Origin of the sequence: Ectopseudomonas toyotomiensis (assembly GCF_017167985.1) — a bacterium.
In the GTDB taxonomy this organism is placed as follows: Bacteria; Pseudomonadota; Gammaproteobacteria; order Pseudomonadales; family Pseudomonadaceae; genus Aquipseudomonas; species Aquipseudomonas toyotomiensis.
The window spans coordinates 4,908,145-5,135,922 of record NZ_CP070505.1; the positions used below are offsets into that span (position 1 = coordinate 4,908,145).

At 61.1% G+C, this 227,778-nt stretch carries 202 protein-coding genes, 5 tRNA genes, 3 rRNA genes and 6 pseudogenes (2 of these 216 cut by a window edge); 90 read left to right on the forward strand and 126 right to left on the reverse strand.

From position 1 onward, the window contains the following. Positions 1-610 carry the beginning of a winged helix-turn-helix domain-containing protein gene (locus JWV26_RS22750; RefSeq protein ID WP_241201243.1) on the reverse strand. 2,105 nt of this gene lie to the left of the window's left edge, so 610 of the gene's 2,715 nt are visible here — the first part of the coding sequence; the start codon lies at positions 608-610; its stop codon lies off the left edge, out of view. A gap of 164 nt (positions 611-774) precedes the next feature. On the opposite strand from JWV26_RS22750, the gene pabB reads away from it, so the two are divergent. Beyond that, entirely contained in the window at positions 775-2,133 is a 1,359-nt protein-coding gene (gene pabB, locus JWV26_RS22755) for an aminodeoxychorismate synthase component I (RefSeq protein WP_206417884.1), read from the forward strand. Positions 2,134-2,185: 52 nt separating this feature from the next. Here the strand turns inward: pabB and thrH are convergent, their stop codons facing one another. After that, on the reverse strand, positions 2,186-2,803 hold the full coding sequence (thrH, locus tag JWV26_RS22760) for a bifunctional phosphoserine phosphatase/homoserine phosphotransferase ThrH (RefSeq protein ID WP_206417885.1): 618 nt from the start codon (positions 2,801-2,803) through the stop codon (positions 2,186-2,188). 175 nt (positions 2,804-2,978) lie between these two features. On the opposite strand from thrH, the gene JWV26_RS22765 reads away from it, so the two are divergent. Then, positions 2,979-3,599, forward strand: coding sequence for a phosphoadenosine phosphosulfate reductase domain-containing protein (locus JWV26_RS22765; protein ID WP_045736021.1), 621 nt, complete (start codon positions 2,979-2,981; stop codon positions 3,597-3,599). 64 nt (positions 3,600-3,663) lie between these two features. On the opposite strand, the gene cysB is transcribed toward JWV26_RS22765, so the two are convergent. The 5 genes from cysB to JWV26_RS22790 form a co-directional block, all read right to left on the reverse strand. Next, complete coding sequence (gene cysB / locus JWV26_RS22770; protein ID WP_017676798.1) at positions 3,664-4,638, reverse strand: HTH-type transcriptional regulator CysB; 975 nt, start codon at positions 4,636-4,638, stop codon at positions 3,664-3,666. Positions 4,639-4,744: 106 nt separating this feature from the next. Next, positions 4,745-5,245, reverse strand: a complete 501-nt coding sequence (locus tag JWV26_RS22775; RefSeq protein WP_017676797.1) for a universal stress protein — start codon at positions 5,243-5,245, stop codon at positions 4,745-4,747. Between the two features lie 129 nt (positions 5,246-5,374). Continuing rightward, positions 5,375-6,280 carry a 5'-nucleotidase gene (locus JWV26_RS22780; protein ID WP_072423891.1) on the reverse strand — a complete coding sequence of 302 codons (906 nt, stop codon included), beginning with the start codon at positions 6,278-6,280 and terminating at the stop codon, positions 5,375-5,377. A gap of 2 nt (positions 6,281-6,282) precedes the next feature. Beyond that, the gene (locus tag JWV26_RS22785; protein WP_206417886.1) at positions 6,283-7,239 is read right to left on the reverse strand and encodes a putative 2-dehydropantoate 2-reductase; all 957 of its coding nucleotides are present in this window, start codon (positions 7,237-7,239) and stop codon (positions 6,283-6,285) included. Beyond that, positions 7,239-7,625, reverse strand: coding sequence for a YbbN family protein (locus JWV26_RS22790; protein ID WP_072423889.1), 387 nt, complete (start codon positions 7,623-7,625; stop codon positions 7,239-7,241). Before JWV26_RS22790 ends, JWV26_RS22785 begins: the two co-directional genes overlap by 1 nt. Here JWV26_RS22790 and JWV26_RS22795 point away from each other — a divergent pair. After that, positions 7,624-8,037, forward strand: coding sequence for a PilZ domain-containing protein (locus JWV26_RS22795; RefSeq protein ID WP_017676793.1), 414 nt, complete (start codon positions 7,624-7,626; stop codon positions 8,035-8,037). The genes JWV26_RS22790 and JWV26_RS22795 overlap by 2 nt on opposite strands. Before the next feature lie 206 nt (positions 8,038-8,243). Beyond that, a complete protein-coding gene (locus JWV26_RS22800; protein WP_072423888.1) occupies positions 8,244-9,320 on the forward strand; it encodes a 3-deoxy-7-phosphoheptulonate synthase in 1,077 nt (358 codons plus the stop codon). A 91-nt stretch (positions 9,321-9,411) separates the two neighbouring features. On the opposite strand, the gene JWV26_RS22805 is transcribed toward JWV26_RS22800, so the two are convergent. Next, a complete protein-coding gene (locus tag JWV26_RS22805; protein ID WP_017676791.1) occupies positions 9,412-9,684 on the reverse strand; it encodes a GNAT family N-acetyltransferase in 273 nt (90 codons plus the stop codon). Between the two features lie 145 nt (positions 9,685-9,829). Next, a complete protein-coding gene (locus JWV26_RS22810; protein WP_206417887.1) occupies positions 9,830-11,203 on the reverse strand; it encodes a GntP family permease in 1,374 nt (457 codons plus the stop codon). A 271-nt stretch (positions 11,204-11,474) separates the two neighbouring features. On the opposite strand from JWV26_RS22810, the gene oprI reads away from it, so the two are divergent. Beyond that, on the forward strand, positions 11,475-11,726 hold the full coding sequence (gene oprI, locus JWV26_RS22815; RefSeq protein ID WP_003239826.1) for an outer membrane lipoprotei OprI: 252 nt from the start codon (positions 11,475-11,477) through the stop codon (positions 11,724-11,726). 152 nt (positions 11,727-11,878) lie between these two features. On the opposite strand, the gene JWV26_RS22820 is transcribed toward oprI, so the two are convergent. From JWV26_RS22820 to JWV26_RS22830, 3 genes are all read right to left on the reverse strand, one after another. Further along, entirely contained in the window at positions 11,879-12,835 is a 957-nt protein-coding gene (locus JWV26_RS22820) for a L,D-transpeptidase family protein (protein WP_206417888.1), read from the reverse strand. Positions 12,836-12,905: 70 nt separating this feature from the next. Beyond that, complete coding sequence (locus tag JWV26_RS22825; RefSeq protein ID WP_017676788.1) at positions 12,906-13,187, reverse strand: hypothetical protein; 282 nt, start codon at positions 13,185-13,187, stop codon at positions 12,906-12,908. 88 nt (positions 13,188-13,275) lie between these two features. After that, complete coding sequence (locus JWV26_RS22830) at positions 13,276-13,881, reverse strand: arylesterase (RefSeq protein WP_079783693.1); 606 nt, start codon at positions 13,879-13,881, stop codon at positions 13,276-13,278. 11 nt (positions 13,882-13,892) lie between these two features. Here JWV26_RS22830 and JWV26_RS22835 point away from each other — a divergent pair, with 11 nt between their 5' ends. From JWV26_RS22835 to JWV26_RS22845, 3 genes and pseudogenes are all read left to right on the forward strand, one after another. After that, the gene (locus JWV26_RS22835; protein ID WP_072423874.1) at positions 13,893-14,576 is read left to right on the forward strand and encodes an ABC transporter ATP-binding protein; all 684 of its coding nucleotides are present in this window, start codon (positions 13,893-13,895) and stop codon (positions 14,574-14,576) included. Next, positions 14,576-17,080 (forward strand): ABC transporter permease, encoded by a 2,505-nt coding sequence (locus JWV26_RS22840; RefSeq protein WP_196458123.1) that lies wholly within the window; start codon positions 14,576-14,578, stop codon positions 17,078-17,080. Before JWV26_RS22835 ends, JWV26_RS22840 begins: the two co-directional genes overlap by 1 nt. 54 nt (positions 17,081-17,134) lie before the next feature. Continuing rightward, a pseudogene (locus JWV26_RS22845) lies at positions 17,135-17,305 on the forward strand (transcription elongation factor GreB); the annotation flags it as partial. 92 nt (positions 17,306-17,397) lie between these two features. Here the strand turns inward: JWV26_RS22845 and greB are convergent. From greB to JWV26_RS22870, 6 genes are all read right to left on the reverse strand, one after another. Further along, the gene (gene greB, locus JWV26_RS22850; RefSeq protein ID WP_206417889.1) at positions 17,398-17,865 is read right to left on the reverse strand and encodes a transcription elongation factor GreB; all 468 of its coding nucleotides are present in this window, start codon (positions 17,863-17,865) and stop codon (positions 17,398-17,400) included. 175 nt (positions 17,866-18,040) lie between these two features. Then, positions 18,041-18,646 (reverse strand): DUF6088 family protein, encoded by a 606-nt coding sequence (locus tag JWV26_RS22855; protein WP_206417890.1) that lies wholly within the window; start codon positions 18,644-18,646, stop codon positions 18,041-18,043. Positions 18,647-18,660: 14 nt separating this feature from the next. Continuing rightward, positions 18,661-18,924, reverse strand: coding sequence for a BPSL0761 family protein (locus JWV26_RS24610; protein ID WP_338138740.1), 264 nt, complete (start codon positions 18,922-18,924; stop codon positions 18,661-18,663). Positions 18,925-19,044: 120 nt separating this feature from the next. Next, the gene (locus JWV26_RS22860; RefSeq protein WP_206417891.1) at positions 19,045-19,347 is read right to left on the reverse strand and encodes a hypothetical protein; all 303 of its coding nucleotides are present in this window, start codon (positions 19,345-19,347) and stop codon (positions 19,045-19,047) included. A gap of 90 nt (positions 19,348-19,437) precedes the next feature. Then, positions 19,438-20,838, reverse strand: coding sequence for a DEAD/DEAH box helicase (locus tag JWV26_RS22865; protein ID WP_206417892.1), 1,401 nt, complete (start codon positions 20,836-20,838; stop codon positions 19,438-19,440). Next, positions 20,835-21,425: a hypothetical protein gene (locus JWV26_RS22870; RefSeq protein ID WP_206417893.1), complete on the reverse strand. Its 591-nt coding sequence runs from the start codon at positions 21,423-21,425 to the stop codon at positions 20,835-20,837. The genes JWV26_RS22865 and JWV26_RS22870 overlap by 4 nt, the downstream gene beginning before the upstream one ends. Before the next feature lie 101 nt (positions 21,426-21,526). Between JWV26_RS22870 and JWV26_RS22875 the strand changes: the two genes are divergently transcribed. Beyond that, positions 21,527-21,748 carry a helix-turn-helix domain-containing protein gene (locus JWV26_RS22875; protein ID WP_206417894.1) on the forward strand — a complete coding sequence of 74 codons (222 nt, stop codon included), beginning with the start codon at positions 21,527-21,529 and terminating at the stop codon, positions 21,746-21,748. Between the two features lie 18 nt (positions 21,749-21,766). On the opposite strand, the pseudogene JWV26_RS22880 reads toward JWV26_RS22875, so the two are convergent. Continuing rightward, positions 21,767-22,274: pseudogene (locus JWV26_RS22880) on the reverse strand (type I restriction endonuclease subunit R); the annotation flags it as partial. Positions 22,275-22,848: 574 nt separating this feature from the next. Here JWV26_RS22880 and JWV26_RS22885 point away from each other — a divergent pair. From JWV26_RS22885 to JWV26_RS22905, 5 genes and pseudogenes are all read left to right on the forward strand, one after another. Further along, positions 22,849-24,111, forward strand: coding sequence for a TolC family protein (locus JWV26_RS22885; RefSeq protein WP_206417895.1), 1,263 nt, complete (start codon positions 22,849-22,851; stop codon positions 24,109-24,111). Next, positions 24,108-25,568 carry an efflux RND transporter periplasmic adaptor subunit gene (locus JWV26_RS22890; RefSeq protein WP_206417896.1) on the forward strand — a complete coding sequence of 487 codons (1,461 nt, stop codon included), beginning with the start codon at positions 24,108-24,110 and terminating at the stop codon, positions 25,566-25,568. Before JWV26_RS22885 ends, JWV26_RS22890 begins: the two co-directional genes overlap by 4 nt. Further along, the gene (locus JWV26_RS22895; protein WP_206417897.1) at positions 25,565-28,714 is read left to right on the forward strand and encodes an efflux RND transporter permease subunit; all 3,150 of its coding nucleotides are present in this window, start codon (positions 25,565-25,567) and stop codon (positions 28,712-28,714) included. Before JWV26_RS22890 ends, JWV26_RS22895 begins: the two co-directional genes overlap by 4 nt. Before the next feature lie 146 nt (positions 28,715-28,860). Beyond that, positions 28,861-29,193 carry a DUF2790 domain-containing protein gene (locus JWV26_RS22900; RefSeq protein ID WP_206417898.1) on the forward strand — a complete coding sequence of 111 codons (333 nt, stop codon included), beginning with the start codon at positions 28,861-28,863 and terminating at the stop codon, positions 29,191-29,193. A gap of 154 nt (positions 29,194-29,347) precedes the next feature. After that, a pseudogene (locus tag JWV26_RS22905) lies at positions 29,348-30,673 on the forward strand (OprD family porin). Between the two features lie 171 nt (positions 30,674-30,844). Here the strand turns inward: JWV26_RS22905 and JWV26_RS22910 are convergent. The 6 genes from JWV26_RS22910 to JWV26_RS22935 all read right to left on the reverse strand — a co-directional run bounded on the left by JWV26_RS22910 (position 30,845) and on the right by JWV26_RS22935 (position 35,752). Continuing rightward, positions 30,845-31,288 carry a DUF411 domain-containing protein gene (locus tag JWV26_RS22910; RefSeq protein ID WP_206417899.1) on the reverse strand — a complete coding sequence of 148 codons (444 nt, stop codon included), beginning with the start codon at positions 31,286-31,288 and terminating at the stop codon, positions 30,845-30,847. Beyond that, on the reverse strand, positions 31,278-32,120 hold the full coding sequence (locus tag JWV26_RS22915; protein WP_206417900.1) for a c-type cytochrome: 843 nt from the start codon (positions 32,118-32,120) through the stop codon (positions 31,278-31,280). Before JWV26_RS22915 ends, JWV26_RS22910 begins: the two co-directional genes overlap by 11 nt. A gap of 9 nt (positions 32,121-32,129) precedes the next feature. Further along, entirely contained in the window at positions 32,130-33,221 is a 1,092-nt protein-coding gene (locus tag JWV26_RS22920; protein ID WP_206417901.1) for a copper resistance protein B, read from the reverse strand. Further along, positions 33,211-33,525, reverse strand: a complete 315-nt coding sequence (locus tag JWV26_RS22925; protein WP_206417902.1) for a hypothetical protein — start codon at positions 33,523-33,525, stop codon at positions 33,211-33,213. The genes JWV26_RS22920 and JWV26_RS22925 overlap by 11 nt, the downstream gene beginning before the upstream one ends. A 12-nt stretch (positions 33,526-33,537) precedes the next feature. Further along, a complete protein-coding gene (locus tag JWV26_RS22930) occupies positions 33,538-35,352 on the reverse strand; it encodes a copper resistance system multicopper oxidase (protein WP_003452314.1) in 1,815 nt (604 codons plus the stop codon). A gap of 193 nt (positions 35,353-35,545) precedes the next feature. Further along, positions 35,546-35,752: a co-regulatory protein PtrA N-terminal domain-containing protein gene (locus JWV26_RS22935; RefSeq protein WP_003139535.1), complete on the reverse strand. Its 207-nt coding sequence runs from the start codon at positions 35,750-35,752 to the stop codon at positions 35,546-35,548. A 290-nt stretch (positions 35,753-36,042) separates the two neighbouring features. Between JWV26_RS22935 and bufA2 the strand changes: the two genes are divergently transcribed. From bufA2 to JWV26_RS22960, 5 genes and pseudogenes are all read left to right on the forward strand, one after another. Further along, complete coding sequence (gene bufA2 / locus JWV26_RS22940) at positions 36,043-36,303, forward strand: BufA2 family periplasmic bufferin-type metallophore (RefSeq protein ID WP_004577564.1); 261 nt, start codon at positions 36,043-36,045, stop codon at positions 36,301-36,303. 44 nt (positions 36,304-36,347) lie between these two features. After that, positions 36,348-36,920 (forward strand): annotated as a pseudogene (locus JWV26_RS22945) (MbnB/TglH/ChrH family RiPP precursor modification enzyme); the annotation flags it as partial. Positions 36,921-37,035: 115 nt separating this feature from the next. After that, complete coding sequence (gene istA / locus JWV26_RS22950; protein ID WP_125836939.1) at positions 37,036-38,535, forward strand: IS21-like element ISPst3 family transposase; 1,500 nt, start codon at positions 37,036-37,038, stop codon at positions 38,533-38,535. Next, a complete protein-coding gene (gene istB, locus JWV26_RS22955) occupies positions 38,528-39,331 on the forward strand; it encodes an IS21-like element ISPst3 family helper ATPase IstB (RefSeq protein WP_013983804.1) in 804 nt (267 codons plus the stop codon). The genes istA and istB overlap by 8 nt, the downstream gene beginning before the upstream one ends. Positions 39,332-39,525: 194 nt before the next feature. Further along, positions 39,526-40,398 (forward strand): annotated as a pseudogene (locus JWV26_RS22960) (heavy metal sensor histidine kinase); the annotation flags it as partial. A 340-nt stretch (positions 40,399-40,738) separates the two neighbouring features. On the opposite strand, the gene gmtX reads toward JWV26_RS22960, so the two are convergent. The 3 genes from gmtX to gmtY are packed head-to-tail and all read right to left on the reverse strand — an operon-like array spanning position 40,739 to position 47,184. Then, on the reverse strand, positions 40,739-41,323 hold the full coding sequence (gene gmtX, locus JWV26_RS22965) for a gamma-mobile-trio protein GmtX (RefSeq protein WP_206417903.1): 585 nt from the start codon (positions 41,321-41,323) through the stop codon (positions 40,739-40,741). A gap of 4 nt (positions 41,324-41,327) precedes the next feature. Beyond that, a complete protein-coding gene (gmtZ, locus tag JWV26_RS22970; RefSeq protein ID WP_206417904.1) occupies positions 41,328-45,830 on the reverse strand; it encodes a gamma-mobile-trio integrase GmtZ in 4,503 nt (1,500 codons plus the stop codon). After that, complete coding sequence (gmtY, locus tag JWV26_RS22975) at positions 45,823-47,184, reverse strand: gamma-mobile-trio recombinase GmtY (RefSeq protein ID WP_206417905.1); 1,362 nt, start codon at positions 47,182-47,184, stop codon at positions 45,823-45,825. Before gmtY ends, gmtZ begins: the two co-directional genes overlap by 8 nt. Before the next feature lie 127 nt (positions 47,185-47,311). Here gmtY and JWV26_RS22980 point away from each other — a divergent pair. Continuing rightward, positions 47,312-47,641 (forward strand): annotated as a pseudogene (locus tag JWV26_RS22980) (GreA/GreB family elongation factor); the annotation flags it as partial. 99 nt (positions 47,642-47,740) lie between these two features. Here the strand turns inward: JWV26_RS22980 and JWV26_RS22985 are convergent. Then, complete coding sequence (locus tag JWV26_RS22985) at positions 47,741-48,049, reverse strand: class I SAM-dependent methyltransferase (RefSeq protein ID WP_206417906.1); 309 nt, start codon at positions 48,047-48,049, stop codon at positions 47,741-47,743. 512 nt (positions 48,050-48,561) lie between these two features. On the opposite strand from JWV26_RS22985, the gene JWV26_RS22990 reads away from it, so the two are divergent. Further along, positions 48,562-49,515 carry a triacylglycerol lipase gene (locus JWV26_RS22990; RefSeq protein WP_017676782.1) on the forward strand — a complete coding sequence of 318 codons (954 nt, stop codon included), beginning with the start codon at positions 48,562-48,564 and terminating at the stop codon, positions 49,513-49,515. A 127-nt stretch (positions 49,516-49,642) separates the two neighbouring features. After that, positions 49,643-50,674, forward strand: coding sequence for a lipase secretion chaperone (locus tag JWV26_RS22995; protein ID WP_206417907.1), 1,032 nt, complete (start codon positions 49,643-49,645; stop codon positions 50,672-50,674). Between the two features lie 3 nt (positions 50,675-50,677). Here JWV26_RS22995 and gntR read toward each other — a convergent pair whose 3' ends face one another. From gntR to JWV26_RS23015, 4 genes are all read right to left on the reverse strand, one after another. Continuing rightward, positions 50,678-51,697, reverse strand: a complete 1,020-nt coding sequence (gntR, locus tag JWV26_RS23000) for an HTH-type transcriptional regulator GntR (RefSeq protein WP_206417908.1) — start codon at positions 51,695-51,697, stop codon at positions 50,678-50,680. 177 nt (positions 51,698-51,874) lie between these two features. After that, positions 51,875-52,888, reverse strand: coding sequence for a TRAP transporter substrate-binding protein (locus JWV26_RS23005; RefSeq protein ID WP_093052088.1), 1,014 nt, complete (start codon positions 52,886-52,888; stop codon positions 51,875-51,877). Between the two features lie 57 nt (positions 52,889-52,945). Continuing rightward, positions 52,946-54,223: a TRAP transporter large permease gene (locus JWV26_RS23010; protein WP_072423870.1), complete on the reverse strand. Its 1,278-nt coding sequence runs from the start codon at positions 54,221-54,223 to the stop codon at positions 52,946-52,948. 49 nt (positions 54,224-54,272) lie between these two features. Next, positions 54,273-55,394 (reverse strand): gluconokinase, GntK/IdnK-type, encoded by a 1,122-nt coding sequence (locus JWV26_RS23015; protein WP_206417909.1) that lies wholly within the window; start codon positions 55,392-55,394, stop codon positions 54,273-54,275. Between the two features lie 196 nt (positions 55,395-55,590). On the opposite strand from JWV26_RS23015, the gene JWV26_RS23020 reads away from it, so the two are divergent. Beyond that, positions 55,591-57,675, forward strand: a complete 2,085-nt coding sequence (locus JWV26_RS23020; RefSeq protein ID WP_206417910.1) for a TonB-dependent receptor family protein — start codon at positions 55,591-55,593, stop codon at positions 57,673-57,675. 139 nt (positions 57,676-57,814) lie between these two features. Here JWV26_RS23020 and sucD read toward each other — a convergent pair whose 3' ends face one another. The 9 genes from sucD to sdhC form a co-directional block, all read right to left on the reverse strand. Beyond that, on the reverse strand, positions 57,815-58,702 hold the full coding sequence (gene sucD / locus JWV26_RS23025) for a succinate--CoA ligase subunit alpha (RefSeq protein WP_017676776.1): 888 nt from the start codon (positions 58,700-58,702) through the stop codon (positions 57,815-57,817). After that, complete coding sequence (gene sucC / locus JWV26_RS23030; RefSeq protein ID WP_017676775.1) at positions 58,702-59,868, reverse strand: ADP-forming succinate--CoA ligase subunit beta; 1,167 nt, start codon at positions 59,866-59,868, stop codon at positions 58,702-58,704. Before sucC ends, sucD begins: the two co-directional genes overlap by 1 nt. A gap of 244 nt (positions 59,869-60,112) precedes the next feature. Continuing rightward, positions 60,113-61,549, reverse strand: a complete 1,437-nt coding sequence (gene lpdA, locus JWV26_RS23035) for a dihydrolipoyl dehydrogenase (protein ID WP_072423867.1) — start codon at positions 61,547-61,549, stop codon at positions 60,113-60,115. A 66-nt stretch (positions 61,550-61,615) separates the two neighbouring features. Continuing rightward, positions 61,616-62,845, reverse strand: coding sequence for a 2-oxoglutarate dehydrogenase complex dihydrolipoyllysine-residue succinyltransferase (odhB, locus tag JWV26_RS23040; protein WP_074915208.1), 1,230 nt, complete (start codon positions 62,843-62,845; stop codon positions 61,616-61,618). Positions 62,846-62,910: 65 nt separating this feature from the next. Continuing rightward, on the reverse strand, positions 62,911-65,742 hold the full coding sequence (locus tag JWV26_RS23045) for a 2-oxoglutarate dehydrogenase E1 component (RefSeq protein WP_072423865.1): 2,832 nt from the start codon (positions 65,740-65,742) through the stop codon (positions 62,911-62,913). Positions 65,743-65,991: 249 nt separating this feature from the next. Continuing rightward, positions 65,992-66,699 carry a succinate dehydrogenase iron-sulfur subunit gene (locus tag JWV26_RS23050; protein WP_013715382.1) on the reverse strand — a complete coding sequence of 236 codons (708 nt, stop codon included), beginning with the start codon at positions 66,697-66,699 and terminating at the stop codon, positions 65,992-65,994. 11 nt (positions 66,700-66,710) lie between these two features. Further along, complete coding sequence (gene sdhA / locus JWV26_RS23055; RefSeq protein ID WP_003459985.1) at positions 66,711-68,483, reverse strand: succinate dehydrogenase flavoprotein subunit; 1,773 nt, start codon at positions 68,481-68,483, stop codon at positions 66,711-66,713. A gap of 3 nt (positions 68,484-68,486) precedes the next feature. Further along, on the reverse strand, positions 68,487-68,855 hold the full coding sequence (gene sdhD / locus JWV26_RS23060; RefSeq protein WP_024308045.1) for a succinate dehydrogenase, hydrophobic membrane anchor protein: 369 nt from the start codon (positions 68,853-68,855) through the stop codon (positions 68,487-68,489). Further along, positions 68,849-69,223: a succinate dehydrogenase, cytochrome b556 subunit gene (sdhC, locus tag JWV26_RS23065; RefSeq protein WP_072423864.1), complete on the reverse strand. Its 375-nt coding sequence runs from the start codon at positions 69,221-69,223 to the stop codon at positions 68,849-68,851. The genes sdhD and sdhC overlap by 7 nt, the downstream gene beginning before the upstream one ends. 363 nt (positions 69,224-69,586) lie before the next feature. On the opposite strand from sdhC, the gene gltA reads away from it, so the two are divergent. Then, the gene (gltA, locus tag JWV26_RS23070) at positions 69,587-70,870 is read left to right on the forward strand and encodes a citrate synthase (RefSeq protein WP_017676770.1); all 1,284 of its coding nucleotides are present in this window, start codon (positions 69,587-69,589) and stop codon (positions 70,868-70,870) included. 66 nt (positions 70,871-70,936) lie between these two features. Here gltA and JWV26_RS23075 read toward each other — a convergent pair whose 3' ends face one another. The 3 genes from JWV26_RS23075 to JWV26_RS23085 form a co-directional block, all read right to left on the reverse strand. After that, on the reverse strand, positions 70,937-71,536 hold the full coding sequence (locus JWV26_RS23075; RefSeq protein WP_196458139.1) for an START domain-containing protein: 600 nt from the start codon (positions 71,534-71,536) through the stop codon (positions 70,937-70,939). 66 nt (positions 71,537-71,602) lie between these two features. Then, positions 71,603-71,854, reverse strand: coding sequence for a YkgJ family cysteine cluster protein (locus tag JWV26_RS23080; protein ID WP_072423863.1), 252 nt, complete (start codon positions 71,852-71,854; stop codon positions 71,603-71,605). Between the two features lie 73 nt (positions 71,855-71,927). After that, positions 71,928-72,800, reverse strand: coding sequence for an NAD(P)-dependent oxidoreductase (locus JWV26_RS23085; protein ID WP_079783684.1), 873 nt, complete (start codon positions 72,798-72,800; stop codon positions 71,928-71,930). A gap of 192 nt (positions 72,801-72,992) precedes the next feature. Between JWV26_RS23085 and JWV26_RS23090 the strand changes: the two genes are divergently transcribed. Both JWV26_RS23090 and ppnP read left to right on the forward strand, forming a co-directional pair. Further along, the gene (locus JWV26_RS23090; RefSeq protein WP_045735996.1) at positions 72,993-73,541 is read left to right on the forward strand and encodes a 3'-5' exonuclease; all 549 of its coding nucleotides are present in this window, start codon (positions 72,993-72,995) and stop codon (positions 73,539-73,541) included. Between the two features lie 121 nt (positions 73,542-73,662). Beyond that, on the forward strand, positions 73,663-73,944 hold the full coding sequence (gene ppnP, locus JWV26_RS23095; RefSeq protein ID WP_072423861.1) for a pyrimidine/purine nucleoside phosphorylase: 282 nt from the start codon (positions 73,663-73,665) through the stop codon (positions 73,942-73,944). Between the two features lie 60 nt (positions 73,945-74,004). Here the strand turns inward: ppnP and JWV26_RS23100 are convergent, their stop codons facing one another. Continuing rightward, positions 74,005-74,226, reverse strand: coding sequence for a hypothetical protein (locus JWV26_RS23100; RefSeq protein ID WP_206419275.1), 222 nt, complete (start codon positions 74,224-74,226; stop codon positions 74,005-74,007). Here JWV26_RS23100 and rhtA point away from each other — a divergent pair. Further along, the gene (gene rhtA, locus JWV26_RS23105) at positions 74,177-75,028 is read left to right on the forward strand and encodes a threonine/homoserine exporter RhtA (protein WP_206417911.1); all 852 of its coding nucleotides are present in this window, start codon (positions 74,177-74,179) and stop codon (positions 75,026-75,028) included. The genes JWV26_RS23100 and rhtA overlap by 50 nt on opposite strands. Here rhtA and JWV26_RS23110 read toward each other — a convergent pair. The 5 genes from JWV26_RS23110 to JWV26_RS23130 are packed head-to-tail and all read right to left on the reverse strand — an operon-like array spanning position 75,025 to position 79,337. After that, the gene (locus JWV26_RS23110) at positions 75,025-76,782 is read right to left on the reverse strand and encodes an ABC transporter transmembrane domain-containing protein (protein WP_072423859.1); all 1,758 of its coding nucleotides are present in this window, start codon (positions 76,780-76,782) and stop codon (positions 75,025-75,027) included. The two genes, rhtA and JWV26_RS23110, sit on opposite strands and share 4 nt — an antisense overlap. Before the next feature lie 8 nt (positions 76,783-76,790). Next, positions 76,791-77,198: a DoxX-like family protein gene (locus JWV26_RS23115; protein WP_206417912.1), complete on the reverse strand. Its 408-nt coding sequence runs from the start codon at positions 77,196-77,198 to the stop codon at positions 76,791-76,793. After that, complete coding sequence (locus tag JWV26_RS23120) at positions 77,191-77,625, reverse strand: thiol-disulfide oxidoreductase DCC family protein (protein ID WP_206417913.1); 435 nt, start codon at positions 77,623-77,625, stop codon at positions 77,191-77,193. The genes JWV26_RS23115 and JWV26_RS23120 overlap by 8 nt, the downstream gene beginning before the upstream one ends. Next, the gene (locus JWV26_RS23125) at positions 77,622-78,212 is read right to left on the reverse strand and encodes a DUF1287 domain-containing protein (protein ID WP_072423857.1); all 591 of its coding nucleotides are present in this window, start codon (positions 78,210-78,212) and stop codon (positions 77,622-77,624) included. The genes JWV26_RS23120 and JWV26_RS23125 overlap by 4 nt, the downstream gene beginning before the upstream one ends. Before the next feature lie 9 nt (positions 78,213-78,221). Continuing rightward, entirely contained in the window at positions 78,222-79,337 is a 1,116-nt protein-coding gene (locus JWV26_RS23130; RefSeq protein ID WP_072423856.1) for an ATP-NAD kinase family protein, read from the reverse strand. Positions 79,338-79,484: 147 nt separating this feature from the next. Between JWV26_RS23130 and JWV26_RS23135 the strand changes: the two genes are divergently transcribed. Further along, positions 79,485-79,658 carry a PA1571 family protein gene (locus JWV26_RS23135; protein ID WP_175549314.1) on the forward strand — a complete coding sequence of 58 codons (174 nt, stop codon included), beginning with the start codon at positions 79,485-79,487 and terminating at the stop codon, positions 79,656-79,658. 41 nt (positions 79,659-79,699) lie between these two features. Here JWV26_RS23135 and msrB read toward each other — a convergent pair whose 3' ends face one another. Continuing rightward, a complete protein-coding gene (msrB, locus tag JWV26_RS23140; protein WP_072423855.1) occupies positions 79,700-80,095 on the reverse strand; it encodes a peptide-methionine (R)-S-oxide reductase MsrB in 396 nt (131 codons plus the stop codon). Positions 80,096-80,368: 273 nt separating this feature from the next. On the opposite strand from msrB, the gene JWV26_RS23145 reads away from it, so the two are divergent. The 3 genes from JWV26_RS23145 to htpX all read left to right on the forward strand — a co-directional run bounded on the left by JWV26_RS23145 (position 80,369) and on the right by htpX (position 83,000). Next, entirely contained in the window at positions 80,369-81,580 is a 1,212-nt protein-coding gene (locus tag JWV26_RS23145; RefSeq protein WP_072423854.1) for a pyridoxal phosphate-dependent aminotransferase, read from the forward strand. 6 nt (positions 81,581-81,586) lie between these two features. Then, positions 81,587-82,033 carry a hypothetical protein gene (locus JWV26_RS23150; RefSeq protein WP_003459949.1) on the forward strand — a complete coding sequence of 149 codons (447 nt, stop codon included), beginning with the start codon at positions 81,587-81,589 and terminating at the stop codon, positions 82,031-82,033. A gap of 94 nt (positions 82,034-82,127) precedes the next feature. After that, on the forward strand, positions 82,128-83,000 hold the full coding sequence (htpX, locus tag JWV26_RS23155) for a protease HtpX (RefSeq protein ID WP_072423853.1): 873 nt from the start codon (positions 82,128-82,130) through the stop codon (positions 82,998-83,000). 58 nt (positions 83,001-83,058) lie between these two features. On the opposite strand, the gene JWV26_RS23160 is transcribed toward htpX, so the two are convergent. Next, a complete protein-coding gene (locus tag JWV26_RS23160; RefSeq protein WP_072423852.1) occupies positions 83,059-83,715 on the reverse strand; it encodes a thiopurine S-methyltransferase in 657 nt (218 codons plus the stop codon). Positions 83,716-83,819: 104 nt separating this feature from the next. On the opposite strand from JWV26_RS23160, the gene JWV26_RS23165 reads away from it, so the two are divergent. Beyond that, positions 83,820-84,587, forward strand: coding sequence for a DODA-type extradiol aromatic ring-opening family dioxygenase (locus tag JWV26_RS23165; protein ID WP_072424203.1), 768 nt, complete (start codon positions 83,820-83,822; stop codon positions 84,585-84,587). On the opposite strand, the gene JWV26_RS23170 is transcribed toward JWV26_RS23165, so the two are convergent. Further along, positions 84,584-85,168 carry a TetR/AcrR family transcriptional regulator gene (locus JWV26_RS23170; protein ID WP_072423851.1) on the reverse strand — a complete coding sequence of 195 codons (585 nt, stop codon included), beginning with the start codon at positions 85,166-85,168 and terminating at the stop codon, positions 84,584-84,586. The genes JWV26_RS23165 and JWV26_RS23170 overlap by 4 nt on opposite strands. Before the next feature lie 103 nt (positions 85,169-85,271). Between JWV26_RS23170 and JWV26_RS23175 the strand changes: the two genes are divergently transcribed. After that, positions 85,272-85,709 carry a hotdog fold domain-containing protein gene (locus JWV26_RS23175; protein ID WP_072423850.1) on the forward strand — a complete coding sequence of 146 codons (438 nt, stop codon included), beginning with the start codon at positions 85,272-85,274 and terminating at the stop codon, positions 85,707-85,709. A 37-nt stretch (positions 85,710-85,746) separates the two neighbouring features. Here JWV26_RS23175 and JWV26_RS23180 read toward each other — a convergent pair whose 3' ends face one another. Both JWV26_RS23180 and sohB read right to left on the reverse strand, forming a co-directional pair. Continuing rightward, positions 85,747-86,736 (reverse strand): YhdH/YhfP family quinone oxidoreductase, encoded by a 990-nt coding sequence (locus tag JWV26_RS23180; RefSeq protein WP_072423849.1) that lies wholly within the window; start codon positions 86,734-86,736, stop codon positions 85,747-85,749. A gap of 61 nt (positions 86,737-86,797) precedes the next feature. Next, positions 86,798-87,817, reverse strand: coding sequence for a protease SohB (gene sohB, locus JWV26_RS23185; RefSeq protein WP_072423848.1), 1,020 nt, complete (start codon positions 87,815-87,817; stop codon positions 86,798-86,800). 199 nt (positions 87,818-88,016) lie between these two features. Between sohB and JWV26_RS23190 the strand changes: the two genes are divergently transcribed. From JWV26_RS23190 to JWV26_RS23205, 4 genes are all read left to right on the forward strand, one after another. Further along, complete coding sequence (locus JWV26_RS23190) at positions 88,017-88,715, forward strand: histidine phosphatase family protein (RefSeq protein WP_072423847.1); 699 nt, start codon at positions 88,017-88,019, stop codon at positions 88,713-88,715. A 56-nt stretch (positions 88,716-88,771) separates the two neighbouring features. Beyond that, positions 88,772-89,083 carry an SCP2 sterol-binding domain-containing protein gene (locus tag JWV26_RS23195; RefSeq protein ID WP_003459932.1) on the forward strand — a complete coding sequence of 104 codons (312 nt, stop codon included), beginning with the start codon at positions 88,772-88,774 and terminating at the stop codon, positions 89,081-89,083. A gap of 221 nt (positions 89,084-89,304) precedes the next feature. Continuing rightward, positions 89,305-90,372, forward strand: a complete 1,068-nt coding sequence (locus JWV26_RS23200; RefSeq protein WP_072423846.1) for a phosphotransferase family protein — start codon at positions 89,305-89,307, stop codon at positions 90,370-90,372. Between the two features lie 16 nt (positions 90,373-90,388). Continuing rightward, positions 90,389-91,156 (forward strand): SDR family oxidoreductase, encoded by a 768-nt coding sequence (locus JWV26_RS23205; RefSeq protein WP_045735980.1) that lies wholly within the window; start codon positions 90,389-90,391, stop codon positions 91,154-91,156. 244 nt (positions 91,157-91,400) lie between these two features. Here the strand turns inward: JWV26_RS23205 and JWV26_RS23210 are convergent, their stop codons facing one another. Beyond that, positions 91,401-92,048 carry a hypothetical protein gene (locus JWV26_RS23210; protein WP_072423845.1) on the reverse strand — a complete coding sequence of 216 codons (648 nt, stop codon included), beginning with the start codon at positions 92,046-92,048 and terminating at the stop codon, positions 91,401-91,403. Positions 92,049-92,149: 101 nt separating this feature from the next. Here JWV26_RS23210 and JWV26_RS23215 point away from each other — a divergent pair, with 101 nt between their 5' ends. Further along, entirely contained in the window at positions 92,150-92,929 is a 780-nt protein-coding gene (locus JWV26_RS23215; RefSeq protein WP_072423844.1) for a TSUP family transporter, read from the forward strand. Between the two features lie 47 nt (positions 92,930-92,976). Here JWV26_RS23215 and nudC read toward each other — a convergent pair whose 3' ends face one another. The 7 genes from nudC to JWV26_RS23250 form a co-directional block, all read right to left on the reverse strand. After that, on the reverse strand, positions 92,977-93,798 hold the full coding sequence (nudC, locus tag JWV26_RS23220) for an NAD(+) diphosphatase (protein WP_072423843.1): 822 nt from the start codon (positions 93,796-93,798) through the stop codon (positions 92,977-92,979). Then, a complete protein-coding gene (locus JWV26_RS23225) occupies positions 93,798-95,477 on the reverse strand; it encodes a FimL-related protein (protein WP_072423842.1) in 1,680 nt (559 codons plus the stop codon). Before JWV26_RS23225 ends, nudC begins: the two co-directional genes overlap by 1 nt. A 37-nt stretch (positions 95,478-95,514) precedes the next feature. Further along, a complete protein-coding gene (locus JWV26_RS23230; protein ID WP_206417914.1) occupies positions 95,515-96,327 on the reverse strand; it encodes a crotonase/enoyl-CoA hydratase family protein in 813 nt (270 codons plus the stop codon). Between the two features lie 202 nt (positions 96,328-96,529). Next, complete coding sequence (locus JWV26_RS23235) at positions 96,530-98,773, reverse strand: Orn/Lys/Arg family decarboxylase (RefSeq protein ID WP_074915232.1); 2,244 nt, start codon at positions 98,771-98,773, stop codon at positions 96,530-96,532. Between the two features lie 121 nt (positions 98,774-98,894). After that, the gene (dnaQ, locus tag JWV26_RS23240; RefSeq protein ID WP_045736105.1) at positions 98,895-99,596 is read right to left on the reverse strand and encodes a DNA polymerase III subunit epsilon; all 702 of its coding nucleotides are present in this window, start codon (positions 99,594-99,596) and stop codon (positions 98,895-98,897) included. A 131-nt stretch (positions 99,597-99,727) separates the two neighbouring features. Further along, entirely contained in the window at positions 99,728-100,180 is a 453-nt protein-coding gene (rnhA, locus tag JWV26_RS23245) for a ribonuclease HI (protein ID WP_021488942.1), read from the reverse strand. A gap of 41 nt (positions 100,181-100,221) precedes the next feature. Beyond that, positions 100,222-100,980 (reverse strand): class I SAM-dependent methyltransferase, encoded by a 759-nt coding sequence (locus JWV26_RS23250; protein WP_206417915.1) that lies wholly within the window; start codon positions 100,978-100,980, stop codon positions 100,222-100,224. Positions 100,981-101,052: 72 nt separating this feature from the next. Between JWV26_RS23250 and gloB the strand changes: the two genes are divergently transcribed. Beyond that, on the forward strand, positions 101,053-101,826 hold the full coding sequence (gloB, locus tag JWV26_RS23255; protein WP_206417916.1) for a hydroxyacylglutathione hydrolase: 774 nt from the start codon (positions 101,053-101,055) through the stop codon (positions 101,824-101,826). A gap of 121 nt (positions 101,827-101,947) precedes the next feature. Beyond that, positions 101,948-103,522, forward strand: a complete 1,575-nt coding sequence (locus JWV26_RS23260; protein ID WP_206417917.1) for a lytic transglycosylase domain-containing protein — start codon at positions 101,948-101,950, stop codon at positions 103,520-103,522. Here JWV26_RS23260 and JWV26_RS23265 read toward each other — a convergent pair whose 3' ends face one another. Further along, positions 103,523-105,004 carry an HDOD domain-containing protein gene (locus tag JWV26_RS23265; RefSeq protein WP_396508989.1) on the reverse strand — a complete coding sequence of 494 codons (1,482 nt, stop codon included), beginning with the start codon at positions 105,002-105,004 and terminating at the stop codon, positions 103,523-103,525. Positions 105,005-105,112: 108 nt separating this feature from the next. Between JWV26_RS23265 and JWV26_RS23270 the strand changes: the two genes are divergently transcribed. The 7 genes from JWV26_RS23270 (at position 105,113) to JWV26_RS23300 (ending at position 115,092) form a co-directional block, all read left to right on the forward strand. Next, positions 105,113-106,942 carry an extracellular solute-binding protein gene (locus JWV26_RS23270; RefSeq protein ID WP_072423835.1) on the forward strand — a complete coding sequence of 610 codons (1,830 nt, stop codon included), beginning with the start codon at positions 105,113-105,115 and terminating at the stop codon, positions 106,940-106,942. Then, on the forward strand, positions 106,939-108,798 hold the full coding sequence (locus JWV26_RS23275) for an extracellular solute-binding protein (RefSeq protein ID WP_072423834.1): 1,860 nt from the start codon (positions 106,939-106,941) through the stop codon (positions 108,796-108,798). Before JWV26_RS23270 ends, JWV26_RS23275 begins: the two co-directional genes overlap by 4 nt. Position 108,799: 1 nt before the next feature. Then, positions 108,800-109,885, forward strand: coding sequence for a microcin C ABC transporter permease YejB (locus tag JWV26_RS23280; protein WP_003461414.1), 1,086 nt, complete (start codon positions 108,800-108,802; stop codon positions 109,883-109,885). Positions 109,886-109,887: 2 nt separating this feature from the next. After that, positions 109,888-110,907, forward strand: coding sequence for an ABC transporter permease (locus tag JWV26_RS23285; RefSeq protein ID WP_072423833.1), 1,020 nt, complete (start codon positions 109,888-109,890; stop codon positions 110,905-110,907). Position 110,908: 1 nt separating this feature from the next. Continuing rightward, entirely contained in the window at positions 110,909-112,522 is a 1,614-nt protein-coding gene (locus JWV26_RS23290; RefSeq protein WP_072423832.1) for an ABC transporter ATP-binding protein, read from the forward strand. 28 nt (positions 112,523-112,550) lie between these two features. Next, positions 112,551-113,345 (forward strand): enoyl-ACP reductase FabI, encoded by a 795-nt coding sequence (gene fabI, locus JWV26_RS23295; RefSeq protein ID WP_003461408.1) that lies wholly within the window; start codon positions 112,551-112,553, stop codon positions 113,343-113,345. Between the two features lie 199 nt (positions 113,346-113,544). Then, positions 113,545-115,092: a phospholipase D family protein gene (locus JWV26_RS23300; protein ID WP_072423831.1), complete on the forward strand. Its 1,548-nt coding sequence runs from the start codon at positions 113,545-113,547 to the stop codon at positions 115,090-115,092. A gap of 53 nt (positions 115,093-115,145) precedes the next feature. Here JWV26_RS23300 and JWV26_RS23305 read toward each other — a convergent pair whose 3' ends face one another. From JWV26_RS23305 to JWV26_RS23345, 9 genes are all read right to left on the reverse strand, one after another. After that, positions 115,146-116,993 carry a SurA N-terminal domain-containing protein gene (locus tag JWV26_RS23305; protein ID WP_074919022.1) on the reverse strand — a complete coding sequence of 616 codons (1,848 nt, stop codon included), beginning with the start codon at positions 116,991-116,993 and terminating at the stop codon, positions 115,146-115,148. A gap of 194 nt (positions 116,994-117,187) precedes the next feature. Further along, positions 117,188-117,460 carry a nucleoid-associated protein HU-beta gene (gene hupB / locus JWV26_RS23310; protein ID WP_003239952.1) on the reverse strand — a complete coding sequence of 91 codons (273 nt, stop codon included), beginning with the start codon at positions 117,458-117,460 and terminating at the stop codon, positions 117,188-117,190. Positions 117,461-117,595: 135 nt separating this feature from the next. Further along, positions 117,596-119,992: an endopeptidase La gene (lon, locus tag JWV26_RS23315; RefSeq protein WP_072423829.1), complete on the reverse strand. Its 2,397-nt coding sequence runs from the start codon at positions 119,990-119,992 to the stop codon at positions 117,596-117,598. Between the two features lie 149 nt (positions 119,993-120,141). After that, entirely contained in the window at positions 120,142-121,422 is a 1,281-nt protein-coding gene (clpX, locus tag JWV26_RS23320) for an ATP-dependent Clp protease ATP-binding subunit ClpX (RefSeq protein ID WP_037000808.1), read from the reverse strand. A gap of 107 nt (positions 121,423-121,529) precedes the next feature. Then, positions 121,530-122,171 (reverse strand): ATP-dependent Clp endopeptidase proteolytic subunit ClpP, encoded by a 642-nt coding sequence (clpP, locus tag JWV26_RS23325; RefSeq protein ID WP_024308001.1) that lies wholly within the window; start codon positions 122,169-122,171, stop codon positions 121,530-121,532. Between the two features lie 94 nt (positions 122,172-122,265). After that, positions 122,266-123,576, reverse strand: coding sequence for a trigger factor (tig, locus tag JWV26_RS23330; RefSeq protein ID WP_072423828.1), 1,311 nt, complete (start codon positions 123,574-123,576; stop codon positions 122,266-122,268). Positions 123,577-123,704: 128 nt separating this feature from the next. Next, positions 123,705-123,789, reverse strand: a tRNA-Leu gene (locus tag JWV26_RS23335). Between the two features lie 56 nt (positions 123,790-123,845). Continuing rightward, positions 123,846-123,921 (reverse strand) — tRNA-His (locus tag JWV26_RS23340). A 38-nt stretch (positions 123,922-123,959) separates the two neighbouring features. Continuing rightward, positions 123,960-124,036: transfer RNA gene (locus tag JWV26_RS23345), tRNA-Arg, on the reverse strand. Between the two features lie 269 nt (positions 124,037-124,305). Here JWV26_RS23345 and folD point away from each other — a divergent pair. Further along, positions 124,306-125,160 carry a bifunctional methylenetetrahydrofolate dehydrogenase/methenyltetrahydrofolate cyclohydrolase FolD gene (gene folD, locus JWV26_RS23350; protein ID WP_074919020.1) on the forward strand — a complete coding sequence of 285 codons (855 nt, stop codon included), beginning with the start codon at positions 124,306-124,308 and terminating at the stop codon, positions 125,158-125,160. Between the two features lie 60 nt (positions 125,161-125,220). Here the strand turns inward: folD and JWV26_RS23355 are convergent, their stop codons facing one another. The 6 genes from JWV26_RS23355 to JWV26_RS23380 are packed head-to-tail and all read right to left on the reverse strand — an operon-like array spanning position 125,221 to position 131,160. Further along, the gene (locus tag JWV26_RS23355; protein ID WP_206417918.1) at positions 125,221-126,963 is read right to left on the reverse strand and encodes an ABC transporter substrate-binding protein; all 1,743 of its coding nucleotides are present in this window, start codon (positions 126,961-126,963) and stop codon (positions 125,221-125,223) included. Positions 126,964-127,014: 51 nt separating this feature from the next. Then, positions 127,015-127,287 carry a DUF2160 domain-containing protein gene (locus tag JWV26_RS23360; protein WP_003239937.1) on the reverse strand — a complete coding sequence of 91 codons (273 nt, stop codon included), beginning with the start codon at positions 127,285-127,287 and terminating at the stop codon, positions 127,015-127,017. A gap of 12 nt (positions 127,288-127,299) precedes the next feature. Beyond that, a complete protein-coding gene (locus JWV26_RS23365) occupies positions 127,300-128,100 on the reverse strand; it encodes a carbohydrate ABC transporter permease (protein ID WP_017676715.1) in 801 nt (266 codons plus the stop codon). An 8-nt stretch (positions 128,101-128,108) separates the two neighbouring features. Further along, positions 128,109-128,972 carry a carbohydrate ABC transporter permease gene (locus JWV26_RS23370; RefSeq protein ID WP_074919016.1) on the reverse strand — a complete coding sequence of 288 codons (864 nt, stop codon included), beginning with the start codon at positions 128,970-128,972 and terminating at the stop codon, positions 128,109-128,111. Beyond that, entirely contained in the window at positions 128,969-130,066 is a 1,098-nt protein-coding gene (locus tag JWV26_RS23375; protein WP_072423824.1) for an ABC transporter ATP-binding protein, read from the reverse strand. The genes JWV26_RS23370 and JWV26_RS23375 overlap by 4 nt, the downstream gene beginning before the upstream one ends. Then, positions 130,066-131,160, reverse strand: a complete 1,095-nt coding sequence (locus JWV26_RS23380) for an ABC transporter ATP-binding protein (protein ID WP_206417919.1) — start codon at positions 131,158-131,160, stop codon at positions 130,066-130,068. The genes JWV26_RS23375 and JWV26_RS23380 overlap by 1 nt, the downstream gene beginning before the upstream one ends. A gap of 259 nt (positions 131,161-131,419) precedes the next feature. On the opposite strand from JWV26_RS23380, the gene JWV26_RS23385 reads away from it, so the two are divergent. Further along, a complete protein-coding gene (locus JWV26_RS23385; RefSeq protein WP_206417920.1) occupies positions 131,420-133,249 on the forward strand; it encodes a sigma-54-dependent Fis family transcriptional regulator in 1,830 nt (609 codons plus the stop codon). Here the strand turns inward: JWV26_RS23385 and JWV26_RS23390 are convergent. Then, complete coding sequence (locus tag JWV26_RS23390) at positions 133,239-134,135, reverse strand: DMT family transporter (protein ID WP_206417921.1); 897 nt, start codon at positions 134,133-134,135, stop codon at positions 133,239-133,241. The two genes, JWV26_RS23385 and JWV26_RS23390, sit on opposite strands and share 11 nt — an antisense overlap. A gap of 134 nt (positions 134,136-134,269) precedes the next feature. On the opposite strand from JWV26_RS23390, the gene JWV26_RS23395 reads away from it, so the two are divergent. Then, complete coding sequence (locus JWV26_RS23395; protein WP_017676709.1) at positions 134,270-134,707, forward strand: Lrp/AsnC family transcriptional regulator; 438 nt, start codon at positions 134,270-134,272, stop codon at positions 134,705-134,707. 12 nt (positions 134,708-134,719) lie between these two features. Next, positions 134,720-135,856: a class C beta-lactamase gene (gene ampC / locus JWV26_RS23400; protein ID WP_072423820.1), complete on the forward strand. Its 1,137-nt coding sequence runs from the start codon at positions 134,720-134,722 to the stop codon at positions 135,854-135,856. A 43-nt stretch (positions 135,857-135,899) separates the two neighbouring features. On the opposite strand, the gene JWV26_RS23405 is transcribed toward ampC, so the two are convergent. The 3 genes from JWV26_RS23405 to JWV26_RS23415 form a co-directional block, all read right to left on the reverse strand. Further along, positions 135,900-137,027 carry an acyl-CoA dehydrogenase family protein gene (locus tag JWV26_RS23405; RefSeq protein WP_206417922.1) on the reverse strand — a complete coding sequence of 376 codons (1,128 nt, stop codon included), beginning with the start codon at positions 137,025-137,027 and terminating at the stop codon, positions 135,900-135,902. Between the two features lie 84 nt (positions 137,028-137,111). Further along, positions 137,112-138,302: an acetyl-CoA C-acyltransferase gene (locus JWV26_RS23410; protein WP_206417923.1), complete on the reverse strand. Its 1,191-nt coding sequence runs from the start codon at positions 138,300-138,302 to the stop codon at positions 137,112-137,114. A gap of 84 nt (positions 138,303-138,386) precedes the next feature. Next, entirely contained in the window at positions 138,387-139,154 is a 768-nt protein-coding gene (locus JWV26_RS23415; protein ID WP_206417924.1) for a 3-hydroxyacyl-CoA dehydrogenase, read from the reverse strand. A gap of 87 nt (positions 139,155-139,241) precedes the next feature. Here JWV26_RS23415 and JWV26_RS23420 point away from each other — a divergent pair, with 87 nt between their 5' ends. The 10 genes from JWV26_RS23420 to JWV26_RS23465 all read left to right on the forward strand — a co-directional run bounded on the left by JWV26_RS23420 (position 139,242) and on the right by JWV26_RS23465 (position 151,317). After that, the gene (locus JWV26_RS23420) at positions 139,242-139,622 is read left to right on the forward strand and encodes a MerR family transcriptional regulator (protein ID WP_017676704.1); all 381 of its coding nucleotides are present in this window, start codon (positions 139,242-139,244) and stop codon (positions 139,620-139,622) included. A 35-nt stretch (positions 139,623-139,657) separates the two neighbouring features. Next, positions 139,658-140,821, forward strand: coding sequence for an isovaleryl-CoA dehydrogenase (locus tag JWV26_RS23425; protein WP_206417925.1), 1,164 nt, complete (start codon positions 139,658-139,660; stop codon positions 140,819-140,821). A gap of 124 nt (positions 140,822-140,945) precedes the next feature. Beyond that, positions 140,946-142,553, forward strand: a complete 1,608-nt coding sequence (locus JWV26_RS23430) for a carboxyl transferase domain-containing protein (protein WP_206417926.1) — start codon at positions 140,946-140,948, stop codon at positions 142,551-142,553. Between the two features lie 93 nt (positions 142,554-142,646). Continuing rightward, complete coding sequence (locus JWV26_RS23435) at positions 142,647-143,441, forward strand: gamma-carboxygeranoyl-CoA hydratase (protein WP_206417927.1); 795 nt, start codon at positions 142,647-142,649, stop codon at positions 143,439-143,441. Between the two features lie 2 nt (positions 143,442-143,443). Then, positions 143,444-145,372: an acetyl/propionyl/methylcrotonyl-CoA carboxylase subunit alpha gene (locus tag JWV26_RS23440; RefSeq protein ID WP_277425986.1), complete on the forward strand. Its 1,929-nt coding sequence runs from the start codon at positions 143,444-143,446 to the stop codon at positions 145,370-145,372. A 176-nt stretch (positions 145,373-145,548) separates the two neighbouring features. After that, positions 145,549-146,448, forward strand: a complete 900-nt coding sequence (locus JWV26_RS23445) for a hydroxymethylglutaryl-CoA lyase (RefSeq protein WP_206417929.1) — start codon at positions 145,549-145,551, stop codon at positions 146,446-146,448. Positions 146,449-146,669: 221 nt separating this feature from the next. Further along, on the forward strand, positions 146,670-148,631 hold the full coding sequence (locus tag JWV26_RS23450) for an acetoacetate--CoA ligase (RefSeq protein WP_206417930.1): 1,962 nt from the start codon (positions 146,670-146,672) through the stop codon (positions 148,629-148,631). A gap of 105 nt (positions 148,632-148,736) precedes the next feature. Continuing rightward, complete coding sequence (locus tag JWV26_RS23455) at positions 148,737-149,564, forward strand: alpha/beta fold hydrolase (RefSeq protein WP_206417931.1); 828 nt, start codon at positions 148,737-148,739, stop codon at positions 149,562-149,564. Continuing rightward, entirely contained in the window at positions 149,551-150,504 is a 954-nt protein-coding gene (locus tag JWV26_RS23460) for a GGDEF domain-containing protein (protein WP_206417932.1), read from the forward strand. The genes JWV26_RS23455 and JWV26_RS23460 overlap by 14 nt, the downstream gene beginning before the upstream one ends. Positions 150,505-150,576: 72 nt before the next feature. Continuing rightward, positions 150,577-151,317: a substrate-binding periplasmic protein gene (locus JWV26_RS23465; protein WP_072423807.1), complete on the forward strand. Its 741-nt coding sequence runs from the start codon at positions 150,577-150,579 to the stop codon at positions 151,315-151,317. Positions 151,318-151,471: 154 nt separating this feature from the next. Here JWV26_RS23465 and JWV26_RS23470 read toward each other — a convergent pair whose 3' ends face one another. Continuing rightward, positions 151,472-152,692 carry a PilT/PilU family type 4a pilus ATPase gene (locus JWV26_RS23470; protein ID WP_206417933.1) on the reverse strand — a complete coding sequence of 407 codons (1,221 nt, stop codon included), beginning with the start codon at positions 152,690-152,692 and terminating at the stop codon, positions 151,472-151,474. Positions 152,693-152,840: 148 nt separating this feature from the next. On the opposite strand from JWV26_RS23470, the gene JWV26_RS23475 reads away from it, so the two are divergent. Further along, the gene (locus JWV26_RS23475; protein ID WP_017362973.1) at positions 152,841-153,119 is read left to right on the forward strand and encodes a peptidylprolyl isomerase; all 279 of its coding nucleotides are present in this window, start codon (positions 152,841-152,843) and stop codon (positions 153,117-153,119) included. Positions 153,120-153,126: 7 nt separating this feature from the next. Here the strand turns inward: JWV26_RS23475 and JWV26_RS23480 are convergent, their stop codons facing one another. The 4 genes from JWV26_RS23480 to JWV26_RS23495 form a co-directional block, all read right to left on the reverse strand. Next, on the reverse strand, positions 153,127-154,038 hold the full coding sequence (locus tag JWV26_RS23480) for a LysR family transcriptional regulator (RefSeq protein ID WP_206417934.1): 912 nt from the start codon (positions 154,036-154,038) through the stop codon (positions 153,127-153,129). A 68-nt stretch (positions 154,039-154,106) separates the two neighbouring features. Then, on the reverse strand, positions 154,107-154,586 hold the full coding sequence (locus tag JWV26_RS23485; protein WP_017362971.1) for a nuclear transport factor 2 family protein: 480 nt from the start codon (positions 154,584-154,586) through the stop codon (positions 154,107-154,109). 9 nt (positions 154,587-154,595) lie between these two features. Next, positions 154,596-155,186, reverse strand: a complete 591-nt coding sequence (locus JWV26_RS23490) for a TetR/AcrR family transcriptional regulator (protein ID WP_072423804.1) — start codon at positions 155,184-155,186, stop codon at positions 154,596-154,598. 181 nt (positions 155,187-155,367) lie between these two features. Next, complete coding sequence (locus JWV26_RS23495; protein WP_074918983.1) at positions 155,368-156,288, reverse strand: LysR family transcriptional regulator; 921 nt, start codon at positions 156,286-156,288, stop codon at positions 155,368-155,370. Positions 156,289-156,428: 140 nt separating this feature from the next. Here JWV26_RS23495 and JWV26_RS23500 point away from each other — a divergent pair, with 140 nt between their 5' ends. Next, a complete protein-coding gene (locus JWV26_RS23500; RefSeq protein ID WP_072423802.1) occupies positions 156,429-156,824 on the forward strand; it encodes a RidA family protein in 396 nt (131 codons plus the stop codon). Between the two features lie 42 nt (positions 156,825-156,866). Here JWV26_RS23500 and nfsB read toward each other — a convergent pair whose 3' ends face one another. Both nfsB and JWV26_RS23510 read right to left on the reverse strand, forming a co-directional pair. After that, positions 156,867-157,517, reverse strand: coding sequence for an oxygen-insensitive NAD(P)H nitroreductase (gene nfsB / locus JWV26_RS23505; RefSeq protein ID WP_072423801.1), 651 nt, complete (start codon positions 157,515-157,517; stop codon positions 156,867-156,869). Positions 157,518-157,642: 125 nt separating this feature from the next. After that, positions 157,643-158,512, reverse strand: a complete 870-nt coding sequence (locus JWV26_RS23510) for a LysR family transcriptional regulator (RefSeq protein WP_072423800.1) — start codon at positions 158,510-158,512, stop codon at positions 157,643-157,645. 103 nt (positions 158,513-158,615) lie between these two features. Here JWV26_RS23510 and JWV26_RS23515 point away from each other — a divergent pair, with 103 nt between their 5' ends. From JWV26_RS23515 to JWV26_RS23575, 13 genes are all read left to right on the forward strand, one after another. Further along, positions 158,616-159,038: a VOC family protein gene (locus tag JWV26_RS23515; RefSeq protein ID WP_059392517.1), complete on the forward strand. Its 423-nt coding sequence runs from the start codon at positions 158,616-158,618 to the stop codon at positions 159,036-159,038. A gap of 18 nt (positions 159,039-159,056) precedes the next feature. Beyond that, positions 159,057-160,070, forward strand: a complete 1,014-nt coding sequence (locus JWV26_RS23520; protein ID WP_072423799.1) for a homoserine dehydrogenase — start codon at positions 159,057-159,059, stop codon at positions 160,068-160,070. A 12-nt stretch (positions 160,071-160,082) separates the two neighbouring features. After that, positions 160,083-160,784 carry a glutamine amidotransferase gene (locus tag JWV26_RS23525; protein WP_072423798.1) on the forward strand — a complete coding sequence of 234 codons (702 nt, stop codon included), beginning with the start codon at positions 160,083-160,085 and terminating at the stop codon, positions 160,782-160,784. A gap of 183 nt (positions 160,785-160,967) precedes the next feature. Next, complete coding sequence (locus tag JWV26_RS23530; RefSeq protein WP_206417935.1) at positions 160,968-161,882, forward strand: ABC transporter substrate-binding protein; 915 nt, start codon at positions 160,968-160,970, stop codon at positions 161,880-161,882. After that, positions 161,882-162,883: a FecCD family ABC transporter permease gene (locus JWV26_RS23535; RefSeq protein ID WP_206417936.1), complete on the forward strand. Its 1,002-nt coding sequence runs from the start codon at positions 161,882-161,884 to the stop codon at positions 162,881-162,883. The genes JWV26_RS23530 and JWV26_RS23535 overlap by 1 nt, the downstream gene beginning before the upstream one ends. Before the next feature lies 1 nt (position 162,884). Then, positions 162,885-163,949: a FecCD family ABC transporter permease gene (locus tag JWV26_RS23540; protein WP_206417937.1), complete on the forward strand. Its 1,065-nt coding sequence runs from the start codon at positions 162,885-162,887 to the stop codon at positions 163,947-163,949. Continuing rightward, complete coding sequence (locus JWV26_RS23545; protein ID WP_206417938.1) at positions 163,946-164,767, forward strand: ABC transporter ATP-binding protein; 822 nt, start codon at positions 163,946-163,948, stop codon at positions 164,765-164,767. The genes JWV26_RS23540 and JWV26_RS23545 overlap by 4 nt, the downstream gene beginning before the upstream one ends. A gap of 221 nt (positions 164,768-164,988) precedes the next feature. Continuing rightward, positions 164,989-165,522, forward strand: a complete 534-nt coding sequence (locus JWV26_RS23550; protein ID WP_206417939.1) for a Csu type fimbrial protein — start codon at positions 164,989-164,991, stop codon at positions 165,520-165,522. Between the two features lie 52 nt (positions 165,523-165,574). Next, positions 165,575-166,075 carry a Csu type fimbrial protein gene (locus tag JWV26_RS23555; protein ID WP_074678015.1) on the forward strand — a complete coding sequence of 167 codons (501 nt, stop codon included), beginning with the start codon at positions 165,575-165,577 and terminating at the stop codon, positions 166,073-166,075. A 23-nt stretch (positions 166,076-166,098) separates the two neighbouring features. Continuing rightward, positions 166,099-166,647: a Csu type fimbrial protein gene (locus JWV26_RS23560; protein WP_238380567.1), complete on the forward strand. Its 549-nt coding sequence runs from the start codon at positions 166,099-166,101 to the stop codon at positions 166,645-166,647. Between the two features lie 3 nt (positions 166,648-166,650). Then, on the forward strand, positions 166,651-167,409 hold the full coding sequence (locus JWV26_RS23565; RefSeq protein ID WP_206417941.1) for a fimbrial biogenesis chaperone: 759 nt from the start codon (positions 166,651-166,653) through the stop codon (positions 167,407-167,409). A 28-nt stretch (positions 167,410-167,437) separates the two neighbouring features. After that, positions 167,438-169,732, forward strand: coding sequence for a fimbria/pilus outer membrane usher protein (locus tag JWV26_RS23570; protein ID WP_206417942.1), 2,295 nt, complete (start codon positions 167,438-167,440; stop codon positions 169,730-169,732). Further along, positions 169,729-170,694, forward strand: coding sequence for a Csu type fimbrial protein (locus tag JWV26_RS23575; RefSeq protein WP_206417943.1), 966 nt, complete (start codon positions 169,729-169,731; stop codon positions 170,692-170,694). Before JWV26_RS23570 ends, JWV26_RS23575 begins: the two co-directional genes overlap by 4 nt. 4 nt (positions 170,695-170,698) lie before the next feature. Here JWV26_RS23575 and JWV26_RS23580 read toward each other — a convergent pair whose 3' ends face one another. The 7 genes from JWV26_RS23580 to JWV26_RS23610 all read right to left on the reverse strand — a co-directional run bounded on the left by JWV26_RS23580 (position 170,699) and on the right by JWV26_RS23610 (position 175,916). After that, the gene (locus JWV26_RS23580) at positions 170,699-171,004 is read right to left on the reverse strand and encodes a hypothetical protein (RefSeq protein WP_072423787.1); all 306 of its coding nucleotides are present in this window, start codon (positions 171,002-171,004) and stop codon (positions 170,699-170,701) included. A gap of 144 nt (positions 171,005-171,148) precedes the next feature. After that, entirely contained in the window at positions 171,149-172,021 is an 873-nt protein-coding gene (gene pdxY / locus JWV26_RS23585; protein ID WP_072423786.1) for a pyridoxal kinase PdxY, read from the reverse strand. A gap of 251 nt (positions 172,022-172,272) precedes the next feature. Continuing rightward, the gene (locus JWV26_RS23590; protein WP_206417944.1) at positions 172,273-172,587 is read right to left on the reverse strand and encodes an antibiotic biosynthesis monooxygenase family protein; all 315 of its coding nucleotides are present in this window, start codon (positions 172,585-172,587) and stop codon (positions 172,273-172,275) included. Positions 172,588-172,627: 40 nt separating this feature from the next. Beyond that, complete coding sequence (locus JWV26_RS23595) at positions 172,628-173,602, reverse strand: zinc-dependent alcohol dehydrogenase family protein (RefSeq protein ID WP_206417945.1); 975 nt, start codon at positions 173,600-173,602, stop codon at positions 172,628-172,630. A gap of 73 nt (positions 173,603-173,675) precedes the next feature. Next, positions 173,676-174,113, reverse strand: coding sequence for a hypothetical protein (locus tag JWV26_RS23600; RefSeq protein WP_206417946.1), 438 nt, complete (start codon positions 174,111-174,113; stop codon positions 173,676-173,678). Positions 174,114-174,264: 151 nt separating this feature from the next. Further along, a complete protein-coding gene (locus JWV26_RS23605) occupies positions 174,265-174,567 on the reverse strand; it encodes an ArsR/SmtB family transcription factor (RefSeq protein WP_072423782.1) in 303 nt (100 codons plus the stop codon). A gap of 179 nt (positions 174,568-174,746) precedes the next feature. Beyond that, positions 174,747-175,916: a GGDEF domain-containing protein gene (locus tag JWV26_RS23610; RefSeq protein WP_206417947.1), complete on the reverse strand. Its 1,170-nt coding sequence runs from the start codon at positions 175,914-175,916 to the stop codon at positions 174,747-174,749. Positions 175,917-176,287: 371 nt separating this feature from the next. Here JWV26_RS23610 and JWV26_RS23615 point away from each other — a divergent pair, with 371 nt between their 5' ends. Then, complete coding sequence (locus JWV26_RS23615) at positions 176,288-178,192, forward strand: patatin-like phospholipase family protein (RefSeq protein WP_206417948.1); 1,905 nt, start codon at positions 176,288-176,290, stop codon at positions 178,190-178,192. Positions 178,193-178,369: 177 nt separating this feature from the next. Here the strand turns inward: JWV26_RS23615 and JWV26_RS23620 are convergent, their stop codons facing one another. Next, the gene (locus JWV26_RS23620; RefSeq protein WP_206417949.1) at positions 178,370-179,152 is read right to left on the reverse strand and encodes a MetQ/NlpA family ABC transporter substrate-binding protein; all 783 of its coding nucleotides are present in this window, start codon (positions 179,150-179,152) and stop codon (positions 178,370-178,372) included. 225 nt (positions 179,153-179,377) lie between these two features. Here JWV26_RS23620 and JWV26_RS23625 point away from each other — a divergent pair, with 225 nt between their 5' ends. From JWV26_RS23625 to tcyN, 4 genes are all read left to right on the forward strand, one after another. Next, complete coding sequence (locus JWV26_RS23625; protein WP_206417950.1) at positions 179,378-180,364, forward strand: D-cysteine desulfhydrase; 987 nt, start codon at positions 179,378-179,380, stop codon at positions 180,362-180,364. Positions 180,365-180,453: 89 nt separating this feature from the next. After that, the gene (gene tcyJ / locus JWV26_RS23630; protein WP_206417951.1) at positions 180,454-181,251 is read left to right on the forward strand and encodes a cystine ABC transporter substrate-binding protein; all 798 of its coding nucleotides are present in this window, start codon (positions 180,454-180,456) and stop codon (positions 181,249-181,251) included. Continuing rightward, positions 181,248-181,916, forward strand: a complete 669-nt coding sequence (gene tcyL, locus JWV26_RS23635; protein ID WP_072423776.1) for a cystine ABC transporter permease — start codon at positions 181,248-181,250, stop codon at positions 181,914-181,916. The genes tcyJ and tcyL overlap by 4 nt, the downstream gene beginning before the upstream one ends. Continuing rightward, a complete protein-coding gene (gene tcyN / locus JWV26_RS23640) occupies positions 181,916-182,671 on the forward strand; it encodes an L-cystine ABC transporter ATP-binding protein TcyN (RefSeq protein ID WP_017676645.1) in 756 nt (251 codons plus the stop codon). The genes tcyL and tcyN overlap by 1 nt, the downstream gene beginning before the upstream one ends. A gap of 204 nt (positions 182,672-182,875) precedes the next feature. On the opposite strand, the gene JWV26_RS23645 is transcribed toward tcyN, so the two are convergent. Together JWV26_RS23645 and hchA are read right to left on the reverse strand one after the other, a co-directional pair. Next, complete coding sequence (locus JWV26_RS23645) at positions 182,876-183,595, reverse strand: PA1136 family autoinducer-binding transcriptional regulator (RefSeq protein ID WP_074914029.1); 720 nt, start codon at positions 183,593-183,595, stop codon at positions 182,876-182,878. Then, complete coding sequence (gene hchA, locus JWV26_RS23650; RefSeq protein WP_206417952.1) at positions 183,592-184,470, reverse strand: glyoxalase III HchA; 879 nt, start codon at positions 184,468-184,470, stop codon at positions 183,592-183,594. The genes JWV26_RS23645 and hchA overlap by 4 nt, the downstream gene beginning before the upstream one ends. Before the next feature lie 870 nt (positions 184,471-185,340). Between hchA and JWV26_RS23655 the strand changes: the two genes are divergently transcribed. After that, entirely contained in the window at positions 185,341-185,583 is a 243-nt protein-coding gene (locus JWV26_RS23655) for a hypothetical protein (RefSeq protein WP_206417953.1), read from the forward strand. Beyond that, complete coding sequence (locus JWV26_RS23660) at positions 185,576-185,878, forward strand: LasR-specific antiactivator QslA (protein ID WP_079783612.1); 303 nt, start codon at positions 185,576-185,578, stop codon at positions 185,876-185,878. Before JWV26_RS23655 ends, JWV26_RS23660 begins: the two co-directional genes overlap by 8 nt. A 125-nt stretch (positions 185,879-186,003) precedes the next feature. On the opposite strand, the gene JWV26_RS23665 is transcribed toward JWV26_RS23660, so the two are convergent. From JWV26_RS23665 to JWV26_RS23680, 4 genes are all read right to left on the reverse strand, one after another. Next, positions 186,004-186,849: an alpha/beta hydrolase gene (locus JWV26_RS23665; RefSeq protein WP_241201244.1), complete on the reverse strand. Its 846-nt coding sequence runs from the start codon at positions 186,847-186,849 to the stop codon at positions 186,004-186,006. Further along, positions 186,846-189,215 carry a TonB-dependent siderophore receptor gene (locus JWV26_RS23670; protein ID WP_206417954.1) on the reverse strand — a complete coding sequence of 790 codons (2,370 nt, stop codon included), beginning with the start codon at positions 189,213-189,215 and terminating at the stop codon, positions 186,846-186,848. Before JWV26_RS23670 ends, JWV26_RS23665 begins: the two co-directional genes overlap by 4 nt. Positions 189,216-189,280: 65 nt before the next feature. Next, complete coding sequence (locus JWV26_RS23675) at positions 189,281-190,219, reverse strand: DUF4880 domain-containing protein (RefSeq protein ID WP_241201245.1); 939 nt, start codon at positions 190,217-190,219, stop codon at positions 189,281-189,283. Further along, entirely contained in the window at positions 190,198-190,716 is a 519-nt protein-coding gene (locus JWV26_RS23680) for a sigma-70 family RNA polymerase sigma factor (RefSeq protein WP_074919122.1), read from the reverse strand. Before JWV26_RS23680 ends, JWV26_RS23675 begins: the two co-directional genes overlap by 22 nt. Positions 190,717-191,176: 460 nt before the next feature. Here JWV26_RS23680 and JWV26_RS23685 point away from each other — a divergent pair, with 460 nt between their 5' ends. Next, on the forward strand, positions 191,177-192,763 hold the full coding sequence (locus JWV26_RS23685) for an ABC-F family ATPase (RefSeq protein ID WP_021488852.1): 1,587 nt from the start codon (positions 191,177-191,179) through the stop codon (positions 192,761-192,763). Positions 192,764-192,873: 110 nt separating this feature from the next. On the opposite strand, the gene JWV26_RS23690 is transcribed toward JWV26_RS23685, so the two are convergent. Further along, positions 192,874-193,482, reverse strand: a complete 609-nt coding sequence (locus tag JWV26_RS23690; RefSeq protein WP_021488851.1) for an FMN-dependent NADH-azoreductase — start codon at positions 193,480-193,482, stop codon at positions 192,874-192,876. A gap of 119 nt (positions 193,483-193,601) precedes the next feature. Here JWV26_RS23690 and JWV26_RS23695 point away from each other — a divergent pair, with 119 nt between their 5' ends. Next, a complete protein-coding gene (locus tag JWV26_RS23695) occupies positions 193,602-194,504 on the forward strand; it encodes a LysR substrate-binding domain-containing protein (RefSeq protein WP_072426366.1) in 903 nt (300 codons plus the stop codon). Position 194,505: 1 nt separating this feature from the next. On the opposite strand, the gene JWV26_RS23700 is transcribed toward JWV26_RS23695, so the two are convergent. Together JWV26_RS23700 and JWV26_RS23705 are read right to left on the reverse strand one after the other, a co-directional pair. After that, positions 194,506-196,188: a methyl-accepting chemotaxis protein gene (locus JWV26_RS23700; RefSeq protein ID WP_206417955.1), complete on the reverse strand. Its 1,683-nt coding sequence runs from the start codon at positions 196,186-196,188 to the stop codon at positions 194,506-194,508. A 115-nt stretch (positions 196,189-196,303) separates the two neighbouring features. Continuing rightward, positions 196,304-197,623 carry a Na+/H+ antiporter family protein gene (locus tag JWV26_RS23705; protein WP_206417956.1) on the reverse strand — a complete coding sequence of 440 codons (1,320 nt, stop codon included), beginning with the start codon at positions 197,621-197,623 and terminating at the stop codon, positions 196,304-196,306. 185 nt (positions 197,624-197,808) lie between these two features. Here JWV26_RS23705 and JWV26_RS23710 point away from each other — a divergent pair, with 185 nt between their 5' ends. Further along, positions 197,809-199,953 carry a methyl-accepting chemotaxis protein gene (locus JWV26_RS23710; RefSeq protein ID WP_206417957.1) on the forward strand — a complete coding sequence of 715 codons (2,145 nt, stop codon included), beginning with the start codon at positions 197,809-197,811 and terminating at the stop codon, positions 199,951-199,953. 144 nt (positions 199,954-200,097) lie between these two features. Continuing rightward, the gene (locus JWV26_RS23715) at positions 200,098-200,694 is read left to right on the forward strand and encodes an NADPH-dependent FMN reductase (RefSeq protein ID WP_206417958.1); all 597 of its coding nucleotides are present in this window, start codon (positions 200,098-200,100) and stop codon (positions 200,692-200,694) included. Between the two features lie 111 nt (positions 200,695-200,805). Here the strand turns inward: JWV26_RS23715 and JWV26_RS23720 are convergent, their stop codons facing one another. From JWV26_RS23720 to JWV26_RS23735, 4 genes are read right to left on the reverse strand one after another with little or no spacing between them, the layout of a single operon-like run. Further along, complete coding sequence (locus JWV26_RS23720; protein ID WP_206417959.1) at positions 200,806-202,119, reverse strand: ATP-binding protein; 1,314 nt, start codon at positions 202,117-202,119, stop codon at positions 200,806-200,808. Beyond that, a complete protein-coding gene (locus tag JWV26_RS23725; RefSeq protein ID WP_024310251.1) occupies positions 202,116-202,784 on the reverse strand; it encodes a response regulator transcription factor in 669 nt (222 codons plus the stop codon). The genes JWV26_RS23720 and JWV26_RS23725 overlap by 4 nt, the downstream gene beginning before the upstream one ends. Beyond that, positions 202,784-203,098: a PepSY domain-containing protein gene (locus JWV26_RS23730; RefSeq protein ID WP_072426372.1), complete on the reverse strand. Its 315-nt coding sequence runs from the start codon at positions 203,096-203,098 to the stop codon at positions 202,784-202,786. The genes JWV26_RS23725 and JWV26_RS23730 overlap by 1 nt, the downstream gene beginning before the upstream one ends. Beyond that, complete coding sequence (locus tag JWV26_RS23735; protein ID WP_021488844.1) at positions 203,098-203,406, reverse strand: PepSY domain-containing protein; 309 nt, start codon at positions 203,404-203,406, stop codon at positions 203,098-203,100. The genes JWV26_RS23730 and JWV26_RS23735 overlap by 1 nt, the downstream gene beginning before the upstream one ends. Positions 203,407-203,552: 146 nt before the next feature. On the opposite strand from JWV26_RS23735, the gene JWV26_RS23740 reads away from it, so the two are divergent. Both JWV26_RS23740 and queD read left to right on the forward strand, forming a co-directional pair. Next, positions 203,553-204,632: a patatin-like phospholipase domain-containing protein gene (locus tag JWV26_RS23740; RefSeq protein ID WP_206417960.1), complete on the forward strand. Its 1,080-nt coding sequence runs from the start codon at positions 203,553-203,555 to the stop codon at positions 204,630-204,632. A gap of 127 nt (positions 204,633-204,759) precedes the next feature. Then, entirely contained in the window at positions 204,760-205,116 is a 357-nt protein-coding gene (queD, locus tag JWV26_RS23745; RefSeq protein WP_021488842.1) for a 6-carboxytetrahydropterin synthase QueD, read from the forward strand. Between the two features lie 211 nt (positions 205,117-205,327). On the opposite strand, the gene rrf is transcribed toward queD, so the two are convergent. The 11 genes from rrf to JWV26_RS23800 all read right to left on the reverse strand — a co-directional run bounded on the left by rrf (position 205,328) and on the right by JWV26_RS23800 (position 223,111). Next, a 5S ribosomal RNA gene (rrf, locus tag JWV26_RS23750) occupies positions 205,328-205,443 on the reverse strand. A gap of 137 nt (positions 205,444-205,580) precedes the next feature. Next, a 23S ribosomal RNA gene (locus JWV26_RS23755) occupies positions 205,581-208,473 on the reverse strand. A 258-nt stretch (positions 208,474-208,731) separates the two neighbouring features. Next, positions 208,732-208,807: transfer RNA gene (locus JWV26_RS23760), tRNA-Ala, on the reverse strand. Between the two features lie 22 nt (positions 208,808-208,829). Beyond that, positions 208,830-208,906, reverse strand: a tRNA-Ile gene (locus tag JWV26_RS23765). Positions 208,907-208,991: 85 nt separating this feature from the next. Beyond that, positions 208,992-210,528 (reverse strand): 16S ribosomal RNA (locus tag JWV26_RS23770). The 16S, 23S and 5S rRNA genes sit together here with 2 tRNA genes alongside, the layout of an rRNA operon. A gap of 579 nt (positions 210,529-211,107) precedes the next feature. Beyond that, the gene (gene recD, locus JWV26_RS23775) at positions 211,108-213,138 is read right to left on the reverse strand and encodes an exodeoxyribonuclease V subunit alpha (RefSeq protein ID WP_206417961.1); all 2,031 of its coding nucleotides are present in this window, start codon (positions 213,136-213,138) and stop codon (positions 211,108-211,110) included. Next, on the reverse strand, positions 213,135-216,764 hold the full coding sequence (gene recB / locus JWV26_RS23780; RefSeq protein WP_206417962.1) for an exodeoxyribonuclease V subunit beta: 3,630 nt from the start codon (positions 216,762-216,764) through the stop codon (positions 213,135-213,137). The genes recD and recB overlap by 4 nt, the downstream gene beginning before the upstream one ends. Further along, entirely contained in the window at positions 216,761-220,174 is a 3,414-nt protein-coding gene (gene recC / locus JWV26_RS23785; RefSeq protein ID WP_206417963.1) for an exodeoxyribonuclease V subunit gamma, read from the reverse strand. The genes recB and recC overlap by 4 nt, the downstream gene beginning before the upstream one ends. A 161-nt stretch (positions 220,175-220,335) precedes the next feature. Further along, positions 220,336-220,659 (reverse strand): ComEA family DNA-binding protein, encoded by a 324-nt coding sequence (locus tag JWV26_RS23790; RefSeq protein WP_017676622.1) that lies wholly within the window; start codon positions 220,657-220,659, stop codon positions 220,336-220,338. A 361-nt stretch (positions 220,660-221,020) separates the two neighbouring features. After that, positions 221,021-221,905 (reverse strand): SDR family NAD(P)-dependent oxidoreductase, encoded by an 885-nt coding sequence (locus JWV26_RS23795; protein ID WP_206417964.1) that lies wholly within the window; start codon positions 221,903-221,905, stop codon positions 221,021-221,023. A gap of 72 nt (positions 221,906-221,977) precedes the next feature. Then, positions 221,978-223,111 carry a Gfo/Idh/MocA family protein gene (locus tag JWV26_RS23800; protein ID WP_206417965.1) on the reverse strand — a complete coding sequence of 378 codons (1,134 nt, stop codon included), beginning with the start codon at positions 223,109-223,111 and terminating at the stop codon, positions 221,978-221,980. Between the two features lie 249 nt (positions 223,112-223,360). On the opposite strand from JWV26_RS23800, the gene JWV26_RS23805 reads away from it, so the two are divergent. Continuing rightward, on the forward strand, positions 223,361-224,200 hold the full coding sequence (locus tag JWV26_RS23805; RefSeq protein ID WP_241201323.1) for a LysR family transcriptional regulator: 840 nt from the start codon (positions 223,361-223,363) through the stop codon (positions 224,198-224,200). A gap of 203 nt (positions 224,201-224,403) precedes the next feature. On the opposite strand, the gene JWV26_RS23810 is transcribed toward JWV26_RS23805, so the two are convergent. The 3 genes from JWV26_RS23810 to JWV26_RS23820 form a co-directional block, all read right to left on the reverse strand. Beyond that, on the reverse strand, positions 224,404-226,083 hold the full coding sequence (locus JWV26_RS23810; protein WP_206417967.1) for a methyl-accepting chemotaxis protein: 1,680 nt from the start codon (positions 226,081-226,083) through the stop codon (positions 224,404-224,406). Positions 226,084-226,271: 188 nt separating this feature from the next. Beyond that, entirely contained in the window at positions 226,272-227,114 is an 843-nt protein-coding gene (locus JWV26_RS23815) for an SDR family NAD(P)-dependent oxidoreductase (protein ID WP_241201246.1), read from the reverse strand. Continuing rightward, positions 227,098-227,778, reverse strand: partial view of an NADPH-dependent F420 reductase gene (locus JWV26_RS23820; protein WP_206417968.1) — the 3' portion only. It continues 18 nt past the right edge of the window; only the last 681 of its 699 coding nucleotides appear in the window; its start codon lies off the right edge, out of view — the gene reads right to left on this strand; it ends in the stop codon at positions 227,098-227,100. The genes JWV26_RS23815 and JWV26_RS23820 overlap by 17 nt, the downstream gene beginning before the upstream one ends.

The window sequence follows — 227,778 nt, forward strand, 5'->3', positions numbered from 1 at the left end:
CTTCAGGATTGAGCCTGAGCTCATCACTGCCCAACTCCAGCAACAATCCCTTGGCGCGTAACGTGGCAAGACTCAGGGCGGGCTGCGAACGGCTGCCGATGGCCAGGGTGAAATTCGGGGGCGCCATCTTGACCAGGCGATTGAGTGCAGCGAGCAGTTCGCCATCCTGGATCAGATGCAGATCGTCGAGCACCAGCAGCAACGGCTCCGAACGCTGCGAAAGATCCACCAGCAGACTTTCCATCACGGCCTCGACCGGCACCCGCATGGTATTGCGCAGGTAACCCAGGGCGTAATCACCCAGGCCGGGCAGTGCACGCCCCAATGCTTCGATCAGTTGCTGGAAGAAACGTACCGGCTCATCATCAGCAGAGCCCAGCGATAGCCAAGCAACAGCGCTGCCGGCCTGACGACGCTGCTCGACCAGCATCGCCAAAGCGGTGGTCTTGCCAAAGCCAGCAGGAGCGCAAAACAGCACGAGGCGGGCATGGGGGTGGGCCGAAAGCGCGGCTTCCACCTGGGGCCTTGCCAGATAGTCCGCGGATGCCTGGGGCGGCGACAGTTTTGAACGCAGCAGGCTTCCAGCGGCTGGACCGATGACTACATCCATGGCCTGGATTCCTTCATTCATTATTGTTTTGGCACGGTAGTTCAACATCCTGGCACGACTCCATACTAATCAGCCGAGCGTACCGGAGCAAACCTGGCCGAAGCCCTAGGATGAATATTAGCGACGGACTACAATCGCTCCTTCACCCCCTTCGACTACCACGCATGCCCAGCTGCTCTTTGCACCCTCTTCCTTACCGCACCGACCCCAGCGACTACTTCCAGCGCATTCGCCAGGCCCCCGGCGCCGTAATGCTGGATGCCGGACGACCGAGTGCCACGCGTGGACGCTATGACCTTATGAGCGCCTGGCCATTGGCAGAACTGGCGCCCACGCCCGACGAATCGGCCAACGACTTTCTGCAACGTTTGCGAGGTGCATTGCAGAGCCTTGGGCCCGCCGAAGTGCCAGCGCAGCAAGAGCTGCCATTCGTCGGTGGTTTGATCGGCTACCTGTCTTATGACTTCGGCCGTCGCCTGGAAGTGCTGCCCGAGCAGAGCGTCGATGATCTCGATCTCGAGGATGCTCGTTTCGGTCTCTACGCCTGGGCGCTGATCAGCGATCATCAGCTGGGTACCAGCGCCCTGCTGTTTCACCCGGCGCTGCCGGAGGCAGAGCGCCAGCGCCTGCGTACACTGTTCGAAGCACCTCATAGCGAGGAACTCGCGCCCTTCCGACTGACTCAGCCGTTCCAGGCCGCTATCGACCAGCACCGCTATCGCCAGGCAATCGAGCGCATCCAGGGCTACATCCTCGCTGGCGATTGCTATCAGGTGAATTTCGCCCAGCGCTTTCAGGCGCCCTGTGCGGGTGATCCCTGGGCGGCTTACCTGGCACTGCGCCAGGCCTGCCCCACACCTTTCTCGGGTTTTCAGAGCCTGGGCGATGGCGACGCCATTCTCAGCCTGTCGCCCGAACGCTTTCTCAAGGTCAGCAACGGTCAGGTGGAAACCCGTCCGATCAAGGGCACTCGGCGCCGCGGCGATGACACCGACGATGACCAGTTGCAGGCGCAGGAGCTGTTGGCGAGCCGCAAGGATCGCGCCGAGAACCTGATGATCGTCGATCTGCTGCGCAACGATCTGGGCCGCAGCTGCCGCATCGGTTCGGTGAAAGTACCGGAGCTGTTCGCCCTGGAGAGCTATCCCAACGTGCATCATCTGGTCAGTTGCGTCACCGCCGAGCTGGCGCCCGGCAAGGATGCGCTGGACCTGATCGCCTGCAGTTTTCCTGGTGGCTCCATCACCGGCGCACCGAAGATCCGCGCCATGCAGATCATCGATGAGCTGGAGCCGACACGGCGCGGGCTCTATTGCGGCTCGCTGCTGTATCTCGATGTACGCGGCGAGATGGACAGCTCCATCGCCATCCGCAGCCTGCTGGTCAAGGATGGCAAGGTCAGTTGCTGGGGTGGTGGCGGTATAGTCGCCGACTCCAACTGGCAGGCCGAATATCAGGAGTCCATCACCAAGGTGAAAGTGCTGCTGGAAACGCTGGAGCGCCTGTCGGCTACAGCCGAATAGAGCCCCCAAACGAAAAACGCCGCGAAATCGCGGCGTTTTTCATACATCGGCGTTACAGACTCAGCTTGCGATTCGAGGCCTTGAGGAACTCTTGCTTGAGCGCTTCGAAGGTGTGCACGGCCGGGAATTGCGGGAACTCGCGAATCACGTTGTCCGGCGCATGGAACAGGATGCCGGCATGGGCTTCGCTGAGCATGGTGGTGTCGTTGTACGAGTCGCCAGCGGCGATAACGCGGTAGTACAGGCTCTTGAAAGCGATGACCGACTGACGCTTGGGATCTTTCTGGCGCAGCTGGTAGCTGACCACACGATCATTCTCGTCGGTGATCAGACGGTGGCACAGCAAGGTCGGGAAACCGAGCTGACGCATCAGCGGCTGGGAGAACTCGTAGAAGGTGTCGGAGAGAATCACCACCTGGAAACGTTCACGCAGCCAGTCGACGAACTCCACGGCGCCATCAAGCGGCTTCAGGGTAGCGATCACGTCCTGAATGTCCTTCAACTTCAGGCCGTGCTCATCGAGAATACGCAGGCGTTGCTGCATGAGCACGTCGTAATCGGGGATGTCGCGGGTGGTCGCCTTGAGCGACTCGATGCCGGTTTTTTCCGCAAAGGCGATCCAGATTTCCGGAACCAGTACGCCTTCCAGGTCGAGACACGCGATTTCCACAGGCCACTCCTCGGTTGAGCCAAAAAGGAGCCGGCACTCTAGCCGCTGGGCCTGACTGGCGCAATGCGGCCTTCTTATAACCGGAACGAAGGACATAAAGCGCCTTAGTTATTTAGCCGCATAACCGGGCTTTGTTAACATCGCGCCCTCACGCACACGATCTGGAGTCCTCAACATGGAACTCGACCTGGACGCGCTCAACGCCGAATTCGGCAACCAGCCTGAAAAGCTGGTGCAGTGGGCCATCGGACTGGGCAAACCCGCCATCTGCACCACCAACTTCCGCCCCTTCGAAGCGGTGATCCTGCACATGGTCAGCCAGGTCAAACCGGATATCCCGGTGGTCTGGATGGACAGCGGCTACAACACCGAAGCCACCTATCGCTTCGCCGACGAGGTGACGCGCAAGCTGGGCCTCAACCTGATCACCTACCTGCCCAAGCGCTCGCGCGCGCACCGCGAGGCCATCGACGGCCCGGTGCCCGGCCTGGATGATCCGCGCCACGCCGCGTTCACCGAAGAAGTGAAGCTCGAGCCCTTCGCCCGCGCCCTGCGCGAAACCGCACCCAGCGTCTGGTTCACCGCCCTGCGGGCCACCGATACCGCCGTGCGCGCTCAGATGGACCCCATCAGCATCAACCCGGACGGCCTGATCAAAGTCGCCCCGCTGCTGCACTGGTCTTCCAAGGATCTGTATCAGTACCTGGTCGCCCACGACCTGCCGAACGAGTTCGATTACTTCGACCCGACCAAGGGTGAAGACAATCGCGAGTGCGGCCTGCACCTCAGTCATTGATTGACGCTGGCTAGAACGAAACATGGCGCCCTTGGGCGCCATGTTTCGTTTCGGTTGTTTTGCTTCAGTGCATCGGTAACTCGACACCTGCGAACAGCTCTTCGAGTTCGGATTTGTTGTGACACTGCACCGCCTTGGCCAGCATCTCGCGGGTCAGGTGTGGGGCGAAACGCTCGATGAAATCGCACATGAACCCCCGCAGGAAGGTGCCGCGACGAAAACCGATCTTGGTCACGCTGGGTTCGAACAGGTCATCGGCATCGAGCACCACCAGATCCGGATCGAGCTTGGCGTCGACCGCCATCTTGGCCACGATGCCAACGCCCAGGTTCAGGCGTACGTAGGTCTTGATCACGTCGGCGTCGGCGGCGGTGAACACCACCTTGGGCGTCAGGCCACGATGACTGAAGGCTTCGTCCAGTTTCGAACGCCCGGTGAAACCGAATACATAAGTGACGATGGGATGCTCGGCCAAGGCCTCGAGGGTCAGCTTCGGCAGCTTGGTCAGCGGGTGCCCCTGCGGCACCACCACGCAGCGATTCCAGCGGTAGCAGGGCATCATGATCAGGTCGTTGAACAGTTCAAGACCCTCGGTAGCGATGGCGAAATCGACACTGCCATCGGCCGCCATCTCGGCGATCTGCGTCGGCGTGCCCTGGTGCATGTGCAAGGCAACGTCCGGGTACTGCTTGATGAAAGCGCTAATCACCGGCGGCAGCGCGTAGCGTGCCTGGGTATGGGTAGTGGCGATGGAAAGCGTGCCTTTCTTCTCGTTGGAGAACTCTTGGGCGATCTGCTTGATGCTTTCGACCTTGCGCAGAATCTCGCCGGCAGTGGTGATGATGCGCTCCCCGGCTGGGGTCACGCGGGTCAGGTGCTTGCCGCTGCGGGCGAAGACTTCCACGCCCAGCTCATCCTCGAGCAAGCGAATCTGCTTGCTGATCCCTGGTTGCGAGGTGTACAGGCTCTGAGCGGTAGCCGATACGTTGAGGTCGTGGTGCGCAACTTCCCAGATGTAGCGCAATTGCTGAAGCTTCATATGTTTCCCTCAGAGCAGTAAGGCAGGCCAACAACTGCCAATGCCGTATATAACCATATTATTGGTTTAATCGAACAGCCTAGAACGTTTTATTAGGTACCCCCTTTTACAGATCCCCATGACCACGATGCTGCAGCATGGGCACCAGGTATACCGGCGCCTCCGACAACTGCACGATGCGCGCAGCCGTTCGCCCCAGCGGCACGGCCAAGTCTGCTCCATGGCTATGACTGCCTACGACCAGCAGATCCACCCCAAGTTTCTGCGCTTCCTCAAGAATCACCGCAGGCGGATCCCCCTGAAGCACCCGCACCGCACGAATCAACTGGAGATCCTGCTGACCATCACCCAGTTCGTCGCGAAAGCCCTCCAGCACACGCTGCTCGATACTGGCCATGACGGTATTCAGCCCATTACGACGCAGCTCCCCGAGGGTGTCCTCGTCCAGGTAGGTCTGCAGCACGGATTCGGCGAATAGCCCCATGGGCTCAACCGCGTGCACCACATACAGATCGGCCTTGAAGCTGCGGCTCATAGCGAGGGCGTGCTGCAGCACGTAGGAGGCGTAAAGCCCCAGATCGGTGGCATAGAGTATCGAGCGGATCACGCGGCCTCCTCGACTGCTGGCGCAGGCCCTTGATTGAGCTTAGCAGCGCATCAGACAAAGCAAGATCGGCAGCGTTATTTAGGACGAATGGCTATATGCAGGCGCTTGAGCGCCTGCAGAGGCCCAGGCTCAGGGCACTAACTCGTTGCTGACGCCATGGGGGACATGACCGGTCGCCACCACCTGGCGAGCTTTTTCACAGTGTCCGGTCTGGTCATCGAAGAATACATCGGCAGCGAAGGCCTCCAGCACCGCCGATTTGTCCAGCCCGCCAAGGAAGAAGGATTCATCCAGGCGGATGTTCCATTCGCGCAGGGTGCGAATCACACGCTCATGTGCCGGGGCCGAACGCGCGGTAACCAACGCCGTACGAATCGGGCATTCGGCTTCGGGAAACTCCTGCTGCAGCGCATGCAACGCGGCGAGAAACGGCTTGAAAGGCCCGCCAGGCAGGGCCTGCCGAGCGGATTCACGCTCATGATCCTGAAACGCGTTGAGGCCGCCACTCTGGTAGACGCGCTCGGAGTCGTCGGAAAACAGCACGGCATCGCCATCGAAGGCGATACGCAGCTCGTTGCTGTTCGCTCGCCGCGCGCCACCGGAAAGCAGCGTGGCCGCGCCGAAACCGGCTTTCAGTGCGTTGCGCACGTCATCGGCGTGGGTAGACAGAAACAGATGACAGCCAAAGGCCGCCAGATAAGGATCGGGGCTACGACCGCCGACGAAGGCGGCGCGGGATATGCCGAGCCCGTAGTGCTGGATCGAGTTGAACGCACGCAGCCCGGTATCGGCGCTGTTACGCGACACCAGGATGACCTCCACGCGCTGTTCGCTGAGCCGTGTGTTCAGCCCAAGCAGCTTTTCCACCAGCGGAAAGGCGTCGCCCGGCATCAGCACTTCGTCTTCATGCTCGATCTGATAGCGGCGATAGGCTTCCACCCCTTCGCTTTCGTAGATCTGGTGACTTTCACTCAGATCGAACAGCGCCCGCGAGGAAATCGCCAGCACCAGTTTGTCCCCCAGCCCCTTACCCATGCTTAGGCCTCCCGGCGAGCCTGAATGAAACGTAGCGCCTGATACAGAGCGCGCACCTTGGGCATATCGAAGCCCGCTGCATCGGCGGCCGCCAGAGGCGCTTCATAGATGGCGTGCAGCTCGGCCGGTCGCCCCTGGGCAAAGTCGTGGTACATGCTCGGCAGGTAATCGGGCATGCGTTGCGTGGCGGCCAACAATTTGTCCGCATAGCTGTCCGGCATGACGTAGCCCAGTGCCTGAGCAGCCTGCACCACTTCCTGCATCATGTCAGCGATCAGTGCGCGGCTGTCGGCATTACCCATCAGGCGCCGTGTATCGGCATCGAGCAGCACCGACAGGCCGTTGTAAGGGATATTCCATACCAGTTTCTGCCAACGCGTCTGCGCCAGATCGCGCATCGCTGCCGAGTCCAGGCCGGCGCTGCGCAGCAGGCTCGCGCCCTCCTCGACCAGTGCAAGGCGCGTCTCGTCGTCATCCATCGACCCGGAGTGGTAGGCCAGGTTGATCGCACCCAAAGCCTGATGCTCGATCACACCCGGCGCACTGCGATGAACGCAGATGTAACAGAGTCCGCCCAACAGATGCAGGTCATCGCTCAACAGTGGGCGCAGCTCATCTTCCACTGCCAGGCCATTTTGCAGCAGCACCACCTTGGCGCCTGGCGCTGCAGCCTTGGCAATCAGCGGCGCCAGCTCGGCATTGGCCGTGGTCTTGGCGCCGACCAGCAACCAGTCGCACGGTGGCATCTCGTCGACATGCTGGTAGGCCTGTACCGGCGCCAGGTTCAGTGCACCATGTACCACGCTGTTCAACTGCAGGCCTCGCTCGACCACCGCACCGTACTCGCTACGCAGCAAAAAGTGCACGTCATGACCAGCGCGAGCCAGCAGCATTCCGTAGAAACCGCCAATGGCACCGGTGCCGATGATGCCGATACGCGGCGCAGGGTATTGAGACATCAGGGAAGCTCCTCAGCCGGGCGAAGCAGGGCCTCGCCCATGGCGTTAACCAGATCGGAATGGGTAAGACGCGTGTGCAATGCGCCAAAGAAATGACCGTCCTTGACCAGAAACAGCGCCGGCAGATGGAATACCTCGTATCGCGTCACCAATCCGGCGTTATGCCCGGCGTCGACCCAGCACAGGCGTTCTATGGGCAGCGGCATGCCAGGCAAGGCCTGACGTGCCCAGCGACAGCTGGCACAGCCCGTGCTTGTGAACACCAGTAGCGAGATACCGGGAAGATCGAGCAGCCGGCGGTCGGCATCCAGATCGGTCAATTCCAATTGCGTCGCTATACTGAATTCACTGATGTCAGTTTGCCTGCATTCAAGGTCGGTGTTCATGCGTAAGTTTCTGCGTCATCCAAGCGACATGCCGGTTGAACTGGTGCTGCGCAAACAAGCCTGCATTCCTCGGCAGCGGCTGAACAATATCAGCCTCGGCGGGGTTGCGTGCAACTCGACACGTGGCTTTCGCCGCGGCACCTCGGTCGAACTGCGCATCCCGCTACTGGGCGAACAGGCGCGCTATCCCGGCGTAGTGGCCTGGTGTCGGCGCCAGGACACCGATTATCTGGTAGGCATCGCTTTTCTCGATGAAGACACCCTGTTCCGCGCGCGCATGGTCGAGCAGGTTTGCCAGATTCAGCATTACCGACAACAGTTGGAGCAGGCATCAGGCCACCCCATGGCCATCGAGCAGTGCGCTCAGGACTGGATTGCCAAGCATGCCGCCGAGTTTCCCTATCTCGCCTGAATACGCTGCAACCACCCAACAACGAGGGTAACAAGACACCCTCATGCTGCCACTCCATGAGCCTTATTGAACTTAACGCCCATTGTCGCGCAGCCGCGTACGCGCTAAGGTTCGGCTCCCCCTGCACCAACTAGCTGTGCACCGCCATAGGGGATCGCTGGCGGCCGGCACCCGTGACCTGACGACCTGACCCGATGAATAGCACGATGGCTGACTTACCGATCGACGACCTCAACGTCGCTTCCAACGAAACCCTGATCACCCCCGATCAGCTCAAACGCGAGATTCCTCTGACCGATGCTGCGCTCAAGACCGTGGCCCATGGCCGTCAGGTGGTACGCGACATCCTCGACGGCAAGGATCATCGCCTATTCGTGGTCGTCGGCCCTTGCTCCATCCACGATATCAAGGCCGCTCACGAGTATGCCGAGCGCCTCAAGGTACTGGCTGCCGAGCTGTCCGATAGCCTATTCCTGGTCATGCGCGTGTACTTCGAGAAGCCACGCACCACGGTCGGCTGGAAAGGTCTGATCAACGATCCGTACCTGGACGACTCGTTCAAGATCCAGGACGGCCTGCACATCGGCCGCAAGCTGCTGCGCGACCTGGCAGAAATGGGCCTGCCCACCGCCACCGAGGCGCTCGACCCGATTTCCCCGCAGTACCTGCAGGACCTGATCAGCTGGTCAGCCATCGGCGCGCGCACCACTGAATCTCAGACCCACCGCGAAATGGCCTCGGGCCTGTCCTCGGCGGTTGGCTTCAAGAACGGTACCGATGGCGGGCTGACCGTGGCCATCAACGCCCTGCAATCGGTTTCCAGCCCGCACCGCTTCCTCGGCATCAACCAGGAAGGTGGCGTATCCATCGTCACTACCAAGGGCAATGCCTATGGCCACGTGGTACTGCGCGGTGGCAACGGCAAGCCGAACTATGACTCGGTCAGCGTTGCCATTTGTGAGCAGGAACTGACAAAAGCCGGCATTCGCCCGAACATCATGGTCGACTGCAGCCATGCCAACTCCAACAAGGACCCGGCTCTGCAGCCGTTGGTGCTGGAGAACGTGGCCAACCAGATTCTCGAGGGCAACAACTCCATCGTTGGCCTGATGGTCGAGAGCCACCTGGGCTGGGGCAGCCAGTCGATTCCAAAGAATCTGTGCGACCTCAAGTACGGCGTATCCATCACCGATGCCTGCATCGACTGGGATACCACCGAGAAGAGCCTGCGCAGCATGCACGCCAAGCTCAAGGACGTGCTGCCCAAGCGTCCTCGCGGTTAAGAGCGCAACAGCAATGAAAACGCCGGGCATTGCCCGGCGTTTTTGTATCCGCATTCACACGCAGGGTGGGCTTCAGCCCCCGAGCAGTCTCCTACTGGTGACGCGAACGTCGCTCCATGTAGCGCTCGACATAAGAGCATGACGGAATCACCGTGTAGCCCTTGCCTTCGGCATATTGCAGGGCATGTTCGGTCAGCGCGGCGGCGATGCCACGGCCGCGCAGGCCGTTGGGTACGAAGGTGCGATAGATGTCCAGCGTCTGCTTGCCCAGATCCATATAGGCCAGATAGGCACGATCACCGTCGACGGTGGTCACGAACTGGTGACTCGCCTGGTCATGGTGGATGGACAACCCGTCGCTCATCTTCACTCCTCTAGCCGCAAACCGTTAGCGGCGCATCTATTTTTACTTCATACCGGTGCTTTGGCAAAAGCGCAAATTCCGCTGCCACTTCCGGCCACGCCATTGGCCAAGCTTATCAGCCGCCGAACCGCCCAGCCACGAGCAATCAGAAGCTCAAGACTGCAATGCAGAGCAGAGCCGCAATCACCGGGATAAGTACCGTGATGACGAAGATATCCTTGTATGCCTGCTTGTGAGTCAGCCCCATGATCATCAGCATCGCGATCACCGCTCCGCAATGCGGCAGCGAATCGAGCCCGCCAGCGGTGATGTTGGCGATGCGGTGCAGCACCTCGGGTTCCACACCCATCTCGAGATAACGCGGCGCCAGCGTCTGCATGAAAATCTGCAGGCCACCAGACGACGAACCGACGATCCCCGAGACCACACTGACCGAGGCGAACACCGACAACAGCGGCGGCAGATCCACCCCCAATATCCATTGAGCGAATTGGGCGAAACCTGCGGTCTGAGTAACCACCCCGCCAAAGCCGATCACCGCAGCGGTATTGAGCAGCGGCATGATCGCATCGTCAGCCCCCTGCCCCAGCAAGCCGACAGTATTGTGGCGCAACGCCGGAAACATCAGCACAGCCACCCCGGTAGCGATCACCAGGGCCAGACTGGGCCAGAGAATCGGCTGCGCCTGACTGAAGGCCAACAGCCCACCCAGCGCCCCCGCACCTGGCACAGCTGCACCAGACAGAGCGAGCAGACGCGGCAGGAGAATGATCCCCAACACCACGATGATCGGCACCAACGCCATACCCCAATGTGGACCGCTACCCGGCACACCGGCAAGCTGCTGCATACGCTCGTCCTGCGCGTTCGGCTCGAACCCCTCGCCTCGCTCGCGCGCCAGGCGCCATTCGCGCTGCAGATAGGCCATGCCCAGAGCGATCATCACCAGCGAGGCGAACAGACCAATCCAGGCGCCGGCGAACAGGTCGGTGCCCAGCGCACTGGCTGCGATCACATTATGAATCGACGGTGAGCCAGGCAAGGCCGTCATGGTGAAGGTTCCCGCCCCCAGTGCAGTGGCGGCACAGAACAATCGTTTGGGCAGATTGGCCTCGCGCATCAGGGTGATGCCCAGCGGATACATGGTGAAGATCACCACGAATACCACCACCCCGCCATAGGTGAGAACCGCACACACCAGCATCGCCACCCAGAGCGTACGCTGCGTGCCCAGGCCGCGGGTAATGGCCTGAGCAATACTGCTGGCTGCCTGGCTGGCCGCCATGACCTTGCCGAAGATCGCACCACAGAGAAACAGCACGAAGAACTTGCCAGCAAAGGTGAATGCGCCCAAGGGGCCGAATGGAAAGTGCTCGAGCAATGCACCTGATACGGCGACGCCATTGGTGAGAGCCACCAGAATCGAACACAGCAATGCGGCGATGAATATGTTCACCCCGCGCAACGCCATGAAAATTAGTAGCGACAAGCCCAGCAAAAGCCCCAGATTCCCAAGCATCTGCATCTCCCTCTTTTATTGTTTTAGTTTGAAAACCGGGACAGTTATAACAGCTCGTACAACCGCAGCACTGTATCGAATGCGTAACTGACTATTTTTTAGCCAGCCCACGCAGGCTCTATCCTTCGGCGTCCTGCCGCAAGAAAAAAAACTGCAACTCTTGCCCTGGCTCCGTTTACTTACTAAAAGTAATAGGTAGTATGTACGCCGGCTAATTTCCCGCAGTTGGGGAATTGCTCTTTATGGAAAACTCCACCTCAAGGGGAACACGATGAACAACGTTCTGAAATTCTCTGCTCTGGCTCTGGCCGCAGTTCTGGCTACCGGTTGCAGCAGCATGTCCAAAGAAACCGAAGCTCGTCTGACTGCTACCGAAGACGCAGCTGCTCGCGCTCAAGCCCGTGCTGACGAAGCCTACCGCAAGGCCGATGAAGCTCTGGCCGCTGCTCAGAAAGCTCAGCAGACTGCTGACGAAGCTAACGAGCGCGCTCTGCGCATGCTGGAAAAAGCCAGCCGCAAGTAATTGCGACTCGTTTTTTCGAAAGCCGCCCCAGGCAACTGGTGCGGCTTTTTTATTGCCTGCTCATGACCTGGCCCTCTCTGAACAGCTCGATTGCCGGGCAATAAAAAACCCGCGTACACGAATGCAAGCGGGCTTTCTGCAACTTTGCCGAATCAGAACGGGTTGTCGTTGCTCGCCACCACGTTATCGGTCTGCGCCGCGATAGGTACCGGCATACCGTCCTCGGCAGCAACCACCTCACGGACCATCTCCCAGTCAAGGCGCAGTCCGCTGAGTTCGTCACGCTTGAGCAACGCATTGATCACCGCAGTGTGCTTGTCGACAACAGAGGGGTCACCCTCATCATCCAGTGGCGCATGTGCTTCCAGATAGATCTTGCCGCTGCTTACACCAAACTTGTAGGGCTCGTTGATGATGCGTACCGGCGTACCGACCGGCACCATACCCGCCAGCTCCAGCACGTTGTGATTGAGCATGCGGAAGCAGCCATGACTGACGCGCATGCCGATGCCGAACTTCTTGTTCGAGCCATGGATCAGGTAGCCAGGGAACGACAGCGTCATCTTGTACGGCCCCAGCGGGTTATCCGGGCCAGGCGGCACCACAGTGGGCAGAATGTCGCCTTCGGCCGCATGCTCTTCGCGAATCGACTTCGGTGGATACCAGGCCGGGTTCGGCGTTTTCACGGTCACGCGGCCTGTGCCCAGCGGCGAACCCCAGCCCTCACGGCCGATGCCCAGCGGGAAGGTGTGCACCACATTCTGGCCTTTCGGGAAGTAATACAGACGATATTCGGCCAGGTTGATCACGATGCCCTCACGCGGCCCTGGAGGCAGCACGTAGCGAGTAGGCAGGATGATCTCGGTGCCCTCGCCCGGCAACCAAGGATCGACACCCGGGTTGGCCGCGACCATTTCCAGATAGCCTAGATCATTGGCCGTTCCCAGATCGGCGAAGGTGTCTTCGTACTTGGCCTTGATCACCTGTACCTGGCCTACCACATCCTCGCCTGACGGCGGCAGTGGAAGTTCGAGTGCCTGTACCGCAGCGCTGGAGCACAGTGCGACCAGAGTCAGGCAGCGGTTGACCGCAGAAAAGCGCGACAACATCCGGGAGTCCCTTGAAGAATTGAATGATATTGCGGCGATTGTACACCGTGGTTCGCAAGCCGGGCAGACGTCAGCCATCCGCCCAATTCGAGCACAGCCCCTGGCGCTGCGCCTCGAATGCCGCCAGGCAAGCAGGACACAGACGACGGTCACGCAGCCAGACCTTTTCCAGCGCCCGCCAACGCGGTTGCGCTGGCAGCAAGCCACCGCAGAGCGTGCGATCAGCATGCCCGCCCAGACGCAACTGGCGGGCCACCAGATGTACACGTACCTCACGACAGGCGAACAGATCCAGCTGCTCATCCGGCTCGATCAATTGGTAGGCATAAAGGGACCAGGCGGGACGCGGCATCTGGGGCTCCGTGACAGGTCGGCCACATTAGCCGAAAGGCTTGAGGCGGAAAAGCCTGTACCTACTCTGTTTTCCGCCGAAACAGGTCTTACAGCAGCGGCTTGAGCGTCGGCCAGACATTCTCCAGCAACACCGCCTGCGCGGACTCGGTCGGGTGAATGCCATCGGCCTGCATCATCCCCGGCACACCACCGACACCCTCGAGAAAGAACGGCACCAGCGGCACCTTCTTCTGCTCCGCCAAATCAGCGAAAACCTGGGCGAAAGACGTGGTGTAGCGCGCGCCATAGTTGGGTGGCAAACGCATACCGAGAAGCAGCACATCGGCACCGGCAGACTGCGATCTATCGATCATCGACGCAAGATTCTGTTGCAATTGCGCTGGTGGCTGGCCACGCAGACCATCGTTGCCGCCCAACTCGATGATGACCAGCTCCGGCTTGTGCTCTGCAAGCAGCGCAGAGAGCCGCGCAGCGCCGCCTGCGCTGGTGTCGCCACTGATCGAGGCATTGACCACCGAGTGCTCGAAACCCTCTTCTTCGAGGCGTTTTTCCAGCAAGGCGACCCAGCCCTGGCGGCTATCCAGGCCAAAAGCGGCGCTGATACTATCGCCGACCACAAGCAGGGTGCCTGCAACCGCTCCCTGAGCCCAGAGCATCAGGGTCAAGGCACCACTCAACCACCATGCACGCATTTGGAATCTCCATGACTTCGAGCATTCTCGCTGCGCGGAACCTTAACAAAGTGGTCAGCAGCGCGGAAGGCGAGCTGACCATCCTCCATGACCTCGATCTTGAACTGAGCAAAGGCGACAGCCTGGCCATCGTCGGCGCCTCAGGCTCTGGCAAATCCACTCTGCTCGGATTGCTCGCCGGTCTGGACCTGCCAAGCGGCGGCGCCGTACTGCTGGCCGGCAAGAACCTCAGCGAACTCGATGAAGACCAGCGTGCGCGCCTGCGCGCCGAGCATGTGGGTTTCGTATTCCAGTCGTTCCAGTTGCTCGACAGCCTCAACGCGCTGGAGAACGTGATGCTGCCGCTGGAGCTGGAAGGCCACGCCGATGCGCGCCAGCGTGCCCGGGCGCTGCTCGAGCGCGTCGGCCTGGGTCAACGTCTGACGCACTACCCACGCCAGCTATCCGGTGGCGAGCAACAGCGCGTGGCCATTGCCCGCGCCTTCGCTGCAGAGCCGGACGTGCTGTTCGCCGATGAGCCCACCGGCAACCTCGACAGCCACACCGGAGAACGCATCAGCGATCTGCTCTTTCAGCTCAACCAGGAACGCGGTACCACCCTGGTGCTGGTCACCCACGACGAGCGCCTGGCGCACCGCTGCCAGCGCCTGATTCGCCTGGAAGCCGGACACCTGATCGATCGCGTGGAGCCCTGATGAAACGCGTGCCCGTCACTCGCCTGTTTTCGCTCGCTGCCCGCCAACTGCTGCGCGATGCCCGCGCCGGCGAATTGCGGGTGCTGTTCTTCGCCTTGCTGGTCGCGGTGGCCGCCAGCAGCGCCATCGGTTATTTCAGCGCACGCCTGAATGACGCCATGCTGCTGCGTGCCAGCGAATTTCTCGCCGCCGACCTGCGCCTGAGCGGCAGCTCGCCGGCCAGCCAGGAACAGATAGACGCGGGGCTCAAGCTGGGTCTCGATCACGCACAAGCGGTGGAGTTTTCCAGTGTGGTGGCGGCCCAAGAAGGCATTCAGCTGGCCAGCGTCAAGGCAGCCAATACCCTTTATCCGCTGCGCGGCGAACTCAGGAGCGCTGCCGAACCCTACGCACCAGAGGAAGCGGGTTCCGGCCCGCGCCCCGGAGAAGTCTGGGCCGAAGCGCGCCTGATGGTCGCGCTGAATCTGAAGATTGGCGATGAACTGGAAATAGGCGCCAAAACCCTGCGCTTGAGCCGTGTGCTCACCTATGACCCGGACACTGCTGGCGACTTTTACAGCCTGACGCCGCGCGTGCTGATGCACCTGGACGACCTTGCCGCGACTGAAGTGGTACAACCCGGTAGCCGTGTACGCTTTCGTGAACTCTGGCGCGGTGATGCCAATGCCCTGGCGGCCTACCGTCAGGCAGTCGAAGCCGGCCTGGAACCCAATCAGCGCCTGGACGACGCTCGCGATGGCAATCGCCAGGTCGGCGGCGCCCTCGGCCGCGCGGAACGTTATCTGAACCTGGCCAGCCTGGCAGCTGTGTTGCTCGCTGGTGTCGCGGTAGCACTCTCGGCCGCTCGCTTCGCGGCGAGGCGCTTCGATGCCAGCGCGCTGCTGCGTTGCCTCGGGCTATCACGGCGTGAAGCGTTGGCCCTGTTCGGCCTGCAGCTGGCGTTGCTCGGGCTGATCGCCTGCCTGATCGGCGCGCTGCTGGGCTGGGCCGGCCAACACGTGCTCTTCTATCTGCTGCGCGGGCTGATCCCGGATGATCTGCCGCCTGCCGACCTGTGGCCCGCATTGGCCGGCATGGCCACCGGCCTGGTGGCATTGGCCGGTTTCGCCCTGCCGCCGCTGGCCGCGCTCGGCCGCGTGCCGCCGCTGCGCGTCTTGCGCCGCGATATCCTGCCGGTGCCGGCCAGCTCCTGGCTGGTCTACGGTGCAGCGCTGATCGCACTGGGTTTGATCATGTGGCGCCTGAGCCTGGATCTGCGCCTGACGCTGGCATTACTGGGTGGCGGACTACTCGCCGCATTGCTACTCGGCGGCCTGTTGTTGCTCGGCTTGCAAAGCCTGCGCCGCCTGCTGCAGCGCGCTGCCCTGCCCTGGCGCCTGGGCCTGGGCCAACTGCTGCGCCATCCGCTGGCTGCAGCCGGGCAATCGCTGGCGTTCGGCCTGATCCTGCTGGCCATGGCGCTGATCGCCCTGCTGCGCGGCGAGCTGCTCGATACCTGGCAGGACCAGTTGCCGGAGGACGCGCCCAATCATTTCGCCCTCAATGTGCTGCCTGCCGAGCGCGACGCGTTCGCCGCACGCCTGGCCGAGCTATCGCCGCATCCTGCCCCGCTGTATCCCGTGGTGCCAGGCCGACTGATCATGATCAACGGTGAGCCGGTACGCCAATTGGTAACCAAGGAAAGTCGCGGCGAGCGCGCCATCCAGCGCGACCTGAGCCTGACCTGGGCCGAGGACCTGCCATCCGACAACCTGATCACCGCTGGTAATTGGTGGGGCGCTGCGCACGCCAGCGAGCTGCCTGGCGTTTCCGTCGAATCCGAGCTGGCCGAAAGCCTGCAACTGAAGCTCGGCGACCAATTGCGTTTCAATGTCGGCGGGATCGAACGCGACGCGCAGGTCACCAGCCTGCGCCAGGTGGATTGGGACAGTTTCCAGCCCAACTTCTACATGATCTTCGAGCCGCAGACCCTGCAGGACCTGCCTGCCACCTATCTGACCAGCTTTTACCTGCCGCCCGGCCAGGATGCGGAGCTCATAACGCTCAGTCGCGCCTTCCCCAGCGTGACGCTGCTGCAGGTCGACGCCCTGCTGGCGCAACTGCGCAGCATCCTCGCTCAGGTCACCCTGGCCATCGAGTACGTGCTGTTGTTCGTACTCGCCGCCGGCATCACCGTGCTGCTCGCTGGGCTGCAGGCGACACTGGACGAACGCATCCGCCAGGGCGCGCTGCTGCGCGCACTGGGTGCCGAACGCAAGCTGCTGATCAGCGCTCGCCGCGCCGAGTTCGGCCTGCTCGGCGCGGCTGCCGGCCTGCTGGCCGCGCTTGGCTGCGAGCTGGTGAGCTTTCTGCTCTATCGCTACGCATTCGACATGAGCTGGCAACCGCACCCATGGCTGCTTCTGCTGCCGCTGATCGGCGCCCTGCTGATCGGTCTGGCCGGCGTGCTCGGCACCCGCCGCGCACTGAATGCCAGCCCGTTGAGCGTGCTACGCGAAGGCTGAGAACCGTGAGAGGGGTTTGCTAAACTTGCCGCCCCTCTTCATACCCGAGACACCATGAGCCGCTATCGTCCCCCTCGCCCTGCCGGTACACCACTGATCACGCCAGAGGGCGAAGCACGACTGCGCGCCGAACTTCATGAGTTGTGGCATGTGCGCAGGCCACAGGTGACGCAATCAGTCAGCGAAGCGGCGGCCCAGGGCGATCGCTCGGAGAACGCCGAATACATGCTAGAACCCCAATACAGATACTATTTTGCAAAAAAACCAATAAATTCAATCTCATATGAATAGTATGCGCACTCCTTTTGGCATACTTTTCAGTATGAAATCTCATTGATCCACCACAGAGTTTCTCCACTCGGAGTCTGAACAACAGCCTCCTCGCCGACTGATTTCTTCAAAAGCGCACGTGCCATTGGAGAGTCGATCGAGATGTAATCTTTGCGACCGTAGATCTCGTCGTACCCTACGATCCTGAATTTCTTGACCTCCCCATCATCGTTCTCAATCTCTACCCAGGCTCCAAAGAAGACCTTACCTTCCTGCTCAGGCGAGTACTCGATCACGCGCACATCTTCGAGCCGCTTGCGCAGATACCTGACCCTGCGATCAATCTCACGTAGCAGTTTCTTGTTGTACTGATAGTCAGCATTTTCAGAGCGATCACCAAGTGAAGCAGCCCACGTAACCTTACGAGTGATGTCGGGCCGCTTTTCACGCCAGAGGTAATCGAGTTCCTTTTTCAGCGCTTCGTGGCCTTCCTTCGTGATGATGCTCGTGCTCAAGAGGGATCCGATTCGTATTTCCAATGCTGATTCTTTACAGGAAGATTTTCAGACCAACAGGTCTAGACACTGGAATCTCCCCAGTTTTTCGCCTATGGCTTCTATGAAACCCGGCCTGCACTTTACTCATGGACTCAAAAAGCAACCACTCCTACTCGGGTCATAGGGTAGCGATTCAGTCATTTCGCTCCAACGCCATTCGCATCCATTTCGGCGTTTTGCAGACCATCAATTTGGACAGATCTTCGGGCCTTAGTGCCTTCTTGATCGCAGCAACGCACCCCGGAGTAGCGCCTTCTTTACCGAGATAAAACAAAGCACTGATAGCCATGCCCACCTCCGTCCCAGCGCACTGCATTACCATCGGTGCCGCATGTATCAGCCGGATTTCAGCCTTACCTATGAATACTGAACGGCTGGCTCCGTTGGTGTAATAGATTGGAATTAGCGGCATCTGGGTGCTGAGCCCAAATCTCCTGACGGCATCGGCACCATGGATCTGCAGAGACAGGCGCTTCTGCTTGACAATCAGGCTAATCAATTTCCAGGGATTGGGCCGAGCCCTTGCAACGTATCGTCCGGGTTTCGGGCGCATATAGATCCCGCGATACACCCGTTCGAGCTCGCCTCGGTTGACCAGTCGAGCTATTGCTTTGGATACGGCGTTTTTCGTTCCAAACCCAGTGAAACGGCTAATGCTGAACGGTTGCCCTTTAGGTAGGCGCTTGACTCGTTGCGCAATCCGGGCGGATACCGATTGGGCTTGATCAGTGCTGAGCATCGTGGCGTTCACGCCTATAGCGTGAAGTCTAACGACGAACTGAAAAGCGGCTGATGGAACGCAATCACCCTTCGCCGATATTCATCATCTTGAGCGTCGTTTGCCAGGCACTCTTCGAGGCGCCCCAGCGAGAAAACTTGTTCGGCGGACGGGTAGTGTCTGAGCAGGCTTTTCGCATAGCTGCGAATGTCATCAGGTAGCTCGGTGTTACGAGAGAGGTCGCGAAGAAAAGCTTCGGTCTTGACGACACTCCGGGTTCTTTCATGCGGAAGGGTCAAAGCGGCTACCTCCTTATTCAGTTATTCCAATCTACGAGACCAGAACGGGCAAGCCGCGCGCTTACCCCTAATTTGTCCGCGATTCGACGTGGTGCGGCTGATGGATTTTCAACCCGACAATCAGTTCTTTCCCCAGTAGTTGTCTTTGCTGACCAGACCAAAATCTTCGGAAGCAAATGGCTGCTCATCATCGAACATGCCATTGACCATACGCTCCCGCCGCAATCCACTCAGCACCCTGAAGAAGCAGGGCTCGCAGAGATGCACCCGGTAGTGCTCGCCGTCATGCTGCGAGCCATATCCCCATTGGGCTTCAAGCTTGCCGTATTGGGGACCATAGCCGGGAATACGCGTGCCAGAGCGGCACACGTCGCAGATCACATCTCCAACGACATCGACCAATGCCTGCGACTTAATCTCCATGCACACCTCACGATTACGTTCCACACGACGCCGACCGGTTATGGATTCATGAACACCAACATCATTGGATCAGCCTCGACTGGCTGAGCATCAAAAACAAGCCAGTAGCTGCTGCCGATAATGCTGGGAAAAGCTGACCTGGTAAGCGGGCTCAATTGCATAGCCACCCAGCGAAATGATGTTCGTAGGCTGCGATCCAATACCCGGTTCTGCACCACCTAACCCCGCACCGTCGAAACCTGCTACATGACCCAAAGTGCCCATCGGCTCAGACCTGGAGCCTGGAGTAAAACCAGGCATCTGCACATCGCTCAAAACTGCCAGGTCATCAGGCAAGTCATCCGCAATTCGCTCCGCAAAACCCTGAAGCGTCGGTTCCGCCAACATGAATAGCCATGCCTGGTCGTCGGACTCGCCTGTGCGCCGCAGCACTCGCCCCAGCACTTGCCGGTAATGCAGTTCGGTGCGGATACGGCTGAGGTAGCAGCACACTTGCAGGCGGGGAATGTCAGTGCCTTCGCTGATCATTCCGACGGCGATAATCCAGCGGCAGGCGCTGCTCCGGAATGCATTGATCACCTGCTGCGCATCCGGGGTTTTATTGGTCACGATGCAGCACTCTTCACCCATTGCTTCTAGAGCCAGTGCAACTTGCTGGGCGTGTTCGATGTCTGTGGCCACCACCAAACCAGCGGCATCAGGTTTGATCTGGCGTAGCTCGTTCAGCTTGCTACAGCCAAGATCGAGGATTGGATTGATTACCTCGTCATGACGCAGCAGTTCCTCATAGGTGACAGGTGACTCGCCCAAAAGCTTGGCGATACTGGGAAACAGCCTCACGGAGCTATCTGCGCCAAGCTCTTCCGTAAGTTTCACCTTCTGATTGTCGAGCAATACAATTCGAGGTGATCGGCACACGTCGTCGGCAATGGCATCTTTCAAGCCATAACGGTAATCACAGATCAAATACCCGTCGGGCGAAGAGTAACGAGCCAATGCGATGGCCTTGTCGTCCGAACGCCAGGGCGTGCCAGACAGAGCCAACGTGAAGGCAGCCCGATCCTGTATCCGATGCAGTATCTGCTGCCCCCAGGCATTGCTGAGCAGCGGATCGTGGCCGGCGCAATGGTGGATCTCATCGAAGACCACGAACACCCGGTAGTCATCAAGAAGCTGCCAGAATCCCTCATCACGGTATTCCATAGCCTGATAGGTATAGGCCGCGCCCACGGCACCTATCTGGCCGTCGAGACGCCTGCCTAGCACAGCCGCAAAGGTCGAACGAAAACCCTCCACGACCTGGCAGGACGGCGCAAAGCACAGCACCAAATCGATTCTGTCCTGCTCAAGCAGTCGGCTGGCCAGCTCTGCAGCCATGCGCGTCTTTCCGGCTCCCGGCGTTGCCTGGCATAAGAAGTGCGGCGTGACGGTAAAGTGCTCCAACGCCTTGGTGATGCAGCTGTTCTGCCAGCTGCGCAGCGATCTGCTCATCGTGATGCGGCGAGCGTTTTGAGAGTCTTTTCGATGGCGCGCAGATGCCCCAAGAGGCGAGAACTGCGATCCCTAGCTTCCAGGTAATCGCCTTCAACCTTGTCCCGTAAATGCGGCATCTCGTCCAGAAGCAGCTTGAATCGCTCCGCTTCGCCCATTGAAGTGAGAAAGTCCAAGCGGATTTCCTTGTGGAGCGTCTCCAACTGCAAATCCGTATTGGCTGACGGCTTAAGCGGCAAAGCTTCCACGTCGCGTGCTGCCGTGCCTAGTTCGGGCACTCCGGCAGCCATAAGGCTGTTCTCGAAACCGTTGTCGATCAATTCCAGTTGAAGATGTACCGGAATCGGCTGCAGGTGGTAGACCTGCCCTCGAACACGACGATCCTCATCCAGCACAACCCAGCCTGCGCGCACTAATCGGCGGATCTGCTCATACACATAGCGGCGCACATCGGCGATACGGAATTGTGTGCCACTCAAGCGAGCGGCATACGCATCGCGCAGTTCGCGGGTCGTAAACGATGTACGCCCTGGCTCCTGAAGCAGCTCATACAGACGCCTGTCGAAGATAAACGAGGCCGATTTCATTGAGGCACCAGAAGAATTAGCGCGAAAATGCGGATTATAATCCGTGGCCTGTGCGTCCGCAAACGCACGATAGTGCCGCCTCAAGTTGAATTGAGACGGTCATGGAAAAGTTGGCGAAAGCGTTAGGGGAACGCATCCGAATGCAGAGGAAGGCCTGCCGGATTTCCCAGGACGCATTGGCGCTGGCGTGCAGTCTCGACCGCAGCTATGTAGGGCGGATCGAGCGTGGCGAGGTCAACATCACCGTCGAGAAGCTATACCGCATCGCAGGCGAACTCGCCTGCGACCCTTCAAGCCTTCTGCCACAGCCGTCTGAAATCTAATCCGAGCACGTAATACGGTCAGACAGTAGCGCCGCTACTACCTTGTCCCAAACCGCCAGCGGCCGTCAGCATCTTCAAAATCACCAACGCAAACGCCCGGCTCTTGGTCTCATTATCCAGCACTTCCAGCGACAGTTTCTCGTGGTCGGTCATGGCGTCCAGTACGGTGTCCAGCACGCGCGCTTGGGGAAAAGGACGTGCATCACCTGTTCGACTGAGTGCTTGTTGACCTGGGCCATCACATCCTCCTGGCGGCTAATGCGATTGGCGATGCCGGTGAGGAACTGCAGCTGATCCTCATCGCTCACTTCGGCACCGAAGGTATCGTTCAGCGCCTCGATGATTTCCGACAGGCGCTTTTCTCCGAATCATAGGCCTTGCTGCTGCCGAGTGCGCTGGCCTGGGCGAGGCAGCAGTCGCCGTGCTCTTCACTCGAACGTAGCTGATGGTCAGCACGCTTGCACAGGTGATAGCGGCTCAATTGCAGCTCGCCCACATCCATATCGTCTTGATCCAGGAGATCCACAAAGCTCTGCTTTCGGCACCCTACCCTGCATGACACTCTATTTGATCCAAATCAACGAAGTGCTGTTATCGCCAAAACGAGCGTTCATGCCTCGGGGCAATCTGCTATTGTCGCCCTATCGCCCCGCCTGGTGAATTGCTGTGCGTCGGATTGGATTGATCCTGGTAATGATTGCTAGCCTCGTGCTGCCGACCTTCGGCGGTATGGCTTTCAGCATGCCTGCACAACCTTGCCCGATGCAGAGCGCCGATCATCAGGGCCATGCAATGGCCGATGCTCCGTGCTGCGAGCAAATGGATAAGTCTGATGGGGTGGCCAGTAAGTCCCCCTGCAAATCCGGCCAGGAATGCAAGACCGGAGGACTTCTCCAGACCACCGTGATCAAGAGCATATCCCCTCTTCCCTCACGCCCCGAGATATTGCTGACCCAGTCGGTGATTAAGCGAGAGCCCGCAGGACTCTGGCGCCCTCCTCGTTTCGTCTAATGCAGTGATCTTCGCGCCTTTAAACCAGGCGCATCGTTGCGACCACGCTTTTGGTGGCGACCTCGATCAATCGCATTGGAGGCGAAAGCATGCCCGCTTTCCTTTTCCCACGCCGTGGCTATCTCGGTGTGTTAGCTGCCGCATTCTGTGCAGTTCCCTGGGTTGCTGCACAGGCGCAGCCCCTAACCTTCGAACGAGCGCAAGCGCTCGCCGAGCAGCGCGCACCTGAGAACCTGGCACGACAAGCACAGGTCGCCTCGGCACAGCAGGCCGTAGGTCCCGCAGACGCCCTGCCCGATCCCAAGCTGATTCTCGGCATCGATAACCTGCCCATCGAAGGGCCTGATCGTTACACCCTGAATCGGGATTCGATGACCATGCGCCGCATTGGACTCATGCAAGAGGTTCCCAATGGTGACAAACGCCAGGCCCGCCGCCAGTTGGCCGAGGCCTCCGTTGTCCGGGCCGAGGCCGAGCAGCGCGCCATGCAGCTTGAGGTCAAACGCCAGACCGCATTGAGCTGGCTGGATGTGTACTACGCCGAGCACAGTGTTGGTCTCTTCGATCAACTGGACCGTCAGATCGAGCTGCTCCGCTCGACGGTGCAATCGCTGATCGCCGGCGGCAGCGCTCAGCCTGGCGAACTGCTGCAGGCCGACCAGGAGGCTTTGGCTTTGCAGGATCGGCGGGATGAGCTGAGTCGAGACGTGGCGATAGCTCGGGCCAAGCTGCGCCGCTGGATAGGCAACGAAGCCGATCAGCTTCTGGCGGGAGATGTACCCAACCTGAGCTTGGACGCCCCCCATCTGCAGCACCGATTGGCTCAGCATCCAGACTTGCGTGCCGCATCTGCCCGGGTTGGCGAGGCCAGTGCAGAGTTGAATGAAGCTGTAGCCGAGAAGACACCTGACTGGGGCGTAGAATTTGCCTACAACAACCGCGACAACCAGTTCGGCGACATGGTGATGGTGCAGTTTACCTTCGACCTGCCGTTGTTCGTCGGCACGCGTCAGGGCCCCAAGATCAACGCCAAGCAACAGAGCGTGTCGCAGATGGAGGCCGAGCAGGAAGTGCTGCTGCGCGCCCATCAGGCTGAGTTGGAAAGCGGCCTTGCCGAGTTGGAGCAACTACGCAGAGCTCTGGCACGTACCGAGAAAACCTTGATCCCTCTGGCGAGTAAACGTGCCGATCTCGAATTGGCCGCCTATCAGGCCGGCAACAGTCAGCTGGCATCCGTCATCACCGCCCAGCGCGAGCTGATCGAGGCTCAGCTGCGACAGATCGAACAGCAGCGCAAGCTGAGCCAGCTCTCCGCGAGCTTGTACTACGCCTATGTGGAGGGCCTGCAATGAAGATTTCAGCATTAGGTTTTTCCGCGGCCTTGCTGACCATGGGCATTGCCGCGGCCGGGGGTGGCTACTGGCTGGCCGAGAGGCCGGCCAACCATGAGGTGATGCCAACCCCCGCACCGACGGATGAGCGCAAAGTGCTCTACTGGTATGACCCGATGCAACCTGAGCAGCGCTTCGATAAACCGGGCAAGTCCCCCTTCATGGATATGGAGCTTGTCCCCAAGTACGCAGATGCAGGGCAGGACTCCTCGACCCTGAGCGTGCCCTCGCAAGCCGTGCAAAACCTCGGGATGCGCACCGCGCCAGTAACTCGCGGTGTGCTGCCTTCGGGTATCGAGGCCGTCGGCTCCCTGGGCTATAACCAGCGCGAGGTGGCGAACCTGCAGGCCCGAGCGGGTGGGTTCGTCGAACGGGTCTACGGACACGCCCCTGGCGATGTATTGCCCGCCGGTACGCCCCTCGTCGACCTGCTGATTCCCGAATGGTCTGCCGCCCAGCTGGAGTTCCTGGCTGTGTTGCGTACTGCTGACACACGCTTGATAAGTGCGACCCAGGAGCGCCTGCGCCTGCTGGGCATGCCTCAATCGTTGGTCGAGCAGGTTCGTCGCAGCGGCCAGCCACGGGCGGTTCAGACCATCACCACGCCCATCGCAGGCGAGCTGCAGGCATTGGACGTGCGTACCGGGATGACCGTGGCAGCCGGCCAGGACCTGGCGCGGATCAACGGGCTGTCCACGGTCTGGCTCGATGCCGCAATCCCCGAAGACCAAGCTGGAGCGGTTCAGCTTGGCGCGAGCATCACCGCCACCCTGACCGCCTTCCCAGAACAGCCTCTGCAAGGTCGTGTCGTTGCCCTGCTACCGAGTGCCGACCCGCAGACGCGTACGCTCACGGTACGCAGCGAGCTCGCCAATCCCGCCGGTAAATTGCGTCCCGGCATGTTCGCCGCCGTGCGCCTGAACAGCACCGTCGAACAGCCCGCGCTACTGGTCCCGAGTGAAGCCGTGATTCGCACCGGTAAGCGTGCGCTGGTGATGCTGGCCGAAGCCGATGGGCGCTACCGCCCCCTGGAGATCACTTTGGGCCGCGAGGCCGACGGGCGTCTGGAGGTGTTGTCCGGTCTTGAGGAAGGACAGTCGGTCGTTACCTCCGGCCAGTTCCTGATCGACTCGGAGGCCAGCCTCCAGGGTGTCGTGGCCAGCTCTGTCGAGCAGGACAATGCAAAGGAACTCCATGAGTCCCATGGCGTGATTCGTGCCCTGGACGCCGAGGAGGTCACCCTGGAGCACGGTCCATTCGAGAGCCTGAACATGCCCGGCATGACCATGGCATTTCCGCTGGCCAGCCCTGAAGTAGCTGCGGGACTCAAGCCCGGGGATCACGTACGCATCGGCGCTCGTCAGACGGACTCCGGCTTGCAAATAGAGCAGCTCGACAAGCAAGGAGAGCAGCCATGATCGCGCGCCTGATCCACTGGTCGATAGGTAACCGCTTCCTGGTGCTGCTGGCGACCCTGTTCATCACCGCTTTAGGTATCTGGTCGTTGCGCAACACGCCGGTGGACGCGTTACCGGATCTCTCCGACACCCAGGTCATCATCAGAACCAGCTTTCCCGGCCAGGCGCCGCAAATTGTCGAGAACCAGGTGACCTATCCGCTGGCCACCACCATGCTCTCGGTTCCGGGGGCGAAGACGGTGCGCGGCTACTCGTTCTTCGGCGACTCCTTCGTCTACGTGCTGTTCGAGGACGACACCGATCTTTACTGGGCCCGCTCGCGAGTGCTGGAGTACCTCAACCAGGCCCAGGAACGCCTGCCGGAGGGCGTCACCACCACTCTAGGCCCGGATGCCACCGGCGTGGGCTGGATCTATCAGTACGCATTGGTCGACCGTAGCGGCCAGCATGACCTGTCCCAGCTGCGTGCACTTCAGGACTGGTTTCTCAAGTACGAGCTCAAGAGCCTACCCAATGTGGCCGAGGTGGCCACCCTCGGCGGTATGGTCAAACAGTATCAGGTGCTGCTCGATCCGCAGAAGATGGTGGCTTATGGGGTGACCCAGCAGGAAGTCGAAGCGGCGCTGAAGAGCGCCAACCAGGAAACCGGAGGCGCCATCCTGGAGCTGGCGGAGCGCGAGTACATGGTGCGGGCCTCGGGCTATTTGGAGAGCCTGGATGATTTTCGCAATGTGCCGCTGCGGGCTTCGGCAAGCGGAATTCCGGTGCTGCTAGGCCAGGTGGCCACCATTCAACTGGGGCCAGAGATGCGTCGCGGTATCGCCGAATTGGACGGCCAGGGTGAAGTGGTCGGTGGCGTGGTCATCCTGCGCTCCGGCAAGAATGCCAGGGACACTATCGCTGCCGTGAAGACCAAGCTGGACAGCCTGAAAGCCAGCCTGCCCAACGGCGTCGAAGTGGTCACTACCTATGACCGTTCGCAACTGATCGACCGTGCCATCGACAACCTCAGCTACAAGCTGCTGGAAGAGTTCGTGGTGGTTGCCTTGGTTTGCCTGATCTTTCTCTGGCACCTGCGTTCGTCGCTGGTGGCGATCATCACCCTGCCCCTGGGCATCCTGATGGCCTTCATCGTCATGCGCTACCAGGGCGTCAATGCCAACATCATGTCGCTCGGCGGGATCGCCATCGCCATCGGCGCCATGGTCGATGCCGCCGTGGTGATGATCGAGAACGCGCACAAGCACATCGAGGCCTGGAAGGCTCGGCACCCCAATGAGCCGCTCCAAGGCGAGGCGCACTGGCGAGTGATCGGCGAAGCCGCAGCCGAAGTCGGACCGGCACTCTTCTTCAGCCTGCTGATCATCACCCTATCGTTCCTCCCGGTATTTACCCTGGAGGCCCAGGAAGGACGCCTGTTCGGCCCTCTGGCCTTCACCAAGACCTATGCCATGGCCGCCGCCGCCGGCCTCTCGGTCACCCTGGTACCGGTGCTGATGGGCTACTGGATTCGTGGGCATATCCCCAGCGAACAGCAAAATCCCTTGAACCGCTGGCTGATCGGCGCATACCGGCCGGTGCTGGAGTGGGTGCTGGCCTGGCCCAAGGTGACCTTGGCGCTGGCCGTGCTGGTCTTTGTGTCCAGTCTGTGGCCCCTCAGCAGACTCGGGGGAGAGTTCCTGCCGCCCATGGACGAAGGCGATCTGTTGTACATGCCTTCGGCCCTGCCCGGCTTGCCGGCGAGCAAGGCAACCCAGCTGCTGCAGCAAACCAACCGCATGATCCTCACTGTGCCGGAGGTGGCCCGGGTATTTGGCAAAGCCGGGCGAGCGGAGACAGCTACCGATCCGGCGCCGCTGGAAATGTTCGAGACCACCGTGCAATTCAAGCCGCGCGAACAATGGCGCGCGGGAATGACGCCGGAGAAGCTGATTGAAGAGCTGGATCGGGCGGTGAAAGTCCCAGGGCTGTCCAACATCTGGGTGCCGCCAATTCGCAACCGCATCGACATGCTGGCCACGGGGATCAAGAGCCCCATCGGCGTGAAGGTCTCCGGAACCTCGCTGGCCGATATCGAACGCATTACTCGCGATATCGAGGCGGTGGCCAAAGGCGTGCCTGGGGTGAGCTCCGCGCTGGCAGAGCGCCTCACCGGCGGACGCTATGTGGATATCCAGATCGATCGCCTGGCCGCGGCACGCTACGGCCTGAGCATTGCCGACGTACAGGCGGTGGTATCGGGTGCCATTGGCGGCAGCAACATCGGCGAGACGGTCGAAGGATTGGCCCGCTTTCCGATCAACCTGCGCTACCCCAAGGAGTGGCGGGACAGTCCGCAGGCGCTAAGGCGTATGCCGATCCTCACCCCTGCTGGCCAGCAGATCACCTTGGGCACCGTCGCCCAGATTAGCCTGAGCGAAGGGCCGCCGATGCTGCGCAGCGAGAACGGGCGCCTGTCCGGCTGGGTCTATGTCGATGTTCGCGGGCGCGACCTGGCATCAACCGTGCGCGAGCTGCAGCAACGCGTAGCTGAGCGGGTACAACTCGACGCCGGCATGACCGTTTCTTACTCCGGTCAATTCGAGTTCCTGGAGCGCGCCAATGCACGGCTGTCCTGGGTGGTGCCGGCGACCTTGTTGATTATCTTCGTGCTGCTCTACCTGACCTTCAGCCGCTTCAGCGAGGCCCTGCTGATCATGGCCACCCTGCCCTTCGCCCTGTCGGGAGGCATCTGGCTGCTCTATTGGTTCGGCTTCAACCTGTCGGTGGCCACTGGGGTCGGCTTCATTGCCCTGGCCGGCGTCTCGGCCGAGTTCGGGGTGATCATGCTGTTGTATCTGAAGAACGCCTGGCATGCTCGACTGGACTCCGGACGCAGCGGTGATCCGGCCCTGCTTGAGGCCATTCGTGAAGGCGCGGTGCTTCGCGTCCGTCCCAAGGTGATGACGGTTGCCGTGATCATCGCCGGCCTGCTGCCCATTCTCTGGGGCGGTGGAGCAGGTTCAGAGGTGATGAAGCGCATTGCCGCCCCCATGGTTGGCGGCATGATCACCGCCCCGCTGATGTCCATGCTGGTCTTGCCGGCAGCCTACTGGCTGATGCGAAGACAGCGCACAGGAAAAGTTCGCGCTCCGCAGGCGCTGTAACTCCAGACGCTCAGGTGAGCCGCACACCAAGTGCGGCTCACCTGACTAACAGCACAAACAGCATTACGACGATGTAACTTTGACTTCATTTTTGTGACAGGTTGCGAGGGTATATTCAAATTACTACTTGGAAGGAGTGACTGAATATGAAAGCCCTCAACACTGTTGCCGCATTTACAATTATGGCTATTACTTCTGCAGCCATGGCAGAAGGTGGCGCTGATCGTGTTTATGGTCGGATGATTCAAGCCAATGAACAGGCCATGCAAGAGTATGCTGCGACTAACGGGAAGAATCGTCCCGAAGTCGTTCACTACCGCTATGGCATGAAGCTAGACATCGCCAAGGTCGTAGCCAGCACCCCTACGGATTCGAGCTGTGGTGTGATGCCGGCCCAGATGACATACGAGGATTCCAGCGGCAATCTGAATATTCTGGAATACCGGGTAGCCGGGACAGGCTGCCGGAACCAGAACTAATAAATGACATCGCGCTGACTGAAATGTAATTTCCAAGTCACCCTGACGTTATTTGGCATGTGGAAATATGACAAAAGCGCGCTCGGCTATGCCGGCGCGCTTGTCGCATATATCCAACAACACAATGAAACTGCCAATAACATCAGGAGCATTCATGAACAACAAGGCCCTGTTTGGACTTTCTCTGATCGCTCTAAGTGTCAGCACCGGGCAAGCTGCAATGGCCGCCGGCGAGAAAGGCGAGGGATTTATCGAAGGCAGTAGCCTGACCATTCTCAATCGAAACCTCTACTTCAACCGTGATTTCCGCAAAGGCCAGTCCAGCAGCTCAGGTAACGGCTACTCGGAAGAGTGGGCGCATGGCGTGATCGGCCGCTTCGAGTCTGGCTACACCGAAGGCACCGTAGGCTTTGGTGTCGATGCCTTTGCAATGCTGGGACTCAAGCTGGACACAGGCGACGGTCGCTCTGGTGCAGGCGGCTCAGTCGATGTGATGCCGTATAACAGCCTCGGGCAGGCTGAGGACAACTACTCCAAGCTGGGCGGTGCAGTGAAAACTCGGTTCATGGATACCGAAATCAAGGCAGGCGATGTCTTTCCTGTCAGCCCGGTCGTCCAGTACGGTGATGCGCGGCTTTTACCGTAGAGCTTCCGCGGCATCACCGTGGCCAACACCAGTGTGGAAGGACTGTCGCTTCAAGGCGGTCGCCTTCACTCGATGAGCCAACCCAACAGCAGCAGCATGCGTGACGGCTTCGCCACCTTCTACGCGGGCGAAGTCGACTCTCCATGGATCGCCTATTTCGGCGGTGACTACACGCTCAGCGACAACCTGGGCTTCAGTCTCTACACCAGTCGACTCAAGGATGCCTGGAATCAATACTATGCGGGCACCACGCTGAGCTATCCGCTTGCGGACGATGTCGCCTTGATCGGTGGGCTGAACTACTACAAGGCGGTTGATGAAGGGAAGCAGCTCCTCGGGAGCTTCGATAACAACATCTGGAGCGGTAAGGTCGGCATCCAGTTCGGCGCGCACACCGTCCTGGTTGGACTCCAGCGCAACAACGGCGATGACGACTTCGACTACTTGCGCCAATCGGACTCCATCTACCTCGACAACTCCATTCAGTACAGTGACTTCAACTCGCCCAAGGAGAAGTCATGGCAGGTGCGCTATGACCTGGATATGGAGCCTTTCGGTGTGCCCGGACTGAGCTTCATGACTCGATATGCTCAGGGCTGGGATGCCGACTACAGCAACGCAAACGAGGTCTACATGCGCCGTGATGACAATGGCGATCCGTTGACCAACCAGAAGCGCTGGGAACGTGATATCGAGGCCAAGTACGTTGTGCAGTCTGGATCACTGAAGGACATGTCCTTCCGCATTCGACAAGCCACGACTCGCGCCACTGACTTCGAGTCGGATTTGGATGAGTTCCGCTTCATCGTCGAGTACCCACTGGAAGTGCTTTGACGCCAGTGCGCGAGCGGTTTGAATGCCGCTCGCATTTTGACTCTGCTGTCCCCTCTAGTGCTCCTTTGGTTTGGAGACAGCCCTTGGCGCCCGTCGGGCGCCTATTTTACTTAGGGGCAGTTTGAAGAAGATCGGCCACTCGTTCCCAAGCGGCCGCGGTGGAATGGGCTGCTACTCGGCGGGATATTCTGCAATGACCTGATCGGCACCTGTCTTGGTCAAACCAATGACCTGGTAGGCATGCTGTACGCCATCGACCTCCATTCCCGGAGAGCCCGCCGGCATCCCGGGAACCGCGATACCAACCAGATCATTGCGCTTGCTGAGTTCGAGGACCTGAGCAGCCGGTACATGACCCTCGACGAACTTGCCGTCAATCACCGCGGTGTGGCAAGACGCCAACCGTGGCGCGACACCCAGACGTTGTTTCACTGCTGTCATGTTGCTTTCGACATGGTCGACGACTTTGAAGCCATTCGCTTCGAGGTGGGAGATCCACTTCTTGCAACACCCACAATTGGCATCACGATGGACATCGATCGTCAGGGCATCAGCTGCTTGAACCGCAGATGTGGCGGATAGAGCGGCCAGCAGGGCCAGATATTTAGCTTTCATGAACGTGCTCTTTGCCATCGGAGTGGGTGTGGGTCTTGGGTGAGGCATTCGGAGCCTGCTCGGAGTGATGACCGCCTCCGTTTGAGGGCGTCTCATCCCCAGCATGGTGGTCATCGCCATTCATATTCGAGTGGTGATCAGCTTCTGACGTGGAGCCACCTTCGTTACCCGTAGCTGCGGCATCGTGATGACCAGGCTCTCCGGCATCACCTGAGCCATGGTGGTCTTCGCCACCGCCGCTATTACCATGATGCCCAGGCTTGTTGTCGCCATGCTGCCCTTCATGGTTGTGCATCTGCGTTTCCCCGCCACCATGCTGATGGCCGCCGCTGGATGCGACGAGTGTTTGGTACTGCTTGGCATCCATCGTCGGCAGCTGGTTGAGGAAGGCGACCATGCCCCAGATGTACTGATCGCCCATGCTCTTGCCCCAAGCAGGCATACCCGTTGCCTTGATACCGTGCTTGATTACCCAGAAAGTCGCAGCGGGATTGCCATCGACACCGATCTTGGCGAGGTTGGGGGGCGCAGGATAAAGCGATTGGCTCAACTCGGTCTCCGCCACACCTGGCGCTAAGTGGCAGCCAATGCACATCGAGTTGTAGTTACCCGCACCGGCGCGAATAAGAGCTTGATCATCGAGGTTGGGCACCTCGATGTCCCGCGAGCGAACCTCGATAGAGCGGTCACGGGCCATCGATAAGAAGGCGTGCACTGCAGGAAAATGCGGGTCGTCGGCCCCGACGTTGACCACGCCAAAGTAGGCGCCGGCCAGGACAGCAGTGCTACCGACCACACCGGCCGCCACCAAAGTTTTAATTGTTCTTTTCATGCCAGGTTCTCAAAACCACATTCGGATACCGGCGACAAAACGCGCCTCGTCTACATCACCGCCCTCGTCGCGGACCATGTCTGCCGTGTTGCCATAGGAGCGGCTCCAGGAGACCCCGACATAGGGGGCAAACTGCCTGACAATCTCGTAACGCAGACGCAAGCCGAGCTCGGTATTGGCCAACCCCGATCCGACACCACGCTCAGGATCGTTCTTGCCGTAGAAGTTCATTTCGGCAGTTGGCTGGAGTATCAGTCGGTTGGTCAGCAGAATGTCGTACTCGCCCTCCAGTCGGGCAGCGGTCTGGCCATTCTCGCCCACGAAGGCGGTGGCTTCGGCCTCGAAGGCGTAAAGCGCCATGCCCTGAACACCGAAGGCGGCCCAGGTCTGCGGCGACTCGGGTTTGAAGTCCTGACGAACTCCCGCGACGACGTCCCACCAAGGGCCGATCGAGCGGCCGTACAGCAACTGCAACTCCGCATCCTCAGTCACGCCGTTGGTACGCTCGCCTTCGGAGCGGAACCAGATCCGATTGATGTCACCTCCTACCCAGCCCGACGCATCCCAGGCCAGGGTGCTGCCCTCATCTGCATCCTGGTATTCGAGCTGATCGAGCAGGAAAAAACTGTTGATGGCGCTGTCGTGCACCTTATGGCCAGGTAGAGGCGGAAAAGCCGCTTGGCGATCAGCATCCGTCAGAACGGGAATCGGCGTACGGCTGGTAGTTCTTGGGGCTTCAGTGGAGCCATGGTTCATCTTTGAATGATCCATGCCTTCCATCTGCCCTTGCATGGCGCCATGGTTCATCTTGCTGTGATCCATGACTGGAGCCTTATCTTGGCTCTGGCTGTGGCCCATTTGGCTATGATCCATGCTGCCCGATGCGCCCTGCATGGCGCCATGATCCATCTTGCTGTGATCCATGCCCTCCATCGGCGCTTTGGTAGCACCGTGGTTCATCTGGCTATGGTCCATCGACATGGCGCCGTGCCCCATTGCCGAATGATCCATTTCTTCCGCAGCCAAGGTAACGCCGCCGCTGAACGCACTCAGAGACACAGCCAGCGCCAAAAGAGATGGACGTGAAAACTTAGTGGTCATGGTTCGAACCTGCTTCGGCTTCGGTGCCGCCATGCTTATCCATCATGTTTTCGTGATTCATGCCGTCATGCTTCCTGTCTCCGTGATCCATGGCGCCATGATCCATCTGCTGGCCAGCCGCCTTATCCTTCGACTGATCTGCGTGATTGCCACTGGTGGTCTTGGGCACAGCCGACTCGGCAGCATGTTGTTCGTGCTCACTGTGCCCCTCACCTGCCAACGAAACCGGTGCGTGCAGGGCAGCCAATAGGCTGAACATGACTGCGCTGCCAGCCAGGGCATTTCGCTTCATAAAAGTGCTCATCAGAAATCTCCTTTACTCATCCACACGAACTTCACGGAACATGCCCATTTCCATGTGGAGCAACAGGTGGCAGTGATAGGCCCAACGACCCAACGCATCGGCAGTCACTCGATAGCTGCGCTTGGAACCTGGCGGCATGTCGATGGTGTGTTTACGCACCAGGAAATTGCCGTTCGCATCCTCCAGGTCGCTCCACATGCCATGAAGATGGATCGGATGAGTCATCATGGTGTCGTTGACCAGCGTGATGCGAACACGCTCGCCGTACTTGAGGCGCAGAGGCTCGGCGTCAGAGAACTTGATGCCATCGAAGGACCAGGAGAATTTCTCCATGTGCCCGGTAAGGTGCAGCTCGATGGTGCGACTTGGTTCGCGACCATCCGGGTCGAGGAAGGTGCTGCGCAGGTCAGAGTACGTGAGGACGCGTCGGCCGTTGTCTCGCAAACCAATACCTGGGTCGTCCAACTTATGCGTTGGTGTCATGGTTTGCATATCGACCAGCGGGTTGTTGGTCTCTGAGGCTGGGTGTGCCTGCATGGCACCTGCCATGCCTGCCATGCCTGCCATGCCCGAATGATCCATTCCAGCCATCTGGCTGTGATCCATGCCGGCCATGCCACCCTGCATGCTGCCATGATCCATTCCCGCCATATTGCCCTGATCCATCCCGGCCATGTTCCCGTGATCCATACCGCCCATGCTGCCGTGATCCATACCCATGTCGCCCATGGCAATCAGCGGACGCGGGTCGGGGCTGGGTACTGGTGCACTCAACCCCTCCTGTACAGCAAGGGTGCCGCGCGCATAGCCAGTGCGATCCATGGATTGTGCAAACACGGTATACGCCTGTTCGCTGTCTGGTTCGACGATCACGTCGTAGGTCTCGGCCACGGCGATACGGAACTCGTCGACGCTGACCGGTTTGACGTGCAGACCATCGGCCGCAACCACAGTCATCTTCAGGCCCGGGATGCGCACATCGAAATAGGTCATCGCCGAGGCGTTGATGAAGCGCAGGCGGATCTTTTCGCCTGGTTTGAATATGCCGGTCCAGTTGCCATTGGGTGCCTGGCCATTCATCAGGTAGGTGTAGGTGTAGCCACTGACGTCAGCGAGATCCGTCGGGCTCATCTTCATCTCGGCCCACATCTTGCGATCGGCTACGGCGGCGGACCAACCCATCTCGCTTACGTCATCGATGAAGTCACCAACGGTGCGTTTGTGCTGGTTGTAGTAGTCCGACTGTTTCTTGAGCTTGGCCAGTACCCGCGTTGGATTTTCATCCGTCCAGTCGCTCAGCAACACGACGTAATCACGGTCGTAACTGAAGGGCTCGGGCTCCTTGGCATCGATGACCAGCGCGCCGTATACGCCGACCTGCTCCTGCAGCCCCGAGTGACTGTGATACCAGTAGGTACCGTTCTGGTTGACCTTGAACTTGTACTCATACATGCCATCAGGGGCGATGCCATGGAAGCTCAGGCCAGGAACACCATCCATGTTCGCCGGCAGGATGATGCCGTGCCAATGGATGGAGGTGTCCTCCTTGAGGCGGTTGCGCACGCGCAATGTGACGGTATCGCCTTCGCGCCAACGAAGAATCGGCCCAGGGAGCGAGCCGTTGATGGTCATGGCCGTGCGCGCTGCGCCGGTGATGTTCACCGGGGTTTCACCGATGAATAGGTCGAATTCGTTACCAGTCAGTACGTTGGGCTGGCCGGGGCTGTTCACCGCCCAGACCGGCGTGCGCCACAGGCCAAGTCCGCCGATAATACCGGTGGCTGCCAGGCCTTTGACGAAGGTGCGCCTTGTGGTTTTGCTTTGCATGCCGTTTTGTCCAATCCGTCAAATGAGCCGGTGATGGTGTGCCCGGTCTCGGGTTCATGGCTGCTTCAATGTCGGGGATTTACCCCTCAACTTTCCACGTCGGTGCATTGCACAAGCCTTACCGACGATGAGCAGTATGAAACTGCCATATCCCAACCATCCGGGTGATTACATTTCTGTAAGGTAGATGACTTCAGCAGTTGGTGTGCTCTGCTTGCTCGGTTGGACTGCTGGCTACAGGAGCCTCAACTTTCTGCTGCTGGGCCACCCGGTAGGCCTCCAGAGACGTCTGGCGTGCCTGCTCCATGCGCGCGAAGGTTCGGTCAGCACCACCTTCAGCCATTGCCAAGCTGGAGATGCTCAGAGCAGTAACTACAAGCAGAGCTTTGATCGATTTCATTTTGGGTATTCCTCGTAAGTTAAGTGGTCCCTGCAACTGCAGAGGCCGAGCTTTAGGCTCGATGTCACGTTAACTAAGAGGGCCTGTCAGCAACCTGAGCCGAACATTACAGTTCTGTCAGGTTGCTATTTCTTTCTTGTAGCCCATCCAGAAGGCTCGGTACTGTCTTTCATGCCCTCATAAAGCCTTGCGAATTTCTTGAGAGGGCATGCTCGGCAGCGATGCCTAAGCTACTCAGGGTCATTCGCACCCGCGGATAAGACCACCAACAATTAAGAGAGATTGTCACTATGTCGAATAAATCCAACGTCGCTACCGGTGCCGCTCTGGCTCTCGTGGCCGCCAGCCTGTTTGCTACCCTGCCTGTCCAGGCCGCCCAGGACACCAAAGCAGCTGAAGTGAAGTGCTTCGGCGTCAACGGTTGCAAGGGCCAGAACGACTGCATGACCGCCAAAAATGCCTGCAAAGGCCAGGGAGAATGCAAAGGCCAGGGCTTCAAGCTGATGACTCAGGCCAAGTGCGATGAGGCCGGTGGCAAGACCAGCGAATAATGCCGTTGCGGGGAGTGCCTGCCACTCCCCTGCTGGAGTCTTGAATGAGTAAGCGCAAAACACTGGGTTTCGGTCTTGGCCTTCGCAGTGAGTATTACCAGCAGATTCTTGAACAGCGACCTGCGGTCGACTGGTTTGAGATCATTTCCGAGAATTACCTGGTGGGCGGTGGCAAGGCCCTCTACTTTCTCGATGCGATTGGCGAGCAATACCCGTTGGTGATGCACGGAGTATCGCTGTCGATCGGCGGTTCGCATAACCTGGACATGGGCTACCTACGACAGCTCAAGCAACTGGCGGACCGGATACAGCCCCAGTGGGTTTCCGACCACTTGTGCTGGAGTCGCGGCAACGCCCATCAACTCCACGACCTGCTGCCGCTGCCGTTTACCCAAGAAAGCCTGCTGCATGTCGCCGCGCGGGTGCGTCTAGTGCAGGATGTTCTGGAACGTCCCATTGTGCTGGAGAACGTTTCTTCTTACGTGCAGTGGAAGACGTCCAGCATGAGCGAATCGCAGTTTCTCTCGGAACTGAGTTTCCTGACCGGTTGCGAATTGCTCCTTGACGTGAACAACGTCTACGTCAGCGCACGAAATCAGGATTTCGACCCATGGCAGTGTTGCCGCTGACCGAAAACTGACCCAGTAGAGGCTGTTCTGCCGACTGAAAACTGACCCAGGTGTTCAACTGCTTCTGCTCAATTTTTGAGCAGGAGAACACAGGGTGATCAGTATGGAAATGATGGGCAAAATCCGCCGGATGTATTTCCGCGACAAGCTGTCGCTGCATGAGATAGCCAAGCGCACCGGGCTGGCGCGCAACACGATTCGCAAGTGGGTCAGAGCACCTGAGGCCAAGCAGCCGGTGTACCAACGCCGCGCGATCTTTAACAAACTCAGCCCTTTTCACGTCACGCTAGAGCAGGCGCTAAAAGCCGATTCGCTGCGCCCCAAGCAACAGCGGCGCAGTGCCAAGGCGCTGTTGGCGCAAATCAAAGCCGATGGTTATGACGGTGGCTACAGCCAGCTCACCGCGTTTATCCGTGCCTGGCGAGGGGGACAGGGCAAGGCGTCGCAGGCCTTTGTGCCGCTGACCTTTGCTCTTGGCGAGGCGTTTCAGTTTGACTGGAGCGAGGAAGGCTTGCTGGTCGGCGGCATTTACCGGCGTATGCAGGTGGCACATCTGAAGCTGTGTGCCAGCCGTGCGTTCTGGCTTGTGGCGTATCCGAGCCAGGGCCATGAGATGTTATTTGACGCCCATACACGCTCGTTCGGCGCCTTGGGCGGCGTGCCGCGCCGGGGCATCTACGACAACATGAAGACCGCCGTCGACAAGGTCAATAAGGGCAAAGGCCGGGCGGTGAATGCACGCTTTGCGGTGATGTGCGCGCATTACCTGTTCGATCCGGACTTCTGCAACGTCGCCGCTGGTTGGGAAAAGGGCATCGTTGAAAAGAACGTGCAAGACAGCCGCAGGCGTATCTGGCTAGACGCCCAGGACTGCCAGTTTCACTCCTTCGAGGAACTCAATGCCTGGCTGGGCCAGCGCTGCCGCGCGCTTTGGAACGAGCTGACGCACCCTCAATACAGCGGTCTGAGTGTGGCCGAAGTGCTGGAGTTGGAGCGCGCTGAACTGATGCCTGTGCCAGCGCCATTCGACGGTTACGTCGAGCGGCCTGCGCGGGTCTCCAGCACCTGCTTGGTCAGCGTCGGGCGCAACCGCTACTCGGTGCCGTGTGAGTACGCGGGTAAGTGGGTCAGCAGCCGTTTGTATCCGACGCGAATCGAGGTGGTGGCTGACGACGCGCTGATCGCCAGCCATGTCCGCTTGCTGGATCGCGACCAGGTCAGCTATGACTGGCAGCACTACCTCCCGCTGATCGAACGCAAGCCCGGTGCGCTGCGCAACGGCGCGCCCTTTGCTGATCTGCCGGCGCCGCTGCGTCAGCTTAAGCACGGTCTGGGGCGTCATGCCGGCGGTGACCGGATCATGGCGCAAGTTCTGGCTGCCGTACCGGTCGCCGGGCTCGATGCGGTGCTGGTGGCTGTTGAGCTGGTACTGGAAAGCGGCAGCCTGAGCGCCGAACACATCCTCAATGTCGTGGCGCGCCTGGCCGCGACCGAACCACCACCCAGCGTCGAAAGCCACTTGTCGCTCAAGGAAGCCCCCGTCGCTAACACGGCGCGCTACGACCGCCTGCGTGGCCAGGCCGAGGAGGTCGGTCATGCGTGATTTGATGGCGGAACTCAAGGAGCTGCGCCTGCACGGCATGGCCACGGCCTGGGCGGAGTTAACTGCACAGGGTGAGTCGAACACAGCCTCGTCCAAGTGGCTGCTCGAACACCTGCTGGAACAAGAGCACACAGATCGCGCCATGCGCTCGGTGAGCCACCAGATGAACATGGCCAAGCTGCCGATGCACCGCGATCTGGCCAGCTTCGATTTCAACGCCTCTAGCGCCGACGCACGCCTGATCAGCGAGCTGGCCAGCCTGGCCTTTACCGACACCGCGCAGAACGTGGTGCTGATCGGTGGGCCAGGCACCGGTAAAACCCACCTAGCCACCGCGCTGGCCGTGTCCGGCATCACCCGGCATGGCAAGCGCGTGCGCTTCTACTCCACGGTCGATCTAGTCAATCTGCTGGAGCGCGAAAAACACGACGGCAAAGCCGGGCGGATCGCCCAGGCACTGCTGCGCATGGATCTGGTCATCCTCGACGAACTGGGTTATCTGCCGTTCAGCCAGGCTGGCGGTGCGTTGCTGTTTCACCTGCTGTCCAAGCTGTACGAACACACCAGCGTGGTGATCACCACCAACCTGAGCTTCGCCGAATGGTCGAGCGTGTTCGGCGACGCCAAGATGACCACCGCCCTGCTGGATCGGCTGACCCACCACTGCCACATCGTCGAAACCGGTAACGAGTCCTATCGCCTGCAACACAGTAGCTTGGCGGCCCAGGCCAAGATCAAATCACGGGAGCGAAAGCGTAAGGGCGGCCAGGAACCGGAGGACGATGAGTCGTTCTGATTTCATGGTGACGACGGCCTGCTGCATGGCTGCATGTGGCAGGTCTTCAACAGCTGAACTGGGACAGCGAGGGAGTGGGTTCAAAAGCAGCTGCGCTGGTAGACTTATCCACAGTTGCTGGTAACAAAATCAGCAATCCGCCCTGGGTCAAATTTCAATCGGCAGGGTGGGTCAATTTTCCATCAGCGCCAACAATCAGTGCCTTGGTCAGTGCAGCGCTTGGCTGGGTGGTTGCTCGCAGTGGCCTCAGGCCGCTGCGACAGGTCACTCGCGTGGCCACCGGGATGTCAGCCCGTTCATTGCAGGAACGGATTCCTCTTGAGCCGGTGCCACAGGAACTTCAGCAGTTGGTACTGTCCTTCAACGCGATGCTGGCCCGACTTGAAGAGGCCTTCATTCGACTCTCCAATTTCTCCGCTGACATCGCACACGAACTGCGCACCCCCGTCAGCAACCTGATGACCCACACTGAAGTGGTGCTAAGCAAGAAGCGCGATATCAATGCCTACGAGGAGAATCTGTACTCGAACCTGGAGGAATTGAAGCGCATGTCTCGCATGATCGATGACATGCTGTTCTTGGCCAAGGCTGATAATGGCCTGATCATTCCAGAGCAGGCCAGGATCGAACTGGCTGACGTAGTTTTCAAACTGTTTGACTACTACCACCTCCTGGCCGAAGAGCGCGGCATTGAACTTTCGCTCACAGGCAAAGGCCAAGTGCTAGGAGATCGGCTGATGCTTGATCGAGCGCTGTCCAACTTGCTGTCCAATGCGCTGCGTTACACGCCGGCGGGAAAGAGAATTTCGGTTCTGATCCGCCAGACAGCGGACTCAACTACCTTCAGCATCGAGAACCCAGGGAACACAATCAGCTCGGAGCATCTAGAGAAACTCTTCGACCGCTTTTACCGGGTAGACCCTGCTCGACGCGAAGGTAGCCCGAGCAATGCCGGGCTCGGGCTTGCCATCACCCGATCCATAATCGAGGCTCACAAAGGCCGCATTTGGTGTACTTCAGCGGCTGGCCTCACGGGCTTTCACATTGAACTCCCCCATCCCAGCTGATGTCGGTCTGCCGGTAAGTAGACTACAGCAGACAGCTAGCCCAACTTGACAGAGCGAGCTCAGGTGCAATTCGACCGAGCGCAGATGGCTTTCGCCATCCAGGCAGGCAATGAGCGGTGAGCTGACACTAGAGCCCGCCATTCGCTCTCGGGTAGTAGTTTATGAAGCTTTGAAACGGCATCACCTACGCTTGCCTTGCCCAGCCAATCCAATGCTCGAATGGCATCCCCCGCTCCAGTAGCGCCAAGAGCCATCAGCCATCAGCCATCGAGGCGCATGCCGAATCGATACGGTGGTCTTGCCAACCTGAAGCACCCTAGAACGTCCGGTGGTTAGGCTTTTAAAGATGACGTAGAGCTTTCTCAATAGCCTCAAACGTACCCGGTTTCAGCACACGAACTCCAGATTGGTCGAGCACGTCTCCCTTATCACCCCTGTGAAATTCCCATTTTTTCATAAAATCATCCGAAATAATGTACTCCAAAGCACGCCTTTCGACGTTGTCCAACTTGAAAGTGCTTGGAGAGGCCCTACGGTCGTCAACATAAATTTCCAACCCAGGAGGTACAACTTCTTTGATTAAACGGCGCGCCTCCGCTAACTCAGAGATCAGTATTTTCACCAAGAGTCTATGTCGAGCGGTAGGCAGCTCATCAACCCATGCGTTAGCCTTGGTTTCCTTATGAGCAATTTTTTTGGCTGGAAACTCAGCCACAAAAGACTCTATGAGTGCCCGATAGTGGACACCAGAAGCGTTTCGAATACTTTGTGCCTTTGGCACGCCCCGATTTTCACCTAACCGAGCCACAGTGGCGAAACTGAAATCCGAAACTCCACGCTCAACCTGTTCTAGACAAACCTTATAAATCGCATCTAGCGTTAATTGGGTTCGTGGAGAAACAAACGCCTTGAGGTGTTCAAGCATAGCTTTAGGATCCATCACCTACCCCCCCCTGCAGCTCCATGGTCATGTCACTTGCAATGGCATGCTTGCTGCCACCGAGGATTGCTTTGATTTCCTTAGGCTCAATGCGCTCCTCTTCGTTTAAGTCGCTCAACAGCAGTTTTCCAGTAATTAAATCATCCACCTTCGCCCAAGATTTAACACGCGTGAGGAGAAAATTCGTCAACTGGTTACCAATGACCAACTGCTGTTGCTTATCGAGCGCATACATCTTAGGAGTCATATTATTGAATGCGATCATTCTATCGAGCATCTGTGATCGAGAAGGAAGAGCAAGCTCTGCAGAAGCCGCTTCGTAAATTTCAGCATTCTCACACACCTCACTCAGCAAGTGAAACCTTGAAGAGTCTTCTAACGCGATGGTAAGTTCATGCCCACTTTGAACAATCAACTGAGGAAGGTTATCGTCATGTTTCTGCGCAACCTGCTCATTCAATACAGCCTGGCTTTGATTTATTAAACGAGACACTGACTGGATATCACAGAGAAAAAGGTCAGCTTTCTTCGCAGCACTCTCCAACTCAGACTGTAGTTTTCGAGCTTTCATCTCTATGCTGGTTCGATCTCTTGTGTCAAACTTCTCCCCCACCTTCGACGCAGCGTATTCAGCATCATCTAGCTCTTCAATCGCTTGTGACACTTCAGCGATTTTTGAATTAATGTCTGCAATGTGATCAAATTGAATAGCGGCTTGCAAAGATATTTCATTCGCTATGTATAGCAGCCCGCCAATAAAAACAGGCCCCGTAACAAAATGCCGACAGCGCAGACAGTTCTGCATGCCTAGGTAGCCCCCCATAATAGGCTGTCGAACCTGAGTAGCTCCAATCAACGGCCCACCATCATCGCAACGAGTTCCGGCAAAAGGACAAAATCCGTAATCACGAAAAAGAAAACTACCTGGAAGACCTTTTCCTGTATAACGCAGAATAGCCTCCTCATTATTTTGAATCAGTTGACTCCTTATCTCATCCACCCTATTTTGCTCAAGCATTTGGATGGTGGCATAGACCTGATTCGATAGAGCTCTCTTTTCACCTTCCGCAAACTTGACACGAAGCCCCTCGGCGTTAAGCTTTACGTAGTACAGCGACATGATAATAGAGCTGTGACCTGCAATTTTCATCACTATATCAAGTGGCAAGCCAAATTCTATGACATACGCCGTGATTAGGCTGACTCGCATACTATGGGGTGAATAAGGTGTACTATAAGTAGTTAGCGACGAGTGTTTTCCTTTAGACTCTGCAAGTTCTAATCCGGCGGGCTGACTATGATACAGTGCCGCCGCTAACCGATCCCTGAGCCGGGACGAGTAATTCCCACACTCCTCTTCACCAAATTCACGGAACAAAAAGCAATTTTCACCCTTTGCACTCCGCTGCTTTTCATTAAGATCAGTTCTGACACACTCTATCCATGGCATAGGCCTCGTCACGGGATTATACTTGCTCTGCCAATTACGAAACCGAATAATCCAAACCGCAAGTTTCTCCGGAATCCAAGGAACTGCATATCCCTCAGACCGAACTGAAGTCTTGTTTGAAGTAAAACGCATACCGATATTGTCACCAGGGTAGCGTTTGATGAAACCTTGGTCTTTAGTCATCCCAGCAAGTGCGGACACATTAGGGGTCCATACGATCTTGCCGCCCTCAAACTGAGGAATTTCAGCCTCGGCCTCTCCAGAATCAACATATGCCAATTGACGACCGCGTGCAGGCACTGATGCAAGCGCGTATGTGTGCATCCAGTAACCTGGGAACCACATCAACGTTTTGCCATTTTCAGATTTGAAAATACAATCTGGATCCGCTGTATCTAAGACTTTCGAATCAACCTCGAACCAGTCGGCATCAAATCCCTGCAGGTGCGCTAGATCACCAAAGTTTAGTGCTGTTTCAGGGATGATCCAATTACACATCGATTGAACATGCTGATAGGCCAGAGCAGGCTTGTTAGTCTCGCCCGAACTGCCAACTTGACCGCCCCGATCGTAAGAAACACTTACAAATGGATTACGAGCACCTAGAGCAACCACACGCTCACCTGTGTCTTCGTCCTCAAATGTAAGCTTTGTTCTAATAACATAATCAGCGAACTCTTTTGCCGCCGCAAGGAGCCAGCGCTTAGCACTTCCGCCCGAACTATAAATAAACTCTTCGAATATATTAAGATCTACCTTGGCAGATGCAAAGAACACTTCAGGCGCATATCCAAGCTCATATTTCTGAATGTAGTCACGAACAAATCGACACAGCACCAATTCTTTATTACTACCACCACGAGATACTTTAAGAAATTGCTCTATACTCTCAGCCCAAGCCAAATATGGCGCACGAATATATTTGATCTTGTACGGCTCTGGCTTATTAACAAACTCATACCAACTATTCCATTTATCCTTATAAACAGTCGCCGGGGAGCGCGGGATTCGAGGATCATTTTTGACGGCGAGAAAACGCTTATAATCTTCTAGCCCTTTAACTCCGTCATCTATGACTAGAGCGCGTGTTTCCTCGTAAGTATAAGGAATTGGGGTATCACAGAAATCATACCAGTCAACCCAATCGTCGCTAAATACTCTATCCGGGTGTGCAGGAAGGCACGAGTAATTCTTGTACTGCTTCAGGTACTCCATACTGGTTTTGATCTTTAAGACTTTTATAGCAAATTTCGCCTCCAACAAAGTACCGCACTTTTCAGGTAGCAAAAAATCAATCCAGCCCTGCCATTCAGATCGGTAGTACTCCCATGGGGCGCTCGGCAAACTTTGATCCAGCCGATATAATCGTGAATACTCGCTGTGACCTGTAATGCCAAGTTTCCGAGCCGCCTGGCCAGCTTCTTTAAACGAATATTTTTCGTTACCAAGAAACTCTTCCCACCCCCATAGCCTCCAACTGTCCTGGTACACCTCATCCGGCGCTGACGGAAGTTTAGGATCTTTTTTATAACCTTCCCGATATGACGCTTTAGTTAGTAACCCGAGACGCTTCGCTGCATCACTAGCTTGCTCAATGCTTTCATACATATCCACGCCTTCCCGCTTATTTAAAAAATGTGGATAGCTGAGCCAATCGTCAGAATAAATTTTATGCGGATTCAATGGGAGCAGCTTATCTTCAATATAGCGCTCTCTATATTCCTTTTTAGTAGCAACACCTAACCGACACACCGCTTCCCTTGCTAAATCAATAGTGGCGTAATACTTATTTGCATTTTGAGATAAAAACTCTCTCCAACCACTCCAACTTTTACGATAAGTGGACTCAGGCTGAGATGGGAGCATAGGATCCTCACGCTGCGCGAGAGCATAGCGCCTACGCGTCGATATCTGCAGCTCCAATACTCGACGTTTCGCTTCCTCAAACGTGTAGAAACCACTTCCAAATGTCGTACCGAGATAGACCTGCCACCCAGCCCAATCATCAAAATATAGAACTTCCGGATTACTTGGAAGACGCGAATCCAAATTGCGGCAATCGCGCTTATATTTAGCTTTACTTTTAAACCTAAAACCCATGCAAACTTTACGAGCTTCCGTATAATTGTAATGCCCATCATCAACATGCATGACTTCCAGATAGTCACGCCATCCTTTCCATTGCTCGGAGTAAAATTTATTTGGGAATACCGGAAACCGTTCGTCATTTATTATTTTCTTCTGATATTCACAACGACTCACTACCTTTAGTTTCTGCGCTTCAGATCGAGCTAACTCAAAAGTGTTGAAAAAATTTTGAGACGCAGCATTTATGTCAAAAAAATCATCCCAACCAATCCATTCATTTCTGTAAAACTCGTCAGGCCTGGCCGGAAGCTTAATATCAAATGAATGTAACTCATCATAGTCAGCTTGAGATTTTAAGCCTAACCGCCGAACTGCAACCGACGCCAACCCCAATGTTTTATATTTTTCGATACCACCAAGTTTTCTTGAAAGGAAATCCCCCCAACATCTCCACTCTGACTCGTAAATCATTTCAGGCCGACGCGGCAATCGAGAATCGCGTTTATATTCGCGCAGATATTCACGACCAGTTGAAATGCCAAGCATCTGAACTGCTACTTTAGCCTGGTCTAACTCTGGATAATAGCTATCAATTTTCCTACCAAAAAAACTTGGATATCCAAGCCATTCAGACTTATAAATCTGCTCCGGCTTACTTCTAAGCTTTGGGTCTTCACGATAGCGGGATTTATATTCTCGAGCACTTATAATTCCGAGCGTCTTGACCGCAGCAGTGGCCTCTGCCAGAGTTTTGTAAGGTTCAAATTCTGCACTAGGATTAGTACGACGAAAGAAATCTGGGTATCCCAGCCAACTGTCCTTGTATGTTCTGCTTAAGCTGGAGGGTAGCAACGGATCATCACGATAACGCTGCTCATAGTCCCTCTTAGAAGTTATTCCCAATGAGCGCGCGGCGATCGAGGCTTCTTCGATAGTGCGGTAAAAATTAGCCATCCCCATTCCTCGACAACTTTTCTTCCATCAGGGCGCGAAGCTCCTCGCTACTAGATTGGGTATACACTAAGCATGAATCAGGAGAGCGGTGACGCATCATCTTCTGTATTTCATGCTGGGTAAAACCATGAGAAGCCAGTCGATAACCATATGCATGCCGATGGCCATGCTCCGTGGTACCTAGATACTTCTCATGAGCCAAGCCAATACTGTTGACAGCAGCCTTGTGCAGGCGCTGAAAATTTTTAATTGTTTCAGGCTGTCCTTTTGTATTAGTAAAGGCATAGGGATGGTCGTTATTTTCGGGCTCAACTCGCTGATGCAGTAGATACTGCTGAAAGACATACAAAAACTCAGTAGCCTTAGCAGGGGGAAAAAAATTGACTTTAAAAAATTTTTCTCTACTACATAGTACCGGAGCTTTCCATCCAGCATGCAGGCGCTCGCTCTTAAGGTATTCTGTCCGTGGAACACGATGAAAGCGTTTAGCTAGATACTCTTTGCGCGACTTGTAACTTCCATCTGGCGATGCGCCCTCAGATGGATGATAAATACGCACTATTGCTTCGTTGCGGACAATGTCGATATCAATATCGGTTAGGTATAAGTGAAATGCCTCACTTTTACGAATGCCGCCATAATGCATCAGCAAAGTAAGGGCACGACCTTTCCAATCGATTCGCTGATTTGGATCAGAATACGCTTTGCAACGAGCTCGGATGAAGCCTTCGTCCAGCAGTTTTAAAATGCTAGCCTCAGGAAATTTCTTCACTTCCTCCAAAGCTATAGGCGGACTTCCCTCACGCCCCACCACCCGAACAACACGATTACGCGCCCTAGCATCTTCATTTTTCTGTAGATGGTTAAGAAAAACTTTATCGTGCTTCTGATAGTAGGCGCACCAATTCAGGCGCTGCTCAGCGTTCGTAGCTAGTCGAAATGGGTTGGCACGGCTGGTCTTGTATTCAGGCTGGTCAGCAAGCCAATCCGTATAGTGAGTAATTAGGTAAATTAGATTGTCAGCATCTTCGGCACTGCGAGAATCCCAGTACAAACCAGTGGGATCCGTCAGCGTAACAGGGCTTATGGTTCCTGAACGCAAAACACTATCAAAGTTTTCTAACAACTCCGTTGTCTCGCTGAATACCCCTTCATTGGCATTGATGTATCTAATCAATAGCAAGATCGCGAATGTTGACCTTTCCCTCCATGACTGTCCGTTGCGAGTCATCTTGACCAGATATCGAAGGTGCGACAGTAGCACCCCGTTTTCAGTCAACAGCGCGGGAAGGCGCAGCACCCGACCGGTATTGTCACCTCTATACCTCACCTTCACCTTCAGCACGTATGCCATTTCTTGCCAACCAAGTACTACGCGATTCGCAATACTTTCCTGATTAGCGTCTTGAAATGGAAGGAAAATCTTTGGTACGTGGCGGTAGGGTGCTTGATAAAATAGTATGTTTTGCGTGAGGTGATAATACACCTACGGCAAGAAGATGCTGCGCGAGATCGACAGCCGTGTGCGCTTCCTCACCAAGCGTCTGGAGAAGCTCAAGGTCGTCAGCGACAAGCCGTCCGATCCGAACAAGGTGTACTTCGGTGCCTGGGTCACCATCGAAGACGAAGACAGCGAACAGTCGCGCTACCGCATCGTCGGCCCCGACGAGCTGGACCTGAAACAGGGCCTGATCAGTATCGACTCGCCTCTGGCCCGCGCCCTGGTCGGCAAGGAGCTGGACGCCGAAGTGCGGGTGCACAGCCCCAGTGGAGAGAAGACCTGCTATATCGTCGAGATCGAATATCCCTAGGTGCTGTAGAAGCGAGCTCTGCTCGCAATAATGGCGTTTAAAAAGCTTCGCGAGCAGAGCTCGCTCCTACGCTGATAGCCGGCTTCCCCCACAGCCCAACTAGCGCCGGGTAATCAGCGCCTGACGCGCCACCCGCACCAGCTCACCGACAGTTTGTGCCAGGTCCTCGGCGCTAGGCGCCTGGATCACGGCCAGATCGAAGCTGTCGCGCGCGAAGCGGCTCAGCGACTCGCCGTTCTGCACGAACTGGATGCGAAAGGCACGCGACCCGGCCCAGCGCTTGGGCCAGCCTTCAAGATAGCGCAGCAAGGTAGGCTGGTGGCTGCCGCCCAGCAGCACGCGCGGATTGCGCAGCAGCAGGCCCGAAGTGATGGGCGCCAGACGAATAAGGGGTTGGGGACAGATCATGGTCGAGTCTCCGCCTCGAGAATCCCGCTGGGCAGCGGTGAGAGGCGACACCGAACCAGCGCTTTAGCGGAATTTCAGGCGCTGATGACAACACCCTGTGGCGCCCCGCAAGTAGCTGTTTAAATCGGCGCAGGGCGCATCCTAGAGAAGCCCACGGCAAACTGTCAAGGCGCACCCCACTTCGACCCCAACCTTCGATTGGGCGACGGTCGATCCGCGCATTTCCATCCGCTCAAAAGACCCGTTCCTGGCCATGGACGCCCCGCCTGGCCAGATCGATTGCGGCCCTCGGCGCGGCCTGACGTTTCGGCACGTAACAGAAAACACGCAACGATATCGACGCCAAGTTGCCCGAAAATCCCGGAAACCGCTTGCATAGAGGGCTCGCTGGAATCTGCAGGACGATGGCATGTTTCCTGCCATCGTTCTTGCGCCGTACGCGCCACGGAATGGGCGTGATCTGTGTTGCGGGAAGCAGCTGACTGCCTCAACAAAAATCATCGAGAGCGCCCATGAAGAACAATAAAACCCTGCTCGCCCTCTGCCTCGGTACCGGCCTGCTCGCCAGCGGCCAGACCCAGGCTTTCTGGTTCGGTTCATCCGGCTACACCCAGACCAAGTACCCGATCGTCCTCGGCCACGGCATGCTCGGCTTCGACAGCATCCTCGGCGTCGATTACTGGTATGGCATCCCGGCGGCACTGCGCCGTGACGGTGCCAGTGTCTATGTCACCGAAGTCAGCCAGCTGGACACCTCCGAAGCACGTGGCGAGCAATTGCTGCAGCAGGTCGAGGACATCGTCGCCATCAGCGGCAAAGGCAAGGTCAACCTGATCGGCCACAGCCATGGCGGCCCTACCACCCGCTACGTCGCCGCCGTACGCCCGGATCTGGTGGCATCGGTCACCAGCGTCGGTGCACCGCACAAGGGTTCGGCCACCGCCGACTTCCTCAAGGGCATCAGCGACGGCCCGGCAGGTCCGGTCGCCACCCCGCTGCTGGTTGGCATCGTCAACGGCCTGGGGACGCTGATCAACTTCCTCTCCGGCAGTTCCAGTACCACCCCGCAGAATGCGTTGGGCTCGCTGGAGTCGCTCAACAGCGAGGGTGCAGCACGCTTCAATGCCAAGTTCCCACAAGGCATACCCACCAGCGCCTGCGGCGAAGGTGCCTATAGCGTCAACGGTGTGCGCTATTACTCCTGGAGCGGCACCAGCCCGCTGACCAACCTGCTCGACCCGAGCGACCTGCTGATGGGCGCCTCCTCACTGACCTTCGGCAACGAAGCCAACGACGGTCTGGTCGGCCGCTGCAGCTCGCGCATGGGCCAGGTGATTCGTGACAACTACCGAATGAACCATCTCGACGAGGTCAACCAGACCCTGGGCCTGACCAGTCTGTTCGAGACCGACCCGGTGACTGTCTATCGCCAGCACGCCAACCGCCTGAAGAACGCCGGGCTCTGAACTGCTGCGCTTCGTAGGGTGCGCCGCGCGCACCGGATGCTGGGAACGTCGGCATTTCGGTGCGCTCGGCGCACCCTGCGAGGTACCAGCGCTGAGCAATGGTTCGAACGCCTTACTGGAACCTGCCGTGAAGAAAACCCTGTTCGCCCTGCCTTTACTGATCGTTGCCGGCCTGGCGTTGATGCTTTACCTGCAACCCGGACACCAACCGACCCAATTCATGCCTCCCGCCGCCACTGCCAAGGCTACGCAGCCTGGACCGGCCCCGGCTGCAGAGGCCTTAACAGCGACCAACCAAAAAACGCAGAAGAAGGCCACGACGCCGACCCTGCCCAGCTCCTTCGTCGGCACCGAAGTCGACGGCAGCTTTCGCGTGGACGCTGCCGGCAATCTGATCATCAGCGAAGACATCCGCCGGATCTTCGATTACTTCCTCGCCAGCATCGGCGAGGAAAGCCTGGATGCCAGCGTGTCACGCCTGCGCAATTACATTGACAGCCAATTGCAGGAACCTGCACGAGCCCGCGCGCAGGCACTGCTGGAGCAATACCTGAGCTACAAGCGAGAGCTGGTGCTGCTGGAGCGCGACCTGCCACAAATGGCCAGCCTGGACGCCATGCGCCAGCGCGAGACCGCCGTACAGGCCCTGCGCGCAAGGTTGTTCGACAGCGAAACCCACCAGGCCTTCTTCGCCCGTGAGGAAGGCTACAATCGCTTCACTCTGGAGCGCCTGGCCATCCAGCACGACAGCACAATGAGCGCAGAGGAAAGAGGCGTTGCCATCGACCGCCTGCGCGCATCCCTGCCTGAAGAGCTGCAGGACGCCCTACTGCCGCAGTTGCAGCAGGAACTGCGGCAGCACACCGCACGCCTGCAGGCCGAAGGCGCCAGCGCGGCGCAGATCCGCCAGATGCGTCAGCAGTTGGTAGGCGCCGAAGCCACCACGCGCCTGGAGGCGCTGGATAGCCAACGACAGAACTGGCAGCGACGTCTGGATGACTACATCACCGCCAAGACGAAGATTCAGGCCAATGAGGGGCTCAGCAACAGCGACAAGCGCGTGGCGATCGAGGCCCTGGCAGCAGAACGTTTCGATGAGCGTGAACGCCTGCGCCTGGACGCCGCCGAGCAATTGGCGGCAGCCAACAAGAAGCTGTAGGCCTCAGGCGCTGTCGCGCATCACCAGCTCGAAGCCGACATTGATGCAGTGCTGCTCCGGCGTTTCGCCACGCATCAGCGCCAGCAGCATGTTCGCCGCCAGCTCACCGACACGACCACGGGTGGTACGCACGGTACTCAAGGCCGGATGCATCCAGGCTGCAGCTGGCAAATCGTTGAAACCGGCGATGGCCAGGCGTCCCGGAACGTCCAGGCCCAACTGACGCGCGCGGAACAGCGCGCCCATGGCCAGGTCGTCGTTGTTGAAGAACACCGCATCGATCTGCGGCTGCTGTGCCAGCAGGCGATCGAGCAACTCGGCGCCCAAGCCGATGGATGACAACTGCGGTGTCAGCAACTCCAACGCCGGATCATGTCGATTGAGGTAGCGCATCACCTGACGGTAGCCTTCTGCGCGCTGCAGGGTGCGTGGGTCAAGCTGCGCTGCGGCGAAGGCGATATGGCGGTAACCACGCTGCACCAGGGCACGGGTCATCGCGGCCCCCGCTTCGACCTGAGAGAAGCCGACGCAGTAATCCTCCGGCTCCTCGCTCAATTCCATCAACGTCACCAATGGGCAACTGCTGGCACCGAGGATTTCGCGCGCCGCATCGCTGCGCTCGAAGCCAGTGAGCAGCAGCCCCGCTGGCTGGTGCGCCAGATAGGAACGCAACAGACGCTCATCCTCCTCGACCCGGTAATGACTGACGCCGATCATCATTTCGAAGCCGGCCGGCATCAGCACCCGCTGGATGGCCTCCACGGTATCGACGAACACCGAGTTCGACAGCGACGGGATCACTACCGCCACCAGGTTCGAGCGTGAACTGGCCAATGCCCGCGCAGCCGGATTAGGCACGTAACCCAGCGTCTGGGCCGCGCGCATCACCTGCTCGCGCAACGCATCGGACACCCGCCCCGGCTGCGACAGCGCGCGCGAAGCGGACATCAACGAGCAGCCCGCGGCCTTGGCCACGTCGGACAAGGTGACACGTTCTGCGGACCGGCGACGGCGTTGGCTCATAGCGCCTCCAATGATTTCAGCGGCCGATTCTACCAGCCCCGCCGGGGAATAAAGCGCGGGACACGCCGCCCGGGGTAACGCCACCATGCAAGGAGCGTTACCACCTGCGTGCCCCGCGAAACCTCGAACCTGCCCAGAATCAGCGGCGCACTGAGCGCGCCAATCCTGGGCAAGCCCTTATAGAGCGGCCTTTTCGGCCTCAGCCTGCACCTGATCGAACAGTTGCTGACCGACTGTGTCGACGACCTTCTGGATCGCCGGCGCGGCCTGCTCACGCATGCGCTGCACTTGCGCCGCTTCCACTTCGTTGATCTGCATACCCTTGTCTTTCAGCTCGGCCAGGGCACGGGCAGCTTCCTCGCGGGTGTCCTTACGCTCGAAGTCACGCGCCTTCTTCGCCGCTTCCAGCAGGATGTTCTGCTCGGTTTGCGACAGGCCATCCCACCAGCGCTTGGACACGGTGACGATCCACGGGCTGTACACGTGGTTGGTCACGGTCAGGTACTTCTGCACCTCGTAGAATTTCGAGGAAAGAATGGTGTTGAAGGGATTTTCCTGGCCGTCGACGGCCTTGGTCTCCAGCGCGGTGAACAGCTCGGAGAATGGTAGCGGCACGGCATTGGCGCCCATCAGTTTGAAGGTCTCGAGGAATACCGGGTTGGGCATCACGCGCAGTTTGACGCCGGAGAAGTCCTCCAGCCTGCTGATCGGCCGCGTGTTGTTGGTCAGGTTGCGGAAGCCGTTCTCCCAGTACACCAAGCCGACCAGGCCCTTCTCTTCCAGCTTGTCCATTACCTGGCGGCCCACCGGGCCGTCGAGCACGGCATCGGCCTGCTCGGCACTGCTGAACAGGAAAGGCGTGTCCCACACCGCCATTTCCTTGGTGATGCCCACCAGGGTCGCGGTGGAACCGACCATCATTTCCTGCGCGCCGCCAATCAGCGCACTCTGCATCTGATCATCCGAGCCCAGGCTGGCGGCACCGAAGGTACGCACCTTCAGCTTGCCGTCGGAGGCCTTGGCGACCTCCTCGGCGAACAGCTTGGCCGCGCGGCCCTGATTGCTGTTCTCGTTGAGACCGTAACCAAAGCGGATCATGCGTGAGCGCACGTCATCGGCATGGACGGTGAAACTGGCGAGCGGACTGCACAGCATGGCAGCGGTGAGGATGGCGAGCAGTGGACGTTTCATCGGGTCTACCTCTTATTGTTGTGAATGATGTCGGCGCGCCAACGCCGTCAGGTCAACTCAGCGCAGCCAGGCCAGCGGCACGGTGACGATGGACGGAAACGCCACCAGCATCGCGACGATGATCAGGTAAATCAGGAAGAACGGCATGACGCCGCGTACCAGCACTTCCATGCGCAACTTGCCGATACCGCCGACGACGTTAAGCACGGTGCCCACAGGCGGCGTGATCAGGCCGATGGAGCCGATCAGCACAAACATCACGCCGAAGTACACCGGATCGACACCGGCCTTGATCGCGATGGGAGCCAGTACCGGCGCCAGAATCAGGATGGTCGGGGTCAGGTCGAGCACCATGCCCACTGCGATCATCAGCAGCATGATCGCCAGCACCAGCAGTCGCGGGTGTTCGGCCAACGGCCCGAGCATGGCGCCAATCTCGTCCGGTAACTGCGCCAGGGTGATCATGTAGGCCGATACCGTGGCAGCGGCGCATAGGAACATCACCGACGCCGTGGTGCGGCTGGCGCGGGTCAGGGTTTCCATCAGATCGCCCCAGCTCAGCTCGCGGTAGAGCAAGGTGGAAACGGCCAAGGCGTAGACCGCAGCGACCACCGCCGCTTCGGTAGGGGTGAAGATACCGAAGCGCAGACCACCGACGATGATTACCGGCAACATCAGCGCCGCAGCACCGTCGATCAGCACCCGACGACGCTCGGCGGCGCTGGCCTTGGGTGGCGTTGGCTCGGTGAAACCCCGGGCGATCAGAGTCCAGGCAATGATCAGACCTGCGCCCATGATCAGCCCCGGCACCAGACCTGCCATGAACAGCTGACTGATGGAGGTGTTGGTGACCACGCCATAGATCACGAACGGCATCGATGGCGGAATGATCGGCGCGATGATGCCGCCAGCGGCTACCAGGCCCGCCGAGGAATGCACCGGATAACCGCGCTGGCGCATCATCGGCAACAGCAAGGTGGCCAGTGCTGCGGTATCGGCCAGTGCCGAACCGGACATGCTGGCCAGTAGCACGGCGGCCGCAATGGCAACGTAACCGAGGCCTCCGCGCAGGTGGCCAAAGTAGGCCTGCGCCATGGCGATGATGCGCCGGGAAATACCGCCGGCGTTCATCAGCTCGCCAGCCAGGATGAAGAACGGCACCGCCAGCAGCGGGAAGCTGTCAGCGCCGGCGAGCAGGTTCTGCGCCAGCAACTGCACGTCCCAGAAATCCAGGTACCACATCAGTACGGCCGCGGTGAGGATCAGGGCGAAGGCGATGGGCATGCCGAATGCCATGAACCCCAGCAGGGAAGAAAGAAATACCGCGACAGTCATCGGCAGGTCCTCGCTGGGCAGTGCCCGTATTGTTGGAATTGGGCCAGCATCATTCGACCTGAGCCTGGGTCAGCCTTACCTGCGGCGTATGCCGCCAGAGGTTGACCAACTGCACCACCGCCAGAATGGCCAGCACCAGCATGCTCGCCAGCACCGGTAGCATCGCCAGCACCACCGGATAACCGATCACGGTACTGACATTGCCCCAGCCGAACTGCACCTGATTCCAGGCACCCAAGGCCGAGAGCAGGCTCGCTCCTGCCACGAGAATCCAGCTCAGTGAATCCACCAATCGCTGCGCCAGCAGCGGGAAGCGGTCGCGAATCATGCGGAAGGTCATCAGCTCGCCGCGGCGCATACCAGAGGCCACACCGACGAAGACCAGCCAGACGAACGCCAGCCGTGAAAGCTCCTCGGCACCCGGCCAGCCGGTGCCGAAGGCGTAGCGCAGCACCACATTGGTAAACACCGCCACCACCATGAAGGCCATCAGCACCGCCATCAGCCCATCGGTCAGGCGATCGAACATGCGCGCGATGCGGCCTTCGTAGATCGGCTCGGCGCCTAGCTGAGCCGACTGGTTAGCGCTATCAATTTCGCTATCGAGCATATCCTGAGCCTGGCTCGACACGGCCTCCACCGCTTCGCGACGTACCCAAGCCTGAATGTCGGCCACCAACGCTTGCCGCGACTGCTGCGCATCGACGACTCGTACGTATGGTTCGCCTGCCGGGCTTTCGAGGGTGGCGAATTGGCTGTCGACCAGCGAAGTCGGCATGAAATGTCCGGGCCGAGCGCCGACACGTTGCACCGCGGTGGCGTGGTCGATATCCAGGTGCACGAACTGCAACCCCGGAACCGACTGACGCAGGCGCTCGCGGTAAGCGCGCTTGAGCGCCGAGCAAGCCAGTACGAAACATTCACCCGCGGCCTGCGCGGCCAGCATCTGCTCGCACAGCGCATCCAGCCAGTGGCGACGGTCTTCGTCACTCAGTGGGATGCCCGCGCGCATGCGCGCTACGTTTTCGGGAGGATGGAAATGATCGGCTTCGATATGGCGCCAACCGAGTGCGGTGGCGACCGCCTGGCTGATCTCGCTCTTGCCGGAGCCACTGACCCCCATGACCACCAGGGTGGTACGGGCAGGCAATGCGCAAGGCTGCTGTTGCATGGGAACTCCATGGGCACCATCGAGGTGGCACCGCTCATTGTTTGATCCGGATGTTAGCGCTATCCAAATCATCCGACAACCCTCTTTCGGCAACATTTCGTAGAGCATTTCCGCTAATGGCTATCACCCAGCTCTGGTCCGCTGCTGACTGACACGTTCAATATCGCCTACCTGCCCCGAGGGAGACATTTCGCTTATGTACCGGCTGAGCCCCCGCTTCTGGCTGCCCACACTGTTCCTGCCACTGGCGGCACAGGCCGAAAACGCCACCTACCAGGCCGACCCACTGGTGGTCACCGGCAGCCGTTATCAGGCCAGCGGCTGGCAACTGCCCTTCTCGGTCAACCGCATCGATGCCGAACAAGCCACTCTGGGCAAACCCGGCGTCAACCTCTCCGAAGCACTCGGCAGCGTCCCGGGACTGGTGGTGCAGAATCGGCAAAATTATGCGCAGGACCTGCAAATATCCTCACGCGGCTTCGGCGCCCGCTCGGCCTTTGGCATTCGTGGCATCAAGCTGCTGGCTGATGGTGTGCCGCTGTCCAATCCGGACGGCCAGGGCCAGGCGGCGACCTTCGATCTCGACACTCTGGAGCGCATCGAGGTCCTGCGTGGGCCATTCGCCAGCGTCTACGGCAGCAACTCCGGCGGTGTCATCCAGCTGTTCTCGCGCGATGGCGAAGGTGCCCCCAAGGTCGCGCTGGACACCTCCCAGGCCACTTACGGCACCAGCCGTACCCGTGTCTCGGCCGAAGGCGGCAACGACAGAGCCGGTTTCATCATCAACCGCTCGCATTTCGAGACAGACGGTTACCGCGACCACAGCGGCGCCATCCTCGACAAGACCTTCGCCAAACTGACCTTGTACCCGGATGACCTCAGCAAGCTCAGCCTCAGCTTCAGTGAACTGGATCAGAACGACACACAAGACCCGCAGGGTCTGAGCTGGGATCAGGTACAGGCTGATCGGCGATCTGCCGCGCCCAGCGCACTGCAGTTCGATACGCGCAAGACCGTCGATCATCGCCAGTTCGCCCTCAACTACGAGCGCAGCTTCGCCGCCGGCACCTGGCAGAGCACGGTCTACAGCGGCACGCGGCGGGTGATCCAGTACCAGTCGATCCCTGTGGCCGCGCAGACACCGGCCTCTCAGTCCGGTGGTGTGATCGATTTCGAACGCCGCTTCCACGGCATCGGCAACCGCTGGATTCAATCCTTCGACCTCGGCAGCAGCCTGCTGACTGTCACCACCGGCCTGGACTACGACTATTCGCGCGATGACCGTCAGGGCTACGAGAACTTCATCGGCACCACCCTGGGCGTGAAAGGTAATCTGCGCCGCGACGAGCGCAACGAGGTCACCAGCCTGTCGCCCTACGTCCAGGCAGCCTGGCAACTGGGCAAACTCGACCTGCAGGCTGGTCTGCGCCACAGCCAGGTGGAGTTCGACGTGGATGACCGCTTCCTGAGCAATGGCGACGACAGCGGCTCGGTCACCTACCGTGAGCTCACGCCCACTCTTGGCGCCAGTTACGCCCTGCTACCAGATCTGAATATCTATGCCAGCTGGGGCAACGGGCTGGAGACGCCGACGTTGAACGAGCTGTCCTATTCCGGCCCCGACAACAGCTTCGGCTTCGAGCTGAAACCGGCCACCAGCGAGCAAATTGAAATCGGTCTCAAGGCCCGCCTCGCACAAGCGACCAGCCTGCAACTGGCGCTGTTCCAGATCGACACCGACGACGAGCTGGTGGTGGCGTCGGCCAGCGGCGGCCGCTCACGCTTCCAGAACGCCGCACAGACTCGCCGCAGGGGCCTCGAGCTGGCACTGGAAAGCCGCTTGAGCGACACCCTGCGCGCCAACCTCGCCTACACCGAGATCGATGCCACCTACAGCAAGGATTTCACCAGCAACGGCCGCCTGATCGAAGAAGGTAACCACCTGCCCGGCATTCCCGCACGCACGCTGTATGGCGAACTGGCCTGGCAACCGGTCGAAGGCTTCAGCACCGCCGTCGAAGGCCTGTACCGCAGCAAGCTCTATGTCGAGGACAGCAATACCGCCAAGACGGCGCCCAGCCATGCGCTGTTCAACTGGCAGGCGCGCTTCGAGCAGAAGGCCGGCGCACTGACCTTCAACCAGGTGCTTCGTATCGACAACCTGCTGGATCGCGAGTACATCGGGTCGGTGATCGTCGGTGACGGCAACGGCCGCTACTACGAACCCGGCCCGGAGCGCGCCTGGTATGTCGGCGCAGGCGTGCAATACCAGTTCGATTAAGGCTCGCGGCGCATGTGTGCATCCAATGTCCGCCGCTCGTGGGATAAGGCGCCAGAGGATACGTATCGCCAGATACGCACGCGCTCAAAAACAAAAAGGCCACCCGAAGGTGGCCTTTTCGCGAGCAGTCAGCGAAGGCTTAGGCCTTCTTGACTTCCCAACCGGTCAGCTCGGCCAGGGCCTTGCCGATGTCAGCCAGGGAACGCACGGTTTTCACGCCAGCGTCCTGCAGTGCAGCGAATTTCTCGTCTGCAGTGCCCTTGCCGCCGGAAATGATGGCGCCAGCATGGCCCATGCGCTTGCCGGGAGGAGCGGTCACACCAGCGATGTAGGAAACTACAGGCTTGGTGACGTTGGCCTTGATGTAGGCAGCCGCTTCTTCTTCAGCCGAACCGCCGATCTCACCGATCATGACGATCGCTTCGGTCTTCGGATCTTCCTGGAACAGTTTCAGGATATCGATGAAGTTGGAGCCCGGGATGGGGTCGCCGCCGATGCCCACGCAGGTGGACTGGCCGAAGCCGGCGTCGGTGGTCTGCTTGACGGCTTCATAGGTCAGGGTGCCGGAACGCGACACGATGCCTACCTTGCCTGGCAGGTGGATGTGACCCGGCATGATGCCGATCTTGCACTCGCCGGGAGTGATCACGCCCGGGCAGTTCGGGCCGATCAGGCGAACGCCCAGCTCGTCGCAGATGACCTTGGCATCCAGCATGTCCAGGGTAGGAATGCCTTCAGTGATGCAGACGATCAGCTTGATGCCACCGAATGCAGCTTCCAGGATCGAGTCTTTGCAGAACGGAGCCGGAACGTAGATGACCGAAGCGTCAGCGCCAGTGGCTTCGACAGCTTCTTTGACAGTGTTGAACACTGGCAGGCCCAGGTGGGTAGTGCCACCTTTACCCGGAGTCACGCCGCCAACCATCTTGGTGCCGTAGGCGATGGCTTGTTCGGAGTGGAAAGTACCCTGCGAGCCGGTGAAGCCCTGGCAGATGACTTTGGTGTCTTTATTGATCAGGACGCTCATTACTTGCCCTCCGCAGCTTTGACGACTTGCTGAGCAGCGTCGGTCAGGCTGGTTGCCGCGATGATGTTCAGGCCGCTTTCAGCCAGGACCTTGGCGCCCAGCTCAGCGTTGTTACCTTCCAGGCGGACGACCACCGGGATTTTCACGCCGACTTCTTTCACGGCGCCGATGATGCCTTCGGCAATCATGTCGCAACGAACGATGCCGCCGAAGATGTTCACCAGAACGGCAGCGACGTTGCTGTCGGACAGGATGATCTTGAACGCTTCGGTCACGCGCTCTTTGGTTGCGCCGCCACCTACGTCGAGGAAGTTGGCTGGCTTGCCGCCGTGCAGGTTGACGATGTCCATGGTACCCATGGCCAGACCGGCACCGTTGACCATGCAGCCGATGTTGCCTTCCAGGGCCACGTAGTTCAGCTCGAAGCTGGCAGCGTGGGCTTCACGAGGATCGTCTTGCGACGGGTCGTGGAAGGTCTTCAGCTTCGGCTGACGGTACATGGCGTTAGCGTCGATGTTGATCTTCGCATCCAGGCAGTGGAGGTCGCCGTCAGCCTTGATGACCAGCGGGTTGACTTCCAGCAGAGCCAGATCGTGATCTTTGAACAGCTTGGCCAGACCTACGAAGATCTTGGCGAACTGAGCGACCTGCTTGCCTTCCAGACCCAGCTGGAAAGCCAGCTCACGCCCCTGGTACGGCTGAGCGCCAACCAGCGGATCAATGGTGGCCTTGAGGATCTTCTCAGGGGTTTCGTGGGCCACTTTCTCGATGTCCACGCCACCTTCGGTGGAAGCCATGAACACGATGCGACGGCTGGAGCGGTCCACTACAGCGCCCAGGTACAGTTCCTTGGCGATGTCGGTGCAGGATTCGACCAGGATTTTGCTGACCGGCTGACCATTGGCGTCAGTCTGGTAAGTCACCAGACGCTTGCCCAGCCAGTTGGCGGCGAAGGCCTTGGCGTCTTCTTTGCTCTTGACCAGCTTTACGCCACCGGCTTTACCGCGGCCACCAGCGTGGACCTGAGCCTTGACGACCCACTCGCTGCCGCCGATTTTTTCGCAGGCTTCTGCGGCTTCTTCCGGGGTGTCTACCGCGAAGCCCTTGGATACAGGCAGGCCGTATTCAGCGAACAGCTGCTTACCCTGATACTCGTGAAGATTCATGCTTGTCTACCGTCTTCGTTTAGGTATTGCGCATTCGGCGCTGCACTTGTGATACCGCGCCACCTGTGACTGCCGAAGCAGTCCGCCAGGCCTTCCGCCGCGAGTCAAACTCGACGCGGGCCACCCGACGTGGTTCTGCTTGCAAACACCACCGTAGCGATGAGGCGATTACACGACGCCCCGCCTACCACGGCGGCTTACAACAACTACTGCAGTGGCCGGACATTACCGGCCACTTGCACACTCAGCGCTTCTTGCGATTGGCGATATGGATCGCGCCACCGTTGACCGCCAGGGCCGCTTCGTGCAGCGCCTCGGACAGGGTCGGGTGGGAGAAGACCATCATGCCCAGGTCTTCGGCGCTGGTGCCGAATTCCATGCCGATCGCACCTTGTTGTACCAGCTCGGCAGCGCTTGGGCCGATCACGTGAACGCCCAATACACGGTCGGTGTTGGCGTCAGCGATGACCTTGACGAAGCCGCCGGTGTCGTTGGCCGCCATGGCACGACCGCTGGCAGCGAACGGGAAGGTGCCGACATTGACGGCAATGCCTTCGGCCTTCAGCTGCTGCTCGGTCTTGCCGACCCATGCAATTTCCGGGTGGGTGTAGATCACGGAGGGGATCAGGTCGTAGTTCATCTGCGCCTTGTGGCCGGCGATACGCTCGGCAACCATCACGCCCTCTTCCGAGGCCTTGTGAGCCAGCATCATGCCGCGCACCACGTCACCGATGGCGTATACACCCGGAACGCTGGTTTCGCACTGGTCATTGACGAAGATGAAGCCACGCTCGTCCAGATCCACACCGCTGTCAGCGGCCAACAGGTCGGTGGTCACCGGGCGACGGCCAACGGCCACGATCAGCTTGTCGAACACCATCTTCTGCTCGCCATTGGCGTCGGTGAAGGTGACGGTAACCTGCTTCTTCTTGACCTCGGTAGCCGTGACGCGGGCGCCCAGGCGGATGTCCAGCCCCTGCTTGGTCAGGGTTTTCAGGGCTTCCTTGGCGACCTGCTCGTCGGCGGCAGCGAGGAACTTGTCCATGGCTTCCAGCACGGTGACTTCGGCACCCAGGCGAGCCCATACCGAGCCCAGCTCCAGACCGATCACACCAGCGCCGATAACGCCCAGCTTCTTCGGTACGCTCTGGAATTCCAGGGCACCGGTGGAGTCAACGATGACGTCCTGATCGACCGGGGCCGGCGGGATCTCGACCGGCTTGGAGCCAGAGGCGATGATCACGTGAGCGGCTTCGACCACCTGGGTCTTGCCGTCGGTGCCAGTGACTTCCACTTGCTTGCCGGCCAGCAGCTTGCCGTGGCCTTCGAGCAGGGTTACACCGTTGGCCTTGAACAGTCCGGCAACACCGCCGGTGAGGTTCTTGATGATGGTGTTCTTGCGCGCCACCATGGCCGGGACGTCAATGGTCACGCCCTTGGCTTCGATACCATGCACGGCGAAACCGTCTTTCGCTTCGTGATACTTCCAGGAGCTGTCCAGCAGCGCCTTGGAAGGAATGCAACCGACGTTCAGGCAGGTGCCGCCGAGAGCGACCTTGCCGTCGCTGCCCTGGTACTTCTCGATGCAGGCAGTCTTCAGGCCGAGCTGCGCTGCTTTGATGGCGGCTACATAGCCACCAGGGCCGGCACCGATGACTACCACGTCGAATTTCTGGGTCATAACGTATTCCTTCTCGAATAAACCGGACGGCCCTGAGAACAGGGCCGCCGTGGAGGAGACTGGCTTTTAGATTTCCAGCAGCAGGCGAGCCGGGTCTTCAAGCAAGTTCTTGATGGTCACCAGGAAGGTCACGGCTTCCTTACCATCGATCAGGCGGTGGTCGTAAGACAGCGCCAGGTACATCATCGGACGGATCACCACCTGACCATTGATCGCCATCGGACGCTGGATGATGTTGTGCATACCCAGGATGGCAGCCTGCGGCGGGTTGACGATCGGCGTCGACATCATCGAACCGAAGGTACCACCGTTGGTGATGGTGAAGGTGCCGCCGGTCATTTCTTCGATCGACAGCTTGCCGTCTTTGGCTTTCTTGCCGAAGGTGGCGATGCCGCTCTCGATTTCAGCCAGGCTCATCTGCTCGGCATTACGCAGTACCGGAACCACCAGACCGCGGTCGCTGGACACGGCAACGCCGATGTCGGCGTAGCCGTGGTAAACGATGTCGTTGCCGTCGATCGAGGCGTTGACTGCCGGGAAGCGCTTCAGGGCTTCGGTGGCGGCCTTGACGAAGAACGACATGAAGCCCAGGCGCACGCCATTGTGGGACTTCTCGAACAGGTCCTTGTACTTCGAACGCAGGGCCATGACTTCCGTCATGTCGACTTCGTTGAAGGTGGTCAGCATGGCCATGGAGGACTGGGCCTCGACCAGACGCTCGGCGATCTTGGCGCGCAGGCGAGTCATCGGCACACGCTTCTCGGTGCGATCACCAGTGGCGACGACAGCAGCGGCAGCAGCCGGAGCAGCAGCCGGTTTGGCAGCGGCAGCCGGAGCGTTCTTCTTCGCTTCGACGGCAGCGACCACGTCTTCCTTGGTCACACGGCCACCTTTACCGGTGCCGGCGATGCTGTTCGGGTCGATGCCGTTCTCTTCGGCCAGCTTGCGCGCGGCCGGCGAGAGGATGGCGTCGTCGCCAGCAGCGGCAGCCGGGGCAGCAGCCTGAGCCGGAGCGGCGGCAGCGGCCGGAGCGGCAGCCGGAGCAGCGGCGGCAGCGCCACCTTCGGTCAGCTTGCCCAGCAGCTCGTTGGAGAGAACGGTGTCGCCTTCGTTCTTGATGATTTCAGCCAGAACACCATCGGCCTCGGCCAGTACTTCGATCACGACCTTGTCGGTTTCGATGTCGACGATCAGCTCATCGCGCTTGACCGCTTCGCCCGGCTTCTTGTGCCAGGTGGCCACGGTGCCGTCGGCAACCGATTCCGGGAAGGTTGGGGCTTTGATCTCGATAGCCATTGTATGCGTTTCCTTAAATTCGGTTTTACCGCCAGATGGCACCTGCCACCTAGCGGATGAAGGCGTTAAACAGTAAAGGCGTCCTGCAGCAGTTTTTCCTGCTGCTCGGCGTGCATCGACGCATAGCCGCAGGCTGGCGCTGCCGACGCATCACGACCGGCGTACTCCAGGAACAGCGACTTCTTGTGCGCGGTAGCGACGCGACGCATGTGGTGCTGGCTGCAGTACCAAGCGCCTTGGTTCATCGGTTCTTCCTGACACCAGACGATGTGCTTGAGGTTCTTGTACGGCGCTAGCGCCTCGGCCAGGTCGTCTTCCGGGAACGGATAGAGCTGCTCGATACGAATGATGGCGATGTCTTCGCGACCCTCGGCACGACGTTTTTCCAGCAGGTCGTAGTAGACCTTGCCGCTGCACAGCACCAGGCGCTCGACCTTTTTCGGGTCCAGCGAATCGATCTCGCCGATTACGGTCTGGAAGGAGCCTTCGGCCAGATCTTCCAGGGTCGAGATGGCCAATTTGTGACGCAGCAGCGACTTGGGCGTCAGCACCACCAGCGGCTTGCGCAGCGGACGAATCACCTGGCGACGCAGCATGTGATAGACCTGCGCCGGGGTGGTCGGCACGCACACCTGCATGTTGTGCTCGGCACAGAGTTGCAGATAACGCTCCAGACGCGCCGAGCTGTGCTCAGGCCCCTGCCCTTCATAGCCGTGCGGCAGCAGAACGGTCAGACCGCAGAGACGGCCCCACTTGGTCTCGCCGCTGGAAATGAACTGGTCGAATACCACCTGGGCACCGTTGGCGAAATCACCAAACTGGGCTTCCCAGATCACCAGCGCGTTCGGCGTGGTGGTGGCATAGCCGTATTCGAACGCCAGTACCGCTTCCTCGGAGAGGTAGGAGTCGTAAAGTTCGAACTTCGGCTGACCGTCGTACAGGTTCTTCAGCGGAACGTAGGTCGAGGCATCCTTCTGGTTGTGCAGCACCGCGTGACGGTGCGAGAAGGTGCCACGGCCGATGTCCTGACCGGTCATGCGGATCGGATGACCTTCGACCAGCAGAGTGGCGTAAGCCATGGTCTCGGCGAAGCCCCAGTTGATCGGCAAGCCGCCCGCGCCCATCTTCTGACGGTCTTCGAGGATCTTCGCGACCTGACGCTGAACCAGGAAGCCCTCAGGGATCTCCAGCAGCTTGGAAGACAGATCCTGCAGGGTCTTCAGATCGAAACGGGTGTCGTGACGCGCGGTCCAGGCATGGCCCAGGTAAGGACGCCAGTCGACGAACAGCTCCTTGTTGGGCTCCTTGACCAGGCTCTTGACCACGTGCTGACCGTTGTCCAGCGCAGTACGGTACTCGTCGATCTTGGCCTGCACGTCGTCGCTGCTCTGCACGCCGGCTGCAATCAGAGCGTCGGCGTACAGCTCACGAGTGGTGCGCTGCTTGGCGATCTGCTGGTACATCAGCGGCTGAGTACCGTTCGGCTCGTCGGCCTCGTTGTGACCACGACGGCGGTAGCAGACCAGGTCGATGACCACGTCACGCTTGTACTGCATGCGGTAATCGACAGCCAACTGAGTGACGAACAGCACGGCTTCCGGATCGTCGCCGTTCACATGGAAGATCGGCGCCTGGATCATCTTCGCCACGTCGGTCGCGTACTCGGTGGAGCGCGCATCCAGCGGGTTGCTGATGGTGAAGCCGACCTGGTTGTTGATCACGATGTGGATGGTGCCGCCAGTCTTGTAGCCGCGGGTCTGCGACATCTGGAAGGTTTCCATGACCACGCCCTGACCGGCGAAAGCCGCGTCACCGTGGATGGAAATCGGCAGTACCTTGTCGCCAGTGGCGTCACTACGACGATCTTGACGAGCACGCACCGAGCCCTCGACCACCGGCGAAACGATTTCCAGGTGCGAGGGGTTGAACGCCAGCGCCAGGTGCACTTCGCCACCGGCAGTCATGACGTTGGAGGAAAAGCCCTGGTGGTACTTCACGTCACCGGACGACAGACCTTCGGTCTTCTTGCCTTCGAACTCGTCGAACAAGTCGCGCGGGTTCTTGCCGAAGGTATTGACCAGCACGTTCAGACGGCCGCGGTGGGCCATGCCGATGACCACTTCCTTGGTGCCGTAGGAGCCGGAGCGCTGGATGATTTCGTCCAGCAGCGGGATCAGGCTCTCGCCACCCTCCAGGCCGAAACGCTTGGTGCCCGGGTATTTGGTACCCAGGTACTTTTCCAGGCCTTCGGCAGCGGTGACGCGCTCGAGCACATGCGCCTGCACCTCGGCAGAAAACTGCGGACGACCGCGCACGCTTTCCAGGCGCTGGGCGAACCAGTTGCGCTGGCCGGAATCGACGATGTGGGTGAACTCGGCACCGATGGTGCGACAATATGTCTGCTGCAGCGCATCGCGGATTTCGCGTAGCGTTGCCTCTTCCTTGCCGATATACAGCTCGCCAGTGCGGAATGTGGTGTCCAGATCCGCGTCGGTCAGGCCGTAGTGATTGATCGACAGGTCAGATGGCGCAGTGCGCACCCACAGACCCAGAGGGTCGAGCTGGGCGGCCTGATGGCCACGCATGCGGTAGGCCTGGATCAAGCGCAGCACTTCCACCTGCTTCTTTTCGTGCTCGCTGCTGACGGCCCCGGCGGAAACCGGCTGGGCACGACGCGAATTCTTGGCGAGCAGGACGAAATGATCGCGAATGGTCGAATGCGATACGTCCGTTGCAGCGCTGCCGTCGGTCGGCAACTTCTGGAAGTAAGTGCGCCACTCTTCTGGCACAGCGTTGGGATCGTGCAGGTAGAGCTCGTAGAGCTCTTCCACGTAGGCAGCGTTGCCACCGGATAGGTGGGCACTGTCCCACATGCGCTGCATCACGCTTTCTTGCATGCTTGGTCACCCTCGGTAAGGGGACACCACCGGCGTGAATACCGCATGGTCCTGATCAAAGTCATGATGCTGCGACTCGGATAAAGCCACTTGGGTTCCCGCAGATAGTCCGGGTACCAGCCCGGATGCCCCTGCTGGTCGTCATATTTTTCGAGTATGAGCCGCGGCTTTGTGGGCTGCGGCTCTGGCTTTACTGCGAGACCGGCCTGAGCCGGACTCGCAGGTGTTACAGGTATAGCAACTTGCGAATCAGGTACCGCTCTGCAGCAGCATGTTACGCACGTGGCCGATCGCCTTGGTCGGGTTCAGACCCTTGGGGCAAACGTTCACGCAGTTCATGATGCCGCGGCAACGGAACACACTGAACGGATCGTCCAGCGAAGCCAGACGCTCAGCAGTCTTGGTGTCACGGCTGTCGGCCAGGAAGCGATAGGCCTGCAGCAGCGCAGCGGGACCGAGGAACTTGTCAGGGTTCCACCAGAACGACGGGCAGCTGGTCGAGCAGCACGCGCACAGGATGCACTCGTACAGGCCATCGAGCTTCTCGCGCTCTTCCGGCGACTGCAGACGCTCGATGGCCGGAGCCGGCGTATCGTTCTGCAGGAACGGCTGCACCTTCTCGTACTGCTTGTAGAAGATGCTCATGTCGACGACCAGGTCACGAATGACCGGCAGACCCGGCAACGGACGAATCACCAGCTTGCCGCCCTTGAGGCCGGCAGCGGAGATCGGCGTGATGCAGGCCAGGCCGTTCTTGCCGTTGATGTTCATGCCGTCGGAACCGCATACGCCTTCACGGCAGGAACGACGGTAGGAGAAGCCTTCGTCCTGCTCCTTGATCAGCGCCAGCACGTCGAGGACCATGATGTCCTTGCCGCCGGTGTCGACCTGGAAGTCCTGCATGAACGGAGCAGCGTCCTTCTCCGGGTTGTAGCGATAAACACTGACTTGCAACATATCAGTCACCCTTAATAAGTCCGAACCTTGGGTTCAAATGCCGGAACGGTCTTCGGCGCGAAGTTGACATCACGTTTGGCAACGCGCTTCTCGCCTGGGAAGTACAGGGAGTGGCACAGCCAATTCTGATCATCGCGCTCCTCGAAATCTTCACGAGCGTGGGCGCCACGGGACTCTTTACGAGCCTCGGCCGCGACCGCGGTCGCTTCGGCGACTTCGAGCAGGTTTTGCAGTTCCAGCGCTTCGATACGCGCAGTGTTGAACGCCTGGCTCTTGTCCGCGATTTTGACTTTCGCGATGCGCTCACGCAGGTCGGCCAGTTGTTGGATGCCCTTCTGCATGTATTCGCCGGTACGGAATACACCGAAGTAGTTCTGCATGCACTGTTGCAGCTCTTTACGCAGCGGGGCGACGTCTTCGCCGGTGCTGCGCTCGTTGACACCGGCCAGGCGCGACAGCGACTGTTCGATGTCGGTTTCGCTGGCGCCACGGACTTCCACGCCTTCTTTCAGCGCTTTTTCCAGGTGCAGGCCAGCGGCACGGCCGAATACCACCAGGTCGAGCAGGGAGTTGCCGCCCAGACGGTTGGCACCGTGCACCGATACGCACGCCACTTCACCTACAGCGAACAGACCTTCGATGATCTTGTCGTTGCCGTTGGCGTCCTGAGTGATGGCCTGGCCATGAATGTTGGTCGGCACGCCGCCCATCATGTAGTGGCAGGTCGGGATGACCGGAACCGGAGCGACGACCGGGTCGACGTGAGCGAAGGTCTTGGACAGTTCGCAGATACCCGGCAGACGGCTGTGCAGCACTTCTTCGCCGAGGTGGTCGAGCTTCAGCAGTACGTGGTCCTTGTCCGGGCCACAGCCGTTGCCGGCGATGACTTCCTTGACCATCGAGCGCGCAACCACGTCGCGACCGGCCAGGTCTTTGGCGTTCGGCGCATAACGCTCCATGAAGCGCTCGCCATGGGCGTTGATCAGGTAACCACCCTCACCACGGCAGCCTTCGGTGACCAGCACACCAGCGCCGGCGATACCGGTCGGGTGGAACTGCCACATTTCGATGTCCTGCACCGGCACACCGGCACGCAGGGCCATGCCCACGCCGTCACCGGTGTTGATCAGCGCGTTGGTGGTGGAGGCGTAGATACGACCCGCACCGCCGGTGGCCAGAACCACGGCCTTGGAGCGGATGTAGACGGTTTCGCCAGTCTCGATGCAGATGGCGATGACGCCGACGATGGCGCCGTCCTGGTTCTTCACCAGGTCAACCGCGTACCACTCGTTGAGGAACGAGGTGCCGGCTTTCAAGTTGGCCTGATACAGGGTGTGCAGCAGTGCATGACCGGTACGGTCGGCAGCAGCGCAGGTACGAGCAGCCTGGGTCGGATTGTCCGGGCCCTTGGACTGGCCACCGAACGGACGCTGGTAGATGCGGCCCTGCTCGGTACGGGAGAACGGCAGGCCCATGTGCTCGAGCTCGAACACGGCTTCCGGACCGACGGAGCACATGTATTCGATAGCGTCCTGGTCACCAATGTAGTCGGAACCCTTGACGGTATCGTACATGTGCCAGCGCCAATCATCGTTCGGATCGGCCGAAGCGATGGCGCAGGTGATGCCACCCTGAGCGGAAACGGTGTGCGAACGAGTCGGGAACACCTTGGTGACCACGGCAGTCTTGTGACCGCCTTGGGCCAGTTGCAGCGCAGCACGCATGCCGGCGCCGCCGCCACCCACGATGATGGCGTCATAGGAAAGAGTACGGATGCTAGCCATGAATCAGAAACCCCACAGAATCTGCACGCCCCAGACGAACATCGCGAACATCGCGATGCCACACACGGCCTGGAACAGGAAACGCACACCAGTCGCCCACTTGCCCAGCGCCATCGGCGTCAGGTAGTCGGTGGAGATGGTCCACATGCCAACCCAGGCGTGCACGCTCAGTGCAACAAGGGCCAGCAGGCTGAAGATGCGCATTGCGGTATGCGAGAACAGACCATGCCATTCGGCGTAGCCCATACCCGGATTACAGATCACATAGCCCAGCAGAAACAGCGTGTAAGCCGCGAGAACGACCGCAGAAACGCGCTGAGCCATCCAGTCATAGAGGCCCGAACGCGAGAAATTCGTGACATTAGTTACCATATCCACACCCCCAGCAGCACGATCACTACCACCGCCACGACGACGACGATTTTCGAGCCCAGCTTGCCGCCTTCCAGCGTCTCACCGATGCCCATGTCCATGATCAAGTGGCGTACACCGGCCACCAGGTGGTACAGCAGAGCGGACAACAGACCCCAGATCACGAACTTGGCCAGCGGACTGGTCAGGCATTCTTTCACCTGGGCGAAGCCCTCCTCGGAGGTCAACGACTTGTCGAGGCCAAACAGCAGAATGGCGATACCGACAAAGAGGATGACACCGGAGATACGGTGAAGAATGGACGTGTAAGCGGTGATCGGAAGCTTGATAGTCCGAAGGTCTAGGTTTACAGGTCGTTGGCTATTCACGGCTTTTTTATCACACTGAGAGCCCCTAACGATCAGGGCAAAGTTGTTGGGAAGTGCACTGGCAAGGTACCCATCACCCAATGAGTGACAACCGCCATGACACGGCCCTAAAGCCTGTGGCGGTCGGCCGCAGAGTATAGACAGTTAGCAGACTAATGACAATGCAATGCCCTCCCCCAAAAAGCGCATTGCAGCCTTTAAACAAATGGCGTAAATAGCGCCCTTTTTTCGTTGAAAATACCGTTCAAACCCTTCTACTGCCTGGGTTCTCGCAAATTGACTTTCGGATTTATCCCACTATAGTGGTGCGGGCCCTGCGTGGGGGGCTGTCTGATGATTTCAAGCATAACTAGGAGGCCACATATGGCTGACAAAAAAGCGCAGTTGATCATCGAGGGCAATGCCCCCGTCGAACTGCCCGTTCTGACCGGCACTGTTGGTCCCGATGTAATCGATGTGCGGAGCCTGACCGCCACGGGTCGGTTCACCTTTGATCCTGGTTTCATGTCGACCGCCTCTTGCGAGTCGAAGATCACCTATATCGACGGCGACAAGGGCATCCTGCTGCACCGCGGCTACCCCATCGAGCAGCTCGCCGAGCAGTCCGACTACCTGGAAACCTGCTACCTGCTGCTCAATGGCGAACTGCCGAGCAAGGAAGAAAAGGCCAAGTTCGTCAGCACCATCAAGAACCACACCATGGTTCATGAGCAGTTGAAGACCTTCTTCAACGGTTTCCGCCGCGATGCCCATCCGATGGCCATCATGTGCGGGGTGGTTGGCGCCCTGTCCGCCTTCTATCACGACTCGCTGGACATCAATAACCCGCAGCACCGCGAAGTGTCGGCCATGCGCCTGGTGGCCAAGATGCCGACCATCGCTGCCATGACCTACAAGTACTCCATGGGTCAGCCCATGATGTACCCGCGCAATGACCTGAATTACGCGGAAAACTTCCTGCACATGATGTTCAACACACCGTGCGAGATCAAACCGATCAGCCCGGTGCTGGCCAAGGCGATGGACAAGATCTTCATCCTCCATGCCGACCATGAGCAGAACGCCTCCACCTCCACCGTACGCCTGGCTGGTTCCTCGGGTGCCAACCCGTTCGCCTGTATCGCAGCCGGTATCGCCGCGCTGTGGGGCCCGGCACACGGTGGCGCCAACGAAGCCGTACTGGCCATGCTCGACGAGATCGGTGACGTTTCGAACATCGACAAGTTCATTGCCAAGGCAAAGGACAAGAACGACCCGTTCAAGCTGATGGGCTTCGGTCACCGCGTCTACAAGAACCGCGACCCGCGCGCCACCGTGATGAAGCAGACCTGCGACGAAGTCCTCGGCGAGCTGGGCATCACCAATGACCCGCAGCTGGAACTGGCCATGCGCCTGGAAGAGATCGCCCTGACCGATCCGTACTTCAAAGAGCGCAACCTGTACCCGAACGTCGACTTCTACTCGGGCATCATCCTCAAGGCCATCGGCATTCCGACCTCGATGTTCACCGTTATCTTCGCCCTGGCACGTACCGTGGGCTGGATCTCGCACTGGAAGGAAATGCTCTCGGGTCCGTACAAGATTGGCCGTCCGCGCCAGCTGTACACCGGTTACGAGCAGCGCGACCTGCCGACCAACCGCGACTGATAGCGCCCTGAGACGAAAAAGGCTGCCAATCTGGCAGCCTTTTTTATTGCCTGGCGAGCATCTCGCTCAGCGCCCTTCCACTTTCGCTCGCAACCCCTGCAGCGTCTGCAGCGGCGCATCGACGACGAAGCTGTTGGCCAGCCAGGAGGGCACGCTTCCACCCGGCTCGGTGTGCACCTCGTAGGTCACCTCCACCCTGCCCTGGTCCAGCGGTTTGAGATGCCACTCGCCGTCGACACGCTGCACCCGCACGAACCCCTTCTCCTCCGGCAATCGCTGCGGCACCGCCTTGAGCAGGCGCGTGACAGCGCCGTCAGCATCGGTGCGCGTGGTCACCTGAATCACCGAATCACGCGCCTTCACCGGCCAGGGCATCTCGAAACGGGTGTACAGCTCGCTCACATTACCCTCGGTCTCGAGCAGTCGCTGCTGCTGGCAACTGAAGATCCAGGAGCAGGATCCCGCGACATCTTCCTGCGCCGCCTGTACCGCGGCCAGATCAGCGTTGATCGTCACCACACCGCGATAGGCCTTGTACTTGGATCCGGGCACGTCAGCCAGGTAAACGCTCACACCGTCTTCTTCGCGCTCCAGCTGCCACTGCCTCTCGGCAGCCTGGACAGCGGTCGCGCACAACATCATGGCCATAACGGAATAACGCATCATCTTCGAGCAACTCCCGGTGGGACTGTTTGCGTTTCGACCCGCACGGGCCGTGAGCGGTTCACATCGTCAGGCAGTCGCCTGCTCCAGCCAACCCAACATACGAATGGCGCTTTCGCGATCATCCGCGCACAACTGCTCTTCCGCCTTGAACCCAGCGCACACTGCAGGCCTCTCCGGGCGACCGAAGATGGCGCAAAGAAACTCGGCATTGAGATGGATACAGCGCACGCCAGCGGGCTTGCCCTCAGGCATGCCCGGAATCGGTGAACTGATGGAAGGCGCGATGCAGCAGGCACCGCAACCGGCACGACACTCCATTAAACGACCTCAACAGGAAGCGAACGGCGGCGATCCTAATGAGGCGCGCGCCGTCCGTCGAGGCCTTTGGCGATCAGCGGTTACGCTGCAGGCGCGCCAGCAGGCTGGAGGTATCCCAACGCCCACCACCCATGGCCTGAACGTCAGCATAGAACTGATCGACCAGCGCCGTCACCGGCAGCTGTGCGCCGTTGCGACGCGACTCGTCGAGCAGGATCGACAGATCCTTGCGCATCCAGTCGACCGCGAAGCCGAAATCGAACTCGCCCGCCAGCATGGTCTTGTAGCGGTTTTCCATCTGCCAGGACTGCGCCGCGCCCTTGCTGATCACATCGACCACCGCATGGCCATCCAGCCCTGCGCACTGAGCGAAGTTCAGCGCCTCTGCCAAGCCCTGAACCAGCCCGGCGATGCAGATTTGATTGACCATCTTGCTCAACTGGCCGCTGCCGGCCGGCCCCATCAGGCGCATCATCCGCGCGTAGCTCTGGATGACCGGTTCGGCAATCGCATAGGTTTCGGCCTCGCCACCGACCATCACGGTCAGCACGCCATTGACTGCACCGGCCTGACCACCGGATACCGGCGCATCGAGAAAACCCAGGCCACGCTCGGCCGCAACAGCGGCCAGCTCACGTGCCACATCGGCCGAGGCGGTGGTGTGATCGACCAGAATGGCGCCCGGCTCCATACCGGCGAACGCACCCTGCTCGCCCAGAATCACGCTGCGCAGGTCGTCATCGTTACCGACGCAACACATCACCAGTTCGGCGCCCGCCACCGCCTCACGCGGGGTCGGCGCAGAGCTGCCGGCGTATTCGCCCATCCATTGCTCGGCTTTGCCCGGCGAGCGGTTATAGACCGTCACCTGATGCCCTTTGCGAGCCAGATGCCCGGCCATCGGATACCCCATGACGCCCAAACCGAGAAACGCGACCTTTGCCATAGCAACCTCCTGCAGATATAGGCGCCAGAGCCTAACACGACGTTTGCCCTGGTCGAAAAGGCCTTCCATACTGCCTGCGGTTCTATTCAGAACGGGTGCTTGAGCTTGGAGCCTTGGCCCTGATGCCAGGAACCTTTTCCATGCAGCGAGGCCGAAGCGCAACAGATCGCAGACAGGTTCTAAGGAGCGCCCATGGGGCATTGGCTAGTCATCGACCTGGAGGCCACCACCGATGAGGGCGGCTGGGCGATGGAGGAAATGGAAATCATCGAGATCGGCGCCAGCCTGGTTGGCGTGGATGGCCATGAGCGGGATCACTTTCAGCGCATCGTCAAACCACAGCGCCGCCCGTGCCTGACCGACTTCTGCCGCGAACTCACCCACATCAGCCAGACCGACGTCGACAATGCAGCACCCTTACCTCAAGTCTGGGCTCAGTTCGAACGCTGGCTGATGCAGCACGCCTCACGCCTGGTCGGCTGGAGCAGTTGGGGGGATTATGATCGACGTCAACTGGAACAGGAGTGGCGCCAGCACCGCTTGCATAGTCTGCTGGCCGATGTGCCACACCTCAATCTCAAGCAGGCTTTCGCCAAGGCTCGCCAGCTACAGCGCCCGGTAGGCCTGCACAGCGCGCTGCAGCTGGCCGGCATGCAGTTTCAGGGACAACAACACCGCGCCCTGGAAGATGCACGCAACACCGCGCGCCTGTTGCCGTTGGTACTGCCTCTCAAAGACTGATGACGAAGAAAAGGCGCTTGGGCATACTGGCGGCCCTTTTAAAGCCTACCTTCGGGCCGTCGCTACGCGACGTTTAAAATGGCTCCCTGCAACTTTTCCAACCCCTTTCGAGGAATCGCAGATGTTCAAGGTCAACGAATACTTCGACGGCACCGTCAAATCCATCGGTTTCACCATGGCTGAAGGCCCTGCCACCATCGGCGTAATGGCCCCGGGCGAATACGAATTCGGCACCAGCCAACTGGAAGTCATGCATGTCATCGCCGGCGCCCTGACCGTCAAACTGCCGGGTAGCGACAGCTGGAACACCTTCGAAGCCGGCAGCACGTTCACCGTCGAGGCCAACAGCAAGTTCCAGCTCAAGGTGGCCGTAGACACCGCCTACCTCTGCGAATACCGCTAACAGGCCGTTGAAAAACTACCTACGTTGGCAATACCGCGTTTGCGAGCCCAGTCAAAATGCTCATTTACAGCCTGTAAACTCAGCTTTTTCGGTCACTTTTGCCTTGCCTTGCCTTGCCTTGCCTTGCCTGCCTCGCCTACGTGTTTTCAACGGCCTGGCAGCCACCAGGCGCCACGAAGAACCGGCCCCAGCGGCCGGTTTTTCTTTGATGATCACCACCTGGATATAGCCCATGTCACGCAGTGCACTTCTCGTCCCCATTGCCTTGTTGCTGGTGGCCATGGTTTCGATCCAGAGCGGCGCGTCGCTGGCCAAGAACCTGTTCCCGCTGGTCGGCGCCGAAGGCAGCACAGCCCTGCGCCTGGTGCTCGGCGCGATCATTCTGTCGCTGGTGATGCAGCCCTGGCGGGCCAAACTGGATCTGCGCAAGTGCCATGCCCTGCTCGCGTACGGCCTGGCGCTGGGCGGCATGAATCTGATGTTCTACATGTCCCTGCAGAGCATCCCGCTGGGCATCGCCGTGGCGCTGGAATTCACCGGCCCACTGGCTCTGGCGCTGTTTTCCTCGCGCCGCCTGCTGGACTTCGTCTGGGTGATTCTGGCCATCATCGGGTTATGGATGCTGCTGCCAACCGGCGCCACGCAAAGCGCCATCGACCCTCTCGGCGCAGCTCTGGCCCTCGGCGCGGGTGTGTGCTGGTCGCTGTACATCATCTTCGGGCAGAAAGCCGGCGCCCAGCATGGCCGCCACACCGTCGCCCTGGGCACCTGGGTCGCCGCCTTGCTGGTCTTGCCCATTGGCATCTGGCATGCCGGCACGGACCTGCTGAGCGTGGACCTGCTACCCATCGCCCTCGGTGTCGCGGTGCTGTCCTCGGCCCTACCCTACAGCCTGGAGATGATCGCCCTGACGCGCCTGCCCGCACGCACTTTCAGCGTGCTGATGAGCCTGGAGCCGGCAGTCGCGGCAATGTGCGGCCTGGCCTTTCTCGGCGAGAAGCTGCTCTGGGGCCAGTGGCTGGCCGTCGGTGCGATCATCATCGCCTCGGCCGGGGCAGCCACGACCATCAAACCCAAGAGCTAGTTGCCGAACTGCAACTCGGCCAAACGCGCATAGAGCGGACTACTCTCGATCAGCTCGGCATGGCTGCCGATGGCAGCCAAACGGCCATGCTCGATCACCGCAATGCGATCCGCCTGCTTGACCGTAGCCAGGCGATGGGCGATCACCAATGTGGTACGCCCGGCCATCAGCGACGGCAGCGCCTGCTGGATCAGGTGCTCGCTCTCGGCATCCAGCGCGCTGGTAGCCTCATCGAGCAACAGGATAGGCGCATCGGCGAGCAAGGCACGGGCAATCGCCAGGCGCTGACGCTGCCCCCCGGATAGCCCGAGCCCGGCCTCCCCCAGATGAGTCTGGTAACCCTGTGGCAGGCGCTGAATGAACTCGTGCGCATGCGCTGCCCGCGCGGCTGCCTCCACCTCGGCCTGGCTGGCATCCAGACGACCATAGCGAATGTTGTCCTCCACCGAGCCGAAGAACAGCGCGGGGTTCTGCGAAACCAGGGCGAAACTGGCGCGCAGCTCGCGCGGATCAAGCTGATCGATCGGCACGCCGTCGATGAGGATGCGCCCGCCCTGCGGATCAAAGAAACGCAGCAGCAGATCGAACAGCGTCGACTTGCCAGCGCCGGACGGCCCCACCAGTGCCAGCGTCTCGCCTGCCGCCACCTGCAGGTCGACGCCATCGATGGCGTAGCTGTCCGAACGCGACGGATAGGCGAAACGCACATCCTGCAGCTCGATACGCCCCTGTACCGGTTGTGGCAGATGCTGCGGCTGTTCTGGCGCCACGATGGCATTACTGGCACGCAATAGCTCGCCGATACGCTCGGCGGCGCCTGCGGCGCGCTGCAATTCACCGATCACCTCGCTCAGCGTGCCGAAGGACGAGCCAACGATCAGGCTGTAGAACACGAAAGCCGCCAGCTCACCACCGGAGATACGCCCGGCGATCACGTCCATACCGCCGACCCAGAGCATCACCCCCACCGCACCGAGCACCAGCACGATGACCACGGTGATCAGCCAGGAACGCTGGGCGATGCGCTTGCGCGCCACATCGAAGGCGGCCTCGGCGGATTCGCCGAAACGGCGCTTGTCCTCATTCTGGTGGTTGTAGGCCTGTACCGTCTTGATCTGCCCCAGCACCTCACCGACATAACTGCCGACATCGGCCACGCGGTCCTGGCTCTGCCGCGACAGCGCGCGCACACGACGGCCGAACAGCAGGATAGGCGCCACCACCAAGGGTAGAGCCAACAGAACGATACCGCTGAGCTTGGGATTGGTGACCACCAGCAGCACGCTGCCACCGATCAACATGATCAGATTGCGCAGTGCCATCGACAGCGACGAGCCAATCACCGACTGCAACAAGGTGGTATCGGCGGTCAGCCGAGACTGGATTTCCGAGCTGCGATTGCTTTCGTAGAAACCGGGATGCAACTCGATCAGGTGATCGAATACCCGTCGACGGATATCCGCGACCACACGCTCGCCGATCCACGACACCAGGTAGAAGCGCGTGTAGGTGCCGAAGGCCAGCGCCAATACCAGCACGAAGAACAGCAGCAGGGATTGGCGCAGCGCGGCCGGCGACTGCGTGGCCAGTCCCTGATCCACCAGCAGCTTGATGCCCTGGCCCATGGACAGGGTGATTGCCGCGGTGAACATCAGGGCCAGCAGCGCGCCCAACACTCGGCCGCGATAAGGCGCAATAAAGCGCCAGGCCAGGCGTATGGCGCCACGCTGGCGAGAAGAAAGCATGGATGTCATGACGGGTCTCAGGAGTCAGCAGCCGAGGGCGCTTCAGCCAGCCAGGCCACTGCGCACAAGGCCAGCGCAGCCAGGTTGGTCGAAAGCGGATTGAACGCCTGAATCAACAGATGGGGGCTCAGCAGCACAACATCAAGCAGCAATACCAGCAACACCCCGCCAGCGACCAGCAAGGGCCAACGCTGGCGCCGCACCGTCAGCAGCAGGACGCCCAGAAGGAACTCGGCAATACCGCCGACAGCCGCGATCAGCTGCGGGGCGAACAGCGGATGATCTGGCAGACCATGGGCCGCGATCATCGCCACCTCGTCAGGGCTGAGCCAGAGAATCTTCGGCGCCAGGCCGTGCCAGATGAATACCAGTGCCAGAGCCAAGCGAGCGAGCCAGGCGATCTGCGCCAGACGCCGTTCAGTCATGCAAAAAACGCTCGGCATGGTCCGCGCTGGGCAGCAAGAAGACCTCGTGCCGCCCGAACAGGTGATAGCGATTCAGCGCGATGCGGTCATAGCACCAATCGCGCAGCGGGCGCGGGATAAGACGCAGCCAGGCAAGCGCACGCCAGGGCTGTGGCAGGCGAACAAGGATGCGCAGCAGCGCGTCCGAGCGTACATGCAGCCCCGCCTCATCGATCAGCGCCATGGTGTCGAAACGGTCGGTCGGCAGCCCATGCCAGGCCAGCAATGCCTGGCCCTGCACCGATTGCACCGAGGCCAGACGAAACTGCAGCTGCCGATCATGACGGATGAGAAACTTCGCCCAGCCGTTGCACAGCTTGCAGACGCCGTCGAACAGGACCACGCGCTCGCCAGCGGCAAGACCGGGCGGCAGCGATTGCCTGGTCATTGCGCAGCGCTCGCCCGCTGGGCAAGCGGGCGGTAATGGCCGGTGATGCGGTAGGCGAACAGAATGTCCTCCTCCTGCGTGCCGCGACCGATGTTATGCAGCACCAGCGGCGTAGCCGTTGGCGCCTGACGATCACTGATGATGCCGATATGAGTGAGGCCACGACCCAAATCCCAGGTGACAATATCGCCGGGCTGGTATGCCGCGGCATCCTGCTTGACCGGCAACGACCAGCCCTGACGCTTGAACCAGGTCATCAGGTTGGGCACACGGCGGTGATCGATATTGCTGTCCGGGCGACTCAGCCCCCAATTCTTCGGATAGACGGAGAAGTTGCCGCGCATGTCGCGATGCACCGCTTCCTGCAGATCCAGCCCCTGCTGACGCAGTGCGCGGATCACCACGTCGGTGCAGACCCCGGTGGCCATGGGCACGTCGCCGCCCGGATAGCTCAGGCGGCGATAAGCCGGGTCATAGCTCAGGGTCACGCCGACCTGCTGGCGAGCATCGAGCACCAGCCTGTCCGCCTCGATGGCCTGCACAGCAAACGCCAGCGACCAGAGCAGCAGCGCGATCAGCATGCGCATATCGATCTCCTATCGACTCAGGGGGTACAGCAGTTCTTCCTTATAACCGGCCCAGACCCGCACTACATCGGGAAAAGCGTCGTCCAGGCTCACGTCGCCACTGTCGACCAGCAGCGGCCGGCCTTCCAGTGTTGCCAGCTTGCGCTTGGTCGCCACCACCCGCAGGCGCTCCAGGCCAACGGTGCGCAGCACGCGCGGGCTGATCTGCTGGTTGCCGCGGCCGATGATATGGCCCTGACCGCCAATCGCGGTGACCAGCAGATAAGTCGGGTGCCCTTCGACCAGGGCGAACAGCTCGACTTCATTGACGTCGCGGGCGATGACTCGGCCATCCTCGATCACATCGACGCCGAGCAAGGTGGTTTCCAGGCCAAGATTCTGCGCCAGACCGTGCAAGGTCGAGCCGGGACCGAACACGTAGCGCGCACCCGGTTCCCACTCACTCTCGAGCCAGGCGGCCAGATCAGCCAACACCAGCTCTTCGGACTCCACACCACCCTGCTTGACCGCCTGCACGTAGCCGCCCTCCTGCGGCACGCACAGCTCGCCGTACCAGCGCGCGGTGACGCGGCCTTCGCGCAGGGCGCTTTCGTCGATGTCACGCACCTCACCGCTGGCCAGTCGTACCAGGCCGCCCTCCACCAGGCGCGCAGTCAGCTCGCCTGCCGCTCGCGGGCTGATGGCGTAGACGCCGGACTGGATCTTCACCCCCGCCGGAATACCCAGCACCGGTTGGCCGTCCCTGACGGCGGCACAGACATCACGCGCAGTACCATCACCGCCTGCGAAGAGAATCAGCGCCACACCGGCGTCCTGTAGCTGCTGCACTGCCTGGCGGGTGTCTTCGGCAGTGGTCGGCTGCGCACCGACCTGCCCCAGCAGGCGATGTTCGAAGCCCATCTGCGCCAAAAGATCGCCACCCATGGCGCCCGGGTAGCTGACGAACTCGATGCGCTCATGCAGAGTCAACAACTGCTCAAGCGCGGTGCGTGTACGTTGCACTGCCTTTGGCTCGACACCCAGAGCCAGCGCCTGCTCGGCCATGCCGTCGCTGCCCTTGAAGGCTGCAGGACCACCCAGCCCGGCCAGTGGATTGATGATCAAACCGATATGAAAACGCGACATGAATTCCTCGTTCCACACAGGCTGGCACGCAGCCTGCAATACGACTTTCGCAATGTGTTTTGTGACGGAGTTCCGCCGTCGCAACTGTCACCGCGCCTTCATCTAACAGCCCTAGACTGGCGCGCATTACTGATGAGGAGACAGGCCATGAGCTTGCAAGACAACGCTGCCCAGTACCCCACCAACAAACATCAACAGGCGCCGGTGGGCGGTTTTATCATTGATGGTCAGGGCCGCGAAGTGCCCATTACCGAAGAGATGATCAAACAGGCCTGCGACGCCCTGGAAGAAGGCCGCCAGCGCGCCAGCCAGCAGACTTGAACCCAAGGCGCCAGGCACGCAATGTGCCTGGCGTGCCTGCCTCAATCGCGTGGCACCAGCTTCAGCGACAGTGAGTTGATGCAGTAGCGCAACCCCGTCGGACGGGGGCCATCAGGGAACACGTGCCCCAGATGCGCGTCGCACTTGGCGCATTTGACTTCGATTCGATGCATACCATGGCTGTAGTCGTCGAGGCTGGCGATCACCTCGTCGTTGATCGGCTGATAGTAGCTCGGCCAACCGCTGCCAGAGTCATATTTGGCATCCGAATCGAACAGCGCCTCGCCACAGCAGGCGCAGTGGTAAATGCCTGGGGTCTTGCTGTCGTGATAAGCGCCAGTGAACGGCCGCTCCGTGCCGCCCAGACGACAGACATGAAATTGCTCGTCAGTCAGCTCTTCGCGCCAGCTATCCAGGGGTTTGTCGACTTTATCCACGAATGGGGTTCCTCCTCGGTAATTGGGCAATACGCAGCAGTACAGGCAGCACCAGCATCTGGCAGCTTCGAGAGTGAGGTTTCTGCGACTGCAGCGCCTCTGTGCGCCGCGTGGCAGGCCAGAAAAAAGCAGGGCTGATACCTTTGCCGCGCTCAGGTCGCCACGTATGATTCGACCCCAGTCTGTCACCCACGTTACGGGCTGCCAAGATTCCCTGCCGGGAGAATTTTGCAGCGTACTTCAGTGGGTTCTCCATAGCTCGGGAATCCTTACATGCAGGTCAGCAAATCGAACAAGCTCGCCAACGTCTGCTACGACATTCGCGGGCCGGTGCTCAAGCACGCCAAGCGTCTGGAAGAGGAAGGCCATCGCATCCTCAAGCTGAACATCGGCAACCCGGCGCCGTTCGGTTTCGAGGCACCGGAAGAAATTCTCCAGGACGTCATCCGCAACCTGCCAACCGCCCAGGGCTACAGCGACTCCAAGGGGCTGTTCAGCGCGCGCAAGGCGGTGATGCAGTATTACCAGCAGAAGCAGGTCGAAGGCGTCACCATCGAGGACATCTACCTCGGCAACGGTGTCTCCGAGCTGATCGTGATGGCCATGCAGGCACTGCTCAATAACGGTGACGAGGTGCTCATCCCCGCACCCGACTATCCGCTGTGGACCGCTGCCGTGGCGCTGTCCGGTGGCAAGCCGGTGCATTACCTGTGCGACGAGCAGGCTGGCTGGTTCCCGGATATCGCCGACATGCGCGCCAAGATCACGCCCAATACCAAGGCCCTGGTGCTGATCAACCCGAACAACCCGACCGGCGCGGTGTACTCCAGGGAAGTGCTGCTGGATATCGTCGAACTGGCGCGCCAACACAACCTGGTGATCTTCTCCGACGAGATCTACGACAAGATCCTCTACGACGAGGCCGTGCACATCAGCACCGCCTCGCTGGCACCGGACGTGCTCTGCCTGACCTTCAACGGCCTGTCCAAGAGCTACCGCGTGGCGGGTTTCCGCTCCGGCTGGGTGGCCATCTCCGGACCCAAGCACCGGGCGCAGAGCTATATCGAAGGCCTGGATATCCTGGCCAACATGCGTCTGTGCGCCAACGTGCCGAGCCAGCACGCGATCCAGACCGCGCTCGGCGGCTACCAGAGCATCAATGACCTGGTATTGCCCAACGGCCGCCTACTGGAGCAGCGCAACCGCGCCTGGGAACTGCTCAACGACATTCCCGGGGTCAGCTGCGTCAAGCCCATGGGCGCGCTCTACGCCTTCCCGAAGATCGACCCCAAGATCTGCCCGATCCACAACGACGAAAAGTTCGTCCTCGACCTGCTGCTGTCGGAAAAACTGCTGATCGTCCAGGGCACCGCCTTCAACTGGCCGTGGCCGGATCACTTCCGTGTGGTCACCCTGCCCCGCGTCGACGACCTGGAGCAGGCCATCGGTCGTATCGGCAACTTCCTCAAAGGTTACAGCCAGTAAGCCGACATGGATCTGCAGATCGACGATTTCTACAAGGACGCCGCCAGCGGCCTGCTCATGCTCTATCAGGCCTTCCCGCGCAAGATGGCGCTCTACGTGGAAGACCTGATCGGGCGCGAGGAGCCGGACGAATTCGGCCTGCCCAGCAAGCGTCACCAGGCCTGTCTCGGCGCGTTGCTGTGGCTGGCCGAGGAAGGCTATCTGCGCTTCGAGTCGACAATCGCTTACGACGCGCTGGATCAGGCGGTGCTGAGCGAGAAAGGTTTTCTGCGCCTGTCGCGCGCCATTCCCCACGCTTTGCGCGAGGGTGAAGTGCTGCCGCCAAGCGTGCGCCGCGTACACGCCACATTGGCATTTCAACTGCGCGAGGCCCTGGCCCAGCAGCACGGCGAGCGCACCGCCCGCCTCACTCGCCTGCTGTTCGAGAGCACGCTACAGGGTCAAGAGACATAGTTTGAAATAGTCGCTGGTTGAAAGCCCCAGGGGGGCGCCCTTATATAGCCGGCATTACTCGTACGTCTTTCCCCGTGAGGAGTCCGTTCACACCATGATGCGCATTATGTTGTTCCTGGCCACCAACCTGGCGGTTCTGGTTATCGCCAGCATCACCCTCAAACTGCTGGGGGTCGACCGCTTCACCGGCCAGAACCATGGCAGCCTGCTGATTTTCTGCGCCGTGTTCGGTTTCGCCGGCTCGCTGGTGTCGCTGTTCATCTCCAAGTGGATGGCGAAGATGAGCACCGGCACGCAGATCATCACCCAGCCGCGCACCCGTCACGAACAGTGGCTGCTGCAGACCGTCGAGGAGCTGTCGCGCGAAGCCGGGATCAAGATGCCTGAAGTCGGCATCTTCCCGGCCTACGAGTCCAACGCCTTCGCCACCGGCTGGAACAAGAATGACGCACTGGTCGCGGTCAGTCAGGGTCTGCTCGAGCGCTTCTCCCCCGATGAAGTGCGTGCGGTGCTGGCCCACGAAATCGGCCACGTGGCCAATGGCGACATGGTCACCCTGGCGCTGATCCAGGGCGTGGTGAACACCTTCGTCATGTTCTTCGCGCGCATCTTCGGCAATTTCGTCGACAAGGCGATCCTGAAGAACGAAGACGGCCACGGCATCGGCTACTTCGTCGCGACCATCTTCGCCGAGTTGGTACTGGGCATCCTCGCCAGCATCATCGTCATGTGGTTCTCGCGCAAACGCGAGTTCAAGGCCGACGAAGCCGGTGCTCGCTTGGCCGGCACCGGCGCGATGATCGCCGCGCTGCAGCGCCTGCGCGCCGAACAGGGTGTGCCGGTGCATATGCCTGACAGTCTCACCGCCTTCGGCATCAACGGCGGCCTGAAGAACGGCCTGGCCGGCCTGCTGATGACCCACCCGCCGCTGGAAGACCGTATCGAGGCACTGCGCCGCCTGGGCTGATCCTTCGGCTGCACACGAAAAAGGCGACCCTCTGGTCGCCTTTTTCATTGGGCCGCCGCTAGCGGCGCGTCAGATGGAAGACTCGCTCGTCTACCGCCGCGAGTCCGCTCTCGGCGAAGCGCGGATTCCCCGTCAGCACGTCCTTTTCCTCGACCATGCGCAGCGTCCAGCCGGCGGTGAAATGCCGGTCCACCTCGGCATCTTCTACCGAGAACGGTGGGCCATCCATGCGCTGCTGGTCGTATACCAGCGTCACCAGCAGTCCCTGGCAGGCATCCGGCAATATCGCCTGCAAATGAGCGACGTAGCGCTCGCGCATTTCCGGCGGCAAGGCGATCAGCGCAGCGCGGTCATAGAAGGCCCGGCACTCGGCAACGTCCTCACGGCCCAAGGCAAAAAAGTCGCCACACAAAATCCGCAGCGTGCCCGCCTGGTAGACCTTGAACGCACCGTACTGCGACACCTGTGGCTGCACATCACGCTCAGCAAAGAAATCCTGCACCGCGCGCTCGGCCAGTTCCACACCGATCACCGCATGCCCCTGCTCCGCCAACCAGACCAGATCGAGACTCTTGCCACACAGCGGCACCAGCACCGCCGCACCTTTCGCCAGCCCGAGCGCGGGCCAGTGACGACGCAGGTAGCCGTTGACCTTTTCCTGATGAAAACCGATTTGGCTGCGCGCCCACCTGTCCTGCCAGAACGCCTCATGCATGAATAAACCTCCATAAATTCGATAGGAATGACCAACTATTTATGCTGGAATCCGATAGATCCAGCAACGAAGATGGCGTCATCCTACTTCAGGAGCTGATCGTCATGCTGCCCAGTCTGTTCATTTCCCACGGTTCCCCCATGCTGGCCCTGGAGCCCGGTGCCAGCGGCCCGGCGCTGGCCAAACTGGCCGCCGATATACCCAGACCCAACGCCATAGTGGTGGTGTCGGCGCACTGGGAAAGCCAGCGCCTGCTGCTGACGGCGGGCGAGCACCCGCAGACCTGGCACGACTTCGGCGGTTTTCCAGCCGAGCTGTATGCCGTGCAGTATCCGGCACCCGGCGCACCGAAGCTGGCCGAGGAGATCGCCCAGCAACTGAACGACGCAGGTCTGTCCGCACAGCTCGATACGCAACGCCCCTTCGACCATGGCGCCTGGGTGCCGCTGTCGCTGATGTATCCGCAAGCCGACATCCCCGTTCTGCAGCTATCGCTACCCAGCCGCCTTGGCCCCGAGCTACAGACCCGCGTGGGCCGTGCGCTGGCCAACCTGCGTACACAAGGCATCCTGCTGATTGGCTCCGGCAGCATCACCCATAACCTGGGCGAGCTGAACTGGCGTGCCGGCCCGGACGTCATCACGCCCTGGGCCAAGACGTTTCGCGACTGGGTGGTGGAAAAGCTCGAAGCGGACGACGAAGAGGCCTTGCACCATTACCGCCAGTTGGCGCCGAATGCCGTGCGCAATCACCCTACCGAAGAACACCTGCTACCGCTGTTCTTCGCACGTGGTGCTGGCGGTACCTTCACGATTGAGCACAGCGGTTTCACCTACGGAGCCCTGGGGATGGATATCTATCGCTTCGGCTAGCCGCTGTTTTTCACGCTATCCCAGGCGATCTGCGCCAGTAGCTCGCGGCACTCGCTCAGCTCGCTCTGAGTGCGGCCAGCCAGCCAGTTGCGCGCCAGATCATGCGTCGGGCCGATCACCACCGAGGCGAAACAGTCGTCCGGCAGCGCTTTGAATAGTCCCTGCCGACGGTACTCGGCGAGCGCCGTGAGAATCTGCGAAAAATGCTGACGATTGGCTTCGCGCAGTGCATCGCCCATTTCCCCCGCTTCGACCCGACTACGGCTGTGCAGGATGAAACGCGCCCAATCAGGATTGGCCACCACCCAGTCGATGTAGCTGGTCACCAGCAACTTGACGCAGGCCTCGGCGCTGGCCGCGCTGGCAAATCCGCGCTGCAGCAGCTCGGCGTATTGTTCGGTGCCGGCCAGATAGAGCGCAGCGATGATCCGCTCCTTGTTGCCGAAGTGGTGATACAGACTGCCGGTGCTCGCACCAGAACGGTCACGGATCATCTCGATGGTGGTGACATCGACACCGTGCTCGGTGAAGCAGGCCAGTGCAGCCCGCAGGATCTCGTCTTTGCGTGATGGACGGGCCATGCCGCTCCTTATGACTAGAATATTTTTCTAGAATAACTTTCCAATGTTCGTATACTGCTCCGGCGCGCGCTCATCTTCAATCGCAAACACGCAGGAGAGAGTCATGAGTCAGATGTTGCAGATGTTCCAGCAGGCCGGCGCTGCCCAATTCAGCGCGATGATTGGCCAGGTCGCCCCCTACTTCGCCAGCATCGCCCCGCAGATGGTCGAGCTGCGCCCCGGCTATGCCGAGGTCCGCTTCGCCAAACGCCGTGAAGTGCTGAATCATATCGGTACGGTGCACGCCATCGCCTTGTGCAATGCTGCCGAGCTTGCCGCCGGCAGCATGACCGACGCTTCCATTCCTGACGGTTGCCGCTGGATTCCCAAAGGGATGACGGTGGAATACCTGACCAAGGCAGACGGCGACATCCGCACGGTGGCCGATGGCAGCAAGGTGGATTGGGATCAGACCGGCGACATCAAGGTGCCAGTGATGGCCTACGTTGGTGACAAGCCGGTGTTCCGCGCAGAAATTACCATGTACGTCAGTCCGGCCTGAAATACAGAGGCCCGTCATTGACGGGCCTCTGATCCACTCAATCGAGTCGCACCAGGATACGGCCCACCATGCCGCCAGAGAGTATCCGCTCGATGGCCGTCGGCAACTCCGTCAGGCCTATTTCCTGACATAGCGGCGCAAGATCGAGCTTCCACTGCAGCGACAGCTTGTCCCACATCGATGCCTTGACCACCAGCGGCAGCTCCACCGAGTCCACGCCCAGCAGATTGACCCCACGCAGGATGAACGGCAGCACGCTGGCCTGGAAGCCGACACCGGCAGTCAGCCCGCAACAGGCCACGCTGCCGCTGTGGCGCAGCGACTTGACTACATTGAACAGGATGTCGCCACCCACTGTGTCTACCGCTCCCGCCCAGCGTTCCTTCAGCATCGGACGCTCACTACCTTGCTGCAGCTCTTCGCGGCTGACGATCTCATCAGCACCGAGACCACGCAGGAAATCGCCCTGTTCAGCCTTGCCGGTCGCGGCGGCTACGCGATAACCGAGTTGCTTGAGCAGCACCACGGCGATGCTGCCAACGCCGCCCGTGGCGCCGGTGACCAGCACGGTGCCGGACTCCGGAGTAACGCCGGCCTGCTCCAGCTTGTCCACGCAAAGGGCAGCGGTCAGGCCGGCGGTACCGAGAATCATCGCCTCGCGCAGCGGCAAACCTTGTGGGCGCTTGATCGCCCAGGCGGCCGGTACGCGGATGTACTGACCGAAACCGCCGGCTGTGTTCATGCCCAGGTCGTAGCCGGTAACGATCACCTCGTCGCCCACGGCGAACTCGGCAACACTGGAGGCTTCAACTACACCGGCCGCGTCGATACCGGGCGTATGCGGGTAGGCCTTGGTCACACCCCGATTGCCGCTGGCGGACAGGGCGTCCTTGTAGTTGAGCGAGGAATAGCGCACGCGAATCAGCAGCTCGCCCTGCGGCAGTTGTTCGACGTTGCGCTGGACCACTTCACGCTGGAAACCGCCATCGGCGCCTTCGCTGACCAGCAAGGCCTTGAACTCGGTCATCACCCTCTCCTCTTGTCGTGGTTCGCGGCTACGCGGCGCGCAGCCCATCATGAACGAAGCGTTACCAGAAGCGCTGCTGATTGAGCCTGCTCAGCCAGGTCAGGACGAAGCGATCTGCCGCCATGCTGGCCGCCAGCCCGACACGCTCCTGCAGACTCTTTTTATGAGCGAAATGCAGATGGAACAGTTCAGCCTCGACGGCGCGCTCGGCCAGGTACTGGTCGCTGGTCTTGAGTTCGTCAACCAGCAGGCGCTCTTGCGCCGCCATGCCCAGCCAGACTTCACCGGTGGCGATGGCATCGATATCCAGCTGAGGGCGGTAACGAGCAACGAAGCCCTTGAACAGTTCGTGGGTGGTCTCCAGGTCTTCCTGGAATTTCTCCCGGCCCTTTTCCGTGTTCTCACCGAATACGGTCAGCGTGCGCTTGTATTCGCCGGCCGTCAGCACCTCGAAATCGATTTCGTGCTTCTTCAGCAGACGATGCACGTTAGGCAACTGCGCCACCACGCCAATGGAGCCGAGGATGGCAAAAGGCGCACTGAGAATCTTCTGTCCGATGCAGGCCATCATGTAGCCGCCGCTGGCCGCTACCTTGTCCACGCACACCGTCAACGGGATACCCGCATCGCGGATACGCACCAGTTGCGACGAAGCCAGGCCGTAGCTATGCACCATGCCGCCACCACTTTCCAGGCGCAGCACCACTTCGTCCTCGGCCTTGGCCATGGACAACAGGGCCGTCACTTCGTGGCGCAGGTTGTCGGTAGCTGACGCCTTGATATCGCCATCGAAATCCAGCACGAACACCCGCGGTTTGCTGGGCGGCGCTTTCTTTTCCTGTTTGGCCGCCTTGGCCTGCGCCTTGCGCGTGGCCTTGAGCTGATCCTTGGACAGCACGCTGTGCTCCAGGCGCTCGCGCAGATCCTTGTAGAAATCATTGAGCTTCTGCACCTGCAACTGACCACCGCCGCGCCGCCCTCTGCTGCGCGTGGCGGCGATCGCCACCAGCACCACGACGATGGCGACCACCAGGGTCAGGGTTTTCGCCAGAAAGCTGGCGTACTCGCTAAAAAACTCCACGGATCCCCCTTGGACAATGCAGCGGCGCCTGAGCGCACAAAGGCTCAAGCATACCGGCGCAGCGACTCGCCGGCCAAGCGCGGCAGCACTGCACAATGGACATACAAGCAATTCAAACAAGCGTATGTTTTTTCGTTGACAGCCCCCGAGCTTCCTCATACCCTCGCGAAACATTCAACGTGCCGGGACCAATACGGACGTGGGCAGCATCTATCTGATTCGACATGGCCAGGCCTCATTCGGTGCAGACGACTACGATGTCCTGTCACCCGTTGGCGTACGCCAGGCCGAAGTGCTGGGCAAGCACCTGGAGCAACTGGGCATCAGTCTCGATCGTTGCGTCAGTGGCAGTCTGCGTCGCCAACAACACACTGCCAACGCCGCCCTGGAGCACATGAGCAGAGCGCCGGCGCTGGACATCGACGAAGCCTTCAACGAATTCGATGCCGATGCGGTGATTCGCACGCTGCTGCCGGATCTGCTGCCGGAAGAGCCCGAGGCCCTGCATATCCTGCGTAACGGTGCGCAAAACCGCGCCGAGTTCCAGCGTCTGTTCGCCAAGCTGATCGGCCGCTGGATTTCCGGGGAACATGACAAGCCTGGCCTGCAAAGCTGGCAGGCCTATGTCGAACAGGTCGAAGGCGGCCTGCGGCGCATCCTCGACCAGGCCACCAGCAAACAGAATATCGCCGTGTTCACCTCCGGTGGCACCATCACCGCCCTGCTCCGCCTGATTACTGGCGTCCCGGCGGCAAAGGCCTTCGAACTGAATTGGCAAATCGTCAATACCTCGCTCAGCCAGCTGAAATTCCGCGGCAGCGAGGTGAGTCTGGCTTCCTTCAACAGCCATGTGCATTTACAGCTGCTGAAGGCGCCGGAGCTCATCACCTACCGATGAGCTCCAGCCCACTGCGGCCGTGAGGCTGCGCGAAAAAACCGAAAAAGGATAAGACCATGAGTGTTGCTGACATCGCCCAAACCATGCAGTCCAAGTTCAACGCCAGCGCCGCTGCAGGCCTGGATCTGGTATTCCAATTCAACATCGAAGATGGCGAGAACTACGCGCTGATCGTCAAGGACGGCACCTGCGCCCTCGAGCAAGGCGACAATCCGAACGCCAACGTGACCCTGATCATGGACAGCGAAACCCTCAAGGGCATCGTCAGCGGCGAAACCGACGGCATGCAGGCCTTCATGGCTGGCAAGCTGCGCGCTGAAGGCGACATGATGCTGGCGATGAAGCTGGGCGAACTGTTCCCGGTCTGATCGGCGAGCTGAGCGCAAGACACGAAAACCGGAGTCCTGGCACTCCGGTTTTTTTTGCCCGTGATTTGCGGCCAGGGTGACAAACCGACATGACTGATCAGGCAGTTTGATCGAGGTGCAACACGCCCGCCTATAACGGCGCGTATTGCTTGTGGCAGCCTGAGTGCAGCATTAGATTAACCAATTATCTAGGGCACCCATCATAAGCAGAAGGGATAAGCATGGCGCTCACCGACCAATCCACCCGCATCCGCACTGGCGAAGAACTCGACGCCGACGTCATCGACGCTTATCTGAAAGCCAATATTCCGGGCCTGAGCGGCACAGCCAAGATCAGCCAGTTCCCCGGCGGCGCTTCGAACCTGACCTACCTGATCGAATACCCGCAGCAGGAATTCGTCCTACGCCGCCCGCCGTTCGGCCACAAGGCCAAGTCGGCCCACGACATGGGCCGTGAGTACCGCATTCTCAACCAGCTCAACGCTGGTTTCCCCTACTGCCCCAAGGCTTACGTGCACTGCACCGACGAGTCGGTGATCGGCGCCGAGTTCTATGTGATGGAGCGGGTCAAGGGCATCATCCTGCGTTCGGAGATGCCGACCGAGCTGAACTTCAGCCCCGAGCAGACCAGCGCGCTGTGCAAGAGCTTCATCGACAAGCTGGTCGAGCTGCATAACGTCGATTACAACGCCTGCGGCCTGGGCGACCTGGGCAAACCCGAGGGCTATGTCGGGCGTCAGATCAAGGGCTGGAGCGAGCGCTACGAGAAAGCCCTGACTCCGGACGCACCGACCTGGGAGCCGGTCAAGGCCTGGCTCAATGACAAGATGCCGGCCGATCACCACAAGCCGGGCATCGTGCATAACGACTACCGCTTCGACAACGTGATCCTCGACCCGAACAACCCGATGCAGATCATCGGTGTGCTCGACTGGGAGATGACCACCATCGGTGACCCGCTGATGGACCTGGGTAACACCCTGGCCTACTGGATCGAGGCCGACGACCCGGCTCCGGTGCAACTGATGCGTCGCCAGCCGAGTAACGCGCCGGGCATGCTTACCCGCCAGCAGTTCGTCGACTACTACGCCGAAAAAGCCGGCATCGAGATCAAGAGTTTCGACTTCTACTACACCTACGGCCTGTTCCGTCTGGCCGGCATCGTGCAGCAGATCTACTACCGCTTCTACCACGGCCAGACCCAGGACAAGCGCTTCGCCCAGTTCATTCAGATGAACAAGCTGCTGGAGCAGATGTGCCTGCAGGTCATTGGCAAATCCACTCTCTAACCCCGGGGTAATCACAATGTCTAAGACCCAACTGTTCGACCTCGACGGCAAGATCGCCTTCGTTTCCGGCGCCAGCCGCGGCATCGGCGAGGCCATTGCCAAGCTGCTGGCTCAGCAAGGCGCGCACGTGATCGTCTCCAGCCGCAAGATCGAAGGCTGCCAGGCCGTGGCCGACGCCATCGTCGCGGAAGGCGGCAAGGCCACCGCCATCGCCTGCCACATCGGCGAAATGGAGCAGATCACCAACGTCTTCGCGCAGATCAAGGAACAGTTCGGTCGTCTCGACATCCTGGTCAACAACGCCGCGACCAACCCGCAATTCTGCAACGTGCTGGACACCGACCTGGGCGCCTTCCAGAAAACCGTGGACGTAAACATCCGCGGCTACTACTTCATGTCCATCGAAGGCGGCAAGCTGATGAAGGAAAACGGTGGCGGCTCGATCATCAACGTTGCCTCGATCAACGGCGTATCCCCCGGCGAATTCCAGGGCATCTACTCGGTGACCAAGGCCGCGGTAATCAGCATGACCAAGGTGTTCGCCAAGGAGTGCGCGCAGTTCGGCATTCGCTGCAACGCTCTGCTGCCGGGCCTGACCGACACCAAGTTCGCTTCGGCACTGACCAAGAACGACGCCATTCTCAAGCACGCCCTGCAGCGCATCCCACTCAAGCGCGTAGCCGACCCGAGCGAGATGGCCGGCGCGGTGCTCTACCTGGCCAGTGAAGCATCCAGCTACACCACCGGCGTGGCGCTCAACGTGGACGGCGGCTTCCTCTCCTGAGGCCAGATGCCATGAACGACAAAGGCACCTCAGGGTGCCTTTGTCGTAAGCAGGATAGGCCGAGCGCAGCGCAATTGCAGGGTGGGCGGGCGGCGCTCCGCTTCAGCCCGCCAATGAAGGTCGCGGTGGGCTAAAGCCCACCCTACGCCACCAAAGCGAACGCCAACTTCGCTCCCCCTCTCCCGCCCTTTGGGCACCCTCTCCCATAAATGGGAGAAGGTCATCAGATGGCCGCAGGCGGCCGCTACCAATCCTTCAGCGCAGCTTCAGCTGCGGGGTTCATCGGCTCTGCCAACAGGCCGGTCGGCGTCAGGCTGACGCTGTACACCGCATCGGCGGCAATTGGCAGGTAGGTGACGCGCAGCGCCTGCGGATCGAACAGCAGCAGATCACGCTGACTCAGACGCAGCCAGCGCCACAGGTCCACGCCATAGGGGCTCTCGGCCAACTGCACGCGACCGTGTTGCGCCAACGCCTGCTGCTCGATGGCCAGAAAACGCCCGGATAGACGTTCCAGACGGTAACCCGGCTCTAGGCCAATCAGCTCAGCCAGGCCTTTCCAGCGAATCAGTCGGCCGTCGAGTTGCCACATGTCGCCCTCGAGCGTGAGCGTGCGCTCGCGCCCCCCTTCGAGCAGCGTCACCTGATAACGCTGCGGACCATCAGCCTTGAAGCTCAGCGTCACCAGCGGCTTGCCCGCCTGCAGCGGCTCGTAGGCATACAGATCGTAAGCCACCAGCCCCACCAAGCCAGCCAGGGCGAGAAATGCCAGACCACAGGTGCCACGCAACCAGCCGAGGAACCAGCCCGTATTGAGCAGAATGCGCAATGCCACCAGCAGCGCCAATACGGCCAACAGCGCCACGGCCCAGGCCAACCCGTCGTATTGCATCGATTGCGTTCCTTCTCTGACGAAATCCCGGCATTATGCGCAGCTCTCCCCACGACGAACAGCCAGCAGGCTGCGCACTCGCCCACAAGTCGACACTTTATATGCCATTCGTTCTCGAGCTCGCCATCGACCCCAGCACGCTAGCCATACTCGCCCTGGTCGCCTTCATCGCCGGCTTCATCGACGCCATTGCCGGTGGCGGCGGCCTGCTGACCATCCCTGCCCTGCTTACCGCAGGTTTACCACCGCACCTGGTGCTGGGCACCAACAAGCTGTGCGCCACCTTCGGCTCGGGCACCGCGGCTCTCACGTTCTATCGCCGCAAGCTGTTCGATCCGAAGCAATGGCGCAACGCGTTGCTGGCAACCCTGATCGGCGCTCTGCTCGGCGCCGTCATCGCGCACTGGATGCCGGCCGCCTGGCTCAACCAGATGCTGCCGGTGATCGTCTTCGCCTGCGGTGTCTACCTGCTGTTCGGACGTATGCCGGAGGCACCAGCCGAACACGATCTGCCGATCGCACGCGGCCGGCAATGGCCGCAAGGGCTTGGCCTAGGACTCTACGATGGAGTGGCGGGCCCTGGCACCGGCGCGTTCTGGACGGTCAGCAGCCTGCTGATGTATCCACTCGACCTGGTGCGCGCCAGCGGCGTGGCGCGCACCATGAACTTCGTCAGCAACGCGGCGGCGCTGGCGGTGTTCATCGCCTTTGGTCAGGTAGCCTGGGTGCTCGGTCTGAGCATGGGCGCCGCCTTGATGGTAGGCGCCTTTCTCGGTGCCCGCACCGCGATCAAAGGCGGTTCGAAGTTCATTCGCCCGGTGTTCATTACGGTGGTATTGGCACTGACCGCGCGCCTGGTCTGGCAGCACTGGGTCGCGTAGGGCGGGTGCAACCCGCCACAGCATCGATTTTGCGGGTTACACCCGCCCTAAGGCAGACTGGGCTCGGGCAAACCGAGGCGGCGAGCGACGTAGAGGTCGATTAGATGGCGGGCAATGGAGCGCGACGCTGGCAACGGCGGCAAGTCATCGACACGGAACCAGCGCGCATCCTCGATCTCATCTTCCTGCATGACGATCTCGCCGCTGGCGTACTCAGCGTGGAAGCCAAGCATCAGCGAATGCGGGAACGGCCAGCCCTGACTACCGATGTACTGCAGGTTTTTCACCTCGACGCCGACTTCCTCACGCACCTCGCGCGCCACGCAATGCTCCACGGATTCGCCCGGCTCGACGAACCCGGCCAGGGTGCTGTACACGCCGGTGACGAACCGCGGTGAACGTGCCAGGAGTATCTCGTCGCCCCGTGTGACCAGCACGATCATACTCGGCGAAATGCGCGGATAGTGCTGCGATTCGCAGCTGTCGCAACGCATCGCCCGCTCACCAGGAAGCTGGCGCGTCGGCGTACCGCAACTGCCGCAATAACGATGCTCGGCGTACCAGGTGCCGATCTGCGCGGCGTAGGCCAGCATGCGAAAGGTTTCTGCGTCGCCCTGCAGCATGAACTGACGCAGGCTCTGCCAGCTGCAGCCCTCCAGCGTCGCCGAGGGCTTGAGTTGCAGCAGGTATACGGCATCGTCACCGAAATGACCGATCCCCTGCTCGCCAAGAATCGGCAAGTCCTGGCGCTTGACCCAGTCACGCGGGAACAGCACGCCATTGCTGTCGGCAAGAAACTGCTGCTGGTTGTATAGCAGCGCCCAGCCGCCTGGCTGGGCAGGATCGAGAAAGGTATTGCGCCAGACCATCAGGCTGCCACCGGCATGCCCAGTGCCTTGACGCTTTCTTCAGCCAGGTCGAGCACGCTGGGACGGGTTTCAGGACGCATCACCGCGCCCGCTTCCAGGTAGTACTCGAGGCTGCTCAAGGCATCAGCCAGGGTTTCCAGCATCTGCTCCGACGGCATTTGCGCCGACTCGAGCATGCGCGCCTGGATATAGTCGGCACAGGCACCAACCAGTATCGCGGCACGGCGCTGCTCGAGGAACCACAAGCCGCCACGCACGGCCTGCAGGCTGAACGGTACGTTGGACAGGTGCATCTTGTCGCCAGCCGACTCCAGATACGCGGTGATCGCGCGCTTGGCCAAAGCCAGACCGGCCTGGGCCTCGTCGACCACGACGATACGGGCTTCGTTGAGCTGATGAGTGGCGAAAGAGTCAGCCTCATTGCCCGGCTCGACGGCAGCCGGCCTGATATCGCGACCTTCGCCACGTTCCAGGCTGGCCACCATGCCTTCGACGTAGAGCACGGCATCGGCCAGCTTGTGCAACTGCTCAGCCTGTGGCGGCGTGTCTTCGCTCCAGGCGGCGACCAGCGGCAACTGCGCGCCGAGCGAGTTGCCGGCAGAGTTCAGGCCGACCATGCCCAGGGTCTTGGCCAACTTGCCCAGCAACGCATGCAGGGTGCCCAAGGTTTCGCCTTGCAAAGTGCCGCGCTCGAGCAGATCGAGCATGTCCTTGACGCTGGCCAGCTCTTCACGAATCGCCGTGGACAACGAACGCATCACCGCCTGGCCCGGCCCGGCCAGGCGCTGGTATTCCTCTTCCAGCAGGTGGTCGGTGAATGGCAACGGCGTGAGGCCGAACACTCCGCGCATGGCGCTGGCATGCGGGCCATGGCTGTCGGCCAGCGCGACCAGATACAGCAGCTCTTTCAGCAAACTGCGCGGTGCTTCGTACTGGGGGTTACCGAGCATCAGCTTGAGTTCGCGATCAACCCGCGAGAACAGCTGCTTGCGCGATTTGCGTGGCAGCAGTTGACCATCACACTGCGCTTCGATGGCGGCAGCGCCAATCCAGCACATGCGCCCACGCGGCTCATTGGCGAACAGGCTGTCCAGGCGCGCCATGGCACGCACCATCAGCTTGAGGCTGGCCTGCGGATTCTGCTCACGAATGAAGCCCAGCAGCCCTACCTGATACATGTGACGCAGGCGCTTGCCTTCGCTCAGTTTGGCCGCGCCATCGAGTGGCTGGGTAGCTGTATGTGGCCGCGCATGATCGAGGCGCACACTGAAGAAGAAACTTTCCGGCAGCGGCTGCTGGGCGCCAGCCTGACGCAAATCGTTGATCGCCGGCAGCAACAGTTCAGGCATTTCCTGGCGATGAGCGTCGACGTTTTCCAGATAACGGCGCAGCACATGCAGGGCATTGCTCAGAGCCGAGAGCTGCGCGTCGCGCTCCTCACCTGCTCCGGCTGGAATATCGGTCGCCTGATCCAGCACTTCCTGGGCCAGCAACTCGGCACCGGCCAGCTCGATCAGGTTGAGCGTGCCGCGTACCTGGTGCAGGCTTTCCACCGCCTGCTGCAACAGGCTGCCGTTGTGCCGCTCGGCGATGAAATGCTCCAGGCTCTGCTCGGCCTCTTCCATGGTGACGAACAGCTCGTCGCGCACCAGATTCAGGGATGTGGCTCCACTTACCATGCTCTAGGCCTCGCAGCGAACATCAGCGAATACGGCATCAGTCGGCGAACTCCGGCTTCTGCTTGGTCATGTGCGCCGCCATTGCCAGGCGCAGGTCTTCCGACTGCAGCATGGCGGCATTCCAGGTAGCGATATATTCAAGGCCATCATCGACCCGATGATCGCGCATGTAGCGAATCATTTCCTTGGTTCCACGCACGGCAATCGGCGACTTGGCTGCGATTTGTGCGGCGATTTCCATCACCCCGGCCAGCAGCGCTTCCTGATCTTCGTAGGTGCGATTGACCAGGCCGATGCGAGCAGCCTCGTTACCGTCGATGGTGCGCCCGGTGAAGGCCAGCTCACGCATCATGCCGTCGCCGATGATGCGCGGCAGGCGCTGCAGTGTGCCGACGTCAGCGGCCATGCCCATGTCGATTTCCTTGATGGAGAACTGCGCGTCGACGCTGCAATAGCGCATGTCGCAGGCGCTGATCAGATCGATGGCGCCGCCAATGCAGTAACCCTGAATGGCAGCCAGCACCGGCTTGTGGCAGTTGTCTACAGCGTTGAAAGAGGCTTGCAGCTCGAGAATCTTGCGCCGCAGTGCCGAGGCATTACGACCAACGTCCTCGCCCAGCTGTGCCCCGACCGAGGCGAGCAGCATCAGGTCGATGCCCGAAGAAAAGTGTTTGCCGGCACCGGAGAGCACCACGACACGCACCGCATCGTTGTCATCGACCCACTGGAAGATCTCGATGATCTCACGCCAGAAGTCGGCATTCATGGCGTTGATCTTGTCCGGACGGTTGATCTGCACGTGGGCGATCTTGTCCACCAGCTCGACGCGGAAGGCTTTGTAGTCGGACATGGCAGGCATCCTCAGCCGCGGCTCGGCAGCACAGTAACAATTTTGTGATTAATAACCGAGCAACTATAACAAGCACGCCATAAAAGTCGATGCTTGCCACTGTGACGCAGGGCACGCCCCGGACGTTAACAACCGCTTTGAATGTCAGAGATAAGAGATTGATCTGCCGAGGATCTTGCTCCCCGACAGATCCACAACAGGTTTATTCCACCAAGCAATCCACGCAGTACTCGCCCGCTTCGGTTTGCAAGCCGTGCACGTCGATATCGAACCCCGGGAAGGCCTGGTCGAAGGTCCGCGCGAAGGCCAGGTAGTCGAGAATCGAGCGCGTGGCGGCAGTGAAGCGCTCGCCCGGCATGATCAGCGGAATGCCCGGCGGGTAAGGCACCAGCATCACCGCAGCGATACGTCCCTGCAACTGATCAATGGGCACAGCCTCGACCTCGCCGCGCACCAGGCGGTCATAGGCATCGGCAGGTTTGATCGCCAGCTCGGGCAACGCCGTGTACATGCTTTTCAGCGCTTTGGCCGTGGCGTTTTCGCGGTAGCAGCCATGCAGCGCGTCGCACAGATCACGCAGGCCCATGCCCTGGTAGCGGCCCGTGCCGGCGTGGGCGATGGAAGGCAGCACGTCTATCAGCGGCAGATTGGCGTCGTAGCTGCGCTTGAACTCCAGCAGCTCGGTCAGCAGCGTGCTCCACTTGCCCTTGGTGATGCCCATGGAGAACAGCACCAGGAAGGAGTACAGGCCGGTTTTCTCCACCACTAGGCCGCGCTCCCAGAGAAACTTGCTGACCACCGCTGCAGGAATCCCCTGCTGCTCCAGCTTGCCGGCTGCATTGAGGCCGGGCATCACCAACGTGACCTTGATCGGATCGAGCAGCACATAGTCATCGGCCACTTCGCCGAAGCCATGCCAGTCGGCGTCCGGTTGCAACACCCAGTCGGAGGTCTTCAGGCTGTCGGCGCCATCGGCCTCACCTGGCTGCCAGATACTGAACCACCAGTCCTCGGCGCTCAGGTTGCGCCGCACATTGGCCAGGGCACGGCGAAAGCTCAGCGCCTCATCGAAGGTTTCCTGGATCAGCGAACGGCCGGCCGGCCCTTCCATCATCGCCGAGGCTACATCCAGCGAGGCAATGATGCCGTATTGCGGCGAGGTGGAAATGTGCATCATGAAGGCTTCGTTGAAGCGGTCGCGATCCAGCTGCCGCTGCCCGCCGTCCTGCACGTGAATCATCGAGGCCTGACTAAAGGCGGCCAGCAGCTTGTGCGTCGAATGGGTGCTGAACACCAGCGGCGAGCGCTCGTCGTATTGGGTGCCCATGCCATAGCGGCCAGCATAGAACTCGTGAAAGGCGGCGTAGGCGTACCAGGCCTCGTCGAAGTGCAGCACCTCCACCGAGTCGCCCAGCGCCTGCTTGACCATCTCGGCGTTGTAACAGAGCCCGTCATAGGTGGAATTGGTCACCACCGCCAGCTTGACCTTGGGCGCACGACCACGCGCCAGCGGGCTGGCGTCGATCTTGGCCTGGATCGACGCCTTGCTGAACTCGCCCAGTGGAATCGGCCCGATGATCCCCAGTTCGTTACGTTCCGGGCAGAGGTAAAGCGGAATCGCGCCGGTCATGATGATCGAGTGCAGGATCGACTTGTGGCAGTTGCGATCCACCAGCACCAGGTCATCACGCCCGACCATCGAATGCCAGACGATCTTGTTCGCCGTCGAGGTGCCGTTGATCACGAAGAAGGTGTGATCGGCGCCGAAGTTGCGCGCTGCGCGCGCCTCGGCCTCGGCCAATGGTCCGGTGTGATCGAGCAGCGAGCCCAGCTCCGGCACCGACACGGACAGATCCGAACGCAGGGTGTTTTCGCCAAAGAACTGGTGGAAGGCCTGGCCCACCGGGCTCTTGCGATAGGCCACGCCGCCGCCATGCCCTGGCGTGTGCCAGGAATAGTTGGATTGTGCAGTGTGCTGCACCAGCGCCTTGAAGAACGGCGGTAGCAGGCCGTCGAGGTAGTTATGCGCCGCGCGCGCCACCTGCCTGGCGAGAAAGGACACGGTGTCTTCGTAGAGATAGAGGATGCCACGCAGGTGGTTGAGATCGGCCATGGCCTCGGCCGGCGCGTTCTCGATGGTGACCTGCTCGCCCAGGGCAAAAATCGGCAATTGCGGCGCACGCACTCGCGCCACGCGGATAAGCTCGACCATGTCCTGCAACAGGCGGCTGTTCTCCCCCGCCCCCTCGGCCGCCACCAGGATGCAGGCCAGGCCGTGGTGAGTGGACGCGACGATACGCCCCTCGGCAGCGCTCGCCGTGGGCAGAATGCTGAAACCGTCCTGGGTAAGCTCCTGAGCGATGGCGCGCACGCGATCACCGGCCACGGTGTCGGCCTTGATGTCACGGTGCACGATTAGGACGGGGAATTTGAGATCTTTATACATTGTGACGTCCTGAAGGCTGGCAGGCCTGGCCTGCCCATCGCCTCAGGTTAGAGGCTCCCCCTGATCGGCGGAACCCCCTGTGCATCACGCTATAAGAAAAGGTCGCAATTGCGCTGTTCGGTTATTCCGGCGCTTTTTCCAGCTGCGCCCATAACGACGGGCCACCAGCGGATTTCTCGATCACGGCTAGGCGCGCCAGATGCGCTGCAAGTTCCTCTTCGCTGGCGCGAATGACGCGAGTGCGCGGACGAGAGGCGTCCAGACGGCGGATCGGCGTGGCCTGCTGGCGCCCGCTGCCATCGCCATCGGCGTCCTCACCGGCCAGAGACAGATTGGTCTGCCCACCAGTCATCGCCAGGTAGACGTCGGCGAGAATCTCCGAGTCGAGCAAGGCGCCATGCAGCTCGCGGTTGGAGTTGTCGACGCCGTAACGCTTGCACAACGCATCCAGGCTGTTGCGCTGCCCCGGATGACGCTCGCGAGCCATCATCAAGGTATCGAGTACCGAGCAGTAATCGCTGACGTCGGCACGCTCGCTCTGCCCCAGCAGGGCGAACTCGTTGTTGATGAAGCCAACGTCGAACGCCGCGTTGTGGATGATCAGTTGGGCGCCTTTGATGAACTCGTAGAATTCATCGGCGACCTCCTTGAAGCGCGGCTTGTCGGCGACGTACTCGTTGGTAATGCCGTGAACCGCGATGGCGCCTTCGTCGATTTCACGATCGGGGTTGAGGTAAACGTGGAAATGACGCCCGGTCAGGCGGCGGCCCAGCAATTCGACACAACCGATCTCGATGATGCGATGCCCGTCAGTGACCGGCATACCCGTGGTTTCGGTATCCAGCACTACGTAGCGTTTGACGGTGTTCTCGGTTGTCACGCCTTGCCTCTCTCATCTAATTCGGGTTGCCGCACAGTCAGCGCAGCATCTTAACTCAGGTGCTGTATCACCGCTCAGCGCGCCGCACGCACATCGTCGACACCGCGATTGGCCAACTGGTCGGCACGCTCGTTGCCGGGGTGGCCTGTATGCCCACGCACCCACTGCCAGCTCACCTGGTGGCGATTCACTTCCTCATCCAGCTTCTGCCAGAGGTCGGCGTTTTTCACCGGCTCTTTCGAAGCGGTCTTCCAGCCGCGTTTCTTCCAATTCGGTAGCCATTCCTGGATACCTTTCATCACGTACTGCGAGTCGGTCACCAGCTTGACCGAGCACGGCCGGGTCAGCGCGATCAGGCCGGCAATCGCCGCCATCAGCTCCATGCGATTGTTGGTGGTATTGGGGTCGCCGCCCCAAAGTTCCTTCTCCACGCCTTTGTACACCAGCAGCGCACCCCAACCTCCGGGGCCGGGATTGCCCTTGCAGGCACCGTCGGTGTAAATCACCACATCATGGGTTTCAGACATTCATAAACTCTGTACAGAATTGTTTGGCCGCAGCCTGGCATTCAGTTGTCGAGATCGCGCCGACTGACCTTGGCCACCGGCATTGGCAGCAGCTTGCCCATCGGCTCGCGGCGCGATTGCCGCAAGGGGCGCAAGCCGACCACCAGCTTGCGTGCCACCAACAGGTAGAAACCGGCGCCCGGCAACTGCCAGGCATCGCCCCAGCTCTCCATTCGCCACAGGCGCATTTGCCAGGCCAGCGAAGCGAGCGGCGGACGATAGCACCCGAACCGGCGTTTCTCCAACGCAAAGCCCAGCAAACTCAGCCAGTCGCCGACGCGGCTCGGGGCGATGCAACGCGCCTTGGCCAAACCATCCCGGGCAAACAGGCGCCGCACGCCCCAGGCGCTCCAGGGGTGAATACCCAGAATCAGCAGATGCCCGCCAGGCCTGACGCTGCGAGCCGCCTCACGTAGCAGGCCGTGAGGCGACAGACTGAAATCCAGGCCGTGCTGCAGCACCACCACATCGGCGGCGTGCTCACCCAAAGGCCAGGATTGCTCCTCACAGACAATCTGCACGCCAGGCATCGGCGCGCCAAGGCGCACGTTGTGCTGGATCTGCCCTGCCCTGGGCGGACCTTCGGCGCCGGGGCCGTAGCTCACCAGATAACCACCGAAAAAGCGCGCCAGCTCTTCTTCCAGCAAGCGCCGCTCCTCCTCCAGTAACAGCTGGCCGAGCGGCCCGGCAAGCCAGTCGCGCGCCTCGCCGATGAGTTTGAGCCACTCAGGGTCGGCCTGGGCGAATGCCTGATCAGTCATCGCTGCCTCCGCATGACAGGTTCTGCATGTCGTGTCTAAGATGCACCTTTATCACCAGCTTAGCGACCCGCAATGATCCAGATCGACGCGCTGCCCGCCTTCAATGACAACTATATCTGGCTGCTGCAGGAGGCCCGCAGCAAACGCTGCGCCGTGGTCGACCCCGGTGATGCGGCGCAGGTCATGGCCTGGCTCGAGGCCCATCATGACTGGACGCTCAGCGACATCCTGATCACTCACCATCACTTCGATCATGTTGGCGGTGTCGAGCAACTGAAGACAGTTACCGGCGCCCGTGTCGCCGGCCCGGCGGCGGAAAAGATTCCGGCTCGTGACGTCGACCTCAAGGATAACGACGCAATCGAGCTGCTCGGCCTGCGCTTCGAGGTCATGGCTGTACCTGGGCATACCCTCGGCCATATCGCCTACTACCACGCCGAACAGAATCTGCTGTTCTGTGGCGACACCCTGTTCGCGGGTGGCTGTGGCCGCCTCTTCGAAGGTACGCCGCAACAGATGCACCAGTCGCTGAGCCGCCTGGCAGCGCTCCCTGGTGCAACACGGGTCTACTGCACCCACGAATACACCCTGAGCAACCTGCGCTTCGCCCATGCCGTCGAGCCGCACAACCCGGACGTCAGTGCGCGCCTGGCCGAGGTGGCCCGCTGGCGTGATGAGGGTCGCATCAGCCTGCCGTCGAACATCGAACTGGAACTGGCCACCAATCCTTTCCTGCGTGTTGACGAGCCTTCGGTCGTCGCTGCGACCAACGGACGCGACGACCGGCAGTCGAGCGAGCCAAGCGCCGTATTCGCTAGCCTGCGTGCCTGGAAGGACAAGTTTTAGTCGCTGAGAAAAAGGTCGACAGGCCCGCAAAAGACCAGATTAAGACTGGTGAAAACTTGACCACCCCCGGCCCGATTCCTAGAATCGCCCGATCTTTTCGCCGGGACATACACCTCACCCAATGCTTTTATCATCACGCAAGCCATTGAATATAAAGGCGTTGGCGCGAAGCTCCCGAGCGCTCGCGGTGATGTGCAGCATGATCCTGGCCGGCTGTCAGAGCCTGCCCAGCGACACTCCGGACCGTTCGGCTGACACTTCCCGAGCCGTGGGCCTGGAGCGCGAGCCGGAGTGGCTCAACAACCAGGTCAAGCCGCGCGAATACGCCGATATCTGGGAACGCGTACGCGACGGCTTCAAGCTGCAGGATGAAATCGGCATCAACCCGCGCATCGAACGCGTGCGCCTGTGGTACGCCAGCAATCCAAAACACGTCAATACCGTCAGCGAACGCAGCGCACCTTATATCCACTACATCGTCGAGCGCCTGGCCGAACGCGACATGCCGATGGAGCTGGCGCTGCTGCCGGTGATCGAAAGTGCTTACGACCCACTGGCCTACTCCTCGGCACATGCGGTCGGCCTCTGGCAGTTCATTCCTTCGACCGGCCGCCATTACAATCTGCGCCAGACCAACTGGTACGACGGCCGCCGCGACGTCACTGCATCGACCGAGGCAGCGCTCAACTATCTCAGCCGCCTGCATGAAATGTTCAACGGCGATTGGCTGCTCGCCCTGGCCGCCTACAACGCCGGCGAAGGCCGCATCAGCCGCGCCATCGAGCGCAACGAGAAGCTCGGCCTGCCCAGCGACTACTGGAACCTGTCGCTGCCCAAGGAAACCGAGGACTACGTCCCCAAGCTACTGGCGCTGTCACAGGTGATCCTGACGCCGGAAGCCTACAGCGTGAGCCTTTCGCCAATTGCCAACGAACCCTATTTCGAACAGATCGCAATCAAGCAGCACATGGATCTGTCGCGCGTCGCCAAACTGGCCGACCTGGATGAACAGGAGCTGCTGCAGCTCAACCCCGCCTACAAGCGCGGTATTACCCTCGACGGTCCGCAACATCTGTTGGTGCCAACCGATAAGGCAGAAATGCTCAGCGCCAACCTGGCCCTGATGAAACCGCAGGAAATGGTCGACTGGCAGAGCTACACCGTGCGCTCCGGCGATAGTCTGCACGCCATCGCCAACCGTCATCACCTGTCGGTGAGCATGCTCAAGGACGTCAATCGCCTGAGCAGCAACAACCTGAGCATCGGCCAGGTGCTGACCATTCCTGGCAAACCTGGCGCGCAACCGAGCGAGCCGCTGTATCAGCAGCGCGGCGTCGCGCAGAGCGCGAGCGCGCGGACCTATCAGGTGAAGAACGGCGACAACCTGTGGCAGATCGCTCGCGCCAACCAGGTCGCGGTGCATGACCTGAAGCGCTGGAACAAGCTGCAGGGCAATGCGTTGAAAGTCGGCCAGGTGCTCACGCTGGCAGCCGCCGACAGCGGCGCGCGCGTCGCCAGCACCGCTCGCAGCACCGCCACTTCACGGGACAAGGCCACCTACTACCGCGTACAGCATGGCGATTCGCTGTATGTGATCGCCAAGCGCTTCAAGATTGACCTCAAGCGCCTGCAGGCCTGGAATCCACGCAGCAGCAAGCTGCAACCAGGGGAAATGCTGACCCTCTATCTGCCGTGATCAGCGCTTGCTGATCGCCTCCAGGCAACGCCCCGCCAGTTGCGTGAAACGCTGAAACGCCACGAACTGCTCATGTCGCAGCGCCCGCCCGGACAGCCTGCTGTCGGCATACAGCACGCCGATTTCCCGCGTACCCGCGATGATCGGCGCGATGAAGAACATGCCAGCGCCAAGACTGCGCCGAATCGGCTGGGTCACCAGCTCGGCCAGGTTGTAGCTGGCGGGCACGCCCATCCAGATCGCCTCGCGATGGCGCAGCGCATAACTGAAGATATGCGGCTGCTCCACCTGCTCGGCTGGCAGCACGAAGTCTTCCAGCCATTGCTGAGACTTTTCACCGATCACCCGCTTGGCGCGGAAGCGGCTTTGCCCATCGGCCAGCACCGTGAGCATCACCCGCTCCAGGCCAGCGCCCCGATGCAGGCCTTTTAGCAAGGTGTCGAGCACCAGCCCGACATCGGCCTTGGCATTGACCATCAGGCCGAGATCCTGCAATGCCTGCTGCATAACCAACAGATCCGGCTGCAGCAAACGCGCACGACGCTCCTCCTGCTGCTGGCGAATCTGCTCGGGATCGGTATTGGGAATCAGTCGGCACAACTTGCTGGCGCCGAAGGTCGAGGCGACCTTGACCGCCTCATCAGCACTGGCCAGCACCTGCTGCAGGGTTTCCTCCGGCGTCAGCTCGATAAACGCTGCCACCTTGCCCAGCACGCCCTCCATTTCTGCACAGTCCCAGCCATCCAGCGCCGCCTCGCTGATGCGCACGCCCAACTGTACGGCGTAGGCGGCCGGATCATGCTGGCTGGCGCCCGCCTGAGCGAGGATGGCGGTTTCGCCGAGATTCCAGCTTTTCAGCAACGCCTGGGTAAGTTGACGAAAGCTGGCACCGAGCACCTCACGCACGGCCTCATCGACATCGACACCGGGGCGCTCAAGGGCATCGGCCAGTTCGTCAGCCTGCGCCCCACCGCAGCCCCAGAACGCCAGCTCGCCCAGATGATGGAGCAGCGCAGCGATGAACACTTCTTCGCTGTGCCCGGAAATGACATAGCCAGCCAGGTTGCGCGCCTGCACCGCGGCATGGAAAGAACGCGCGAGTAACATCTGCAACTGCTCACGCGGTGCACGGGTAAGCAGCCCGTCTATCAGGCTCACCGAAAGACTGATCAGGCGCACATTGTCGAAGCCGATCAGTACGATGGCCCGCGAGATGGTCTTGATGGTTTCCTGGGAAGGGTTGTAGTAGACGCTGTTGCCGACCCGTAGCACCTTGCTGGTCAGCGCCGCATCACGCAGCAACACATCAGCCAACTGCTGCACTGAAGCAGAATCCTGCTGCGCAAGGCGCTGCAGATCCTGCACCACTGCAGCCAGCGCGGGCAGTTCGGCTTGGTTCAGGCGATCGATCCATGACTGCAAACCATGGCTTCGTTCCGACAAATTCGTACCCTCGTGGTGTGTCCCTGAAGTGTATGTCATAGCGTCGCAAGCGCCCGCCCGCCGCTGCACTCTTTTTCCTGTCCATACAAGCTGTTACTGTACCGACCCAGAAGCCCAAACGCCGCCATGGATCGGATCTCACGCCCGATGCGTCCCCTCCTACTGCTGTTCCTCAGCCTGGCCTTGAGCTTTCCCGCCTCTGCGACTATCAGCGAGAGCCACGGCTACGCCCAGTTCGGGACACTCAAGTATCCTGCCAGCTTCAGTCATTTTGACTGGGTCAACCCCGATGCGCCCAAAGGCGGCACGTTGCGCATCATGGCGTCCGGTACTTTCGATACCCTCAATCCCTACACGCTCAAGGGCAGCAGCCCGATCTCGACCGCACATTTCCTGCAATACGGCGCCAATGAGCTGAACGAACCCTTGATGGTCGGCACTGGCGCTTACGATCCGTCCGGGGATGAGCCTGCCTCCAGCTATGGCCTGATCGCCAAAAGCGTCGAGTACAGCGAGGACCGCAGCTGGGTGGTCTTCAACCTGCGCCCGGAGGCACGTTTTCACGATGGCAAGCCGATCACCGCCTACGACGTGGCCTTCTCCTATCGCCTGCTGCGCAATGACGGCCACCCGCAGTACCGCACCAACCTGCAGGAAGTGAAACGCGTCGATATTCTCGGCCGGCACCGCATCCGTTTCGTCTTCAAGCGCGCCGGCAACCCGCTGCTGATCCTGCGCCTGGGTGAACTGCCGGTCCTGCCGCAGCACTACTGGAAGGACCGTGACTTCAAGAGCACCTCCTTCGAGGCGCCGCTGGGCAGCGGTCCCTACCGCATCGTCCAGGTGGTACCTGGCCGGCGCCTGGTGTTCGAGCGGGTGAAGGACTGGTGGGGCAAGGATCTGCCGGTCAATCGCGGCAAGTACAACTTCGACCGCGTCGAGGTGGAGTTCTACCGCGACAACCATGTTGCCTTCGAGGCCTTCAAGGCCGGCGAATTCGACTTCTACATCGAGAACCAGGCAAAGAACTGGAGCAACGGCTATCGCTTTCCGGCCGTGACCCGCGGCGATGTGATTCGCGCCGAGATACCGCACCAGATTCCGACCCAGACCCAGGCGCTGTTCATGAACACGCGCCGTGATCTGTTCAGCGACCGCAGGGTGCGCGAAGCGCTGGGGCTGATGTTCGATTTCGAGTGGACCAATCGCACGCTGTTCAACAACGCCTACGTGCGCGCCGCCAGCTACTACCCCAACAGCGAATTCTCGGCCACTGGCAAGCCCGAGGGCGCAGAGTGGCTGTTGCTCTCGCCGCATCGCGACAAGCTGCCTGCACGCCTGCTCACCGAGCCACCGACACAACCGGTAACCGACGGCCGCGGCATCCCCCGGGAAACCTTGCGCCGCGCCCTCGGTCTATTGGCCGATGCCGGCTGGAAACCCTCCGGCCAGGAGCTGCGTAATGCTCGCGGTCAACGCCTCGAGTTCGAGATCATGCTGGTCAACCCCAGCCTCGAACGCATTCTCCAGCCCTATACTGCCAACCTCGCCAGTATCGGCATACGCGCCAACCTGCGTACTGTCGATCGCGCCCAGTACAAGCAACGCCTTGACCAGTTCGACTACGACATGATCCTGCTGACCCTGCCGCAAACCCTCAGCCCGGGGCTGGAACAATCGCTGTACTTCCATTCCAGCCAGGTGAACATCAAGGGCGGCAAGAACTATGCAGGCGTCAACGATCCGGTGGTCGACGAGATGATCGACAAGCTGCTCTCGGCGCAGACTCGAGACGAACAGGTAGCTGCCACGCGAGCCCTGGACCGAGTCCTGCTCTGGCAGCACTACAGCATTCCCAACTGGTACATCAATTATCACCGCCTGGCGTACCGCAATCGGTTCGCCTTCGTCACCACGCCGCCCTACACGCTGGGCCTGCGCACCTGGTGGCTGAAGCCCACGGAGAACGCTCGATGACCCACCCGCTGCGCAGTTTCCTGCTTCACGGTAGCAGCCTCATTCTGCTCGGCCTGGCCGGCCTTGCCTTCGCCGCCCCCAAACACGCCGTCACCCTCTATGACGAGCCGCCCAAATACCCCGCCGACTTCACGCACTTCGAATACACCAATCCCGACGCGCCCAAGGGCGGTACCTTTCGCGAAGCGGGTTTCGGTGGTTTCGACAGCCTCAACCCCTTCATCAGCAAGGGGGTGGCTGCCGACGAGATCAACCTGATCTACGACACCCTTGCCGTGCAGAGCATGGACGAACCCTTCACCGCCTACGGATTGGTGGCGGAAAAGATCGAGAAGGCACCTGACAACGCCTGGGTGCGCTTTCTGCTGCGCAAGGAAGCCCGCTTCCACGACGGCACGCCGATCACCGCCGAAGACGTCAAGTTCACCTTCGATACGCTGATGGAAAAAGGCGCACCGATGTACCGCGGCTACTACGCCGATGTCGAGCAGGTGGAAGTGGAATCGCCGCACAGCGTGCGCTTCGTGTTCAAGCACGCCGGCAACCGCGAGCTACCGCTGATCGTCGGCCAACTGCCGGTGCTACCCAAGCACTGGTGGGCCGAGCGCGACTTCGCCAAGAGCAATCTCGAGGTACCGCTGGGTAGCGGCCCGTACAAGGTCGGTCGCGTCCAGGCCGGCCGCAGCATCCGCTACGAGCGTGTCGACGACTGGTGGGCCAAGGACCTGCCGGTGAGCCGCGGCTTCTACAACTTCGACAGCATCCAGATCGACTACTACCGCGACAACACCGTGGCCCTGGAGGCGCTCAAGGCCGGCCAGTTCGACTACTGGCTGGAAACCAGCGCGAAGAACTGGGCCACGGCCTACAACACCCCTGCGGTTGCCAACGGCCAACTGATCAAGGAAGAAATCCAGAACCGCAACCCCACCGGCATGCAGGGCTTCATCTTCAACACCCGCCGTCCGCAGTTTCAGGATCGCCGCGTACGTGAGGCGCTGGGCCTGCTGTACGACTTCGAATGGGCCAACAAGCGCCTGTTCAACGGCGCCTATTTCCGCACCCGCAGCTATTTCGACAATTCCGAACTGGGTTCGCAGGGGCTGCCTGGTGAAGACGAACTGAAGATTCTCGAACCGCTGCGCGGCAAGATTCCGGCCGAGGTGTTCAGCGAGGAATTCCGCGTACCGGTCACCGATGGCAGCGGCATCATTCGCGAGCAACAGCGCCGCGCCTACCAGCTGCTGCAACAGGCCGGCTGGCGTATCGAAGGTGATCGCATGCTCGATGCCAATGGTCAGCCGGTCAGCTTCGAGTTCCTTCTCGCACAAACCGAGTTCGAGCGCGTGCTGCTGCCATTCAAGCGCAATCTGGCTGACCTTGGCATGGATCTGGTGATTCGCCGCGTCGACGTTTCGCAGTACATCAACCGCCTGCGCTCGCGTGACTTCGACATGATCGTCAGCGGCTTCGGCCAGTCCAACTCGCCGGGCAATGAGCAACGCGAATACTGGCACTCCTCCAGCGCCGACAATCCCGGTAGCCGCAATTTCATCGGGCTCAAGGACCCGGCCATCGACCAGATCGTCGAAGGTCTGATCAACGCCGACTCGCGGCAGAACCTGATCGCCCATACCCGCGCCCTCGATCGCGTGCTGCTGTGGGGCTATTACGTGATCCCCAACTGGCACATCAAGACCTGGCGTGTCGCCTACTGGAACCGTTTCGAGCACCCGAAGATCACGCCACTCTACGATATCGGCCTGCACACCTGGTGGGTGCGCCCAGGCCTGGAGCAGCCGAGCGAAGCTCAGCAGCAAGCCGCAGAACAAGCGACCGAAGAGGCGAAGCAATAACATGCTGGCCTATATCTTTCGCCGCCTGCTGCTGATCATCCCGACCCTGTTCGGCATTCTGGTCATCAACTTCATCATCATCCAGGCCGCGCCCGGCGGCCCGGTCGAGCAGATGATCGCCAAGCTGGAGGGTTTCGATGCGGCCGCCGGCGGCGCCACGGGGCGCATCGGTGGCGGCGGCGCCGAAGTGTCGGTGGCCGGCTCCAACTATCGCGGCGCCCAGGGCCTCGACCCACAACTGATCGCCGAGATCGAGAAGATGTACGGCTTCGACAAATCGGCGCCCGAGCGTTTCTGGATCATGCTGAAGAACTACGCTCAGCTGGACTTCGGCTCCAGCTTCTTCCGAGACGCCCAAGTCATCGACCTGATCATCGAGAAGATGCCGGTGTCGATCTCGCTCGGTCTATGGAGCACCTTGATCATGTATCTGGTGTCCATACCGCTGGGGATCGCCAAGGCCACCCGCCACGGCAGCGCCTTCGACGTCTGGACCAGTTCGGCGATCATCGTCGGCTACGCCATCCCGGCGTTCCTCTTCGCCATCCTGCTGATCGTGCTGTTCGCCGGCGGCAGCTACTGGGACTGGTTCCCGCTACGCGGGTTGACCTCGAACAACTTCGAGCAGCTCAGCCTCGGCGGCAAGATTCTCGACTACCTCTGGCACCTGGTGCTGCCGGTTACAGCCCTGGTCATCGGTAACTTCGCCACCCTGACCCTGCTGACCAAGAACAGTTTTCTCGACGAGATCAACAAACAGTACGTGGTGACCGCCCGCGCCAAGGGCCTGACCAACCATCGCGTGCTCTACGGCCACGTATTCCGTAACGCCATGCTGCTGATCATCGCGGGCTTCCCCGCCGCCTTCATCGGCATTTTCTTCACCGGCTCCCTGCTGATCGAGGTGATCTTCTCGCTAGACGGTCTCGGCCTGATGAGCTTCGAAGCAGCGATCAACCGCGACTATCCGGTGGTGTTCGGCACCCTGTTCATCTTCACCTTGCTGGGGCTGATCGTGAAATTGATCGGTGACATCACCTACACCCTGGTCGATCCGCGTATCGACTTCGAAAGTCGGGAGGGTTGAGCATGAAACTCTCCCCTCTCAATCGACGCCGCTTCGACCGTTTCAAGGCGCACAAGCGCGGCTGGTGGTCGCTGTGGCTGTTTCTCATCCTGTTTGGCCTGAGCCTCGGCGCCGAACTGATCGCCAACGACAAGCCGCTGGCCGTGCGCTACGACGGGCAGTGGTACTTCCCGGTGCTCAAGCGCTACCCGGAAACGGTGTTCGGCGGCGAATTCCCGCTGCAGGCCAACTACAAGAGCCCGTACATTCAGGACCTGATCGCGGAAAAGGACGGCAAGATGATCTGGCCGCCGATCCCGTTCAGCTATTCGAGCATCAACTACGATCTGGAAGTACCAGCTCCCGCGCCGCCCTCGGCGCAGAACTGGCTGGGCACCGACGATCAGGGCCGCGACGTGCTGGCGCGGGTGATCTACGGCTTTCGCATCTCGGTGCTGTTCGCCCTGATCCTGACCCTGGCCAGCTCGGTGATCGGCGTGATCGCCGGCGCATTGCAGGGCTTCTACGGCGGCTGGGTCGACCTGCTTGGCCAGCGCTTCCTGGAAATCTGGTCGGGCCTGCCGGTGCTCTACCTGCTGATCATCCTGGCCAGCTTCGTGCAGCCTAACTTCTGGTGGCTGCTGGGCATCATGCTGCTGTTCTCCTGGATGAGCCTGGTCGACGTGGTGCGCGCCGAATTCCTCCGTGGTCGCAATTTGGAATACGTGCGCGCTGCGCGGGCACTGGGCATGGAGAACGGCGCCATCATGTTCCGCCATATCCTGCCCAACGCCATGGTTTCGACCATGACCTTCATGCCCTTTATCCTCACTGGCGCGATCGGCACCCTGACCGCCCTGGACTTCCTCGGCTTCGGCCTGCCGCCTGGTGCCCCTTCGCTCGGTGAACTGGTCGCCCAGGGCAAGAGCAACCTGCAGGCCCCCTGGCTGGGCATCAGCGCCTTCGCCGTGCTGGCGATCATGCTGAGCCTGCTGGTGTTCATCGGCGAAGCCGCCCGCGATGCCTTCGACCCGAGGAAATGACATGAGCCAGAACGAAACCCTGTTGCAAGTGCGCGACCTGGCCGTCGAATTCGTCACGGGCGAAAACTGCCAGCGCGTGGTCGAAGGCGTCAGCTTCGATATTCACAAAGGCGAGACCCTGGCCCTGGTTGGCGAGAGTGGCTCTGGCAAATCGGTCACCGCGCACTCGATCCTGCGTTTGCTGCCCTACCCGCTGGCACGTCATCCGCATGGCAGCATCGAATACGCCGGCGAAGACCTGCTCAAGCTCGGCGAAGGCCGTCTGCGCGGTATTCGCGGCAACCGCATCGCCATGGTCTTTCAGGAGCCGATGACCTCGCTCAACCCGCTGCACTGCATCGAAAAGCAGATCAACGAAGTGCTTGCCCTGCACAAGGGACTACGTGGCAAGGCCGCCAGCGCACGCACCCTGGAGCTGCTGGAGCTGGTCGGCATTCCCGAACCGAAGAAACGCCTCAAGGCCTACCCACACGAACTCTCCGGCGGCCAGCGGCAGCGCGTGATGATCGCCATGGCCCTGGCCAATGAACCACAGCTACTGATCGCCGACGAGCCGACCACCGCCCTGGATGTCACCGTACAGCTGAAGATCCTCGAATTGCTCAAGGATCTGCAGGCACGCCTGGGCATGTCGTTGCTGCTGATCAGCCACGACCTCAATCTGGTTCGCAGAATTGCCCACCGCGTATGTGTCATGCAGCGCGGTCGCATCGTCGAACAGGCGTCGTGTGAAGAATTGTTCCAGGCTCCGCAGCATCCCTACACCCAGGAACTGCTCGGCGCCGAACCCAGCGGCGACCCTGCGGCCAATCCTGCGGGCCAGCCGTTGCTGGAAGTGGACGACCTGCGTGTGTGGTTCCCGATCAAAAAGGGCCTGCTGCGCCGGACGGTGGATCATGTCAAAGCGGTGGACGGCATCAACTTCAGCCTGCCCCAGGGCCAAACCCTGGGCATCGTCGGCGAAAGTGGTTCCGGCAAGTCCACGCTGGGCATGGCCATTCTGCGGCTGCTCGCCAGTCGCGGTGATATTCGCTTCCAGGGCCAGCAGTTGCAGGGCCTGAGCCAGCAGGAAGTACGTCCGCTGCGGCGGCAGATGCAGGTGGTGTTTCAGGACCCCTTTGGGAGCCTGAGCCCACGCATGTCGGTGAGCCAGATCGTCGGTGAAGGTCTGCGCATTCACGGCATGGGCAACGAGGCGGAGCAGGAACAAGCCATCATCGACGCGCTTTTGGAGGTAGGACTGGATCCGCAGACGCGGCATCGCTACCCCCACGAGTTTTCTGGCGGGCAACGGCAGCGGATTGCCATTGCCCGGGCACTGGTGTTGAAACCGGCGCTGATCCTGCTGGACGAGCCCACTTCGGCGCTCGACCGTACGGTGCAGCGTCAGGTGGTGGAGTTGTTGCGCGGCTTGCAGGCCAAGTACAACCTGACCTATCTGTTTATCAGCCATGACCTGGCGGTAGTCAGAGCGCTGAGCCACCAGTTGATGGTGGTCAAGCAGGGCCAGGTGGTCGAACAGGGGTCTGCCGAGTCGATCTTCAGTGCACCGCAACACCCTTATACGCAGCAGTTGCTGGAAGCCGCTTTTCTGGCCCCGGCAACAGCTCACTGATCCTTGAAACAGGAAGAGGAATAGCACAATGGGTTTTCTAACCGGTAAGCGCGTACTCATCGTTGGCGTTGCCAGCAAACTGTCCATCGCCTCGGGTATCGCCGCCGCCATGCACCGCGAAGGTGCCGAGCTGGCCTTCACCTACCAGAACGAGAAGCTCAAGGGCCGCGTGGAAGATTTCGCTGCCGGCTGGGGCTCCAGCGCCGACCTGTGCTTCCCTTGCGATGTGGCCAGCGACGAGGAAATCGCCGCCGTGTTCGAAGCGCTGAGCAAGAAGTGGGACGGCCTGGACTGCATCGTCCACTCGGTCGGCTTCGCCCCGGGCGACCAGCTCAATGGCGACTTCACCGACGTCACTACCCGTGAAGGCTTCAAGATCGCCCACGACATCAGCGCCTACAGTTTCGTCGCCCTGGCCAAGGCCGGTCGCGAGATGATGAAAGGCCGCAACGGCAGCCTGCTCACCCTCTCCTATCTGGGCGCCGAACGCACCATGCCCAACTACAACGTCATGGGTATGGCCAAGGCCAGCCTGGAAGCCGGTGTACGCTACCTGGCCGGCAGCCTCGGCCCGGAAGGCACCCGCGTCAACGCCATCTCTGCCGGCCCGATCCGCACCCTGGCCGCCAGCGGCATCGCCAGCTTCCGCAAGATGCTGGCTGCCAACGAGAAGCAGACTCCGCTGCGCCGTAACGTCACCATCGAGGAAGTCGGCAATGCCGGCGCCTTCCTCTGCTCCGACCTGGCCTCGGGCATCAGCGGCGAGATCATGTACGTCGACGGCGGCTTCAACACCACCGCCATGGGCGCCATGGAAGACTGAGAAGGTCGCCGGACATCGTAGAGCGATGCACGGCCCAGCCGTGCCTGAACCCACAACGCCGCACATTGCTCAGCAAGTGCGGCGTTGTCGTTTCTGGCTTTTGTCAGCATTCAGCTACCCGAACCGAAACGCCACCACTACTCGGCACGCTTCAACGTTGGCGTTGTCCTAGCTGGAAGCCTGGAACCGAGATGGGTCAATGATCCCGACAAACAAATGGCGTGCTTGCCTGATCTGCGCACTATGCAGCCTTGTGGTCGGCTGCGCCTTGCCACCGCTGGATGGCCGTACCGAGAGCCAGGCCTTCACCCAGGCCGAAACGGCCAATACCACGCTGGGGCAAGCACTGGGCAGCGAACGCGACGCCCACCCCGGCCTGTCCGGCATTCTTACGCTGGCGGCTGCCCGCGATGCCTTTGCCGCGCGCATGTTCCTGGTCGAAGCGGCCGAGCGCAGTCTCGATGTTCAGTACTACATCTGGCGCAACGACATTACCGGCACCCTGCTGCTCGATGCGCTGCTCAGAGCGGCCGAACGAGGTGTTCGCGTTCGCCTGCTGCTGGACGACAATGGCATCGCCGGCCTCGATCAGACCCTGAGCACGCTCGATCGCCACCCCAACATCGAAGTGCGCCTGTTCAATCCCTTCTCCTTGCGAAAGGCCAAGGCGCTGGGTTATCTGACCCATTTTCCACGCGCCAACCGGCGCATGCACAACAAGTCCTTCACCGTGGACAACCAGGCCACCATCATCGGTGGACGCAATATTGGCGACGAATACTTCGACGCCAGTGAGGGGATGCTCTTCGCCGACCTCGATGTGCTGGCAATCGGCCCTGTCGTGGCCGACACCTCCGCCGACTTCGATCGCTACTGGGCCAGCGACTCCAGCTACCCACTGGAGCTGATCGTGCCTCGCAGCCGGAGCGCTCCACAGCCCCTGCACGATATCGCGGCAGACCTTTCCAGCTCGCCTGCAGCCAGCGGCTACGTGAAGACCCTGCAGGAAAGCGAGTTCATTCAGCGCCTGCTGGACAAGAATCTTGGCTTTGAATGGAGCGAGACCACACTGGTCAGCGATGACCCCGCCAAGGGCCTTGGCAATGCCAGTGACGGCGAGCTGCTGATCAATCATCTGGGCGAAATGCTCGATATTCCAAAGTCACGCGTCGACCTTGTATCCCCCTACTTCGTGCCCACGCAAACCGGCGTCGACATCTTTACCGGCCTGGTAAAACGCGGCATTGAAGTGCGCATCCTGACCAATGCGTTGGAGGCAACGGACGTGACGCCGGTACACGCCGGCTACGCCAAACGCCGGCGCGCCCTGCTCGAAGGCGGCGTCAAACTCTATGAGATGCGTCTGGGCGCGGACGACGAAGGCCACCAGGAGAAAGCCGGCCCATTCGGCAGCTCCGGCTCGAGCCTGCACGCCAAGACCTTCGCCCTCGATGGCCAGCGAGTATTCATCGGCTCATTCAACTTCGATCCACGCTCTGCCAGCCTCAATACGGAGATGGGTTTTCTTATCGAAAGCCCGAAACTGGCAGCAGCCATCGGCCAGGCATTCGAAAGCGATATCCCGGCCAATGCCTACGAGCTGCGACTGGACGAACACGACCGAATCTACTGGCTGCAGCGCGTGGATGGCGAGCAACGGCGATTCGATAGCGAGCCCGGTACAGGCCTGCTCAAACGCCTGGGTATTCATCTGCTCTCATGGCTGCCCATCGAATGGTTGTTGTAACCCAGAAACGAGAAAGCCCCGCACTAGGCGGGGCTTTCTCGTAACGGACGCGATCAGAAACGCTCGATATCAGCCTTGGCTTCCAGCTGCTTGCGCAGCGCGGCGAAGTCCTGCTGGCCGGCACGCGACGCCAGGAAGTTACGGTACATGGCGAGCTCTTCGTCAGCCAGCGCCTCTTCCGGCACATTCACGCCATCGAGACGCAGCACTACGTAATCGCCATTGTTCAGCGTCACGCCGGCGAAGGTGGGCTCGCCCGCCTTGTCTGGCTTGGGCATACGGAACAGCGCCTGCAGCACTTTGGGCTCGATGCCGTCCTGGCTACGGGTGGCCGCCTCTTGAACCTGCCAATCAGCAGCAGACTGCTCACCGGCCTGGGCAGCAGCCAGTTGCTTCTCACCTTCGGCCTTGGCCGCGGCACTGGCACGCTCCTGCTGCAGATGGGCACGAATGCTTTCAGCGACCTGTTCCAGGGGCAGCTGCTCGGGCTTTTTGTGTTCCTTGACGCGTACGACAACCACGGTGCTCGGGTCCAGCTCGATGGTAGAGCTGTTGGTGCCGTCTTCCAGAACTTCAGGGCTGAAGGCAGCCTGCAGCACCTGACGGTTGGCAGTGATGCCAGTTGCACCACCCTCACGACCGAAGGCTTCGCTGGTCTTGACCTCGAGACCCAGCTCCTGGGCAGGCTGGGCCAGATCCGATGCCTCGAACGCGGCATCTTCCAGCTGTTTGGTCGCCTCGACGAAGCGCTGCTCGACCTGTTGCGCTTTGAAGTCACGCGCCAGCTTGTCCTTCAGGCTGTCGAAGCTTGGCACTTCTGGAGCCTGAACACCCAGCAGCTTGATCAGGTGCCAGCCGAACTCGCTCTGCACGGGCTCGGAAACCTGGCCCTGCTGCAGCGCATAGAGCGCCTCCTCGAAGGCCGGATCGTAAACGCCAGGGCCGGCGTAACCCAGATCACCGCCATCGGCAGCCGAACCTGGGTCCTGCGAGAACTCCTTGGCCAGGGCAGCGAAATCTTCGCCAGCGTCCACACGCGCCTTGATCTCTTCGATCTTGGTACGCGCGGCCTGGTCATCGCCCTCGATAAGGATGTGCGCAGCCTGACGCTGCTCTGCCAGGTTGGCGATCTCGCTCTCGTACAGCGGCTGCAGATCTTCATCGCTGACTTCGACCTGATCGAAGAAGCTGTCCTTATGCAGCTCGACGTACTCCAGCACGACCTGCTCAGGGCTCATGAACTCGCCAGCGTGCTCGTCGTAATAAGCATTGACGTCGCTGTCGCTCAACTCGATCGCAGCGCTATCGGCCTTGATGGTGAGACTGGCGAAGTCACGGGTCTGGCGCTCGAGATTGGCGAAGGCACGCGCCTCCTGCTCGGTGACGAAGCTGCTGGCGCCGAGACCGGCACGCAACTGCCCAATCAGCATTTCCTCTTCCAGCATCTGGCGGAACTGCAGGCGGGTGTAGCCCATCTGGCGAATGACCTGATCGAAGCGCGCGGCATCGAAGCGGCCATCTACCTGAAATTCGGGAGTTTGCAGAATCACCTGGTCCAGCGATCCCTGCGAGAAGGCGAAATGAGCATCACTGGCTGCCTGAAGCAGCAGCTTGCGCTCGATCAAACCCTTGAGCGAAGCCTCACGCAGCAGGTTGTCATCGAGCAGCGAGGCATCAAAATCGCGACCCAGTTGCTGCAGCAGCTGACGACGCTGCATCTCAACGGCCTGATTGAGCTCGTTGAGGGTAATGGTGTCACCGTTCACGTCAGCCGCATTGTTGCGATTGCTGGTCCCCGTGACGATGGCTTCGAAACCGGTAAACGCCATCAGCATCACAATGAGGCCGATGATGATTTTGGCAATCCAACCGCGTGAATTGTCCCTGATGTTTTGCAGCATGCTTCCCCCAGAACGACTGTACAGAGTCACCAGCCGCGCAGTGTGGGTAATGTCCAGATAGAAGAAAGGCGCATCCTTGGATGCGCCTTCTCGTAACGCGTTAAGCGGTCAGAGCAGAAGAGTCTAGGACTACCTGCGCTGCCCCCTAACAGCCGCCAGACAGAGCCTGACGGCGAGGCAAACCCAGAAGACGCTTAGTTGACGGCGTCTTTCAGAGCCTTGCCAGCTTTGAAGCCTGGGATCTTGGCAGCAGCGATGCTGATCGGCTTGCCGGTCTGCGGGTTGCGACCAGTGCGAGCAGCACGCTCTTTGACAGCGAAGGTACCGAAGCCTACCAGCACAACGGAGTCACCAGCCTTCAGAGCGCCAGTGACGGATTCAATCACTGCATCCAGCGCGCGGCCAGCAACAGCTTTCGGGATATCAGCAGATGCAGCGATGGCATCGATCAGTTCCGACTTGTTCACTCTAAGTCCCCTTATTTCTGTTGAGTTTGTTTCTTGATTTTTAGTGTAAGCAAAGCGGGTGCTGGATGGCCTGCCGACACAATAAAAGCCGCTTTATAACAAGGGCTCAAAAATTGTGTCAAGGAAGCCCCCCGGCTAATGCGTGCTGATTCGCTCCTTGGAATCAGACTCGCGCTTGTCATCCGTTGCAACCATCTCCGGAGCCGCATCGGGCAAGGGCTCCGGGGCGTATTGCAGCGCAATTTGCAGGACCTCGTCAATCCATTTAACCGGTTTAATCTGCAGGTCTTGCTTAATATTTTCCGGAATTTCCTTCAGATCACGCACATTTTCTTCGGGAATGATCACGGTCTTGATCCCACCCCGATGAGCCGCCAGAAGTTTTTCCTTGAGACCACCGATGGCCAGCACCTGACCGCGCAGGGTGATTTCCCCGGTCATGGCCACGTCCGCCCGCACCGGAATCTGCGTCAGGGCCGATACCAGTGCCGTGCACAAACCGATGCCCGCGCTCGGTCCATCCTTGGGCGTGGCACCTTCGGGCATATGGATGTGAACGTCGCGCTTCTCGTTGAAATCAGCCGGGATCCCCAGGCTTTTCGCGCGACTGCGAACCACCGTCATGGCCGCCGTCATCGACTCTGCCATGACATCACCCAGCGAACCGGTCTTGATCAGATTGCCCTTGCCAGGGACCACCGCCGTCTCGATGGTGAGCAGCTCACCGCCGACCTGAGTCCAAGCCAAACCGGTCACCTGACCGATCTGATCCTGCTGCTCGGCGAGGCCATAGCGATGCTTGCGCACACCCAGGAAGTGCTCCAGGGAGTCGGCGCTGACGGTGACCTGGAAGCGCTTCTCGCGTACATGCTCCTTGACCACCTTGCGGCAGACCTTGGCGATTTGTCGCTCCAGACTGCGCACACCAGCTTCACGCGTGTAGTAACGAATGATGTCGCGAATCGCCGACTCGTCGAACTCCAGCTCGCCCTTCTTCAGGCCGTTGGCCTGAATTTGCTTGGGCGCCAGGTATTTGATGGCGATGTTGACCTTCTCGTCCTCGGTGTAACCCGGCAGACGAATGACCTCCATCCGATCCAGCAGCGGGCCGGGGATGTTCATCGAGTTGGCGGTGCAAAGGAACATCACATCCGACAGGTCATAATCGACCTCCAGATAGTGATCGTTGAAATTATGGTTCTGCTCTGGGTCGAGGACTTCGAGCAATGCCGAGGCAGGATCGCCGCGCATGTCCTGGCCCATCTTGTCGATCTCGTCGAGCAGGAACAACGGGTTGCGCACGCCGACCTTGGTCATCTTCTGAATCAGGCGACCCGGCATCGAGCCGATGTAGGTACGGCGGTGCCCGCGAATCTCGGCCTCGTCACGTACGCCCCCGAGGGCCATGCGCACGAACTTGCGGTTGGTCGCGGTGGCGATGGACTCGGCCAGCGAGGTCTTGCCCACACCGGGCGGGCCGACCAGGCACAGCACCGGCCCCTTGAGCTTCTTCACCCGCTTCTGCACGGCGAGATATTCAAGAATGCGCTCCTTGACCTCCTCCAGACCGTAGTGATCGGCATCGAGAATGCTCTCGGCACGCGCCAGATCCAGTCGCACCTTGCTTTCGGCCTTCCACGGCACATTGACCAGCCAATCGATGTAGGAGCGCACCACAGTGGCTTCAGCGGACATCGGCGACATCTGCTTGAGCTTGTTCAGCTCGGCATTGGCCTTGGTCAAGGCTTCCTTGGTCAGCCCCGCGTTATCGATGCGCTTACGCAATTCGTCAAGCTCGCTATGGCCTTCATCGATATCGCCAAGCTCTTTCTGAATGGCCTTCATCTGCTCATTCAGGTAGTACTCGCGCTGACTGCGCTCCATCTGTTTCTTCACGCGACCGCGAATACGTTTCTCAACCTGTAGCAGGTCGATCTCGGCATCCAGCAGGGCCAGCACGTGCTCGACGCGAGCGGACAGCGAGGTAATTTCGAGGATTTCCTGCTTCTGCTCGATCTTCAGCGCCATGTGCGCGGCCATGGTGTCGACCAGACGGCTGGGCTCATCGATGCTGTTGAGCGACGACAGCACTTCGGCCGGAACCTTCTTGCCCAGCTGCACGTACTGCTCGAACTGACTGAGCAGACTGCGGGTGAAGACTTCCGATTCGCGCTCGGCAGTTTCGCCCTCCTCGATCAGTTGCACCTCGGCACGGCAATGATCTTCGAGATCGATGAAACGCTCGATCGAGCCGCGCTGCTCACCCTCGACCAGCACCTTGACGGTACCGTCGGGCAGCTTGAGCAATTGCAGGACGGTGGCGACGGTGCCAACGCGATAAAGATCCTGATCATCCGGATCATCGACGGCCGGGTTCTTCTGGGCTACCAGCAGGATCTGCTTGTCACCCGTCATCGCCGCCTCGAGGGCCTCGATGGATTTCTCACGCCCGACGAAAAGCGGGATGACCATGTGCGGATAGACCACTACATCGCGCAATGGCAGGAGAGGCAATTCGATGGTTGTCTTCATGATTTCGGCTCAGCGGCGGCCATAAGGCCGTAAACAGGCGGGATTACCCTTGGCTTTTAAGATGGGGGTAGCTCCCGTAAAAAACAAGCGCAATGTCCACAAAAGCGAAGGGGCCCGAGGGGCCCCTTCTTTGCAACGTATGACAGCCGTCAGGCGTCTGGCGCGGCCTTCGCCGGCGGCTCGCTGTTCTCGTAAATCAGCAGCGGCTTGGACGAACCCTCGATGACGCTCTCGTCGATCACCACCTTGCTCACGTCCTGCTGGGACGGGATCTCGTACATGGTGTCGAGCAGAATGCCCTCGAGAATCGAACGCAGGCCACGCGCACCAGTCTTGCGCTCCAGCGCCTTCTGCGCCACGGATTTCAGCGCATCGGAACGGAATTCCAGGTCCACCCCTTCCATCTCGAACAGCTTGGCGTACTGCTTGGTCAGTGCGTTCTTCGGCTCGGTGAGAATCTGCACCAGAGCAGCCTCGTCCAGCTCCTCCAGCGTCGCGATCACCGGCAGACGACCGACGAACTCAGGGATAAGACCAAATTTGACCAGATCGTCCGGCTCGACCTCTCGCAGAGACTCGCCGATCTTCTTGCCTTCCTGCTTGCTGCGCACTTCCGCACCGAAACCGATGCCGCCCTTGGTAGAGCGCGCCTGGATGACTTTCTCCAGGCCGGCGAATGCACCACCACAGATGAACAGGATGTTGCGCGTATCGACCTGCAGGAACTCCTGCTGCGGATGCTTGCGCCCGCCCTGCGGCGGAACCGAGGCCACAGTGCCCTCGATCAGCTTGAGCAGCGCCTGCTGCACGCCCTCGCCCGACACGTCACGAGTGATCGACGGGTTATCGGACTTGCGCGAGATCTTGTCGATTTCGTCGATGTAGACGATACCCATCTGGGCCTTCTCGACATCGTAATCGCACTTCTGCAGCAGCTTCTGAATGATGTTCTCGACATCCTCACCGACATAACCGGCTTCGGTCAGGGTGGTGGCGTCAGCGATGGTGAACGGCACGTTGAGCAGGCGTGCAAGCGTTTCGGCCAGCAGCGTCTTACCCGAACCGGTCGGACCGATCAGCAGAATGTTGCTCTTGCCCAGCTCGACATCGTCTTTCTTGTCACGCTGATTGAGACGCTTGTAGTGGTTGTATACCGCTACCGACAGCACTTTCTTGGCGCGCTCCTGACCGATCACGTACTGATCGAGGATGCCGCTGATTTCCTTGGGTGCCGGGAGTTTGTGCGCGCTGCTCTCGGCCTGTGCTTCCTGCACCTCCTCGCGGATGATGTCATTGCACAGGTCGACGCATTCGTCGCAGATGAAGACGGAAGGACCGGCGATCAACTTGCGCACTTCATGCTGGCTTTTGCCGCAGAAGGAGCAATAAAGCAGTTTGCCGTTGTCCTCACCGTTACGGGTATCAGTCATTCGATCAATCCAATACGGTAGGCTTGAAACACAAGATGAAGGCAAATGCGGGCATTTTCAAGGGCGCAAGTCGCGCCAGTGAAGGATGCCCACAGCCGGCGCCTCATCTAGACCGGCATTTGACGCTTTTCATGGACGGCATCGACGAGACCGTATTCCACAGCGCGCGAAGCGCTCATGAAGTTGTCGCGATTGGTATCGCGCTCGATGGTTTCCAGGCTCTGGCCGGTATGTTGAGCCAGCAGCTCGTTCAGACGCTCACGAATGAAGAGGATTTCCTTGGCGTGGATCTCGATGTCCGAGGCCTGGCCCTGGAAGCCGCCCAGAGGCTGGTGAATCATCACACGCGAGTTCGGCAGGCAGAAACGCTTGCCCTTGGCGCCGCCAGCCAGCAGGAAGGCACCCATGCTGCAGGCCTGACCGATACAGGTGGTGGACACATCCGCCTTGATGAACTGCATGGTGTCGTAGATCGCCATGCCGGCAGTCACCGAGCCACCCGGCGAATTGATGTACAGGTGAATGTCCTTGTCCGGATTCTCTGCCTCCAGAAACAGCAGCTGGGCGCAGATCAGGTTGGCCATGTAGTCCTCGACCTGGCCAACCAGAAAGATCACGCGCTCCTTGAGCAGACGCGAATAGATGTCGTAGGCACGCTCGCCACGAGCGGACTGCTCGATGACCATCGGCACCAGGCCGCCAGCGGCCTGGATTTCAGGCATGTTTTGCATAAAAGGATTGCGGGACATGTCTTGCGCTCACTCCCTAATAGTCATGTCTCAAATACGCATAAGCCAGCACGGAGGCTGGCTTATGGTGGTGTACTCGAACGAGGTTACCAGATCAGTCGGCTTTAGGAGCTTCCGCCGGCTTGACTGCGTCTTCGTAGGAAACCGCTTTATCGGTCACGTTGGCCTTCTGCAGAACAGTATCTACAACTTGCTCTTCCAGTACAACCGAACGCACTTCGTTCATTTGCTGGTCGTTCTTGTAGTACCAGGCAACGACCTGCTCGGGCTCCTGATAAGCCGAAGCCATTTCCTCGATCAGCTCGCGCACGCGGGCTTCGTCAGGCTTCAGTTCGAACTGCTTGACCACTTCGGCGACGATCAGGCCCAGCACCACACGGCGCTTGGCTTGCTCTTCGAACAGCTCGGCCGGCAGTTGGTCAGGCTTGATGTTGCCACCGAACTGCTGAACAGCCTGCACGCGCAGACGATTCACTTCGTTGCCGATCAGCGCCTTCGGCACTTCGACCGGATTGGCAGCCAGCAGGCCGTCCATTACCTGGTTCTTGACCTTGGACTTGATGGCCTGACGCAGTTCACGCTCCATGTTCTTGCGAACTTCGGCGCGGAAGCCTTCCAGACCGCCATCCTTGATACCGAACAGGGCGAAGAACTCGTCGTTCAGCTCAGGCAGTTGCGGGGCGGAAACGCTGTTGACGGTAACAGTGAACTCAGCGGTTTTGCCGGCCAGGTCGAGGTTCTGGTAGTCCTCAGGGAAGGTCGGGTTGATCACGCGCTCTTCACCAGCCTTGACACCAACCAGGGCGTCTTCGAAGCCCGGGATCATGCGGCCGGAGCCCAGCACCAGCTGGGTGCCCTTGGCGCTGCCGCCAGCGAATGCTTCACCGTCGATCTTGCCGACGAAATCGATGTTCAGCTGGTCGCCATTCTCGGCAGCGCGCTCAACAGTTTCGAAACGGGTGTTCTGCTTGCGCAGGATGTCGAGCATATTGTCGACGTCGCTGTCAGCCACATCAGCTTCGAGGCGCTCGATGGCGATCGACTCGAAACCGGAAACCTGGAATTCGGGGAACACTTCGAAAGTAGCGACGTATTCCAGATCCTTGCCCTTCTCGAAGGACTTCGGCTCTACGGCCGGAGCGCCGGCCGGGTTCAGCTTCTGCTCGACCACAGCTTCATAGAAGGTAGCCTGGATCAGGTCGCCCAGGGCTTCCTGACGAGCGGCATCTTCATAGCGCTGACGAATCACGCTCATCGGCACCTTGCCAGGACGGAAGCCAGGAACCTTGGCACGACGGGCAGTCTGTTGCAGACGCTTGTTGACTTCGGTCTCGATGCGCTCGACGGGTACGCCGACAGTCATGCGGCGCTCAAGAGCAGAAGTGCTTTCAACAGAAACTTGCATGGATATTCCTCGTTGCACAGACATAAGCCGGCTCGAACCGGCCCCGAATCAAGGCCAAGCATTCTAGAGGGTCAATGTGCAGAAGTCACCCTAGAAGCAGGCGGCAGTCGGGAGGGGCTATATAAAGATGGTGCGGACGGAGAGACTCGAACTCTCACACCTTGCGGCGCCAGAACCTAAATCTGGTGTGTCTACCAATTCCACCACGTCCGCGTGGCTTTGCAGCTTAAAACAAAAACGCCAGGCTTTTGGCCTGGCGCTTTGGAATATGGGGTGGACGATGGGAATCGAACCCACGACACCAGGAGCCACAATCCTGTGCTCTACCAACTGAGCTACGCCCACCATATTGCATTGCTTACTCAACTTGCCTGACCGCCAAATGGCGCACCCGGCAGGACTCGAACCTGCGACCATCCGCTTAGAAGGCGGATGCTCTATCCAGCTGAGCTACGGGCACTTATCCATCCGCTAGCGCAGACTTACAAGCTTTTGGCTCCAACCTCACCACCAGGGCTTGGCTCTTGCCGCCTCACCCAGCGAGTGGCTGTTCCTGAGAAGCGGGGCGAATGTTATAGACGGCTCCCAACCTCGTCAACAGAAATTTTCAAAAAAATTCAGCGATTTAAAGGAGTTACGCGAAAACGACGGCAGGCGCCTTTGCCCAAGTGAGCGCCCATGCGAGAATGCGCGTCCTTTTTTCATCCTTATTAATGGTTAACCAGCGCAATGACCGCACAACTGATCGACGGCAAGGCGATCGCCGCCAGCCTCCGCCAGCAGATTGCCCAACGTGTCGCCGAACGCCGCCAGCAAGGCCTTCGTGCGCCAGGCCTGGCCGTGATCCTGGTCGGCACCGATCCCGCCTCCCAGGTCTATGTGTCACATAAACGCAAGGATTGCGAAGAAGTCGGCTTTGTTTCCCGCGCCTATGATCTGCCGGCAGAGACCAGCCAGGCCGATCTGCTCGCCCTGATCGACGAGCTCAACGAAGACCCGGCCATCGACGGCATCCTGGTACAGCTGCCGCTGCCGGAGAATCTCGACTCGTCCCTGCTGCTCGAACGCATTCGCCCGGATAAAGATGTGGACGGCTTCCATCCTTACAACATCGGCCGCCTGGCCCAGCGCATGCCGCTGCTGCGCCCCTGCACCCCCAAGGGCATCATGACCCTGCTGGAAAGCACCGGCGTCGATCTCTACGGCCTGCATGCAGTGGTAGTTGGGGCGTCCAATATCGTCGGCCGACCAATGGCCATGGAGTTGTTGCTGGCCGGTTGCACCGTGACCGTCACCCACCGCTTCACCAAGGATCTGGCTGGCCACGTCGGCCAGGCCGATATCGTCGTGGTCGCTGCCGGCAAGCCTGGGCTGGTCAAGGGTGAGTGGATCAAGCCAGGCGCCATCGTCATCGATGTCGGCATCAACCGCCAGGAAGATGGCAAGCTGGTCGGCGACGTGGTGTACGAGACCGCCCTGCCCCGCGCTGGCTGGATCACCCCGGTTCCAGGCGGCGTTGGCCCAATGACCCGCGCAGGTCTCTTGGAGAACACCCTGCACGCGGCCGAGCATCTGCATAAATAAGCAGCGCTGCATAACGAACAACGGCACCCGAGGGTGCCGTTGTCGTTTCTGCCACTTAGATCAGTTGCGCGACTGCTCCCAGGACTTGAGCAACTCGTCATAGGCGATGGTTTCGCCTTTGGGTTTTTCGTTGGCCAGCTTGGGCTTCGGTGCACCGGGCTGGTCGAACCAGTACTGCGGATCACGCGGCTCGTTCAGCTTCGGCCCGCATTCACCCAGCACGCCGGAACGCTCCAGGCGACCGAGCATGGTGTCCTGCGCCGCGGCCAGGCCATCGAGCGCCTGCTGCGGGGTCTTGTCGCCGCTGGCCGCTTCGGCGATGAATTGCCACCACAGCTGAGCCAGACGCGGATAGTCCGGTACGTTGGTGCCGGTCGGCGTCCACTGCACGCGCGCCGGGCTGCGGTAGAACTCCACCAGGCCACCGAGCTTGGGCGCGGCGTCGGTCATGGCCTGCGAGTTGATGTCCGACTCACGAATCGGCGTCAGGCCTACCAGGGTCTTCTTCAGCGACACGGTCTTGGAGGTGACGAACTGGGCGTAGAGCCAGGCGGCCAGACGCTGCTTCTCCGGCGTGGACTTGAGGAAGGTCCAGGAACCGGCGTCCTGATAGCCGAGCTTCATGCCCTCCTCCCAGTACGGTCCTTTCGGCGACGGCGCCATGCGCCATTTCGGCGTGCCGTCTTCGTTGACCACCGGCAGACCGGGCTTGGTCATGTCGGCAGTAAAGGCGGTGTACCAGAATATCTGCTGGGCGATGGCGCCCTGCGCCGGCACCGGCCCGGCCTCGGAGAAGGTCATGCCCTGAGCTTCCGGCGGCGCGTACTGACGCATCCAGTCAACGTACTTCTGCGTGGCGAAAACGGCCGCCGGGCCATTGGTATCGCCGCCACGGGCAACGCTGGAGCCTACCGGACGGCAGCCATCGACGCGAATGCCCCACTCGTCCACCGGCAAACCGTTGGGTAGGCCCTTGTCGCCGCCGCCGGCCATGGAGAACCAGGCATCGGTGAAACGCCAGCCCAGCGACGGGTCCTTCTTGCCGTAGTCCATGTGGCCGTAGACGCGCTGACCGTCGATTTCCTTGACGTGCACCGAGAAGAACTCGGCGATGTCCTCGTAGGCCGACCAGTTGACCGGCACGCCCAGCTCGTAGCCGTAGATCTCCTTGAACTTGGCCTTGAGCTCCGGGCGCTCGAACCAGTCGGCGCGAAACCAGTAGAGGTTGGCGAATTGCTGATCGGGCAATTGATACAGCTTGCCGTCCGGCCCGGTGGTAAAGGAAGTGCCGATGAAGTCTTCGAGATCCAGGGTCGGTGAAGTGAAGTCCTTGCCCTCACCCTTGATCATGTCGCTGATCGCCACTGCCTTGCCGTAGCGCGCGTGGGTGCCGATCAGGTCGGAGTCGTTGACCCAACCGTCGTAGATGTTCTTGTCCGACTGCATCTGCGTCTGCAGCTTCTCGACCACGTCGCCTTCCTGCAGCAGGTCATGCTTGAGCTTGATCCCGGTGATCTCGCTGAAGGCCTTGGCCAGCACCTTGGACTCGTACTCGTGGGTGGTGATGGTTTCCGACACCACGCTGATGTTCATACCGCGGAACGGCTCGGCAGCCTTGATGAACCATTTCAGCTCTTCGAGCTGCTGCTCGGGCGTCAGGGTCGAGGGGTTGAACTCCTCGGCGATCCATTTCTTCGCGGCCTCTTCATAGGCATCCGCCCAGGCCGCACCGCTCAAACCGGACAACGCCAGCAAGGCGGCCAACGCCATGCTATGTCGGGTCTTGTTGTTATTGTCGAACATAGAGACCTCCATCTCAGGATTTGGGGAGAGGCATACCGGCGGCAGCCCGGCTCAGCCCCAGCGCATGACTGCGCACAACCACAACAGCGATAGCAGCGACGCTATCCACACGCTCCAGTCGGTCACGCCTATCACCAGCAGGTGCAGGTAGGCGCTGCCGAGCAGACCGATGAACAACCGATCACCCCGGGTGGTGGTGATCGGCAGAAAACCCTTGCGCTCGACGCACGGCCAGCGCAGCTCGACCAGCGTCATGCCGGCCAGCAGTACGGCGATGCCGCCGAAGAACAGCGCGGTTGGTAGAGTCCAGGCCATCCAGCTCATGACGAACCTCCCTTACACGCGACCGAGGGCGAAGCCCTTGGCCACATGGTTGCGAACGAACCAGATCACCAGCATCCCCGGAAGGATGGTCAGTACCCCGGCAGCAGCCAGCACGCCCCAGTCGATGCCCGAGGCGGACACGGTACGGGTCATCACCGCCGCGATGGGCTTGGCGTCCACCGAGGTCAGGGTGCGCGCCAGCAGCAGCTCGACCCAGGAGAACATGAAACAGAAGAAGGCGGTGACGCCGATGCCGGAGCGGATCAGCGGAATGAAGATCTTCACGAAGAACTTGGGGAAACTGTAGCCGTCGATATAGGCCGTCTCGTCGATTTCCTTCGGCACGCTGGACATGAAGCCTTCGAGAATCCACACCGCCAGCGGCACGTTGAACAGGCAGTGCGCCAACGCCACGGCGATATGGGTGTCGAACAGACCGATGGACGAATAGAGCTGGAAGAACGGCAGCAGGAACACCGCCGGTGGCGCCATGCGGTTGGTCAGCAGCCAGAAGAACAGGTGCTTGTCGCCAAGAAAGCGATAGCGCGAGAAGGCATAGGCCGCCGGCAGCGCCACGCTGAGTGAGATCAGGGTGTTGAGGCTGACGTAGTACAGCGAATTGAGGTAGCCCTCGTACCAGCTGCGGTCGGTGAAGATCACCCGGTAGTTGTCCAGGGTGAAGCTCTGCGGCCACAGGCTGAGGCCACCGAGGATCTCGGTATTGCTCTTGAACGACATGTTCAGCAGCCAGTAGATCGGCACCAGCAGGAACAGGAAATAGATCAGCAGTACCAAGCGTTTGCGTAGCGTCATGGTCGGCCTCAGCGGGTTTTGTCGTCGTGGGTCATGGCGGTGTAGAACAACCAGGACACCAGCAGGATGATCAGGAAGTACACCAGCGAGAACGCCGCGGCCGGGCCCAGGTCGAACTGGCCGATGGCCATTTGCGTCAGGGTCTGGCTGAGGAAGGTGGTGGCGTTGCCCGGCCCGCCGCCGGTGAGCACGAACGGCTCGGTGTAGATCATGAAACTGTCCATGAAGCGCAGCATCACCGCGATCAGCAGCACGCTTTTCAGCTTGGGTAGCTGGATGTGGCGGAACACCGCCCAGTTCGACGCGCGGTCGATGCGCGCGGCCTGGTAATAGACGTCGGGAATGGCGCGCAGGCCGGAGTAGCACAACAGCGCCACCAGCGACGTCCAGTGCCACACATCCATGATCAGCACCGTCACCCAGGCATCCATGGTGTTGGAGGCATAGTTGTAGCTGATGCCCAGCTTGTTCAGCACCCAGCCCATCAGGCCGATGTCGGCGCGGCCGAAGATCTGCCAGATGGTACCCACCACGTTCCACGGGATCAGCAGCGGAATGGCCATCAGGATCAGACACAGCGACGCCCAGCGCCCGCGTGTCGGCATGCACAGGGCGATGGCGATGCCCAGCGGGATCTGGATCAGCAGCACGCAGGCAGAAAAGATGAACTGGCGCAGCAGCGAGTCGTGCAGGCGCGGGTCCTGCAGTACCTGGCGATACCAGTCGACGCCGACGAAGTAGCGTGTGGATGGATCGAAGATATCCTGCACCGAGTAGTTGACCACCGTCATCATCGGCACGATGGCGCTGAACGCCACCAGCAGGAACACCGGCAACACCAGCCACCAGGCCTTGTTGTTCTGCACCTTCATGGCGCCACCTCCACCAGGTAGTCGTCGGCATAGAGCATCAGCCATTGCGCCGGGAAGCTCAGGTAGACCTGCTCGCGCGGCACCGGCTGATCCTCCTGCAGACGCACCTTGAGCACCTGGCCGTCGAGATCGAAGGTGAGGATCTTGTAGGTGCCGAGATCCTCGACGTGCAGCACCCGGCCACACAGCGCGTCCTCATAGGCGCCATCCCAGACATGCACGAACTCGGGACGTATGCCCACCTGCAGGCGCTTGCCGTCCAGCGCGGCCAGACGCTGGTTGAGCGCATCCGACAGCGGCAGCACGGTATCGGCGAAACGAACCCCGCCCTCGCAGCGCTGCACCTCGATCAGGTTCATGCCGGGGCTACCGATGAAATAGCCGACGAAGGTGTGCCCGGGACGCTCGAACAGCTCGCGCGGCGTGCCGAACTGGACGATCTGCCCGCCGTACATCACCGCGATCTTGTCGGCGAAGGTGGAGGCCTCCAGCTGGTCGTGGGTGACGTAGACCATGGTGATGTTGAACTGCTCATGGATCTGCTTGAGCTTGCGCCGCAGCTTCCATTTCAGGTGTGGGTCGATCACCGTCAGTGGCTCGTCGAAGAGGATCGCCGAGACGTCGTCACGCACCAGGCCGCGGCCCATGGAGACCTTCTGCTTCTCGTCGGCGGTGAGGTTGCGCGCCTTCTTGTGCAGCAGCGGATGCAGTTCCAGCACCTCGGCAATCTCGTGCACCTTGCTCATCACCCGCGCCTCGTCCATGCCCTGGTTGCGCAGCGGAAAGGCCAGGTTGTCGAACACCGTCATGGTGTCGTAGACCACCGGAAACTGGAAAACCTGGGCGATGTTGCGCTCTTGCGGCGACAGCCTGTTGACCGCCTTGCCGTCGAACTGCACCTCGCCCTGCGACGGGCTGAGCAGGCCGGAGATGATGTTGAGCAACGTGGACTTGCCGCAGCCTGACGGCCCCAGCAGCGCATAGGCGCCGCCCTGCTGCCAGACATGGTTCATCTCGCGAATCGCGTAGTCTTCCGGCGCCTTCGGCACGCCGCTGTAGCTGTGCGCGAGGTTATGCAAGCGAATCTCGGCCATCAGGCGGCCCTCCCCTGGCGGCGACTAGGCGCCTGCACCAACTGCCCATCAGCGGCGAAGACGAACAGCTTGTGGGTCGGGATGTAGATCAGGATCGGCGTATCCACCGCGTACTCGTGCACGCCCGGCAGGTGCAGCACCAGCACGAACTGCTCGTTGCGCACGTGAAGGAAGGTTTCCGAGCCGCTGATCTCGGCCAGCTCGACGGTTACCGCCAGCTCCAGATCATCGTCATTGGACGGCACCAGGCCGATATGGCTGGGACGCACGCCAAAGCGGTACTCACCCTCGGCGATGCCGCGCAGATCGGGGTTGAGCGGAAAATGCACGCAATCGGCGAAGCTCACCTCAGTGCCACTGATGCGTCCAGGCAGCAGGTTGATCGCCGGTTCCGAGAACAGCTCGGCGGCCAGCATCTGCCGCGGACGGTGGTAGACCTCGGCGGTCTTGCCGCTCTGCACCACCCGCCCCTCATGCAGGATAGTGGTGGTGCCGCCCAGGGCCAGCGCCTCGTTGGGCTCGGTAGTGGCATAGATGGCGATGGTGTGGCGCGCCTGGAACAGCTCGCGCATCTCCTGGCGCAGTTCTTCGCGCAGCTTGTAGTCGAGGTTGACCAGAGGCTCGTCGAAGAGAATCAGCGAGGCGTCCTTGACCAGCGCCCGGGCCATGGCCGTGCGCTGCTGCTGGCCACCGGACAGCTCCAGCGGATAGCGCGACAACAGTTTGTCGATGCGCAGCATGCGCGCGGTAGCCTCGACCTTCTCGACGATCTGCTCCCTGGCCACACCGGCCTGACGCAGCGGCGAGGCGATGTTCTCGAACACCGTCAGGGTCGGGTAGTTGATGAACTGCTGATAGACCATCGACACGTTGCGCTGGCGCACCGGCATACCCGTGACATCGGCGCCGTTCATCAGCACACGGCCGCTGCTGGGCCGATCCAGACCGGCCATCAGCCGCATCAGGCTGGTCTTGCCGGCCAGGGTGCGGCCGAGCAGGACGTTGAATGAGCCGGGTTCGAAACTCAGGCAGGCATCGTCGATATGCACCTGGCCGTCGACGATACGGGTGACGTGTTCGAGCTTGAGCGACATGGCCTGTCCTTTTTCTTGTCGTGCCATTCGGTTGCGAACATCGATAGCGACAAGCGTGCCAGTGCCCAAAAATCAGACGTATCTCTTTGATAGAAATCAAAAAAGCTATTCAAGCTCATTAGCACGCGGGTATTCCACTGAACACTTTTGAACAGTCGAATGTGAACAACTGAACAATTCGTTCGTTGACTTTGAACAGGCTTGAACGAAACTGGATCGATCGCGGCGCAGATCGCGAACCAACAAGAAGAGATCATCTATGACAGAAGCTGCCCGCGCCCCGGCGCACGACACCCTCATCCAGGAGTCCTGGTCGCGCTGTCGTGACTATGGCCTGACCCATCAGAGCTCGCCGCGCTTCGACCCACCGCCTGCCGGCGAACTTTCGGACCTGCTGGAAAGCCGCCAGGCCCTGGTGCAGACCACCCACCAGGAAGTGCTGCCTTACTACGGCACCATTCTGTCCAACTCCAACTGCCTGATCATGCTCGCCGACGACCAGGGCCGGCTGCTGCAATCCTGGGGCGACCAGCGCTTCATCGAACCGCGCCAGGCCGCCGGCTTCGTCGCTGGCGCCAGCTGGCTGGAGCGCTACACCGGCACCAACGCCATCGGCACTGCGCTCAGTTGCGGCCAGGCCGTGCATATCCAGCACGACGAGCATTTCCTCAAGGCCAACCGTTTCATGACCGGTTCGGCCTCGCCGATCTTCGACGAGCAACGGCGCATGATCGCCGTGCTCGACGTGTCCAGCGACAGCTACCTGCCGCCAGCGCACACCTTGGGCATGGTCAAGATGATGAGTCAGTCGGTGGAGAACCGCCTGATCCTCAAGCTGTTCGCCGACCAGTATCACCTGCTCAGCTTCAACACCAGCCTGGATAACCTCGACAGCCCCTGGGCCGGCCTGGTGGTGTTCGACGAGCAGGGCCATGTGGTGTCCGCCAACCGCCGCGCCGATAACCTGCTCGGCCAACCCCTGACCTACGGCGCCATCGAGCAGCTGTTCGACGTGCCGCTGCAACAGCTGCTCAACCAACCGGACGGTCAGCCCTTCAGCCTGCGCACCAGCGGTCATTTTCGCTTTCACGCTCGAGTACGTCGCCCTGCCCGACCCGCGCCGATCCAGCCTCGCGACTTCCGCCCGCAAGCTACCCAGAGCACGCCGCAAGAGCCACGCCTGCATACCCTGAGCGCTGGAGATGCGCGTATGGACAAGGCCGTACGCCAGGCCGAACGCCTGCTGGAGAAGGACATTCCGATCCTGATTCAGGGCGAAACCGGTGCCGGCAAGGAGGTTTTCGTCAAGGCCCTGCACCAGGCCAGTTCGCGCGCCAGTCAGCCGTTCATTGCGGTCAATTGCGCAGCCATTCCGGCGGAGCTGGTGGAGTCGGAGCTGTTCGGCTACGAGAAAGGTGCCTTCACTGGCGCCAGTCAGAAGGGCCACATCGGCCTGATCCGCAAGGCGCACAAGGGCACCCTGTTTCTCGACGAGATCGGCGACATGCCGCTGCGCGTGCAGGCCCGGCTGCTGCGTGTACTGCAGGAGCGCTGCGTGCAACCGCTGGGCAGCAGCGAGCTGCATCCGGTCGACGTGCGCCTGGTCTCCGCGACCAACCGCCCGCTGCGCCAGGACGTCGACAGCGGCCAGTTCCGCGCCGACCTGTACTACCGCATCAGCGGCCTGAACCTGGAGCTGCCGCCACTGCGCGAACGCAGCGACAAGCAGGCGCTGTTCCATAAACTGTGGGAGCAGCACCGTGAACCCCACCAGCGCGCGGGTATCAGCCGCGAGGTACTGGAGCTGTTTCAGCACCATCCCTGGCCAGGCAACCTGCGCCAACTCAGCAGCGTGCTGCGCGTGGCGCTGGCCATGGCGGACGATCAGCCCATCCGCGCCGAACACCTGCCGGACGACTTCTTTCTCGACCTGCCGACGGACACGACCCTGCAAGCGCACCCCGAGTCCGACGATCTGGCCAGCCAGTACCAGGCCTGCGGCGGCAACATTTCCTACCTTGCCCGCCACCTCGGCCTGAGCCGCAACACACTGTACAAGCGCCTACGCGAACAGGGCGTCAGACCCTGACGGCACGCCGGGTCTTTATGCCCAGCCGCCAGCCCTGCTGCATGCCCGCGGCCGCCAGCAGGATGGCTGCCACACCGAGCCACTGCAGCGGGCTGAGCCAGTGATCGAAGGCCAGCCAGTCGACGAGGATCGCCGCCACCGGGTAAATGAACGACAGCGCGCCGGTCAGCGCCGTCGGCAGTTTCTGGATGGCGCCGTAGAGCAGCATGTACATCAGCCCGGTATGCACCACACCCAGGGTTACCAGGCTGGCCCAGGCCGCCTCGCCTTGCGGCAGCTGATGCCCAGCCAGGGGCGCCAGCATCAGCACGCCTGTCAGCAGCTGAATAAGCGCGATCAGATGCGGCGGTGTAGCGCTGAGGCGTTTGACGATCAATGCCGCGACCGCATAGAGCAGCGCCGCCCCCAGCGCCAGCACGATGCCCAGCAGGTAGTTGCCGCCGGCCACCGCGCCCCGCCCGTGGGCACTGACGATGGCAAGCATGCCGATGAAAGCAAGCGCCAGCCAACCGAGCTTGAGCCAGGTGATGCGCTCACCGAGAAACAGCGCCGCCAGGCCCACCAACATGAAAGGCTGGACGTTGTAGACCACGGTACTGACGGCGATGGAGGCCTGCGCGTAGGAGGCGAACAACAGCAACCAGTTGCCGACGATCGCCAAGCCGCTAAGCACCGCCAGCAGCAATACGCGCCGCCCCAGAAGCTCGGCGCGCAGCAGGCCGAGCACAGCGCAGACCAACAGCAACATGCCGCCGCCGATCAGGCAGCGCCAGAACACCACATCCACCACGGCCTGGCCGGATACCAGGACGAACCAACCGATGGTGCCGGAAATCAGCATGGCGGCGACCATTTCCAGCGAGCCGCGTTTGAGATTGTTATCCATGAGGGAGCCTCTTCGAGAGATGACGATAATTATCCGAAGGTGCAACTTCCCTCTCCATGGAGAATCTGAGGCAGAATCCAGTCCTCGCCTTTTTTACAACGGCAGTTTCCGGCTTTTACCTAACGAGGCCTGCAATGACCGATGAAATCGACCAGACCCTGATCGCCGCCCTGATGGAAGATTCGCGGCGTTCACTGAAAGCCCTGGCGCAGATCAGTGGCCTGTCCTCCCCGAGCGTGGCCGAACGGCTGCGCCGCCTGGAGGAACGCGGCGTGCTCAAGGGCTATACGGTGGAGATCGATCCGCGCCATTTCGGCTATCAGTTGCAGGCCATCGTTCGCGTGCGGCCGCTGCCCGGCAAGCTGCATGAAGTGGAGCGACTGATTCAGGCCACGCCCGAGTTCACCGAATGCGACAAGGTCACCGGCGAGGACTGCTTCGTGGCTCGCCTGCACGTGCGTTCCATGGAGCAACTGGACGAGGTGCTCGACCGCATCAACGGCTACGCCGAAACCAACACTGCCATCGTCAAGAAGACCTCGGTTCCCCGCCGCCTGCCCCCGATGAACTGACAAGGAACGATCATGCACCCATCCCTTCGCCCCCTGCTCGTCACGCTCGGCCTTTGCCTGGGCAGCCAATCGGCCTCAGCCGAGCTGAACCAGGCCGTCGACGCAGCAGTTAAACCGGTGATGCACACCTATGCCATCCCCGGCATAGCCATCGCCATAAGCCACAAGGGCCAGCAGCACTTCTTCGAATACGGCGTCGCCTCACGTGAAAGCGGCCAGGCGGTGGATCGCCACACCCTGTTCGAACTGGGCTCGATCAGCAAATTGTTCACCGCCACCCTCGGCGCCTACGCCGAAGCGCGCGGCACGCTGAACCTCAGCGACAACGCCAGCCAATATCTGCCAGAGCTACGCGGCACTGCCTTCGATCACATCAGCCTGCTGGATCTGGCCACCTACACCCCGGGTGGCCTGCCACTGCAATTTCCGGACGCGGTCAGCAACGAACGGCAGATGCTCGACTACTACCGCAACTGGCAGGCGGTCTATCCGCCGGGTATGCAGCGGTTGTATTCCAACCCCAGCATCGGCCTGTTCGGCCACCTGGCAGCGGCCAGTCTGGCCGCGCCGTTCCAGAAACTGATGGAACAGGACCTGCTGCCACAACTGGGCATGCAGGAAAGCTATGTACACATACCGGCAGAGCAGATGGCGCGTTATGCCTGGGGCTACCGCGACGACAAGGCCGTGCGCGTAAGTCCCGGTGCGCTGGATGCCGAAGCCTACGGTTTGAAATCCACTGCCGCCGACATGCTGCGCTTCATCGACGCCAACCTGCACCCTGACAAGCTGCCCGCACCGCTGCGTCAGGCCGTCAGTTCCACCCATCGCGGTTACTACCAGGTTGGTGACATGGCCCAGGCCCTGGGCTGGGAGCGCTATGCCTACCCCATCAGCCTGACGAAGCTGCAGGCCGGCAACTCTGCAGAAATGGCGCTGCAACCCCAGCAGGTGGAGCGCTTCAGCGTGCCCAAGCCAGCCGAGGGTGACCTGCTGCTGAACAAGACCGGTTCGACCAACGGTTTCGGCGCCTACATTCTGCTGCTACCGGCGCGCGATACCGGCCTGGTCATACTCGCCAACCGTAACTATCCCAATGCCGAGCGCGTACGCCTGGCGTTGCAGTTGCTCGAGAGCCTCGAACCCTAGGCTGGTTTACAAGGCATCGGTGCGCAGGATGCGCACCTTACGCTTACAGACTGCGCGCGATCACCATCCGCTGCACGTCGCTGGTGCCTTCGTAGATCTGGCAGACGCGCACATCGCGGTAGATGCGCTCGACCGGAAAGTCCTTGAGGTAGCCATAGCCACCTAGCGTCTGGATCGCCGCCGAACACACCCGTTCGGCCATCTCCGAGGCGAACAGCTTGGCCATCGACGCTTCGGTCAGGCATGGCTGGCCCGCCTCGCGCAGGCTGGCAGCGTGATGCACCATCTGCCGCGCCACGGCGATCTGCGTGGCCATGTCGGCCAGGCGAAAGGCCACTGCCTGATGTTCGATGATCGGCTTGCCAAAAGTCACCCGCTCGTGGGCGTAATCACGCGCCGCCTCGAACGCGGCCCGCGCCATGCCCACCGACTGCGCGGCGATACCTATGCGTCCGCCTTCGAGGTTGGCCAGGGCAATGCGATAGCCTTCGCCCTCCTCACCCAAACGCAGCTCGGCCGGAATACGCACTTCGTCGAACTGGAGCTGGCAGGTGTCGGAGGCGTGCTGGCCGAGCTTGTCCTCGACCCGCACCACCGAGAACCCTGACGTATCGGTAGGCACGATAAAGGCGCTGATGCCCTTCTTGCCGGCTTGCGGATCGGTGACGGCGAAGACGATGACCATGCCGGCGTGGCTGCCAGAAGTGATGAACTGCTTGGCGCCATTGAGGATGTAGTGATCGCCATCGCGAAGGGCGCGGGTGCGTAGATCGCTGGCGTCGGAGCCGGCCTGCGGCTCGGTGAGGGCGAAGGCACCGAGCATGCTGCCCTCGGCCAGCGGGCGGAGAAAGCGCTGTTTCTGTGCCTCACTGCCGTATTTGAGGATCGGCATACAGCCCACCGAGTTGTGCACGCTCATGATGGTAGAGCAGGCGCCATCGCCAGCTGCCACCTCCTCCAGGGCCATGGCGTAAGCCAGGTGACCGGTTTCGGCACCGCCCCACCGCTCCGGCACCAGCATGCCCATGAAACCCAGCTGGCCCATCTCGGCGATGGCCTCAGCCGGGAAACGATGCTCGCGGTCCCAGTCGGCAGCAAAGGGCTTGAGCCGTTCCTGGGCGAACTGGCGGGCCATGTCACGGATCAGTAGTTGTTCTTCGTTGGGCAGCATGGCTGGCTCCATACATAGGGTGCGCCGTGCGCACCGCTGATTGGCAGAAACTCTAGGTGCGCACAGCGCACTCTGCGGGTCGGTTCAATACAACTCGATGGCTACAGCGGTGGCTTCACCGCCGCCAATGCATACGGACGCCACACCACGCTTGAGACCTCGCTGCTGCAACGCTGCCAACAGGGTCACCAGGATACGAGCGCCGGAGGCGCCAATGGGATGTCCCAGGGCGCAGGCGCCACCGTTCACGTTGAGTTTGGCGTGGTCGATGCCCAATTCACGCATGGCCACCATGGGCACCACGGCGAACGCCTCGTTGATCTCGAACAGATCGACCGTCTCCAGCGGCCACTCGATACGCGCCAGCAAGCGCTGGATCGCCGACACTGGAGCCGTGGTGAACAGGTTCGGCGCCTGGGCATGGCCGGCATGACCGATGATGCGCGCCAGCGGTTTCAGACCACGCTCCTGAGCCTCGGACAGGCGCATCATCAGCAGCGCGGCTGCGCCATCGGAAATGGAACTGGCATTGGCCGCCGTGACCGTGCCGCCCTCACGGAACGCCGGCTTCAAGCCAGGGATCTTGTCCGGCCGGGCCTTGGGCGGCTGCTCGTCGGTATCGACCAGGCGTCGCTCACGCCCCTGTGGCGCTTCCACAGCGACGATCTCACTGGCGAAACTGCCGTCCGTTATCGCCTGCTGGGCGCGGCGCAGCGACTCCAGGGCATAGGCGTCCTGCTCCTCACGACCGAAGCGATACTGCTGCGCACAATCCTCGGCGAAGGTGCCCATCAGCCGGCCGCGCTCGTAGGCGTCCTCCAGGCCGTCGAGGAACATGTGGTCGAGCACCTGACCATGGCCCATGCGATAACCGCCACGGGCGCGCGCCAGCAGATACGGCGCGTTGGACATGCTCTCCATGCCGCCAGCCACCAGCACCTCGCTGCTACCGGCGAGCAACTGGTCATGACCGAGCATCAATGCCTGCATACCGGAGCCACACATCTTGTTCAGCGTGGTGCACTGCACCGCCTGGCTCAGCCCGGCGCCCAATGCGGCCTGGCGCGCCGGTGCCTGGCCCTGGCCGGCCTGCAACACGCAGCCCATCAGTACCGTGTCCACCGCCTCGGCCGCGAGCCCGGCACGCTCCAGGGTCGAGCGGATGGCGGCGGCGCCCAGCTCGGCCGCAGTAAGGCCGGCCAGATCACCAAGAAAGCCCCCCATGGGCGTGCGCACTGCACTGACGATAACGACGGGATCGAGTTGCTGTTTCATGAGTTTCACCTTCGAATCACATGGCCCGGCTGCAATCCGGGAAAGTATGTGGGGGCCCCGGATTGCATCCGGGCTAGCTATCGGTTACTTCGCCGCCATGCGCAGCGCGCCGTCGAGGCGGATCACTTCACCGTTGAGCATCGGGTTCTCGACGATATGCCGCACCAGTGCGGCGTATTCGTCCGGCCGACCCAGCCGCGGCGGGAACGGCACGTTGGCCGCCAGCGAATCGCGTACCTCCTGCGGCATGCCGGCCATCATTGGCGTCTCGAACACGCCGGGGGCAATGCACATCACACGGATACCCGAGCGCGCCAGATCACGCGCCGCCGGCAGCGTCAGTGCGGCGACGCCGCCCTTGGACGCAGCGTAAGCGACTTGGCCCATCTGCCCGTCGAACGCCGCCACCGAGGCGGTATTGATGATGACCCCACGCTCGCCCTCAGCGTTCGGCGTGTTCTGCGCCATGGCCTCGGCAGCCAGGCGCAACAGGTTGAAGCTGCCGATCAGATTGATCTCGACGGTACGGCGGAAACTGTCCAGGCCATGTGCACCGTTGCGGCCCAGTAACTTCTCGGCCGGCGCGACCCCGGCGCAATTGACCAGCCCGTGCAGTGCGCCGAACGCCGCCAACGCCTGCGCCACGGCGGCCTGGCCATCCTCTTCGCGGGTGATATCGGCGCATACGAAACGGGCGTTGCCGCCCAGCTCGGCGAGGGCCTGCTGGCCCGCTTCTGCGTTGATATCCAGCAGCACCACCTTGCCACCGCGCCCGACCAGCTCACGGGCTGTGGCCAGGCCAAGACCAGAGGCGCCGCCGCTGATCAGGAATACGGATTCGTCGATACGCATGCTCAACCTCTGTGATTGTTGTGGAGTGAGATTGACAGCCAGATTTGCACAGGTTTACGTTAACGTAAAGGTAAACGAGCAATGACCATGGCAACCACCTACTCCATCTCCGATCTGGCCCGCGAACTGGACATCACCACTCGCGCCATCCGCTTCTACGAGGAGCAAGGCATGCTCGCGCCGGAGCGGCGTGGCCAGGAACGCGTCTACAGCGCCAAGGACAAGGTGACGCTGAAACTCATCCTGCGCGGCAAGCGCATCGGCTTCTCGCTGGCCGAATGCCGCGAGCTGATCGAGCTCTACGACCCGGAAACCGGCAGCCGCAAGCAGCTGGAGACCTTCATGGGCAAGATCGCCGAGCGCCGTCTGCAGCTTGAACAACAGTTACTGGATATCCAGCAGATGCAGCTGGAACTGGATACCGCCGAGGAGCGCTGTCTCGCTGCCTTGGCCGAAACGACCGCGTAATCGCCCCCACGACAAGAACAACAGCAGGTGACCCCATGAGCTACCCCACCCTCAATTTCGGCCTCGGCGAAACCCTCGACATGCTGCGCGACTCGGTACATCAGTTCGCCCAGAACGAGCTGGCACCACGTGCCGCGCAGATCGACCGAGACAACGAATTCCCCATGGACATGTGGCGCAAGTTCGGTGACATGGGCCTGCTCGGCATGACGGTCAAGGAAGAGTATGGCGGCACCGACATGGGCTATCTGGCGCATGTGCTGGCCATGGAAGAGATCAGCCGTGCCTCGGCCTCGGTGGGTCTGTCCTACGGCGCGCACTCCAACCTCTGCGTCAATCAGATCCACAAGAACGGTAGCGAGGCGCAGAAGCAGAAGTACCTGCCCAAGCTGTGCTCCGGCGAGCATATCGGCGCTCTGGCCATGAGCGAGCCCAATGCCGGTTCCGACGTGGTGTCGATGAAGCTGCGCGCGGAAAAACGCGGCGACCGCTACGTGCTCAACGGCAACAAGATGTGGATCACCAACGGCCCGGACGCCCACACCTACGTGATCTACGCCAAGACCGACATCAACGCCGGCTCGCGCGGCATGACCGCCTTCATCGTCGAGCGCGACTTCAAGGGCTTCTCCCGCCACCAGAAGCTGGACAAGCTGGGCATGCGCGGCTCCAACACCTGCGAACTGGTGTTCGAGGACTGCGAAGTACCGGAAGAGAACATCTTAGGCGTCGAGGGCGGTGGCGTGCGCGTGCTGATGAGCGGCCTGGACTACGAGCGCACCGTGCTCTCCGGCGGCCCGACCGGGATCATGAGCGCCTGCATGGACGTGGTGCTGCCCTACGTGCATGAGCGCCAGCAGTTCAAGCAGTCCATCGGCGAATTTCAACTGGTGCAAGGCAAGCTCGCCGACATGTACGCCGGCATGAATGCCTCCAAGTCCTACCTGTACAACGTGGCCAAGGCCTGCGACCGCGGCGAGGAGTCGCGCAAGGACGCCGCCGCCGTGATCCTCTACACCGCCGAGATGGCCACCAGGATGGCCCTGGATACCATCCAGCTGCTGGGAGGCAACGGCTACACCAACGAATACCCGGCCGGCCGCCTGCTGCGTGACGCCAAGCTCTACGAGATCGGCGCCGGCACCAGCGAAATCCGCCGCATGCTGATCGGCCGCGAACTGTTCAACGAGACCAAGTGATACTCGGTCTGTTCCCTCTCCCACTTGTGGGAGAGGGGCTCTGAGTGGCCTGCACCACCCTCTCCCCCGGCCCCTCTCCCGCAAGCGGGCAGAGGGGGGATAAATCAAAATCGGAGCGCCACCGATGGCCATCCTGCATACCCAGATCAATACCCGCTCACCAGAGTTCACCACCAATCAGGCGGCCATGCTCGAGCAGGTGGGCGACCTACGCGCCCTGCTCGCCCGCATCCACGAAGGCGGCGGCGCCAAGGCGCAGGAGCGCCACACGTCGCGTGGCAAGCTGCTGCCGCGCGAACGCATCAATCGCCTGCTCGATCCCGGCTCGCCCTTTCTCGAGATCGGCCAGCTCGCCGCCCATGAGGTCTACGGCGAAGACGTGCCCGCCGCCGGGGTGATCGCAGGCATCGGTCGTGTCGAAGGTGTCGAGTGCATGATCGTGGCCAACGACGCCACGGTAAAAGGCGGCTCCTACTACCCGCTGACGGTGAAGAAACACCTGCGCGCCCAGGCCATCGCCCGCGAGAACCGCCTGCCCTGCATCTACCTGGTGGACTCCGGCGGCGCCAACCTGCCGCGTCAGGACGATGTGTTCCCGGATCGCGAGCATTTCGGCCGGATCTTCTTCAACCAGGCCAACATGAGCGCGCTGGGCATTCCGCAGATCGCCGTGGTCATGGGTTCATGCACTGCCGGTGGCGCCTACGTGCCGGCCATGAGTGACGAGACCATCATGGTGCGCGAACAGGCGACCATCTTCCTCGCCGGCCCGCCCCTGGTGAAGGCTGCCACCGGGGAGGTGGTGAGCGCCGAGGGACTGGGCGGGGCCGACGTGCACTGCAAGACCAGCGGTGTGGCCGACCACTATGCCGAGGACGACGAGCACGCCCTGGCCCTGGCCCGACGCAGCATCAGCAATTTGAACTGGCGCAAGCTCGGCCAACTCGACAGCCGCGCGCCCATCGCCCCGCGCTACCCGGCCGAGGAGCTGTACGGGGTGATCCCGGCCGACGCCAAGCAACCCTTCGATGTACGCGAGGTGATCGCACGTATCGTCGACGACTCGCAGTTGGATGAATTCAAGGCGCTGTTCGGCACCACCCTGGTGTGCGGCTTCGCCCGTATCAATGGCTACCCGGTGGCGATCCTGGCGAATAACGGCATCTTGTTTGCGGAATCGGCGCAGAAAGGCGCGCACTTCATCGAACTGGCCTGCCAGCGCGGCATTCCGCTGCTGTTCCTGCAGAACATCACCGGCTTCATGGTCGGCAAGAAGTACGAAGAAGGCGGTATCGCCAAGCACGGCGCCAAGCTGGTCACCGCCGTGGCCTGCGCCCAGGTGCCGAAGTTCACCGTGATCATCGGCGGCAGCTTCGGCGCCGGTAACTACGGTATGTGCGGCCGTGCCTACGACCCACGCTTCCTGTGGATGTGGCCCAACGCGCGGATCGGCGTGATGGGTGCGCAACAGGCTGCCGGCGTACTGGTGCAGGTCAAGCGCGAGCAGGCCGAGCGCGCCGGTCAGCATTATTCGGACGAGGACGAACAGCGCCTCAAGCAACCCATCGTCGAGCAGTACGAGAAGCAGGCGCATGCCTACTACTCCAGCGCGAGGCTGTGGGACGACGGTGTGATCGATCCGGCACAGACCCGCGACGTACTGGCCCTGGCCCTGTCCGCCAGCCTCAACGCACCGATCGAGCCGACCCGCTTTGGCGTGTTCCGTATGTAATCCGTGGGAGGGGCTTTAGCCGCGACAGCCACAGCAAAGCTCGCGGCTAAAGCCCCTCCCACCAGAGCCAGCGCATATTTCGAGCCCATTGCCATGACCGACTTCACCACCATACAGCTTGAGAAAGACCCACGCGGCTTCGCCACCTTGTGGCTGAACCGCCCGGAGAAAAACAACGCCTTCAACGCCGAGATGATCCGCGAGCTGATCCTCGCCCTCGATGCCGTCGGTGAAGACAAGAGCCTGCGTTTCCTCGTCCTGCGTGGCCGTGGCAAGCACTTTTCCGCTGGCGCCGACCTGGCCTGGATGCAGCAGGCCGCCGAGCTCGACTACAACGCCAACCTCAGCGACGCCCGCGAACTGGCCGAGCTGATGTACAACCTAGCCGCCCTGAAGATCCCCACCCTGGCCGTGGTGCAGGGCGCGGCCTTCGGCGGTGCGGTGGGCCTGGTCAGTTGCTGCGACATGGCCATCGGCGCCGAGGACAGCCTGTTCTCGCTGTCCGAGGTACGCATCGGCCTGGCCCCGGCGGTGATCAGCCCCTTTGTCGTACAGGCCATTGGAGAACGGGCGGCCAAGCGTTACGCGCTCACCGCCGAGCGCTTCGACGGCAAGCGTGCCCGCGAACTGGGCCTGCTCGCCGAGTGCTTTCCGATTGGTGAGCTGGACGCTCAGGTCGAAGCCTGGGTCGTCAATCTGCTACAGAACAGCCCGCAAGCCATGCGCGCCAGCAAGGATCTGCTGCGCGAAGTCGGCAGTGGCGAGCTGACCCCAGCCCTGCGCCGCTACACCGAAAACGCCATCGCCCGCCTGCGCGTCAGCGTCGAGGGCCAGGAAGGCCTGCGCGCCTTCCTGGAAAAACGCCAACCCGCCTGGCAGGAGCAATGATCATGATCGACACCCTGCTGGTCGCCAACCGTGGCGAGATCGCCTGCCGCGTGATGCGCACGGCCAAGGCCATGGGCATCCGTACCGTGGCCGTGCACAGCGCCATCGATGCCAATGCACGGCATGTGCGTGAAGCCGACATGGCGGTGAATCTCGGCGGCGCCAAGCCTGGCGAAAGCTACCTGCTGATCGACAAGATCATCGCCGCCGCCAAGACCAGCGGCGCGCAGGCCATTCACCCCGGCTACGGCTTTCTCTCGGAGAATGCCGGCTTCGCCCGCGCCATCGAACAAGCCGGATTGATCTTCCTCGGCCCGCCCGCCTCGGCCATCGAAGCCATGGGCAGCAAGTCGGCGGCCAAGTCGCTGATGGAGGCTGCCGGCGTGCCACTGGTACCGGGCTACCACGGTGACAAGCAGGATATCGACACCTTCCGCGAGGCCGCCAAACGCATCGGCTACCCAGTGCTGCTCAAGGCCGCTGCCGGCGGCGGTGGCAAAGGCATGAAGGTCGCCGAGTCGGAGGCGCAGCTCGCCGAAACGCTGGAGTCGGCGCAGCGCGAAGCGCAGTCGGCCTTCGGCGACTCGCGCATGCTGGTGGAAAAATACGTGCTCAAGCCGCGTCACGTGGAGATTCAGGTCTTCGCCGACCAGCACGGCAACTGCCTGTACCTCAACGAGCGCGACTGCTCGATCCAGCGGCGCCACCAGAAGGTGGTCGAGGAGGCGCCGGCGCCTGGCCTGAGCCCCGAGCTGCGCCGCGCCATGGGCGAAGCTGCGGTCAAGGCGGCGCAGGCCATTGGCTACGTCGGCGCCGGCACGGTGGAATTTCTGCTCGACGAGCGTGGCGACTTCTTCTTCATGGAGATGAACACCCGACTGCAGGTCGAGCACCCGGTCACCGAAGCCATCACCGGCCTCGACCTGGTGGCCTGGCAGATTCGCGTTGCTCGCGGCGAATCGCTGCCGATCACCCAACAGCAGGTGCCGCTCAACGGCCATGCGATCGAGGTGCGGTTGTACGCCGAAGACCCGGATCACGATTTTCTCCCCGCCACCGGCACCCTGGCCCTGTACCGCGAAGCCACCAGCGGTGACGGTCGGCGCATCGACAGCGGCGTGGCCGAGGGTGACAGCGTCTCGCCCTTCTACGACCCGATGCTGGGCAAGCTGATCGCCTGGGGCGAAAACCGCGAGCAGGCGCGCCTGCGCCTGTTGGCCATGCTCGGCGATACCCTGGTCGGCGGCGTGAAGACCAACCTGGCGTTCCTGCGTCGCATCCTCGCCCATCCGGCCTTCGCCGCATGCGAGCTGGATACGGGCTTTATCCCGCGCCATCAGCAGCAGTTGCTGCCCGCTCCGGGCGAGTTACCGGAGGCGTTCTGGCAACTGGCAGCCGATGCCTGGGTACAGAGCGAGGCGCCGCAAGAGCGCGACGATGATCCGCATTCGCCCTGGGCGACCCGCAGTGGCTGGCGCGCCGGCAGCAAAGCGGAAATCGAGCTGCACCTGAGCAGTCAGGGCGAGAGCCGCAAAGTGCGCGCGAGCAACCGGGCGTGCTTGCAGGGTGAAGCGCTGCTGGCGGAGATCGACGGCACGCGCCAGCGTCTACGCGCCATTCGCCGTGGCGAAACCCTCTACCTGCAATGGCGCGGTGAACTGCACGCGATCACCCGCTTCGACCCCATTGCCGCCGCAGAAGCCAGCCATGCCCAGCACGGTGGCTTGAGCGCGCCCATGAACGGCAGCATCGTCCGTGTACTGGTCGAACCCGGCCAGGCGGTCGAGGCCGGCGCAGCCCTGGTGGTACTGGAGGCGATGAAAATGGAACACAGCATTCGTGCGCCGGAAGCCGGGACGGTCAAGGCGCTTTACTGCCGCGAAGGGGAAATGGTCAGCGAAGGTGCGGTGCTGGTGGAGCTCGAACCCTAGGGCGGGCCAGGCGCCAATCTGTTTCAGCCCACCGATTCTACTCTGTGTAGGGCGGGTGCAACCCGCCAGATCGTGTTGGCGGGTTGCACCCGCCCTACGACTCACCGGATCACGGCGGACATAAAAAGCGATGTCCGCCCTACGCTCTACAGCCGAACACAAATGAGGACACCCTGATGAGCTTGCCCAAATCCGTACGCTTGGTCGAAGTCGGCCCGCGCGACGGCCTGCAGAACGAGAAGCAACCGATCAGCGTCGCCGACAAGGTACGCCTGGTGGACGATCTGACAGCAGCCGGTCTGAGCTATATCGAGGTAGGTAGCTTCGTCTCGCCCAAATGGGTGCCGCAGATGGCGGGCTCTGCCGAGGTGTTCGCCGGCATTCAGCGCCAGCCGGGCGTCTCCTACGCCGCCCTGACACCCAACCTGAAAGGCCTCGAAGCCGCGTTGGAGGCAAAGGTCGAGGAAGTGGCGGTGTTCGCCGCCGCCAGCGAGGCCTTCTCACAGAAGAACATCAACTGTTCCATCGCCGACAGCCTGCAGCGCTTCGTACCGCTGATGGAGGCGGCGAAGGCGGCGGATGTACGCGTACGCGGCTACGTGTCCTGTGTACTGGGCTGCCCCTACGATGGCGAAATCGCGCCCGAGCAGGTCGCCAGCGTCGCCCGTGAGCTTTACGCCATGGGCTGCTACGAGGTGTCGCTGGGCGATACCATCGGCACCGGCACCGCTGGCAAGACGCGCTCGATGCTTGAGGTGGTCGCTCGCGACATCCCGCGCGACAGGCTCGCCGGGCATTTCCACGACACCTATGGCCAGGCCCTGGCCAACATCTACGCCAGCCTGCTCGAAGGCATCAGTGTGTTCGACAGCTCGGTGGCCGGCCTGGGCGGCTGTCCCTACGCCAAGGGCGCCACCGGCAACGTGGCCAGCGAAGACGTGCTCTACCTGCTGCAGGGCCTGGGCATCGAGACTGGCGTGGAGATCGACAAACTGATCGCTGCAGGACAACGCATCTGCAACGTGCTGGGCAAGGCCAACGGCTCGCGGGTCGCGCGTGCTCGCCTGAGCCAATAGATGTCATCGCCTTCTGCACTGTAGGAGCGGATTCATCCGCGATTTTCGCGGCTAAAGCCGCTCCTACAAGGGGCTGCAGCGTATCGCCCCGTCGTTTTATCCAGAGTTTCGGAGCCGATGAGAAAGTCGGTGCGATAGCAGCAAAGGTCGTCTGAGTTAAAGGTCAAATGCCCCGAACGCACTAAGCTGAAGCCCAGGGACAAGAACGACGAGGACTGACCATGCAGCAACCTCTGTGGACGCCTTCCGCCGAGCGTATCGCCGCCAGCCGAATGGATGCCTTCCGCCGTTTCATCAACGACCGCCATGCCCTGCACCTGGCCGACTACCCTGCCCTGCATGCCTGGAGCGTCGAGCAACGCGAAGCCTTCTGGCAGGCCATCGTCGACTACTTCGACATTCGTTTCCACGCGCCCGCCGAACGTGTACTGCGCGAAGGCCCGGCGATGCCGGATGCGCAGTGGTTTCCCGGCGCCACCCTGAATTTTGCCGAGCATCTGCTGCGCCGCCGTGACGGTCATCCAGCGCTGGTGGCCATCGGCGAAGATGGCAGTCGCGAACAGCTCAGCCATGCGCAACTGGCTGCCCATGTCGCCGGGCTGCAACGCGCCCTGCAAAACTCGGGCGTGGGCATCGGTGATCGGGTGGCTGCATTCATGCCCAACACCTGGCAGACCGTGGTGGGCATGCTCGCCACCGCCAGCCTCGGCGCCACCTGGTCGAGCTGCTCGCCGGATTTCGGCACCCAGGGGGTCATCGATCGTTTCGGCCAGATCGAACCCAAGGTGCTGATCGCTGCTGCTGGTTATCGCTATGCCGGCAAGCAAATCGACCTGACCGACAAGCTGAACGAAATCCTCCCGCAACTGCCCAGCCTGGAACGGCTGGTTATCGTGCCCTACTCACGCGACGAGGCCAGCCCTACTGATTACAAGTCAGTTGCCCGGACGACCCTCTGGCAGGATTTCTACCAACCCGGCGGCGCGCCGCAGTTCACGCCAGTGCCCTTCGACCAACCGCTGTATATCCTCTACTCCAGCGGCACCACCGGCGTGCCCAAGTGCATCGTCCACGGTGTCGGCGGCACCCTGCTGCAACACGTCAAGGAGCTGGGCCTGCATACCGACCTTGGGCCCGACGACACCCTGTTCTACTACACAACCTGCGGCTGGATGATGTGGAACTGGCTGATTTCCGGCCTGGCCCTGGGCGCCACGCTGGTGCTCTACGACGGCTCGCCCTTCCATCCCGAACCTGCCCGCCTGATCGATCTGATCGACGCCGAGGACATCTCCATCTTCGGCACCAGCGCCAAATTCATCGCCGCACTGGAGAAAGCCGGCGTCATACCTCGTGAAAGCCACAAGCTGAGCAGGCTCAAGGCCATTCTTTCCACCGGCTCGCCGCTGGCCCACGAGAGCTTCGAGTACATCTACCGCGACGTGAAACGTGACCTGTGCCTGTCGTCGATTTCCGGCGGCACCGACATCGTCTCCTGTTTCGCCCTGGGCAACCCGACCCTGCCAGTCTGGCGCGGTGAACTGCAGTGCAAGGGCCTGGGCATGGACGTGCAGGTGTGGAACGACAATGGCCAGGCGGTGACAGGGGAAAAAGGTGAACTGGTCTGCGCCAGGCACTTTCCTTCAATACCCGTGGGCTTCTGGAACGACGCAGACGGCGAGAAATTCCGCGCTGCCTATTTCGCCACGTTCCCCGGCGTCTGGGCCCACGGCGATTATGCCGAGGAAACCGCTCATGGCGGCCTGGTCATCCACGGCCGCTCCGACGCCGTGCTCAACCCGGGCGGCGTACGCATCGGCACCGCAGAGATCTATCGCCAGGTGGAAAAGGTGCCGCAGGTGCTGGAGTCCATCGTCATTGGCCAGGATTGGCAGGGCGATGTGCGCGTGGTGCTGTTCGTACGTCTGCGTGATGGCGTGACGCTGGACGACAACCTGCGCGAAGAGATTCGCCGAGTGATCCGCACCAACACCACGCCGCGACACGTGCCGGCGAAAATCATCCAGGTCGCCGATATCCCGCGCACCCTCAGCGGCAAGATCGTCGAGCTCGCAGTACGCAACGTCGTTCACGGCCGCCCGGTGAAGAACACCGATGCCTTGGCAAACCCACAAGCGCTGGAGCTGTATCGCAGCCTGGCAGAGCTGCGAAGCGAGCTGTAGCCATAAGCCACTAGCCAGAAAAATCATTATACTGGCGCCATTTTTTCGTCTTCACAGCAGCTGAGTCCTGGCCAAGGCCTCCTCGGCAAATGGCAAGGTGGCGACATGAACATCATCCAGCGCAACAACGTTCAACGCTTGAGAGCGGAAACGGCCGATGCTCCAACGCTCATCTATGGCCACGGCTTCGGTTGCAATCAGGAGATGTGGAGCAAGGTCACGCCAGCCTTCAGCCAGCACTGGCACCAGGTGCTGTTTGACTATGTCGGCAGCGGCCGCTCCGATGCCAGCGCCTTCCACCCTGTCCGCTATACCCAGCTGGAGGGCTACGTGGAGGACCTTCTGGAAGTATGCGACGCGCTCGAACTCTCAGGTGATCTGACCTTCGTCGGCCACTCGATCAGTTGCAGCGTCGGCATTCTTGCTGCCATCAAGCGGCCCGAGCTGTTCTCCCGGCTGATTCTTCTCGGCCCCTCCCCCTGTTTTCTCAACGATCCGCCCGACTATCGCGGTGGGTTCGAACGCAGTGACCTGGAGGGACTGCTGGAGCTGATGGCCCATAACTATCTGGGCTGGGCCCAGCAGTTCGCACCACTGGTATCGGCCGACGAGACTCCCGCAGTCACCCGGCAGCTCTCCGACAGCTTCTGCTCGACCGACCCAATCATGGCCCATGCCTTCGCTCAAGCCACCTTCTTCTCCGATATCCGCCCGGCGCTAGAGTCGTGCCCGTCGCCCAGCCTGATCCTGCACCACCAGCGTGATGCACTGGTTCCGACATCAGTTGCCGACTATCTGCATACCGCACTCACGGGCAGCACCCTGGAAACGCTGGACGTCAGCGGTCATTGCGCGCACATGAGTCATCCTGAACTGGTGAGCGCCGCCATGCATCGCTACCTGCAGGGAGCACGCACACGTGCTCTATCTTGATCGCCTACCCGGCCCGGTACTGGTCACTGACTGCAACGGCCGAATCAAGCACTCCAATTGCGATTTCAAGCACCTGGCAGGTGCGGGCGCGGCCGAAGGCATGGACCAGTTCTTTCCGCCGGCCAGTCGCATCTTCCTGCAAACCTACGCCTGGCCCCTGTTGCTGCGCAACGGCGAGTTCAGTGAGCTTTACCTGCAACTGCAATCAGAAAACGGCCAGGCAATACCCGTCATGGCAAACGCACGCATCAGCGAAGTCGATGGCGCGCCGGAGGTCATCTGGCTGTTCTTCGTCGCCAAGGATCGCCAACGTTTCGAAGCAGAGCTGCTCAAGGCTCGCGAACAGGCGCAGGAAAGCGCAGCACAACTGGCCAAGGCCAACCTGGCGCTGCAGAGCGCCTACGCCCAGTTGGCCAACTACACGGTAGAAATTCAGAGTGAAGCCGAGCAGCTTGTACAACTGAGCCATACCGACCCCCTCACTGCGTTGAGTAATCGCAGGGCGCTGTCAGTGCACGTCGAACAGTGGCTCGGCAGCGTCAGCGACATGGCTTGCGGCAGCCTCCTTCTGATCGATATCGATCACTTCAAACAGATCAATGATCGCTTCGGCCACGCCGAGGGCGATCGCGTTCTGGTGGATATGGCGCAACGTCTTCTGGCCAGCGTACGCAGTGGCGACAGCGTGGTGCGCTACGGCGGCGAAGAGTTCGCGATATGGCTGCCCAACGCCGATCTCGCCGAAGCCAGCGACATCGCCGAGCGCGTGCATGATCAGATCAAGGCACTTGAGGTCGCCAACGAAGCGGTCACGGTAAGCATCGGCATAGCCAGTCTGAAACCCTGCGAACGCTACCTGGAGCGCCTGCTCGCGGTAGCCGACAAGGCCCTCTACACCGCGAAAGCACAGGGCAGGAACCGCAGCATTCGGCACGAGTAGCTGCGTGCGCCAGAACGCCCGCCGCCCAAATGCCCTCTATACTTCTGCCACAGTGACAGCGGAAAGCTCCCAGTGCCCAACCCCCTCTGCCTGCTCGTTGCCCTGCTCATTGCTGGAGCTGCAACGGCCGATGAGCCAGTCAAGCTGTACATGCCGGACGCACCACCCCTGACGTTGCATCATTACGAGGGCGGCCACGGCATGGCAGGTGACGTGGTACTGGCCGCGCTGGCCAGGATCGGCAAACTCACCGACATCGTCGCCGAACCCTGGCCAAGAGCCCAGATCAGCGTATCCAGGGGCAGGAACATGCTGATCATTCCCCTGTCGCGCACGCCCGAGCGCGAGGAGCTATATACCTGGATTGCCTCGATCATGGAGCTGGAGCGCGCCTTCTTCAGCCTCGACGAACCCGTCGAGAACTTCGCCCAGGCCCGAGAGCGCTATCGCCGCATAGGTGTCGGTCTGGGCACGGCGCAAGTGGGCATCCTGCAGCGTGAAGGCTTCAGCGACGAGCAGATCGTGCAACTCAAGCTGGGCGAAAACCCGACCCATCTGCTCAGCCTTGGACGTATCGACGCCTGGTTCACCGGGGTGCCGGAGGCGCTGTACATCTGGGAAAGCTCGGCCTATCGCGAGCAGAATCTGCGCAGGAGCCCGACCCTGGCCAGTACCGGCCTGTATCTGGGCTGCTCGAAGGACTGCGACGGGGATCTGGTCGCACAGCTGCGCGCCGCCATCAGCGAACTGGAACAGGAGGGTGTCAGCCAGCGGCTGCGTCAGGCCTATCTGCCGCTGCAGCCCGACCCCTAGGCTCTGTACGAAAAATGCCTGCGCTCGGTGATGCTGCGTTAAAAACAGGCTCAGAATGCTCATATACAGCACGTAAACTCGAATGCGAGCCCAGTCCGTTCTTCGCCTGTTTTTGCCTTGCCTGACCTTCGCTCGGCGACTTTTCGTACAGACCCTAAATCCCCTGCCGCCCCGGGTCTTCCGGCGGTTGCTCCTGCTCGATATCCTCCAGTTTCAGCTCCAGCCCCCAGTCACCTGCGGCAGCGGCTTTCGGTGCAGGAGCCGGCGCTACCACCGGCGCAGCGGCGGCGGGTGCAGGCTTGGCATTGGCCGGATTGTCGCGATGGAGCTTGAGCTTCAGGCGCACGTTGTTCGCCGAGTCAGCGTTCTTCACCGCCTCCTCTTCGTCGATCGCACCTTCGTGCACCAGGTCGATCAGCGCCTGATCGAAGGTCTGCATGCCGAGGTTCTTGGATTTCTCCATGATTTCCTTGAGCTCGGAAAACTCGTTGCGCTTGATCAGATCGCGCACCGTCGGCGTACCCAGCATCACCTCCACCGCGGCGCGGCGCTTGCCGTCGACGGTCTTGACCAGACGCTGCGAAACGAATGCCTTGAGGTTGTTGCCGAGGTCGTTGAGCAACTGCGGGCGGCGGTCTTCCGGAAAGAAGTTGATGATGCGATCCAGCGCCTGGTTGGCGTTGTTGGCATGCAATGTGGAAATCGCCAGGTGCCCGGTATCGGCAAAGGCCAGGGCATGCTCCATGGTCTCGCGGTCGCGGATCTCGCCGATCAGAATCACGTCCGGCGCCTGGCGCAGGGTGTTCTTCAGCGCGGCATGGAAGCTGCGGGTGTCCACGCCCACCTCACGCTGGTTGATGATCGATTTCTTGTGCCGGTGCACGTACTCCACCGGGTCTTCGATGGTGATGATATGGCCGCCGCTGTTGCGGTTGCGGTAGTCGATCAGCGCCGCCAGGGAAGTCGACTTGCCCGAGCCGGTACCGCCGACGAACAGCACCAGGCCGCGTTTTTCCATCACCGTGCCGAGCAGCACTTCGGGCAGTTTGAGGTCTTCGAAGCGCGGAATATCCAGCTTGATGTTGCGCGCGACGATGGACACCTCGTTGCGCTGCTTGAAGATATTGATGCGAAAACGCCCCACACCGGCCAACGATATCGCCAGGTTCATCTCCAGTTCGCGCTCGAATTCCTCACGCTGGGCACCGTCCATGATCGAATCGGCAATGGCCGCCACATCGCCCGCCTTCATCGGCTCCTGGCTCAGCGCCTTGAGCACGCCATTGAACTTCGCGCAGGGCGGCGCGCCGGTAGACAGATAGAGATCGGAACCATCCTGAGTGGACAGGATTTTCAGCATTGCTTGGAGATCCATGGCGGCGTTTCCGTGAGCGCGATTGAAATACCATAGGCCATGATTCATCCGCGCCGCGGACAACACACAACCCATAAAATTGACGCCATTCTGCTGGCGCAATGAATGCTGGCACAATAGCGCCCTGACAGATTTGAGGAACCCATCAATGGCAAAGGCAATGGCCCGCCACATCCTGGTCAAGACCGAAGCGGAAGCCGCCGCGCTGAAGAAGCGCATTGCCGCCGGCGAAGCCTTCGATGTGCTGGCACGCAAGCACTCCACCTGCCCCTCCGGCAAGAAAGGTGGCGACCTCGGTGAAGTAAGGCCCGGGCAGATGGTGCGTGCGGTGGATCAGGTGATCTTCAAGAAGGCGCTGCGTGAAGTACACGGCCCGGTGAAAACCCAGTTCGGCTATCACCTGATCCAGGTGTTCTATCGCGACTGAGCCCTGCTCAGGCGCCTGGCTCACTCATGAACTCGATGATCTTGCTTCTGAGCCAACGCTCGGCAGGGTCGTTGTCGGTCACCCCGCTCCAGACCATCGACAGATCCGAATTGACCAGCTCGAATGGCGGGTCATCGGCACGCAGGCGGGTCCCTTCGATCAATGCTGCCGCGGCGAAATCCGGTACCGTGGCGAGCATTTCCGTACCAGCGATGATCGAGCGCAAGCCACTGAACTGCGGCACCGCCAGCACCACGCGACGCGAGCGATCCAGACGCGCCAGGTCGTTGTCGATGTTGCCGCACAGATCCCCCGAGAACGACACCAGCGCATGCGGACGCGAGCAGTACTCGTCCAGCGTCAGCGCGCCAGGGCGGTCATCGCCGCGCAGCACCTTGACCTTCATCTCGCGCAGCTTGCGCCGCTTGGCGTTGGCCGGCAGCTCGGTGGTGTAGCTGACGCCAACGGAGATTTCCCCCGAGGCCAACATCGATGACATCAACAGGAAGTTGACCCGCCGCACCACGATCACTACCTCCGGCGCCTCTTCGCGAATCTGCTTGAGCAAGGCCGGGAACAGGCCGAACTCGGCATCATCGGACAGACCGATGCGGAAGGTGTCGCGGTTGCTGGCCGGGTTGAACTCGCGAGCACGACTGACTGCACCCGAAATGGTGTCCATGGCCGGCTGCAGCTCCTTGAGAATCGCCAGCGCTCGCGCCGTCGGTTCAAAACCACGACCATTACGCACCAGCAGCGGATCGTCGAACAGATCACGCAGCCGGGCCAGCGCCGCACTGACTGCCGGCTGGCCGAGGAAGAGTTTCTCGGCGGCACGGGTCAGGTTCTTCTCGAACATCAGGATTTCGAAGATCACCAGCAGATTCAGGTCGACGCGGCGCAGGTCGTTGCGATTCATCCAGGGGGCCTCGGGGCACAGGTTTATTGGCGCATTAAAGCAGCAACTCCCGTGCCCACATAACCCGATCAGAGCCCCAGTTCGGAGAGCCCTGGATGATCGTCAGGACGACGCCCCTGAGGCCAGCGGAACTTGCGCTCGGACTCCAGGATCGGCAAGTCATTGATACAGGCATAACGATTGATCATCAGGCCGTCGGCACCGAACTCCCAGTTTTCATTGCCGTAGGAGCGAAACCAGTTACCCGAGTCGTCGCGCCACTCATAGGCGTAACGCACCGCGATGCGGTTGTCGGTGAACGCCCAGAGTTCCTTGATCAGGCGGTACTCCAGCTCCTTGGCCCACTTGCGCTCGAGAAATGCACGCGCCTGATCGCGACCATTGGCGAACTCAGCGCGGTTACGCCAGCGCGTATCTAGGCTGTAGGCCAGCGCGACCTTGGCTGCATCGCGGCTGTTCCAGCCATCCTCGGCCAGGCGCACTTTCTCGATGGCGCTCTCGCGAGTGAACGGCGGCAACGGAGGACGAACTTCAGTATTTGACGACATGACGGCACCTCAGGCTTGCGGGGGATTGAGCCCATTGCTGGGCGACAGGGTTTGTAGGAGCAGTTGCGCAGTGCGACCAGCAGTGTCGGCCGCGTCGACCTGGCCGGTGACCATGGCGACGGCCGTTGCGCCATCGATCAGCAGGAGAAACTGCCTGGCCATTTCCTCGGGATCGGCAAAGCCGCTGGCCGTGGTCAGTTCGTTCAGATACGCCAACAGACGTTGTTTGTGCAGCAACGCGACGGCGCGGATCTCGCTGTCGGGATCACCAACCTCCCCCGCCGCATTGATGAAGGCACAGCCATGGAAGTCAGGTGCCGAGAACCAACTGCGCAGCAGTGGGAACACGGCCAGTAGCCGCTCGCTCGGCGATCCCGCAGAAGTGCCGGCGATGAACCATTGCATCCAGCGCTCATCACGCGCGCGCAACGCGGCAGCGATCAGCGCTTCCTTGGTCGGATAGAGGCGATAGATGCTTTTGCGCGCTACACCCGAGGCCTTGACGATGGCGTCCATGCCGGTGGCGTTGATACCGCCGGCATAAACCAGGCTTTCGGTGGCTTGCAGCAAACGGTTCTGTAGAGAGGCGTCTTCGAGCATGGTTCAAACCATAGAGAATGATCGTTCTCCACAATGTAGAACGATCATTCTCTAGAGTCAACTCAATTCTCGAAACACAGGATCAACGGCATCTCGACCAGGCTTCTGCTGAGATCCGCGACACCTGGTCCGATGCCGACCGCGCCGGTTCCAGGGGTGGATCCAGTCACAGGGCTATGACTCAATGCCGCGGCAACACTGGCGCATGCTCGGCCATCAGCGCCACCACCCAGTCGATGAATACCCGCAGCTTGGCGCTGACATGGCGGTTCGGCGGGAAAGCCAGGTACATCGGCATCGGTTTCATCTGCCAATCCTCGAACAGACGCACCAGTTCACCGCTAGCCAGGTGTGGTTTGGCCATGTAATGCGGCAGCCAGAGCATGCCCAGGCCCGCCAGCCCCGCAGCCAGATAGGCGTTGCCATCGTCGACCGTCAGCAGCGGGCGGCCATGGGCCTCGATGCGTTCTTCACCCCGCTGCATCGCATAGGGCAAGGCCTTGCCGGTGCGCGACCAGAGAAAACCCACGGTGTGATGACCAGCCGCCTCCAGCTCGCGCGGATGCATCGGCGTGCCGGCGCGTCGCAGATAACCCGGCGTCGCATATATGCCGAGTTGCAGATCACCGACATGCCGCGCGATCAGCGATTGATCGGTGATCTCACCGCCGCGCACCACGCAGTCGACGTTCTCACCGATGATGTCGATGAGACGGTCGCTCACGCCCATGGTCAGCTGGATTTCCGGATAGCGCGCATAGAAAGCCGGCAAGGCCGGAATCAGCAGCATGCGTGCGAAGGGGCTGGGCACGTCCACGCGCAGGCGGCCGCGTGGCGCCATCGACGCGCTGGACAGGCTGGTCTCGGCATCGTCGATATCCGCCAGCAGACGCACCACACGCTCGTAGTAGGCCGCCCCGTCAGCGGTGACGTTGACCTTGCGCGTGGTGCGGTTGAGCAGGCGCACGCGCAGCCGTGCCTCCAGCTGCTGCACGAGCTGGGTCACGCTGGTCTTGCTCATGTGCAGGGTGGCGGCTGCCTTGGTGAAACTGCCGGTTTCCACCACACGGGCGAAGGCCTGCATCGCATCGAAACGATCCATTTCACGTCTCTCTTAAGCTCATGATTGTTTGGATTCTACAAACAGTCATGACCAGAGTTGCTCGTTTATCCAGCCCGACCGTGTTTTTAAAGTGATTCCATCGTTAACAGCGGGCCGTAGTGGCCCAGATGGAGGCAACAATGAGCAGCAAACGTGATGTGGTTTTCCCGGCCGACCGCCATGACCTGTACGAACTTCATCGCTATTCGCCAGCGATTCGTTCCAACGGTTTTCTGTTCGTATCCGGCCAGGTCGGCAGCCGCAAGGACGGCTCGCCCGAGCCTGATCTGAAGGAACAGGTGCGCCTGGCCTTCACCAACCTCAATGCGATCCTCGCGGAGGCTGGCAGCAGCTTCGAAGACGTGGTCGACACCACTATTTTCATGGTCAACCCGCACGCCGAATTCGAAACCATCTGGGAAGTGGCTGCCGATTATTGGGGCGAAGCACCCTACCCGACGGTGACCGCTATCGGTGTCACCTGGCTGTCTGGCTTCGACTTCGAGATCAAGGTGATCGCCAAGCTGCCGGAATGAGCAGCGGTTGCGCCCCTGCAGACGAGGGGCGCGGCATGAGGTTCAGAGGTGAGTGAAGACGCGCTCGGCTGGCAGACGCGACTTCGGCAGCTCCGCATTGAAATCGCTGTCGCTGTGATACCCCAGCGCTACCGCGACCATGCTGCTCAGCCCCTGAGCGGCCAGCCCCAGCTCCTCATCCAGCGCCTCGCGGTCGATGCCCTCCATCGGCGTGGCATCCACGCCTTTGGCGGCTGCGCCCAGAAGCAAGGTGCCCAGCGCCAGATAGGCCTGTTTCTCCGCCCAGTGCGGGATGTCGCCAAGGCCACGGTGCAATTCGACATAGCTGCTGCGGGTGTTGTGTTGAGTGGTGCGCGCCGCGTCATCGCGGAAACGGCCATCGGCGGCTTCCTGCTGCAGCACATCGGCCAGGTAAGCATCGTCGAGGTCACGGCGGGCGCAGATCAGGATCACGTGCGAAGCATTCAAAATCTTCGACTGGTTATAGGCGAAGCCACCCTGAGCGCCCTTGGCCAGGCGCGCCTTGCCTTCTGCAGTGCTCGCTACGACGAAGTGCCAGGGCTGCGAGTTGACCGAAGACGGCGACAGGCGCAGCAACTCCAGCAGCTCGTCGATGATCGCCTGATCCACCTGGCGGCTGGCATCGTAAGCCTTGGTGGTGTAACGCTGACGCGCGAAAGAAACGGGGCTCATGAACACTCTCCTGATCGGTAGATGACGCGAAATGGACGCCAGTCTGCAGCATGCCTGTGTATGAAAAAAGCAGGCAAAGCCGCTAGGAGTTTCAAAGCAAAGATGAAAATGCTGGCATCAGCCCTCTAGCGAGCCACGCCAGCGCTCTGCAAACACTCGATAAAACCCGCCACGGCCGCCGAACGGCTGACCTTGGGATATAGCGCGCCGATCTCGCGATGAATTGCCGTCGGGCCGAGCGCGATGACGCGAACGCTCACCGGCAGCGGCAGGATGGTTTCCGTCAACGGCACCACGGCCACGCCAAGGCCGCTCTCGACCATCGACAGCATCGCCTGGATATCGTCGACCTCGATCCACTCCTGCAACGTTAAAGAGTGGTCGCGTAGAAAGCGCTCCACCTGGCGACCACCGAAGGAGGAGCGGCTATAGCGGATAAAGGGCTGCTCGCGAATCAGCGCCAGCCAGTCATCGCCCGCCACGTTGCTGGCCGCAAGCAGCACGTAGCTCTCGCATGCCAGTGGCGTCCACTCCAGTTCGCGCGGCGGTTCGAACGCCGGACGAATGAGGATCGCCAGATCGAGTTCTCCCGCTTCGACTCGGTCCATCAACTGCAGTGAAACGCCAGGCGACAGATTCACCCGGCAGTTGGCAAAGCGCTGACGGAACGGCACCAGCGCGCGCGTGAGGATGGTCGCATGCACCGAGGCGATCGCGCCGATCTCCAGCGGTTTGGCCCACTCCTCGTCCTGAGTCGGCTCGCCCAAGGCATCGAAATCGGCGACCAGCGCCTCGGCACGCGCCAACGTCCGCAGCCCTGCAGCATTCAGCGTGGCCGAGCGACCGGTGCGATCGAACAGAGCGAAACCCAGGCTTTCCTCCAGGCGGCGCATATGGCCACTGACGGCCGCCTGGGTCAGGCCGATGCGCTCACCAGCGGCGCTGAAGGTGCCATAGCGCGCCACCGCTATCAGCGTGCGCAGCTCGATGATCATGGCGATTGATAAGATTCTGTTTTGCTCATGATCAGAACATATAGTTTTTTAAGAGGCTTGTCGCCGAATACGATGATTCCACTCACCAACGAGGGAACCCCCGATGACCGCACTATGCCCGTTCCACCTGGCCTTTCCGGTTGACGACCTGGCCGCCGCTCGCGACTTCTACGGCAATCTGCTCGGTTGCAGCGAAGGTCGCAGCTCGTCAGAGTGGATCGACTTCAATTTCTACGGGCACCAGATCGTCGCCCACCTGGCGCCTGACGAAGCAGGCGCAGTACCGGCCAACGCGGTCGATGGCCACGGCGTGCCGGTGCGCCACTTCGGCGTCGTCCTGCCGATGCATGACTGGCAGGTCGCTGCCGATAAACTCACCGCCGCCGGTGTCGAGTTCATCATCAAGCCCTATATCCGCTTCAAGGGCGAGCCGGGCGAACAGGCGACGATGTTCTTCAAGGACCCGAGCGGCAACGCCGTCGAAATGAAGGCCTTCGCCGACATCAACAACCTGTTCGCCCGCTGACAGCGAAAGGAACGCCCCATGCAAACGCTCAAGGTTGCAATCGCCGGTTTTGGCGGTGTCGGCCGCGCCACGGCCAACCTGCTGCTGCAACGTCGCGACCGCTATCGCCAGGTCTATGGCGTGGACGTGCGGCTGGTTGCCGTCTGTGGCTCACGCGCCGGCCTGACCGATGCCAATGGCCTGCAGGCCAACCAGCTGGACGCCCTGCAGCCCGGTCTGTCGGGGCCGGATTTCATCGCGGCGAGCGATGCTGAGGTGCTGATCGAGGCCGGCCCCAGTGATTTTCGCAACGGCGGGCCGGGCCTGGACTACCTCTGTGCGGCGCTGTCCGCCGGGCGCGACTGCATCGCCATCTCCAAGGGCGCACTGGTGCATAGCGGGCCGCGTCTGCGCGAACTGGCGCGCGCCTCCGGAGCACTGCTGAAACTCAGTGGTGCAGCCGCGGCCGCCCTGCCCACGCTCGACCTGCTCGAACACAGCCTGGCCGGCTGCAAGGTGCTCAGCGTCGAGGGCATTCTCAATGCCACCACCAACTACCTGCTCGATGCCATGCGCACCCAAGGGCTTGGTTTCGATGCGGCACTGCGTGAGGCCCAGGCCGGTGGCTTCGCCGAAGCGGATACGCGCAACGACACCGAAGGCTGGGACACCGCCTGCAAACTCCTGCTGCTGGCCAACTTCGGCCTTGGCGCCAGGCTGACGATGGCGGACCTGGAAGTCGAAGGCATCCACTCGGTCACCGAGCAGCGTATCGACGCCTGGAAGTCGCAGGGCCTGGTGCCCCGGCTGGTCGGCAGCCTCACCTACGTGGACGGCGCGATCCGCGCCAGCGTCGGTATCAAGACCTACGCACTGTCCGACCCCTTTGCCCTGGTAAGTGGCAAGAACAAGGCGATCCGCATCAACAGCGACGCCATGGGCGAGACGCTCGCCATCGGCGGCGGCGCTGAACCCCTCGCCACCGCAGCCGCTGCACTGAAGGACCTCGAACACATTCTCCAGGCCAGGGGGCGCTCCCCCCTCCTTTATTGACGGACATCGCGCATGACCCCACGCACCCTGCAAGCCATCCGCCACGTCGGTTTCGAGGATCTCGGCAGCTTCGAGGCGCCGCTGCGCGCTGCCGGCTACCAGATCGAGTACATCGACGCTGCGGAACGTGACCTCAGTCAACTCGACCCGCTCGCAGCAGACCTGCTGGTGGTGCTCGGCGGCCCTATCGGCGTCTATGACCACGACAGCTATCCGCTCGTCTCCGATGAACTGGCACTGCTGCGCGCGCGCCTGGCAGCCGATAAGCCTACGCTGGGTATCTGCCTGGGTGCGCAGTTGATGGCCGCAGTATTGGGCTCCACGGTCTATCCAGGGCCAGCCAAGGAAATCGGCTGGTCGACGCTGGAGCTGGCAGCCTCCGACTATCAGCCACTTGCCGCCCTGCGCGATATCGCCGTGCTGCATTGGCACGGCGACACCTTCGACCTGCCGGAAGGCTGCACCCTGCTCGCCTCGACCTCGCTGTGCCGCCAGCAGGCCTTCGCTCGCGGGCATAACGTGCTGGGCCTGCAATTTCACCCGGAAGTACGCGGCGACCGCTTCGAACATTGGCTGCTGGGCCATGCCAGCGAACTGGCCAGCTCGGGCATCGATCCCGTCACCCTGCGCCACGACGCCAAGCGCCATGCCAGCGCCCTTGAGCACGCGGGCGCCATCATGCTTGGCGAGTGGCTGGCCAAGCTTAAGCACTGAGCACAGCAGCAGGCCCGAGCCTCATGACAAGGCTCGGGCACCACCGGCTCATTAAGCGCCGGCACCCTGTAAACACTTCGTAAATGCGATGGATTTTCATTAACCCACCTAGTAAAAGATAGCTTGCTTTCGATCCTGCCTGGAGCAGCGCTTGCCGCTGCTCGTTTCGCCCCGGAGTCCAGCATGTCTATCCGCTCTCACCTGCAACGTACAGCGCTAGCGATTACCACGTCGCTGCTGCTTGCCCTGCCCCTGCAAGCCAGCGAACGCACGCTGGACAGTGCCAATGGCCCGCTGAAACTCAGCGGCACGCCACAGCGCGTGGTGGCACTGGGCGACAGCGCCCTGGATGCGGCGCTGTCACTCGGCATACAACCGGTCGGCACTCTGGCAAGTCGCGGCGGCGACGACGTGCCGGACTACCTCAAGACCAAGGCGAACAAGATCACCCTGGTGGGCAGCGTACGCGAGCCCAACCTGGAGGCCATCCTGCGCCTGCAGCCGGATCTGGTATTGGCCTCCAGCGATTTGTCACGCGACCTGTACGCCAAACTGAGCCTGATGGTGCCCACCGTGGTACCCGCCGGCAACTCCTTTCAGGACTGGCGCGAAACCTACATGACCTACGCCCAGGCCCTCGGCAAACAGGAAGAAGGCCAGCAACGCCTTGCCGAGATCGAGAAACGCAGCGCCGAACTGCGCCAGCGTCTGCCGCAGGGCCAGGCAGTCAGCGTGGTGCGCTGGAACCCCCAGGGGCCGGTGATCATGTCCAGCCACCTGTTCGTTGGCCAGTTGCTGAGCGATCTCGGCCTGCGCGCCAACGAGCTGGCCGCAGCCCAGGCGCAGAAGCCGCACAGCGACGTGCTGAGTCTGGAGAACCTGTCACGCATCAATGCCGACTGGATATTCCTCGCCACGCTCAACCCGGATGGTCGCAAGGCCCTGGAAGACGCGCGTAAGCAGCCTGCCTTCACTCGCCTGTCAGCCGTCGCCGACGGTCATGCGGTGACCGTCGACGGCCAGATCTGGAGCAGCAGCTCCGGTTACCTGGCGGCTCAACAGGTACTCGATGACGTGGAGAAGGCTCTGCTCGACTGATGCTCGCTGCACGCCTTTCCGTCCCTCAGGCGCTGAGCTACGCGGCTGTGTGCCTGTTGCTTTTGTGCGTCGCCAGCCTGCTGTTGGGCGCGGGTGACATCGGCATCCTGCCCAGCCTCCAAGCCCTGCTCGGCGGCAGCGATGAGGATGCTCGCTTCATCGTCTTCGAATTGCGCTGGGTGCGTACCGAACTGGCCCTGTTCGTCGGCCTCGCCCTGGGCGCGGCCGGTGTGCTGCTGCAAGCGGTGACGCGCAACCCGCTGGCCGAACCCGGGCTACTCGGGGTCAGCGCCGGTGCCTCGTTCGCCGTGGTGCTGGCGATCAACCTGGGCGCCTCGGCTGCCAGCCTGCATCTGGGCGTGGCGATGCTCGGCGCGCTCGTCGGTTGCGTGCTGGTCCTGCTGGTCACGCGCATGCGTGGCGTCGGTGACGACCCCGTGCGCCTGGTGCTGGCCGGCGCCGCTTTCTCCGGCATGCTCGGTGCACTGAGCAGCCTGCTGCTGTTATGGGATCAGCGTACCGCCGATGAAATGCGTTTCTGGGTGATCGGCGCCCTGGCGGGTCGCCCGCTGGACACGATCGACTGGAGCCTGCCCGGACTGATCGGCGGACTGTTGGTGGCGCTGCTGGTGGTGCGTCCGCTGGCTGCACTGGCGCTGGGCGAGCGCGTCGCCAGCGGCCTCGGTCACCATCCGCAACTGACGCGCCTGGGCACTCTGCTTGCTGTCGCAATCCTGGTCGGCACCGCCACGGCCGCCGCCGGCCCCATCGGTTTCATCGGCCTGATCGTGCCCTATATCGCCCGTCGCCTGGTCGGCTCGGACATCCGCCGCACCCTGGGCTTGAGCATGCTGCTCGGTCCCTGCGTCCTGCTGCTGGCCGACGTCATCTCGCGCCTGCTGGTGCGCCCCTACGAACTGCCGGTGGGCGTGGTGGCCGCCTTCGTCGGCGCGCCGATCCTGATTGCCGTGGTGCGCAACCACCGCCTGCCGACCCTGTGACATGAACATTTCTTCCTCACGCCCCCTGCTCGCCCCGGCCGGCCATCACCTGCTGCGCCTGGGTGACTACAGCCTGCTGCTGCACCGCCGCAGCCTGCTCGTCGCATTGATCCTCAGTCTGCTGCTGGCCACTGTCGCCACCTGGATACTGGCGGCAGGCGACGACGCCCTGACGCCCAGCAAAGCCCTGCAGGCCGCCTTCGGCCAGGGCGAGGCGCTGCAGGTGTTCCTGATTCAGGAGCTGCGCATGCCCCGGCTGATCGCCGGCCTGCTCAGCGGCGCCGCTCTCGGGGCTGCCGGATGCCTGCTGCAGACCCTGGCGCGCAATCGCCTGGCCACGCCGGGGGTGATCGGTATCGACAGCGGCGCCACCGCCTTCGCCGTCGCGTCCATCGTCGCCGTACCTACCAGCCTGGCGCCATCGGCCCTGGCGCTGAGCGGCGCCGCCAGCGCTGCGGTACTGACCTTTGCCCTGGCCGCCGGCGGTGGCGCACGCGGCTATCGCTTCATCGTCGTTGGCATCGCCATCGGCGCATTGTTCGGCGCGCTGACCAACCTGATGCTGGCACGCAGCGACATGGACGCCGCCAACGCCGCCTACCCCTGGACCGTCGGCAGCCTCAATGCACGCCCGGCCGACTCGGTTCTGCTGCTCGGTATCGGCCTGGCCGTGGGCCTACCGCTGGCCAAGCTGCTGGTCAATGCCCTGAGCCTGATGCGCTTTTCCGACAACGTCGCCATCGGCCTCGGTGTACGTCTACAACGCATGCGCCTGCTCACCCTGGCGCTGTGCGTCTGGCTCACGGCGCTGGCCGTTGCGGTGGTCGGTCCGGTCGGCCTGATCGCCCTGGCTGCACCGGAAATGGCCCGCCACCTGTGCAACCGCCACGGCGTGCCGGTGCTCAACGCGGCGCTGTCCGGCGCACTGATGATGATCCTCGCAGACTGGCTCGGTCGTACCCTGCTGGCGCCCGTCGAAATTCCGGTCGGCATCATCGCTGCTGTGGTGGGCGGCCCCTACCTGCTGTGGATTCTGCTGCGCCAGGCCCCAAGGAGCTCGACATGACCCTGCCTTTCTCATTGCTCGGCGACGCCCGCCAGTCCGACGTGCGCCTCGAAGCCCGCGACCTGAGCATGGGCTATGCCCAGACCCGCATCATCGAAGACCTTGACCTGATGATTCACAGCGGGCAGGTCAGCGCCATCGTCGGCCCCAACGGCTGCGGCAAATCCACCCTGCTTGCCGGCCTGGCTCGTTTGCACAAACCCTTATCAGGCAGCGTCCTGCTCGACGGCAAGGCCATCGGCAGCCTGCCGTCACGTGAAGTGGCGCGCAGGCTTGCACTGCTGCCGCAAGATGCCAGCGCCCCAGACGGCCTGACCGTCAGCGAACTGATCCGCTTCGGCCGCCAGCCGCACCAGAGCCTGCTGCGCCAGTGGAGCGAGGAAGATCAGGCCATCGTCGATGCGGCACTGGTCGCCGCCGATCTGCTGGAACTGGCCGACCGGCCGCTGGAGTCGATGTCCGGTGGTCAGCGCCAGCGCGCCTGGATCGCCATGGCCATCGCCCAAGCCACGCCTTTGCTGCTGCTCGACGAACCCACATCGGCGCTGGACCTGGGCCATCAGATCGAAGTATTCGAACTGATCCGCCAACTCGCCGCCGCCGGCAAGACCATCGTCATGGTGGTGCACGATCTCTCCAGCGCCTGCCGTTACGCCGACCACCTGATCGCCATGCACCAGGGCCGGATCGTCGCCAGCGGCCGCCCCGACGAGGTCGTCACCTCGGAGCTGGTCGAACGCCTGTACGGCGTACGCTGCACGCTGCTGCGCGACCCTCTGAGCGGCACGCCGGTGATTGCGGGAATCAGCAGGCTCTGAACACCAGCAAAGTCATCTCGCCATCATCATCTGAAAACCATGTAGGCGATCGACTAACGGGATATGTCGCTATCTCTTACGCGAGCGGAATTTTCTCGACCAATCAGTCAGTTATACGTCCAGTCTGAGTTGCGGCTGCTCAAGTCGGGAGTGCCTCCTTTTTGAGCACGGAGGAGGTCTGGACTATGGTCCAAATAACTCCATTCGAACGGACTCGACCCATGAAGCCCGTCACAAGAACCGCAGCGCTGGCACTCTCGCTCTTCGCAGCACCGGCTTTCTCGGCCGGCGAGTTGCAGGGCCAACTCAACGTTCAAATCACCATCGGTACCGGTTGTACGGTCACCAACGGTACTGCTGGCGGCTCCAGCAACACCTTCGGCTCACTGTCCTTCGGTGACTACAACGACCTCGCCAATCTGATCGACGGCCGTTCCTTCGGCAGCGCCGGGGGCAGCTCGTTTGGCTTGCAATGCAGCCTGGGAACCGACTACAGCGTGGCACTGAGCGCCGGGCAGAACGCTTCCGGCAGTCAAAGACGCATGATCAATGCCGGTGAATTCGTCGCCTACAACCTCTATCAGGACAGCAGCCGTACCGAACCCTGGGGAGACGGCGGCGCCACAGGCACAGTGCTTTCCGGCACTGGCACCGGCGTCAACGAAGAAATGATCGTCTACGGCCGCGTGCCCTCACAGGCCACCCCGAGCCCAGGTACCTACACGGACACCGTGCAAGTCACCATCGCCTGGTAAGTACCACACACCCAAAGCAAGAGGATCTCGAACTTTTCCGGGAAGAATCGCCATGCGCTGCCTGATAGCCTCCCTGCTTTTGATGGCCCCGGCAGTCCTGCCGGCGGCCGACAAGACCGCCACCATTGGCCTGAATGTCGAGGTGCTGCCGGCCTGTCAGGCAGGTAGCAGCAGTGGTTCGGGCGTCAGCTTCGGGACCCTGGATTTCGGCACCCACCTCAGACTCGACAACCTGATAACCCAGGTCGGTCAACCGGACGCAGGCGCCCTGCGCGTCAATTGCCAGCAGAACATCCCCTATCGCGTGCTGATCAATGCCGGCCACAGCGGCACCACCAGCAATCGGCAGATGGTCGGTCCCGGCTCCGCCGTACTCAATTACAACCTGTACACCGGCGCGGACTATGCCACCGTCTGGGACAACAGCACGGGGGTCAGCGCCATCGGCAATGGCCAGGATCAGTGGCTTGCGATCTACGCCCGCGTGCCGGCACAGAATGTCCCGCCTCCCGGAAGCTACAGCGATACCCTGACCGTCACGGTGAGTTGGTGATGCCGTGCCGGGCCCATTCAATCGTGGTCACTCGCCTGCTCTGCCTGACCGTACTGGCCGTGCACGCCTGGTCTGCTCATGGCGACACGGGCATCAACGATCAGATCGTCAGCCAGAGCTTCCAGCTGCGCGCGGAAATCGTACCGGGTTGCCTGCTAGGCGCCGGGGGCAGCGACGCCACCTCGTTCGGCAGCATTTCATTCGGCCAGATCAGCACCCTGCCCAGCAACCTGGATGCGGCCAGCACACCGGACAACGGCTCCATCGTGCTGCAGTGCTCACCCGGCACTGCTGTCACGCTGTCGCTCAATGCCGGTCTCAATACCGGCAGCGTGGGTGGCGGGCGCTACCTGGCACGCGGTGCGGATCGCCTGCGCTACCAGCTCTACCAGGACGCCGCGCGCAGCATCATCTGGGGCGATGGCAGCAACGGCGGCACGCGCATGAGCATCAACTTTCCCGTTGGCGGCGCCACCCAGACCTACACGGTCTATGCCCGCCTGTTCAGTGTCAGCCCGTTACCTTCGGCCGGCATCTACACCGACACCATCACCGTGACCGTGAGTTATTGAGCCATGAGGACACGCACCCTCTTCGCCTGCTGCCTGACGCTGACCACAGCGCTGACGAGTCTGGCCGTACAGGCCGCCAGCTCCATTCTTATCTGGCCGATCAACCCGCTGATCGAAGCCGATCGACAGAAATCAGCCGCGCTGTGGCTGGAGAATCGCGGGCAGGAACCAGTGGATGTGCAGGTGCGCGTACTGGCCTGGGAGCAGGAGGAATTCGAAGATCGCCTGACGTCGCAGAAGCAGGTCGTGGGCAGCCCGCCAATGGCAACGCTGCAACCGGGCAAGCGGCAGCTGGTCAGGCTGGTCAACCTGGAGCCGCCGAGTGCCGGCACGCTGCGCACCTACCGTGTGCTGGTCGACGAGGTTTTGCCGCCACAACCGCGGCCGTCCCAACTGGGCGTGCAATTCCAGATGCGTTACTCGGTGCCCTTGTTCGTGGTCGGGCCTGGGGCCTATCTGGATGACGGTGCGCGAGATGCGCCAGGCCAGGGCCAGCCACTGGCTCCCGATCTGCGCTACCGCGTCGTTGACGGTAGCAACGGCGCCTTCCTTTACCTGCGCAACCTCGGCCCCGCCCCGGCCCGGCTATCCCAGGTCGATCTATCGCGAGACAGCGGCAAACAGCCACTGGCCGAAGGCCTTCTCGGTTATGTACTACCTGGTGCGCAGATGCGCTGGCCTCTGCCGGCAGGCGTGCGCAGTGGTCAGGTGCAAGCACGCATCAACGAAAGTCGACACAAGCAGCCGCTGGCCGCTGAGTAGATCGCTGGTACTGCTGCTACTGGCCACTTTGCTGTCAGTCCCGTCAGCCCATGGCGATGATGCGCAGGAGTTCGCCCAGGCGCAGTTGCTCTACCTGGAGTTGATCGTCAATGAGCTGTCCAGCGGCAAGGTGGTGGAAGTGAGAGAACATCAGGGCCGGTTATTCGCCCAACGCGACGATCTGCTCGCTGCGGGCGTGCGCCTGCCCTCGGAGACGACGCCCTGGGTCGCTCTGGATCGGATCGACGCCCTGCGCAGCGAGTATCAACAGGACAGCCAGCGCCTGCTGCTCACCCTGCCCAGCGAATGGCTGCCACATCAGCGTTTCGGCCCCAGCAGCCTGAGCGAGCCGATGCAGGCACAGAGCGCGTTCGGTGTGCTGTTCAACTATGACCTCTACTACAACCACACCGAGAATGCCGGCCACTACGCCAACACCTGGCTGGAACAGCGGGTGTTCGACGGCTTCGGCATGATTTCCAACACGGGCGTCTATCGCCACAGTTTCTCCGGGCCGGGCTATCGCGATGGCTATACCCGCTACGACAGCACCTGGCGTTTCAACGATCAACAACACATGCTCAGCCTCAGCGCTGGCGACCTGATCACCGGCGCGCTGACCTGGAACAGCGCAGTCCGCCTTGGCGGGCTGCAGATTTCGCGCAACTTCTCGCTGCGCCCGGATCTGATCACTTACCCATTACCACGGTTCGATGGCGATGCTGCGGTGCCCAGCACCGTGGATCTGTTCATCGACGACGCCCGCCTCGGCCAACAGGAGCTGCGCCCCGGCCCCTTTACCCTCAACACCGTGCCTTACATCAGCGGCGCCGGCACCGCGACGCTGGTGACCACGGATGTGCTGGGGCGCCAGGTCTCCACCACCGTACCCTTTTATGTGACCGACACCCTGCTGCGCCAGGGGCTTTCGGACTTCTCCCTGTCGCTGGGCAAGCTGCGCCGCAACTATGGCGTGGACGACTTTTCCTACGGCAGCCTGGTGAGCAGCGGCAGCCTGCGCTATGGCCTGACCGACAGCCTCACCCTGGAAAGCCATGCCGAAGCCGGCGCAGGCCTGCGCCAGGCTGGTATCGGCGCTACCGTCGGACTTGGTCTGATGGGCACCCTGACCAGTTCCCTGAGCCAGAGCAGCGGTATCGGCAACGGCCAGCAGTACAGCCTCGGCTACAGCTACTACGCGCGTCGCTTCGGCATCACCGCGCAGCGCATCCAGCGCACCTCGGGCTATGCCGACCTGAGCGTCGCGAACGCCCTGGATAACGACCTGGCCGGCGGCCCGCTGAGCAAGATCCTCGACCAACTGACCTTCAGTTTCAGCCCGGAGGGGCTCGGCTCATTCGGCATCGGCTACTTCGCCAGTGAGGAACACAGCGGACGGCGCACGCGTCTGCTCAACCTGTCCTGGTCACGCAGCCTGTGGGGCAGCGCCAGCTTCTTTCTCTCCCTCAACCGCCAACTGGACGACGCCTCGCACGCCATCCAGGCACAGCTGGTCATCCCGTTCGACCTGTACTCCACCCTGACCACAGGCGTGGAGCGAGACAGCAACGGCAACCAGCGCGCGCGCGCCAATTACAGCCGCAACCCACCCAGCGACGGAGGCCTGGGCTGGAACCTTGGTTATGCCGGCGGCGACAATGAATACCGCCAGGCCGACCTAACCTGGCGCACCCAGCATGCCCAGGTGCAGGCAGGTGTCTACCAGAACGACGGCATCACCACCCAATGGGGTGGCGTCAGCGGCTCGCTGGTTGCCATGCAGAGCCAGGTATTCGCCAGCAACCGGATCGATGACGCCTTCGTGCTGGTCAGCACCGAGGGCTATTCAGATGTGCCCGTGCGCTACGAACATCAGCTGCTGGGCCGCACCGACTCGGCGGGTTATCTGCTGGTGCCCTGGGTGCCGTCCTACTACCCCGGCCAGTACGAAGTCGACCTGCTGAATCTGCCGAGCAACCTGCAACTGTCGGAAACCCAGAAGCGCATCGCCGTGCACCAGGGCAGCGGTGCATTGCTCGCCTTCCCCATGGTGATGAGCCTGTCAGCCAGCATCCAGTTGGTCGACGGCCTGGGACAACCACTGCCCCGCGGCAGCCAGGTGCTGCATCGTCCCAGCGGTCAGCGCACCTACATTGGCTGGGACGGCCAGCTGTATTTCGAACGGCTGGCGAAGGACAACCAGCTGGAAGTACAGCTGGCCGATGGCAGCATTTGCAACAGTCGCTTCTCGCTGGACGACAGCGCCGTGGAAATGGCCGTGGTCGGCCCCCTCACCTGCCTGCAGCGGGATGGTCAGCCATGATCCGCTGGCTGATTCACGCACTCCTGCTGTGCAGCACACTGGTGAGCATGTCGGCCCATGCCTGCAGCACCTATGCCGGGGGCTCGGTCAATCTGGGTACTACCAACTCTCTGAGTCTGCGCACCACGCAGCAGCAAGCAGCAGCCGGCGCCGGCCTGGCCTGTCCCGGGTTACTTCAGGTACTGGCGGGGGCATACGTTCGGGTCACGCTGCAGAACCCCGGCACCCTGGCCCTGCAGGACGGCCAGGGCAATCAGATCCCTTTTCAGGTGTTTCAGGACGCCGGCTACAACCAGGCGCTAGTAGCCGGCCAACCGCAACAGCTCGGTGCAATCAACCTGCTCGCCCTCGGTGGCAACTCCACCGCTATCGGCCTGTATTTCCGCACCAACCCCGGCCCCAACGTGCCGGCCGGCACCTACACCGCCACCATCACCCTGCGCTGGGACTGGGCGATCTGCACCGTCGGCGCGCTCAATATCTGCGCCTGGAACCGCAGCCCCGGATTGACGCAAAGCTGTGTCGTGATCTGCGGTGCCCCCACCAACTGGGGTACAGGGTCGCTCGCCACACTGACCGTCACCCTGGTGGTCAGCAAAGCCTGCCGCGTCGATACGTTGCCCAATGTGGACTTTGGCGCCAACGCCCTGATCAGCCAGTTCAGCGCGCAGCAACGCACCTTCGCCGTGACCTGCACCAACACTGAGGGCTACACGCTGAGTTTCGACAACGGGCAGAACTACCAGGCGCCCTGGCGACGCCTGACCAATGGTAGCCAGTTCATTCGCTACAACCTCTACTACAGCGGCAGCAGCCTGATCTGGAACGCCGCCTCACCGCTGACGGCCAGCGGCACGGGCAACTCACAGAGCTTCAACTACCAGGCGATTCTCGACCCCGGGCAAGCCAACGCGCCGGTGGGCGTCTATACCGACAACGTGTTGCTGATCATCAACTACTGAAGCCTTACCAGTAGATCACCAGCGTCGAGCCGGCATCACCGCCGGCAGGCAGCACCACCGAGGTCGTCTCTGCACTCAGGCTCGATGATAAGGCTCGCCCGTGCGCGTCCTGCACCTGATAGGCGGCATGCTCACAATGACGCGCGGACAAGTGCACGGCAGCAGCATCGCCACGCGCAGCAACCTCGCAACGCTTGAGAATGGTCAGACTGATCTGCAACTGCCCGCTGATCTGCTCAGCAAGAGAAAGGTTGGCAGTGGCGCACAACGCGGAGGCCACGAACAAGGCAAGAAATCGGTGAAACGGCATGATGACGGTCTACGGTAAGGATGGCCTGCTGGGATAAAGGTCAAAATCCATCCGTAGAAACGGTCACGACATCAGAATGTGAACCGCAGACAGGAGAATACGGTGATATCACATTGAAATCACCGTCATTCCGACGAGCGTGGTTCAGGCCAGGGGTTGTGCGACGAAGCGCTCGCCCGGCGCCACGATCTGCTCCTGCGCGGCGACCAACGGCAGGTCGCGCGCGCCGTCCGCAGTCTGCTCGACCAAGGCGTAGAGCGTTGCCGTGGCCAGTTCCAGAGCCTGCGGCAACGCCTGCCCAGCCAGCAACCGGCCTAGCAGGGTGGCCGAGAACACATCGCCCATGCCATTGGGCAATGGATGCAGCGCCAGGCGCGGGGTGCTCACCAGCCAGGCGCCCTCGCCGTTCACCGCCAGCGTGCCCAATTCGCTTTCAGGGATATCCGGCGTCGCCAGGCTGGTGACGATCACCACATCCGGGCCACGCCCGCGCAACTGCCGAGCGACCTTCACCGCCTCCTGCAGGTTCGCCGGTTTCGAGCCCGTGAGCAGTTCGAACTCGAACTGATTGGGCGTGATGATATTGGCGAACGGAATCGCCTGATCACGAAGGAAATCGGGAATCGCCGGGTTGACGAATACGCCGCGCCCGACGTCGCCCATCACCGGGTCACACAGGTAACGCACTGACGGGTTGTGCTGACGAATTTCGCCCACCGCCTCGAGAATCACCCGCCCCGTATCGGCATCCCCCAGATAACCGGACAGCACCGCCGACAGCCGCGGCAGCACACCGCGCTCACGCAACCCCAGCAGCACCTCGCGGACATGCTCGGCACCGAACACTTGGCCGCGAAACTGGCCGTAACCGGTGTGGTTGGAGAACTGCACGGTGTGAATCGGTAGCACCTCGAAGCCCAACCGTTGCAGCGGAAACACCGCAGCAGCATTGCCGACATGGCCCCAGGCGACATGCGACTGAATGGACAGAACGAGGGGCGGTAGCGTGGTACTCATGACGATCTCTGCTGGCTGCGTACGACAAGGCGCAGATTATTCGCCAAGCTGCCCGGGCATACCACTACCCGGCGATCCCAAATACCAGGATCGACCATGACTTGAGCGAGCGCTGACTGGCAGGCTCATGCACAGGCTTGGACGAACAGCTCTACAGCCACTGCCAGACGGGATGCTCCCACCTACCAACGGCATCAGGCCAATGAGCGCGAACGCCCATTGGCCCGATGTGTCCCTGCATGATGAACGCCTCAGAAAGCAGAATCGCCCGCAGCGAACGCCGCTCCCTCGATGTGATAGACCGTCGGCTCTTCCGAGAAAAACTCCTCCAGGCCCTGCATGAACGTCTGATGGTCGTCACTCGCCTCGAAGCCCGGCGTGTGGTCTTCGAGTGACGCCCAGCGCACGATCAGGTTGAATCGCTCGGGGCTTTCGATTCCCTGCGCGAGCATGTGGCCGCCATAACCCTTGGCCCGCTGGAGCAAGTGAATCACTTCGGCAAATGCCTGTTTGAAGGGTTCGATCTGTTCTTTGTGAACGGGCAGCAGTGCGATTTCATAAATCATTGCGGTATTCCTCTAGAGCAAGTTCAGCAGTTGCATGCACTTACGGGGCGAGTGAGGGTTCGACGGCAATTGCGACTTTTCCGCGAAGACCATTGTTGGGCGTCTCCAGCAGCGCATGCGCGCTTGAAATATCAGCGAGCGAATAGACCGCGCCAATATGTGGGCGCAGCTGGCCGCGCTCGACCAATGCCTTCAGCTCATCGAGCTTGCCGCGGTTCTGCCGGGTGAAGACGAAGTGGTAGCTGGCGTTCTTGCCCCAGGCCTGAATGAGGTTCTGCGGCTTGGCAATGTCCACGATCGAAACCACACGACCTAGCTGGGCGAGTGCATCGGGGCTGCGGGTCAAGGTGTCGCCGCCGATGGTGTCGAAAATCACATCGACGCCCTGGCCATCGGTTTCCCGCAGGATGGCGTCAACGTAATCCTCTTGCTCGTAGTCGATGACCACATCGGCACCCAGACCCCGGGCGAACTCGAAGTTGGCTTCGCGCACGGTGGTGAACACCCGAGCGCCAATGGCTTTGGCCACCTGGATCGCCACGTGGCCCACGCCACCGGCGCCGCCGTGGATCAGAATGCTTTCCCCGACCCTCAGCGATACACGCCCGACCAGCGCTTCCCAGACCGTCCCGCCTACCAGCGTCAGGCTTGCCGCCTCGAGGTGGCTCAGCGATGCCGGCTTCTTGCCGATGATGCTTTCGGACGCAACGTGGTACTCGGCATAGCTGCCATCGCCTTCGAAAATCTGCGTGGTGTACCAGACTTCGTCACCTGGCACGAAGCTTGTCACACCCGGGCCGACGGCTTCGACGACGCCGGATACGTCATGCCCGGTAATGGCAGGGAGAGGCACGTAGTCGACGTAGTCACCCCGACGCACCTGGTAATCCAACGGGTTGATGGAGGTGGCGTGAACCCGCACCAGCACTTGCCCTGCCTGCGGTACGGGTTTGGCCACTTCGCTCAGTTCGAACGCATTCGGGCCGCCAAAGGATTTGAGTACTTGCGCTTTCATTGTAGATCCTCACTTCATTAAAAAGGGATATAGGGAATTTTCGATATATAAGGACGTGAATTAACTATTCACGTCAGGCATGAACGCGCCCTGCGCGCTCGCTGTCGGTTACCGCCAGGCGTTGGCCCAGTGGCGTGCGGTCGAAACCATCTGCAGCGATACGTTGGCCGAGAGGGGTGCGATCGAAACCACCTTCAGCAATGCGTCGGCCGAGAGGCGTGCGGCTGAAACCACCTTCAGCGATACGTTGGCCGAGAGGCGTGCGGCTGAAACCACCTTCAGCAATGCGTCGGCCGAGAGGCGTACGGTCGAAACCATCTTCAGCAATGCGCTCACCGAGCGGGGTGCGGTCGAAACCATTTTCCGAAATATTACGGTCGACGGCTGTTGCTTGCTCGACGGTCGCAGCGCCTTGCAACGGCTGCGGGCTAGATGGAGGAGCGGCGAAGGCAGATGAAGCCACATTGGCCAGAATGACGCTTGCTAGTAACTTGAGAATTTGCGTTTTCATGGTAGATCCTTGTTTCTGTAAAAAGGGATATAGGGAATTTTCGATATACTGAAGCAAAAAAAAGCGCGGTTCTTCCTATGGTCTCTCCATCATGAATCCTCGCTTCGGTAAAAAGGGATATCGAGAATACTCGATATGATAAGTTAAAAAATTACAGCTCTTTGCCTATGAGCTCGGCCAGAGCACGGATGTTCGCTTCATTGCGCTTGTAGTAGGTCCACTGCCCGATCCGGCGGACTTCGACCAGACCGACTCGCTGCAGCGTGGCGAGGTAATCGGACACCGTCGACTGCGACAGACCGACACCTTCCTGAATACTGCTGACGCAGACGCCCACGGTATGAACGTCCCCTTCATCCTGGGGAGGAAAGTTCTTCACCGGATCCTTCAACCCCTTGAGAATTCCAAGGCGTGTAGGGTTCGAGAGGGCTTTGAATACATTGATCAGTTCCATGGGTGGCAATAATATCGACATTTACCGATATGTCAATGCACGAATCAACCGCCCGTCGGACATGCCATCCAACGGAAGCAGCCTATAGGGTCGCCCAGGTTTCGTGGAACACCTCAGATTCGCAAGCCCCCCACAGGGGACTCGCCCGCAATTCGCAGGCGACATTGACGCATGGCCTGCTAGGCATCCCATGCATGAGACCATTCGGTCCGATTACGCCCCGCCGCCTTACCGCGATACAACGCAGCATCTGCCTGCTGTAGAAACTCGTCGAACAGCTGCACGCTGGTGAACTCATCCGAGACGCCGATGGTTGCCGTGCAGCGAATCGCTTGATCACGCTCAGTGCCGAGCACCTCGCTCTGTTCGATCGCTGCTCGCGTGCGCTCAGCCAGTTGCAGAACGCCGGCCCTGTCCGTGTCCAGGGCAATGACCACGAACTCCTCCCCGCCCAACCGGCAGATCAGATCGCCTTGGCGGACAGTGGCCTTGAGCACCTCGGCCACACGACTCAACACGAGGTCGCCAACATTGTGGCCGTGGGTGTCGTTGATGCGTTTGAAGTGGTCGATATCCACGATCAGCAGGTACGCCGCAGCGGCCTTGCGCGAACGAAAGTACAGCTCCAGGGCATCCATCAGCCCGCGTCGGTTGAGCAGTCGGGTCAATGGGTCGTGCGCGGCCAATGTGCGCAGCTCATCGGTGAGGCGGCGCAGCACCAGCCATACGGCGCAAGGCGGCAGTACCGTCGCCAGGAATGACATGTAGATGTAGAACACCTTCTGGAAGCCGCTGCTCAGATCCAGCGCCGCCAGGCCGCCCTCGACAATCATCGCGAACTTCATGGCGTTGAGGATGCAGATGCCGCCGATCAGCATGGCGAATACGATCATCTCGACGCGCAGGTCCTGGGCGAAGGTTCGCACACCATGCAGTACGGCCGCAGTCATGGCCAGGAACAACAGCGCGCATGAACCCGCCAGCAAGGCATGGCGCGCCTCGTTGCCGAGCCAGTATTGCACCAGCACCTGTATGAACGAGTAGGCCACCGCCAATGCGAGCAACGGACGCAGGATCGGTGTTGGCTGCCCAAAGAAACGCATACCGCCCAGCACATAGGCGACCGGGGCACTGAGCGTCAGCGTGTGGTTGACCATGCTCAACACGCCCCAACCCGGCGGGCCGCCGACCAGTTGCAGGATATAGGCGAGCCCAAGCAGAAGGTTGCCCAGGGCGAAGACTTCCATGCCCATCTTCTTGCCATTCAGCCGCGTACTGATAAGCAGGAACATCACGGAAAAACACAGCAGGTACACGCAGAGCATGCCAAGAATGACGGTAGTGACCATGGGTTCGCGCAAGTAGATAGGTGGCGACAGGAGCCTAGCACTAAGGGGATGGCGCAAACATGCGCACCCTCCCCTCGCTCTGCATTGCAGAGGCATGGCGTTTCACGCCCGCGGATCGTAGGCATATAAGACCAGCAAGGCAATTTGCCATCTATTCGCGCTGCGAAAGAGTTTCGACGAACACCTCGGACGAGAGGTTGCGCCAGTATCTGGCAGCCAGTCGCTCCGGGCCGCTGTCCTTCGCGTATCGATGGCCACCCGCCTCACGTTAATGCGTGGCACCGATGCTCGCTCGCAATACTGGCATATAGCCGTAAAAGCCGCGTTATCATGCCCGCGCCAGCGTTCGGCATGACGACAAGGAGCAGTAGATGAGCGATTCGCGCCAGGCGGCCTTTGCCCGGGAATGCGACCTGATCATGAAAGGCGGCATCACCAGTGGCATCGTCTACCCGCTGGCGATCACCGAGATCGCCAAGGCGTTTCGCCTGCGCAGCATCGGCGGTACCAGCGCCGGCGCTATCGCCGCGGCAGCAGCAGCCGCTGCCGAACTGGGCCGCCAGCGCTATCAGCAAGGTGAGTTGAGCAACGACCCAGCCGGCTTCGCGGAAATCGAACGACTGCCCCAGCACCTCTGCGTGCCCGCCGCGAATGGCCATGGCACCAAGCTGCTGGCGTTGTTCAAGCCTGCCCCGGCAGTGCGCGCCCTCTTCGATACCTTCATCGCCATCCTCGAGGTCAAGGGAAAAGGCCCCTGGACACGGTTGTTCGCGCCACTGAAGGTCATGCTCATGCGCCACAAGCTCACCGCCCTGGTCGGCGCCCTGCTGGCGGGCGGGCCGCTGTGGTGGAGCGCTGCCAGCAGCGCCAGCGCGCTGGTCTGGCTCTGGGTTTTGCTGTTCGCCGCGTTGGGTGGCGTGCTCGCCGTGGTCCTGCGCCTGGCCCTAGTGGCATTGCGTGAATTGCCAGCCAGCGGTTTCGGTCTGTGCAGCGGCATGCCAGAGACCGATGACGACGCCCCGGATGAAGCCCTGACCACCTGGCTGACCCAGTACTTCGATCGGCTCAGCGGTCAACACGACTACTGCGCCGGCCAGGCCGAAGCTGTCGAATGCGAGCGCCCCCTGACCTTCGGCGATCTGCGTCGCCATGGCATCGACCTGCAGGTGATGACCACCTGCCTGAGCATGGCGCGCCCTTTCCGCCTGCCATTTCGTGATGACGAGCAGGTGCGCGAGAACAACCAGTTCCATTTCCGCCAGGAGGAGTTCTCACGGTTATTTCCCCACCGTGTGGTGGCCTGGATGCGCGCTCACCAGCGCCCCGGCGATGAGCGCGGCGACGGGTACCTGCGCCTGCCACTGCCCGATGACCTGCCGGTAATCGTCGCCGTGCGCATGAGCCTGAGCTTTCCCCTGCTGCTCAGCGCCGTCCCGCTGCATGCCGTGGATTACCGCAAGGCCGAAAAGAAGCTGGAACGCTGCTGGTTCACCGATGGCGGCATCAGCTCCAACTTTCCCATCCACTTCTTCGATGCCGCGCTGCCCAGGCGCCCCACCTTCGGCCTCGACCTGGGGCCAACCGATGGCGCCGACGAACAACGCGTGCGCTTCCCTCGTAACAATGGCGATGCCCGGCTTGCCTACTGGCGCCGCTTCCCCCAGACGGGTTTGCCAGCCCTGCGCGGTTTCCTCGCCCTGCTCAGCAACGTCGCCAAGGACTGGAACCACGAAACCCTGTCGCTGATGCCCGGCTTTCGCGACCGTATCGGCCTGATCCAGCTGACCCGCGAAGAAGGCGGCCTCAACCTGACCATGCCCACCGAGCGCATCGAACGGCTGACCCGTTACGGACGCGAAGCTGGCCAGCAGTTCGTCCTGCGTTTCGGCGACCCGCAGCACTGGCAGCCCGGTGCCCAGGCCTCACCGATGAACTGGGAAAATCACCAGATCATTCGTCTGCGCCTGCAACTGGCCAGCGTCGCCGAACAACTGCAGAGCCTGGAAAGAGCCTGCCGCGAACTGCACGGCACCGAGCAGGACTACCAGCGCTTCTTCAGCGCCGATGCCAAACGCTACAGCTATCCCTTCAAAGGTCTCAGCGATCTGGAACAGGACCCGGACACCGGCCTGTACCGCACCCAGGCCGGCCTGGCTCAGGCGATGCTGGGCAAACTGCGGGAGATCGCCCAGATGATCGAACAGCACCCGGACAGCCACCCAGCCAAGGGCGCCCCCAAACCCACGCCAGAACTGAAACTGCGGCCGCGCCTGTAGGGCGCTGGCCGTCGCTTTGACGTCCTGCGCAGAACCCCACCAACAAAAGCCTCGGGCAAAAACAACGCCGAGTCGACTGAGCCGGCTCGGCGTAAACACAAACCCGTTTGCACAGGTTTATTACCGTCTTCAACGGTGGGCAGCTAGGACACAAAAAGAGCCGCCTTACAGTTTCGATCAGAAGGCCGGCAGTACCGCACCGTCATAACGCTTCTCGATGAAGGCCTTCACTTCCGGGCTGGTCAGCGCGGCGGAGAGCTTCTTGATCGCCTCACTGTCCTGATTGTCCGGGCGGGCCACCAGATAGTTGACGTAAGGCGAGTCGCTGCCTTCGATCGCCAACGCATCGCGCTTGGGATTGAGCTTGGCCTCCAGCGCATAGTTGGTGTTGATCAGCGCCAGATCGACCTGATTCAGTACACGCGGCACAGTGGCCGCCTCCAATTCGCGGAACTTGAAGTTGCGCGGGTTATCGACGATGTCACGCGGCAGCGCCTGGGCGCTGGTGGGGTCCTTGAGGGTCAGCAGGCCGGCTTTCTGCAACAGCAGCAGCGCACGGCCGGTGGTGCTGACGTCATTGGGAATGGCGATGGTGGCGCCGTTCGGCAATTCGTCGAGGGACTTGTGCTTGGCCGAATAGGCGCCGAAGGGCTCGACGTGCACGCCCTGCACGATCACCAGCTCGGTACCGCGCTGCGCATTGAAGGTGTCCAGGTACGGCTTGGTCTGGAAGTAGTTGGCATCCAGATTCTTCTGGCTCACCTGCAGGTTGGGTTGCACGTAGTCGGTGAAGACCTTGATATCCAGCTCCACGCCTTGCTTGGCCAGCTCGGGCTTGATCAGTTCGAGGATTTCGGCGTGCGGCACCGGCGTGGCGGCCACGCTCAGCTTTTCGCCAGCCTGGGCCAGGGAGGCAGTCAGGGCAGCGGCCAGGGTAGTCAGCAGCAGGGTCTTCTTCATGATGTCCTTGTTCTCGGTCTATGGCACCGGCTGGATCGACAGCCCGGCGCGTTTGGCAGGCACCCGGTGGATAGGGCGGGCTGGGCGCAACAGTACGGAGAAACATTTATGCCATAAAATAACTATTAATTATTTTCTTATATCCAAAAATAATCTCCCCCTTCTGCTTGTGAGCCCAGCCCCCTCCCGCCTAAAGTGAAAAGCCTTCGCTCCTTGGAGGCTCCCATGCTCACCGCCGCTCTCGCCCGCTTCCCCCGCCTGCAACTGATCCCTCAGGCCACTGCCCTGCAGCATCTGCCACGCCTGTCCCAGTACCTGGGCCGCGATATCTGGATCAAACGCGACGACCTCACCCCGTTGGCGCTCGGCGGCAACAAGGCACGCAAGCTCGAATATCTCGCCGCCGATGCGCAAGCCAAGGGGGCTGATGTGCTGGTCACGGCCGGCGCCATCCAGTCCAACCACGTGCGGCAGACCGCAGCGGTCGCCGCGCAGCTCGGCCTAGGCTGCCTGGCCCTGCTGGAAAACCCCATCGACAGCCAGAGCGACGACTACTTGGGCAATGGCAACCGCCTGCTGCTGGCTCTGTTCGGTGCCGAGGTGGAAAGCGTCGCCAACCTGGACAACGCTGATCAACTGCTGGAGACCGCCTGCCAACGCCTCAGTGCAGCCGGTCGCCGTCCATATCTGGTGCCCATCGGCGGATCCAATGCCCTGGGCGCACTCGGCTACGTGCGTGGCGGGCTGGAGCTGGCCGAGCAGATCGCCGCCAGCGGCCAGGACTTCGCCGCCGTGGTACTGGCTTCCGGCAGCGCCGGCACACATGCCGGGCTGGCCCTGGCGCTGGAAAGTGCGCGCCCCGGCACACGCGTGATCGGCGTCACCGTTTCGCGCACCGAGACGGCACAAAAGCCCAAGGTCGAAGGTCTACTCCAGCGCACTGCTGAACTGCTGGGGGTGGACGTGCCCCAAGGACTGAACCTGGAACTGTGGGACGCCTATTTCGCCCCGCGTTACGGCGAAGCCAACGCCGCCGGGCTCGAGGCCATAGGCCTGCTGGCGCGCCTGGAAGCGATCCTGCTCGACCCGGTCTACACTGGCAAAGCCTTCGCCGGGCTGCTCGATGGCCTGAAACGTGGTGCCTTCCCAGGCAATGGACCGCTGCTGTTCCTGCATACGGGCGGCTCACCGGCCCTCTTCGCCTACAAATAAAAATGAATATATGAATAACTTTTAATTATTTATAAGCATAATAATTTCCACCTAAAGTGGCGCCACCTTCCCACTTGCATGAGGTCACCATGACATTCTCCACCCTGCGTCGCCATTTCCTCTTCGCCAGCCTGGCTCTCATGTTGGGCGCCAGCCTCAGCGCACCGAGCTTCGCCGCCGAACTGCTCGATGACATCAAGGCCCGCGGCGCCATCAAGGTCGGCCTCGAAGGTACCTACCCGCCCTTCAACTACCAAGACGCCAGCGGCAAGCTGACCGGCTTCGAAGTGGAGCTGGCCGAAGCGCTGGCCAAGGAGCTGGGCGTCAAGGCCGAGTTCCAGCCAACCAAGTGGGACGGCATCCTCGCCGCGCTGGAGTCCAAGCGCCTGGACGTGGTGATCAACCAGGTGACCATCTCCGACGAGCGCAAGAAGAAATACGATTTCTCTACCCCCTACACCGTCTCCGGCATCCAGGCGCTGACCCGCAAGGCCGACGCCGACAGCATCAAGAGCGCCCAGGATCTGGCCGGCAAGAAAGTCGGCGTAGGCCTTGGCACCAACTATGAACAGTGGCTGAAAGACAACGTGCCGCAGGCCGACATCCGCACCTACGATGACGACCCCACCAAATTCCAGGATCTCAATGTCGGCCGCATCGACGTGATCCTGGTAGATCGCCTGGCCGCCTTCGAGATGGTCGAGAAAACCGGCGGCCGCCTGGCCGTGGCCGGCGACGCCTTTTCCCGTCAGGAAGCCGGCATCGCCCTGCGCAAGGGCAACCCTGAACTGCTCGCCGCCATCGACCAGGCGCTGGCCAAGCTGAGTGCCGATGGCACCCTCACGCAACTCTCCGAGAAATGGTTCAAGGCTGACGTCACCCGATGATCGAGTCCGCCCTTCAGTTGGCTCTGGAGTCTGCGCCCTTTCTGCTCAAGGGCGCCTACTACACGGTCATACTCAGCCTGGGCGGCATGTTCTTCGGCCTGCTGCTGGGCTTCGCCCTCGCCGTTGGACGTCTGTATGGACCAGCGCCACTGCGCTGGCTCACCCGCCTCTATGTCTCCTTCTTTCGTGGCACGCCGTTGCTGGTGCAGCTGTTCCTGATCTACTACGGCCTGCCGCAGCTGGGCATTCAGCTCGACCCGTTGCCTGCGGCGCTGATCGGCTTCTCGCTGAACATGGCCGCCTACACCTCGGAGATTCTCCGCGCGGCCATCGCCTCCATCGACCGCGGCCAATGGGAAGCAGCCGCCAGCATCGGCATGAGCAAGACGCAGACGCTGTATCGGGCGATCTTGCCGCAGGCTGCGCGCACGGCCCTGCCGCCGTTGGGCAACAGCTTCATTTCCCTGGTCAAGGACACCGCCCTGGCCGCCACCATCCAGGTGCCGGAACTGTTCCGTCAGGCGCAGTTGATCACCGCGCGCACCTTCGAGATTTTCACCATGTACCTGGCGGCCGCGCTGATCTACTGGGCGCTGGCCAGCATCCTTGCGCACTTCCAGGCGCGCCTTGAGGCCAGGGTCAACCGGCACGAGCAGGACAACTGATGATTTCCGTGCGCAATCTGCGAAAAGCCTTCGGCAGCAACGAAGTACTCAAGGGTATCGACCTGGACGTGGCCGCCGGCGAAGTGGTGGCCATCATCGGCCCCAGCGGCTCGGGCAAGACCACCCTGCTGCGCTGCCTCAACCTGCTGGAGCAACCCAGCGCCGGGCAGATCACCGTGGGCGATATCCATATCGATGCGGATAAACCGCTCAAGGGCCAGCAGAAGCTGATCCGCCAACTGCGCCAGCAGGCCGGCTTCGTGTTTCAGAACTTCAATCTGTTCCCCCACCGCACGGCGCTGGAAAACGTCATCGAAGGCCCGGTGCAGGTGAAGAAGGAGCCGCGCGAAGCAGCCCTCGCCCATGCCCGTGCCCTGCTCGCCAAGGTGGGTCTGAGCGGCAAGGAAGACGCCTACCCCAAACGCCTTTCCGGCGGCCAGCAACAGCGCGTGGCCATCGCCCGTGCCCTGGCCATGCGCCCGCAAGTGATCCTCTTCGACGAACCCACCTCGGCCCTCGACCCCGAGCTGGTGGGCGAAGTGCTGACCACCATCCGTGATCTGGCCGAAGAAAAACGCACCATGGTCATCGTCACCCACGAAATGGCATTCGCCCGAGACGTGGCGGACCGGGCGATCTTCATCGACCAGGGGCACATCGTCGAACAGGGCCCGGCCAAGACCCTGTTTACCGCGCCCCAACACGAACGCACGCGGCAGTTTCTCAGCAAGTTTCTGCTCGACCGCTCACTTTAGTCAGTCGCAGGCACGCGCCTTTCACCTTATCTACTGGCGACCCGATTGAGCGCGCTGATCCACCCGCAGCGGCGGGGAATGCATTGAGCAATTGCTGGCGACAGGCTGAGGTGAGAATGGGAGCAAGCGAAATTTTGGGGCTGCTTTCGGCCAGAAGCGGACAGTCAACCCAGTAAATGGATTTGTACCCTTTCCGCTCTGCCTCTAACCATCCAGATCACCGTTTCGCATAGCAATGGTGATGGCCTGGGCTGTCGTTGCAACGCCAAGACGGCGGCGCGCCGAGCGCAAATGGTTTTCCACCGTACGTTCCGACAGACCGAGCGTTGCGGCGATATCTGCCTGACGCTTTCCTGCAGCAGTCCACGCCAGGACTTCGCGCTCACGCTCGGAAAGTTTTCTGTACACGTCGCCCACTGGTGCCTCTAGCAACCGGCGAGCGGAGAAGAACGCCGCCGTGGCCACGATGCTCAGCGCCAGGCGAACCCGGAGGGTCGCATCCACCCGCTCCCCACCAAGGCTCATGGCGCCTTCAAGCCCCAGTGGACCGAATACGGGTATTTGCAATCCATGAACGCCGGGGCCCACCGGAGTACGAACCACCCGGTAAAGTTCGCCACCGTTGCCCTTCATTTTGCTCCAGTAAAAAGACTCACGGGTCTCCAGGATATGGCGAGTTACCGGACAGCGTCGGACATAAGTATCAGCGTCGACCGTATGCTCGTCGCCGAACCAGTCTCCCTCTACCCAGTAGATGCGTTCGACCACTTCGTCGCGTGCCGATGTGGCGGAAAACAGGACGAAGCGGTCGTAACCATGGGGCGTGGCAAAGGTGCGAACCGTCTCCTGGATCACCGAAAGCGCCTGGGCACTTTCGATCCCAAGGACGGCGCGAAATGCCGCCTCGGCCACTCCCTGAATCACCCCGCCGCCACCTCTTTCAGCAGCGCGGCGGCCGCCAGTTTGCCCAGGGCGTTGCCCGCGAGCGGGCTGTCGCCCGTCAGCAGCTTCCGGTCCTGGTGGGTTGCCCCCGAGATATCCTTGTTAAGGATCTCCAGGCCTAACGCCTTCAGTTCTTCACCGAATTTCCAGGTCAGATGGCCGGGCATGTAGCCGATGTCAGGCGTCTTCGCGTCCAGGTCATCGGGAAACGCGCAGATCTTATAACCGCTGAAAATACAGGTGTCTCGACCTTCGCCAATGCCTGCTGCGAGCAGAGCTGCGGGGCCATGACAAAGAGAAATCACGAACTTGTCGTTGGCCACAGCCCACTGAAGAACCTTCTTCACGTCTTCGCTCTCGGGCAGACCGATCAAGGCCCCGTGCCCGCCTGGAATAAACACGCCGATATAGTCGGAGTCTTCACCCAGCTTCTGCTCGATCACATCGGCCAGCTTGAGAGGGGTCTTGAACTGATCGCGATACTTGGCGTATTGCCCGTTTACCTCGGCGTCTTCGGAGGGCATGGCCCAGAACTCGAATTTGACCGGGTTGCCGGACAGGGTCGCGATGTCGAAGGCAAAACCGGCCTTATCCAGGTGGTACATGGGCAACAGTGTTTCTACGGGGTGGTTTCCCGTCGAAAACATGGTGCCGTTGTCCGTCAGCAAGTAGCGCTCATCGGCCCCGATCATCAGGACCTTCCAACGCCCGCCGCGATAGGGGTTCGGATAGTCGGCATCACTGAGGTCAGATTTGGGTGAGGTGAACTGGCTGAGCGAGTAAGGCGAAGGGAAAAAGGCATTGTCCTCTGCCGGGTCGGGGGTCGGGCGCTTGTCGTCAGTCTGTATGGTAGTCATGGGGTTTTCTCCGTCTCTCGGGTCGATTACTGAGAGCAATGCTAGGAAGGTGTCACGCCACAGGGCAATGAGGGATTTCCCTCAACGAACTACGCCAAGCACGCGAAGCTAACGCCAATCTGAGTTCCGATCAGTGAGTCTAGTCGAGCAGGAATTCCATCATCCGATCTCAGACTAACGATCATTTCAGCTCTGGCGCGCGGAGGCCCACCATGGTGTGGACCATGGGAGCGACCATCCCAAAGCTTATGGGTCGTTATCTGTCGGTCATGGTCACGCGGTGTGATGGTCAGATCCTGTGCAAAAGCTTGATCAAGCCGAATGCAATCAGGTGGTCAAGTAACTGCAATTGCGCATTTGAAAAGCGAGTGGACATTTCAAGCACTGCGAATTGCATGATTAGGCTGCCTGAATCGCCCTTGCTTCATCGGCACCCTAAATCCTCCCAAAAGGGACAGATTTATTTATTGAGGATCACCGTCCGCTTCTGGCCGCTAGCAGCCCTTGCCCTCCCCCCGCCCCCGCGCTACAGTCCGCCCTGTCACGGTCAATCCCGTGACCGGGTGTGGTAGCCCGATTCACACGAAGGCGCGGTAGCGCCATAGTCGAGAGCAGGCGCTTTTTTTGTGCCTGCTGTTTTCTCGCGCATTTATGGCGGGCCGTGTGAGGCAGGCTTCGGCCTGGCCGGCGTCCTTCGTGGGTCGGTCTACCACCCTTGCACGGTCCGCCTCCATATCGTGTGGTAGCGAATGGAACGCGGCTCCTTAAATCCACGAAGGAGCATAAGGAAAATGCACTATCCCCCTTTTACCCAAGGGCTCCGCCCTGGGCTGCCGGCTGTCGTGTCGACTTCCGTTCTGGAGGTGTCGCATGGCCAGGTCTGAATCCGTCGTTATCCCCTTCCCCACACCACGCAATCCCTTACATAGCCATGTGGCCGACGAGTGTCCGCACCAGGCTGCGGCTGAGTATCTGGCGGCGTTGCTGGCCAAGCTGTTGCGGCGGGTGCCGGAGCCGGAGTTGGCGAACATCACCAATGCGCTGCTGAGCGAGTTGGCCGCGCTCTATCGCCGGGCCATCGCCCAGGCAGCCGGGAGGGCCGAGCATGATTGAGTTGCAACGGTACCTCACCCACCTGCCCGCTCATGACGGGCAACCAGCAGCGGACTTCGGCTGGAGCGAAGATTGCCAGGCCAGCTTCGGTCACGGCGTGCAGACCGCGCAGGCCTGGCTGGACGACGCCAACAGCGGCTGGCTGTGGGCCAACCTGTTGCTGGAGCGCCAGCTGTACCCGCCGGGTGCGCAGCGCCATGCCTTCGAGCTGGGCTTTCTCAGCCGCATCCACCAGCGCTTGTGTTCACCCCTGGGTGGCGAGCACGGGGCCAAACGTACGGAGTTCAGGCTGTAGGCAACAGGCGCGGCGCTGTGCGGCAGCTTGCCTACTGCTCGCACACGCGCCATCCGTCGCCTTGTCTATGCATCAACCCGATCTGGACCTCAGCACACCCTGCTCAGCACTGGTTACGACTCTACTCAGTAGCGCCGCGTGCTCATCAGTTCTTCCAGCACCCGGGTGGTGACGCGAAACGGTATCGACATATGGTCCTCGCCCGCCTCGAGCTGGAAATCACTGCGCAGACCGTACTGCGAGAGGGGTTCCAGACGCAGCTGCAGTGAACGCACATCCTGAATTTCCTGCGGCATTTCACGGTCACCCACCCACATGCTCAGGCTGCGGTGGGTCAGATCCAGTTCTCCTGCATGCGCTCGTTTGGTGAATGCCCGCTCATGCTCCAGCAGGTAGCGGTCACGCCACCACAGGCTGGGACTGATGGCGACCACATGCTGGAACAGCTGCGGCCGGGTAAACAACGCGTAGATGCCGAACATGCCACCGAAGGAATGGCCGACGAGGCTGACCTGATCCTGATCGACCTTGAAGCTCTGGTTGACCCGAGGCATGAGGCGCTGCTCGATGAAATCGAGAAACAGGTCCTGGCCACCCTGCGGCGGATCATTGCGCTCGGGCAGTTGCGGCGGCGAAAGGTCGAACGCACGACGCTCGAAATCCAGCGGCGTACTGCTGGGGTAACCAATGGCGACGATAATCGCCTTGCGCCATTGCTTTTGCGCCCGCTTGGCGGCATGGAATGCCGGAAAGTAGGCATTGCCGTCGAGCAGATAGACCACCGGGTAGCCGCCGGTGTAAGGCACATCGCCCTCCGGCAGGCTGACCATGATGCGATAGTCACGGCCCTCGGCACTCTTCATCAGCCATTGTTCACTAGCGTCCAGATTGACCTGGTTGGCCTGGGCAGAGGCAAAACCACCTAGCAGCAGGGCCATTACGGCGCCGCGCAGCCAGCTCAGCGCACTCACCAGCTGTAGCTCAGGCTGGTGATCACGCTGCGCGCCTCGCCACGATAGCAATAGCCGTCCTGACAGTTGACGTATTGCTTGTCGGTCAGGTTGCGGGCATTGACGGCTAGACGCACACCGTCCAGGTCGCCAGCGAAGTCGTAGTGCACGCCGGCGTCGAACAAGGTGTAGTCCTCGCTCTTCACCGTGTTCATGTTGTTGCCATAGACGCTACCGGTGTAGCGCGCGCCGGCACCGAAACCAAGGCCTGAAAGCAGCTTGTAGTCCAGCCACAGCGCCGCCATGTGGCGCGGCGTGTTTTTCGAATCCTTGCCCTGGTTGCCATCGTTGCTCTTGGTCACCTCGGGGTCGTTGTAGCTATAGCTGGCTGTCAGATGCAGGCGCTCGCTAAGGTCGGCCACAGCCTCCAACTCCAGACCACGTGATACCTGTTCGCCGGTCTGTACGGTGTTGAGCGGATCGAGTGTGTCGCGGGTCGAGACGTTCTCCTGCGTCAGGTGATAGAGCGACGCGGTGAACAGTGCGCTGGTGCCGGGCGGCTGGTACTTGAGGCCGATCTCATACTGCTTGCCTTCGGTCGGTTTGAGCGGGCCGGCGGCGTTGCTGCCGCTCTGCGGCAGGAAGGACTCGGCATAACTGGCATAAGGCGCCAACCCATTATCGAACAGGTACAGCGCCCCCAGTTGATAGGTGGTAGCAGAGTCACTGCGCTTGCTATTGCTATCGCTCAGGTTGTCGCTGGTTCGTACATGCACCCAGTCGCGGCGCACGCCGGCCGACAGACGCCAGCGGTCGAGTTCGATCTGGTCCTGCAGATAGATGCCACTACGCTGGGTCAGGCTGTCCTGGTCAGCCAGCAAGGCGCCGGGACGACTGACCGGCTGGTGATAATCCGGTGCATTGATGTCGATCGACGGCGCCGGCCCGGTGGCGTAAAGCACCGAACTGTCGAACCAGGTGTAATCCCAGCCAGTCAGCAGGGTGTGCTGCAGTTCGCCAGTGGCGAAACGGCTGACCAGGCGAGTGTCGCTGCTCACCGACTCCATATCCTCGTATACACCGACGGCATAACGCTCCATCACCCCGTTGGTGATCGTGCCGTTGGGCTGCAGATACTGGTTGGTGGTGTCCAGCTGGCCGTAACGCAGATTCTGCTGCAGGCTGAAAGTGTCGTTGAAGGCGTGCTCGAACTCGTAGCCGAACGTCCACTGACGCTGGCCGAGCTTGTCGAAGTACTCATCGCCCTGCCAGAAATCGGTGAGGCGGTTACCGTCGTGATAGAGCATTGGCGAGGCGGCGGTCTCGCGCTCCTGATATTGCGCCAGCAGGGTCAGGCTGGTGGCTGGATCGATCTGCCAGCTCAGCGACGGCGCCAGCATGCGCACGTCATTGTTCAGCTGTTCGATGTCGTAGTGGGCGTCACGATAGACGCCGACGGTGCGAAACAGCACGTCGCCCGCCTCGTCCAGCTTGCCGCCGACATCGAACTGTCCTTGCCGGTGATCGTGATTACCGGCCTGGACTTCCACCTGATTCTTCGCCTGCAGGCTAGGCCGCTTGCTCACCCGGTTGACCATGCCGCCGGGGCTGATCTGCCCGTACAACACCGAAGCCGGGCCCTTGAGCACCTCGATGCGCTCCAGGGCGTAGGCCTCCGTGCCGTAGATGGACAACCAGCCGTTGTAGGGCTGGCGCAGACCGTCGAGGAAGTCGGCGGACATGGTCGTGTCGAAGCCGCGGATATTGATCTGATCGAAGCGCGGATCGAGCCCCGAGCCGCCGGTACGCACGCCTGCGCTGTAGGCCACGGCGTCTTCGACGCGGTCGACCTTGCGATCGGCGATCTGCCCGGCGGTGACCACGCTGATGCTCTGCGCGGTCTGCAGAATCGGCAGATCGGTCTTGGTCGCGGTGCTGGCATTGCTGGCGAAATACCCCGGAAGCGGCGCAAAGGCGCTTTGCGTCGGTGCGGCCTCGACAGTCACTGGCTGCAGCTGATAGCTGTCATCAGCGCGTAGCGGCCGTACCACATAACCAGACGCGGTCTTCTCGGCCACCAGCCCGCTGCCGCCGAGAATCTGTGACAAGCCTTCCTCGACCGACCGTGCGCCTGCCGAGCCGGAGCTAACCCGCCCGCGGACCGTCTCCGGCGAGTACGACAAGGTGATGCCGACCCGCTCGGCATAGAGGCTCAGCGTTTGATCCAGCGCCCCACCCGGTACATCAGCAGCGGACGCACGCGGCGCCGGCTCGGCCGCCAGCAACGCGGGGCTGGTGGCTGCGCCGCATAGCGCCAGGGCGATACAAATGGCAGTGGACAGCTTGCGCGGTTGCAGGCACGACGGCAGAGAGCAGGTAGAGCGCATGAGGGTATCCATTCAGGGAGTGATCACCCCTAACCGGATGAGCCGCCAAAGTCCGACAAAAATTTTTAAGCGATGGGCACAACGCGCACCCACCAACGGGTTCGCTCGACCAGCGCCACCGGCAACAGATGGGTGATGTTGCGCAACATCAGTTCAGGCTCAGCGAGGCGGAACACACCGGACAGGCGCAGGTCGGCCACCGCCGGATCGCAGCCCAGCCAGCCGTGCCGGTAGCGCCCCGCCTCGGCGAGAAAATCCACCAGGCGAATGTCGTTGACCACCAGCAGCCCGCGTGTCCAGGCGAAGGGATCGAGTGCGCCTCGCCCCAGCGGACTCATGCCCCTGGCCGATACCGCCAGCCCTTCGCCGGCCAGCAACTGACGCTGCCCCGCCGCGGCGCGAACCAAAACCTCACCCTGCGCCACCCGTATTTCGCTGCGGTTGTCGTACTCGCGCACCGACATGCGCGCGCGGTGCCCCACGCACTCGGCAAAGGCGCAACGTAGTTGCCATTGCGCGCCCTCGACCAGCGCTTCACCGCTACGCAACAGGAGCTCCTGGTCGTGAACATCGATTGAGCTACCGGTGTTGAGCAGCACCTCGACATCACCCGGCAGCTCGAGCCGCCGTGTTTCGCCGGTGGCCGTGGCGAAGTCAGTGCGCCACACCGGCGCCGAGGCCGCCGCCAGCAGCGTAACGCTACCGGCCGTCAAACCGAGCAGCTTGAGCATCCGGCGCCGACTCAGATCCGCCTCGGCCCGCTGCAACAAGGGAATGGCCTGCGCCGCATCGCCCAGCGGATTCAGCCGAAACAGCCCGGCCATCTGCTGCAGGCGTTGCCAGGCCTGGTCGTGCTGTTCGTCTTGCGCCAGCCAGTCATGCAACTGGCGTTGCAGCTCGGCGCTGGCAGGCTCGGCGCGCAGGCGCATCTGCCATTCGATGGCCGCACGGACGATGGACTCGGAAGGCTGCCCGGCGGCCATCACGGCGCGGCTTCGAAGCACAGGCGATAGCAATGCAGCAAGGCATTGGATACATGCCGCTCAACGGTACGACTGGAAATGCCCAGTTGCCGCGCCACCTGCGCATGGTTGAGGCCGCCGAGCTGATACAGCAGAAACGCCTCGCGCACGGCGGGCTTCAACCCTTCGAGCAACTGCGCGATACGCTCCAGGGACTGCAAGGCCTCATAGCGAACCTCCGGCGACGGATGGCTCGCCTCGGGCAACAGCGCCAGGGCTTCGAGATACGCGCGCTCCAACGCATCGCGCCGCCAATGATCGATCACCAGGCCACGTGCGATACGCGCCAGCAAGGCACGAGGCGCCCGATTATCGACAGGCTGATCACGCACCAGCAGGCGCAGAAAGGTGTCCTGAACCAGATCCGCCGCCTGCTGCGAACAGCCGACCGAACGTCGCAGCCAGCCATGCAGCCAGCCCTGATGCGTGCCGTACAGCACCTCAAGGGGAATGATCGAATCGGTTTCGGACGGGGACATAAAGCGACGCATACCAACAGACTGAAAACACCATGGATAAGCATGGCGACCGCTGCGAACATTAATAGCGAATCATTCTTATTACAAATTTTTCAGCATGCGAAGCACCAGCCTTGCGAGTCAGGTCGTCCCACCTCGCCCTTTCACCTAGCGGTGATCACTAAAATGACCGCCGCCTTGCCCCCTTTTATCTCGAGCGGCCCATGACGGGCTGTGGTTCGAAGTGCCAAGTGATACCATTGCGCGCTTCAACGTCGCCCTGAGTACTACCAGGCCCCGGCGCCACGATGCCCGACACTCCCCCCATGCCTCACCAGCCTTATCGGCTCGTCTGCCGGCAGGGGCGTAGCGTTCACTTATATGCGCAGGTTCGTCTTCCTCGGTTCGGGCCGGGCTGAAAGGCTCGAAAGCGGTATCACCCTTTAAACAGCGCACCTCAAGTTATTGATAGGTAAGTCCTTTGATTTCCACCGCTAACATCACCATGCAGTTCGGCGCCAAGCCGCTGTTCGAGAACGTTTCCGTCAAGTTCAACAACGGCAACCGCTACGGCCTGATCGGCGCCAACGGCTGCGGCAAGTCGACCTTCATGAAAATTCTTGGCGGCGACCTCGAGCCCTCCGGCGGCCAGGTGATGCTCGAGCCGAACGTGCGCCTGGGCAAGCTGCGCCAGGATCAGTTCGCCTACGAAGAATTCAACGTGATCGACACCGTGATCATGGGCCACGAGGAGCTGTGGAAGGTCAAGGCCGAGCGCGACCGCATCTACTCGCTGCCAGAGATGAGCGAAGAAGACGGCATGAAAGTCGGCGAGCTCGAAGGTGAGTTCGCCGAGATGGACGGCTACACCGCCGAATCGCGCGCGGGCGAGCTGCTGCTGGGCCTGGGCATTCCGCTCGAGCAGCATTTCGGCCCGATGAGCGAAGTCGCCCCCGGCTGGAAGCTGCGCGTGCTGCTGGCCCAGGCGCTGTTCTCGGACCCGGATGTGCTGCTGCTCGACGAGCCGACCAACCACCTGGACATCAACACCATCCGCTGGCTGGAAACGATCCTCACGGCGCGCAACAGCACCATGATCATCATTTCCCACGACCGTCACTTCCTCAACTCGGTCTGCACCCACATGGCTGACCTGGATTACGGCGAGCTGCGCCTGTTCCCGGGCAACTACGACGAGTACATGACCGCCGCGACCCAGTCGCGCGAGCAGCTGCTGGCCGACAACGCCAAGAAGAAAGCGCAGATTTCCGAGCTGCAGAGCTTCGTCAGCCGCTTCTCGGCCAACGCCTCCAAGGCCAAGCAGGCCACCAGCCGCGCCAAGCAGATCGACAAGATCCAGCTGGCCGAGGTCAAGCCGTCGAGCCGTGTCAGCCCGTTCATTCGCTTCGAGCAGAACAAGAAACTGCACCGCCAGGCCGTGACCATCGAGAAGGTGTCCAAGGCCTTCGACGACAAGGTGCTGTTCAAGAACTTCAGCTTCACCGTCGAAGCCGGCGAGCGCGTGGCGATCATCGGCCCCAACGGTATCGGCAAGACCACCCTGCTGCGCACCCTGGTCGGCGAAATGGAGCCGGATGCCGGTTCGGTGAAATGGACCGAGAGCGCCGAGGTTGGCTACTACGCTCAGGATCACGCCCACGATTTCGAAGATGACGTGACCCTGTTCGACTGGATGGGCCAGTGGACGACCGGTGAGCAGGTGATCCGCGGCACCCTCGGGCGCATGCTGTTCTCCAACGACGAGATCCTCAAGTCGGTGAAGGTCATCTCCGGTGGTGAGCAAGGCCGCATGCTGTTCGGCAAGCTGATTCTGCAGAAGCCCAACGTGCTGGTGATGGACGAACCGACCAACCACCTGGACATGGAATCGATTGAAGCGCTCAACCTGGCGCTGGAGAACTACCCAGGCACGCTGATCTTCGTCAGCCATGACCGCGAGTTCGTTGGCTCCCTGGCCACACGCATCATCGAGCTGTCGGATAACGGCGTGACCGACTTTTCCGGCACCTACGACGACTACCTGCGCAGCCAGGGCATCATCGTCTGAAACTCCCAAGCCCCCCTCTCCCATTTATGGGAGAGGGGTTGGACGACAGCACTCTCAGCCCAGAAACAACAAAGCCCGCTTTCGCGGGCTTTGTTGTTTCAACGCTCTGTTCAGGCAGTGGCGAACAGCTCGGAGATACGCTGCGCTGCACCTTTCATGGCTTCGGCGCGCGGCTCTTCGCCGTAGGCCAGGCCTTCGGCGCGAACGATCTCGATGTCATCGATGCCGACGAAATTCAGCATGCGCACCAGATAGTCCTCATGCGCCTGGCCAGACGGCTGGCCGGCATGAATACCACCGGCGCTGGAGGCGATCACCACGGTCTTGCCGCCAGCCAGCCCTACCGGGCCATTCTCGGTGTATTTGAAGCTCTTGCCGGCGACGGCAATGCGGTCGATCCAGGCCTTCAGTTGGCTGGGAATCGCGAAGTTGTACATCGGCGCACCGATGACGATGGCATCGGCCGCGAGAAACTCTTCCAGGGTGCGTTCGGCCAGCTCGGCCTCGTGTTTCTGCGCGGCGTCACGCAGCTCGGCCGGAGTGCCGGCGGCTACCAGGGTGGCAGCGGAAAAGTGGCTCAGCGCATCGCTGGCCAGGTCGCGGTAGGTCACCTGAACATCTGCAGTCACAGCGCTCCAGGCCTCGACTACAGAACGGCTGAGCTGACGGGAAGCGGAAGCATCGCCGAGGATGCTGGAATCGAGGTGCAGTAGTTTCATAGGTGCTCTCCAGAGTGCTATGCGACGTGGTGACGCAATTCCGGGGAGGCTACCGATGTAACCAATAGCCGATAAGATGGCAAAAATGCGATAGTTCGTCCCACTGATAGGACGATGACATGCATGACCTCAATGACCTGTTCTACTTCGCCAAGGTAGTGGAAGCCGGTGGTTTCGCCGCTGCCGGGCGTGCCTTGGGCATTCCCAAATCGCGCCTGTCGCGGCGCATCGCCGAGCTGGAGCAACGCCTGGGTGCGCGTTTGCTGCAACGCTCGACGCGCAAACTGGCGCTGACCGATATCGGCGAACGCTACCTGCGCCATTGCCAGGCGATGTTGCTGGAGGCCGAACAGGCCGAGGAAACCGTGACCAACCTGACCAGCGAGCCGCGTGGTCGGGTGCGCTTCTCCACACCACCGGGCGTGGCCCTATTGCCCGACGTGATCAATGATTTTCTGACGCGCTATCCCAGGGTGCAACTGGAGGTCGTGCAGACCAGCCGCCGTATCGATCTGCTCAACGAGGCTGTGGACGTCGCCCTGCGCGTGCGCAACGCCGATGACGAAGAACCGGGCCTGATCACTCGCCGCCTGCTACCGGCGCGCGCGCTGGTGGTGGCGCGCCCGGATCTGATCGCCGGGCTGCGCCTGGAACAGCCTGAAGATCTGCAGCAATTGCCAGCGCTGGGCGCCATCGGAGCCGACCGGCGCATTCACCTGCGCTTTCATCACAACACGACGCAGGAGGCTCGCGAGATCGCTTTGGAAGCGCGCCTGGCCGTCGACGACTTTCCCATGCGCAAGTCGGCGGCACTGGCCGGGGTGGGCATTACCCTGCTGCCCACCACCTACTGCCACGAGGAATTGGCCGATGGCAGCCTGGTGTCATTGCTGCCGCACTGGACGGTGCCAGAGGGCTATGTCCAGTTGGCCTACACCCACAGGCGCGGCATGTCGCCGGCTGTCCGCGCCTGGATCGAGTTGCTCAGCGACGCATTCAGTCGCTGGAGCTTCCCGCTCTGACTCAGATGCGGAACTGCCGCACCAGCGCCCCGAGGCGATCACCGAGGCCAGCCAGGCTGCGTGCTGTCTGCGCGCCACGCTCGGTTTCGTCGGCAACGCTATCCACGGCAACGGCGATCTGATGCACGCTGCGATTGATCTCCTCGGCCACTGCCGTCTGCTCCTCGGCGGCGCTGGCGATCTGCGCGTTCATCGCATTGATGGTGGCGATCAGCTGAGCAATGGCATCGAGCGACTCTCCGGCCTTGTTGGCCTGCTCGCTGGTCAGCTCTCCGGCATCGCTGGAGCGGCGCATCGAGGTCACTGACTGCTGGGTGCCCTGCTGCAGACGGTCGATCATGCCCTGGATTTCCTGGGTGCTCTGCTGGGTGCGGCTGGCCAGTGCACGCACCTCATCGGCGACCACGGCGAAACCGCGCCCGGCCTCACCGGCACGCGCGGCTTCGATGGCGGCGTTGAGCGCCAGCAGGTTGGTCTGCTCGGCGATGGAGCGAATCACGTCGAGCACGCTGACGATGGACAGTACGTCCTGCTGCAGGTTGTCGAGCGATACGCCGCTGCTGCGGATGTCCTCGACCAACGAGTGAATACGCTGAATGCTGCCATCGACCACGCTCTTCGCCGCCTGGCCCTCGCGGTCGGTCTGCTGCGCGGCTTCAGCGGCGTTCTGCGCGCTCTTGGCGACTTCGTGAGCGGCGGCGGACATTTCGTTGATCGCCGTGGCCACCTGATCGGTTTCATGGCGCTGCTGCCCCATGGCCTGCTCGGAGCGCTGCGCCTGCTCCGATACCTGACTCACCAGCTCGGTGAGCTGCCCGGTCATCTCGACGATCTGCCGCACCAGGCCATGCACCTTCTCGACAAAACGGTTGAAGGACCCGGCCAACTGGCCCAGCTCGTCCTCACTGGTGACGGGCAGACGGCGGGTTAGATCGCCCTCACCCGCGGCGATATCATCGAGGTTGGCCTTGATTTGCTGCAATGGACGCAGGAAGGCGTTGCTCAGCCAGACACCTATCACGCCGAACACCAGTAGAAGGACCGCCGCCACTACCATGATGCTGGTGATGATGGTACCGATGCGGCGGTCGATCTCGGCCTGTACTTCGGCGATCTGCGCCTCGATACCGTCGAGGTTGAGCGCGGTGCCAAGGGCCATATCCCATTTGGGCAGGTAGTAGCTGTAGGCGAGCTTGGGCACCATTACCGATTCGTTACCCGGCAGCGGCGAGGAGTAGTTGACGAAGTAGCTGTTGTTCTTCGCCACATTGACCAACTCACGGTTGATGTACACACCGTTCGGGTCGCGTCGGTCGGCTAGGCTCTTGCCGACATCCACCGGGCTGTCGCCACGGAACAGGCGCACCACGTTGGAGTCGTGGCCGAAGAAGTAGCCGTCGGCGCCGTACTTGATCTTCGAGAGGATGGCGATGGCCTGTTCGCGACTGGCCATGTCGCCTTGCGCGGCGCCATCGTAGAGCCCCTTCACCGAGCCCAGTGCGATCTGGATATAGTGCTCGAGCTCGCTGCGTTTCTCCTGCAGCAGACGCTCACGAGTCTCGGCCACTTCGTCAGCAGCCAGATTCTGCAGCACCCTCGCCGCCGTACCGCTGAGCACCAGCGCGAAGAGGATGACGGGAACCAGTGCAAGCAGGATTACCTTGGCTTTCAATGTCAGGCGCATTCTTATTGTCCTTGTGTGCGAAACCAAAAACGGGGCTACCGATATATCGGCAACCCCGTGGAAGAATTAAGCGACCCAAGGCGCCGAGAACTTAATCCGGCGTCTGTTCACGCCTTTACAGCAGCATAGCGGCGGCCCAACCGAACGCCAGCAGCGGCAGGTTGTAGTGCAGGAAGGTGGGCACCACGCTGTCCCAGATGTGGTTGTGCTGACCGTCGGCGTTCAACCCCGAGGTTGGCCCGAGCGTCGAGTCCGAGGCAGGTGAGCCGGCATCGCCCAGGGCACCGGCCGTGCCGACGATGCAGACGATGGCCAGCGGGCTGAAACCCAGTTGCACGCCCAGCGGCACGAAGATCGCGGCGATGATAGGGATGGTCGAAAAGGAAGAGCCGATGCCCATGGTCACCAGCAGCCCGACCAGCAGCATCAGCAGCGCGCCAACGGCCTTGTTGTGGCCGATCAGGGCTGCCGCGCTATCGACCAGCGTCTTGACCTCACCGGTGGTCTTCATCACCTCGGCGAAACCGGCCGCAGCGATCATGATGAAGCCGATCATGGCCATCATCTTCATGCCCTCGGTAAACAGGCCGTCCGCCTCTTTCCAACGCACCACGCCGGACACCGAGAAGATCACGAAACCGACCAGCGCGCCGATGATCATCGAGTCCAGCCACAGCTGCACGACGAACGCTGCAGCGATGGCCAGCCCCGCAACCAGCAGGCTCAAGGGGTTGTATTGCACATCCACGCGCTCGGCCTGGGCGACCTTTTCCAGGTCATAAACGCGCTTGCCACGATAGCTGAACAGCACCGCCACGAGCAGCCCGCATAGCATGCCCAGCGCCGGAATGGCCATGGCCTGGGTGATGCTGATACCCGTGACGTCGACACCGGACTTGGCAACATTGGCCAGCAGGATCTCGTTGAGGAAGATGCCGCCAAAACCCACCGGCAGGAACATATATGGGGTGATCAAACCGAAGGTCAGCACGCAGGCGATCAGGCGACGGTCCAGTTGCAACTTGCTCAACACATAGAGCAGCGGCGGTACCAGCAACGGAATGAAGGCGATGTGGATCGGCAGCAGGTTCTGCGAGGAGATCGCCACCGCCAGCAGCAGCCCGATCAGCAGCCACTTCAGCGCTCCACCTGCGCCTTCCTGCTGCTGGCCGACCAGCGCCAGCGCCTTGTCCGCCAAGGCGTGAGCCAGGCCCGACTTGGCGATGGCCACCGCGAAAGCGCCAAGCAGCGCGTAAGACAGTGCAACCGTCGCGCCACCACCGAGCCCCTGGTTGAACGCTTGCAGCGTGCCCTCGACGCCCAGCCCTCCAAGCAGCCCACCGGCCAGCGCACCAATGATCAGCGCCACTACCACGTGTACGCGACAGAGACTGAGGACCAGCATGATGCCGACCGCAGCGATTACAGCGTTCATAAAGCACTCCACCTGCACGACGCAAAAAGCCGCGTACTCTGCCGTAAGCGAGCCACACCTGTCAAAACGCATGCTCGTTCATTATTTAAATCGAAACGTGCATAATTCCGACCACACACCGTATCGATCAAGAATGCGGGCTGCACACCGATAACCCTGTTAGTCCATGCAGAAAGGAACGCACCATGCTGTTCAGCCGTCTTTCGATCCAATGGAAGATCACCCTGCTCGCCGGCCTGTGCCTGCTCGCCATCGTCACCTTGCTGGTGGGCGCCTCGCAGTATCAGTCCAGCCGCAGCGCCAGCCTGGTGCGCGATGCCAGCTCTGCCATGCTGGAAGAGAGCGCGACACTACGCCTCAAGGCGCGCAGTGAATTACAGGCGATTCGCATCCAGCGTTACTTCATGGACGCCTACCAGTACGGTAAGGGGTTTTCCCGGCAGATCCTGTTTCTGCGCGAGCAGGCTGAGAAGCGCTTTCTCGATGCCTTCGACCTGCGTGAAGACCTGACCCGCCAGGTGCGCAGCAGCCTGGAAGCCAACCCCGCCCTGCTCGGCCTGTACCTGGTGTTCGAACCCAACGCTCTGGACGGCAAGGACGAGCTGTTCGCCGACCAGCCCGACCTGGGCAGCAATGACGCAGGGCGCTTCGCGCTGTACTGGGCACAGCCCACGGTTGGCAAGCTGGAAGCCGAGGCCATGACCGAAGAGTTACTCGGCGACACCACGCCGGGTGACAACGGCGTGCCTTACAACGCCTGGTACACCTGCCCGCGCGAGACTCGTCAGGCCTGCGTACTGGAGCCTTATTACGACGAGGTCGGCGGGCAGAAGACACTGATGACCAGCATCGCCTTCCCGCTGGAACTCGACGGCAAGATCATCGGCGTGATGGGCGTCGATATCAGCCTGGCCAGCCTGCAACAGATCAGCCAGGAGGCCAATCGCGAGCTGTACGACGGCCAGGGCCATATCAGTATCTTCAGCCCCAGCGCCCTGCTGGCGGGCCACAGCCGCGACGGCAGCCTGCTGAGCCAGCCGGTCGAGCGCGCCTTTCCCGAAAACGCCAGCGAACTGCGCGGCCTGATCCAGAGCGGCAGCGATGCCGAGCTACATCACGGTGACATGCTCCGCGAGATCAGCCCGTTCAAACCCATCCCCGAGTCAAAGCCCTGGTCGGTGCTGCTCGAAGTACCTCAGAACGTGCTGCTTGAGCGTGCCATCAAGCTGGGCGCACAGCTCGATGCCAACCGCGCCAGTGACAGTCTGGTCGCGCTGCTGATGGGGCTTGTCGCGGTGATCGCCGGCCTGCTGCTGATGTGGCTGACGGCACGCGGCGTAACGCGGCCGATTCTTGGTGTGGCCGCCATGCTCAAGGATATCGCCAGCGGCGAAGGCGACCTGACCCGCCGCCTGCAATACGCCCGTCAGGATGAGCTGGGCCAGTTGGCTGGCTGGTTCAACCGCTTCCTCGACAAGCTGCAGCCCATCATCGCCGACGTGAAGAACAGCGTGATCGACGCCCGCAGCACGGCCGATCAGTCGGCGGCCATCGCCAGCCAGACCAGCGCCGGCATGCAGCAGCAGTACCGCGAGGTCGATCAGGTGGCCACCGCCTTCCAGGAAATGAGCGCCACCGCTCAGGATGTCGCACACAATGCCGCGCAGGCCGCAGAAGCCGCGCGCAATGCCGACCAGGCCAGCCGCGAAGGCCTGCAGGTGATCGACCGCACCACCAGCACCATCGATCTTTTGGCCAATGAAATGAACGTGGCCATGCAGGAAGTCGAAGGTCTGGCCAGCAGCAGCGAGCAGATCGGCTCGGTGCTGGAGGTGATTCGCTCGATTGCCGAGCAGACCAACCTGCTCGCCCTCAACGCCGCCATCGAGGCCGCGCGCGCCGGTGAAGCCGGTCGCGGCTTTGCCGTGGTCGCCGACGAAGTACGCAACCTGGCCAAACGCACCCAGGATTCGGTGGAGGAAATTCGCCAGGTGATCGAGGGCCTGCAGAGCGGTACGCGCGAGGTCGTCAGCACCATGCACAGCAGCCATCGCCAGGCTCAGGGCAGCGTCGAGCAGGTGCAGCAGGCCGTGGCTGCGCTGCAGCGCATCAGCCAGGCGGTCAGCACCATTACCGACATGAACCTGCAGATCGCCAGCGCGGCGGAGGAGCAGAGTTCGGTGGCCGAGGAGATCAACCGCAATGTCGCCTCGATTCGCGACGTCACCGAGGCCATCACCGCGCAGGCCGACGAGTCGGCGCAGGTGAGCCAGAACCTCAATCGCCTGGCCAATCACCAGCAGAGCCTGATGGATCAGTTCCGCGTGTAACCTCAGGTAGGGTGCGCCGCGCGCACCTCAATCCGGGCCGCGCACAGGTGGACATGACGCCAAATCATCCTCGATCTGGCGGCGCTTCCCTTGCGGCGCAGGCAGGCAATCGCCTAGCCTGCGTTCTTTTTCGGGGGAAGCAGCATGCTCAATATCGCCTTGGTCGCCGGCTCCAGCCGCAACAACAGCCAATCGGGAAAGGTCGCTCGCGTGCTGCGTCAGCGCCTGATCGAGATGGGGCAAACCACTCAGGACACCAGCAGCATCATCGATCTGGGCCTGGCGCCCCTGCCGCTGTGGCCCGCTGAAGATGCCGGCCCCTGGTCCATGTACCAGCAACAACTGGCGGCTGCCGATGCGGTGGTGATCATCGCACCGGAGTGGAACGGCATGGCCTGCCCGGCGATCAAGAATTTCTTCATCTACGCCAGCAAGGCCGAACTGGCACACAAGCCAGGCCTGCTGGTTGGCGTTTCCTCCGGTATTGGCGGCGCCTACCCGATCAGCGAACTGCGCGCCTCCAGCTACAAGAACTGCCGCCTTTGCTACCTGCCGGAGCACCTGATCGTGCGTCAGGTCGAGAAGGTGTTGAACGGTCCGCAGCCCGTAGACGAAGCCGATGAGCGCATCCGCGCCCGCATTGATTACGCGCTCGATGTACTGGTGCATTACGCCCACGCCCTGCAGCCGGTACGCGCCGCCATCAGCTTCGACAACTCGGTCTTCGCCAACGGTATGTAAGGGATCCGTAGGGTGGATTAGCGGCGCTGAACGCAGCGTTTGCAGACGCCAGCGATCATGCTGCGCCGCGTAGCCCACCAGACGATGGTGTGACCGGCGTGAGCCTGAGGCTCAACGCCGTGGCAGACTGACCACCACTCGCAGCCCGCCCAGCGGGCTGTCCTGCAGCTCGATACGGCCATGCCAGGCCTCGATGATGTCGCGCACGATACCGAGGCCCAGGCCGTGCCCCGCCACCTGTTCGTCCAGACGAGTGCCGCGGCCCAGCACGGCCTCGCGGCGCTCGGCATCGATGCCGGGGCCATCGTCATCGACAGACAGGCGATAGCCATCGGCACTCTCCTCCACCGTCAACTGCACGCGCTGATCGGCCCATTTGCAGGCGTTGTCCAAGAGATTGCCGAGCAGCTCCAGCAAGTCTTCACGATCACGCGGCAGCACCAGGCCTGGCGGCGCCTGCCAGTCCAGACTCAGGCCGCGGTCATGAATCATCGACAAGGTGGCGAACAGCCCCGGCAGCTCCTGCGCGCAATCGAAGCGCGCCCCCGGCAACACCTCGCCAGCCAGACGCGCACGCCCCAGCTCGCGGCTGAGACGCTGCTCGATCTGCTCCAACTGTTCACGCAGGCTCGCGCGCAGGGCCGGATGAGCCGCCAACTCCTCGCGACCTGCCAGACTGATCAACACGGCCAGCGGCGTTTTCAGCGCATGGCCAAGATTGCCCAATGCATTGCGCGAGCGCTTGAGGGTGTCCTCGGTATGCGCCAACAGGTGGTTGATCTGTGCGACCAGAGGCTCCAGCTCCTCGGGCACCTCGGCATCCAGATCGGTACGTCGACCCTGCTGCAGTTGCGCGATCTGCTGACGCACCTGTTCCAGTGGGCGCAGAGCACGGCGAACGGTGTAGCGCTGGGCAACAAGGATCAGCAGCAGCGCAGCGCCTCCCAGGCCCAAACCCACCCACTGCATGCGGCGAAAACTCTGCAGTATCGGCTGGTAATCCTGCGCCACGCTGATCGACAGATTCTCGCCATAGCGGCGGTAGTCGGCGCGGTAGATCAACAGCAACTGACCCTGCGGGCCGTCGCCCAGCTCGGCCTGCATGCCCATGCCATTGGGCTTGAGCAATTCACGATCCCATAGCGAACGTGAACGCCAGCTCCGGTCGGAAAAATCGATGCGAAAGTAATGCCCCGAGAATTGCCGCTGGAACGAGGGATCGAGACGCCGCTCATCCAGTTGCAAACCAGCCGGACCACGGACCAGAGCGGCCAACAGACCTTGCGCCTCGTCACGCAAATCCTCTTCCAGATAAGCGCGCAGGCCACGGTCGAATACCCAGAGGCTGGCCTGCGCCAGAACCAGTCCGACCAGTAGCAGCGTCGCGGCCAGGCCAATACCGAGCCGACGCTGAATGGACCTCAACCCTGCTCTCCGGTAAAGCGGTAACCTTGCCCGCGGCGGGTCTCGATCACGTTGCGCCCGAGCTTGCCGCGCAGGCGGTTGACGTGCACTTCGATGACGTTGGAATCACGCTCTGTCTCGCCGTCATAGAGATGGTCGGCGAGATGGCTCTTGGAGAGAATCTGCCCGGGATGCAGCATGAAGTAGCGCAGCAGACGAAACTCGGCGGCCGTCAGATCGATGGCCTCGCCGCCCGAGGTCACGCACTGGCGGCTCTCGTCCAGTTGCAGGCCGGCGGCCTCCAGTTGCGGCTGGTTGGCCAGGCCATGGGCACGACGCAATAGCGCCTGGATGCGCAGGGCCAGCTCCTCGGGATGGAAGGGTTTGGTCAGGTAGTCGTCGGCGCCGGCCTTCAACCCTTCGATGCGCTCGGCCCACGAACCTCGCGCAGTCAGCACCAGCACCGGTGTAGCCAGTCCGCCGGCACGCCACTCCTGCAGCACCTCGAGCCCCGGCTTGCCTGGCAGGCCAAGGTCGAGAATGATCAGGTCATAAGGCTCGCTGGCGCCCTGATAGGCCGCATCACGACCATCGGCCAACCAGTCCACGGCATAGCCCTGGCGAGTCAGGCTGGCGGTCAGCTCATCGGCCAGGGGTACATGGTCTTCCACCAGCAACAGGCGCATCAGTCGTCTTCCTCATCCTTCAGAATATTGCCGTTGCGGGCATCCAGTTCGAGCTCACGCACCACGCCGGATGTGGTCAGAATCTCGACTTCATAGACCAGCACGCCATCCTCTTCCTCCAGCTCCGCTTCGAGCAAAGTGGAACCGGGGTAGGCATTGCCGATGTGCTGCATCAGTTGCTCGAAGGGCATGATGACACCCTCACGCCGCAGGCGCAGCGCCTCATCCTGGTCGAGATCGCGCGCAATCCCCGGCACACTGGCGAGACCGCATGCCAGAACCAGCAACAGCGCGGTGGTACGTCGAAACTTCATCAATCGTCCTGGTGGTTCTTGAGAATTTCCCCGGTGCTGGCATCCAGCTCCAGGTCCCACTGCACGCCCTGGGTATCGCGCAGCTCGATCTGATAGATATAGCGACCGTATTCGTCTTCCAGCTCGGTTTCTTCGATGCGCGCGCCTGGATGCTGGGCCAGTGCCGCTTCATTGAGCTGTTCGAAGGATTTGATGGTCCCGGCATCACGCAGACGCAGAGCCTCGTCCGGGCCGAGATCACGCGCCTGGGCAATGGTAGCGGCGCTGACGAGGGTGGCAAGTGTTGCGAGGCTGATCAATCGTTTCATGGGTTTCTCCAGCAGTGAATCAGTGACTGCCACTCTAGGCCCAGGCACTTAATTCAAGCTGAATTCACTCACGTCATTCACCGCATGAAGTGGCTTGGCCTGCTCACTCAGCCCTCTATAATCGCCTGCTGCGAAAGGAGGCACCGATGAGCGCGATCCATATCAAATCCCCTGCCCTGACACTCAAGGCCGGCCCCAGAGCCTTGGCGCGCATTCGCCAGAATGGCCTGAGCCCGGCGGATGTCGGCATCCTGCCTGGCGCAGCAGGCGGGCCCAAGGGCATCGGCATTCAAGGCCTGGATCTGGCGCTGTTTGGTGACTGGTTGCTTCGCGCGCCGCGTGAACGCGCGCTGATCGGCGCTTCCATCGGCTCTTGGCGCTTCGCCAGTGCCTGCCTGCCCGATCCGGCAGTGGGGATTCGACGACTCGGTGAGCTGTACACCTCTCAACGCTTCGCCAAGGGCGTGAGCATGGCTCAGGTGTCGGGCAGTTGCCGGCAGATGCTCAACGAGCTGCTCGCCGATCAGGATGCCGCCATCATCGCCAACCCGCACTACCGTCTGCACATTGTCGTAGTGAAGAGCCACGGCCTGCTGCAACACGATCATCGCGGCAAACTCAGCCTCGGCCTGTCATCGGTGATCGGCAACAACTTCCTCGCTCGCCAGCGCCTTGGCCGCCATTTCGACCGGGTGATCCTCCATGATGCACGGCAGGTGCCGCCCCTGGCTCAGTTGAGCGACTTCCGTTCGCACTTCCATGCGCTGACCTCGGAGAACCTGCGCCACGCCCTGCTGGCTTCGGGCTCGATCCCCATGGTGATGGAGGCGATTCGTGAAATCCCAGGCCTGGAGCCGGGTGCCTATCGCGATGGCGGCCTGCTCGACTATCACCTCGACCTGCCCTACAACGGCGAAGATATCGTGCTCTATCCGCACTTCACCGACCGGGTGATACCCGGCTGGTTCGACAAGAGCATGCCCTGGCGCCGTGGCGATCGCACCCGCCTGCAGGACGTACTGCTGCTGGCACCATCACGCGACTACCTGGCGCGCCTGCCACACGGCAAACTTCCGGATCGTACCGACTTCAAACGCTACCTGGGTAATGACGACGGGCGCGAGCGCTATTGGCGTCAGGCCATGGCCGAAAGCGTCAGGCTCGGTGACGAATTTCTCGAACTGGTCGAAAGCGGCCGCCTGGCCGAACGCCTGCAACCCCTCTGAGACAGCGGGGTTATGAGTGACTGCTCAACCTGTAGAACGGACGCGATGAGGCGGCAATAGGACCAGAGCTGTTAAACTGCGCAGCTCAACGCCGATCAGGCGGAATCATTTACGCGAGCGCTGTTCAGTGGAATTGTTCAAAGAGTTCATCTTCGAGGCGGCCCATCGCCTGCCCCACGTACCGGAAGGCCACAAATGCGGCCGCCTGCACGGCCATTCCTTCCGGGTTGCCATTTATATCGAAGGTGACGTCGATCCCTATACCGGCTGGATTCGAGATTTCTCCGAGATCAAGGCGATTTTCAAACCGATCTATGAGCAGCTCGACCACAACTACCTGAACGACATTCCTGGCCTGGAAAACCCAACCAGCGAGGTCCTCGCCAAGTGGATCTGGCAACAGGTCAAACCGCTGCTGCCGGAACTGTCGCGCGTACGCATCCACGAGACCTGCACCAGCGGCTGCGAATACCGCGGCGATTGATCATTGCCCAGAAACACCAAAGGCCACCTCAAGGTGGCCTTTTTATTGATACCAATAAAGCAACACCCGTCCCGTAGGGTGCGCCGCGCGCACCGGCATGTCGGCGTCCTTGTCGGTGCGCGCAGCGCACCCTACTCGATTACGTAAGCTGTTTTCCGCGCCGCAAAGAAGAAACCCCAGACCGCTAGGCGATCTGGGGTTTCGTATAGGAGCTTGACGATGACCTACTCTCACATGGTGAAGCACCACACTACCATCGGCGATGCGTCGTTTCACTACTGAGTTCGGGATGGGATCAGGTGGTTCCAACGCTCTATGGTCGTCAAGCAATTCGGTTGGGATCTCGCGGTGAGGCGCTATCCCTTGGATACGTGATAGAGGCTTGTAGCTCTCGCAAATTTTCGGCTTTCTGTCGACTTCACCATCGACACCCTCTGCACGAGAGCAGATTGTTTGGGTGTTATATGGTCAAGCCTCACGGGCAATTAGTATGGGTTAGCTCAACGCCTCACAGCGCTTACACACCCCACCTATCAACGTCGTAGTCTTCGACGGCCCTTCAGGGAGCTCAAGGCTCCAGTGAGATCTCATCTTGAGGCAAGTTTCCCGCTTAGATGCTTTCAGCGGTTATCTTTTCCGAACATAGCTACCCGGCAATGCCACTGGCGTGACAACCGGAACACCAGAGGTTCGTCCAACCCGGTCCTCTCGTACTAAGGTCAGCCCCTCTCAAATCTCAAACGTCCACGGCAGATAGGGACCGAACTGTCTCACGACGTTCTAAACCCAGCTCGCGTACCACTTTAAATGGCGAACAGCCATACCCTTGGGACCGGCTTCAGCCCCAGGATGTGATGAGCCGACATCGAGGTGCCAAACACCGCCGTCGATATGAACTCTTGGGCGGTATCAGCCTGTTATCCCCGGAGTACCTTTTATCCGTTGAGCGATGGCCCTTCCATACAGAACCACCGGATCACTAAGACCTACTTTCGTACCTGCTCGACGTGTCTGTCTCGCAGTCAAGCGCGCTTTTGCCTTTATACTCTACGACCGATTTCCGACCGGTCTGAGCGCACCTTCGTACTCCTCCGTTACTCTTTGGGAGGAGACCGCCCCAGTCAAACTACCCACCATACACTGTCCTCGATCCGGATAACGGACCAGAGTTAGAACCTCAAGGTTGCCAGGGTGGTATTTCAAGGATGGCTCCATGAGAACTGGCGTCCCCACTTCAAAGCCTCCCACCTATCCTACACAAGCAAGCTCAAAGTCCAGTGCAAAGCTATAGTAAAGGTTCACGGGGTCTTTCCGTCTAGCCGCGGATACACTGCATCTTCACAGCGATTTCAATTTCACTGAGTCTCGGGTGGAGACAGCGCCGCCATCGTTACGCCATTCGTGCAGGTCGGAACTTACCCGACAAGGAATTTCGCTACCTTAGGACCGTTATAGTTACGGCCGCCGTTTACCGGGGCTTCGATCAAGAGCTTCGCTTGCGCTAACCCCATCAATTAACCTTCCGGCACCGGGCAGGCGTCACACCCTATACGTCCACTTTCGTGTTTGCAGAGTGCTGTGTTTTTAATAAACAGTCGCAGCGGCCTGGTATCTTCGACCGGCATGGGCTTACGTAGTAAATACTTCACCCTCACCGGCGCACCTTCTCCCGAAGTTACGGTGCCATTTTGCCTAGTTCCTTCACCCGAGTTCTCTCAAGCGCCTTGGTATTCTCTACCTAACCACCTGTGTCGGTTTGGGGTACGGTTCCTAGTTACCTGAAGCTTAGAAGCTTTTCCTGGAAGCATGGCATCAACCACTTCGCATTCTAAAAGAACGCTCGTCATCAGCTCTCGGCCTTGACCCCCCGGATTTACCTAAGGAATCAGCCTACCACCTTAAACACGGACAACCAACGCCGTGCTGGCCTAGCCTTCTCCGTCCCTCCATCGCAGTAACTAGAAGTACGGGAATATTAACCCGTTTCCCATCGACTACGCATTTCTGCCTCGCCTTAGGGGCCGACTAACCCTGCGTCGATTAACGTTGCGCAGGAAACCTTGGTCTTTCGGCGTGCGAGTTTTTCACTCGCATTGTCGTTACTCATGTCAGCATTCGCACTTCTGATACCTCCAGCAAGCTTCTCAACTCACCTTCACAGGCTTACAGAACGCTCCTCTACCGCTCATCCAAAGGATGAACCCGTAGCTTCGGTGTATGGTTTGAGCCCCGTTACATCTTCCGCGCAGGCCGACTCGACTAGTGAGCTATTACGCTTTCTTTAAAGGATGGCTGCTTCTAAGCCAACCTCCTAGCTGTCTAAGCCTTCCCACATCGTTTCCCACTTAACCATAACTTTGGGACCTTAGCTGACGGTCTGGGTTGTTTCCCTTTTCACGACGGACGTTAGCACCCGCCGTGTGTCTCCCGTGCTGACACTTGCTGGTATTCGGAGTTTGCATCGGTTTGGTAAGTCGGGATGACCCCCTAGCCGAAACAGTGCTCTACCCCCAGCAGTGATACACGAGGCGCTACCTAAATAGCTTTCGAGGAGAACCAGCTATCTCCGAGCTTGATTAGCCTTTCACTCCGATCCACAGGTCATCCGCTAACTTTTCAACGGTAGTCGGTTCGGTCCTCCAGTCAGTGTTACCTAACCTTCAACCTGCCCATGGATAGATCGCCCGGTTTCGGGTCTATACCCAGCGACTAAAGCGCCCTATTAAGACTCGCTTTCGCTACGCCTCCCCTATTCGGTTAAGCTCGCCACTGAATATAAGTCGCTGACCCATTATACAAAAGGTACGCAGTCACCCAACAAAGTAGGCTCCCACTGCTTGTACGCATACGGTTTCAGGTTCTATTTCACTCCCCTCTCCGGGGTTCTTTTCGCCTTTCCCTCACGGTACTGGTTCACTATCGGTCAGTCAGTAGTATTTAGCCTTGGAGGATGGTCCCCCCATGTTCAGACAAGGTTTCTCGTGCCCCGTCCTACTCGATTTCATTGATAAGAGCGTTTCGTGTACGGGGCTATCACCCACTACGGCGGCACTTTCCAGAGCCTTCCACTACACTCAAATCAACTTAAGGGCTAGTCCCCGTTCGCTCGCCACTACTTAGGGAATCTCGGTTGATTTCTTTTCCTCAGGGTACTTAGATGTTTCAGTTCCCCTGGTTCGCCTCTTGCACCTATGGATTCAGTACAAGATACCCGGCTTATGCCGGGTGGGTTCCCCCATTCAGAGATCTCTGGATCACAGTCTGTTTGCCGACTCCCCAAAGCTTTTCGCAGGCTACCACGTCTTTCATCGCCTCTGACTGCCAAGGCATCCACCGTATGCGCTTCTTCACTTGACCATATAACCCCAAGCAATCTGGTTACTGTCTCAATCGTGAAGACGACATTCGCCGAAAATTTGCGTCTTGAGAACTACAAATTTTACCTTGACCAGATCAATTGCCAGTGAAAGCAATTAATCAGTCACTTCTATCACATATCCAAATTTTTAAAGAACGATATTCGTACCGGTCAAAAGACCAGAAATCAGCACTCACCAGGTCTACCCTGAAGCGCTCATTTCTGAACTCTCTAACACTCACCGCAACACGAGAGAGTGGTGGAGCCAAGCGGGATCGAACCGCTGACCTCCTGCGTGCAAGGCAGGCGCTCTCCCAGCTGAGCTATGGCCCCGTATTCTTCTGCACCAAGCAATTGGTAGGTCTGGGCAGATTTGAACTGCCGACCTCACCCTTATCAGGGGTGCGCTCTAACCAACTGAGCTACAGACCTATAACAGGGTCGCGTTACAGCATCGTCTTCGACTATGAATCAAGCAATTCGTGTGGATACTTATGAAGAAGCTGATGTCTTCGATTAAGGAGGTGATCCAGCCGCAGGTTCCCCTACGGCTACCTTGTTACGACTTCACCCCAGTCATGAATCACTCCGTGGTAACCGTCCCCCCGAAGGTTAGACTAGCTACTTCTGGAGCAACCCACTCCCATGGTGTGACGGGCGGTGTGTACAAGGCCCGGGAACGTATTCACCGTGACATTCTGATTCACGATTACTAGCGATTCCGACTTCACGCAGTCGAGTTGCAGACTGCGATCCGGACTACGATCGGTTTTATGGGATTAGCTCCACCTCGCGGCTTGGCAACCCTTTGTACCGACCATTGTAGCACGTGTGTAGCCCTGGCCGTAAGGGCCATGATGACTTGACGTCATCCCCACCTTCCTCCGGTTTGTCACCGGCAGTCTCCTTAGAGTGCCCACCATAACGTGCTGGTAACTAAGGACAAGGGTTGCGCTCGTTACGGGACTTAACCCAACATCTCACGACACGAGCTGACGACAGCCATGCAGCACCTGTGTCTGAGTTCCCGAAGGCACCAATCCATCTCTGGAAAGTTCTCAGCATGTCAAGGCCAGGTAAGGTTCTTCGCGTTGCTTCGAATTAAACCACATGCTCCACCGCTTGTGCGGGCCCCCGTCAATTCATTTGAGTTTTAACCTTGCGGCCGTACTCCCCAGGCGGTCAACTTAATGCGTTAGCTGCGCCACTAAGTTCTCAAGGAACCCAACGGCTAGTTGACATCGTTTACGGCGTGGACTACCAGGGTATCTAATCCTGTTTGCTCCCCACGCTTTCGCACCTCAGTGTCAGTATCAGTCCAGGTGGTCGCCTTCGCCACTGGTGTTCCTTCCTATATCTACGCATTTCACCGCTACACAGGAAATTCCACCACCCTCTACCGTACTCTAGCTCGCCAGTTTTGGATGCAGTTCCCAGGTTGAGCCCGGGGCTTTCACATCCAACTTAACGAACCACCTACGCGCGCTTTACGCCCAGTAATTCCGATTAACGCTTGCACCCTTCGTATTACCGCGGCTGCTGGCACGAAGTTAGCCGGTGCTTATTCTGTCGGTAACGTCAAAACACTAACGTATTAGGTTAATGCCCTTCCTCCCAACTTAAAGTGCTTTACAATCCGAAGACCTTCTTCACACACGCGGCATGGCTGGATCAGGCTTTCGCCCATTGTCCAATATTCCCCACTGCTGCCTCCCGTAGGAGTCTGGACCGTGTCTCAGTTCCAGTGTGACTGATCATCCTCTCAGACCAGTTACGGATCGTCGCCTTGGTGAGCCATTACCTCACCAACTAGCTAATCCGACCTAGGCTCATCTGATAGCGCAAGGCCCGAAGGTCCCCTGCTTTCTCCCGTAGGACGTATGCGGTATTAGCGTTCCTTTCGGAACGTTATCCCCCACTACCAGGCAGATTCCTAGGCATTACTCACCCGTCCGCCGCTAAATCAGGGAGCAAGCTCCCGTCATCCGCTCGACTTGCATGTGTTAGGCCTGCCGCCAGCGTTCAATCTGAGCCATGATCAAACTCTTCAGTTCAATACTGCGTGGGTTTTGAGAAACACCTAATCTTGGCTCAGCAATCGCAATACTTTCAAATTAATGAAAGGTAACTCTCGAATTAACGAGTGTTGCTTTGTGATGCTGATAATCAGCTGACTATCAGTCTTACCTCACAAGCACCCACACGAATTGCTTGATTCAGTTGTTAAAGAACAGTTGGTTAAGCCTTTCGTCTCAACCGAGGCGCGCATTCTACAGCAGCCTCTCTACCTGTCAAGCTGTTTTTCGATTTTGTTTCCGGAGAAACTTCTTTCTACTCAACCACTTGCGCCTTCGATCAGAACTTCTTCTCTCCAGCGGGAGGCGCATTCTACAGCGTTCAAAACCGCTGTCAACCACCTCTTTCAAACCGCTTTCGATCCATTCGACCGAACCACCAACAGAACTAAACCATCGCCCTGTCGACCGGCGCGCATTCTACACGCCAGATCCAGCTTTGCAAGCCCTTCACTCAACTTAACTTATTGATTAACAAGCAGTTTTTGAAGCGCTTCATCGCTGAAGTGGCGCGCATTCTACATCCAGCAGAATGCGCGTCAAGCTTATATTTCAATTTTATTGCTTTTCCAGCGCTTCGCGCAGGCCGCTGCGTCTCACCACGCGCCGCTGCACAGCCTGCTCGAAGATGCCCGCACGGCTCTCGACCAAGCTGAACCAGTGACGAGCCCGTGTGATGCCGGTATAGATCAGCTCCTTGGTCAAGACCGGATTGAGGCTGTCGGGCAGGATCAGCGCGCAATGGGCGAACTCCGACCCCTGCGACTTGTGCACGGTCATGGCGAACACGGTGTCCACCGCGCTCAGGCGACTGGGCAGGATGTGCCGCAAGGCGCCACTGCCGTCATTACGCGGGAATACAACGCGCAGCACCTCACGTAAAGGCGCACCTGGAAACTCAAGCGGCTCGGGCAGACGCAGCGCGATGCCGATATCGCCGTTCATCAGCCCCAGGCTGTAGTCATTGCGCGTTACCAGCACGGGCCGACCTTCATACCAGCCATGCGACTGCTCAAGCAGGCCCCGCTTTACCAACGCTTCGGCAATACGTTCGTTGAGCGTTTCCACGCCCCATGTACCTTTACGCACCGCACAGAGCAACTGGAACTGATCGAACGCCGCCAGGACGCGACCAGCCCAACGATCCCAGGCCTGGGAGTCGGCATCTGGAGCAGGACGCTCCGCCTGCATCATCTGTAGATAATGTGCATATCCCTGCGGACGGGGCTCGCCACCGCCCTGCCCCTCTATTAATAGTCGCTCCAGCGCACGATCCTGCTCACCTGACAAACGCAACACGTGCAAATCATGTGCACCGGTTGTCAGAGTCGCGCGGGCCGACTGCGCATCGCCCAGGTTCACCGCACGCGCCAGACGCCCGATACCCGAGCCACTGCCGAAACGACGCGAGTGACGCAGCATGACGATATGCTGCGCCAGAGCCTTGTCACCGGCCACCAACGCCGGATCTTCCAGCCGTTCGCCCGTCTGGTTTTCCAGCCTGGCACGTGTCGCCTCGCTGTAGCCACCGCTCTCCGCCTCTTGGCAGAGATCGCCCAGCACCGCACCGGCCTCCACCGACGCGAGCTGGTCCTTGTCGCCCAGCAGAATCAGGCGCGCATGCGCCGGCAAGGCATTCAGCAGGCTGGCCATCATCTCCAGGTCGATCATCGACGCCTCATCGACCACCAGCACGTCCAGTGGCAAGGGATTGGCGGCATCGTGACGGAAATGACGGCTGCCGGGACGACTGCCCAACAGACGATGCAGCGTCGTCACCAGGGTTGGAATCTGCTCACGCACTCGCTCGTCCAGCGCCAGGGACTGCACCTGCGCGCCAATGGATTCGGTCAGCCGCGCGGCCGCTTTGCCGGTAGGCGCCGCCAGACTCAGGCGCAGCGGCTCGCCAGTGGCCATGGCCGCCTCCTGCAAAAGCGCCAGCAAGCGCACCACTGTGGTTGTCTTACCGGTTCCCGGCCCACCGGTAATCAGGGTGAAGCGCCCTTGCGCCGCCATGGCACAAGCCAGTTTCTGCCAGTCGGTGAGGCGCTGGCCGTCCACCACCAGCGCATCAGGAAAGAGTGAAGCCAGGCGCACAGCCAGATCACTCGGCGCCGCGGCGCTCGCCTGCAGACGCCGCGCGATATCGCCAGCCACCTGGCGCTCGTAGTTCCAGTAGCGCCTCATATATAGACAGGCGCCGCTGAGCACCAACGGCGCCCCCTCGGACTCCAGCAGTGAACTGCCCGCACAGGCTGCCAGCCAGGACTCCAGGCTAAGCCCATCCAGCACCTGCGACGGCAGGATCATCGCTTCTTGCGCATCCTCGCCTTCCGGTGGCAGAGACAGGGTGAAATCCGGATTGACCAGCGTGGCCGCCATGTCCAGGCACACATGCCCCTGCCCCAACTGATGACTGGCCAGTGCGGCGCCGAGCAGGAGCAAGGGCGAAGCGTCCGCGTCCAGTTCGGCGAACAATTGCGCCAGCGCGCGATCCAGCTCGCGCAGCCAGCCACGCTCGCTCCAGGTAGAAAGCAGGGCAAAGAGTTCGGCGCGATCACGCAGCGCCGGCGCAAGCATCGCACTCATGCTGCGCCCTCCTCTGCTTCGCCCATGAACAGCACATCCAGGCGTTCGATCAACTCGCGCGGCGGTCGCGCCAGGTAGGCGCCTTGCTGCGGCGCACGCAGGAACAGGTACAGCGCGCCGCCCAAATGCCGGTCGTAGTCGTAATCTGGTAAGCGCAGACGCAGCTGACGATGCAGCGCCAGTACGTAAAGCACGTATTGCAGGTCATAACGATGGCTGGCGATGGCCGCTTCCATCGCTTCACGGGTGTAGGCGTTGTCGTCGGCGCCAAGCCAGTTGGATTTGTAGTCGGCCACGTAGTAGCGCCCCTGATGCTCGAATACCAGATCGATAAAGCCCTTGAACATGCCGTTGAGGGTATCGGCACGCAGCGGCTGCCTGGCGAGGCCCGGCAATTCGCACTGCTGCACCCACTGATCCAATAGCCTGACGTCCACCCCACGGGCCTCGAACCAGAACTCCAGCTCGGGCTGATACTGCGTCAGTTGTGCCAGCACGACGGTATCCGCCCCACCCAACGTGAGCGGCTGGCTCAGCAGCGCCAGCAGCCAGTGCTGCAGCGGATCGATCCAGCTTTCCAGACCGCGCCGCTGACAGCGCCTGGCCAACGCCTCGCGCAGCCTCGGCGGATCCTGCGCCAGGGTCGCAAAGCCTTCCTGCGCCGCCATTTCCAGCAGACCATGAAGGAAGGTGCCGGGATTCGGCCCACGCGGGAAGCGATGCAGCCCTTGAGCGGATGCCGGCAGCGGCGGCAGGGCCTGCAGCGGATCCTCATCGTCGATGGCATTCTGCATCGCCGGACTGTCGGGCGCGGTGTCTTCATGACGACTGACCTGACTGGGTGCGTCCTCGTCCAGACGCAGTGCACTGTAAGAGGCGATCCACCAGTGCTCGGCAGCGCGCCGCGCCGGCGTGCGCCAGCTCGGCTCGAACTGCCGCTCCTCAAGCATGCGGTAGCGCTGCTCGCTGGCCGTCGGCAGCGGCGTCACGGTGCTTTCGAGCCCGTCGACAAATGGCGCGAGCCAATCAGCAAGCCCGGCACTAGCCATCAGAGGCTCGCCGCCACCTAGCAGATAGCCCAGGGCCGACTCATGCAGGCGCGACTTCTTGCCATTGCCGATCTTCAGATCCGCCACGCCCAACCAGCAGGCATGCCGGGCACGGGTCAACGCCACGTAGAGCAGACGCAGGTCTTCACCCAGACGCTCGCGCTCGGCGCGCTCCAGGCTGTCGCCATCGGCCTTGAGCACCAGGCGGCGGCGCTCGCCGTCATGAATCTGCAGCGGTTTCTTGTCATCCACCGGACGGAAGGCGCAGATAAACGGCAGGAACACCAGGGGGTACTCCAGCCCCTTGGATTTATGGATGGTCACCACGCGCACCAGCGCCTCGTCGCTCTCCAGGCGCAGCACCTGCTCATCGGCAGCCTGTCCCTCACCGGCCAGTAGCTCGCCGAGGTGACGAATCAGCGCCAGTTCGCCGTCGAGTTCAGCGGCGGCCTGTTGCAGCAGCTCGGCCAGATGCAACAGGTTGGTCAATACCCGCTCGCCATCGTCACGTCCCATCAACCGCTGCGGCAGGTCGAAGTCCTGCAGCAACTGGCGCAGCATCGGCAGCACACCCTGGTGCTGCCAGCGCTGGCGGTAGTCGCGAAACTGCATGACCCGGCGTTCCCAGGTGCGCTCGTCGAGGTTGAGTTGCTCCAGTTCGCTCAGCGCCAGCCCCAGCGTCGCGCTGGCCAGCGCCGCACGCAGCGGGCGATCCTGATCCGGCTCGGCGCAGGCACGCAGCCACAGCAACAGATCGCGTGCCTCCTGGGCGGCGAACACCGAATCCTTGTCGGAGAGATAGACGCTGCGCACGCCGCGCGCAGCCAGCTCGCCGCGAATGGCCTGCGCCTCGTTGAAATCACGCACCAACACGGCGATATCGCTGGGGCGCAGAGTATTCAGTACCTCGTCCTTGATGAAACCTGCCTGTCCGCGCTGGCCAAGATCCAGCAGACGCACGATCTCGCTGGCCGCACCGACCGCCATGGCATCCAGATAGGCACCCTTGGCAACTGGCTCGTCACTCTCCAGATGCCACAGCATCAGGGCGGGTTGCGCCTGCCCCTCGACACTCCAGACTTCGCCTCGACCCTGCGCGCCCACCTCGATAAAAGGCAGGTCATCGCGCAGCAGAAACGCCCCCTCGCCACCGTCACGCTGCTCGGCCCGTAGGAACACGCCGTTGACGGCATCGACCATGGCCTGGCTGGAGCGGAAGTTCTTCTCCAGATTGTAGTGCCGACCCAACGTCGCCCGGCGCGCGCGCAGGTAGGTATGAATGTCAGCGCCGCGGAAGGAATAGATGGCCTGCTTGGGATCGCCGATCATGAACAGGCCACAGTCGTCGCGATTAAGCTCGACTTCGTAGAGCGTATCGAAGATGCGGTACTGCAGCGGGTCGGTGTCCTGGAACTCGTCGATCATCGCCACCGGAAACTGGCGGCGGATCACTTCGGCCAGGCGCGGGCCGTTGCTGCCTTGCAGGGCAGCGTCCAGGCGCACAAGCATGTCGTCGAAGCCCATCTCCGCGCGCTGGCGTTTCTCCCAGTCGAAGCGCTGGCGAACCCAGGCCGCCGCGTGACGCAAAGCCGCATCAGCAGGATCAGGCAGCGCATCGAGTTGCGCCTTGAGCAGAGCCATGGCCTTCAATGCCGGATGAGCAGGCGCTTCGCCCTTCCAGGATTCGGCCAGGCCATCGGGGGTCAGGCGGGTGAAACCGGTGCCCAGGTCGAGGTGCGGTTCTTCGCTACCGGCCCACTCGCGCAACCTGGCCAGCCAGGGATTGTAGAAGCGCGCCTGGATTTTCTTGCCGTCCACCTGCTTGGCCGCCACCGCCGCATCCAGCAGCAGCTGCAGTTCATCGGCCCAGGCCAGCCAGGGCGACTTGAGTTCTGCCAGCGCCTGCTCACGCTGCTGCAGCGCGTTATCGAGCAGCTCGCCCAGCGACTGCGTCGTCCCTTCACCCTCCTCGCCCAGCAGAGGACGTAGCCTGGCGCCGAGACCATCAGGAGTCCCCCACACACTTGCGACCCATTGCAACGCAGCGCCCTGTAGCGGATAGCCGTGCTGCCGCCAGTAATCGCGCACCACTTCGGCCAGCAGCTCGCTGTGGTCGGTCTCCAGGGTCTGGCTGAACAGGCTGCCGCTGTCGAAGGCATGCTCGCGCAGCATGCGCTGGCACCAGCCGTGGATGGTGGACACCGCAGCCTCGTCCATCCACTGCGCCGCCAGTTCCAGGCGGCGGGCGCACTCGTCCCACTGCGTTTGCGCGAAATCACCGCGCAACTCGCGCAGCAGGTCATCTCCCTGGGCATCGCCCCGGAATACGGTTGCGGCCTCGACCAGGCGCGCGCGAATCCGATCGCGCAACTCGCGGGTGGCCGCATCGGTGAAGGTCACCACCAGAATCTGCGGCGGCAACAGAGGCTCGCGGAATGCGGCGTCGTCGCCGTGGCCGAGGATCAGTCGCAGGTAGAGCGCGGAGATGGTGAAGGTCTTGCCCGTGCCGGCGCTGGCTTCGATCAGACGGCTGCCATGCAGGGGAAACGTCAGGGCCAGAGGGCGCTTTTGACTCATGCTGCGTCCTCCTCGAGCGCTTGCGGATGGCTGTCGAGCAGCGGCTGGTAGAGCCGTTCGCTCCATGCCGGAAACTGGCCATCGGCGGTGAGTGCGGCATAGTCCGGGAACTGCCTCGCCAGGCTGGCGCTACCCTGGACTTCACCGGAGAGGTTGTAGCCGCCCTCGTAGACGCTGCGAGCCTTATCCTCGTTGTTGTCCTGCAACCAGGCCAGCGAGGTTTTCAAGGCGATCGGCAGAGGCGTCTGCATGCCGGCGTTCCAGGCCTCCAGCCAAGTGGTCAGTACGCTGGCTGCATGCTCCGTAGGTAGGGGCTCGAACGCCAGGCTGCGATCCTCGCCGACCAGCAGCGTGGTCAGCGGCACGCCGCAGGCCGCGGCGATGACGTGCAGCACGTAGGGGCGCAGAAGGCGATGCCACTTCCAACTCTTGTCCTTATGCAACGCACCCGGCAGCAGTTCCAGGCGCGCCAGGCTGCCGTCGGCCTTCTGCCGCAGCCCGGCGAGCCAGCCGTCGAGCTGCACACCGCCTGCGGCGAAAGTCAGGCGCTGCGGTGACTCCAGCAGGCTCGGCCAGCACAGGCAAAGCCCCTGGTAACGCCGTAATTGTGCCGGCAGGGGCTCCAGCAAGGCGTTGCGGTACTGCTCGCCGAAACCGGCCAGCGGCAGCACGCCGCTACGCTGCAGACGGTCGGCTGCCGACCTCAGCGCATCGTCGCTGTCGCCCTCGCCTGCTACCGCCGCCTTGAGCAAGATCTCCTGCAACTGGTAACGCTGCAGTCCGTCGAGGGCGAATGGCTCGCTGTCGAGCTGCGCCTGCTCTTCTTCATCGAGAAACACCTTGAGGCGGCGAGTGAAGAAACACTTCACCGGATCACGCAGGAACGACTGCAACAGTTCGGGAGTGAGCTGCTGCCCCTCTTCCCAGGCTGGCAGGGAGGCAACGCTCTCGCCCGCCAAAGCCTGGCCATGCAGGGCTGCCCACTCGTGGGCATAACTGAACAGCTGCCCCTCGCCATCGAAGTAACGGCGGCTAAACGGTTGCAAGGGGTGCTCGGTGGTCAGGCCATGCAGCAGGTCGCCGCCACCGACCAGCGTCCAGGCGCTAGCAAGATGGTCACGCAGTTGGCCGACCAGCACGGACGGCGGTCGCTCGCTGTTATCGCGAATGCTGCGCCCTACCCAGCTGATATAGAGGCGATCACGCGCTGCTAACAAGGCTTCCAGCAGCAGATAGCGGTCATCCTCACGACGCGAACGGTCACCGGGGCGGTAATCGCCAGCCATCAGGTCGAAATCCAACGGGGCCTGGCTGCGCGGATAGTCGCCATCGTTCATGCCCAGCAGGCAGACCTGGCGGAACGGAATCGCGCGCATTGGCATCAGGGTGCAGAAATTCACCGCACCGGCGAGAAAACGCTGGCTCAGCCTCCCCTGATCGAGCCCGCCCAGCCAGGCTTCGCGCACCACCGGCAGGGTCAGCGCTTCTTCCAGCGTCGCCGCCTCGCACAGCGCCAGCCAGGCATCCAGCGCATCGAGCAGTTGGGTCGTCAGCACCTCTTCACGGTCGCTCTGCGGCTGAAAGAAGTCGTCAAGCAAACTTCGCAGGCGCTCGCCCCACTGCACCGGCGTGGCCGGCTCGCGCAGCTGCTGCAGATGCCGGTCGAGGCTTTCCAGCAGGCGCGTCACCGGGCCGATCAGCGCAGCATCGAGCCCGCCGATCTCGTCGTAGGGCTCGATGCCGGCGAAGGCGTCGGCCGTACCCACTGCGTAGCCCAGCAGCATGCGCCGCAGGCCGAAGCGCCAGGTGTTCTGCTCCAGGTTCTCGCCCAGGCCCAGCGACTGCCGCTGGCTAGAGTCCAGCCCCCAGCGCACGCCGGCACCCTCCAGCCAGCGACGCAGGGTGGGCAACTGATCCTCGGCGATGGCGAAACGTTGACGCAGCGCGGCGACATCCAGCAGGTCGAGAATCTCGCTGACGCTGAAGCGGCTGTCCGGCAGGCGCAACAAGTGTTCCAGCGCGATGATCATCGGCTCCTTGCCGCGCAGCCCCTGGTCGGCCAGGGTGAATGGAATGAAGCGCGGGTCGTCGCTGGCGAACTGGCCGAATACGGCCTGGATATGCGGTGCGTAGGCATTGACGTCCGGCACCATGACGATCACGTCGCGCGGCCTTAGCGTGGCGTCCTCGCTGAAACTGGCCAGCAGCTGATCGTGGAGAATTTCCACTTCGCGCTGAGCACTGTGGGCGATATGAAAGCGCAGCGCATGATCTTTGGCGGGGTCGACGGGTGGCCAGGTGCTGCGTGTTTCCGCCAGCGGGCGCAGGTCGAGGATGTCGTTCTGCAACTGGCCGAGCAGGCTGTCCTCACTGGCCGGGCTGAACAGGTCGATACGGTCGAACTGCTCGCGGTAACGCTGCGGCTCGTCGTACTGATCCAGCAGGTTGATATAGTCGCGCCCCTGCTTGCCCCAGGCAGCGAGCAGCGGCTGCCCGTGCTGGTGCATGTCCTCCTGCTCGAACAGACCGATCTGGGCGCTTGGTTTGCCCTTGCGCTGCTGACGGCGGTATTCGTGGCGCAGCAGATCCTTGTCTTCGACGATATCGCCCCAGTGGTGCTGACAGGGGTTGTGCACGTAGAGCATGACCTGGCTGAAACGCGCCATGGCCGCCAGCGCTTCCAGCACCTGGGCCGGCAACGAAGAGATTCCGAAAACGGTGATGCGCCGCGGCAGTCCGGGCGGCGCTGCATCCAGTTCGCCCATTCGAGCGACGAAACGCGGATGCACGCCGGCGCGGCTCTCGGCCAGATGCTGCTCGCCAACGTCCGCGAGCAAGGCGCGCCACAGCGCGGGTTGCCAACGGGAGTCGCCCTCCAGCACCCTTTCGCCGCCGCGCGAGGTACGCAGGCGATCCTGCCCCGCCGCCCAGTCAGCCAGCCAGTCGGCGCGGTAGACCTGGTACTGGTCGAACAGATCGGCCAGGCGCTCGGCCAGTTGGTGGCGCTTGCGCAGATCCTGATCATCGGCGAGAAAGCGGCGCAAGGGCGCAAACGCCTCCTCGGCCAGCAGGCCCGGCAACAGGCGCATCAGGCGCCAGGTCAGCGGCGCCTTATCCAGGGGCGACTGCTGTGGAATCGCGTCCTTGCCTAAGACGTTGCGGTACGCCTGCCAGAGAAAGCGCGCCGGCAGGTCAACGTCCAGCGCCGCCGCGATGCCACAGCCGTCACGCTCGGCCAACGCCAGCTTGAGCCACTGGGCGATGCCGTTGCTCTGCACCAGCAGTACCTCATTCTCCAGCGGCCGCAATGGATAGCGCCGCATCCACTGCACCGCCAGCGCACGCAGCTCTTCGAGGTGATTGCCGTGAATGACGATAAGGCCGGGGGACAGCTCCGGGCTGGCGGGCATCGACTGACTCCTGTCGAAAATCGAAGCGCAAGTTTGCCAGCATTTGACGACAAGGTGCGTCATCAACGGCTATGTCACAAGCGACCTGAAGCATTTGAGACCGACCCAAAACGAAAAGGCCGGTCAACGACCGGCCTTGGTGGTAACGACAGCTACAGGCGTCAATCAACCATGAGTTTGTCGCGATTCTTATCCAGAGTCGCCTCACCGATACCTTTGACCTCAAGCAACTCGTCAACCGAAGCGAAGTTACCGTGAGCCTCACGATAAGCCACGATTGCCTGCGCCTTGGTTGCTCCGATACCCGCCAACTCGCGCTGGAGAGTCTCGGCATCAGCGGTATTCAGATTGACGGTGACCGCCTGGGCAACCTGCACAGAGGCCGGCTTGGCTGGTTCGGTCTTCGAGGTTTCTACTGCCGAAGCAGCGAGGGAGAGGGAGGTGAGAACGGCGAATAGCACGGAGGAAAGGTAGATTTTCATCATTTTAACGTTCCTTGTAAGTGAGTAAGACGAGCACGTTAGGCTCGATCTTCAACCTAGACGCTATTTCCTCACTGTCAAATCGTGGTGGGCAGCTCCAGCTTTTCTAATCTGAACATGCGGATGGATGACTGGAGCGAGCTGATGGCGGCACAGTCCGCTTGAGCGTGTTCGAGTCCAATGGGCACACCCTCGATGCTCTGGAGCTCATCGCTCCAGCACTTGGTACCGCACGCCAAAAATGAGTTTCCACCCAGCTCAAAACCCTCAAGTCCTCGCTCACGTGGCCTACTCGCCGATTTCATTATCAATACCAGCCGAAACGGGGGCGGCGGTGATTCGACTCCTGCCGCCCCTCATCTCTTTACGCATTGAAGCCCGCATCCACTGTGATTACAGACCCAGTCATGAAGCTGGCGGCCGGACTCGCCAGGAAGGTGACGGCGGCGGCGATATCAGCTGGCGTGCCATAGCGTCCCAGTGCGGTGAACTGTCGATTGATGTCCGCCCAGGGGCCATTCGCTGGATTCTGGTCGGTGTCGATCGGCCCAGGTTGTACCAGGTTGACAGTGATCCCCTGTGGGCCAAGATCGCGGGCAAGCCCTCGCGTCAATGCCAGCATTGCGGACTTCGTCATCGAGTACACGGTCAACCCGGGAAAAGGCACGCGTTCGGCAACGCAGGAGCCAAGAGTGATGATGCGCGCGCCCCGCTTCAGATGAGGCAGGGCTGCCTGGGAAGCGAGCACGGCGGCTCGTGTGTTTACGTGTAGCAGCGCATCGATGTCTTCGAGGCTCATCTCCGCAAATGTGCCGTCTCTGGAGATGCCCACGTTGTTGACAAGAACATCCAGCCCACCAAGACCGCCGATCGTCTCTTCGATCGACCGCCGTACCGCAGCAGGGTCCGCACTGTCGGCTCGAATGGCGACGGCACGCCGACCTTTGGCTTCGATCATGCGAACCACTTCGGCGGCACGTTCCGGCGAGTTCAAAAAGGTGATCGCGACATCGGCGCCTCTGTCAGCCAGCGCCAGTGCAATCCCAGCACCGATCCCACGCGAGGCGCCCGTCACCAAGGCACGCTTGCCTTGCAGTTCCGCTGTTCGTGCAGCGCCATTCTGCTCTCCGGCAATATCGGTTTGTTTCGCAGCCGCAGCTAAGCTGGGGAGCGTGGCGGCGGCAACGCCTGCTGCTGCCGTCATCAACATGCTGCGTCTACTGATACTGGTCAGGGGGATCTCGCTCATGAAAGTCTCCTCGCTTGTGGTCGTTTCGTCGGTTGATCGTCTGTTGCCGAATAGGGGCGCAAGATAGGGTCGTTATCGAACTGCTGCCGCACGCTCCAAGCACAGGGCGTTCGGGACCAGCTGTCTTTGCCCTGTCACGGCGGCACGCTCGACCGCTGCGATCAGTTGACTGCTGTGCAATGCGTGGGCGAAACCTGGGGTGTGGTACGTGCCCGTCCTGAGGTCGCGTGCAAGACTTGCGTAAACCTCGCCCACATTGATTGCTGCGCCGGCCCAAAACTCGTCGGCCGTCGGGCTGTTCCCCGTTGCGACGGGGCGGTCGGGCAATGCAAACGGCACACTTGCCGAGAGAGTCAGGTCCCCAACCTGGACGCCTGCCAGGTGATGGCCGCGCAGCATGAGCGTGCCTTTCGCTCCGCGGACCTCCATCACGAACTGCGGGTCGTTTTCAATGCCTGCGAGGACCTGCACGGACACCGAAGCGCCCTGGCTCGTTTCGGCGATCAGGTCCAGGTGATCGGCAATTTCACGGAGAGATGTTTCGCCGGTATCGACCACACTGACGGTCGGCCAGATGAGTTTTGTCCGCGCATCGACCTCAGTGATGGGGCCTAGTACAGCCTCGACCACGTCGAGCACATGCGCGACCGTGATTGTCAGAAAGCTCGCCCCGGATGCGGCCTTGTTGAAATAGTCGTAGTTGCTGAGCGTGGTCGGGCCGTAGCCGAATGTGGTGGCTTTCACGTTCGCCGAGAGCAATGTTCCGAGCTTGCCCGACGCGATAATCTCGATGGCGCGCCTTACAGAAGGGTTCAACCGCCCCTGCAGTCCGATTGCGGTATGCAGCAACCCCGTGGCAGCGGCCATTTCTTCAGTCTCCACCAGCGTCGCGCCCAGCGGGGCTTCGCAATACACGGCTTTGCCAGCCTTCAGAGCTGCCATAACCAGGTCCCTATGCGCCGGCACTTTCACCGCAACGGTGACAATATCGATGCTGTCGTCGCAGATGAGATCGTACGGGTTCGCGTAGCAGCGTTCGGCACCGAAGGCATCGGCGGCCGCCTTGGCACTTTCTTCCTTGCGGGTAGCGACAGCCGCAAGTTTCAGTCCTGGTTGCGCCTGGATGGCGGGAATGTGGGAGGCGCCGGCCCAACTGGCCCGAATATCAGCGCCGATGATGCCGATGCGCAGAGGCATGTTTGCCATGGCATGTTCCTTCCAGTGAGAAGAGAGATGGAGACGTGAGCGGTACACGTCGGCGCACGTTGGTGTACGCAGTTGCTTGCTCGATGGAAATGACGTTACGCCGACGATTGATCTTGAAAAAGAGCCAAAAACCCACATCAGTGTTAAGTATTTATTTACAATACGTGCATGACTCCATCACTGCTCCCCTCGCTTGCGTGGTTTGCCCACATAGCCCAGCACCGCAGCTTTTCGCGTGCAGCAGAGGCCATGGGGGTTTCGCGCGCGGCGCTATCGCAAAACCTCAAGGCTTTGGAGCAGGAGCTAGGGGTGAGGTTGATAAACCGCACCACACGACACATGTCCCTGACCGAAGCGGGACAGCAATTGTTCGACACCCTGCGGCCCAGTCTTGGCGAGATCGAATCTGCCATTCGTAATCTTGGTGACGCGCTAGGGGTACCCTCCGGCCTGATCCGGATCAACACATCACGCCTGGCCGCCAAGGCTCTGATCGAACCGCATCTGACAGAGTTTTACGCGCGCTTTCCGAAGGTGGCACTCGAGCTGGTCATGGCAGATGGTCTGTCGAATATCATCGCCGACGGATGCGACGCAGGCATACGACTGGGGCAGACGCTGGCTGAGCATGTGGTCGCCGTACCGATCAGCCCGCCTCTGTCTATGGCGGTCGTGGCATCCCCGGCCTATCTCGAACGGCATGGCACCCCGAAGACACCCTCGGATCTGGCCGCGCACAACTGCATCAACTACCGGTTCGCGGGCAGCGGCGCGCTGCATGATTGGGACTTCACCGAGCCCGGCAAGAACGGAGGCCACTTCACTCAAGCGGTAACCGGAAGCCTGACCGTCAACGACGATGGCTGCATGACTCGGGCTGCCCTTCAGGGACTTGGGCTGATGCAGATCGTCGACATTGCCATCCAGCGACCACTGGCAGAGGGTCGCCTGGTGCGCGTCCTGCACGATTGGACCTATCACCATGCTGCCTTCTGCCTGTACGTATCCTCACGGGAACAAATGCCCGCCAAGATGCGTGCATTGATCGACTTTCTGGTAGAGAAACGAGGGGAGGTTCTACACCGTTAGAACGCTGATTTCGCCAAGAGCGATGCCGGCCATCTATCTGGACTATTGATCGGAGCGGTTCGACTCACAGCCGGCTGAAGCGCGGAACATCCATACAGCAGCATAGAGATCACCGTAGCCAAACCCGGCGCCAATCTCCTCTCCGCCAACGGGCAGCCGATGGGACGGGGTTAAGCCCCCCATAGGCCCAAGCATCGACCTGGCTAGATACGGAATTGTTGCACCAGGGAACGAAGGCGATCACCTACGCTCGACAGACTACGCGCAGCCTGAGCGCCCTGCTCGGCCTCGCCGGCCACACTGTCCACGGCGACGGCTATCTGATGCACGCTGCGATTGATCTCCTCGGCCACTGCCGTCTGCTCCTCCGCGGCGCTGGCGATCTGCGCGTTCATCGCATTGATGGTGGCGATCAGCTGAGCAATGGCATCGAGCGACTCGCCGGCCTTGTTGGCCTGCTCGCTGGTCTGCTCGCCCGCATCGCTGGAACGGCGCATCGAGGTCACTGACTGCTGGGTGCCCTGCTGCAGGCGGTCGATCATGCCCTGGATTTCCTGGGTGCTTTGCTGGGTGCGGCTGGCCAGCGCACGCACCTCATCGGCGACCACGGCGAAACCGCGCCCAGCCTCACCGGCACGCGCGGCTTCGATGGCGGCGTTGAGCGCCAGCAGGTTGGTCTGCTCGGCGATGGAGCGGATCACGTCGAGCACGCTGACGATGGACAGCACGTCCTGCTGCAGGTTGTCGAGCGATACACCGCTGCTGCGGATGTCCTCGACCAGCGAGTGAATACGCTGGATGCTACCATCGACCACACTTTTGGCTGCCTGCCCTTCGCGGTCGGTCTGCTGCGCGGCTTCGGCGGCGCTCTGTGCGCTCTTGGCGACTTCGTGAGCGGCGGCGGACATTTCGTTGATCGCCGTGGCCACCTGATCGGTTTCATGGCGCTGCTGCCCCATGGCCTGTTCGGAGCGCTGCGCTTGCTCCGCCACCTGGCCTACCAGAGCAGTCAGTTGCCCGGTCATTTCGGCGATCTGCCTTACCAGGTCGTGGATCTTCTCGACAAAGCGATTGAAGGAACCGGCTAGTTGCCCCAGCTCGTCCTGGGTGGTGACGGGTAATCGACGGGTCAAGTCGCCCTCACCTGCGGCGATATCGTCGAGGTTGGCTTTGATCTGTTGCAGCGGGCGCACGAAACCGCCAGCCAACCAGACCGCCAGCGCCACGATGACGATCAGCAGCATCAGGGCCAGCCCAAACATATCGATGACCAGCGAACTGATGCGCTGGTGCATTTGCGCTTCGAACGCTTGAACCTGCAACTCGATGTCGTCCAGGTTCACAGCCGTACCGATGATCAGGTCCCACTTCTCCAGATACTGCGCATAGCCGATCTTCGGCACCGGCTCGTCGCGGCCGGGTACCGGGAAGGCATACTCAAGAAAATGCGTCCCGTCCCTGGCGACCCGCACCAGTTCGTTGATCACGTAAAGCCCGTTGGCGTCGCGAAAGTCTCGGAAACTCTCACCGATGCGCACATCCTTGTCGGACCAAAAAACCCGCACGCTCTGCGAGTCGTAACCCCAGAAGTAATCTTCCTTGGCGAAGTTCATTCGTTTCAGCAGCGCTACAGCTTCGTCGCGCGCGCGCATGTCACCCAGTGCTGAAGCCTGATAAATGCCTGCAATCGCCGCGTTGGCGATCTGCACGTAGTTCGCCAGCACCGCGCGACGGTCTTCGTGCATACGCTCACGAGCCGCCTCGGTCTGCTCGTCTGCCAGCTTGTTCAGGATGGCGACGGTCAGGCCACTGAGCAACGCGACCAACAACAACACGGGAATCACGCTCAGCAAGAGAATCTTGGTACGAATGGAGAAACGCATGGGGGAAATTCCTTGTTATTAGCGCCCACCTACATCGCGGCTAGATAACGTAAAACCTTATGAGCGCCAATTGGAAAATCGTCGAATTCCCCATGCGAGCTATTTCAAAATGCGAACAGCAAGGAGAGTGTCAGATCAGAAAGGTGCAAAACACGTCACCGATGCCAAAAAGCTCAGGGTAAGTTGGATCAGAGCTTGTATCCGCCGCTGGCTTCGATCACCTGTGCGGTGAGCCACCGGGCATCGTCGCTGGCGAGAAACGCAACGATCGCAGCAATGTCCGAAGTTTCGCCGAAACGCCCCAGGGCGGTATCGGCCTCTATTGCCTTGACCATTTCGGCGTTCTCGCGCACAGCTGCATTCATGTCTGTGCGTGTCCAACCTGGTGCCACGGCGTTCACAGTGATCCCGCGCGGCCCGAGTTCCATAGCGAGGGCATGGGTCAGGTTGTTGATAGCTGCCTTGGCCATCGAGTAGACGGGAACGACCGGCAAGGGACGCGTGGCCAGACCGGAAGATATGTTGATGATTCGCCCGGCATCGGAAAGACGGCTCAACGCCGCCTGCACCATGAAGAACGGCGCCCGTGCGTGCACCGCGAACATCGTGTCCCAACTGCCTGGCGTCGCATCTGCGAGGCCGCCCCAGCCTGGATTACCAGCGTTATTGACCAGGATATCCAGGGTATTGCTGCCAGTTCGCTCAACGAGTTGCGCATCGAGTGCTTCGAACAAGGCAGGGATCGCCGATGCATCAACGAGGTCGGCATGAAGGGCAAAGGCGCTCCCGCCTGCTTGCTCGATAGCGGCAACGACCTCGTCGGCGCTCGCCTTGCTCGAATTATAGGTAAGGGCGACAGTCGCCCCTTCTTGTGCAAGCCGTTGAGCAATGGCGCGACCGATACCGCGCGAGCCTCCGGTGACAAGAGCAGTCTTTCCAGCAAGTGGCTGTGACATTGGGTAATTCCTCAGTAAAAGAATCTTGGTTTGATCGCCAGCGCTGGTTTGGTCTATGTCAAACAACTCGCTCACGCATAATGGGACCTGGGCTCGCTTCGATAACCGCAAACGCCAGGCGAATCAGATCGGCATCGCCCTGGTATTCGTGCGCTGCAATCTGATGCAACAACACACCGAGCTGCTCAAGCTGGCGCGCAACTTTCAGAGGACCGGCATTAACGGGATTGAAACCGGCGTCTTCAATCAGCCCCCGCACGACCTGCCCTGCTTCCTGATCGTCAGTCACGTAAAAGACATTCGCCTTGAACGGCGAATCCGCCCAGGCAGTTGCTTCCAGTACCGGGGCAGCCAGCAGGCTGAAGGCTTTCACCACCCGGGCTTCGGGAAGTCGTTCCTGCAGGTATTCGGCGGTCGAGCTATCGCGCATGAAAGCGTGATCGTGAAAGTGTTCGAACTCATCGGTTACCCCGAGCGGGTTCATGGTTTCGATCACGATCTTTCCGTTGAGCGCGTCGCCCACGGCTTCGATCACGGCGTCTGTCCGCGGCCAGTAGACCGAGAACAGCACAGCCTCGCCAAAGTCGGCCGCCTGCTCAATGGTTCCAAGTCGAGCACGCTCGCCAAGCTCGACCAGCAGCGGAGCAATCTTGCGATCTTCCCCGTCCTTGGCGAGTAGCAAAGTGTGATCAGCTGCGGCCCATGCGCGCGCGAGTCGACTGCCAATGTTGCCGGTATT

What these genes read in the sequence shown, in the direction of transcription:
- JWV26_RS23260 (WP_206417917.1), top strand. Translation starts at nt 101,948, where the DNA reads ATGCTTTTATCATCACGCAAGCCATTGAATATAAAGGCGTTGGCGCGA.
- JWV26_RS22855 (WP_206417890.1), bottom strand. Translation starts at nt 18,646, where the DNA reads ATGCTCAGCACTGATCAAGCCCAATCGGTATCCGCCCGGATTGCGCAA.
- JWV26_RS23115 (WP_206417912.1), bottom strand. Translation starts at nt 77,198, where the DNA reads ATGACTGAACGGCGTCTGGCGCAGATCGCCTGGCTCGCTCGCTTGGCT.
- JWV26_RS23695 (WP_072426366.1), top strand. Translation starts at nt 193,602, where the DNA reads ATGCATGACCTCAATGACCTGTTCTACTTCGCCAAGGTAGTGGAAGCC.
- JWV26_RS22825 (WP_017676788.1), bottom strand. Translation starts at nt 13,187, where the DNA reads ATGCCGCGTCCCGCCTGGTCCCTTTATGCCTACCAATTGATCGAGCCG.
- JWV26_RS22895 (WP_206417897.1), top strand. Translation starts at nt 25,565, where the DNA reads ATGATCGCGCGCCTGATCCACTGGTCGATAGGTAACCGCTTCCTGGTG.
- JWV26_RS22820 (WP_206417888.1), bottom strand. Translation starts at nt 12,835, where the DNA reads ATGTTGTCGCGCTTTTCTGCGGTCAACCGCTGCCTGACTCTGGTCGCA.
- JWV26_RS23540 (WP_206417937.1), top strand. Translation starts at nt 162,885, where the DNA reads ATGAACATTTCTTCCTCACGCCCCCTGCTCGCCCCGGCCGGCCATCAC.
- JWV26_RS23305 (WP_074919022.1), bottom strand. Translation starts at nt 116,993, where the DNA reads ATGCTGCAAAACATCAGGGACAATTCACGCGGTTGGATTGCCAAAATC.
- JWV26_RS23205 (WP_045735980.1), top strand. Translation starts at nt 90,389, where the DNA reads ATGTCTAAGACCCAACTGTTCGACCTCGACGGCAAGATCGCCTTCGTT.
- JWV26_RS23595 (WP_206417945.1), bottom strand. Translation starts at nt 173,602, where the DNA reads ATGAAAGCGCAAGTACTCAAATCCTTTGGCGGCCCGAATGCGTTCGAA.
- JWV26_RS23790 (WP_017676622.1), bottom strand. Translation starts at nt 220,659, where the DNA reads ATGATGAAAATCTACCTTTCCTCCGTGCTATTCGCCGTTCTCACCTCC.
- JWV26_RS23015 (WP_206417909.1), bottom strand. Translation starts at nt 55,394, where the DNA reads ATGCAACAGCAGCCTTGCGCATTGCCTGCCCGTACCACCCTGGTGGTC.
- odhB (WP_074915208.1), bottom strand. Translation starts at nt 62,845, where the DNA reads ATGGCTATCGAGATCAAAGCCCCAACCTTCCCGGAATCGGTTGCCGAC.
- recB (WP_206417962.1), bottom strand. Translation starts at nt 216,764, where the DNA reads ATGAGTCAAAAGCGCCCTCTGGCCCTGACGTTTCCCCTGCATGGCAGC.
- JWV26_RS23275 (WP_072423834.1), top strand. Translation starts at nt 106,939, where the DNA reads ATGACCCACCCGCTGCGCAGTTTCCTGCTTCACGGTAGCAGCCTCATT.
- istA (WP_125836939.1), top strand. Translation starts at nt 37,036, where the DNA reads ATGGAAATGATGGGCAAAATCCGCCGGATGTATTTCCGCGACAAGCTG.
- JWV26_RS23500 (WP_072423802.1), top strand. Translation starts at nt 156,429, where the DNA reads ATGAGCAGCAAACGTGATGTGGTTTTCCCGGCCGACCGCCATGACCTG.
- JWV26_RS23610 (WP_206417947.1), bottom strand. Translation starts at nt 175,916, where the DNA reads ATGGTCACTACCGTCATTCTTGGCATGCTCTGCGTGTACCTGCTGTGT.
- JWV26_RS23415 (WP_206417924.1), bottom strand. Translation starts at nt 139,154, where the DNA reads ATGCGTATCGACGAATCCGTATTCCTGATCAGCGGCGGCGCCTCTGGT.
- JWV26_RS23160 (WP_072423852.1), bottom strand. Translation starts at nt 83,715, where the DNA reads ATGCATGAGGCGTTCTGGCAGGACAGGTGGGCGCGCAGCCAAATCGGT.
- JWV26_RS23090 (WP_045735996.1), top strand. Translation starts at nt 72,993, where the DNA reads ATGGGGCATTGGCTAGTCATCGACCTGGAGGCCACCACCGATGAGGGC.
- JWV26_RS23080 (WP_072423863.1), bottom strand. Translation starts at nt 71,854, where the DNA reads ATGGAGTGTCGTGCCGGTTGCGGTGCCTGCTGCATCGCGCCTTCCATC.
- JWV26_RS23810 (WP_206417967.1), bottom strand. Translation starts at nt 226,083, where the DNA reads ATGCGTTTCTCCATTCGTACCAAGATTCTCTTGCTGAGCGTGATTCCC.
- gltA (WP_017676770.1), top strand. Translation starts at nt 69,587, where the DNA reads ATGGCTGACAAAAAAGCGCAGTTGATCATCGAGGGCAATGCCCCCGTC.
- JWV26_RS22805 (WP_017676791.1), bottom strand. Translation starts at nt 9,684, where the DNA reads ATGAGCGACGGGTTGTCCATCCACCATGACCAGGCGAGTCACCAGTTC.
- rnhA (WP_021488942.1), bottom strand. Translation starts at nt 100,180, where the DNA reads ATGTCTGAAACCCATGATGTGGTGATTTACACCGACGGTGCCTGCAAG.
- JWV26_RS22900 (WP_206417898.1), top strand. Translation starts at nt 28,861, where the DNA reads ATGAAAGCCCTCAACACTGTTGCCGCATTTACAATTATGGCTATTACT.
- JWV26_RS23620 (WP_206417949.1), bottom strand. Translation starts at nt 179,152, where the DNA reads ATGAAGAAGACCCTGCTGCTGACTACCCTGGCCGCTGCCCTGACTGCC.
- JWV26_RS23530 (WP_206417935.1), top strand. Translation starts at nt 160,968, where the DNA reads ATGTCTATCCGCTCTCACCTGCAACGTACAGCGCTAGCGATTACCACG.
- JWV26_RS23625 (WP_206417950.1), top strand. Translation starts at nt 179,378, where the DNA reads ATGCTCACCGCCGCTCTCGCCCGCTTCCCCCGCCTGCAACTGATCCCT.
- oprI (WP_003239826.1), top strand. Translation starts at nt 11,475, where the DNA reads ATGAACAACGTTCTGAAATTCTCTGCTCTGGCTCTGGCCGCAGTTCTG.
- JWV26_RS23445 (WP_206417929.1), top strand. Translation starts at nt 145,549, where the DNA reads ATGAGCTTGCCCAAATCCGTACGCTTGGTCGAAGTCGGCCCGCGCGAC.
- JWV26_RS23165 (WP_072424203.1), top strand. Translation starts at nt 83,820, where the DNA reads ATGCTGCCCAGTCTGTTCATTTCCCACGGTTCCCCCATGCTGGCCCTG.
- JWV26_RS23705 (WP_206417956.1), bottom strand. Translation starts at nt 197,623, where the DNA reads ATGAACGCTGTAATCGCTGCGGTCGGCATCATGCTGGTCCTCAGTCTC.
- JWV26_RS23475 (WP_017362973.1), top strand. Translation starts at nt 152,841, where the DNA reads ATGGCAAAGGCAATGGCCCGCCACATCCTGGTCAAGACCGAAGCGGAA.
- sdhA (WP_003459985.1), bottom strand. Translation starts at nt 68,483, where the DNA reads ATGGCTAGCATCCGTACTCTTTCCTATGACGCCATCATCGTGGGTGGC.
- JWV26_RS22785 (WP_206417886.1), bottom strand. Translation starts at nt 7,239, where the DNA reads ATGTCTCAATACCCTGCGCCGCGTATCGGCATCATCGGCACCGGTGCC.
- gmtY (WP_206417905.1), bottom strand. Translation starts at nt 47,184, where the DNA reads ATGGCATACGTGCTGAAGGTGAAGGTGAGGTATAGAGGTGACAATACC.
- JWV26_RS23130 (WP_072423856.1), bottom strand. Translation starts at nt 79,337, where the DNA reads ATGTCGCGTTTTCATATCGGTTTGATCATCAATCCACTGGCCGGGCTG.
- pdxY (WP_072423786.1), bottom strand. Translation starts at nt 172,021, where the DNA reads ATGAGTACCACGCTACCGCCCCTCGTTCTGTCCATTCAGTCGCATGTC.
- JWV26_RS23670 (WP_206417954.1), bottom strand. Translation starts at nt 189,215, where the DNA reads ATGCGCTCTACCTGCTCTCTGCCGTCGTGCCTGCAACCGCGCAAGCTG.
- JWV26_RS23710 (WP_206417957.1), top strand. Translation starts at nt 197,809, where the DNA reads ATGCTGTTCAGCCGTCTTTCGATCCAATGGAAGATCACCCTGCTCGCC.
- JWV26_RS22860 (WP_206417891.1), bottom strand. Translation starts at nt 19,347, where the DNA reads ATGGAGATTAAGTCGCAGGCATTGGTCGATGTCGTTGGAGATGTGATC.
- JWV26_RS22810 (WP_206417887.1), bottom strand. Translation starts at nt 11,203, where the DNA reads ATGCTTGGGAATCTGGGGCTTTTGCTGGGCTTGTCGCTACTAATTTTC.
- JWV26_RS22920 (WP_206417901.1), bottom strand. Translation starts at nt 33,221, where the DNA reads ATGACCACTAAGTTTTCACGTCCATCTCTTTTGGCGCTGGCTGTGTCT.
- JWV26_RS23385 (WP_206417920.1), top strand. Translation starts at nt 131,420, where the DNA reads ATGACAGAAGCTGCCCGCGCCCCGGCGCACGACACCCTCATCCAGGAG.
- clpP (WP_024308001.1), bottom strand. Translation starts at nt 122,171, where the DNA reads ATGTCCCGCAATCCTTTTATGCAAAACATGCCTGAAATCCAGGCCGCT.
- JWV26_RS23435 (WP_206417927.1), top strand. Translation starts at nt 142,647, where the DNA reads ATGACCGACTTCACCACCATACAGCTTGAGAAAGACCCACGCGGCTTC.
- JWV26_RS23370 (WP_074919016.1), bottom strand. Translation starts at nt 128,972, where the DNA reads ATGAAGGTGCAGAACAACAAGGCCTGGTGGCTGGTGTTGCCGGTGTTC.
- JWV26_RS23680 (WP_074919122.1), bottom strand. Translation starts at nt 190,716, where the DNA reads ATGTCCCCGTCCGAAACCGATTCGATCATTCCCCTTGAGGTGCTGTAC.
- JWV26_RS23690 (WP_021488851.1), bottom strand. Translation starts at nt 193,482, where the DNA reads ATGAAACTACTGCACCTCGATTCCAGCATCCTCGGCGATGCTTCCGCT.
- gloB (WP_206417916.1), top strand. Translation starts at nt 101,053, where the DNA reads ATGATCCAGATCGACGCGCTGCCCGCCTTCAATGACAACTATATCTGG.
- sdhD (WP_024308045.1), bottom strand. Translation starts at nt 68,855, where the DNA reads ATGGTAACTAATGTCACGAATTTCTCGCGTTCGGGCCTCTATGACTGG.
- lon (WP_072423829.1), bottom strand. Translation starts at nt 119,992, where the DNA reads ATGAAGACAACCATCGAATTGCCTCTCCTGCCATTGCGCGATGTAGTG.
- sucC (WP_017676775.1), bottom strand. Translation starts at nt 59,868, where the DNA reads ATGAATCTTCACGAGTATCAGGGTAAGCAGCTGTTCGCTGAATACGGC.
- hchA (WP_206417952.1), bottom strand. Translation starts at nt 184,470, where the DNA reads ATGACTACCATACAGACTGACGACAAGCGCCCGACCCCCGACCCGGCA.
- JWV26_RS23050 (WP_013715382.1), bottom strand. Translation starts at nt 66,699, where the DNA reads ATGTTGCAAGTCAGTGTTTATCGCTACAACCCGGAGAAGGACGCTGCT.
- JWV26_RS23145 (WP_072423854.1), top strand. Translation starts at nt 80,369, where the DNA reads ATGCAGGTCAGCAAATCGAACAAGCTCGCCAACGTCTGCTACGACATT.
- JWV26_RS23085 (WP_079783684.1), bottom strand. Translation starts at nt 72,800, where the DNA reads ATGGCAAAGGTCGCGTTTCTCGGTTTGGGCGTCATGGGGTATCCGATG.
- rhtA (WP_206417911.1), top strand. Translation starts at nt 74,177, where the DNA reads ATGTCACGCAGTGCACTTCTCGTCCCCATTGCCTTGTTGCTGGTGGCC.
- JWV26_RS23580 (WP_072423787.1), bottom strand. Translation starts at nt 171,004, where the DNA reads ATGCCGTTTCACCGATTTCTTGCCTTGTTCGTGGCCTCCGCGTTGTGC.
- JWV26_RS22765 (WP_045736021.1), top strand. Translation starts at nt 2,979, where the DNA reads ATGGAACTCGACCTGGACGCGCTCAACGCCGAATTCGGCAACCAGCCT.
- JWV26_RS22935 (WP_003139535.1), bottom strand. Translation starts at nt 35,752, where the DNA reads ATGAAATCGATCAAAGCTCTGCTTGTAGTTACTGCTCTGAGCATCTCC.
- JWV26_RS23615 (WP_206417948.1), top strand. Translation starts at nt 176,288, where the DNA reads ATGAGCGATTCGCGCCAGGCGGCCTTTGCCCGGGAATGCGACCTGATC.
- JWV26_RS23195 (WP_003459932.1), top strand. Translation starts at nt 88,772, where the DNA reads ATGAGTGTTGCTGACATCGCCCAAACCATGCAGTCCAAGTTCAACGCC.
- JWV26_RS22930 (WP_003452314.1), bottom strand. Translation starts at nt 35,352, where the DNA reads ATGCAAAGCAAAACCACAAGGCGCACCTTCGTCAAAGGCCTGGCAGCC.
- JWV26_RS23600 (WP_206417946.1), bottom strand. Translation starts at nt 174,113, where the DNA reads ATGAAAACGCAAATTCTCAAGTTACTAGCAAGCGTCATTCTGGCCAAT.
- JWV26_RS23380 (WP_206417919.1), bottom strand. Translation starts at nt 131,160, where the DNA reads ATGTCGCTCAAGCTCGAACACGTCACCCGTATCGTCGACGGCCAGGTG.
- JWV26_RS23495 (WP_074918983.1), bottom strand. Translation starts at nt 156,288, where the DNA reads ATGGATCGTTTCGATGCGATGCAGGCCTTCGCCCGTGTGGTGGAAACC.
- JWV26_RS23265 (WP_396508989.1), bottom strand. Translation starts at nt 105,004, where the DNA reads ATGACATACACTTCAGGGACACACCACGAGGGTACGAATTTGTCGGAA.
- JWV26_RS23210 (WP_072423845.1), bottom strand. Translation starts at nt 92,048, where the DNA reads ATGCAATACGACGGGTTGGCCTGGGCCGTGGCGCTGTTGGCCGTATTG.
- JWV26_RS22780 (WP_072423891.1), bottom strand. Translation starts at nt 6,280, where the DNA reads ATGGGTAAGGGGCTGGGGGACAAACTGGTGCTGGCGATTTCCTCGCGG.
- JWV26_RS23555 (WP_074678015.1), top strand. Translation starts at nt 165,575, where the DNA reads ATGCGCTGCCTGATAGCCTCCCTGCTTTTGATGGCCCCGGCAGTCCTG.
- JWV26_RS22990 (WP_017676782.1), top strand. Translation starts at nt 48,562, where the DNA reads ATGAAGAACAATAAAACCCTGCTCGCCCTCTGCCTCGGTACCGGCCTG.
- JWV26_RS22835 (WP_072423874.1), top strand. Translation starts at nt 13,893, where the DNA reads ATGACTTCGAGCATTCTCGCTGCGCGGAACCTTAACAAAGTGGTCAGC.
- JWV26_RS23005 (WP_093052088.1), bottom strand. Translation starts at nt 52,888, where the DNA reads ATGAAACGTCCACTGCTCGCCATCCTCACCGCTGCCATGCTGTGCAGT.
- JWV26_RS23575 (WP_206417943.1), top strand. Translation starts at nt 169,729, where the DNA reads ATGATCCGCTGGCTGATTCACGCACTCCTGCTGTGCAGCACACTGGTG.
- JWV26_RS23590 (WP_206417944.1), bottom strand. Translation starts at nt 172,587, where the DNA reads ATGATTTATGAAATCGCACTGCTGCCCGTTCACAAAGAACAGATCGAA.
- istB (WP_013983804.1), top strand. Translation starts at nt 38,528, where the DNA reads ATGCGTGATTTGATGGCGGAACTCAAGGAGCTGCGCCTGCACGGCATG.
- JWV26_RS23470 (WP_206417933.1), bottom strand. Translation starts at nt 152,692, where the DNA reads ATGGATCTCCAAGCAATGCTGAAAATCCTGTCCACTCAGGATGGTTCC.
- JWV26_RS23440 (WP_277425986.1), top strand. Translation starts at nt 143,444, where the DNA reads ATGATCGACACCCTGCTGGTCGCCAACCGTGGCGAGATCGCCTGCCGC.
- JWV26_RS23270 (WP_072423835.1), top strand. Translation starts at nt 105,113, where the DNA reads ATGCGTCCCCTCCTACTGCTGTTCCTCAGCCTGGCCTTGAGCTTTCCC.
- sucD (WP_017676776.1), bottom strand. Translation starts at nt 58,702, where the DNA reads ATGAGCGTCCTGATCAATAAAGACACCAAAGTCATCTGCCAGGGCTTC.
- JWV26_RS23365 (WP_017676715.1), bottom strand. Translation starts at nt 128,100, where the DNA reads ATGACGCTACGCAAACGCTTGGTACTGCTGATCTATTTCCTGTTCCTG.
- tcyJ (WP_206417951.1), top strand. Translation starts at nt 180,454, where the DNA reads ATGACATTCTCCACCCTGCGTCGCCATTTCCTCTTCGCCAGCCTGGCT.
- JWV26_RS23700 (WP_206417955.1), bottom strand. Translation starts at nt 196,188, where the DNA reads ATGCGCCTGACATTGAAAGCCAAGGTAATCCTGCTTGCACTGGTTCCC.
- JWV26_RS23795 (WP_206417964.1), bottom strand. Translation starts at nt 221,905, where the DNA reads ATGAGCGAGATCCCCCTGACCAGTATCAGTAGACGCAGCATGTTGATG.
- JWV26_RS22865 (WP_206417892.1), bottom strand. Translation starts at nt 20,838, where the DNA reads ATGAGCAGATCGCTGCGCAGCTGGCAGAACAGCTGCATCACCAAGGCG.
- ppnP (WP_072423861.1), top strand. Translation starts at nt 73,663, where the DNA reads ATGTTCAAGGTCAACGAATACTTCGACGGCACCGTCAAATCCATCGGT.
- JWV26_RS23565 (WP_206417941.1), top strand. Translation starts at nt 166,651, where the DNA reads ATGAGGACACGCACCCTCTTCGCCTGCTGCCTGACGCTGACCACAGCG.
- pabB (WP_206417884.1), top strand. Translation starts at nt 775, where the DNA reads ATGCCCAGCTGCTCTTTGCACCCTCTTCCTTACCGCACCGACCCCAGC.
- folD (WP_074919020.1), top strand. Translation starts at nt 124,306, where the DNA reads ATGACCGCACAACTGATCGACGGCAAGGCGATCGCCGCCAGCCTCCGC.
- JWV26_RS23120 (WP_206417913.1), bottom strand. Translation starts at nt 77,625, where the DNA reads ATGACCAGGCAATCGCTGCCGCCCGGTCTTGCCGCTGGCGAGCGCGTG.
- JWV26_RS23020 (WP_206417910.1), top strand. Translation starts at nt 55,591, where the DNA reads ATGTACCGGCTGAGCCCCCGCTTCTGGCTGCCCACACTGTTCCTGCCA.
- JWV26_RS22840 (WP_196458123.1), top strand. Translation starts at nt 14,576, where the DNA reads ATGAAACGCGTGCCCGTCACTCGCCTGTTTTCGCTCGCTGCCCGCCAA.
- JWV26_RS23225 (WP_072423842.1), bottom strand. Translation starts at nt 95,477, where the DNA reads ATGGTAAGTGGAGCCACATCCCTGAATCTGGTGCGCGACGAGCTGTTC.
- JWV26_RS23535 (WP_206417936.1), top strand. Translation starts at nt 161,882, where the DNA reads ATGCTCGCTGCACGCCTTTCCGTCCCTCAGGCGCTGAGCTACGCGGCT.
- JWV26_RS23200 (WP_072423846.1), top strand. Translation starts at nt 89,305, where the DNA reads ATGGCGCTCACCGACCAATCCACCCGCATCCGCACTGGCGAAGAACTC.
- JWV26_RS23230 (WP_206417914.1), bottom strand. Translation starts at nt 96,327, where the DNA reads ATGTCCGACTACAAAGCCTTCCGCGTCGAGCTGGTGGACAAGATCGCC.
- JWV26_RS23730 (WP_072426372.1), bottom strand. Translation starts at nt 203,098, where the DNA reads ATGAAGTTTCGACGTACCACCGCGCTGTTGCTGGTTCTGGCATGCGGT.
- JWV26_RS23490 (WP_072423804.1), bottom strand. Translation starts at nt 155,186, where the DNA reads ATGCTCGAAGACGCCTCTCTACAGAACCGTTTGCTGCAAGCCACCGAA.
- JWV26_RS22910 (WP_206417899.1), bottom strand. Translation starts at nt 31,288, where the DNA reads ATGAAAGCTAAATATCTGGCCCTGCTGGCCGCTCTATCCGCCACATCT.
- JWV26_RS23010 (WP_072423870.1), bottom strand. Translation starts at nt 54,223, where the DNA reads ATGACTGTCGCGGTATTTCTTTCTTCCCTGCTGGGGTTCATGGCATTC.
- JWV26_RS23485 (WP_017362971.1), bottom strand. Translation starts at nt 154,586, where the DNA reads ATGTCGTCAAATACTGAAGTTCGTCCTCCGTTGCCGCCGTTCACTCGC.
- JWV26_RS23515 (WP_059392517.1), top strand. Translation starts at nt 158,616, where the DNA reads ATGACCGCACTATGCCCGTTCCACCTGGCCTTTCCGGTTGACGACCTG.
- cysB (WP_017676798.1), bottom strand. Translation starts at nt 4,638, where the DNA reads ATGAAGCTTCAGCAATTGCGCTACATCTGGGAAGTTGCGCACCACGAC.
- gmtX (WP_206417903.1), bottom strand. Translation starts at nt 41,323, where the DNA reads ATGCTTGAACACCTCAAGGCGTTTGTTTCTCCACGAACCCAATTAACG.
- JWV26_RS23110 (WP_072423859.1), bottom strand. Translation starts at nt 76,782, where the DNA reads ATGACATCCATGCTTTCTTCTCGCCAGCGTGGCGCCATACGCCTGGCC.
- JWV26_RS23740 (WP_206417960.1), top strand. Translation starts at nt 203,553, where the DNA reads ATGAGCGCGATCCATATCAAATCCCCTGCCCTGACACTCAAGGCCGGC.
- JWV26_RS23410 (WP_206417923.1), bottom strand. Translation starts at nt 138,302, where the DNA reads ATGAAACAGCAACTCGATCCCGTCGTTATCGTCAGTGCAGTGCGCACG.
- JWV26_RS23520 (WP_072423799.1), top strand. Translation starts at nt 159,057, where the DNA reads ATGCAAACGCTCAAGGTTGCAATCGCCGGTTTTGGCGGTGTCGGCCGC.
- lpdA (WP_072423867.1), bottom strand. Translation starts at nt 61,549, where the DNA reads ATGACCCAGAAATTCGACGTGGTAGTCATCGGTGCCGGCCCTGGTGGC.
- JWV26_RS23235 (WP_074915232.1), bottom strand. Translation starts at nt 98,773, where the DNA reads ATGTATAAAGATCTCAAATTCCCCGTCCTAATCGTGCACCGTGACATC.
- tcyN (WP_017676645.1), top strand. Translation starts at nt 181,916, where the DNA reads ATGATTTCCGTGCGCAATCTGCGAAAAGCCTTCGGCAGCAACGAAGTA.
- gntR (WP_206417908.1), bottom strand. Translation starts at nt 51,697, where the DNA reads ATGAGCCAACGCCGTCGCCGGTCCGCAGAACGTGTCACCTTGTCCGAC.
- recC (WP_206417963.1), bottom strand. Translation starts at nt 220,174, where the DNA reads ATGCCCGCCAGCCCGGAGCTGTCCCCCGGCCTTATCGTCATTCACGGC.
- recD (WP_206417961.1), bottom strand. Translation starts at nt 213,138, where the DNA reads ATGAGTGCGATGCTTGCGCCGGCGCTGCGTGATCGCGCCGAACTCTTT.
- JWV26_RS23300 (WP_072423831.1), top strand. Translation starts at nt 113,545, where the DNA reads ATGATCCCGACAAACAAATGGCGTGCTTGCCTGATCTGCGCACTATGC.
- JWV26_RS23075 (WP_196458139.1), bottom strand. Translation starts at nt 71,536, where the DNA reads ATGATGCGTTATTCCGTTATGGCCATGATGTTGTGCGCGACCGCTGTC.
- JWV26_RS23375 (WP_072423824.1), bottom strand. Translation starts at nt 130,066, where the DNA reads ATGGCCGAGATTCGCTTGCATAACCTCGCGCACAGCTACAGCGGCGTG.
- JWV26_RS23175 (WP_072423850.1), top strand. Translation starts at nt 85,272, where the DNA reads ATGAGTCAGATGTTGCAGATGTTCCAGCAGGCCGGCGCTGCCCAATTC.
- JWV26_RS23510 (WP_072423800.1), bottom strand. Translation starts at nt 158,512, where the DNA reads ATGATCATCGAGCTGCGCACGCTGATAGCGGTGGCGCGCTATGGCACC.
- JWV26_RS23660 (WP_079783612.1), top strand. Translation starts at nt 185,576, where the DNA reads ATGATTGAGTTGCAACGGTACCTCACCCACCTGCCCGCTCATGACGGG.
- JWV26_RS23285 (WP_072423833.1), top strand. Translation starts at nt 109,888, where the DNA reads ATGAAACTCTCCCCTCTCAATCGACGCCGCTTCGACCGTTTCAAGGCG.
- JWV26_RS22985 (WP_206417906.1), bottom strand. Translation starts at nt 48,049, where the DNA reads ATGATCTGTCCCCAACCCCTTATTCGTCTGGCGCCCATCACTTCGGGC.
- nudC (WP_072423843.1), bottom strand. Translation starts at nt 93,798, where the DNA reads ATGGTCTGGCGCAATACCTTTCTCGATCCTGCCCAGCCAGGCGGCTGG.
- JWV26_RS22890 (WP_206417896.1), top strand. Translation starts at nt 24,108, where the DNA reads ATGAAGATTTCAGCATTAGGTTTTTCCGCGGCCTTGCTGACCATGGGC.
- JWV26_RS23180 (WP_072423849.1), bottom strand. Translation starts at nt 86,736, where the DNA reads ATGACCGAGTTCAAGGCCTTGCTGGTCAGCGAAGGCGCCGATGGCGGT.
- JWV26_RS23125 (WP_072423857.1), bottom strand. Translation starts at nt 78,212, where the DNA reads ATGCGCATGCTGATCGCGCTGCTGCTCTGGTCGCTGGCGTTTGCTGTG.
- JWV26_RS23215 (WP_072423844.1), top strand. Translation starts at nt 92,150, where the DNA reads ATGCCATTCGTTCTCGAGCTCGCCATCGACCCCAGCACGCTAGCCATA.
- JWV26_RS23250 (WP_206417915.1), bottom strand. Translation starts at nt 100,980, where the DNA reads ATGACTGATCAGGCATTCGCCCAGGCCGACCCTGAGTGGCTCAAACTC.
- JWV26_RS23525 (WP_072423798.1), top strand. Translation starts at nt 160,083, where the DNA reads ATGACCCCACGCACCCTGCAAGCCATCCGCCACGTCGGTTTCGAGGAT.
- JWV26_RS23735 (WP_021488844.1), bottom strand. Translation starts at nt 203,406, where the DNA reads ATGAAACGATTGATCAGCCTCGCAACACTTGCCACCCTCGTCAGCGCC.
- JWV26_RS22875 (WP_206417894.1), top strand. Translation starts at nt 21,527, where the DNA reads ATGGAAAAGTTGGCGAAAGCGTTAGGGGAACGCATCCGAATGCAGAGG.
- JWV26_RS22830 (WP_079783693.1), bottom strand. Translation starts at nt 13,881, where the DNA reads ATGCGTGCATGGTGGTTGAGTGGTGCCTTGACCCTGATGCTCTGGGCT.
- JWV26_RS23545 (WP_206417938.1), top strand. Translation starts at nt 163,946, where the DNA reads ATGACCCTGCCTTTCTCATTGCTCGGCGACGCCCGCCAGTCCGACGTG.
- htpX (WP_072423853.1), top strand. Translation starts at nt 82,128, where the DNA reads ATGATGCGCATTATGTTGTTCCTGGCCACCAACCTGGCGGTTCTGGTT.
- JWV26_RS23390 (WP_206417921.1), bottom strand. Translation starts at nt 134,135, where the DNA reads ATGGATAACAATCTCAAACGCGGCTCGCTGGAAATGGTCGCCGCCATG.
- JWV26_RS23290 (WP_072423832.1), top strand. Translation starts at nt 110,909, where the DNA reads ATGAGCCAGAACGAAACCCTGTTGCAAGTGCGCGACCTGGCCGTCGAA.
- JWV26_RS22795 (WP_017676793.1), top strand. Translation starts at nt 7,624, where the DNA reads ATGCGTAAGTTTCTGCGTCATCCAAGCGACATGCCGGTTGAACTGGTG.
- tig (WP_072423828.1), bottom strand. Translation starts at nt 123,576, where the DNA reads ATGCAAGTTTCTGTTGAAAGCACTTCTGCTCTTGAGCGCCGCATGACT.
- JWV26_RS22915 (WP_206417900.1), bottom strand. Translation starts at nt 32,120, where the DNA reads ATGAAAAGAACAATTAAAACTTTGGTGGCGGCCGGTGTGGTCGGTAGC.
- JWV26_RS23405 (WP_206417922.1), bottom strand. Translation starts at nt 137,027, where the DNA reads ATGCTGCCCAACGAAGAACAACTACTGATCCGTGACATGGCCCGCCAG.
- JWV26_RS23100 (WP_206419275.1), bottom strand. Translation starts at nt 74,226, where the DNA reads ATGGCCACCAGCAACAAGGCAATGGGGACGAGAAGTGCACTGCGTGAC.
- dnaQ (WP_045736105.1), bottom strand. Translation starts at nt 99,596, where the DNA reads ATGCCGGTCACTGACGGGCATCGCATCATCGAGATCGGTTGTGTCGAA.
- JWV26_RS23170 (WP_072423851.1), bottom strand. Translation starts at nt 85,168, where the DNA reads ATGGCCCGTCCATCACGCAAAGACGAGATCCTGCGGGCTGCACTGGCC.
- JWV26_RS23655 (WP_206417953.1), top strand. Translation starts at nt 185,341, where the DNA reads ATGGCCAGGTCTGAATCCGTCGTTATCCCCTTCCCCACACCACGCAAT.
- JWV26_RS23480 (WP_206417934.1), bottom strand. Translation starts at nt 154,038, where the DNA reads ATGAATCGCAACGACCTGCGCCGCGTCGACCTGAATCTGCTGGTGATC.
- JWV26_RS23800 (WP_206417965.1), bottom strand. Translation starts at nt 223,111, where the DNA reads ATGGCAAACATGCCTCTGCGCATCGGCATCATCGGCGCTGATATTCGG.
- gmtZ (WP_206417904.1), bottom strand. Translation starts at nt 45,830, where the DNA reads ATGGCTAATTTTTACCGCACTATCGAAGAAGCCTCGATCGCCGCGCGC.
- JWV26_RS23355 (WP_206417918.1), bottom strand. Translation starts at nt 126,963, where the DNA reads ATGTTCGACAATAACAACAAGACCCGACATAGCATGGCGTTGGCCGCC.
- JWV26_RS22800 (WP_072423888.1), top strand. Translation starts at nt 8,244, where the DNA reads ATGGCTGACTTACCGATCGACGACCTCAACGTCGCTTCCAACGAAACC.
- JWV26_RS23605 (WP_072423782.1), bottom strand. Translation starts at nt 174,567, where the DNA reads ATGGAACTGATCAATGTATTCAAAGCCCTCTCGAACCCTACACGCCTT.
- JWV26_RS23715 (WP_206417958.1), top strand. Translation starts at nt 200,098, where the DNA reads ATGCTCAATATCGCCTTGGTCGCCGGCTCCAGCCGCAACAACAGCCAA.
- JWV26_RS23150 (WP_003459949.1), top strand. Translation starts at nt 81,587, where the DNA reads ATGGATCTGCAGATCGACGATTTCTACAAGGACGCCGCCAGCGGCCTG.
- JWV26_RS22925 (WP_206417902.1), bottom strand. Translation starts at nt 33,525, where the DNA reads ATGAGCACTTTTATGAAGCGAAATGCCCTGGCTGGCAGCGCAGTCATG.
- JWV26_RS23395 (WP_017676709.1), top strand. Translation starts at nt 134,270, where the DNA reads ATGACCGATGAAATCGACCAGACCCTGATCGCCGCCCTGATGGAAGAT.
- JWV26_RS22870 (WP_206417893.1), bottom strand. Translation starts at nt 21,425, where the DNA reads ATGAAATCGGCCTCGTTTATCTTCGACAGGCGTCTGTATGAGCTGCTT.
- JWV26_RS23450 (WP_206417930.1), top strand. Translation starts at nt 146,670, where the DNA reads ATGCAGCAACCTCTGTGGACGCCTTCCGCCGAGCGTATCGCCGCCAGC.
- JWV26_RS23425 (WP_206417925.1), top strand. Translation starts at nt 139,658, where the DNA reads ATGAGCTACCCCACCCTCAATTTCGGCCTCGGCGAAACCCTCGACATG.
- JWV26_RS23135 (WP_175549314.1), top strand. Translation starts at nt 79,485, where the DNA reads ATGAGCTTGCAAGACAACGCTGCCCAGTACCCCACCAACAAACATCAA.
- JWV26_RS23805 (WP_241201323.1), top strand. Translation starts at nt 223,361, where the DNA reads ATGGGGGTTTCGCGCGCGGCGCTATCGCAAAACCTCAAGGCTTTGGAG.
- nfsB (WP_072423801.1), bottom strand. Translation starts at nt 157,517, where the DNA reads ATGAGCCCCGTTTCTTTCGCGCGTCAGCGTTACACCACCAAGGCTTAC.
- JWV26_RS22790 (WP_072423889.1), bottom strand. Translation starts at nt 7,625, where the DNA reads ATGAACACCGACCTTGAATGCAGGCAAACTGACATCAGTGAATTCAGT.
- fabI (WP_003461408.1), top strand. Translation starts at nt 112,551, where the DNA reads ATGGGTTTTCTAACCGGTAAGCGCGTACTCATCGTTGGCGTTGCCAGC.
- JWV26_RS23420 (WP_017676704.1), top strand. Translation starts at nt 139,242, where the DNA reads ATGGCAACCACCTACTCCATCTCCGATCTGGCCCGCGAACTGGACATC.
- JWV26_RS22885 (WP_206417895.1), top strand. Translation starts at nt 22,849, where the DNA reads ATGCCCGCTTTCCTTTTCCCACGCCGTGGCTATCTCGGTGTGTTAGCT.
- JWV26_RS23280 (WP_003461414.1), top strand. Translation starts at nt 108,800, where the DNA reads ATGCTGGCCTATATCTTTCGCCGCCTGCTGCTGATCATCCCGACCCTG.
- clpX (WP_037000808.1), bottom strand. Translation starts at nt 121,422, where the DNA reads ATGACTGATACCCGTAACGGTGAGGACAACGGCAAACTGCTTTATTGC.
- JWV26_RS23360 (WP_003239937.1), bottom strand. Translation starts at nt 127,287, where the DNA reads ATGAGCTGGATGGCCTGGACTCTACCAACCGCGCTGTTCTTCGGCGGC.
- ampC (WP_072423820.1), top strand. Translation starts at nt 134,720, where the DNA reads ATGCACCCATCCCTTCGCCCCCTGCTCGTCACGCTCGGCCTTTGCCTG.
- JWV26_RS23550 (WP_206417939.1), top strand. Translation starts at nt 164,989, where the DNA reads ATGAAGCCCGTCACAAGAACCGCAGCGCTGGCACTCTCGCTCTTCGCA.
- JWV26_RS23430 (WP_206417926.1), top strand. Translation starts at nt 140,946, where the DNA reads ATGGCCATCCTGCATACCCAGATCAATACCCGCTCACCAGAGTTCACC.
- tcyL (WP_072423776.1), top strand. Translation starts at nt 181,248, where the DNA reads ATGATCGAGTCCGCCCTTCAGTTGGCTCTGGAGTCTGCGCCCTTTCTG.
- JWV26_RS23045 (WP_072423865.1), bottom strand. Translation starts at nt 65,742, where the DNA reads ATGCAAGAAAGCGTGATGCAGCGCATGTGGGACAGTGCCCACCTATCC.
- JWV26_RS23725 (WP_024310251.1), bottom strand. Translation starts at nt 202,784, where the DNA reads ATGCGCCTGTTGCTGGTGGAAGACCATGTACCCCTGGCCGATGAGCTG.
- JWV26_RS23455 (WP_206417931.1), top strand. Translation starts at nt 148,737, where the DNA reads ATGAACATCATCCAGCGCAACAACGTTCAACGCTTGAGAGCGGAAACG.
- bufA2 (WP_004577564.1), top strand. Translation starts at nt 36,043, where the DNA reads ATGTCGAATAAATCCAACGTCGCTACCGGTGCCGCTCTGGCTCTCGTG.